This window comes from Mesorhizobium sp. P3_A8 (assembly GCF_056402995.1).
In genome coordinates this window covers 1-220,791 of record NZ_JBFUGI010000006.1, presented here as the reverse complement: position 1 = coordinate 220,791, position 220,791 = coordinate 1, and the positions used below count along the sequence as shown (strand labels likewise).

General features: G+C 62.6%; 225 protein-coding genes, 4 tRNA genes and 1 pseudogene (1 of these 230 only partly in view). 118 read left to right on the top strand and 112 right to left on the bottom strand.

The features are described from left to right. Positions 1-1,142: the 5' portion of a hypothetical protein gene (locus AC1DX4_RS16375; RefSeq protein WP_477221287.1), read on the bottom strand. Its footprint begins 31 nt before the window's first position; only the first 1,142 of its 1,173 coding nucleotides appear in the window; its start codon is at positions 1,140-1,142; its stop codon lies off the left edge, out of view. 281 nt (positions 1,143-1,423) lie between these two features. Here AC1DX4_RS16375 and AC1DX4_RS16370 point away from each other — a divergent pair, with 281 nt between their 5' ends. The 5 genes from AC1DX4_RS16370 to AC1DX4_RS16350 all read left to right on the top strand — a co-directional run bounded on the left by AC1DX4_RS16370 (position 1,424) and on the right by AC1DX4_RS16350 (position 4,424). After that, positions 1,424-1,975: an RNA 2'-phosphotransferase gene (locus AC1DX4_RS16370; RefSeq protein ID WP_477221286.1), complete on the top strand. Its 552-nt coding sequence runs from the start codon at positions 1,424-1,426 to the stop codon at positions 1,973-1,975. After that, positions 1,972-2,640 carry a phosphoribosylformylglycinamidine synthase subunit PurQ gene (purQ, locus tag AC1DX4_RS16365; protein ID WP_477221285.1) on the top strand — a complete coding sequence of 223 codons (669 nt, stop codon included), beginning with the start codon at positions 1,972-1,974 and terminating at the stop codon, positions 2,638-2,640. Before AC1DX4_RS16370 ends, purQ begins: the two co-directional genes overlap by 4 nt. Positions 2,641-2,710: 70 nt before the next feature. After that, positions 2,711-3,376, top strand: a complete 666-nt coding sequence (locus AC1DX4_RS16360) for a glutathione S-transferase family protein (protein ID WP_477221284.1) — start codon at positions 2,711-2,713, stop codon at positions 3,374-3,376. Next, positions 3,373-3,780: a hypothetical protein gene (locus AC1DX4_RS16355; protein ID WP_477221283.1), complete on the top strand. Its 408-nt coding sequence runs from the start codon at positions 3,373-3,375 to the stop codon at positions 3,778-3,780. The genes AC1DX4_RS16360 and AC1DX4_RS16355 overlap by 4 nt, the downstream gene beginning before the upstream one ends. A 2-nt stretch (positions 3,781-3,782) precedes the next feature. Further along, complete coding sequence (locus tag AC1DX4_RS16350; RefSeq protein ID WP_477221467.1) at positions 3,783-4,424, top strand: Pr6Pr family membrane protein; 642 nt, start codon at positions 3,783-3,785, stop codon at positions 4,422-4,424. A 111-nt stretch (positions 4,425-4,535) separates the two neighbouring features. On the opposite strand, the gene AC1DX4_RS16345 is transcribed toward AC1DX4_RS16350, so the two are convergent. Further along, positions 4,536-4,787, bottom strand: coding sequence for a DUF1127 domain-containing protein (locus AC1DX4_RS16345; RefSeq protein ID WP_477221282.1), 252 nt, complete (start codon positions 4,785-4,787; stop codon positions 4,536-4,538). 93 nt (positions 4,788-4,880) lie between these two features. On the opposite strand from AC1DX4_RS16345, the gene AC1DX4_RS16340 reads away from it, so the two are divergent. Beyond that, positions 4,881-6,293, top strand: coding sequence for an aminotransferase-like domain-containing protein (locus tag AC1DX4_RS16340; protein WP_477221281.1), 1,413 nt, complete (start codon positions 4,881-4,883; stop codon positions 6,291-6,293). Positions 6,294-6,309: 16 nt separating this feature from the next. Here the strand turns inward: AC1DX4_RS16340 and AC1DX4_RS16335 are convergent, their stop codons facing one another. After that, positions 6,310-6,474 (bottom strand): hypothetical protein, encoded by a 165-nt coding sequence (locus tag AC1DX4_RS16335; protein ID WP_477221280.1) that lies wholly within the window; start codon positions 6,472-6,474, stop codon positions 6,310-6,312. A gap of 205 nt (positions 6,475-6,679) precedes the next feature. On the opposite strand from AC1DX4_RS16335, the gene purL reads away from it, so the two are divergent. From purL to AC1DX4_RS16310, 5 genes are all read left to right on the top strand, one after another. Further along, a complete protein-coding gene (purL, locus tag AC1DX4_RS16330; protein ID WP_477221279.1) occupies positions 6,680-8,911 on the top strand; it encodes a phosphoribosylformylglycinamidine synthase subunit PurL in 2,232 nt (743 codons plus the stop codon). Between the two features lie 47 nt (positions 8,912-8,958). Beyond that, positions 8,959-9,492 (top strand): hypothetical protein, encoded by a 534-nt coding sequence (locus tag AC1DX4_RS16325; protein ID WP_477221278.1) that lies wholly within the window; start codon positions 8,959-8,961, stop codon positions 9,490-9,492. Between the two features lie 116 nt (positions 9,493-9,608). Further along, on the top strand, positions 9,609-9,842 hold the full coding sequence (locus AC1DX4_RS16320; protein ID WP_010909092.1) for a BolA/IbaG family iron-sulfur metabolism protein: 234 nt from the start codon (positions 9,609-9,611) through the stop codon (positions 9,840-9,842). 153 nt (positions 9,843-9,995) lie between these two features. Continuing rightward, positions 9,996-10,331, top strand: coding sequence for a Grx4 family monothiol glutaredoxin (grxD, locus tag AC1DX4_RS16315; RefSeq protein ID WP_027028661.1), 336 nt, complete (start codon positions 9,996-9,998; stop codon positions 10,329-10,331). A 143-nt stretch (positions 10,332-10,474) separates the two neighbouring features. After that, positions 10,475-11,743, top strand: a complete 1,269-nt coding sequence (locus AC1DX4_RS16310; protein ID WP_477221277.1) for a multidrug effflux MFS transporter — start codon at positions 10,475-10,477, stop codon at positions 11,741-11,743. Between the two features lie 6 nt (positions 11,744-11,749). Here the strand turns inward: AC1DX4_RS16310 and AC1DX4_RS16305 are convergent, their stop codons facing one another. The 4 genes from AC1DX4_RS16305 to rpsD form a co-directional block, all read right to left on the bottom strand. Further along, complete coding sequence (locus tag AC1DX4_RS16305; protein WP_477221276.1) at positions 11,750-12,157, bottom strand: hypothetical protein; 408 nt, start codon at positions 12,155-12,157, stop codon at positions 11,750-11,752. A gap of 79 nt (positions 12,158-12,236) precedes the next feature. Next, positions 12,237-13,064: an inositol monophosphatase family protein gene (locus tag AC1DX4_RS16300; protein WP_477221275.1), complete on the bottom strand. Its 828-nt coding sequence runs from the start codon at positions 13,062-13,064 to the stop codon at positions 12,237-12,239. Beyond that, the gene (gene ttcA / locus AC1DX4_RS16295; protein ID WP_477221274.1) at positions 13,054-13,941 is read right to left on the bottom strand and encodes a tRNA 2-thiocytidine(32) synthetase TtcA; all 888 of its coding nucleotides are present in this window, start codon (positions 13,939-13,941) and stop codon (positions 13,054-13,056) included. The genes AC1DX4_RS16300 and ttcA overlap by 11 nt, the downstream gene beginning before the upstream one ends. 136 nt (positions 13,942-14,077) lie before the next feature. Further along, positions 14,078-14,695 carry a 30S ribosomal protein S4 gene (gene rpsD / locus AC1DX4_RS16290; protein WP_027028657.1) on the bottom strand — a complete coding sequence of 206 codons (618 nt, stop codon included), beginning with the start codon at positions 14,693-14,695 and terminating at the stop codon, positions 14,078-14,080. Positions 14,696-15,067: 372 nt separating this feature from the next. On the opposite strand from rpsD, the gene AC1DX4_RS16285 reads away from it, so the two are divergent. Continuing rightward, positions 15,068-15,265, top strand: a complete 198-nt coding sequence (locus AC1DX4_RS16285; RefSeq protein WP_477221273.1) for a hypothetical protein — start codon at positions 15,068-15,070, stop codon at positions 15,263-15,265. Between the two features lie 399 nt (positions 15,266-15,664). On the opposite strand, the gene AC1DX4_RS16280 is transcribed toward AC1DX4_RS16285, so the two are convergent. Further along, complete coding sequence (locus AC1DX4_RS16280) at positions 15,665-15,847, bottom strand: DUF3008 family protein (protein ID WP_477221272.1); 183 nt, start codon at positions 15,845-15,847, stop codon at positions 15,665-15,667. Between the two features lie 163 nt (positions 15,848-16,010). Here AC1DX4_RS16280 and AC1DX4_RS16275 point away from each other — a divergent pair, with 163 nt between their 5' ends. Beyond that, positions 16,011-17,390 (top strand): RNB domain-containing ribonuclease, encoded by a 1,380-nt coding sequence (locus tag AC1DX4_RS16275; RefSeq protein WP_477221271.1) that lies wholly within the window; start codon positions 16,011-16,013, stop codon positions 17,388-17,390. Here the strand turns inward: AC1DX4_RS16275 and murI are convergent. From murI to AC1DX4_RS16260, 3 genes are all read right to left on the bottom strand, one after another. Then, positions 17,387-18,214, bottom strand: a complete 828-nt coding sequence (gene murI / locus AC1DX4_RS16270; RefSeq protein ID WP_477221270.1) for a glutamate racemase — start codon at positions 18,212-18,214, stop codon at positions 17,387-17,389. The two genes, AC1DX4_RS16275 and murI, sit on opposite strands and share 4 nt — an antisense overlap. A gap of 114 nt (positions 18,215-18,328) precedes the next feature. Further along, positions 18,329-18,931, bottom strand: coding sequence for a hypothetical protein (locus tag AC1DX4_RS16265; RefSeq protein WP_477221269.1), 603 nt, complete (start codon positions 18,929-18,931; stop codon positions 18,329-18,331). Positions 18,932-19,012: 81 nt separating this feature from the next. Next, positions 19,013-19,861, bottom strand: coding sequence for an RNA methyltransferase (locus AC1DX4_RS16260; protein ID WP_477221268.1), 849 nt, complete (start codon positions 19,859-19,861; stop codon positions 19,013-19,015). Between the two features lie 215 nt (positions 19,862-20,076). Here AC1DX4_RS16260 and AC1DX4_RS16255 point away from each other — a divergent pair, with 215 nt between their 5' ends. From AC1DX4_RS16255 to AC1DX4_RS16245, 3 genes are read left to right on the top strand one after another with little or no spacing between them, the layout of a single operon-like run. Next, positions 20,077-21,288, top strand: coding sequence for an NADP-dependent isocitrate dehydrogenase (locus AC1DX4_RS16255; protein WP_477221267.1), 1,212 nt, complete (start codon positions 20,077-20,079; stop codon positions 21,286-21,288). 1 nt (position 21,289) lies between these two features. Next, complete coding sequence (locus AC1DX4_RS16250) at positions 21,290-22,039, top strand: hypothetical protein (RefSeq protein WP_477221266.1); 750 nt, start codon at positions 21,290-21,292, stop codon at positions 22,037-22,039. Continuing rightward, complete coding sequence (locus tag AC1DX4_RS16245) at positions 22,036-22,662, top strand: glutathione S-transferase family protein (protein WP_477221265.1); 627 nt, start codon at positions 22,036-22,038, stop codon at positions 22,660-22,662. The genes AC1DX4_RS16250 and AC1DX4_RS16245 overlap by 4 nt, the downstream gene beginning before the upstream one ends. Before the next feature lie 36 nt (positions 22,663-22,698). Here the strand turns inward: AC1DX4_RS16245 and AC1DX4_RS16240 are convergent, their stop codons facing one another. The 4 genes from AC1DX4_RS16240 to recA all read right to left on the bottom strand — a co-directional run bounded on the left by AC1DX4_RS16240 (position 22,699) and on the right by recA (position 28,517). After that, complete coding sequence (locus AC1DX4_RS16240; RefSeq protein WP_477221264.1) at positions 22,699-23,178, bottom strand: DUF2269 family protein; 480 nt, start codon at positions 23,176-23,178, stop codon at positions 22,699-22,701. After that, on the bottom strand, positions 23,175-24,470 hold the full coding sequence (locus AC1DX4_RS16235) for an SDR family oxidoreductase (RefSeq protein ID WP_477221263.1): 1,296 nt from the start codon (positions 24,468-24,470) through the stop codon (positions 23,175-23,177). The genes AC1DX4_RS16240 and AC1DX4_RS16235 overlap by 4 nt, the downstream gene beginning before the upstream one ends. Positions 24,471-24,480: 10 nt before the next feature. Beyond that, a complete protein-coding gene (alaS, locus tag AC1DX4_RS16230) occupies positions 24,481-27,147 on the bottom strand; it encodes an alanine--tRNA ligase (RefSeq protein ID WP_477221262.1) in 2,667 nt (888 codons plus the stop codon). A gap of 269 nt (positions 27,148-27,416) precedes the next feature. Continuing rightward, positions 27,417-28,517, bottom strand: coding sequence for a recombinase RecA (gene recA / locus AC1DX4_RS16225; protein ID WP_027042422.1), 1,101 nt, complete (start codon positions 28,515-28,517; stop codon positions 27,417-27,419). A 279-nt stretch (positions 28,518-28,796) separates the two neighbouring features. Between recA and AC1DX4_RS16220 the strand changes: the two genes are divergently transcribed. Both AC1DX4_RS16220 and AC1DX4_RS16215 read left to right on the top strand, forming a co-directional pair. After that, complete coding sequence (locus AC1DX4_RS16220) at positions 28,797-29,741, top strand: carbohydrate kinase family protein (protein ID WP_477221261.1); 945 nt, start codon at positions 28,797-28,799, stop codon at positions 29,739-29,741. A gap of 74 nt (positions 29,742-29,815) precedes the next feature. Beyond that, on the top strand, positions 29,816-30,733 hold the full coding sequence (locus AC1DX4_RS16215) for a pseudouridine-5'-phosphate glycosidase (protein WP_477221260.1): 918 nt from the start codon (positions 29,816-29,818) through the stop codon (positions 30,731-30,733). A gap of 212 nt (positions 30,734-30,945) precedes the next feature. On the opposite strand, the gene AC1DX4_RS16210 is transcribed toward AC1DX4_RS16215, so the two are convergent. Then, a complete protein-coding gene (locus tag AC1DX4_RS16210; RefSeq protein WP_477221259.1) occupies positions 30,946-31,269 on the bottom strand; it encodes a TfoX/Sxy family protein in 324 nt (107 codons plus the stop codon). Between the two features lie 86 nt (positions 31,270-31,355). On the opposite strand from AC1DX4_RS16210, the gene AC1DX4_RS16205 reads away from it, so the two are divergent. Beyond that, positions 31,356-31,853 (top strand): GFA family protein, encoded by a 498-nt coding sequence (locus AC1DX4_RS16205; protein ID WP_477221258.1) that lies wholly within the window; start codon positions 31,356-31,358, stop codon positions 31,851-31,853. A gap of 35 nt (positions 31,854-31,888) precedes the next feature. On the opposite strand, the gene AC1DX4_RS16200 is transcribed toward AC1DX4_RS16205, so the two are convergent. The 8 genes from AC1DX4_RS16200 to AC1DX4_RS16165 form a co-directional block, all read right to left on the bottom strand. After that, entirely contained in the window at positions 31,889-32,296 is a 408-nt protein-coding gene (locus AC1DX4_RS16200; protein WP_477221466.1) for an N-acetyltransferase family protein, read from the bottom strand. A 129-nt stretch (positions 32,297-32,425) separates the two neighbouring features. After that, the gene (sufA, locus tag AC1DX4_RS16195) at positions 32,426-32,806 is read right to left on the bottom strand and encodes a Fe-S cluster assembly scaffold SufA (RefSeq protein WP_027036998.1); all 381 of its coding nucleotides are present in this window, start codon (positions 32,804-32,806) and stop codon (positions 32,426-32,428) included. A 184-nt stretch (positions 32,807-32,990) separates the two neighbouring features. Beyond that, positions 32,991-33,383, bottom strand: coding sequence for an SUF system Fe-S cluster assembly protein (locus AC1DX4_RS16190; RefSeq protein WP_477221257.1), 393 nt, complete (start codon positions 33,381-33,383; stop codon positions 32,991-32,993). Positions 33,384-33,388: 5 nt separating this feature from the next. Further along, complete coding sequence (locus tag AC1DX4_RS16185) at positions 33,389-34,633, bottom strand: cysteine desulfurase (RefSeq protein WP_477221256.1); 1,245 nt, start codon at positions 34,631-34,633, stop codon at positions 33,389-33,391. Between the two features lie 4 nt (positions 34,634-34,637). Then, positions 34,638-35,906: a Fe-S cluster assembly protein SufD gene (sufD, locus tag AC1DX4_RS16180; RefSeq protein ID WP_477221255.1), complete on the bottom strand. Its 1,269-nt coding sequence runs from the start codon at positions 35,904-35,906 to the stop codon at positions 34,638-34,640. Between the two features lie 19 nt (positions 35,907-35,925). Beyond that, on the bottom strand, positions 35,926-36,681 hold the full coding sequence (gene sufC, locus AC1DX4_RS16175) for a Fe-S cluster assembly ATPase SufC (RefSeq protein ID WP_477221254.1): 756 nt from the start codon (positions 36,679-36,681) through the stop codon (positions 35,926-35,928). A gap of 27 nt (positions 36,682-36,708) precedes the next feature. Then, positions 36,709-38,226, bottom strand: a complete 1,518-nt coding sequence (gene sufB, locus AC1DX4_RS16170) for a Fe-S cluster assembly protein SufB (RefSeq protein WP_477221253.1) — start codon at positions 38,224-38,226, stop codon at positions 36,709-36,711. A 183-nt stretch (positions 38,227-38,409) separates the two neighbouring features. Next, entirely contained in the window at positions 38,410-39,588 is a 1,179-nt protein-coding gene (locus tag AC1DX4_RS16165) for a cysteine desulfurase family protein (protein ID WP_477221465.1), read from the bottom strand. A 239-nt stretch (positions 39,589-39,827) separates the two neighbouring features. Here AC1DX4_RS16165 and AC1DX4_RS16160 point away from each other — a divergent pair, with 239 nt between their 5' ends. Both AC1DX4_RS16160 and AC1DX4_RS16155 read left to right on the top strand, forming a co-directional pair. After that, a complete protein-coding gene (locus tag AC1DX4_RS16160; RefSeq protein ID WP_027042409.1) occupies positions 39,828-40,502 on the top strand; it encodes an alpha/beta hydrolase in 675 nt (224 codons plus the stop codon). 22 nt (positions 40,503-40,524) lie between these two features. Continuing rightward, entirely contained in the window at positions 40,525-41,175 is a 651-nt protein-coding gene (locus tag AC1DX4_RS16155) for an FMN-binding negative transcriptional regulator (RefSeq protein WP_477221252.1), read from the top strand. Between the two features lie 72 nt (positions 41,176-41,247). Here the strand turns inward: AC1DX4_RS16155 and AC1DX4_RS16150 are convergent, their stop codons facing one another. From AC1DX4_RS16150 to AC1DX4_RS16135, 4 genes are all read right to left on the bottom strand, one after another. After that, on the bottom strand, positions 41,248-42,018 hold the full coding sequence (locus AC1DX4_RS16150) for a phosphatase PAP2 family protein (RefSeq protein ID WP_477221251.1): 771 nt from the start codon (positions 42,016-42,018) through the stop codon (positions 41,248-41,250). 90 nt (positions 42,019-42,108) lie between these two features. Further along, a complete protein-coding gene (locus tag AC1DX4_RS16145; RefSeq protein WP_477221250.1) occupies positions 42,109-43,758 on the bottom strand; it encodes an ArnT family glycosyltransferase in 1,650 nt (549 codons plus the stop codon). 39 nt (positions 43,759-43,797) lie between these two features. Beyond that, positions 43,798-44,133 carry a lipid-A-disaccharide synthase N-terminal domain-containing protein gene (locus tag AC1DX4_RS16140; protein ID WP_027028626.1) on the bottom strand — a complete coding sequence of 112 codons (336 nt, stop codon included), beginning with the start codon at positions 44,131-44,133 and terminating at the stop codon, positions 43,798-43,800. Beyond that, the gene (locus AC1DX4_RS16135; protein WP_477221249.1) at positions 44,126-44,860 is read right to left on the bottom strand and encodes a glycosyltransferase family 2 protein; all 735 of its coding nucleotides are present in this window, start codon (positions 44,858-44,860) and stop codon (positions 44,126-44,128) included. Before AC1DX4_RS16135 ends, AC1DX4_RS16140 begins: the two co-directional genes overlap by 8 nt. A 288-nt stretch (positions 44,861-45,148) precedes the next feature. Here AC1DX4_RS16135 and tyrS point away from each other — a divergent pair, with 288 nt between their 5' ends. Beyond that, positions 45,149-46,402, top strand: a complete 1,254-nt coding sequence (gene tyrS / locus AC1DX4_RS16130; protein ID WP_477221248.1) for a tyrosine--tRNA ligase — start codon at positions 45,149-45,151, stop codon at positions 46,400-46,402. 8 nt (positions 46,403-46,410) lie between these two features. Here the strand turns inward: tyrS and AC1DX4_RS16125 are convergent, their stop codons facing one another. Further along, positions 46,411-49,791 (bottom strand): hypothetical protein, encoded by a 3,381-nt coding sequence (locus AC1DX4_RS16125; protein WP_477221247.1) that lies wholly within the window; start codon positions 49,789-49,791, stop codon positions 46,411-46,413. A 96-nt stretch (positions 49,792-49,887) separates the two neighbouring features. Between AC1DX4_RS16125 and AC1DX4_RS16120 the strand changes: the two genes are divergently transcribed. After that, on the top strand, positions 49,888-50,355 hold the full coding sequence (locus AC1DX4_RS16120) for a peroxiredoxin (protein ID WP_477221246.1): 468 nt from the start codon (positions 49,888-49,890) through the stop codon (positions 50,353-50,355). 28 nt (positions 50,356-50,383) lie between these two features. On the opposite strand, the gene AC1DX4_RS16115 is transcribed toward AC1DX4_RS16120, so the two are convergent. Both AC1DX4_RS16115 and AC1DX4_RS16110 read right to left on the bottom strand, forming a co-directional pair. After that, complete coding sequence (locus AC1DX4_RS16115) at positions 50,384-51,532, bottom strand: GNAT family N-acetyltransferase (protein ID WP_477221245.1); 1,149 nt, start codon at positions 51,530-51,532, stop codon at positions 50,384-50,386. After that, a complete protein-coding gene (locus tag AC1DX4_RS16110; protein ID WP_477221464.1) occupies positions 51,529-52,524 on the bottom strand; it encodes a sterol desaturase family protein in 996 nt (331 codons plus the stop codon). The genes AC1DX4_RS16115 and AC1DX4_RS16110 overlap by 4 nt, the downstream gene beginning before the upstream one ends. A 315-nt stretch (positions 52,525-52,839) precedes the next feature. On the opposite strand from AC1DX4_RS16110, the gene AC1DX4_RS16105 reads away from it, so the two are divergent. The 7 genes from AC1DX4_RS16105 to AC1DX4_RS16075 all read left to right on the top strand — a co-directional run bounded on the left by AC1DX4_RS16105 (position 52,840) and on the right by AC1DX4_RS16075 (position 59,668). After that, positions 52,840-54,144 carry a M23 family metallopeptidase gene (locus AC1DX4_RS16105; RefSeq protein WP_477221244.1) on the top strand — a complete coding sequence of 435 codons (1,305 nt, stop codon included), beginning with the start codon at positions 52,840-52,842 and terminating at the stop codon, positions 54,142-54,144. Positions 54,145-54,414: 270 nt separating this feature from the next. Next, on the top strand, positions 54,415-55,854 hold the full coding sequence (locus AC1DX4_RS16100; RefSeq protein ID WP_477221243.1) for an FAD-binding oxidoreductase: 1,440 nt from the start codon (positions 54,415-54,417) through the stop codon (positions 55,852-55,854). Continuing rightward, positions 55,851-56,591 (top strand): FadR/GntR family transcriptional regulator, encoded by a 741-nt coding sequence (locus tag AC1DX4_RS16095; RefSeq protein WP_477221242.1) that lies wholly within the window; start codon positions 55,851-55,853, stop codon positions 56,589-56,591. The genes AC1DX4_RS16100 and AC1DX4_RS16095 overlap by 4 nt, the downstream gene beginning before the upstream one ends. 2 nt (positions 56,592-56,593) lie before the next feature. Then, the gene (locus AC1DX4_RS16090) at positions 56,594-57,031 is read left to right on the top strand and encodes a VOC family protein (protein ID WP_477221241.1); all 438 of its coding nucleotides are present in this window, start codon (positions 56,594-56,596) and stop codon (positions 57,029-57,031) included. 83 nt (positions 57,032-57,114) lie between these two features. Next, positions 57,115-58,143: an ABC transporter substrate-binding protein gene (locus tag AC1DX4_RS16085; protein WP_477221463.1), complete on the top strand. Its 1,029-nt coding sequence runs from the start codon at positions 57,115-57,117 to the stop codon at positions 58,141-58,143. Continuing rightward, positions 58,143-58,916: an ABC transporter ATP-binding protein gene (locus AC1DX4_RS16080; RefSeq protein WP_477221240.1), complete on the top strand. Its 774-nt coding sequence runs from the start codon at positions 58,143-58,145 to the stop codon at positions 58,914-58,916. The genes AC1DX4_RS16085 and AC1DX4_RS16080 overlap by 1 nt, the downstream gene beginning before the upstream one ends. Continuing rightward, complete coding sequence (locus AC1DX4_RS16075; RefSeq protein ID WP_477221239.1) at positions 58,913-59,668, top strand: ABC transporter permease; 756 nt, start codon at positions 58,913-58,915, stop codon at positions 59,666-59,668. The genes AC1DX4_RS16080 and AC1DX4_RS16075 overlap by 4 nt, the downstream gene beginning before the upstream one ends. A gap of 61 nt (positions 59,669-59,729) precedes the next feature. On the opposite strand, the gene AC1DX4_RS16070 is transcribed toward AC1DX4_RS16075, so the two are convergent. Further along, positions 59,730-60,965, bottom strand: a complete 1,236-nt coding sequence (locus AC1DX4_RS16070) for a M20 metallopeptidase family protein (RefSeq protein WP_477221238.1) — start codon at positions 60,963-60,965, stop codon at positions 59,730-59,732. Continuing rightward, a complete protein-coding gene (locus tag AC1DX4_RS16065; protein ID WP_477221237.1) occupies positions 60,952-62,130 on the bottom strand; it encodes a M24 family metallopeptidase in 1,179 nt (392 codons plus the stop codon). Before AC1DX4_RS16065 ends, AC1DX4_RS16070 begins: the two co-directional genes overlap by 14 nt. A gap of 217 nt (positions 62,131-62,347) precedes the next feature. On the opposite strand from AC1DX4_RS16065, the gene AC1DX4_RS16060 reads away from it, so the two are divergent. From AC1DX4_RS16060 to mctP, 10 genes are all read left to right on the top strand, one after another. After that, complete coding sequence (locus tag AC1DX4_RS16060) at positions 62,348-63,514, top strand: ROK family transcriptional regulator (protein WP_477221236.1); 1,167 nt, start codon at positions 62,348-62,350, stop codon at positions 63,512-63,514. After that, a complete protein-coding gene (locus tag AC1DX4_RS16055) occupies positions 63,511-64,275 on the top strand; it encodes an ATP-binding cassette domain-containing protein (protein WP_015318182.1) in 765 nt (254 codons plus the stop codon). Before AC1DX4_RS16060 ends, AC1DX4_RS16055 begins: the two co-directional genes overlap by 4 nt. 40 nt (positions 64,276-64,315) lie before the next feature. Beyond that, positions 64,316-65,356: a sugar ABC transporter substrate-binding protein gene (locus AC1DX4_RS16050; RefSeq protein ID WP_477221235.1), complete on the top strand. Its 1,041-nt coding sequence runs from the start codon at positions 64,316-64,318 to the stop codon at positions 65,354-65,356. Between the two features lie 118 nt (positions 65,357-65,474). Further along, complete coding sequence (locus AC1DX4_RS16045) at positions 65,475-66,470, top strand: ABC transporter permease (protein ID WP_477221234.1); 996 nt, start codon at positions 65,475-65,477, stop codon at positions 66,468-66,470. Between the two features lie 13 nt (positions 66,471-66,483). After that, the gene (locus AC1DX4_RS16040) at positions 66,484-67,254 is read left to right on the top strand and encodes an SDR family oxidoreductase (protein WP_477221233.1); all 771 of its coding nucleotides are present in this window, start codon (positions 66,484-66,486) and stop codon (positions 67,252-67,254) included. A gap of 162 nt (positions 67,255-67,416) precedes the next feature. Beyond that, entirely contained in the window at positions 67,417-67,644 is a 228-nt protein-coding gene (locus AC1DX4_RS16035) for a hypothetical protein (protein WP_477221232.1), read from the top strand. Positions 67,645-67,903: 259 nt separating this feature from the next. After that, positions 67,904-69,289, top strand: coding sequence for a two-component system sensor histidine kinase MctS (gene mctS, locus AC1DX4_RS16030; RefSeq protein ID WP_477221231.1), 1,386 nt, complete (start codon positions 67,904-67,906; stop codon positions 69,287-69,289). After that, on the top strand, positions 69,286-69,930 hold the full coding sequence (mctR, locus tag AC1DX4_RS16025) for a two-component system response regulator MctR (protein WP_477221230.1): 645 nt from the start codon (positions 69,286-69,288) through the stop codon (positions 69,928-69,930). Before mctS ends, mctR begins: the two co-directional genes overlap by 4 nt. Before the next feature lie 291 nt (positions 69,931-70,221). Next, complete coding sequence (locus AC1DX4_RS16020) at positions 70,222-70,419, top strand: DUF3311 domain-containing protein (protein ID WP_477221229.1); 198 nt, start codon at positions 70,222-70,224, stop codon at positions 70,417-70,419. Then, the gene (gene mctP / locus AC1DX4_RS16015; RefSeq protein ID WP_477221228.1) at positions 70,409-71,884 is read left to right on the top strand and encodes a monocarboxylate uptake permease MctP; all 1,476 of its coding nucleotides are present in this window, start codon (positions 70,409-70,411) and stop codon (positions 71,882-71,884) included. The genes AC1DX4_RS16020 and mctP overlap by 11 nt, the downstream gene beginning before the upstream one ends. A gap of 57 nt (positions 71,885-71,941) precedes the next feature. Here the strand turns inward: mctP and AC1DX4_RS16010 are convergent, their stop codons facing one another. Together AC1DX4_RS16010 and AC1DX4_RS16005 are read right to left on the bottom strand one after the other, a co-directional pair. Next, on the bottom strand, positions 71,942-72,739 hold the full coding sequence (locus AC1DX4_RS16010) for a M15 family metallopeptidase (protein WP_477221227.1): 798 nt from the start codon (positions 72,737-72,739) through the stop codon (positions 71,942-71,944). 69 nt (positions 72,740-72,808) lie between these two features. Beyond that, positions 72,809-72,884: transfer RNA gene (locus AC1DX4_RS16005), tRNA-Val, on the bottom strand. A 217-nt stretch (positions 72,885-73,101) separates the two neighbouring features. On the opposite strand from AC1DX4_RS16005, the gene AC1DX4_RS16000 reads away from it, so the two are divergent. Together AC1DX4_RS16000 and AC1DX4_RS15995 are read left to right on the top strand one after the other, a co-directional pair. Next, positions 73,102-73,178, top strand: a tRNA-Asp gene (locus AC1DX4_RS16000). Positions 73,179-73,532: 354 nt separating this feature from the next. Further along, positions 73,533-74,048 carry a hypothetical protein gene (locus AC1DX4_RS15995; RefSeq protein WP_477221462.1) on the top strand — a complete coding sequence of 172 codons (516 nt, stop codon included), beginning with the start codon at positions 73,533-73,535 and terminating at the stop codon, positions 74,046-74,048. Positions 74,049-74,221: 173 nt separating this feature from the next. On the opposite strand, the gene rbsK is transcribed toward AC1DX4_RS15995, so the two are convergent. Genes rbsK through AC1DX4_RS15980 form a run of 3 tightly spaced genes read right to left on the bottom strand, consistent with a single transcriptional unit; the run spans position 74,222 to position 76,694 of the window. After that, on the bottom strand, positions 74,222-75,151 hold the full coding sequence (gene rbsK / locus AC1DX4_RS15990) for a ribokinase (RefSeq protein WP_477221226.1): 930 nt from the start codon (positions 75,149-75,151) through the stop codon (positions 74,222-74,224). 4 nt (positions 75,152-75,155) lie between these two features. Continuing rightward, a complete protein-coding gene (locus tag AC1DX4_RS15985; RefSeq protein ID WP_477221225.1) occupies positions 75,156-75,608 on the bottom strand; it encodes an RbsD/FucU family protein in 453 nt (150 codons plus the stop codon). Between the two features lie 27 nt (positions 75,609-75,635). Beyond that, entirely contained in the window at positions 75,636-76,694 is a 1,059-nt protein-coding gene (locus tag AC1DX4_RS15980) for an ABC transporter ATP-binding protein (protein WP_477221224.1), read from the bottom strand. Between the two features lie 276 nt (positions 76,695-76,970). Here AC1DX4_RS15980 and AC1DX4_RS15975 point away from each other — a divergent pair, with 276 nt between their 5' ends. The 4 genes from AC1DX4_RS15975 (at position 76,971) to AC1DX4_RS15960 (ending at position 81,094) form a co-directional block, all read left to right on the top strand. Further along, positions 76,971-78,635, top strand: coding sequence for a type 2 periplasmic-binding domain-containing protein (locus AC1DX4_RS15975; RefSeq protein WP_477221223.1), 1,665 nt, complete (start codon positions 76,971-76,973; stop codon positions 78,633-78,635). 97 nt (positions 78,636-78,732) lie between these two features. Next, a complete protein-coding gene (locus tag AC1DX4_RS15970) occupies positions 78,733-79,854 on the top strand; it encodes a carbohydrate ABC transporter permease (protein ID WP_477221222.1) in 1,122 nt (373 codons plus the stop codon). A gap of 11 nt (positions 79,855-79,865) precedes the next feature. Further along, the gene (locus AC1DX4_RS15965) at positions 79,866-80,783 is read left to right on the top strand and encodes a carbohydrate ABC transporter permease (protein WP_477221221.1); all 918 of its coding nucleotides are present in this window, start codon (positions 79,866-79,868) and stop codon (positions 80,781-80,783) included. A gap of 2 nt (positions 80,784-80,785) precedes the next feature. Further along, positions 80,786-81,094 (top strand): hypothetical protein, encoded by a 309-nt coding sequence (locus AC1DX4_RS15960; protein WP_477221220.1) that lies wholly within the window; start codon positions 80,786-80,788, stop codon positions 81,092-81,094. 9 nt (positions 81,095-81,103) lie between these two features. Here the strand turns inward: AC1DX4_RS15960 and AC1DX4_RS15955 are convergent, their stop codons facing one another. The 3 genes from AC1DX4_RS15955 to AC1DX4_RS15945 all read right to left on the bottom strand — a co-directional run bounded on the left by AC1DX4_RS15955 (position 81,104) and on the right by AC1DX4_RS15945 (position 82,984). Then, complete coding sequence (locus AC1DX4_RS15955) at positions 81,104-81,604, bottom strand: hypothetical protein (RefSeq protein WP_477221219.1); 501 nt, start codon at positions 81,602-81,604, stop codon at positions 81,104-81,106. A 63-nt stretch (positions 81,605-81,667) separates the two neighbouring features. Then, positions 81,668-82,414, bottom strand: coding sequence for a creatininase family protein (locus tag AC1DX4_RS15950; RefSeq protein WP_477221218.1), 747 nt, complete (start codon positions 82,412-82,414; stop codon positions 81,668-81,670). Between the two features lie 3 nt (positions 82,415-82,417). Then, entirely contained in the window at positions 82,418-82,984 is a 567-nt protein-coding gene (locus AC1DX4_RS15945) for an SIS domain-containing protein (protein ID WP_477221217.1), read from the bottom strand. Between the two features lie 150 nt (positions 82,985-83,134). On the opposite strand from AC1DX4_RS15945, the gene AC1DX4_RS15940 reads away from it, so the two are divergent. Next, positions 83,135-84,157, top strand: coding sequence for an aldo/keto reductase (locus AC1DX4_RS15940; protein ID WP_477221216.1), 1,023 nt, complete (start codon positions 83,135-83,137; stop codon positions 84,155-84,157). Between the two features lie 78 nt (positions 84,158-84,235). On the opposite strand, the gene AC1DX4_RS15935 is transcribed toward AC1DX4_RS15940, so the two are convergent. The 4 genes from AC1DX4_RS15935 to AC1DX4_RS15920 all read right to left on the bottom strand — a co-directional run bounded on the left by AC1DX4_RS15935 (position 84,236) and on the right by AC1DX4_RS15920 (position 89,692). Further along, positions 84,236-84,508, bottom strand: a complete 273-nt coding sequence (locus AC1DX4_RS15935; protein ID WP_006201846.1) for an HU family DNA-binding protein — start codon at positions 84,506-84,508, stop codon at positions 84,236-84,238. Between the two features lie 299 nt (positions 84,509-84,807). Continuing rightward, positions 84,808-87,219 (bottom strand): endopeptidase La, encoded by a 2,412-nt coding sequence (gene lon, locus AC1DX4_RS15930; RefSeq protein WP_477221215.1) that lies wholly within the window; start codon positions 87,217-87,219, stop codon positions 84,808-84,810. Between the two features lie 273 nt (positions 87,220-87,492). Next, a complete protein-coding gene (gene clpX / locus AC1DX4_RS15925; RefSeq protein WP_436161829.1) occupies positions 87,493-88,767 on the bottom strand; it encodes an ATP-dependent Clp protease ATP-binding subunit ClpX in 1,275 nt (424 codons plus the stop codon). Positions 88,768-89,062: 295 nt separating this feature from the next. Beyond that, positions 89,063-89,692: an ATP-dependent Clp protease proteolytic subunit gene (locus tag AC1DX4_RS15920; RefSeq protein ID WP_027042376.1), complete on the bottom strand. Its 630-nt coding sequence runs from the start codon at positions 89,690-89,692 to the stop codon at positions 89,063-89,065. A 338-nt stretch (positions 89,693-90,030) separates the two neighbouring features. Here AC1DX4_RS15920 and AC1DX4_RS15915 point away from each other — a divergent pair, with 338 nt between their 5' ends. After that, a complete protein-coding gene (locus AC1DX4_RS15915) occupies positions 90,031-90,621 on the top strand; it encodes a hypothetical protein (RefSeq protein ID WP_477221214.1) in 591 nt (196 codons plus the stop codon). Between the two features lies 1 nt (position 90,622). Here the strand turns inward: AC1DX4_RS15915 and AC1DX4_RS15910 are convergent, their stop codons facing one another. Beyond that, positions 90,623-91,726, bottom strand: coding sequence for an NAD(P)/FAD-dependent oxidoreductase (locus AC1DX4_RS15910; protein ID WP_477221213.1), 1,104 nt, complete (start codon positions 91,724-91,726; stop codon positions 90,623-90,625). A gap of 104 nt (positions 91,727-91,830) precedes the next feature. Between AC1DX4_RS15910 and AC1DX4_RS15905 the strand changes: the two are divergent. The 3 genes and pseudogenes from AC1DX4_RS15905 to AC1DX4_RS15895 all read left to right on the top strand — a co-directional run bounded on the left by AC1DX4_RS15905 (position 91,831) and on the right by AC1DX4_RS15895 (position 94,759). After that, a pseudogene (locus AC1DX4_RS15905) lies at positions 91,831-92,915 on the top strand (cytochrome P450). 133 nt (positions 92,916-93,048) lie between these two features. After that, positions 93,049-94,008 (top strand): hypothetical protein, encoded by a 960-nt coding sequence (locus AC1DX4_RS15900; RefSeq protein WP_477221212.1) that lies wholly within the window; start codon positions 93,049-93,051, stop codon positions 94,006-94,008. Between the two features lie 43 nt (positions 94,009-94,051). Next, positions 94,052-94,759, top strand: coding sequence for a transporter substrate-binding domain-containing protein (locus AC1DX4_RS15895; protein WP_477221211.1), 708 nt, complete (start codon positions 94,052-94,054; stop codon positions 94,757-94,759). Positions 94,760-94,768: 9 nt separating this feature from the next. Here AC1DX4_RS15895 and AC1DX4_RS15890 read toward each other — a convergent pair whose 3' ends face one another. The 6 genes from AC1DX4_RS15890 to AC1DX4_RS15865 all read right to left on the bottom strand — a co-directional run bounded on the left by AC1DX4_RS15890 (position 94,769) and on the right by AC1DX4_RS15865 (position 99,106). Beyond that, the gene (locus AC1DX4_RS15890) at positions 94,769-95,113 is read right to left on the bottom strand and encodes a cupin domain-containing protein (RefSeq protein WP_477221210.1); all 345 of its coding nucleotides are present in this window, start codon (positions 95,111-95,113) and stop codon (positions 94,769-94,771) included. Between the two features lie 6 nt (positions 95,114-95,119). Then, on the bottom strand, positions 95,120-96,400 hold the full coding sequence (locus AC1DX4_RS15885) for an O-acetylhomoserine aminocarboxypropyltransferase (RefSeq protein WP_477221209.1): 1,281 nt from the start codon (positions 96,398-96,400) through the stop codon (positions 95,120-95,122). Between the two features lie 145 nt (positions 96,401-96,545). Then, the gene (locus AC1DX4_RS15880) at positions 96,546-97,067 is read right to left on the bottom strand and encodes a CoA-binding protein (protein ID WP_027042367.1); all 522 of its coding nucleotides are present in this window, start codon (positions 97,065-97,067) and stop codon (positions 96,546-96,548) included. After that, entirely contained in the window at positions 97,064-97,846 is a 783-nt protein-coding gene (locus tag AC1DX4_RS15875) for an AAA family ATPase (protein WP_477221208.1), read from the bottom strand. Before AC1DX4_RS15875 ends, AC1DX4_RS15880 begins: the two co-directional genes overlap by 4 nt. Before the next feature lie 13 nt (positions 97,847-97,859). Further along, on the bottom strand, positions 97,860-98,282 hold the full coding sequence (locus tag AC1DX4_RS15870) for a VOC family protein (protein ID WP_477221461.1): 423 nt from the start codon (positions 98,280-98,282) through the stop codon (positions 97,860-97,862). Between the two features lie 2 nt (positions 98,283-98,284). Then, on the bottom strand, positions 98,285-99,106 hold the full coding sequence (locus AC1DX4_RS15865) for an enoyl-CoA hydratase (RefSeq protein ID WP_477221207.1): 822 nt from the start codon (positions 99,104-99,106) through the stop codon (positions 98,285-98,287). A 154-nt stretch (positions 99,107-99,260) separates the two neighbouring features. Here AC1DX4_RS15865 and AC1DX4_RS15860 point away from each other — a divergent pair, with 154 nt between their 5' ends. The 4 genes from AC1DX4_RS15860 to AC1DX4_RS15845 all read left to right on the top strand — a co-directional run bounded on the left by AC1DX4_RS15860 (position 99,261) and on the right by AC1DX4_RS15845 (position 101,938). Continuing rightward, positions 99,261-99,725 (top strand): PaaI family thioesterase, encoded by a 465-nt coding sequence (locus tag AC1DX4_RS15860; protein WP_477221206.1) that lies wholly within the window; start codon positions 99,261-99,263, stop codon positions 99,723-99,725. A gap of 230 nt (positions 99,726-99,955) precedes the next feature. Beyond that, positions 99,956-100,420: a 50S ribosomal protein L13 gene (rplM, locus tag AC1DX4_RS15855; protein ID WP_010915638.1), complete on the top strand. Its 465-nt coding sequence runs from the start codon at positions 99,956-99,958 to the stop codon at positions 100,418-100,420. 1 nt (position 100,421) lies between these two features. After that, positions 100,422-100,904 carry a 30S ribosomal protein S9 gene (gene rpsI / locus AC1DX4_RS15850; protein WP_027042360.1) on the top strand — a complete coding sequence of 161 codons (483 nt, stop codon included), beginning with the start codon at positions 100,422-100,424 and terminating at the stop codon, positions 100,902-100,904. Between the two features lie 245 nt (positions 100,905-101,149). Further along, entirely contained in the window at positions 101,150-101,938 is a 789-nt protein-coding gene (locus AC1DX4_RS15845) for a class I SAM-dependent methyltransferase (RefSeq protein WP_027042359.1), read from the top strand. 78 nt (positions 101,939-102,016) lie between these two features. On the opposite strand, the gene AC1DX4_RS15840 is transcribed toward AC1DX4_RS15845, so the two are convergent. From AC1DX4_RS15840 to AC1DX4_RS15830, 3 genes are all read right to left on the bottom strand, one after another. Then, positions 102,017-103,387, bottom strand: coding sequence for an MFS transporter (locus tag AC1DX4_RS15840; RefSeq protein WP_477221205.1), 1,371 nt, complete (start codon positions 103,385-103,387; stop codon positions 102,017-102,019). Between the two features lie 100 nt (positions 103,388-103,487). Further along, positions 103,488-104,546: a glycerophosphodiester phosphodiesterase family protein gene (locus tag AC1DX4_RS15835; protein ID WP_477221204.1), complete on the bottom strand. Its 1,059-nt coding sequence runs from the start codon at positions 104,544-104,546 to the stop codon at positions 103,488-103,490. Positions 104,547-104,642: 96 nt separating this feature from the next. Continuing rightward, a complete protein-coding gene (locus AC1DX4_RS15830) occupies positions 104,643-105,851 on the bottom strand; it encodes an acyltransferase family protein (RefSeq protein WP_477221203.1) in 1,209 nt (402 codons plus the stop codon). Positions 105,852-105,974: 123 nt separating this feature from the next. Here AC1DX4_RS15830 and speB point away from each other — a divergent pair, with 123 nt between their 5' ends. The 4 genes from speB (at position 105,975) to AC1DX4_RS15810 (ending at position 109,182) form a co-directional block, all read left to right on the top strand. Then, a complete protein-coding gene (gene speB / locus AC1DX4_RS15825) occupies positions 105,975-106,982 on the top strand; it encodes an agmatinase (RefSeq protein ID WP_477221202.1) in 1,008 nt (335 codons plus the stop codon). 30 nt (positions 106,983-107,012) lie between these two features. Continuing rightward, positions 107,013-107,939, top strand: coding sequence for an N-acetyl-gamma-glutamyl-phosphate reductase (argC, locus tag AC1DX4_RS15820; RefSeq protein ID WP_477221201.1), 927 nt, complete (start codon positions 107,013-107,015; stop codon positions 107,937-107,939). Continuing rightward, on the top strand, positions 107,939-108,778 hold the full coding sequence (locus AC1DX4_RS15815; protein ID WP_477221200.1) for an aminoglycoside phosphotransferase family protein: 840 nt from the start codon (positions 107,939-107,941) through the stop codon (positions 108,776-108,778). Before argC ends, AC1DX4_RS15815 begins: the two co-directional genes overlap by 1 nt. A gap of 80 nt (positions 108,779-108,858) precedes the next feature. Continuing rightward, positions 108,859-109,182, top strand: a complete 324-nt coding sequence (locus tag AC1DX4_RS15810) for a hypothetical protein (protein WP_477221199.1) — start codon at positions 108,859-108,861, stop codon at positions 109,180-109,182. A gap of 37 nt (positions 109,183-109,219) precedes the next feature. Here AC1DX4_RS15810 and AC1DX4_RS15805 read toward each other — a convergent pair whose 3' ends face one another. Then, a complete protein-coding gene (locus AC1DX4_RS15805; RefSeq protein ID WP_477221198.1) occupies positions 109,220-110,293 on the bottom strand; it encodes a COX15/CtaA family protein in 1,074 nt (357 codons plus the stop codon). A gap of 153 nt (positions 110,294-110,446) precedes the next feature. Between AC1DX4_RS15805 and AC1DX4_RS15800 the strand changes: the two genes are divergently transcribed. After that, positions 110,447-110,662, top strand: a complete 216-nt coding sequence (locus tag AC1DX4_RS15800) for a DUF2842 domain-containing protein (protein ID WP_477221197.1) — start codon at positions 110,447-110,449, stop codon at positions 110,660-110,662. 106 nt (positions 110,663-110,768) lie between these two features. Further along, positions 110,769-111,173 (top strand): hypothetical protein, encoded by a 405-nt coding sequence (locus AC1DX4_RS15795; protein WP_477221196.1) that lies wholly within the window; start codon positions 110,769-110,771, stop codon positions 111,171-111,173. A gap of 52 nt (positions 111,174-111,225) precedes the next feature. On the opposite strand, the gene AC1DX4_RS15790 is transcribed toward AC1DX4_RS15795, so the two are convergent. Continuing rightward, a complete protein-coding gene (locus AC1DX4_RS15790) occupies positions 111,226-112,284 on the bottom strand; it encodes a polysaccharide deacetylase family protein (protein ID WP_477221195.1) in 1,059 nt (352 codons plus the stop codon). A 91-nt stretch (positions 112,285-112,375) separates the two neighbouring features. On the opposite strand from AC1DX4_RS15790, the gene AC1DX4_RS15785 reads away from it, so the two are divergent. Then, a complete protein-coding gene (locus tag AC1DX4_RS15785; protein WP_477221194.1) occupies positions 112,376-113,605 on the top strand; it encodes a GNAT family N-acetyltransferase in 1,230 nt (409 codons plus the stop codon). A 3-nt stretch (positions 113,606-113,608) separates the two neighbouring features. On the opposite strand, the gene AC1DX4_RS15780 is transcribed toward AC1DX4_RS15785, so the two are convergent. Continuing rightward, entirely contained in the window at positions 113,609-114,322 is a 714-nt protein-coding gene (locus tag AC1DX4_RS15780; protein WP_477221193.1) for a GntR family transcriptional regulator, read from the bottom strand. A 262-nt stretch (positions 114,323-114,584) separates the two neighbouring features. Between AC1DX4_RS15780 and AC1DX4_RS15775 the strand changes: the two genes are divergently transcribed. The 6 genes from AC1DX4_RS15775 to AC1DX4_RS15750 all read left to right on the top strand — a co-directional run bounded on the left by AC1DX4_RS15775 (position 114,585) and on the right by AC1DX4_RS15750 (position 120,529). Next, on the top strand, positions 114,585-115,673 hold the full coding sequence (locus tag AC1DX4_RS15775; protein WP_477221192.1) for an ABC transporter ATP-binding protein: 1,089 nt from the start codon (positions 114,585-114,587) through the stop codon (positions 115,671-115,673). A gap of 34 nt (positions 115,674-115,707) precedes the next feature. Beyond that, a complete protein-coding gene (locus tag AC1DX4_RS15770) occupies positions 115,708-116,997 on the top strand; it encodes an ABC transporter substrate-binding protein (RefSeq protein ID WP_475451175.1) in 1,290 nt (429 codons plus the stop codon). A 211-nt stretch (positions 116,998-117,208) separates the two neighbouring features. Then, the gene (locus AC1DX4_RS15765) at positions 117,209-118,117 is read left to right on the top strand and encodes an ABC transporter permease (protein WP_477221191.1); all 909 of its coding nucleotides are present in this window, start codon (positions 117,209-117,211) and stop codon (positions 118,115-118,117) included. Position 118,118: 1 nt separating this feature from the next. After that, positions 118,119-118,937: an ABC transporter permease gene (locus AC1DX4_RS15760; protein ID WP_477221190.1), complete on the top strand. Its 819-nt coding sequence runs from the start codon at positions 118,119-118,121 to the stop codon at positions 118,935-118,937. Positions 118,938-118,939: 2 nt separating this feature from the next. After that, positions 118,940-119,686: an aspartate/glutamate racemase family protein gene (locus tag AC1DX4_RS15755; protein WP_477221460.1), complete on the top strand. Its 747-nt coding sequence runs from the start codon at positions 118,940-118,942 to the stop codon at positions 119,684-119,686. Between the two features lie 6 nt (positions 119,687-119,692). Beyond that, positions 119,693-120,529 carry a GNAT family N-acetyltransferase gene (locus AC1DX4_RS15750; RefSeq protein ID WP_477221189.1) on the top strand — a complete coding sequence of 279 codons (837 nt, stop codon included), beginning with the start codon at positions 119,693-119,695 and terminating at the stop codon, positions 120,527-120,529. A gap of 27 nt (positions 120,530-120,556) precedes the next feature. Here AC1DX4_RS15750 and AC1DX4_RS15745 read toward each other — a convergent pair whose 3' ends face one another. After that, a complete protein-coding gene (locus AC1DX4_RS15745) occupies positions 120,557-122,878 on the bottom strand; it encodes an exopolysaccharide transport family protein (protein ID WP_477221188.1) in 2,322 nt (773 codons plus the stop codon). A 255-nt stretch (positions 122,879-123,133) separates the two neighbouring features. On the opposite strand from AC1DX4_RS15745, the gene AC1DX4_RS15740 reads away from it, so the two are divergent. The 5 genes from AC1DX4_RS15740 to AC1DX4_RS15720 all read left to right on the top strand — a co-directional run bounded on the left by AC1DX4_RS15740 (position 123,134) and on the right by AC1DX4_RS15720 (position 127,850). After that, positions 123,134-123,697: a polysaccharide biosynthesis/export family protein gene (locus AC1DX4_RS15740; RefSeq protein ID WP_027042340.1), complete on the top strand. Its 564-nt coding sequence runs from the start codon at positions 123,134-123,136 to the stop codon at positions 123,695-123,697. A gap of 10 nt (positions 123,698-123,707) precedes the next feature. Next, complete coding sequence (locus tag AC1DX4_RS15735; RefSeq protein ID WP_477221187.1) at positions 123,708-124,838, top strand: glycosyltransferase family 4 protein; 1,131 nt, start codon at positions 123,708-123,710, stop codon at positions 124,836-124,838. 89 nt (positions 124,839-124,927) lie between these two features. Further along, the gene (locus AC1DX4_RS15730; RefSeq protein ID WP_477221186.1) at positions 124,928-126,463 is read left to right on the top strand and encodes an undecaprenyl-phosphate glucose phosphotransferase; all 1,536 of its coding nucleotides are present in this window, start codon (positions 124,928-124,930) and stop codon (positions 126,461-126,463) included. Next, complete coding sequence (locus AC1DX4_RS15725; protein ID WP_477221185.1) at positions 126,460-127,719, top strand: O-antigen ligase family protein; 1,260 nt, start codon at positions 126,460-126,462, stop codon at positions 127,717-127,719. Before AC1DX4_RS15730 ends, AC1DX4_RS15725 begins: the two co-directional genes overlap by 4 nt. A gap of 54 nt (positions 127,720-127,773) precedes the next feature. Then, positions 127,774-127,850: transfer RNA gene (locus tag AC1DX4_RS15720), tRNA-Pro, on the top strand. Between the two features lie 760 nt (positions 127,851-128,610). Here the strand turns inward: AC1DX4_RS15720 and AC1DX4_RS15715 are convergent. Continuing rightward, positions 128,611-129,072 carry a YbaK/EbsC family protein gene (locus AC1DX4_RS15715; RefSeq protein WP_477221184.1) on the bottom strand — a complete coding sequence of 154 codons (462 nt, stop codon included), beginning with the start codon at positions 129,070-129,072 and terminating at the stop codon, positions 128,611-128,613. A 184-nt stretch (positions 129,073-129,256) separates the two neighbouring features. Further along, positions 129,257-129,541: a helix-turn-helix domain-containing protein gene (locus AC1DX4_RS15710; RefSeq protein WP_477221183.1), complete on the bottom strand. Its 285-nt coding sequence runs from the start codon at positions 129,539-129,541 to the stop codon at positions 129,257-129,259. Between the two features lie 284 nt (positions 129,542-129,825). Here AC1DX4_RS15710 and AC1DX4_RS15705 point away from each other — a divergent pair, with 284 nt between their 5' ends. The 5 genes from AC1DX4_RS15705 to AC1DX4_RS15685 all read left to right on the top strand — a co-directional run bounded on the left by AC1DX4_RS15705 (position 129,826) and on the right by AC1DX4_RS15685 (position 133,736). Then, a complete protein-coding gene (locus tag AC1DX4_RS15705; protein WP_477221182.1) occupies positions 129,826-130,440 on the top strand; it encodes a hypothetical protein in 615 nt (204 codons plus the stop codon). A 197-nt stretch (positions 130,441-130,637) separates the two neighbouring features. Beyond that, positions 130,638-130,835 (top strand): hypothetical protein, encoded by a 198-nt coding sequence (locus AC1DX4_RS15700; RefSeq protein WP_477221181.1) that lies wholly within the window; start codon positions 130,638-130,640, stop codon positions 130,833-130,835. A 266-nt stretch (positions 130,836-131,101) separates the two neighbouring features. Then, on the top strand, positions 131,102-132,079 hold the full coding sequence (locus AC1DX4_RS15695) for an ATP-grasp fold amidoligase family protein (RefSeq protein ID WP_477221180.1): 978 nt from the start codon (positions 131,102-131,104) through the stop codon (positions 132,077-132,079). 163 nt (positions 132,080-132,242) lie between these two features. Further along, on the top strand, positions 132,243-133,304 hold the full coding sequence (locus AC1DX4_RS15690; RefSeq protein WP_477221179.1) for an ATP-grasp fold amidoligase family protein: 1,062 nt from the start codon (positions 132,243-132,245) through the stop codon (positions 133,302-133,304). 153 nt (positions 133,305-133,457) lie between these two features. Continuing rightward, positions 133,458-133,736: a hypothetical protein gene (locus tag AC1DX4_RS15685; protein WP_477221178.1), complete on the top strand. Its 279-nt coding sequence runs from the start codon at positions 133,458-133,460 to the stop codon at positions 133,734-133,736. A 91-nt stretch (positions 133,737-133,827) separates the two neighbouring features. Here AC1DX4_RS15685 and AC1DX4_RS15680 read toward each other — a convergent pair whose 3' ends face one another. The 7 genes from AC1DX4_RS15680 to AC1DX4_RS15650 form a co-directional block, all read right to left on the bottom strand. Beyond that, positions 133,828-134,130 (bottom strand): hypothetical protein, encoded by a 303-nt coding sequence (locus AC1DX4_RS15680; RefSeq protein ID WP_477221177.1) that lies wholly within the window; start codon positions 134,128-134,130, stop codon positions 133,828-133,830. 106 nt (positions 134,131-134,236) lie between these two features. Continuing rightward, the gene (locus AC1DX4_RS15675) at positions 134,237-134,776 is read right to left on the bottom strand and encodes a MerR family transcriptional regulator (protein WP_027042329.1); all 540 of its coding nucleotides are present in this window, start codon (positions 134,774-134,776) and stop codon (positions 134,237-134,239) included. 213 nt (positions 134,777-134,989) lie between these two features. Then, positions 134,990-135,313, bottom strand: a complete 324-nt coding sequence (locus AC1DX4_RS15670; protein ID WP_010915609.1) for an integration host factor subunit alpha — start codon at positions 135,311-135,313, stop codon at positions 134,990-134,992. 101 nt (positions 135,314-135,414) lie between these two features. Beyond that, complete coding sequence (locus AC1DX4_RS15665; protein ID WP_477221176.1) at positions 135,415-136,386, bottom strand: beta-ketoacyl-ACP synthase III; 972 nt, start codon at positions 136,384-136,386, stop codon at positions 135,415-135,417. Positions 136,387-136,395: 9 nt separating this feature from the next. Continuing rightward, complete coding sequence (plsX, locus tag AC1DX4_RS15660) at positions 136,396-137,463, bottom strand: phosphate acyltransferase PlsX (protein WP_477221175.1); 1,068 nt, start codon at positions 137,461-137,463, stop codon at positions 136,396-136,398. Between the two features lie 114 nt (positions 137,464-137,577). Beyond that, positions 137,578-138,126, bottom strand: a complete 549-nt coding sequence (locus AC1DX4_RS15655; RefSeq protein WP_477221174.1) for a YceD family protein — start codon at positions 138,124-138,126, stop codon at positions 137,578-137,580. Beyond that, positions 138,126-138,671, bottom strand: coding sequence for a ubiquinol-cytochrome C chaperone family protein (locus AC1DX4_RS15650; protein WP_477221173.1), 546 nt, complete (start codon positions 138,669-138,671; stop codon positions 138,126-138,128). Before AC1DX4_RS15650 ends, AC1DX4_RS15655 begins: the two co-directional genes overlap by 1 nt. A gap of 114 nt (positions 138,672-138,785) precedes the next feature. Between AC1DX4_RS15650 and AC1DX4_RS15645 the strand changes: the two genes are divergently transcribed. The 3 genes from AC1DX4_RS15645 to AC1DX4_RS15635 all read left to right on the top strand — a co-directional run bounded on the left by AC1DX4_RS15645 (position 138,786) and on the right by AC1DX4_RS15635 (position 141,002). Continuing rightward, on the top strand, positions 138,786-139,301 hold the full coding sequence (locus AC1DX4_RS15645) for an outer membrane protein assembly factor BamE (RefSeq protein WP_475451193.1): 516 nt from the start codon (positions 138,786-138,788) through the stop codon (positions 139,299-139,301). Positions 139,302-139,459: 158 nt separating this feature from the next. Beyond that, positions 139,460-140,005 carry a dTDP-4-dehydrorhamnose 3,5-epimerase family protein gene (locus AC1DX4_RS15640; RefSeq protein WP_477221172.1) on the top strand — a complete coding sequence of 182 codons (546 nt, stop codon included), beginning with the start codon at positions 139,460-139,462 and terminating at the stop codon, positions 140,003-140,005. 1 nt (position 140,006) lies between these two features. Then, positions 140,007-141,002: a glycosyltransferase family 2 protein gene (locus AC1DX4_RS15635; protein WP_477221171.1), complete on the top strand. Its 996-nt coding sequence runs from the start codon at positions 140,007-140,009 to the stop codon at positions 141,000-141,002. A gap of 86 nt (positions 141,003-141,088) precedes the next feature. Here the strand turns inward: AC1DX4_RS15635 and AC1DX4_RS15630 are convergent, their stop codons facing one another. From AC1DX4_RS15630 to ribH, 8 genes are all read right to left on the bottom strand, one after another. Further along, on the bottom strand, positions 141,089-143,230 hold the full coding sequence (locus AC1DX4_RS15630) for a sodium-translocating pyrophosphatase (protein WP_477221170.1): 2,142 nt from the start codon (positions 143,228-143,230) through the stop codon (positions 141,089-141,091). Between the two features lie 263 nt (positions 143,231-143,493). After that, entirely contained in the window at positions 143,494-144,243 is a 750-nt protein-coding gene (locus AC1DX4_RS15625; RefSeq protein ID WP_477221169.1) for an ABC transporter permease, read from the bottom strand. Further along, positions 144,240-145,178, bottom strand: a complete 939-nt coding sequence (locus AC1DX4_RS15620) for an ABC transporter ATP-binding protein (RefSeq protein ID WP_477221168.1) — start codon at positions 145,176-145,178, stop codon at positions 144,240-144,242. The genes AC1DX4_RS15625 and AC1DX4_RS15620 overlap by 4 nt, the downstream gene beginning before the upstream one ends. Then, a complete protein-coding gene (locus tag AC1DX4_RS15615) occupies positions 145,175-146,338 on the bottom strand; it encodes an ABC transporter permease (RefSeq protein ID WP_477221167.1) in 1,164 nt (387 codons plus the stop codon). The genes AC1DX4_RS15620 and AC1DX4_RS15615 overlap by 4 nt, the downstream gene beginning before the upstream one ends. A gap of 55 nt (positions 146,339-146,393) precedes the next feature. After that, the gene (gene osmF / locus AC1DX4_RS15610; protein WP_477221166.1) at positions 146,394-147,305 is read right to left on the bottom strand and encodes a glycine betaine ABC transporter substrate-binding protein OsmF; all 912 of its coding nucleotides are present in this window, start codon (positions 147,303-147,305) and stop codon (positions 146,394-146,396) included. 180 nt (positions 147,306-147,485) lie between these two features. Beyond that, positions 147,486-148,703 (bottom strand): MFS transporter, encoded by a 1,218-nt coding sequence (locus AC1DX4_RS15605; RefSeq protein ID WP_477221165.1) that lies wholly within the window; start codon positions 148,701-148,703, stop codon positions 147,486-147,488. Next, positions 148,700-149,200 carry a transcription antitermination factor NusB gene (gene nusB / locus AC1DX4_RS15600; protein ID WP_477221164.1) on the bottom strand — a complete coding sequence of 167 codons (501 nt, stop codon included), beginning with the start codon at positions 149,198-149,200 and terminating at the stop codon, positions 148,700-148,702. Before nusB ends, AC1DX4_RS15605 begins: the two co-directional genes overlap by 4 nt. Further along, positions 149,197-149,691, bottom strand: a complete 495-nt coding sequence (gene ribH, locus AC1DX4_RS15595; protein ID WP_477221163.1) for a 6,7-dimethyl-8-ribityllumazine synthase — start codon at positions 149,689-149,691, stop codon at positions 149,197-149,199. The genes nusB and ribH overlap by 4 nt, the downstream gene beginning before the upstream one ends. Positions 149,692-149,918: 227 nt before the next feature. On the opposite strand from ribH, the gene AC1DX4_RS15590 reads away from it, so the two are divergent. Continuing rightward, positions 149,919-150,209, top strand: a complete 291-nt coding sequence (locus AC1DX4_RS15590; protein ID WP_477221162.1) for a hypothetical protein — start codon at positions 149,919-149,921, stop codon at positions 150,207-150,209. 3 nt (positions 150,210-150,212) lie between these two features. Here AC1DX4_RS15590 and AC1DX4_RS15585 read toward each other — a convergent pair whose 3' ends face one another. From AC1DX4_RS15585 to AC1DX4_RS15555, 7 genes are all read right to left on the bottom strand, one after another. Next, positions 150,213-150,830, bottom strand: coding sequence for a riboflavin synthase (locus tag AC1DX4_RS15585; protein ID WP_477221161.1), 618 nt, complete (start codon positions 150,828-150,830; stop codon positions 150,213-150,215). A gap of 62 nt (positions 150,831-150,892) precedes the next feature. After that, positions 150,893-152,023, bottom strand: a complete 1,131-nt coding sequence (gene ribD, locus AC1DX4_RS15580) for a bifunctional diaminohydroxyphosphoribosylaminopyrimidine deaminase/5-amino-6-(5-phosphoribosylamino)uracil reductase RibD (RefSeq protein WP_477221160.1) — start codon at positions 152,021-152,023, stop codon at positions 150,893-150,895. Positions 152,024-152,025: 2 nt separating this feature from the next. Further along, positions 152,026-152,508: a transcriptional regulator NrdR gene (nrdR, locus tag AC1DX4_RS15575; protein ID WP_477221159.1), complete on the bottom strand. Its 483-nt coding sequence runs from the start codon at positions 152,506-152,508 to the stop codon at positions 152,026-152,028. Between the two features lie 79 nt (positions 152,509-152,587). Next, positions 152,588-152,917, bottom strand: coding sequence for a GlpM family protein (locus AC1DX4_RS15570; protein WP_477221158.1), 330 nt, complete (start codon positions 152,915-152,917; stop codon positions 152,588-152,590). A gap of 32 nt (positions 152,918-152,949) precedes the next feature. Next, complete coding sequence (locus AC1DX4_RS15565) at positions 152,950-153,528, bottom strand: invasion associated locus B family protein (protein ID WP_477221459.1); 579 nt, start codon at positions 153,526-153,528, stop codon at positions 152,950-152,952. Positions 153,529-153,627: 99 nt separating this feature from the next. Continuing rightward, complete coding sequence (glyA, locus tag AC1DX4_RS15560) at positions 153,628-154,941, bottom strand: serine hydroxymethyltransferase (RefSeq protein WP_477221157.1); 1,314 nt, start codon at positions 154,939-154,941, stop codon at positions 153,628-153,630. 195 nt (positions 154,942-155,136) lie between these two features. After that, positions 155,137-156,780 (bottom strand): Na+/H+ antiporter, encoded by a 1,644-nt coding sequence (locus AC1DX4_RS15555; protein ID WP_477221156.1) that lies wholly within the window; start codon positions 156,778-156,780, stop codon positions 155,137-155,139. Between the two features lie 405 nt (positions 156,781-157,185). Here AC1DX4_RS15555 and AC1DX4_RS15550 point away from each other — a divergent pair, with 405 nt between their 5' ends. Then, entirely contained in the window at positions 157,186-157,911 is a 726-nt protein-coding gene (locus AC1DX4_RS15550) for a helix-turn-helix transcriptional regulator (RefSeq protein ID WP_477221155.1), read from the top strand. Positions 157,912-157,970: 59 nt separating this feature from the next. On the opposite strand, the gene AC1DX4_RS15545 is transcribed toward AC1DX4_RS15550, so the two are convergent. The 5 genes from AC1DX4_RS15545 to AC1DX4_RS15525 all read right to left on the bottom strand — a co-directional run bounded on the left by AC1DX4_RS15545 (position 157,971) and on the right by AC1DX4_RS15525 (position 162,402). After that, positions 157,971-159,227: a L,D-transpeptidase family protein gene (locus AC1DX4_RS15545; RefSeq protein ID WP_477221154.1), complete on the bottom strand. Its 1,257-nt coding sequence runs from the start codon at positions 159,225-159,227 to the stop codon at positions 157,971-157,973. Positions 159,228-159,564: 337 nt separating this feature from the next. Next, on the bottom strand, positions 159,565-160,047 hold the full coding sequence (locus tag AC1DX4_RS15540) for a hypothetical protein (RefSeq protein WP_477221153.1): 483 nt from the start codon (positions 160,045-160,047) through the stop codon (positions 159,565-159,567). Positions 160,048-160,185: 138 nt separating this feature from the next. Continuing rightward, the gene (gene ldtR / locus AC1DX4_RS15535; protein WP_013896002.1) at positions 160,186-160,701 is read right to left on the bottom strand and encodes a transcriptional regulator LdtR; all 516 of its coding nucleotides are present in this window, start codon (positions 160,699-160,701) and stop codon (positions 160,186-160,188) included. A gap of 238 nt (positions 160,702-160,939) precedes the next feature. Then, positions 160,940-161,362 (bottom strand): DUF6163 family protein, encoded by a 423-nt coding sequence (locus tag AC1DX4_RS15530; RefSeq protein ID WP_115139495.1) that lies wholly within the window; start codon positions 161,360-161,362, stop codon positions 160,940-160,942. After that, positions 161,359-162,402 carry an enoyl-CoA hydratase/isomerase family protein gene (locus AC1DX4_RS15525; protein WP_477221152.1) on the bottom strand — a complete coding sequence of 348 codons (1,044 nt, stop codon included), beginning with the start codon at positions 162,400-162,402 and terminating at the stop codon, positions 161,359-161,361. Before AC1DX4_RS15525 ends, AC1DX4_RS15530 begins: the two co-directional genes overlap by 4 nt. Before the next feature lie 240 nt (positions 162,403-162,642). Between AC1DX4_RS15525 and hemB the strand changes: the two genes are divergently transcribed. Continuing rightward, a complete protein-coding gene (gene hemB / locus AC1DX4_RS15520; protein ID WP_477221151.1) occupies positions 162,643-163,674 on the top strand; it encodes a porphobilinogen synthase in 1,032 nt (343 codons plus the stop codon). Between the two features lie 49 nt (positions 163,675-163,723). Here the strand turns inward: hemB and AC1DX4_RS15515 are convergent, their stop codons facing one another. Next, positions 163,724-164,368, bottom strand: a complete 645-nt coding sequence (locus tag AC1DX4_RS15515; RefSeq protein WP_477221458.1) for a glutathione S-transferase — start codon at positions 164,366-164,368, stop codon at positions 163,724-163,726. A 196-nt stretch (positions 164,369-164,564) separates the two neighbouring features. On the opposite strand from AC1DX4_RS15515, the gene AC1DX4_RS15510 reads away from it, so the two are divergent. The 3 genes from AC1DX4_RS15510 (at position 164,565) to AC1DX4_RS15500 (ending at position 167,360) form a co-directional block, all read left to right on the top strand. Then, positions 164,565-165,773, top strand: coding sequence for a polyhydroxyalkanoate depolymerase (locus AC1DX4_RS15510; RefSeq protein WP_477221150.1), 1,209 nt, complete (start codon positions 164,565-164,567; stop codon positions 165,771-165,773). Between the two features lie 214 nt (positions 165,774-165,987). Further along, the gene (locus tag AC1DX4_RS15505; RefSeq protein ID WP_477221149.1) at positions 165,988-166,530 is read left to right on the top strand and encodes a glyoxalase superfamily protein; all 543 of its coding nucleotides are present in this window, start codon (positions 165,988-165,990) and stop codon (positions 166,528-166,530) included. 182 nt (positions 166,531-166,712) lie between these two features. Then, the gene (locus AC1DX4_RS15500; RefSeq protein ID WP_477221148.1) at positions 166,713-167,360 is read left to right on the top strand and encodes a dihydrofolate reductase family protein; all 648 of its coding nucleotides are present in this window, start codon (positions 166,713-166,715) and stop codon (positions 167,358-167,360) included. 240 nt (positions 167,361-167,600) lie between these two features. Here AC1DX4_RS15500 and ppk2 read toward each other — a convergent pair whose 3' ends face one another. Then, positions 167,601-168,521 carry a polyphosphate kinase 2 gene (gene ppk2, locus AC1DX4_RS15495; protein WP_475451222.1) on the bottom strand — a complete coding sequence of 307 codons (921 nt, stop codon included), beginning with the start codon at positions 168,519-168,521 and terminating at the stop codon, positions 167,601-167,603. A gap of 281 nt (positions 168,522-168,802) precedes the next feature. On the opposite strand from ppk2, the gene AC1DX4_RS15490 reads away from it, so the two are divergent. Beyond that, positions 168,803-169,846: an aldo/keto reductase gene (locus AC1DX4_RS15490; RefSeq protein WP_477221147.1), complete on the top strand. Its 1,044-nt coding sequence runs from the start codon at positions 168,803-168,805 to the stop codon at positions 169,844-169,846. Between the two features lie 67 nt (positions 169,847-169,913). Here AC1DX4_RS15490 and AC1DX4_RS15485 read toward each other — a convergent pair whose 3' ends face one another. Beyond that, a complete protein-coding gene (locus tag AC1DX4_RS15485; protein ID WP_477221146.1) occupies positions 169,914-170,885 on the bottom strand; it encodes a glycosyl transferase family 90 in 972 nt (323 codons plus the stop codon). Between the two features lie 194 nt (positions 170,886-171,079). Between AC1DX4_RS15485 and AC1DX4_RS15480 the strand changes: the two genes are divergently transcribed. Then, a complete protein-coding gene (locus tag AC1DX4_RS15480; RefSeq protein ID WP_081850368.1) occupies positions 171,080-171,226 on the top strand; it encodes a hypothetical protein in 147 nt (48 codons plus the stop codon). Between the two features lie 54 nt (positions 171,227-171,280). Here AC1DX4_RS15480 and AC1DX4_RS15475 read toward each other — a convergent pair whose 3' ends face one another. Both AC1DX4_RS15475 and AC1DX4_RS15470 read right to left on the bottom strand, forming a co-directional pair. After that, positions 171,281-171,514, bottom strand: a complete 234-nt coding sequence (locus tag AC1DX4_RS15475; RefSeq protein ID WP_244506945.1) for a DUF982 domain-containing protein — start codon at positions 171,512-171,514, stop codon at positions 171,281-171,283. Between the two features lie 131 nt (positions 171,515-171,645). Next, the gene (locus AC1DX4_RS15470) at positions 171,646-172,311 is read right to left on the bottom strand and encodes a GntR family transcriptional regulator (RefSeq protein ID WP_477221145.1); all 666 of its coding nucleotides are present in this window, start codon (positions 172,309-172,311) and stop codon (positions 171,646-171,648) included. A 117-nt stretch (positions 172,312-172,428) separates the two neighbouring features. Here AC1DX4_RS15470 and AC1DX4_RS15465 point away from each other — a divergent pair, with 117 nt between their 5' ends. Together AC1DX4_RS15465 and AC1DX4_RS15460 are read left to right on the top strand one after the other, a co-directional pair. Further along, positions 172,429-173,682 carry a multidrug efflux MFS transporter gene (locus AC1DX4_RS15465; protein WP_477221144.1) on the top strand — a complete coding sequence of 418 codons (1,254 nt, stop codon included), beginning with the start codon at positions 172,429-172,431 and terminating at the stop codon, positions 173,680-173,682. A gap of 36 nt (positions 173,683-173,718) precedes the next feature. Next, a complete protein-coding gene (locus AC1DX4_RS15460) occupies positions 173,719-174,078 on the top strand; it encodes a DUF423 domain-containing protein (RefSeq protein WP_477221143.1) in 360 nt (119 codons plus the stop codon). 12 nt (positions 174,079-174,090) lie between these two features. Here the strand turns inward: AC1DX4_RS15460 and AC1DX4_RS15455 are convergent, their stop codons facing one another. Beyond that, entirely contained in the window at positions 174,091-174,507 is a 417-nt protein-coding gene (locus AC1DX4_RS15455) for a hypothetical protein (RefSeq protein ID WP_477221142.1), read from the bottom strand. 102 nt (positions 174,508-174,609) lie between these two features. On the opposite strand from AC1DX4_RS15455, the gene AC1DX4_RS15450 reads away from it, so the two are divergent. Then, positions 174,610-175,689: a LacI family DNA-binding transcriptional regulator gene (locus AC1DX4_RS15450; RefSeq protein WP_477221141.1), complete on the top strand. Its 1,080-nt coding sequence runs from the start codon at positions 174,610-174,612 to the stop codon at positions 175,687-175,689. 9 nt (positions 175,690-175,698) lie between these two features. Here AC1DX4_RS15450 and AC1DX4_RS15445 read toward each other — a convergent pair whose 3' ends face one another. Further along, the gene (locus AC1DX4_RS15445; protein WP_477221140.1) at positions 175,699-176,919 is read right to left on the bottom strand and encodes an OpgC family protein; all 1,221 of its coding nucleotides are present in this window, start codon (positions 176,917-176,919) and stop codon (positions 175,699-175,701) included. Between the two features lie 201 nt (positions 176,920-177,120). On the opposite strand from AC1DX4_RS15445, the gene AC1DX4_RS15440 reads away from it, so the two are divergent. Continuing rightward, entirely contained in the window at positions 177,121-177,789 is a 669-nt protein-coding gene (locus AC1DX4_RS15440) for an alpha/beta hydrolase (RefSeq protein ID WP_477221139.1), read from the top strand. A 43-nt stretch (positions 177,790-177,832) separates the two neighbouring features. Here the strand turns inward: AC1DX4_RS15440 and AC1DX4_RS15435 are convergent, their stop codons facing one another. Then, positions 177,833-178,861: an AraC family transcriptional regulator gene (locus AC1DX4_RS15435; RefSeq protein WP_477221138.1), complete on the bottom strand. Its 1,029-nt coding sequence runs from the start codon at positions 178,859-178,861 to the stop codon at positions 177,833-177,835. Between the two features lie 105 nt (positions 178,862-178,966). On the opposite strand from AC1DX4_RS15435, the gene AC1DX4_RS15430 reads away from it, so the two are divergent. After that, positions 178,967-179,239: a DUF4242 domain-containing protein gene (locus AC1DX4_RS15430; protein WP_477221137.1), complete on the top strand. Its 273-nt coding sequence runs from the start codon at positions 178,967-178,969 to the stop codon at positions 179,237-179,239. Positions 179,240-179,251: 12 nt separating this feature from the next. Here the strand turns inward: AC1DX4_RS15430 and sthA are convergent, their stop codons facing one another. Then, positions 179,252-180,640, bottom strand: coding sequence for a Si-specific NAD(P)(+) transhydrogenase (sthA, locus tag AC1DX4_RS15425; RefSeq protein ID WP_477221136.1), 1,389 nt, complete (start codon positions 180,638-180,640; stop codon positions 179,252-179,254). 217 nt (positions 180,641-180,857) lie between these two features. Here sthA and AC1DX4_RS15420 point away from each other — a divergent pair, with 217 nt between their 5' ends. From AC1DX4_RS15420 to AC1DX4_RS15410, 3 genes are all read left to right on the top strand, one after another. Continuing rightward, complete coding sequence (locus tag AC1DX4_RS15420; protein WP_477221135.1) at positions 180,858-181,328, top strand: RDD family protein; 471 nt, start codon at positions 180,858-180,860, stop codon at positions 181,326-181,328. A 138-nt stretch (positions 181,329-181,466) separates the two neighbouring features. Then, entirely contained in the window at positions 181,467-182,231 is a 765-nt protein-coding gene (locus AC1DX4_RS15415) for an arginyltransferase (RefSeq protein WP_172229725.1), read from the top strand. A 128-nt stretch (positions 182,232-182,359) separates the two neighbouring features. Then, on the top strand, positions 182,360-183,259 hold the full coding sequence (locus AC1DX4_RS15410) for a DMT family transporter (RefSeq protein ID WP_477221134.1): 900 nt from the start codon (positions 182,360-182,362) through the stop codon (positions 183,257-183,259). A gap of 89 nt (positions 183,260-183,348) precedes the next feature. Here AC1DX4_RS15410 and AC1DX4_RS15405 read toward each other — a convergent pair whose 3' ends face one another. Next, complete coding sequence (locus tag AC1DX4_RS15405) at positions 183,349-184,563, bottom strand: AI-2E family transporter (RefSeq protein WP_477221133.1); 1,215 nt, start codon at positions 184,561-184,563, stop codon at positions 183,349-183,351. 240 nt (positions 184,564-184,803) lie between these two features. Continuing rightward, on the bottom strand, positions 184,804-187,056 hold the full coding sequence (gene parC, locus AC1DX4_RS15400) for a DNA topoisomerase IV subunit A (protein ID WP_477221132.1): 2,253 nt from the start codon (positions 187,054-187,056) through the stop codon (positions 184,804-184,806). A gap of 338 nt (positions 187,057-187,394) precedes the next feature. Here parC and AC1DX4_RS15395 point away from each other — a divergent pair, with 338 nt between their 5' ends. Continuing rightward, positions 187,395-188,585, top strand: a complete 1,191-nt coding sequence (locus tag AC1DX4_RS15395; RefSeq protein ID WP_477221131.1) for a hypothetical protein — start codon at positions 187,395-187,397, stop codon at positions 188,583-188,585. A 117-nt stretch (positions 188,586-188,702) separates the two neighbouring features. On the opposite strand, the gene aspS is transcribed toward AC1DX4_RS15395, so the two are convergent. Together aspS and AC1DX4_RS15385 are read right to left on the bottom strand one after the other, a co-directional pair. Then, positions 188,703-190,493 (bottom strand): aspartate--tRNA ligase, encoded by a 1,791-nt coding sequence (gene aspS / locus AC1DX4_RS15390; protein ID WP_477221457.1) that lies wholly within the window; start codon positions 190,491-190,493, stop codon positions 188,703-188,705. 138 nt (positions 190,494-190,631) lie between these two features. Then, a complete protein-coding gene (locus tag AC1DX4_RS15385; protein WP_477221130.1) occupies positions 190,632-191,390 on the bottom strand; it encodes a DeoR/GlpR family DNA-binding transcription regulator in 759 nt (252 codons plus the stop codon). A 129-nt stretch (positions 191,391-191,519) separates the two neighbouring features. On the opposite strand from AC1DX4_RS15385, the gene AC1DX4_RS15380 reads away from it, so the two are divergent. From AC1DX4_RS15380 to rnd, 3 genes are all read left to right on the top strand, one after another. Next, positions 191,520-192,752: an MFS transporter gene (locus AC1DX4_RS15380; protein WP_477221129.1), complete on the top strand. Its 1,233-nt coding sequence runs from the start codon at positions 191,520-191,522 to the stop codon at positions 192,750-192,752. Positions 192,753-192,975: 223 nt separating this feature from the next. After that, the gene (locus AC1DX4_RS15375) at positions 192,976-194,220 is read left to right on the top strand and encodes an MFS transporter (RefSeq protein WP_477221128.1); all 1,245 of its coding nucleotides are present in this window, start codon (positions 192,976-192,978) and stop codon (positions 194,218-194,220) included. 75 nt (positions 194,221-194,295) lie between these two features. Further along, positions 194,296-195,447 (top strand): ribonuclease D, encoded by a 1,152-nt coding sequence (rnd, locus tag AC1DX4_RS15370; protein WP_477221127.1) that lies wholly within the window; start codon positions 194,296-194,298, stop codon positions 195,445-195,447. A 50-nt stretch (positions 195,448-195,497) separates the two neighbouring features. On the opposite strand, the gene AC1DX4_RS15365 is transcribed toward rnd, so the two are convergent. From AC1DX4_RS15365 to guaB, 3 genes are all read right to left on the bottom strand, one after another. Continuing rightward, positions 195,498-195,917 carry an MAPEG family protein gene (locus tag AC1DX4_RS15365; protein WP_477221126.1) on the bottom strand — a complete coding sequence of 140 codons (420 nt, stop codon included), beginning with the start codon at positions 195,915-195,917 and terminating at the stop codon, positions 195,498-195,500. A 133-nt stretch (positions 195,918-196,050) separates the two neighbouring features. Continuing rightward, a complete protein-coding gene (locus AC1DX4_RS15360) occupies positions 196,051-196,668 on the bottom strand; it encodes a hypothetical protein (protein ID WP_477221125.1) in 618 nt (205 codons plus the stop codon). Continuing rightward, on the bottom strand, positions 196,619-198,121 hold the full coding sequence (gene guaB / locus AC1DX4_RS15355) for an IMP dehydrogenase (protein ID WP_027028460.1): 1,503 nt from the start codon (positions 198,119-198,121) through the stop codon (positions 196,619-196,621). Before guaB ends, AC1DX4_RS15360 begins: the two co-directional genes overlap by 50 nt. Before the next feature lie 288 nt (positions 198,122-198,409). On the opposite strand from guaB, the gene AC1DX4_RS15350 reads away from it, so the two are divergent. Further along, positions 198,410-199,831, top strand: coding sequence for an MFS transporter (locus tag AC1DX4_RS15350; RefSeq protein ID WP_477221124.1), 1,422 nt, complete (start codon positions 198,410-198,412; stop codon positions 199,829-199,831). Between the two features lie 11 nt (positions 199,832-199,842). Here AC1DX4_RS15350 and AC1DX4_RS15345 read toward each other — a convergent pair whose 3' ends face one another. Together AC1DX4_RS15345 and AC1DX4_RS15340 are read right to left on the bottom strand one after the other, a co-directional pair. After that, a complete protein-coding gene (locus AC1DX4_RS15345) occupies positions 199,843-200,640 on the bottom strand; it encodes an RlmE family RNA methyltransferase (protein WP_477221123.1) in 798 nt (265 codons plus the stop codon). Between the two features lie 193 nt (positions 200,641-200,833). Further along, positions 200,834-202,192 (bottom strand): Ppx/GppA phosphatase family protein, encoded by a 1,359-nt coding sequence (locus AC1DX4_RS15340; protein WP_477221456.1) that lies wholly within the window; start codon positions 202,190-202,192, stop codon positions 200,834-200,836. Between the two features lie 414 nt (positions 202,193-202,606). Here AC1DX4_RS15340 and AC1DX4_RS15335 point away from each other — a divergent pair, with 414 nt between their 5' ends. From AC1DX4_RS15335 to AC1DX4_RS15310, 6 genes are all read left to right on the top strand, one after another. Continuing rightward, the gene (locus AC1DX4_RS15335; protein WP_477221122.1) at positions 202,607-203,539 is read left to right on the top strand and encodes a lysylphosphatidylglycerol synthase domain-containing protein; all 933 of its coding nucleotides are present in this window, start codon (positions 202,607-202,609) and stop codon (positions 203,537-203,539) included. Between the two features lie 179 nt (positions 203,540-203,718). After that, a tRNA-Gln gene (locus AC1DX4_RS15330) sits at positions 203,719-203,792 on the top strand. Positions 203,793-204,071: 279 nt separating this feature from the next. After that, positions 204,072-204,626 (top strand): hypothetical protein, encoded by a 555-nt coding sequence (locus AC1DX4_RS15325; RefSeq protein ID WP_477221121.1) that lies wholly within the window; start codon positions 204,072-204,074, stop codon positions 204,624-204,626. 274 nt (positions 204,627-204,900) lie between these two features. After that, the gene (locus AC1DX4_RS15320) at positions 204,901-205,422 is read left to right on the top strand and encodes a hypothetical protein (protein WP_477221120.1); all 522 of its coding nucleotides are present in this window, start codon (positions 204,901-204,903) and stop codon (positions 205,420-205,422) included. 73 nt (positions 205,423-205,495) lie between these two features. Then, complete coding sequence (locus AC1DX4_RS15315; RefSeq protein ID WP_477221119.1) at positions 205,496-205,621, top strand: hypothetical protein; 126 nt, start codon at positions 205,496-205,498, stop codon at positions 205,619-205,621. 56 nt (positions 205,622-205,677) lie between these two features. After that, on the top strand, positions 205,678-205,824 hold the full coding sequence (locus AC1DX4_RS15310; RefSeq protein ID WP_477221118.1) for a hypothetical protein: 147 nt from the start codon (positions 205,678-205,680) through the stop codon (positions 205,822-205,824). Positions 205,825-206,382: 558 nt separating this feature from the next. Here AC1DX4_RS15310 and AC1DX4_RS15305 read toward each other — a convergent pair. Beyond that, the gene (locus AC1DX4_RS15305; protein ID WP_477221117.1) at positions 206,383-206,784 is read right to left on the bottom strand and encodes a hypothetical protein; all 402 of its coding nucleotides are present in this window, start codon (positions 206,782-206,784) and stop codon (positions 206,383-206,385) included. A gap of 263 nt (positions 206,785-207,047) precedes the next feature. Here AC1DX4_RS15305 and AC1DX4_RS15300 point away from each other — a divergent pair, with 263 nt between their 5' ends. Beyond that, complete coding sequence (locus tag AC1DX4_RS15300) at positions 207,048-207,668, top strand: hypothetical protein (RefSeq protein WP_477221116.1); 621 nt, start codon at positions 207,048-207,050, stop codon at positions 207,666-207,668. 125 nt (positions 207,669-207,793) lie between these two features. Continuing rightward, positions 207,794-209,479, top strand: coding sequence for a hypothetical protein (locus AC1DX4_RS15295; RefSeq protein WP_477221115.1), 1,686 nt, complete (start codon positions 207,794-207,796; stop codon positions 209,477-209,479). 33 nt (positions 209,480-209,512) lie between these two features. Here the strand turns inward: AC1DX4_RS15295 and AC1DX4_RS15290 are convergent, their stop codons facing one another. Both AC1DX4_RS15290 and AC1DX4_RS15285 read right to left on the bottom strand, forming a co-directional pair. After that, positions 209,513-210,358 (bottom strand): hypothetical protein, encoded by an 846-nt coding sequence (locus tag AC1DX4_RS15290; RefSeq protein WP_477221114.1) that lies wholly within the window; start codon positions 210,356-210,358, stop codon positions 209,513-209,515. Positions 210,359-210,424: 66 nt separating this feature from the next. Further along, on the bottom strand, positions 210,425-211,204 hold the full coding sequence (locus tag AC1DX4_RS15285) for a hypothetical protein (RefSeq protein ID WP_477221113.1): 780 nt from the start codon (positions 211,202-211,204) through the stop codon (positions 210,425-210,427). Positions 211,205-211,350: 146 nt separating this feature from the next. Here AC1DX4_RS15285 and AC1DX4_RS15280 point away from each other — a divergent pair, with 146 nt between their 5' ends. The 7 genes from AC1DX4_RS15280 to AC1DX4_RS15250 are packed head-to-tail and all read left to right on the top strand — an operon-like array spanning position 211,351 to position 217,646. After that, a complete protein-coding gene (locus tag AC1DX4_RS15280) occupies positions 211,351-211,983 on the top strand; it encodes a DUF4129 domain-containing protein (protein ID WP_477221112.1) in 633 nt (210 codons plus the stop codon). Then, positions 211,980-213,173: a DUF4350 domain-containing protein gene (locus AC1DX4_RS15275; RefSeq protein WP_477221111.1), complete on the top strand. Its 1,194-nt coding sequence runs from the start codon at positions 211,980-211,982 to the stop codon at positions 213,171-213,173. Before AC1DX4_RS15280 ends, AC1DX4_RS15275 begins: the two co-directional genes overlap by 4 nt. Continuing rightward, positions 213,160-214,116, top strand: a complete 957-nt coding sequence (locus AC1DX4_RS15270) for an AAA family ATPase (RefSeq protein ID WP_477221110.1) — start codon at positions 213,160-213,162, stop codon at positions 214,114-214,116. Before AC1DX4_RS15275 ends, AC1DX4_RS15270 begins: the two co-directional genes overlap by 14 nt. Beyond that, positions 214,113-215,411, top strand: coding sequence for a DUF58 domain-containing protein (locus AC1DX4_RS15265; RefSeq protein WP_477221109.1), 1,299 nt, complete (start codon positions 214,113-214,115; stop codon positions 215,409-215,411). Before AC1DX4_RS15270 ends, AC1DX4_RS15265 begins: the two co-directional genes overlap by 4 nt. After that, positions 215,408-216,427, top strand: coding sequence for a stage II sporulation protein M (locus tag AC1DX4_RS15260; protein ID WP_477221108.1), 1,020 nt, complete (start codon positions 215,408-215,410; stop codon positions 216,425-216,427). The genes AC1DX4_RS15265 and AC1DX4_RS15260 overlap by 4 nt, the downstream gene beginning before the upstream one ends. After that, positions 216,414-217,277 carry an RDD family protein gene (locus tag AC1DX4_RS15255; protein ID WP_477221107.1) on the top strand — a complete coding sequence of 288 codons (864 nt, stop codon included), beginning with the start codon at positions 216,414-216,416 and terminating at the stop codon, positions 217,275-217,277. Before AC1DX4_RS15260 ends, AC1DX4_RS15255 begins: the two co-directional genes overlap by 14 nt. Positions 217,278-217,292: 15 nt before the next feature. Continuing rightward, on the top strand, positions 217,293-217,646 hold the full coding sequence (locus AC1DX4_RS15250; protein ID WP_477221106.1) for a hypothetical protein: 354 nt from the start codon (positions 217,293-217,295) through the stop codon (positions 217,644-217,646). 48 nt (positions 217,647-217,694) lie between these two features. Here AC1DX4_RS15250 and AC1DX4_RS15245 read toward each other — a convergent pair whose 3' ends face one another. Continuing rightward, positions 217,695-218,381 (bottom strand): D-lyxose/D-mannose family sugar isomerase, encoded by a 687-nt coding sequence (locus AC1DX4_RS15245; protein WP_477221105.1) that lies wholly within the window; start codon positions 218,379-218,381, stop codon positions 217,695-217,697. A 187-nt stretch (positions 218,382-218,568) separates the two neighbouring features. Between AC1DX4_RS15245 and AC1DX4_RS15240 the strand changes: the two genes are divergently transcribed. Then, entirely contained in the window at positions 218,569-219,627 is a 1,059-nt protein-coding gene (locus tag AC1DX4_RS15240; RefSeq protein WP_477221104.1) for a D-TA family PLP-dependent enzyme, read from the top strand. A 25-nt stretch (positions 219,628-219,652) separates the two neighbouring features. Here AC1DX4_RS15240 and AC1DX4_RS15235 read toward each other — a convergent pair whose 3' ends face one another. After that, positions 219,653-220,417 carry a heme ABC transporter permease gene (locus tag AC1DX4_RS15235; RefSeq protein ID WP_477221103.1) on the bottom strand — a complete coding sequence of 255 codons (765 nt, stop codon included), beginning with the start codon at positions 220,415-220,417 and terminating at the stop codon, positions 219,653-219,655. 135 nt (positions 220,418-220,552) lie between these two features. After that, a partial coding sequence (locus AC1DX4_RS15230; protein WP_477221102.1) for a transposase occupies positions 220,553-220,791 on the bottom strand: 239 nt, incomplete at its 5' end.

Below are 220,791 nucleotides of genomic sequence, written 5' to 3'. Positions count from 1 at the left end.
ACCCACAAAAAGTAGATCGCAACGGCGCCAATGACGATCATGAGCAGCTTGTAGGCCATTCGCTGGATGTCGCCATTATCGACTACCTTGTCGATCCCCTCCGGGCTGGCCGGATTGCGCAGCACCTCGATCTCGGCCCCAACTGACGTCGGGAAGTTCACATAAAAATCTCCGACCACGTCGAACGAGTATTGGCCACCGTCCGGAGCACGATAGGCAAGCTTTGCGGTCGGGACTTTCGTGATTCGCCAGACACCCGTGCCCGGCGTCGGCGTTGAAGGGATCATTTCGGCGTCGCGAGAGCAATCGGAACGGGACCGCTCCACCCATTCGCGCCTGACTTTGACTTCCAGCACGCATTGCATGCCGGTCTCGACCACATTCGCTTTTTGCCGTTCCCAGGTGAATGTGTGAATGAACCGGGCAATGGCGGGTTTCATGGACGACGCGCCGCCAAAGAACAGCGCCGCGGCCAGAATGGTCGCCGCGAGCTTGAACGCGATTCGTCCAACCGCCATGCGGCGCTGAGACCATTTCAGGGCTCGCAGCTGGATTTCCCTGACTCGCGGATCGTCGGAAAGCTCGTTCGGATCGCGCCCGTCGATGATTGCGCGCCGCAGGATCGTCAACACCATCATGCTGGCCCACCCCAGGATGACGACGATGAGAAGGTGCCAGTATAGTCTGTAGAAAGTGGTGTAGTGGCTGGCGACACAGGCGTTCGCGAGATCGATCCGTGACATGCCGTGACGGCCGCCCGCATACCACCCAACGTCTTTCGAAATAAGCGGCACCAGCAACAATACTGTAAGGACCGCCCCTGCCACGAAAAGCCTGCGGTAAACGCGAAAGCTTCTCTTGTAGCTGAAGACATCAATCAGATCCGAGACGACCAGCCCCGCGGATATGACGCCCAGGCCGGCCGAGATGATCGTGGTTGCCAGCAGCAGGCGCGTGAACGAGACAGCGCATGCTCCCAGGTCCGTATCGAGAGAAAGCCAGGTCGAAAAAAGCGTTCCGGTAGAGGCGCTAACATCCCACACCAGCATGAAAGTAAACGCGCAAAGCGATGCTATGATCGTTGCCGAAACCCACATGCTGCGTCGAACGTTTTCACGCTCTTTGATCTTGTCGCTGTCCACTCGAACCACTGCCCTTTTCTACAACTTCATCTTACGAGGCAGAGACGTTAATTTCGGGATTCGTATCGTATAAAATCGTCGATACATTTCTCTCGGATACCGCCGACATGGGCGTAGACTTAATCAACAGTAATTGCCCGAACACTTCGCGGCCGTTTCTTGGCAAGAAAATCCTGGCGCGAGCGGTTTGACCGGAAGCCTCGCGCTCGTTAGACCGGCAAGCGATAGATGGACGGACTGGAATAAAGCCGCCCAAGCACAGTGGCGCGACCGCTTCTTAAATGGCAAACGACACGCAAATCTCGAAATTCATGAGCCTGGTCCTGCGGCACGCGCCGCAGGAGGCGGGATTGTCGCTCGACGAAAACGGCTGGGCTGATTTCGGCGCGCTTTGCGCGGTCATCCAGAAAAAATTCGGCGCATCGACCGCCGACGTTTTGCGCGTCGTTGAGGAAAATCCGAAGAAGCGCTTTGCCGTCGAGGGCGATCGCATCCGTGCCGTGCAGGGTCACAGTGTCGATGTCGATCTCGGCCTGCCGCCATCGATTCCGCCCAATGTCCTCTACCACGGCACCAAGGAGGCGTTTCTTCCCGGCATTTTGCGCGAAGGCCTGACCAGCCAGTCACGCCGGCATGTTCACTTGTCAAAGGATGTCGAAACGGCTCTGATCGTCGCGCGGCGCCGCGCCGGGAAAAGTGTTATCCTGCAGGTCGACTCGGCGTCCATGACGAAGGACGGGGTGTCATTCTTTCTCTCCGATAATGGTGTCTGGTTGACCAACCACGTTCCACCCCGGTATCTGCTTGAGTTGCTCGAACGGGAATTGCCATGAAATCAGCTGTCGTCCTCCTGCCTGGCCTCAACCGCGACCGCGACATGATCGCGGCGCTGACCAAGATTTCGGGAAAACCACCGGTCACCGTCTGGCAGACCGACACCGAAATCCCCGATGTCGACCTGATCGCCATTCCAGGCGGCTTCTCCTTCGGCGACTATCTGCGCTGCGGCGCGATCGCCGCGCGCATGCCGGTGATGCGGGCGGTCGCCGAAAAGGCCGCCGAGGGCGTAACCGTCATCGGCGTCTGTAACGGTTTTCAGATCCTGGTCGAGGCCGGCCTGTTGCCTGGCGCCTTGATGCGCAACACCTCGCTGAAGTTTGTCTGCCGGCAGATCAAGCTCGAGATCACCAACGCCAACACCATGTTCACCCGCCGCTATCAGCCGGGCCAGATCATTCGCTCGCCGGTGGCGCACCATGACGGCAATTACTTCGCCGACACTGACACGCTTGCCCGCCTCGAAGGCGAAGGCCAGGTGGTGTTCCGCTATGCCGAGGGCACCAACCCCAATGGCTCGATCAACGACATTGCCGGCATCATCAATGAACAAGGCAATGTGCTCGGCCTGATGCCGCATCCTGAAAACCTGATCGAAGCCGCCCATGGCGGCAGCGACGGTCGTGCGCTCTTCGAAGGTGCGCTCGGCATCGCCGCTTGACGATTTCAACCGCAAATGCGGTAAAGTTTACAAGGACATCACGTCCATTGCTCTGGGGAGAGAGACGGTCATGAAACTCTATTCGCGGCCGTTGTCGCCCTACTCGTCGATCGTGCGGGCGCTGGCCTACATCAAGGACGTGCCGCTCAAGATCATCGCGCCGCCGCCGGGTTTTCCGATCCCCGAAGAGTTTCGCGCCATCTCGCCGATGAACCGGATTCCGGTGCTGATCACCGGCTCGGGTGAAACCATCGTCGAATCGGTGGTCATCGCCGAATATCTCGAGGAACGGTTTCCGGAACCAGCGCTGCTGCCGCCCGATTCCAAGGACCGCGCCCTGGTGCGCATGTTCGCCCGCATCACCGATCTCGACGTGCTGACGCCGACGATGAAGCTTTTCGAACTGCATTTCGTCCAGAAGCGAAACAATGCCGAGATCGACGCCCAATTCGCCCGCCTGCATCACGGGCTGGCGGCGATCGAGGCGCGCATGGCGCAAGGTCCCTTCGCGCTCGGCAACGACATAAGCTTCGCCGATGCGTGGCTGACGCCGACTCGCTTCATCTTCAACAATTTCCGCGCCATGACGGGCCGCCACGACCTGCTCAATGCCTACCCCAAGTTCGATGCCTATGAGCAGATCGCTTCGCAGCATCCGGCTTTGTCGCGTGTATGGGGCGAGATGACCGACGGCCTGAAAATCTTTCTGTCCGAACTCGAGATGGGTGCCGCTTGATCAAGAGCAAGACGATCGCCCTGGTTGCCGCGGCAGGCTTTGCCTTGGCGTCGTGCCAATCGACCCCGAAGAGCACGCCTGTCCCCTCGGGCAAGAGCGCCTCGTTGCTGGCCATGGAACAGGTGGCGATCGCCGCACACAAATGCTGGATCGCCAGCAAGGACCCGGCCTTCAAGCAATATCAGATGGCCAATGAGCTGAACTCGTTCAGCGGCACGCCGCGTTTCCTGCTGGTGCCGGCCAAGCATTATGGCGGCAAGCCGTTGCTGGTCGTGCAGGCGCAAGGCAATTCGAGCCGCGTCGACGCCTTCGGGCCTTTGATGAACGATCCGCTCGGCGCGCGCATCGGCTCGGACATTGCCCGCTGGCAAGCCGGCAATCCGGCTTGCGCCGCGACCGCCTGACCATGGGCCGCTTCCTGCAGGTGGTGGGTCTGGCCATCGGGTTGGCCGGCCTCGTCCTGCAGTTCTGCATCAGCATTCCAGCGTCGATGGAAGCCGGCCGCAGCCTGCTCGGGTCGATCATCTTCCTGCTCAGCTTCTTCACCATCCTGACCAACATCGGCGCGGTGCTCGTCTACACCTCGCTGCTGTCGTCCAGTGGCTATGCGTGGCTGCCGGCCTTCGCCGGCTCCCGGATGCGCGCGGGTGTCGCGGTTTCGATCACCCTGGTCTTCATCGTCTATGCCACGGTTCTCGCACAGCTCTGGCAGCCGCAAGGCCTGTTCCTGCTCTGCGACGTGCTGCTGCACTACGTAACGCCGGTGCTGTTCGTGCTGTGGTGGCTGATAGCGGGCGCCGACGGCAAAACAAGGTGGAGCGACATTTCCTGGTGGGTGCTCTACCCAATCGCCTATCTGGCCTATGCGCTGGTACGGGCACCATTCGCTGGCGAGGTGCCCTACCCCTTCCTCGACGTCGCCAAGAACGGTGCAGCCAGCGTCGCCATTGCGGCGCTAGCCATCACCGCACTGTTTCTGGTAATCTGCGTCGTTGCCGTTTTTATCGATCGCGGCATCGGCCATCGCGGAACCAAACGGGTCCGTTAATGCATGTCGCCCAAAAGTGGCCCCGGTTTTGGGAGAACGACATGCATAGAGACAACGATCTAAAGCGCGTCGCATGAATCCGTTCAGGCGCGACGCGCTTGAGATCGGCCTCTACTCCCAGAAAGGTCTGATACCCTCACTGTGGGCATCGCAGCGCGAGACACCGATGTCCTTGAGCTGATCGTCGGTCATTTCCAGCAATGCCAGCCGGCTGCGGCGACGCTCCAGCAAGTGTCCGATCCATTTCGCCAGCGAGCTGACCACCCATACCAGACGGCCGACAAAGCCACGACGACCTGACGGGGGTAGCGTTTCGCTTGGAAACGCGGCGCTTGAATGACGGATTGTCGCGATTGTATCCATTTTCTTTCTGCCAAAAGTATCAATTGCACCCCTTTTGGTGCGCGACTGATATGTATTGACTCACATTTCGGTGCAATATAGAAAATTGTCACCATGACAAATTGGCTTCCAGATCTGACCGCCGGCGCCGGGCCGCTCTATCAACGCCTTGCCGCCTCCGTTGAAGCAGGCATCGATCAGGGCGTGATCGGTGCCGGAACAAAACTGCCGCCGCAGCGCGACCTCGCCTACGACATCGGCACCACCGTCGGCACGGTCGGCCGGGCCTATCAATTGCTGCGCGAGCGCGGGCTGGTAAGCGGCGAAGTCGGGCGGGGAACCTATGTGCTCGGCCAGCGCGCCGACGGCGTGAAACCAGGGGCTCCCGACGTCAGTGCGGAAGGCACACGCTATGTCGATGCGCCGCAGGACAAGCTGCGTTTCGACAGCACGGCAGCGCCCGATGTCGGCCAGGGCATTGATGTCGCCGAGGTGCTATCGCGCACCGCGCAGGATCATCCCCACGAGATTTCAAGCTATACGCGCGATTTTCCTGGCCGATGGTACGAAGCCGGCGCCCGCTGGCTGTCGCGCAACGCCTTCCGCCCGGCCGCCGACAGCATTGTTCCGACGCTCGGCACCCATGCCGCGGTGATGGCGGCGATCGCGGCACTCACTACGCCCGGCGATTATGTCGCCTTCGAGCACCTCACCTACTCGCAGATCTCGCGCAGCGCCGGGCTGATCGGCCGGCGCACGGCGTTGGTGGCATCGGACGAGGAAGGCCTCGACCCGGCCGATTTCGAGCGCGTCTGCGCGCAAAAGCATCCCAGAATGATCTTCCTGATGCCGACGGCCAAGAATCCGACGCTGGTGACCTTGTCGCCGGCGCGCCGCGAGGCGATCGCGCGGGTCGCGCGTGAATACAATGTCATTCTGATCGAAGACGATCTCTACGGCCACCTGACCGATGATCCGACACCGTTGCTTGCCGAGTATGCTCCGGAGAGAACCATCGTTGCCGGCGGCCTATCGAAGTCGGTCGCGGCCGGCATGCGCGGCGGCTGGCTCTCCTGCCCGCCCGCCTATCGCCATCGGATCCGTGTCGCCCACAAGATGATGACCGGCGGCATGCCCTTCCTGCTGGCGGAGGTGAATGCCCGCCTGGTGCTTTCCGGTCAGGCCAGCGATATCCGCAAGCGCAGCATTGCCGAAATCAGCGCCCGCATCGCGATCGTGCGCGAGACTTTGGCCGGCTTCGCGTTCAAGTCGCACGACAAAGTGCCCTTTGTCTGGCTGACTTTGCCCGACCCGTGGCTTTCCGGCACCTTCAAGAATGCCTGCCTGGAACATGGTGTGCTGATCGACGACGAGGATGAATTCAAGGCCGGCCGCTCCGAGCAAGTCTTTCACGGCATCCGCTTCGGCGTTTCGCAGCCGAGGCAGCGCGGCGATGTCGCCGACGGTGTTGCAGTGCTTCGGCGCCTCCTCGATGAGGGCCGCGCCGGCTACGACAGCTTCTCCTGAGAGAGCTCGGCCTGGCTCAGCCTTCGGCCTTGAAGTTGGCTGCTTCCTTCCTGGCCTTGTCCTTGCCGAGCTTTTCAGCCAGTTCCTTGGCCTGTCCGGGCGAAACGTCGGTGGTCTCGGCAATATGCATGGCCTCCTTGTCCGAGAGGCGATTGTCTTTCTTGCCTTGCTTGGTCGCCATGGTCCGGTCTCCTGAGTGGTTGAGACCTAACGGCCGGCACATCGTAGCGTTCCATTCGGCTTTGCATTCCACACTGTGAAGGCCATCCCGGTCATCACCTTGTTGCTTTCTGTCTTTTTTCCACGCTCGACGGGTGTATCGGCCGCAAAGCTTGCGATATGAGGGGACTCAAAATCCCCGCTCCCATGGACATAAATCGCCGCCCATGACCATTTCCAATACCGTGCCGATCACCCCAGAGCTCATTGCCGCGCACGGGCTGAAGCCCGACGAATATCAGCGCATCCTCGACCTCGTCGGACGCGAGCCGAGCTTTACCGAGCTCGGCATCTTCTCGGCGATGTGGAACGAGCACTGTTCCTACAAATCCTCGAAGAAGTGGCTGCGCACGCTGCCCACCACCGGGCCACAGGTCATCCAGGGGCCGGGCGAGAATGCCGGCGTGGTCGACATTGGTGACGGCGACTGCGTCGTCTTCAAGATGGAGAGCCACAACCATCCCTCCTACATCGAGCCTTACCAGGGCGCGGCGACCGGCGTCGGCGGCATTTTGCGCGACGTCTTCACCATGGGCGCGCGGCCGATCGCGGCGATGAACGCGCTGCGCTTCGGCGCACCGGACCACCCCAAGACGCGGCATCTGGTCAGCGGCGTGGTTTCCGGCGTCGGCGGCTACGGCAACGCCTTCGGCGTGCCGACGGTCGGCGGCGAGGTCAATTTCGACGCCCGCTACAACGGCAACATCCTGGTCAACGCCTTTGCCGCGGGCCTCGCCAAGACCGATGCCATCTTCCTGTCGGAAGCCAAGGGCGTCGGCCTGCCGGTCGTCTATCTCGGCGCCAAGACCGGCCGCGACGGCGTCGGTGGCGCCACCATGGCGTCGGCCGAATTCGACGACAAGATCGACGAGAAGCGCCCGACCGTGCAGGTCGGTGATCCCTTCACCGAAAAATGCCTGCTCGAGGCCTGCCTCGAACTGATGGCGTCGGGCGCCGTCATCGCCATCCAGGACATGGGCGCGGCCGGCCTCACCTGTTCGGCGGTCGAAATGGGCGCCAAGGGCGACCTCGGCATTGAGCTTGACCTCGACAAGGTGCCGGTGCGCGAGGAGCGCATGAGCGCCTACGAGATGATGCTGTCGGAAAGCCAGGAGCGCATGCTGATGGTGCTGCGCCCCGAGAAGGAAAAGGAAGCCGAGGCGATCTTCCACAAATGGGGCCTCGACTTCGCCATTGTCGGCAAGACCACCGACGACCTGCGCTTCCGCGTGCTGCATCAGGGCGACCAGGTCGCTGATCTGCCGATCAAGGATCTCGGCGACAAGGCGCCGGAATATGACCGGCCCTGGATCGAGCCGAAGAAGCCGGCGCCGCTTGCCGCCAATGACGTTCCGCAGGCCGACGTTGCCGATGCGCTGCTCAAGCTGCTCGGCGGCCCGGACCTGTCGTCGCGCCGTTGGGTGTGGGAGCAATATGACACGTTGATCCAGGGCAATTCGCTGCAGCTTCCCGGCGGCGATGCCGGCGTGGTGCGGGTGGAAGGCCATGCGACCAAGGCGCTCGCCTTCTCCTCCGACGTGACGCCGCGCTATTGCGAGGCCGATTCTTACGAAGGCGGCAAGCAGGCTGTCGCCGAATGCTGGCGCAATCTCACCGCCACCGGGGCCTTGCCGCTGGCCGCCACCGACAACCTCAATTTCGGCAATCCTGAGCGGCCCGAGATCATGGGCCAGCTGGTCGGCGCGGTGAAAGGCATTGGCGATGCCTGCCGCGCGCTCGGCTTCCCGATCGTGTCGGGCAATGTCTCGCTCTACAACGAGACCAACGGCCAGGGCATCCTGCCGACACCGACGATTGGCGGCGTCGGCCTGATCGCCGATTGGTCGAAGATGGTGCGGACCGGCTTTGCGGCTGAGGGCCAGATGATCCTACTGGTCGGCGCCCCCGCCTCCTGGGGCACGCATCTTGGCCAGTCCGTCTATTTCAGGGACATCCATGGCCGCACCGACGGTCCGCCGCCACCGGTCGATCTCGCGCATGAAAAGCGCGTCGGCGATCATGTGCGCTCGCTGATCGCATCGGGCATCGTCACGGCTGCCCATGACGTTTCCGATGGCGGCATCGCCGTGGCTTTGGCTGAAATGGCGATGGCGTCGGGCATCGGCGCGACCGTTCCCGGGCTGGTCGGCACCGACCCGATCCCGGTCTGGTTCGGCGAGGATCAGGGCCGCTATCTGCTGACGCTGTCGATCGATCCGCATGGCGAGGAATGGGACTCCATCCGCAAGCAGCAGGGCGAACTCGGCATCTTCGCGCCGTGGATCGGCTCGACCGGTGGCAACACGCTGAAGCTCGGCGACGCCAGGGCAATCCCGGTCAGCGACTTGACCGCCGCTCATGAAGGCTGGTTCCCCCGCTTCATGGACCAGGCCAGTTGAGCAGAGCATGATCCCGAAAAGTGGAACCCGGTTTTCGGAAAAAGATCATGCTCGATCACAGGAAACTGGCCGTCCGGGCGCTGCTTGCAGTCGTCTTCTGGCCGTCGCTGTTCTTCTTCTGGCTCCTCGGGCCGTTCGTCTTTTTCCTGCTGTCGACGACCTCGAGCGAGCTTTGCCCGCTGCTGGAAAGGCGTGAGCAGTTCCTGGCTTCGGCCAATGGCACGCTGCCCATGCTGGTGCTGCAGAACCTGATCTATGCGGTTCCGATCGTCTGCCTCGTGCTTTGGAGCCGGCTTTTGCCGGAACCCGCAAGGACAGGCCGGGTCGTCACCTGCATCAAGCTTTTCGCCGTTGCAGCCATCCTCGGAGCCCTGTGGGAGTATGGCTCTTCGCTGGCCTGCGATGGTTACGGCCAGCCGTTCTTCTCGCCCGTCTGGCGGATGACCAGCTATCTGCCGATCGCCAACCTGGCGGTCAACATCCCGCTCTACGTGCTGGTCTTCAGCCTTGGCCGCGCCTTCTCGATGCGTGAAGACGACCCCACAGCCGATGCTGCCCGTCCGGACGACAGTGCGTCGTAGGCGACAATTGCGCCAGTGCTGTGCGGAACGGCTTCAATCGCGGCCGGAAAGGCTTTAGGTTTACCCCGACTCTCATCGCACGGGCGCCGCCGCCCGCCCGAAACAGGAATTGCACAATGGCAATGGATGCCCACGACATCGAAAAACTGATCAAGGACGGCATTCCGGACGCCAAGGTGACGATCCGCGACCTCGCCGGCGATGGCGACCATTATGCTGCCGAAGTCGTTGCCGAGAGCTTTCGCGGAAAAAGCCGCGTCCAGCAGCACCAGATGGTCTATGACGCGCTGAAGGGCAATATGGGCGGCGTGCTGCACGCGCTTGCCCTGCAGACCAGCGTTCCCGACTGAGGCCGTTCCAACCGACACCCGCTTGGCCCAATACGGCCCATCTCTTGCGCCATTTCGGCCATGGCACGGCTAATGTCTTGTTTCGGGCAACCTATGGGTTTATTTGAAGGACATGCTTCGAGCCTGACTCCCACAGGCGTGAAAGGATGTTCCATGAGCGGTATCAACGACTACATCGACAATGAAGTGAAGGGCAACGACGTCGTGCTTTTCATGAAGGGCACGCCCGGTTTCCCGCAATGCGGTTTTTCCGGCCAGGTCGTCCAGATCCTCGACTATATCGGCGCCGACTACAAAGGCGTGAATGTCCTGGACTCGGCAGAGCTGCGCCAGGGCATCAAGGAGTATTCCAACTGGCCGACGATCCCCCAGCTCTACGTCAAGGGCGAGTTCGTCGGCGGCTGCGACATTATCCGCGAGATGTTCCAGGCCGGCGAGTTGCAGACGTTCCTCGTCGACAAGGGCGTGAGCGTCAAAGCCACCGCCTGATTTCGGTTTCGGGCTGGTCTAGCGACTGCACTGAACACCGGGGCAGCCCCACCTCGGCAACTTTTATGTCCCTGATTTGGGGATCAAGACGAGCCAATGCGCCGGCCCGCCGGCGCATTTTTGCTTGAGAGATCGGACTTGCCGTGGACCAGCAATCATCAGCGCCGCAATTGGCAATCAAACTGCCTATTCCGCGCTGGGAGTTCATTGCTCTCTGCGCGGCGTTGATGGCGCTGAATTCGCTGGCCATCGACATCATGTTGCCGGCGCTGCAGCAGATCGGCGCTTCGCTCGGCGTCGAGAATGAAAACCACCGGCAATATGTGATCACCGCCTACATTCTGGGTTTTGGTGGCGGACAACTGTTCTTCGGGCCGATCTCGGACCGGTTCGGCCGCCGCTCGCCGCTTGTCGCCGGACTGATCATCTACGTGGCAGCGGCCGCCGCCGCCGCCATCGCGCCAAGCTTTGAAACGCTGCTGATATGCCGGGTCGTGCAAGGCATTGGCGCGGCCGCCACGCGCGTCATCGCGGTCTCGATCGTGCGCGATACGTTCGAAGGCCGACGCATGGCCGAGGTCATGTCTCTGATCTTCATGGTGTTCATGGCGATACCCGTCATTGCGCCCGGCATCGGCCAGTTCATCATGCTGTTCGCAACCTGGCACTACATCTTCGTCACCATGGCCGTCGGCGCGCTGATCGTCTCGGCGTGGTCGCTGCTGCGCCTGCCTGAAACGCTGCGGCCCGAATATCGCCGGCCACTCTCGGTCTCCTCCGTTGTCGGAGGATTCCGCATCGTGCTCACCAACCGCATCGCGCTCTGCTATGCCTTTGCCAGCACCTTCGTCTTTGCCGCCATGTTCGGCTTCATCGCGTCGGCGCAGCAGATCTATGTCGACATCTTCAATGTCGGCGAGATGTTCCCGGTCATCTTCGCCGGGGTTGCGGCCGTGCTCGCCTTCTCCAATTTTCTGAACTCGCGCCTTGTCGGCCGTATCGGCATGCGCCGCCTGTCGCAGAGCGCGCTGCTGCTGTTTCTGGTCATCAGCCTGGTCTGGCTGGTGGTTTCGCTGGAAATCAAGATGCCGCTCTGGCTGTTCGTCACCTTCTTTGCCAGCGCCATGCTTCCGTTCGGCGCGCTTGGCGCCAATTTCAATGCACTGGCCATGGAGCCGCTCGGGCAACTGGCCGGCACGGCTTCGTCCATCCTGGGCTTCATGCAGACATTTCTCGGCGGCATTCTCGGCACGCTGATCGGCCAGGCTTTCAACGGCACGGTGACGCCGCTTGCCGCCGGCTTCTGCAGCGTCTCGGTCGCGGCGCTGCTGATGATCCTCATCGCTGAGCGCGGCAAGATGTTCCAGCCGCACAACCCACCTGTTTCAGGGCATGTTACCGACCTGCATTAGGGCGCATCAGGATGCACTTTGAAGCGCCGCTGTGAAGCGAGGCGCAAGCATCTGCCCCGCGATTGCTCCGCCCATACTGTCTGAAAAGGGCAATGGCAGAGCCTCGTTGAGGGCCTTGAGGATGGATGCCACGAAGGCCCGGCTGAGTTGCGGATCGGTCCCGAGATCCGAATAGGTGGCGCGAGGCTTGCCGATCAGCGTGCCGTTGCGGCGAAGCGAGAACTGCAATGTCAGGGACATGCCCGCGGTTCCCGCTGGCGGTTTCCAACAGGCATAGATAGCGTCCGACATCTCCTTGAGGGTGTCGACGGGATCACGACTGTGGCAGGGGCGCTCTTGCGCGATTGCCGCGTTGGCGTTTGCAAACAAGATTGCGGCAAGAGCCGCCGCAAAAATTGCAAACCGAGGTTTCATCCGAGAGAGCCCCCACGAAAGCACCAACTCTTCGGCCGCGCAAATCCGACGGTTCAAGCGCTCGCCGCAAGAAACTATCCTACGCAGCCCACAGTTCGCGGCGCAACTCCTGCCAGCTTTCCCGGTCGGGAGCGACCAGCAAACCACCGCCAACATGCGACGGCAGATAGGCTGTGCCGTCGAAGCGCGCGGCATGGCCGCCAGCCTCGGCATGGATCAGCACACCGGCGAGATGATCCCACGGCATCAGCTTGTTGTAGACGACGAAATGGCCATGGCCACTCGCCAGCAAGCGGTATTCGTGGGCGGCACAGCGGTAGTTGAACTGCGACAGCGTCTTGGTCTGGTTGCAGGCCAGCCGCGTACGGTCGGGCTCGGCCATGTATTGCCAGGAGACCGCGCCGGTCATCTCTGAGATCGGCGCGCTCGCGGCAACCCGCACCGTCTCCAGCGTGCCATGCGCGTGGCGGATATGGCTGCCGGCACCCTTGGCGCCGATCAGCCAGTCCTTGCCGACGGGATCATGGATGATGCCGGCGACCGTCTCCCCCTTGACCACGACGCCAAGCATGACGCCGAACAGCGGCACGCCCGAGGCGAAATTGAAGGTGCCGTCGACCGGGTCGATGACGAAGGCCAGATCGGCGTCGCCCAGACCATCGAGCAGCGCCGGATTGTCGGAACAGGCTTCCTCGCCGACGACCATCGCCGTGGGATAGCGGTCGCGCAACCGCGCCGTGATCAGCCGCTCGGCGTTGACATCGGCTTCCGTCACCAGATCGGCGGCGGAGGTTTTCTGTCTGACGTCGCCATCGCCCAGCCGGCGAAAGCGGGGCATGATTTCGGTGTCGGCCGCCTCGGCCAGCAGGCTGGCCAGCCAGTCGATCGCGTTGTCGTCAAATGTCATCGGGAGCATCTTGCCTGCGTGTGAGGGTTTCGTTGAGAGCGGCGAAATCGAACAGTTTCCTGTCGAGCAGATGCGACGGCCTGGTGTTGGACAGCGCGTGGATCATCGTGTCCTTGCGGCCGGGCATGCGCTTTTCGATGTCGTCCAGCATCGCCTTCATGGCGTTGCGCTGAAGGCCTTCCTGGCTGCCGCAGAGGTCGCAAGGGATGATCGGGAACCGCATCGCGGCGGCGAATTTTTCGAGGTCGATCTCGGCGCAATAGCTCAGCGGCCGCAGCACCATGACGTCGCCTTCGTCATTGAGCAGCTTTGGCGGCATGGCGGCGAGACGGCCGCCATGGAACAGGTTCATGAAGAAGGTTTCGAGAATGTCCTCGCGGTGGTGGCCAAGCACCAATGCAGAACACCCCTCCTCGCGCGCGATACGGTAGAGATGGCCACGCCGCAGCCGCGAGCAGAGCGAGCAATAGGTGCTGCCCTGCGGCAGCTTGTCGGTGACGACAGAATAGGTGTCCTGGTACTCGATGCGGTGGGCAATGCCGTTGGCGTTGAGATAGTCGGGCAGGATGTGTTTTGGGAAGTTCGGCTGGCCCTGGTCGAGATTGCAGGCCAGCAATTCGACCGGCAGCAGCCCGCGCCATTTGAGGTCGAGCAGGATGGCGAGCAGGCCGTAGGAATCCTTGCCGCCCGACAGCGCGACCAGCCAGCGTTGGCCGGGCACGATCATCGAGAAATCCTCGGTCGCCTGACGGGTCAACCGCAGCAGCCGCTTGCGCAGCTTGTTGAATTCGACCGAGGACGGCACATCGGCGAACAGCGGATGAAAACCGCCCTCGGCGATCGGTTCTAGCGTCTCGATGTCTGGCTGCATATTCATGGCGCGGCGGCCCCGGGGATGTGACGTCCGCCCGGATTAGCGCATCGGCCGGAGAATCGAAACCGCAAAGCGGATGCGTGAAACAAAAAGGCCGCCTCGAAGGGCGGCCTTTTCGGTATCGCGGAAAAGCATTCGCTTAGCGCGAATAGAATTCGACGACCAGGTTCGGTTCCATCTGCACGGCGAACGGAACGTCCGCCAGGCCGGGAATGCGCGAGAAGGTTGCGACCATCTTGTTGTGATCGGCTTCGATGTAGTCCGGCACGTCGCGCTCGGCGAGGCCGACCGATTCCAGGACGATGACCAGCTGCTTCGACTTTTCGCGCACTTCGATGACGTCGCCCGGCTTGCAGCGGTACGAGCCGATGTTGACGCGCTTGCCGTTGACGTTGACGTGGCCGTGGTTGACGAACTGACGGGCAGCGAAAATGGTCGGCACGAACTTGGAGCGGTAGACGACCGCGTCGAGACGCGACTCGAGCAGGCCGATCAGGTTCTCCGAGGTGTCGCCCTTGCGGCGATCGGCCTCTTCATAGACCTTGCGGAACTGCTTTTCCGAAACGTCGCCATAGTGACCCTTCAGCTTCTGCTTGGCGCGCAGCTGCAGGCCGAAGTCGGAAAGCTTGCCCTTGCGGCGCTGGCCGTGCTGGCCGGGGCCGTATTCACGCTTGTTGACCGGGGACTTCGGGCGGCCCCAGATATTTTCGCCGAGACGGCGGTCGATCTTGTACTTCGCGGATTCGCGCTTGCTCATCGCATTCCCTTTTCAAAACAACACACCCGGCACCTCATGGTCCGGGTGAAGGAAACGCGCCCTCCTCTGGCCTCCGTTTTCGAGACCTGACAGGGTTTTCCCACGCAACGCGGCGGAAAACCCACGGGACACGTCAGTTCAAACAAAACCAGAAACCAAGGCAACCGGTCTTGCGCATACAAAACAAACACCGGACATCGCTGCCCGGCGTTGGCGGCTGGTTAAACCGAGATTTAACCGGTGTCAAGCTTTCGCCTGGCTCGGCACGGCGCAACCATATACCGTCCTCGACGTTGTGCGATGCCGGATGTGGCGGGAGGTTTTGCGCCAACGGCACCAGGAAGGGACTGGAGCTAGAGGAGTCCAATTAGCATGAAGAAGTTCTTCCTTACCTTGGCGGGCGCTGCGGTGCTTGCAGGTTCGATGGCGGTGGCGCCGGAACCGGCCATGGCGCGCCATTGGCACGGCCACAAACAGGTCTGCCGCGTCATCGTCAAGAAGAAAGTGGTGTGGCGGCACGGTCATCGCAAGGTGATCGTGACAAAGGTAAGGCGCTGCCACCGCTGGTGAAACCGGCTCAGGCACGAAACAAGCTTTGATGTCTTGGAGTGCCAAGATCCAGGAGGGCCAGCGATCCGTCGCTGGCCCTTTCGCATTGAACGGCTGTGAAATCCGGGAACGCCCGTGGCCAGCCTGCTAAGGTTCGCGACTTCGTGATTGGGGATGATTGCCGCGATTCGCTAGAAATCGAATGCCAGGCAATGGAGAGCCCTATGAAGACAGCAACCTTGGTTTTGGTCGCGCTGCTTGCAGGCCCGACCCTACTCGCTTCGCCAACCTCGCTGTGGCCGGCGGAAAAAACAACTGCCATTGGGTCAAGATCACCAGACGAGTCTGGAGCAATGGCGGTCCCCACTGGGTCACGAAGAAAGTGAAGCGCTGCGATTACCACCATCATTGATGGTCAACTCATGATTTCTTGTTCGGCAGGCCTTTGCGCTTGGTCTCAGCGAATTCCTCAAGCTGCTTTTCGGTCATCGATTCGTACATCTCGCGAGACGCGCCTTTGAGTTCACCTTTCTTGGTCTCGCCGCGCTTGGCGGAAAGCGCCGCGCCGGCGGCCTTTTGCTGAGCTTGTGATTTGGCAGGCATGATTTTTCTCCTTTGCTGTCAGGTGAACGCCGAGCTTAGGCGGCAGTTCCAGCGTCAGCGGCCCAGGTCTTCGACCAGCTGCTGCCCAACCCATCAGGCTGCCGGCATTGGCGAGTTCGTCGACAGCCTTCCCGTGTCCGAAGCGCCGGTGTAGGACAGCTGAATGAAGTCTCTGACCGACCCCTCACAAGCGCTCTCCACCGGCCTGGCGAAAATCCGCACCGAATTCCACGTGCCGGATGGATTTCCGGCTGAGGTCATGGCCGCGGCGCAGGCGGCGGCTAGACGTGTGCCGAACCAGCATGCCGATCGAACAGCGATGCCCTTCGTCACGCTCGATCCGGCTGCCTCCACCGATCTCGACCAAGCGTTCTCGATCGAGGCGAGCAGCAGTGATCTTCTGCTGCACTATGCCATTGCCGACGTCGCCTGGTTCGTCGAGGACGGCGACGCGATCGATCTCGAAGCCTGGACGCGGGGCGAGACGCTTTACCTGCCGGACGGCAAGGCCGGGCTCTACCCGCCGGTACTTGCCGAGGGTGCAGCGAGCCTGTTGCCGGATGGACCGCGTCCAGCTGTCATCTTCACGGTCCGCATCGCGGAAGACGGTGCGACAAAACTGGACGGCGCGGAGCGGGCAATCATTCAAAGCCGCGCGAAGCTCGCCTATGACAGCGTGAAGTTCTCCGACGTTCCCGCCGGCTTCGCCGAAATGGCGCGGCGCATGGCAATGAATGAGCAGCGTCGTGGCGCGTCCCGCGTCGACCCGCCCGAACAGGAGGTGGAAAGGCTCGACGACGGCACATTCAAGCTTTCGTTCAGACCGATGCTGCAATCCGAACAAGACAACGCCGCGCTTTCGCTGGCTGCAAACATGGCGATCGCCGACGCCATGTTTGCGCACCATACCGGGTTATTCCGGGTGATGTCGGAGCCGGACGCTTCCAAGGTGCAAAGGCTGCGCAATGCGGCGCAGGCTCTCGGGCTATCCTGGCCGGCCTCGACCAGCTTGCACGACTATCAGCGGACCCTTGATCCGACCAACAAGCAGCAGGCGGCGCTGATGCTGGAAATCCGCCATGCAAGCTCCGGCGCGTCCTACCAACCCTATCAGGAGGGTGTTGTCCCGTGGCACGAGGCGATGGCTGCGACCTATGCCCATGCCACGGCGCCACTCAGGCGACTGGCCGACCGCTATGTCGTGCGCTGTGTGCTGGCAATCGCCAACGGCCAGCCCGTGCCGCAAGCCGTCACCGACGCGTTCGCCAGATTGCCGAAAGTGATGGGACGTTCGGATGCCCGCGCTTCGCAGATCAACCATGCGGCCATCGATCTTGCCGAGGCGGTGATGCTCAGGGGACGCGAGGGGGAGACGTTCAAGGCCGTTGTCACCGACGTCAACCATGGCGTGCGCATCCAGCTTGCCGACATGCCTGTCGTTGCCAACCTGAAGGCCTCCGGGCTCAAGCAGGGTGATGGTGTCACGCTGAAGCTGGTCTCGGCAGACCCGGATCAGCGCAGCATCGTCTTTGAACCTGTTTAAGCGGCAGACGTTTCCGCCGCCGTGTGGCTTACGACCAGTCCAAAGCCTTGCATCAGCCGGCTGACGGCAAAGTCGGCCTTGCCGGAGGTGAAGACGGCGATATCCGGCTCGCCTTGCGGCAGCGGCCCATCGACGGGCGGCAGCAGCGAAAGCGCGCGCCGGGCGATCGCCTCGGCCGGATCGATCCAGTCGACCGGCCAGGGCGCAGTCTTGCGCATACGGTTGACCAGAAACGGATAGTGCGTGCAGGCCAGCACGACGATATCGGTCCGCATCCCATCACGCTCCATGAAACAGGGAGCGATCTCGGCGCGCACGGCTTCCTCGTCGACAAAGCCCTCCCGCATATAGGCTTCGGCAAGTCCCGCCAGCCTGTCGCTGCCGACCAGGCGGACATGGCATTTCTGTGCCCACTTGCTGATCAGGTCACGCGTGTATTGCCGCTTCACCGTGCCTGGCGTCGCCAACACCGAGACCAGGCCTGACCGCGTCCGCTCGGCCGCCGGCTTGACTGCCGGCACGGTGCCGACAAAGGGATGGCCCGGAAAGGCGTCGCGCAGCGCGTCGATCACCAGCGTTGAGGCGGTATTGCAGGCGATGACGGACATGACCGGTTCAAACCGGTCGAGCAGCCTGGCGAACAGCTCCAGTATATGGGTCCGCAGCGCCGGTTCTTCCCAGGCGCCGAAGGGGAAAGCCGCATCGTCCGCGACATAGATGAAGCGCCGGTCCGGCATCAGCACGCGCGCCTCGCGCAACACCGTCAGCCCGCCGACGCCGGAATCGAACATCAGGATCGGGCGGTGGCTTGATCGATCGTTCATGAATATCGGACCACGGAAAGAGGCTGGCCAGTGATTTGGCCAATGCCGTTTCTATCCGCAACGATCATGGTCTTGAAGTGGCGAATGCTCGCAAGTTTTGCGCAGTTCTGGGCCTCACCCCCCACGCTTGCCGAAGCCGGCGGGGCGCGGCCTGCCGAAAGGCTGCGGCGCTGGCGCAACGCGTGCAGCGGCGACACGCGGCGTAGCCGGGACAGTGCTTGCTGCGGTTCGGTCGGCGCGGGCGGACGTTGGCAGCGGGCCGTCAAAGTCGAACATGGAGGTCAGTTCTTCGATGTTGCTGCCGGCGACAGGCTTTGCCCACAGGATGCTGCACCAAAGGCCGAATATGGAAAGGCCAAGCAGGTTCAGCCCGCCGGGCACGCTTTCCGGATCGCCGAATTTGATGACCAGCAGCGTGCCTGCTTGCAGAACGGCGTAGAAGCCGGAAAGCACGATATAGGCCCACACGATCCACCGGCGCCCGTTTGYATCGCGGCCGCGGCGCAAGGCAATGTTGCCGCGCAGCACAACAAAGATGAGCGAGAAGACCAGTACCGCACCGGCCATGCCTTGCCGTGACGGGCCTGGCGCCGAATAGACCAGCCCTTCGAAGCCGATCGTGCCCATGATGCAGATGATGATCGCTACCACCTCGGCCACCGACAGGCCGAGAGAGTAAAGGAAGAAGCGCATCCGACCTATACTGGACGCAAACATATGCCACCCCCATAGTTTCGATAAGGATGGATCAGAACCGAATAATATTTTGTTACTCCAGACGTTCGAAGCTTATTGACCTTAATCTTCCTTGTCTGCTGCCCGGCTTCGTGCAGCGGCTGGAAGCCTTCTTGGATCGTCTCCCGGCGAGCCATCGCCACGCGGCATCGCCGGGGAAAACCTGTCGAGTGAGGAAATAATGCCGCGCAGTACTTTGAGCTCCGGTTCGGCGAAGCCGGCGCGCGTCAGCACGGCGCGCAGATTGTCGACCATTTTCGGCTTCTTCGGCGCCGGCCGGAAATAGCCGCGCGCCTCCAGCGCGCCCTCCAGATAGGCGAACAGGCCGTGCAGCTCTTCCTTGCTGGCCGGCTTCATCTCCGGACCCGAAAAATTGGTCTTCGTCTCGTCCTCGAGACCCGACTTCATCCACTCATAGGACATCAGCAAGGCGGCCTGGGCGATGTTGAGTGAGGAGAAATCCGGGTCGACGGGAAAGGTGACGATCTCGTCGGCAAGGCCGACCTCGTCATTGTAGAGACCGAAGCGCTCGCGGCCGAACAGGATGCCGGTACGCTGCCCCATGGTGTGACGGGCGCGGAGCACCCTGCCCGCCTCGACTGGGCCACGCACGGATTTGAAGCCGTCGCGCTGCCTGGCGGTGGTGGCGAAAACGAAGTTCAAATCGGCCAGCGCCGAGGCCAGATCGTCGAACACCTTCACGGCGTCGATGACATGGTCGGCACGGCTGGCGGCGGCGCGCGCCTTCTCGCTCGGCCAGCCATCGCGTGGGTTGACGAGGCGCAGTTCGGCCAAGCCGAAATTGGCCATGGCGCGGGCGACCATGCCGATGTTTTCGCCAAGCTGCGGCTCGACGAGGATGATGGCCGGACCGGCGACCGTGGTGCTATCGGGATCTTTGGTGACGGGCATAATTGTCAATGAACTGCTGTTTGCGGCATTTCAGCGTTCCCTGCCATATTCCGCCGCGAAAATGAAGCTTTGGCAAATGATCGCAGCGACAGCCTCACATTCGTGACCGATCGGCGTTTGCGCGGCCAAAAGCGCTTTGATATACGGGCGGCATCCCCTGGCCGAACCCGACGCGGGCAAGGCCGTCCCATATCCCAGCAACGAGGCATTCTTTCATGGCGAAGATCAAGGTGGCGAACCCGGTCGTCGAACTCGACGGCGACGAGATGACCCGCATCATCTGGCAGTTCATCAAGGACAAGCTGATCCACCCTTATCTCGACCTGAAGCTTGAATATTACGACCTTGGCGTCGAACACCGCGACGCCACCAACGACCAGGTGACCATCGATTCGGCCAACGCCATCAAGAAATGGGGCGTCGGCGTGAAATGCGCGACGATCACGCCCGACGAGCAGCGCGTCGAGGAATTCAAGCTGAAGAAGATGTGGAAGTCGCCGAACGGCACCATCCGCAACATCCTCGGCGGCACTATTTTCCGCGAGCCGATCATCATGAAGAACGTGCCGCGCCTGGTGCCGGGCTGGACCAAGCCGATTATCGTCGGCCGCCATGCCTTCGGCGACCAGTACCGCGCCACCGATTTCCGCTTCCCCGGCAAGGGCAAGCTGACGATCAAGTTCGTCGGCGAGGACGGCCAGGTCATCGAGCATGATGTGTACGATGCGCCCGGCGCCGGTGTGGCCATGGCCATGTACAATCTCGATGACTCGATCCGCGAGTTTGCCCGCGCCTCGCTGAACTACGGCCTGCTGCGCAACTATCCGGTCTATCTCTCGACCAAGAACACCATCCTCAAGGCCTATGACGGCCGCTTCAAGGACATTTTCCAGGAAGTCTACGAGGCTGAATTCGAGGCCGAGTTCAAGGCGAAGAAGCTGTGGTACGAGCATCGCCTGATCGACGACATGGTGGCCTCCGCCCTCAAATGGTCTGGCGGCTATGTCTGGGCCTGCAAGAATTATGACGGCGACGTGCAGTCCGACACAGTGGCGCAAGGTTTCGGCTCGCTCGGCCTGATGACCTCGGTGCTGATGACACCGGATGGCAAGACGGTGGAAGCGGAAGCCGCGCACGGCACCGTCACCCGCCACTACCGCCAGCACCAGAAGGGCGAGGAAACCTCGACCAATTCGATCGCCTCGATCTTCGCCTGGACGCGCGGACTCGCCCACCGCGCCAAGCTCGACGACAATGCCGAGCTGAAGCGGTTTGCCGACACGCTGGAAAAGGTCTGCATCCAGACAGTCGAATCCGGCTTCATGACCAAGGACCTGTCGCTCTTGATCGGTCCCGATCAGCCCTGGCTGTCGACCACCGGCTTCCTCGACAAAATCGACGAGAATCTGCAGAAGGCGATGGCCTGACATGACAATGCGGACCTTGGCAGACAAGGTCCGCATCTGTGCGGCAAACAACGCCGATCTCTACGAAGCGGTGTTTCGGGCTCACCGGTTGAGGGAACACCGAAACTTGTTCCTGTGGTGGAGCGATACGCCGGCTCCACCATACTATTCAAATATGACAACGCTGGATCCTGATGCGATCGAACTTCAGCTCGAAGCAGTCAAGCACCTGAGTTCGTTGCTTGACGGTCCCTTTGCGGTCAAGGACGGATTTTGTCGTCTCGACCTGGCCGACATCGGGTTCAAGGTTCTCTTCGACGCAAGCTGGATATGGGCCGATCCGGACAGCGCGATCGCAAGGACCGGCGGCGGCTGGGCTGCCGGATGGCGGCGCATCTGTGATCCCGAAGCGCTCCATGCCTGGGAAGATGCATGGGCGTCAGACAACCCAACCGACCGACGGGTGTTCCCACCGTCGATACTCGATAACCCAAACGTTGCATTTCTAGGGCGTGCCACCACCGCGGGCTTTGACGCCGGCTGCATCGTGAACCGCTCGTCGGAGGCCATGGGCCTATCGAATGTCTTTGCAAAAGGTGACGACGCAGAACCCGTCTATCAAGATGCAGCAAATGCCGCCCTTACCTACGCCAACGGTCTTCCGCTCGTGGGATATGAGCGCGGTGCTGCTTTGCGGGCGGCGCGTACAGCCGGCTTCGAATCGGTCGGGAACTTGCGTATTTGGCTTCAGCTCGGCGAGGAAACAACTTGAACAGGCCAACTCTCTACGGCGCGGACTACAGCGTTTACGTGCGCATCGCACGGATGGCGCTGGAGGAGAAAGGCATCGAGTACGAGCTCGTGCCGCTCGATATCTTCGCCGCCGAGGGCGTCCCGGCCTGGTATCTGGAGCACCATCCTTTCGGTCGCATCCCGGCCTTCGAACATGATGGGTTTCGGCTGTTCGAAACAAATGCAATCGCGCGCTATGTCGACGAGGCCTTCGACGGGCCGGCACTGCAGCCCGCCGATGCGCGCGGCCGCGCGAGGATGGGCCAGATGACAGGCATGCTCGACGCTTATGCCTACAGGGCGATGGTTTGGGATGTCGCAGTGGAACGGCTGGAAAAGGCTGAGCCGGACGAGAGCCTGATCGCCAACGGACTGCGCCAGGCCGAAAAAGTGCTGCGGGTGCTAACCTCGCTCAAGGCTCCCGGCCCGTGGCTGCTCGGCGATCAACTGACGCTGGCCGACCTGCATGCGGCACCGATCATCGGCTATTTCTTGAAAGTCGCTGAGGGCCAGAAGCGCCTGGCCCAATTTGCCGAGATCCACGCCTGGTGGGGCCGCATCGCGGCCCGATCGAGCTTCGCCAAGACCGAAAAGGCAGATTGAGCAACCCGCCAGACGAGCCCGGCAGAAAGCGATGGGCTAAAACCCTATCTCGGGCCTGGTGACCATCAGCCACAGGATGGCAAGCACGGCGGCAAAAGCCGGAAAGCCGCACACAAACCAGATGCGGAACAGACGCTTTTCCTCAGGCGGCAGCGGCGCGTTTTCGATGGCAGCCTGTCGCGCCAGGTTGCGGATGCGAATCTGAATCCAGACCACCGGCAGCCAGAACAGGCCGGTCACGATATAGAGCAGCAAAGACAGCACAATCCAGCCTTCGGAGAGCGGCCAGCCCACTGCCTGCGCCAGCAGCACGCCGGTGATCGGCTGGACGATGACGGCGGTCGCCGTAAAAATGGTGTCGGCGATGACGACCGTGCCCGCGACATGGGCGACGAGGTCGGCGCGGCCGGTGCGCTGCGCCATGAGCATGAAGAAGGCGATGCCGGCGCCGGTGCCAAAGAGAACCGTGGCGCCGATGATATGCAGCCAGCGCAGTATGTCGACCCAGAGGCTCATCGCTCGTCCAAAATCGCCAGCGCCACCAGGACAAGGCAAAGCGCGGGTACGGCCTTGACCATTGCCCCCAGAGGATCGAGCCACAGATCGGGTGCAAGTATGGTTGCCGCGCTGAGATAGGCCAAGGTGATGGCAATCATCCCCATCAGCGCCAGGCGCGCGTAGGACCGCACCAGAACAGCGGCTCCGACAATGACGTCGGCAACACTTCCGGCAAGCACCATTCCGAGCGCAAGCGCAGGCGACAGGCCATGCGACACCAGAATGTCGGCAGTCGCATCCTGCCTGATAAAGCCGACGATGCCGGACACCAGCCAGAACAGCGAGAGCACGCCGAACACGGCCGGTTTCAGCAGCCAGAGGCGGGCGAACCATCGCTCCTGGACATGGGCGGGCATGGCGGCCAGCGTCGCCTCCAGAGGTTGAAGCGGGTGGCCGCTCACATCGTTCCAGGGTCCGGCATTGCCGGTCACGCCACGCGCCAGCGCGACCAGGGCTGCGCTGCGCAAAGGCGATCGCCAGCCAAGCAGGCCGAGGCCGTCCGCAATGACGGCGGCAAGCCGGCCGACAATGGCCGGCATCGGCACGATTCGGGCCGGCGGCAGGCCAAGCCATGCCCGAAAGGCTGAGAGAACATCAGCCAGCGAACGGGCCTCGGTTTCAACGAGATCGATCGCAAGCCGCGGCGGCAGGGATCCGGCAACCGCGCGCGAGACCGCCTCGGCAACGTCCGTTACCGCCACGGTCTGGATCGGCTGCCGCGCCATGACGGCGGGAACAAAAACGGGAAAGGCCGCAAGGGCGCGCAAAAGTGCGGTGCCGCCATAAGCGGCCGGCGCGATCACCAGACCCGGTCGCAGGATCGTCCACTCCAGCGAAGAGTTTGTGACGGCCTTGTCGCCTTGCGCCTTGGTGTTGAAGAAGGCGTCCGATGACGCGGCATCGACGCCGATCGCCGAGATCTGCGCAAAACGGCGCACGCCGGCCTGTTCGCAGGCCGCGACCAGCGCTACCACCGAGCCGCGATGAATGGCGTCGAGGCGGTCGCGCGGGCCATCCTGCAAGGCGCCCGCCGCATTGACGACCGCGTCCATGCCCGCAACCACCGGCAGCCAATCTTCAGCGACGAGCAGTTTCGACATGTCTGCCGCGATCCAGCGAACCGCAGGCCGGCATCGTTGCGCATCCCTGATATCGCGACCGAGACCGGCCACATGATGACCGTCGCTGAGCAAACGGCCAACGACGGCGTCCCCGATCAAACCATAGCCGCCGAGGACGAGAACATTCATGTCGTGGCTTTCAGGCGCCTTCGAGTGCCGCCTTCACAGCCGCAATCGCCTCGTTGGCCTTCGACGCATCCGGACCGCCGGCCTGCGCCATGTCGGGACGGCCGCCACCGCCCTGCCCGCCCAGTGCGGCGGAGGCCACGCGGACCAGGTCGACGGCGCTGAAGCGGCTTAGCAGATCGTCGGTGACGGCGACGACGACGCTCGCCTTGTTATCCTCGCCGGCGCCGACGAAGACGACGACGCCGGAACCGAGCGAGGTCTTGCCGGCATCGGCGAGCGGCTTCAGATCCTTCGGCGAGACGCCGGAGACCGCCTTGCCGAGGAAGCCGACGCCCGCGACGGTCTCGTTCTCCGAAGGCGCACCAGCCGCGGCACCGCCGCCCAGCGCCAGCTTTTTGCGCGCTTCCGTCAGTTCCTTCTCGAGCTTCTTGCGCTCTTCGAGCAAAGCCTCGACACGCGCCGGCACGTCGGCGGGCGAAATCTTCAGCACGGCTGCCGCCGCCTTCAGACGCCTGTCCTGCTCGTCGAGATGTTTGCGCGCCGCCTCGCCGGTCAGCGCCTCGATGCGGCGCACGCCGGCGGCGACCGCGCTGTCGGAGACAACGCGGACCAGACCGATATCGCCGGTCGCCCTGACATGGGTGCCGCCGCAGAGTTCGACGGAATAGGGCCGGTTGGCCTTGGCACCATGCAGCCCCGTGCCCATCGACACGACGCGCACTTCGTCGCCGTACTTCTCGCCGAACAGCGCCATGGCGCCCTCGGCGATGGCGTCGTCGACCGACATCAGGCGCGTGGTCACCGGGCTGTTCTGCACGACGATCTCGTTGGCCATGCGCTCGACCTCTTCGAGCTCCTCGGCCGAGATCGGCTTGTTGTGCGAGATGTCGAAGCGCAGCCGCTCCGGTGCGACCAGCGAGCCCTTCTGCGCGACATGGGTGCCCAGCACCTCGCGCAGCGCCTCGTGGATCAGATGCGTGGCGGAATGGTTGGCGCGCAGCCTCGTGCGGCGCGCATGGTTGACCTTGAGCTCAACCGCAGCGCCCGTCTTGACGGTGCCGCTTGCCACCTTGCCGAGATGCACGAACAGCCCGTCGGCCTTCTTCTGCGTGTCAGAAATCTCGATCGAGAAGCCTTCGCCCGAGATGATGCCGGTGTCGCCCATCTGGCCGCCGGACTCGCCATAGAATGGCGTCTGGTTGACGACCACCGCGACGGCGTCGCCCTTGCCGGCGCTGTCGACAGTCTTGCCGTCCTTGACCAGCGCCTGGATGAGGCCTTCCGCAGCTTCAGTCTCGTAGCCGAGGAATTCGGTGGCGCCGGCCTTTTCACGCACGGAGAACCAGACCGTCTCGGTGGCGGCCTCGCCGGACCCCGCCCAGTGCTTGCGCGCCTCGGCCTTCTGCTGCTCCATCGCGTTGGTGAAGCCGGCAAGATCGACCGAGATGCTGCGCTGGCGCAGCGCGTCCTGCGTCAGGTCGAGCGGGAAGCCATAGGTGTCGTAGAGCTTGAAGGCCGTCTCGCCATCCAGCATGTCGCCGGCGTGCAGCGTTTCGGTCGCCTCGGAGAGCAGACCGAGGCCGCGCACCAGCGTCTTGCGGAAGCGCGTCTCCTCGAGCTTCAGCGTCTCTGTGATCAACTGCTCGCCGCGCAACAATTCGGGATAGGCCTGGCCCATCTCGCGCACCAGCGCCGGCACCAGCTTCCACATCAGCGGCTCGTTCGCACCGAGCAGCTGCGCGTGGCGCATCGCGCGGCGCATGATGCGGCGCAGCACATAGCCGCGCCCTTCGTTCGAAGGCAGCACGCCGTCGGCGACCAGGAAGGAGGACGAGCGCAGGTGATCGGCAATGACGCGGTAAGACGCCACCGTTTCAGCGTCGGGAGCGCGGCCGAGCGCGGAGGACGCCGCATCGATCAAATGCCGAAACAGGTCGGTCTCGAAGACGCTTTCCACGCCTTGCAGGATGGAGGCCATGCGCTCCAGGCCCATGCCGGTGTCGATCGACGGACGCGGCAGGTCAACGCGCTCCTCCTTCGTCACCTGTTCATACTGCATGAACACCAGGTTCCAGAATTCGAGGAAGCGATCGCCGTCCTCCTCGGGGCTGCCGGGAGGGCCGCCCCAAATGTGCTCGCCACGGTCGATGAAGATTTCCGAGCACGGGCCGCAAGGACCGGTGTCGCCCATCGCCCAGAAATTGTCCGAGGTCGGGATGCGGATGATGCGATCGTCCGAGAAGCCGGCGATCTTCTTCCAGAAGCCGGCCGCCTCGTCGTCCGTATGGTAGACGGTGACCAGCAACTTGTCCTTGTTCAGCCCGAACTCCTTGGTGATCAGGTTCCAGGCAAGCTCGATGGCACGCTCCTTGAAATAGTCGCCAAAGGAGAAATTGCCGAGCATTTCGAAGAAGGTCAGATGGCGCGCGGTGTAACCGACATTGTCGAGGTCGTTGTGCTTGCCGCCGGCGCGCACGCTCTTCTGGGCAGTCGTGGCGCGCGAATAGGCCCGCTTCTCCAAACCAGTGAAGACGTTCTTGAACTGCACCATGCCGGCATTGGTGAACATCAATGTCGGATCGTTGCGCGGCACGAGCGGGCTCGAGGCCACGACCTCGTGGCCCTCCTTGCGGAAATAGTCGAGAAAGGTCGACCGGATCTCGTTCACGCCACTCATGACTGCTGCCTTTTCGCGAAAACCGCCGGCAAACCGGCGGAAATGGGCTCTGCTTTTAAGAAAATAGACTTGGCCTTTTAGCGGGCACGCCCCACCCTGTCCAGAAACACGGAATGGGCCAATCCAGGGAGCTTGCCAGGCAGTCCGCGCTACCCAAAAACGAAAACCGCCGGCGCGAAGGCCGGCGGTTTTGAACGCGGTACTAAAGAACTCGATTACTTAAGCATCAGATGATAGGCCGAATTTGTGGCCGAACTCTGACCGTTGCGCTACATCGCGCCGGCTTCGTCCTCAAAACCGTCGTCGCCGCTGCCCTCAGAGCCACCATTCTCGAGGAATTTTTCGGCGATCAGCCCGGCATTCTGTCTCAGCGCCAGTTCGATCTCGCGTGCGGTATCGGGATTGTCGCGCAGGAACAGTTTTGCATTTTCGCGGCCCTGGCCGAGACGCTGCGAATTGTAGGAGAACCAGGCGCCCGACTTCTCGACCACACCGGCCTTGACGCCGAGGTCGACCAGTTCGCCGGTCTTGGACACGCCCTCGCCATACATGATGTCGAACTCGACCACCTTGAAGGGCGGCGCCAGCTTGTTCTTGACCACCTTGACTCGGGTCTGGTTGCCGACGACCTCGTCGCGGTCCTTGACCGAGCCGATGCGGCGAATATCGAGACGCACTGACGCATAGAATTTCAGCGCATTGCCGCCGGTGGTGGTCTCGGGCGAGCCGAACATGACGCCGATCTTCATGCGGATCTGGTTGATGAAGATGACCATGGTGTTGGAGCGCGAGATCGAGGCGGTCAGCTTGCGCAGCGCCTGGCTCATCAGGCGGGCCTGCAGGCCAGGCAGCGAATCGCCCATCTCGCCCTCGATTTCGGCACGTGGCGTCAGCGCCGCCACCGAATCGACCACCAGAACGTCGATGGCGCCGGAACGCACCAGCGTGTCGCAGATTTCCAGCGCCTGCTCGCCGGTGTCGGGCTGCGAGATCAGCAGGTTTTCAAGGTCGACGCCAAGCTTGCGGGCATAGACCGGATCGAGCGCATGTTCAGCGTCGACGAAGGCGCAGATGCCGCCCTTCTTCTGGGCTTCGGCCACGGTGTGCAGCGCCAGCGTCGTCTTGCCCGAGCTTTCCGGCCCGTAGATCTCGATGATGCGGCCGCGCGGCAGGCCACCGACGCCAAGAGCGATGTCGAGGCCAAGCGAGCCGGTCGGCACCGTTTCGATCTCGACGACCTGCTCGTTCGCGCCGAGCCGCATGATCGAGCCCTTGCCGAAAGCCCGCTCGATTTGCGACAGCGCCGCATCCAGAGCCTTTGATTTGTCCACTGCCTTATCCTCTACAAGCCGCAAAGAATTCTGAGCCATGATACATCACCCCTTGGTCGTCAATGAAGGCCGGACAATCCGTAATCCCTGCCATTTTGTACCTTTTTTGTTCTCATTTGGCAAGAGGCAACAAGCATTTGAAAAACAAGCAATATCCCGATTTGTTCTTTTTTCGTCCCAGAAACGTAAGCAGCAACGCATTCGCATTAGGCCAGCAGGCCCCGTTGTCTCGGCCTGCCGAATCGCTGCCTCGCATGCGAAACTCCAGTCGCAGCCTAGCGCTTGCGCGGCAAGAATAACAAAGGGCATATCGCCGGCATGGTGAAATCGACAAAGATACTGGCCGTGGGCGGCGCCCATATCGACCGGCGTGGCCAGGTGTCCGGCCCCTACGTGCCGGCCGCATCCAATCCAGGCACGATGCGCGAGGATGTCGGCGGCGGCGTCTTCAACGCGCTGCGCAGCACGGTGCGGCGCGGCGCTTCCGCTTCACTGCTTTCGATGCGGGGCGGCGATGCGGCGGGCGATACGGTTTCACGCGCCATAGCGGAAGCAGGCATCGCGGATCTCTCGGCCGTGTTCCTCGACCGCACGACGCCGAGCTACACGGCACTGATCGACCGCGAGGGCGAACTGATCGTCGGCTTTGCCGACATGGCGCTGTACGATTTGGCATTCCCCAAGCAGATGAGGCGCTCCAAGGTCCGCGAGGCGATCGCCGACGCAGACGCCATCCTGTGCGACGCCAATCTGCCCTCGGCGGCACTGGAGCGGCTGGTTTCGCTTGCCGTCGGCAAACCTGTATTCGCCATTGCCATTTCGCCGGCCAAGGTGATCCGGCTGATACCGGTGCTCGGCGCGTTGGCTCAGCTGTTCATGAACCGGCGGGAAGCCATCGCGCTGGCCGGCGTCCATGCAGATGCCGCCGAGCGAGATCTCATCGACGGGTTGCGATGCAGCGGCCTTACCAGCGGCATCGTGACGGCAGGCAGCGCACCGGTGCTGGGTTTCGACGAAGCAGGCGCCTTCTCGATCCAGCCGCCACCGCCGAGAAGAGTTGCCGATGTCACTGGTGCCGGCGACGCACTGGCGGGCGCAACGATCGCGGCTTTGCTGCGCGGCCTGCCCCTGCGCCAAGCCTTGCGCGACGGCGTCGCGGCGGCAACGCTGGCTATCGAAAGTGCCGACGCCGTTCCCGATTTCACCGCCGCAAGCTTCACTGAAGCGCTGGCCCTTGTGCCGGAGGCCAGGGAAGTGGCATGAGACCGGCAAATTCATAGTGCCTGAGTGAGGCTGCGTATCCAGACCGATGCGCCGCACTCCGGTTGGAGATGCAGATGACCCCAGAGACCGCCCGCCCCTTCATCGACATCCACGCGCCGGTGGCGCAGGCGCTGGCCGCCGGGCGGCCGGTGGTGGCGCTGGAAAGCACCATCATCACCCATGGCATGCCCTATCCCGACAATGGCGCCATGGCGGCGGATGTCGAGAAGATCATCAGCGATGGCGGCGCCGTACCGGCGACGATCGCGGTGGTCGGCGGCCGCATCAAGATCGGCCTGTCCGACGGCGAACGCGAATCGCTGGCCATGACCGGCGACGCCATGAAGCTGTCGCGCGCCGACCTCGGCTTCGCCGTCGCGCAAGGGCGCACTGGCGGCACGACAGTCGCCGCCACGATGATCGCGGCGCACATGGTCGGGATAAAAGTGTTCGCCACCGGCGGCATTGGCGGCGTCCACAAGGGGGCGGAAAAGAGTTTTGATATCTCGGCCGACCTCGACGAGCTGGCACGTACGCCGGTCATCGTCGTCTCGGCCGGCGCCAAGGCCATTCTTGATATCGAAAAGACGCTGGAGGTGCTGGAAACGCGCGGTGTGCCTGTTGTCGGCCATGGCTGCGAGACGATGCCGGCTTTCTGGTCGCGGCAGTCGCCGTTCCGCGCGCCGCTGACCCTGCACACGCCGGACGAGATCGCGCATTTCTTCCGGACTCGGGCTGCGCTGGGCCTGGGCGGCGGCATGCTGATCGCCAACCCGGTGCCGGAAGACCACGAAATACCGGCCGAAGAGATGGCAGGCTATATCGAAGCGGCGCAGAAAGCTGCGGAGGCTCTGCACGTGACCGGTAAGGCGGTGACGCCGTTCCTGCTGGGAAAAATCCTTGAGCTGACCGGCGGCAGGAGCCTGAAGACCAACATCGCGCTGGTCGAGAACAATGCACGGTTGGCGGCGAGGATTGCGAAGGCGCTGTAGGTTCACGCAGCAAAGGCCCCCCTCACCCGGATTGCCAAGGCCGAATTGCAAAGAGCAATTCGGGGCAATCCGACCTCTCCCCGAGGGGGAGAGGGGTTTACAGCGTCAACGCCGACCTCTTCTCCCCAGCGGGGAGAAGGTGGCCGCGAAGCGGCCGTATGAGGGGGCGGCCTCGACGTGACCCTTCCGCAGCAGCCAGCGCTAGGTCAAAATCACTTCCCAGCCCTTCGCCCCGCCTCATAGGCGCGGCGTGCCCAGACTGTCATCTCGTCCAGATCATCAAAAGCAACGTCCGGAATGCTCCAATAGGGCATGGCGACCAGCTTGCCGTGCCGCGTGCCGGTATAGGTCCATTGCTTGCAGCCCGCAGCCTCGAAGTCGGGCGCGCTTTGTTCGTCGGCCTTCAGCAGCAATTCGCCGCGCAGGACGATGGCGACGATGACGCCATCGAAATAGATGCCCTTGCCGCCGAACAGTTTGCGGATGCTGACCGGACCGAGCCCTTCGAACAGTTCGGCGATGCGTTCATTGTCCATGCCGCGATCATGCCACCGGGATTTGACATTGTCATCGCGCAACCAAGATCATGCTGACAGGTTGAGAACCGTCGGAGTTTTTTGTCATGCCGCTTCTGCTCAAGGGATCCTGCCGCTGCAACGCCGTGCGTTTCGAGGTGGAAAGCCACACGCCGGTGCCGTTCATGCTCTGCTACTGCTCGATCTGCCGCAAGCAGCAAGGCGGCGGCGGTTACGCCATCAATCTCGGCGCCGACTACGAAACGCTGAACGTCAGAGGCAAGCGCAGCCTCGGCGTCTTTCGCGCCGAGATCGAGGACGACGAGCATCCCCGTTGCGAGGTTTCGACCGGCGAGCGCAATTTCTGCCGTAAATGCGGGTCGGCGTTGTGGCTCTACGATCCGACATGGCCGGAGCTTGTGCATCCCTTCGCCTCGGCGATCGACAGCGACCTGCCGAAACCACCTGAAAAGGTGCATCTGATGCTGAAATACAAGGCGAACTGGGTCGAGCCCGATATAGGCAAGGGCGACAAGACGTTCGATGTCTATCCGGAGGAATCGATCGCCGACTGGCATAGGCGGACGGGCATGTGGGTGAAGTAGTGCTCTTCGCCCCGTTTACGGGGAGAAGGAATGGCTCATTCCTCATCGGTCGCCAAAGCCGCGAGTGCGTCGCCGCTCAGCCGAAAGAAAACCTTGTCCGGCTGCCTGGTGCCACCAAGACCGTCATAGAAGGTCAGCAGCCGCTCATTTTCACCGTCGGCTGTCCAATCGACGCGGCCATGGCCGCGCTGCAGGGCGGTCCGTGCCAGCGCCTGCATCAGCAGGCGTCCGGCACCACTGCCGCGATAGGCTCGCGAGACGAACAGCTCTTTCAGGAAGAAGCCGGTTCGCAGGCCGGGTCCGGGATAGATTGTCGAGCAGATGGCAAAACCGATGATCGTGTCCGTTTCGGCGACCAGAATCTCCACGCCCGGCGGCAGACCGGCAAGATCGGCAAGGATTGTCTCGAATGGCGGGCACGGCACCCGATAGTGCCGCTGCATCTCTTCGAAAAGATGCGCCAACGCGGCATTGTCGGCGCCGACATGCGGCCGGATTGATATCGCGACGGTCACGTTTTCGACGGCCATCCGGTCACGGGCTCGGTGTGGATTTGGAAGCTCGGCCGGGGCTCAGGCCGAAGCGCGTGCCTCTGCCAGCGCCTTGAGATCGGCCGGCTTCAGTTCGACGGATTCGCCACAGCCACAGGCCGAACTCTGGTTCGGGTTGTGGAAGGTGAAGCCGGTGCGCAATGTCGTCTGCTCGAAATCCATCTCGGTGCCGAACAGGAAAAGGGCAGCCTCCGGCGCGACATAAACATGGGCGCCATCGCGCTCGATATGGTCGTCCTTGGTGTTGGGCTCGGTCACCAGATCGACCGTGTATTCCATGCCGGCGCAGCCGCCCTTCTTGATGCCGAGGCGGATGCCGTGCGCGCTGTCACGGGTAGCCACGATCTCGCGCACCCGGTCGGCGGCCTTTTCGGTCATCGTGATGACGGCGAAGCGTCCCATTCTTTTTCCTTCTCCATTCCATGCAGGTTCAAGGCCTGCCGAATGATTCCTCACCTAAAATGGTGAAGTTTTACCCCTGGCGCAAGTGTACCAGGCTCTGCCTGCCTAAAGCGTGACACGCTTTAGGCTTTTGCTTTATGCATGTCGTTGTCCCAAAACCGAGGTCACTTTTGGGCGACATGCATTAGTACCAGCCCACCGCCACCTGCGCCTCTTCCGACATGCGGTCGGCCGACCAGGGCGGATCGAAGGTCATGTTGACCTCGACACCGGAGACGCCTTCGACGGCACCAACGGCATTCTCCACCCAGCCGGGCATTTCGCCCGCCACCGGACAACCCGGGGCGGTCAGCGTCATGTCGATCTTGACCGAGCGGTTATCCTCGATGTCGATCTTGTAGATGAGGCCGAGCTCGTAGATGTCGGCCGGGATTTCGGGGTCATAGACCGTCTTCAGCGCCGAGACGATGTCGTCGGTCAGCCGTGCCAGTTCGTCGGCGGGGATGGCCGAGGCGGAAACCAGCGGGTTGATGGCCGTTTCCGGCACGGTCTCGGTGTTGTGGCTAGCGTCATCCATGATCGTCACCCGAAGAATTTGCGCGCTTTTTCGAGCGCCTCGGCCAAAGCGTCGACTTCGGCCCTGGTATTATACATGCCAAACGATGCCCTGCATGTGGAGGTTACGCCAAAGCGTTTCAACAGCGGCTGGGCACAATGGGTGCCCGCGCGCACCGCAATGCCCTGCCTGTCTATCACCATCGATACGTCATGGGCATGAATGCCTTGCAGTTCGAAGGAAATGATGGCGCCTTTGCCCGGCGCATCGCCGAAGATGCGCAGTGAGTTGATAGCGCGCAGCCGCTCATGCGCGTAGGTCTTGAGGTCTTCCTCGTGTGCTGCGATGCGTTCGCGGCCGACCTTTTCCATATAATCCAGTGCCGCGCCCAGCCCGATCGCCTGGACGATCGGTGGCGTGCCGGCTTCAAAGCGATGCGGCGGCTCGTTGTAGGTAACGATATCCTCCGTCACCTCCTCGATCATCTCGCCACCGCCCATGAAGGGGCGCATGCCGGCGAGAATGTCCTTCTTGCCGTAGAGCACGCCGATCCCCGACGGGCCGTAAACCTTGTGGCCGGTGAAGACGAAGAAATCGCAGTCGAGATCCTGCACATCGATCGGCATGTGCACGGCGCTCTGGCTGCCGTCGACGAGCACAGGAATGTCGCGCGCATGCGCGATGCGCACGATTTCTTTGATCGGCGTCACCGTGCCCAGCGCATTCGACATCTGCGTGATGGCGACGAGCTTGGTGCGATCGGTCAGCCGCTTCTCGAACTCCTCGATGTGGAAGACGCCGAGATCATCGACCGGCACCCAGACCAGTTTCGCGCCCTGCCGTTCGCGGATGAAATGCCAGGGAACGATGTTGGAGTGGTGCTCCATGATCGACAGCACGATCTCGTCGCCCTCGCCGATGTTGGGCATGCCATAGCCATACGCGACGGTATTGATCGCCGACGTCGTGTTCGAGGTGAAGACGATGTTGTCGGTGCTCGGCGCGTTGAGGAAGCGGCGCACCGTTTCGCGTGCCTTTTCATAAGCGTCGGTCGCGGCGTTGGACAGGAAATGCAGCCCGCGATGAACGTTGGCATATTCCTGGCTGTAGGCGTGCTGGATGGTGTCGAGCACCACCTGCGGCTTCTGTGCCGAGGCGCCATTGTCGAGATAGACCAGTTTCTTGCCATAGACTTCGCGCGACAGGATCGGGAAGTCGCTGCGGATCGCCTCGACGTCGTAGAAATCTCCGATCTTGCCTGGAGCGTTCATCATTTCACCCGTGCGTCACAAACCAGTCGTCGAGCTTCGCTTCCAGCGCCTCGACGATGACATCGTCATCCAGTTCCTCGATCACCTCGGCGACGAACGCCTTGACCAGCAGGCCACGGGCGCTCTTCTCGTCGACGCCGCGCGCCATCAGGTAAAAGAGATGGTCGTGGTCGATCTCGGTGACCGTCGCGCCATGGCCGCAGATGACATCATCGGCGAAGATTTCAAGCTCTGGCTTGGTCGAGAACTCGCCATCGTCCGATAAAAGCAGCGTGTTGCAGGCCATCTTGGCGTTGGTCTTCTGGGCGTACTGATGGACGTTGATGCGGCCCTGGAAAACGCCGCGCGCCTTGCCTGTCACCACATTGCGGATGACCTCTGTCGAGGTCGTGTGCGGCACGGCGTGGTCGAGCACCATCGTCACGTCGGTGTGGGTGTCGCCGGCCAGAAGATTGATGCCACGCAGCTTGAAGTCGGCGCCCTCGCCCGTCGTCCTGACCATGATCTCCTGGCGCACAAGCTTGCCGCCGGCGTTCATGACGAACAGCGTCAGTTTGGCGTTCTTGCCGATATGGGCCTTGAACTGCGCCAGATGCGTCGCCGTTTCCGGCTGCTCCTGAACGATCAGCCAGGTCACCTCGGCACCCTCGCCGAGCACGAGCTGGCTCACCGAACTGACCAGCGCAGCGCCATCACCCGCCTGACGCTCGACGATGACTGCCTTGGCGCCAGCACCGACGCGCACTGGCAGGCGCACATGGGTCTGGCCGCCGGCCTGCAGGTTCTGCAGCTCGATCGGCTTCTCGAGTTCCGTGCCATCGGCGATATCGACAAAGTAGCCGTCGGCGACAAAGGCTGTGTTCAGCGCACCGATCGCATCATCGCTGCCATAGGGATCGAGGCCCGGCGCGATGCTGCCGTCGATCAGCTTTTCCGACAGGCGCTGGACGGTGACGCCCTCGATGGCTGGCACCTTCGCGTCGGACTTGCCGTTCAGGATCGCCAACACCGCGGAGCCTTCAACGATCGGTGCAATGGCTTTTGCCGCCGCAGCCGGGTCGAAATCCGGCACGGCGTTCAACAGCCGGCGCAAGTCGGTGTAGTGCCAGGATTCGATGCGCCGCGTCGGCAATCCGTGCTTGATCGCCTCGATGGCGTCGTCGCGCTTCAGCATCACCGCGCCGTCGCCCGGCAGCAGCGACAGCCGGTCGCCGAACGCGTCGATCAACGCGGTCTCGGCCGGTGTCCGCTGCGGTTGTGTGTGCATATTCATCAGCTTCGCCTCTGGCATCTCACGCGGCTTCGCCGATCACACCGGCATAGCCATTGGCTTCGAGGTCGAGCGCCAGCGACTTGTCGCCGGACTTGATGACCTGGCCCTTGTAGAGCACGTGCACTGTATCAGGCACGATGTGTTCGAGCAGGCGCTGGTAGTGGGTGATGACCAGGAACGCCCGGTCGGGCGCGCGCAAAGCGTTGACGCCGTCGGAGACGATCTTCAGCGCATCGATGTCGAGGCCGGAATCGGTCTCGTCGAGCACGCACAGCTTCGGCTCCAAAAGCTTCATCTGCAGGATCTCGGCGCGCTTCTTCTCGCCGCCGGAGAAGCCGACATTGAGCGGCCGCTTCAGCATCGCAATGTCCATGCTGAGCGAAGCGGCGGCTTCCTTCACCCGCCTCAGGAATTCCGGGATCTTCAGCGGTTCTTCGCCACGCGCCTTGCGCTGCTCGTTCATCGCCACTTTCAGGAATTCCATCGTCGCCACGCCCGGTATCTCCATCGGATACTGGAAAGCGAGGAAGATGCCTGATGTGGCGCGTTCGGCCGGATCCATTTCGAGGATCGACTGGCCGTTGTAGAGGATGTCGCCTTCGGTGACCTCATAGTCCTCGCGGCCGGCGAGGATGTAGGACAGCGTCGATTTGCCCGAGCCGTTCGGGCCCATGATCGCGGCAACCTCGCCGGCTTTCACCGTCAGGTTCAGGCCACGGATGATTTCGGTGCCGTCATCGACGATGCGGGCGTGCAGGTTCTTGATCTCAAGCATTCTTTTGTTTCCTGAATATCTGTCCGGTCAGCCGACCGAGCCCTCAAGCGAGATGCCAATCAGCTTCTGCGCCTCGACGGCAAACTCCATCGGCAGTTGCTGAATAACGTCCTTGACGAAGCCGTTGACGATCAGCGCGATGGCTTCCTCTTCGGGAATGCCACGCTGCATGACATAAAACTTCTGGTCCTCGGAAATCTTGGACGTCGTCGCCTCGTGCTCGAACTGCGCCGTCGAGTTCTTGGCTTCCATGTAAGGCACGGTGTGCGCGCCGCACTGGTCGCCGATCAAAAGCGAGTCACAGTTGGTGAAGTTTCGGGCGTTGGTCGCCTTGCGGTGCGCCGAGACCTGGCCGCGATAGGTGTTCTGCGAGAAGCCGGCGGCGATGCCCTTGGAAATGATGCGGCTCGACGTGTTTTTGCCGAGATGGATCATCTTGGTGCCGCTGTCGACCTGCTGATAACCGTTCGACACGGCGATCGAATAAAACTCGCCTTGGGAATCGTCACCGCGCAGGATGCAGCTCGGGTATTTCCAGGTGATCGCCGAGCCGGTCTCGACCTGCGTCCACGAGATCTTCGAACGGTCGCCACGGCAGTCGCCGCGCTTGGTGACGAAATTATAGATGCCGCCCTTGCCCTCGGCGTCGCCGGGGTACCAGTTCTGCACCGTCGAATATTTGATCTCGGCATCGTCGAGCGCCACCAGTTCGACGACGGCGGCATGCAACTGGTTCTCGTCGCGCTGCGGCGCGGTGCAGCCTTCGAGATAGGAGACGTAAGCCCCCTCCTCGGCGATGATCAGCGTACGCTCGAACTGACCGGTGTTCTTCTCGTTCATGCGGAAATAGGTCGACAGCTCCATCGGGCAGCGCACGCCCTTGGGCACGAAGACGAAGGAGCCGTCGGTGAACACGGCCGAATTCAGCGTCGCATAGTAATTGTCGGAGGTCGGCACCACGGAGCCGAGATACTTTTTCACCAGCTCCGGATGCTCGCGGATGGCTTCCGAGATGGAGCAGAAGATGACGCCGGCTTGCGCCAGCTCCTTCTTGAAAGTGGTAACGACGGAGACGGAATCGAACACCGCATCGACGGCGACGCGGCCGGACTTGTAGACATTGTCACTGGGCTCCTCGAGATCGGAGGCATCCGTCTTCTGCACGCCGGCGAGGATTTCCTGTTCCCGCAGCGGAATGCCGAGCTTCTCGTAGACCTTCAGGAGTTCGGGATCGACATCGCTGAGCGACGACGGGCCGGGCGTGCTCTTGGGCGCCGCGTAGAAGTAGATGTCCTGGAAATCGATCTTCGGATAATGGACACGCGCCCATGTCGGCTCTTCCAGCGTCAGCCAGCGCTGATAGGCTTCCAGGCGCCATTCCAGCATCCAGGACGGTTCGTCCTTCTTGGCCGAAATGAAACGGATGATGTCTTCGCTCAGGCCCTTGGGGGCCTTGTCGACAGCGATTTCGGTCTGGAACCCGTATTTGTATTGGTCGACGTCGATCTTTCGGACCCGATCGATCGTGTCCTGCACAGCAGGCATATGCGTTCTCCATCCACGCCGGGGTCAAGGCCCGACAGTTTTCAAACTATGGCACCGCCAAATGAACGCCCGAGGCATCCGCGGCAGCGTAAGTTCCATATAGTGCGCCTCGACCGGGAATTCACCCGGCCAGCATGAAACGCACGGCTCTACCAGGCCGAAAGGCCCAAAATCGTCCAACCGCTAAGCGGCTTCTTCTCTATCCGCCTTTTCCCTGGCGGCTTGCCGAGCCGCAATGCCCGCCAGCGCGGTGCGGAACAGCTCGATATCTTCAGCGCCGGTCGTCGTCCCGATCGACACGCGCAAGGCGCCGAGACTGTCGCCGTAGCCCATGGCTTTCAGCACGTGGCTCGGCCCGACCTTGCCCGACGAGCAGGCGGAGCCGGCCGACAGCGCCACACCGGCGAGATCAAAGGCGATCTGCGCGGTTTCAGCCTTGATGCCGGGAATAGCGAAGAATGTCGTGTTGGCAAGCCTTGGCGCGCCGGTTCCAAAGATTTCCGCCTCCGGCACCAGCATTTTCAAGATGGCCTCGATCTCGTCACGGCGCTCGCGCACCGCATTGATCGCCGGCAGGCCTGCCAGCGCTTCGCGCGCAGCAGCACCAAAACCGGCAATGGCGGCGAGGTTTTCGGTGCCGCCGCGATGGCCCTTTTCCTGGCCGCCGCCATTGATCAGCGGCTTCGGCATCATCAGATCGGCAGCGGCGACGATGGCGCCGACGCCCTTGGGGCCGCCGATCTTGTGCGAAGACAGAATCAAATAGTCGGCGTAACCCGCTGACATATCGATCGGAACGCGGCCCGCGGCCTGAACCGCATCGACGACAAGAATGCCGCCCGCGGCCTTGACGATCCCGGCGATCCGATCGATCGGCTGGATGACGCCGGTTTCGTTGTTGGCGGCATGGATCGCCACCAGCGGCAGGCCATCGGCCTTGTCGTGACCGGCAAGCGCCGCCGCCAGGGCAGCAAGATCGGCAATGCCATTGGCATCGACGCCGATGCGCGTCACCTGCGCTGCCGGGAAGCGTCCGCCATTCAACAGGCAGGGATGATCGGCCTCGGAGACGCAGAGCCGGCTCATGCGCACGCTGCCGCGTCCAATCTGCCAATCGGGTGAAAGCAGCGTCGAGGCGGCTTCGGTCGCGCCGGAGGTGAACACGACATGTTCGGGCCTGGCATTCACCAGCGCCGCAACCTCGCGCCTTGCCGTCTCGATCAGGCGGCGCGCGGCGCGGCCCTCGGCATGAACCGATGACGGGTTGGCGGTCACGCCAAGCGCCGCGACCATAGCCTCGCGCGCCGCTGGGAGCAGCGGCGCACTAGCATTATAGTCGAGATAGGCGCGTTTTGCGGCCATTTTCGTCCAGTTGATCCTGTCAGACGCCATTCGGTTGTCGTATGGCGTTATTTCCTTGAAATTCCAAGGCGAGCCGTCCTATTTACGCGGCTTGCGGCGCGGGTGGCCGGGCTCGACGTCAGGCCACTCAGTTTTGAATAGTTCTAAACTAGCTTCTAAGAAGACGCTCGCCCTGCGTCAAGGCCAGAGGAAGACACGTTCCGGGCGCCGCGCATTCGTATACCCAAGTGGAGTATTTCATGCCTGAGGTCATTTTCACCGGTCCGGCCGGTCGCCTGGAGGGACGCTACCAGCCTTCCAAGGAAAAGAGCGCGCCGATCGCCATCGTCTTGCATCCGCATCCGCAGTTCGGCGGCACGATGAACAACAAGATCGTCTACGACCTCTTCTACATGTTCCAGAAGCGCGATTTCACCACGCTGCGCTTCAATTTCCGCGGCATCGGCCGCAGCCAGGGCGAGTTCGACCACGGCACCGGCGAGTTGTCGGACGCGGCGGCAGCCCTCGACTGGGTGCAGTCGCTGCATCCGGATTCCAAAAGCTGCTGGGTCGCCGGCTATTCCTTCGGCTCGTGGATCGGCATGCAGCTTTTGATGCGCCGGCCCGAGATCGAAGGCTTCATCTCGATCGCGCCGCAGCCGAACACCTATGACTTCTCGTTCCTGGCGCCCTGCCCGTCATCGGGCCTGATCATCCATGGCGATGCCGACAAGGTGGCGCCACCGAAGGATGTGCAAGGCCTAGTCGACAAGCTGCATACGCAAAAGGGCATCACCATCACGCAGAAGACCTTGCCCGGCGCAAACCACTTTTTCGCCAACGACGCCGATCTTTTGATCGAGGAATGCGCCGACTATCTCGATCGCCGGCTGGCGGGCGAATTGTCCGATCCGCGGCCGAAGCGGTTGAGATAGACAGGGAAAGGCGCCAGCGCCGATGTACGAGCCTCCCCATTTCCAGGAAACGCGGCCGGATGTCCTGCACGGACTGATCCGGTCGCATCCGCTCGGCATGCTGATCTCGAACGGGCCCGATGGCCCGGTCGCCAACGCCATTCCGTTCCTGCTCGACGCGGAAGCGGCACCGAACGGCAGGTTGCGCGCCCACCTGGCCAAGGCCAATCCGCACTGGAAACTTATCGCCGAAAACCCGTCATCACCCGTGCTGATCGTCTTCCAGGGCACCGACGCCTATGTGACGCCCTCCTGGTATGAGACCAAGCGCGAGACCGGCAAGGTGGTGCCAACCTGGAACTATGCCATCGTCCAGGTGCGCGGCACGGCAAAAGTGATCGACGACCAGGACTGGCTGGCGCAGCAGATCGCCGACCTGACCCTTTCGCAGGAAGGCCCCCGCGACGCCCCCTGGGCGGTGACCGATGCGCCACCGCCCTTCATCCAGTCACAGATCAAGGGCATCATCGGGCTGGAGATCGAAATCAGCGAGATCCACGGCAAGTGGAAGGTCAGCCAGAACCGTCCCGTCGCCGACCGCGTCGGCGTCGCGCAAGGTCTTGAAAGCGAGACCGCCAATTCATCCGACATGGTCCGCCTGGTACGGTCTTACGGCGGCCTGGACGGCAACTAAAGCAATTCCAGGAAAAGTGTGAAGCGGTTTTCCGTCCGGAATTGCGTAAAACAAGACCAATCCGGCAGCGACCTATCTTTCCGGAGCAATCAGCCGGAACGCTGCCTTGCGGACCGGCAATCCTGACGGCGTCGGCCGGAAGATGAAGCCGAGCCGGGCAAAGACCAGTCCGCATGCCAGCGCAAACGCGCAGCCAAGGCCGAAGCCGGCAACGGTGTCGCTCGGATAGTGCGCGCCGACAAAAACCCTGGTCGAGGCGAAACAGGCGGTGATCACCAAGGCGATATACCAACGCCTCGGAAACAAAAGCAGGAGAACGCCGAAGACTGCCCCCATCGTCGTGGCGTGGCCTGAGGGAAAACCGGCGAAGCGCGCATCAAAGGCGAAGGGATGCAGGGCGAGCACACCAAAATCCTGAAAGTAGAGCGGACGCGCCCGGCCGATCGCATATTTCAGGACATTGACCAGCAGGCCGGACAGGCCGACGGCGCTCAGCACCAGAAAAGCCAGGCAAGTCCAGTTGTAGACAAGCATCAACGATCGCCGTGAAAGGCTTCGCCAATCGGTCAGATTGGCCGCGACGAGCAGAAGCGCTGATGGGATCAGGTACCAGCCGCCGAGAGCGAACTGGGTCAGGAACTCGGCCAGGCGGGCTCCCGACCATTGGCCATGAACCATTCCTGCCGGTGTGTCGAGGCGAACAAAGGCCGCCGCCGTCAGCAACACCCAAACCACGAGCCAAACCGGCCATGCGATGTTGGGGTAACGCGCGGGACGAACGGCAAAGCGCCTTCTGACGATCTGCAACGTGTCGCGAAAATTGTCGAGGGAACGGCGTCTCACCGCAAGAAGCGTGGCGAAAACGGAAGGGCGCGATTTCACGAGCATTGGGAATTCGACCCCATTATTGCCGTCATGGGCATCGGCGAGCCGTCATGGGGCCACACGATAGAGGCCGAGCGACAATTTGTCTCCCGACGAATAGTTGAGGCCGTCGATCTCAGCGACGCGCTTCACCGATTTGCCTTGCACCGACAGCATGCCGTTCAATTTCTGCTCGTCCTCGATCGGCGCCAGTCCCAACGCACAGGCCGGATCGGCAAGCAAATGTTCCGCGACACCACCAATATTGGTCAGCACCGTCTTGGTGCCGACCAGGAACACAAGGCTCGGCTCCTGATACCGCGACGAGGCCAGCACCGTCGTGTCGCAAGGTTTGTTGGCAAGCACTGCCTGCTTGATCGCCGGGCTCAGCCAGATCGGCTTCAACGACGGCGCGATGACGCCGAACAGCAAGGCATAGGTGATGCCCGCACAGGCGGCGATGGCGCCGATGCGGGGCAGCGGCACCTGCAACTGCCGCGAAAAAGCGAAGTAGCCCGTGCCGAGTGCGGCGGCGGCGGCCGGAATGCTCCACCATGAGAAGGTGTGTGTGATGTAGATCGGCGCTCCGATGCAGACAGCCGCCAAGCCAAGGCTGACCACGACGAGACCGAACGCCGTCGACCACCACAACCATTGCTGCCAGCGCTTCAGCGGCGCATTGGCATCCTCAGGCAGCAACGTCAGCAGCCAGCCGATCAGCAGCGCCATGCCGGGATAGGCCGGCAGGACATAATGCGGGAGCTTTGTCGGGATCAGCTCGAACACCAGCCAGAACGGGATGTACCAGGCGAGGCAAAAGCGCAGCCTGACATCGTCGCGCAGGCGGTTGAGAGCCTGGAGGCCAGCGCCGACCGCGATCAGGCCGAACGGCCACATGAACAGCGAATAGGTCAGCATGTAGAAGCCGGGCGGCAGGCCGTGCGATTCCTCGCCCGAGGCGACCTTGCCGAGCATGTCCTTGCCGACGGCCTGCTGCAGGAAAGCGCCGTGGCTCTTCCAGGTGATGGCCGCGAGCCAGGGCAGCGCGATCACCACGACAAGCAACAGGCCGCGTCCAACCCTGAGCTTCGACAGCCAGCGCCCATCGCGCTCGAAGGCGAACAGCGCCGCGATGGTCAGAGCCGACAAAAGCGGCGCGATCGGCCCCTTGATGAGGATGGCCGCGCCTTGCGCGATCCAGAAAATCCACCAGAGATGGCCGGCGACCGGTTGGTTGCGGCGCGATGCCAGGTAAATCTGCGCCAGCGCACCTTGCGCCGCCACGCAGCAGGCCAGCAGCATCGCATCGGTCTTGGCGTCGCGGCCCTCGAAGGCCGTGGCGAAGATGGCGGCCATCACCAGGCCGGCGGCGATACCGGCATTGGCGCCGAAAAGATTGGTCCCCGTCCAGGCGATCGCCAGCACCGCAATGGCAATGCCGAGTGCCGAGATCGTGCGATAGACCCAGATCGGTGCTTCGGCACCCTTACCGCTCAAGGTGACGGCGGCGGATTGCAGCCAGTAGATACCGACGGGCTTCTGGTAGCGCGAGGCGTCCTGAAAGCGGATGTCGACATAATCGCCGCTCTCCGCCATCTGCTTGGTCGCCTGGACGAAGCGCGACTCGTCGCGGTCGATCGGCGGCAGGGACGCCAGCCCCGAAACCGTCATCACCAGGCTGAACAGGAAGAGAAGAATGTAGTTCCTGTTCAACGCCATGCTTGAGCCTCTCTGGTCATTTCTTGATAAGCGGGCCGCTCAATCGACCTTGGTCATCGCCGCCGCCTTGCGCTCATTGGCGATCAGCCAGAGATTTCTGACATAGATGAACATGCCCATGGCCTGGCCGGCGATGAACACCGGATCCTGACGCACGATGGCATAGATCAGCAGCAGGCCGCCGCCGAACAGGGAAAAGAACCAGAAGGCGACGGGCACGACGCTGCGCTTGGCCTTTTCAGATGCCAGCCACTGCACAACGAAACGCATGGTGAAGAAGAATTGAGCGATGAACCCCAGCAGGATCCATGCGTCGAATTGCTTGACAAAAACCTGGTGAAGCCAGGTTCCCAATTCCTGAAGCACGTTAACCACGCTTGATTTCCTCTACTTTTGGCATTCTGCGGCGCCTGCGGCGCAGCCACCAGACACCGCCGAGATCGAGCGCGCCCTGCAGGCCGCGGTCGAAAATGCCGTAATTCGACTTGCCGTGGCGGCGCGAGCGGTCGACGACATCGCAATGCACGACGCGGTATCCCTCCTGGATGACCAGGGCCGGGACGAAGCGGTGCGTGCCGTCGAAAAACGGCAGTTTGCGCAGGACATCGGTGTGGACAGCCTTCAGGCCGCAGCCGGTGTCGCGCGTCTCGTCATGCAGAATGGCGTTTCTCAGCCAGTTGGCGAAGCGCGACGCCAGCTGCTTGACCTTGCTGTCGCGGCGCTTGAGACGCTGCCCCTGAGCGGCGCCAAAATCGGGGCCCGCCTGCCGCAAGGCATCGACCAGCACCGGAATGTATTGCGGGTCGTTCTGACCGTCGCCATCGATCGTAGCGACGATGCCGCCCCGCGCCGCCCAGGCGCCCGAACGCACCGAAAGGCTCTGGCCGGCGGATTTCCGGTGCCGCAATTCGCGTACCGGGAACGGGCGAAGTGCCGTCTGTTCGGCCAGCACCGCAGCGGTGTCGTCGGTCGAGCCGTCATTGACGATGATCAATTCGAAGTCGCGGCCGGCCATCGCCGCCTCGATCTCGTCGATCAGCAGCGGCAGGTTTGCCGCCTCGTTCCTGCAAGGAATGACGATGGATATCAATGCGTCCGGCATGTCGCGTCGGGGCTCTGTCGTCGGATATGGCACTTTGTGGATGCCGTGCGGTGCCGCTCGAGGTCGTGGGCTGCAAGAACCTTTGGCGCGGCGCCTCATTACGCCAGCCGAAACGATGAAGCAAGCATTCGTGCCGGACGGCTCGTCGCACCGTTTCAAGAAGGGGTGATCGTCATTGGCGATCTACCGCAAAACCGGATTCCACTTTTGCTCACCGCGCTTGGATGCTAAACGCGCCCGTTCACATATGCCCGCGCCGGACGGCCGGACGCTTTTCGGGAAGAAACCATGCCTGCCTTCAAATCCGATTTTCTGCGCACGATGAGCGAGCGCGGCTTCATCCACCAGATTTCGGATGAGACCGGCCTCGACCAGCTTTTCGCCAAGGAAACGGTCACCGCCTATGTCGGCTACGACGCCACCGCCACCAGCCTGCATATCGGCAATTTGATCTCGGCGACCATGCTTTACTGGCTGCAGGAGACCGGGCACCGGCCGATCGCCCTGATGGGCGGCGGCACGTCGATGATCGGCGATCCGTCCTTCCGCGACGACCAGCGCAGCCTTTTGACGCCTGAGGCGATCGCCACCAACATCGAAGGCATCAAGCGGATCTTTGGGCGCATCCTGCGTTTCGGCGACGGCCCGAACGATGCTGTCATGGTCAACAATGCCGACTGGCTGATGAAGCTCAACTATGTCGAGTTCCTACGCGATGTCGGCCGGCATTTTTCGGTCAACCGCATGCTGACCTTCGACAGCGTCAAGCTGCGGCTCGACCGCGAGCAATCGCTGTCGTTCCTCGAATTCAACTACATGATCCTGCAGGGCTACGATTTCGTCGAACTTGCCCGGCGCCAGAACTGCCGTTTGCAGATGGGCGGGTCGGATCAGTGGGGCAACATCATCAACGGCGTCGATCTCGGCCATCGCATGGGCACGCCGCAGCTTTATGCCCTGACCACGCCGCTGCTCACGACATCGTCGGGCGCGAAGATGGGCAAGTCGGCAAAGGGTGCGGTGTGGCTCAATGGCGACCTCTTCTCGCCCTATGATTTCTGGCAGTACTGGCGCAACACCGAGGACGCAGATGTCGAGCGCTTCCTGAAGATATTCACCCGCCTGCCCCTCGATGAGATCGCGCGGCTGACCGCACTCGGCGGCTCCGAGATCAACGAGGCCAAAAAGGTCCTGGCCACGGAGACGACGGCGATCGTCCATGGCCGCGACGCGGCAAACCAGGCCGAGGAAACCGCGCGCAAGACGTTTGAGGAAGGGGCCTTGGCCGAAACATTGCCGACCGTTGGGATCGACAAGGCAGCGCTGGAGGCCGGCGTCGGCATCCTGTCGCTGCTGGTGACGGCCGGGTTGGCGTCGTCGAATGGCGAGGCGCGGCGGCACATCCAGGGCGGCGCGGTGCGCATCAACGACCAGTCGGTCAGCGACGACCGCCGCATGGTGACGCTTCAGGATTTGAGTCCGGAAAACGTCGTAAAGCTCTCGCTGGGAAAGAAAAAACACGTTCTGGTGCGGCCGGCCTGAGGCCGGATTCACCTGTATTCGAAGATCGACCTGAATATGCCCGGCGCGATCACTGACAGCGGGTTGACGTCGAGCACCGGCTTGTTGGCATTGCCCCTGAGACGGTAGGTGACGCCGATCAGGCCGCGGTCGCGGCCATTGCCGAGCAACGCGCCGACGATGGGCAGTTCGCCGAAGATGCGGTTAAGGCCATAGACCGGCATGAAAGTGCCGGTCATGTCCATATTGTTGTTCTGGTCGTAGAGAATGCCCTGGAACGTCGTGCCGATGCGCGGGCCGCGCAGCACGCCATTGGTCAGCTTCAGGTAGCCGCTGCCTTTCTCGATCTCGGCGTAGCCGCGCTCGAACTTCACTCGCGAGGTGTCGAGATTGCCCTTGACCGCCTGGTTGAGGCTGCGGTTGTCGCCGGCCGGCGTGGTCGAGACGATGGAGGCGAGTTTCGGTTCGTTGACGATGAAGAAGTTGCTGGTGTCGACCTTGCCCTTCATCGGCCCATCGCTGGTTCCTGACAAGGCCAGCGTGATCGCGCCGCCTTCCATGTGCTCGTAGACGTTCAGGAACCTCAATATGGCGCCGGCGTCCGCCGACTGCACGTTGAGCGAACGCTGGCCACCGCCGGTGGTGTTGCTGATGGTGATGGCCGCGCCCGAACTTGCCGTGGCGCTGACCTTCAGTCCGTTCACCCTGGAACCGGCCGCGCTGTAATCGAGCTTCAGGTTGGACAGCTGCTCGTCGTGGAAGCCGGTAAGCTGCTCGACATCGGCACTGACGGAAATGTTGTCTGTTCCGGTCGTCTTGGTCGCGGTGTCCACGTCGGACGTGAACTGCTTGATGAGCGAGCGGGCGTCGAGCGCGTTGCCATTGATGTCGACCGCATAGCCCTTGCCCGACCGCTTCACCGAAATCGCGACATCGTCACCCCGGTTCAAGGTGACCTTGCTGAACTTCGCCGACGACAGGGCGCCGTTGACCAGCACGATGCTGCCGTCGATGGAGAATGTCTTTCCGTCGAGGTCGAAATCGGACAGCGTCGTGGTGTCGCCGGCCTTGGTCATGACGAAGGTGACGTTGGCTGGAACCCCTGCCCCCTTGCTCCAGCCGGCCCAGGGAATGTCCAGCCTGGCGTTGGTCAGGTCGGCCGAGACGTTCTGGTTGCCGCTGCCGCTCTTGTCGATCGCGACCTTCACCGTCCCGCCCAGCAGCGGTGTCAGGCCGGGCATGGCGGCGGCGCGGATCTTGTCGTCGAGCACCAGCGCCACTTTGCGGCTGCGCGGCGGCCCATCATCCGCCAGCGGCTCGACAAGATCGAGTTCGGCCGGAATGCCATTCAGCGATGCCTTGGCGGAAATCACTGCCTTTTCGGGATCGACCGTGATCGAGCCGTCGGCATCGGTTACGGTCTGTCCATCGAATGGCTTGGCCAGCGACAGGCCGGTGTAGTCGAGCGACACCAGCCAGTCGAGTTTCGAGGTGTCGACGCCGGACTGCAACGGAATGTCGGCCCTGACATGGCCGGTGACGTTGCCGGACAGATCCTCCGGCAGGAAGCCGACATGGCGCATGGCATTGATCGGTTCGTAGGAAGCGAGTTCTGCGATAGCAGGCGCCTCCCCCTCGACTTCGATGTCGAGTGCGCCGATGACCGGCGGGTGGTTCGCCGCCTTGACGGTCAGTGTGCCGTTGCTGGCCGCCACGGTGCGGCCGCTGGGCATGAAGACGGTGCCCGAGGAGAGCGAAACATCGACGTCATTGCCGTGGAAGGCGACGACGCCGACCGCGTCGCGTATCGGCGGAATGCGGCCGGCGGTGTCAAAACGCGACCCTTCGATCTGGAAGCGGCCGAACACCTCTTCGGCCGACAGCGGCACGCCGTTGCCGAGGCGATCCGGCACGACCTGGAATTGGAGATTGCCGTCGACGACGCGGCCGCCAAACAGGTTGTTCAGCACCCAGAGCCGCGCATTGCGCGCCGAAAACCACGGCCATAGCTGCTTGACGTGCGAGACCGGCATGTCATGGAGGCTAAGCGCCAGATTGATGCCGGGAGCCTTGCCGTCAACGAATGCCACGGCCGCGGTGCCGAGCACCTCGCCGGAAGCGGCGGACCGAACCGCGATCTGCTCGGCCACCAACTTGTGGCTCTTGGTCTGATAGACGCCGGCAATGCGGGCGAGGAAGGTCAGCGCGGGCTCGGGCGATTCCGACGGCGCCAGGGTCGAACCGTCGCTGGTCAGGTCGTAACGATAGGAGGGCTCCTCGCCCGCAGCCCCTGTCGCCGGCTTTGGCCCTATCGAGCCGCCGAAATTGAAAGAAGACCGGCCGGTTTTCAGCAGCAGCTTGTCCACCTGGATCTTGTTGCTGCCGTCGACCAGCGTGGCATCGACATCGACGTCGGCCGGTAACAAGCCGCGCGTGCCAAGATCGAGCACGGAACCCGTCGACGACAGGGCGGCCGTCAGCCGTGATGCCGTGGTACCGGCTCCTTCCGACCCTGTCAGTTTCAAAGCGACCGCACCCAGCTTCCCGGCGCTGGCAGCGGTTTCATCGGCAACCGCCAGATCGATGCTTGCATTCAGCGCCGTCACCCGGTGCGCCGCGATATCGCGGCTGGCGGAAGCGGCAACGGTGACCTTTCTGCCATCGACATCCGCCTCGGAGGAAAACTCCATGCCGCCTGGCCCCGACTGGACGACGGTGGCGTCGGCGATCTTGATCAGCTTGATCGCACCGGTATCGGGCAGCACGAATTCGACATTGCTGAGTTCGATCCGGCGCATCGAATCTTCGCGCACGGCGTCCAGCACGTGATGGATGTTGCCGAACACCGCGGCCGACAGTTTCTCAGGATCGACGAGGCCGTCCTCATTGCGCAATTGCGCTGTCCAGTCGCCGCCGGACGGCATCGCCGCCACAACGATATGGGCATCCGAGACCTTGGCGCTGGTCAGCCGCACCTCTCCCCAAAGCAGCGGTATCAGGCGCATGCCGAAGCGCACGCGGCCGGCATCCGCCATGGGCTTGTCATCCGATGTCTTCAGGCTGACGTCGCTCACCTGAAGCGCGACGAAGCTCGAACTGTCGAGCGTGATGCGCGCCGGCCCGACCGCGACATGGACATCGACGCCGGCGAGTTTCTCGATGGCGGTTTCCGCTTCCGCCCGAAGCCGCTCGGAGCCGATGCCGGACGCCCCGACCAGATAGACGACGACCGCGGCCAGCAGGACGAGCGCCACCATGCCGGCAAACACGCGCGAAAGCATGCGGAAGCCGCGGCCGATCGACGCCTGACCGAGGGGTGGAACGCGGCACGCGGACGGCAAGGTCCCCAGGTCGGTGATCTCGTCACGCCTGAACCTGATCTTCTCGTGCTGCGGTTGCTCCTGATCCACGCAATCTTCCGTTGTACAAAATTCGCTCGTGGACGAATCCCCGGTCGACACTATATCGGTGTGGCTTCGCGCGTAACCTCAAACAAGGGCATCGATATGGCTGACCTCGACGTGGGCGATCTCGCACCGCAGTTCGACCTGCCCCGGGATGGGGGTGGGTCTCTAAGTCTTTCGGCCTCGTCCGGCAAACCCGTCGTCCTCTATTTCTACCCGCAGGACGACACGACGAGCTGTACGCAAGAGGCAATCAGCTTTTCACAGCTGAAGCCCGAATTCGAGAAGGCCGGCGCCGTCGTGATCGGTCTGTCCCCCGACAACGTCAAGAAGCACGACAAGTTCAAATCGAAATACAGCCTCACCATCGACCTCGCCGCCGACGAGGAGCGCAAGGTGATCGAGGCCTACCATCTGTGGGTCGAGAAATCGATGTATGGCCGCAAATACATGGGCGTCGAGCGCGCGACGTTCCTGATCGGCCGTGACGGGCGGATCGCCCGGATTTGGCGCAAGGTCCGGGTCAAGGGCCATGCGGAAGAGGTGCTGGAGGCCGTTCGCGCGCTTTGAGCGTCACGAAGACCCATACGAGTCGTCCTTACTCGTCCGGTGTTTCTGCCTTCGGCTTAGGCTGCCGCTGCGCCCGCCAGGACTTCGCAACATGGCTCACACGATCGGCCAGCGCGGCGAGACGACCGCGCAGGCCACGCGCGCCGATCATCGACGACAGCGTGACCGATTGGGTGGCGAAGCGCCGCTTGAAATCCTCGCCGCCGCAGAGAAAATCGACTTTGGCAAGGCCACGGTCGAGCGACCACTGGATATAATCCATCATCAGCACCATACCCGGCGAGGCGCGCTCGTATTCGGGATCATAGGTGGTGACGAAAGCCATCATCGTGCCGTGCTGCTCGAAATTGATCGAGACGGCGACGATCGTGTCGTCAAGCTCCAGCACGAAGATGCGCAACAGGCCGAGTTCGGCCAGCACCGAAATTAGCGCGGTGAGAACCGGCGAGCCCTTGTCGAACAGGTCCGAAACGCGGCCATGCCGGACGAGCCAGAGGCGCTTCAGCGCCGCGACCCGTGCGAGCACCGGCTCGCGCGGTTCGTCCGCATCCAGCAGGCGGAAACGCAATGCACCGCCTTCCTCCATGAACTTGCGGCCACGACGGTAGTTCTGCCGGGCTTTCTTGGACAGCGTCTCGAACCACTCCGCCCCACTTTGCCAGGGACCCGCGACACGGTAGCTGATTTCAGTGCGGTGGTTGGGCCGAAGCGCCTTGTCATGGCGCGAGGCCGGGTCGAGCAGGGCATGAACACCGGCATCCGGCAGCAGACGGTTGAGATAGATCAGGTCGAAGCCGCCCTGATCAAAAATATGCTGCCAGAGGCGGGAGATCGCCTGCGGATCGCTGTCGGGGGCAACCAGCGCATCGCCATAGTCGCTGTGATCCTTGGCCGCCCATTCGAGTATGCGGATGCCGGAGCGCTTGAAGGTCGCTAGCGCGATCACGCCCTCGAGCCGGTCGCCGTTCCAGGCAAGTCCGATCCTGAGCGTGCGCCGCTCCTGATGCGGGGTGGTGCGCCACCAGGCGACGATCCAATGCGGATGTTGGAAGACAAGCCCGCCGGCTCGCTGCCAGAGCGCGCTCCAGGCCGGTGCGATCTCGGCGAGGCGCGCCGCCGATGTCACGACTTCGAAGGTGCGTGTGCGCGGGATGGCGAGCACGAAAGGTGCGTTCATGGCCGTGTCCCTTCCGATGACCGCGAGACCCGTGGCTTTCCGGGCCGGATGCGCCTGGCGATATGCCCCCACATCCGCTTCAGCGGCATGACATAAAGGCCGGCCAGCGACTGGTAGTCGCGCACGTCACGGTCGACCAACCCGAACTTGAAGTCCTCGTCGGGCCTCGGCACACACAATGTTCCGAAGAGCCGGTCCCAGAACGAGAACAGCAGCCCGAAATTCTTGTCGTAGTGGCGTGGATCGGTGCTGTGATGCAGCTGGTGCCAATGAGGACACAGGATCAAATTGTTGAGCGGGCCGAACGAGATCTTGAAATGCGTGTGCCTGACGAAATCCATCATCAGGATGTTGCGCATGACATAGACGTTGACGCCAAAGACGGTCAGTTCGACAAGGTTCAGCGAAATCAGCGACCAGATGCCGAAGCAGACGCCGACAATGACGCCGTCCCAGGCCCGGTTCATCAGCTCGTCGAGCGGGTGGACCCGGTCCTTGGTGATCCCGACCATCACCTCGGCCGAGTGATGCACCTTGTGCAATTCCCAAAGCACGGGATAGCGATGCTGGGCGACGTGATAGAGATAATAGGAAATGTCGTAGGCGAGCAGCATGGTGATGGTGAAGATAAGCACCGTGACCGGCCCTGCCGGTCCTTCGATCAGAGGCGGCTGGAACTGGAACAGTGTCGAAAACAGCCAGTTGGTGCCGTAGCCCACCGCTGTGACGAAGACAATTCCGGCGGGCAGCATGAGGAAGGGCATCAGCGCCTTCTTCGTCACCCAGAACATCAGGTCGGCCTTCGCCGAGGGATGGGTGATGACCTCGTGCGGGATGACGAACTCGAAAAATTCCTTCCAGCTCTTCTCCTCGACCGTGCGCCAATAAGCCACGAGCGCGCTGACAAGGGCAGTCAGCAGCAAGAGCCCGGTCGACAGCAGACTGGTGCCCGACAACTTGTCGAGGATCTTGCCAACCAGATCGCTCAGCATTCCTTGGACCGCCATCTTCGATAGAATCCCAAACCCCATCACGCTTTTACTCGAAAACCGTCAAGTAAATGCAATCGAAGACAGTTAAGGAACTCTGGACCTCGATCCGCGAGCGACAGGCCGCAGGGCGGTCAGAAAATTGTTGTTCTTCACCAATGACTTAGCGGCATGAAGGCCGCTCGCCTGGCGGTTTTCATGCAACCCTTTGCCCGCGCCGCGTGCATTCCACGCCGCGCAATCGACCCAGAAAGCCTTTGTTAACCCTAATAATGTGTAATCAGGCAGTCGTGGTGTCGTAACCGAAAGCTTGGTCCCGTGAACGCAACCGGTCAGTCCGCAGTCTTCGGCAGGCGCAAGGAACCCCACACGGTCATCATCGCCCGCGGCAACGAGATCAGGCACTTCACGATCCGGCCCTGGCTCGCGGCATTCATAGGTTCAGCCCTCGCCGCCATTGCCATCGGCTACCTCATGGCCACGTCCTATCTGGTGCTGCGCGATGACCTGATCGGCGCCACCACCGCGCGCCAGGCACGCATGCAACAGGCCTACGAAGACCGCATTTCAGCACTTCGCGCCCAGGTCGACCGCATCACCAGCCGACAGTTGCTCGACCAGCAATTGATGGAAACCAAGGTCAGCGAACTGATCGCGCGTCAGAGCCAGCTGAGCCAGCGCCATGGCCGTCTCGGTCCGTTGCTCGAACGCGCCGAGAATGAAGTCGGAACGGCGCCCGCTGAGGATCCGGCAGCGGCCGTCAAGCCTGACAAGCACGCCGAGGTGACCGGCAGCATCAGCCAGCCGGCGCAGAACTACGCGGTGGCCAGCCTGAGCGCCGATCTCGGCGCCGCCGATACCAGGCCGTTCTCCCTATGGTCGACGCGCACCGATCCGCTGCCCAGCGATTCAGCCGCCGATCGCGCCGACAGGCTGTTCGTCTCGATCAACCAGTCGCTGAAATCCATCGAGAACGAACAACTCACCCGCATCAGCACGCTGGCGGACAATGCCTACAAGAGCGCCGACGCGATCACCCAGGCGCTCCAGGCTGCGGGCCTGCCGGTCGACAGCGACTTCGGCAAGAACGAAATCGATGTCGGCGGACCGCTGATCCCGCTCGACAGCTCGATGATGTTCGACAGCAAGGTCAAGGAACTGGACGAGGCGCTGGATACACTCGACCACCTCAAGAAGGAAGCCCGCCGGCTGCCGCTGGCCAACCCGGCTCCCGGCCACTCCGTCACCAGCCCGTTCGGCGTGCGCACCGATCCCATCCTCGGCACCGCCGCGCTGCATTCGGGCATGGACTTCAGGGCGCCCATCGGCATGGACGCCAAGGTCACGGCGCCCGGCGTTGTCACCAAGGCCGGCTGGAATGGCGGCTATGGCCGTATGGTCGAAGTCGACCACGGCAATGGCTTTGCGACCCGTTATGGACATCTGAGCGAAATCGACGTGACCGTGGGCGAGAAGCTGGACGCGGGCGCCGTCATCGGCAAGACCGGCAGCAGCGGCCGCTCGACCGGCCCGCATCTGCATTATGAAGTGCGCCACAATGGCGAAGCGATCGATCCCTTGCGCTTCCTCACCGTCGGCAAGAAGGTCGCCCAGTATCTCTGAAGAGCGCCGGTCCTGACCTGATTGGCTACCTCTCAAACCAAATCTTCCCCGCTTTGCAAGCAATCCGGATCTGGGTGATCGCTGTCCGTGCTGGCCTCGACTGCCATCCGGCGGCTTCGGCCCTGCTTGGACAGCGACCTGACTGGCACCTCATCCCAACGATCTGGCTATCGACATATCCACGGCCGTTCGGCCTGCCGGTGTTGACACGATTTCAGTTGTAGGATGATATGTATAACCATACGCCACAACACCAGCGCCGATCCGATAATGACCATCCACGGCATTTCGCCAGACGTCCTTGCCGCCCTGGAGCATCTCCTTGGGCAGAGCGGTGTGGCTGCCGATGCGGCTAACATGGCGAAATACCTGGTGGACTGGTCCGGCGATCATCATGGCGGCGCGCTTGCCGTGCTGAAACCGGCATCGGTCGCCGAGGTCCAGGCCGCGGTGCGCCTGTGCGGCACGCTTGGGTTGGGGATAATCCCGCAGGGCGGCAACACCGGGCTTGTCGCGGGCGCGATCGACATCGGCACGGCCCAGGGCGCGGTGATCATCAGCTTGGAGCGGCTGAACAGGATTCGCTCTGTCGACGCCGACAATTTCATGCTGCAGGCCGATGCCGGCTGCATCCTGCAGCACATCAAGGATGCCGCCGAAGAGCAGGACTGCCTGTTTCCGCTGGCGCTCGGCGCTCAAGGCAGTTGCCAGATCGGCGGCAACGCTTCCAGCAATGCCGGCGGCGTCAATGTGCTGCGCTACGGCATGGCCCGCGATCTCATCGTCGGACTGGAAGTCGTGCTGCCTGACGGCGAACTGTGGAGCGGCTTTTCCGGCCTGCGCAAGGACAATCGCGGCTACGACCTGAAGCAGCTTTTCATCGGCGCCGAGGGCACGCTGGGCATCATCACCGGTGTGGAGGTCAAGCTCTTTCCGAAACCGGGCCGTGTCGAAACTGCCTATCTGGGGCTTCCTTCATTCGAAGCGGCGATATCGCTGTTCAGCCAAGCCCGACGCGGATGCTCCGACCTGATATCCGCCTTCGAGATCATCGGATCGGAATGCATGGAGCTCGCACGGCTCGTCGACCCCAACATCGGCGCGCCGGTTACGGCGCCCGTCCATGTGCTGATCGAATTGTCGTCGAGTGCCGCCATCGACCTGCGCGCCCTGCTGGTGGATTTCCTTGCCCGCACGATGGAAGAAGAACTCGTCACTGACGCCGTTCTGGCAGAGAGCGGCGCACAGGCCAGGGCGTTCTGGGCCGTTCGCGAAGGGCTGGTCGAGGGCCAGGCCAAGCGCGGCTACCACGTACGCACCGATCTTTCGGTGCGTATCTCCGATATCCCCACGCTGATCGCCCGAGCCCGGCAGTTTGTCGAACTGGAGCATCCGGGCTGGATTTCGCAGGCCTATGGCCACGCAGGCGACGGCAACATCCATTTCAACGTCCTGCCGCCGCTCGACCTTGCCGAGCCCGAGGCCCGCGCCAGGGGCACCGCCATCACCACTGGGTTGTACGACATCGTCAACGCACTTGGCGGCTCGATCAGCGCCGAGCACGGCATCGGGCGCACCCGCCAGCCTGCCTACTGGGCCGGAATGACCCCTGTCCATCGCAAGCTCGTCACCGCGCTGAAACATGCCATCGACCCGGGCGGTCTGATGAACCCCGGCTGCCTCTTTCCCGCGACGGAGACTTTTTCATGAAACAACGACTGGCTGCCATCGGCACTGTCGAGGCGCTGCCGCATCGGGTCGCCGCGTTCCTCAGCCGCGAGATCGAGTCCGGCGATCTCAACCCGGGCGCCCTGCTGCCGACGGAGCAGCAGCTTTCGGAGAAATTCGGCGTCAGCCGCAACGTCGTGCGCGAGGCAATCGCACAATTGCGCGCCGACGGCATGGTGGAGGCGCGGCAAGGCATCGGCTCCTTCGTGCTTGCACCGGAGCAGCGCGCGGCAATCCGCATCGACCGCGAGACGCTGAAGGAAGGGCAGAACATGGAGCGGCTGTTCGAGCTGCGCTGCATCCTCGAGGCCGAGTCGGCGGCACTCGCCGCCGAGCGCCGCGACCAGGAGCACCTCGACGCCATCAAGGCCGCACTCGACCGCATGAGCGGCGAGGAGCGATGGGAGGACGGCAGCATCGACGCCGACCTGCTGTTTCATCGCGAGATCGCCCGGGCGACCGGCAACAGTTACATCCACACCTTCATTTCCTTCGTCTGCGAGCAGATCCGCCGATCGATCTATTACGCACGGCAGACCAACCCCCTGCACGATCTGGTGGAAGTCAATGTCGGCGAGCATGTGCGCATCTACGAGGCGCTGGTCGCCGGCGACCCGGCGGCTGCCGAGGCTGCAATGCGCGCGCACATCATCGGCGCGGCCGACCGTGTCGGCGTCAAACTGCCATTGCGCACCCGGCGTACTGAGGGAGGCCAATAGTCATGCCGATGGGGACCGCATATCGAATTTCGGATGTCTGCCTTCTCGTCGAGGATATCGAGCGGACGGTCGAGTTCTATGTCGACAAGCTCGGCTTTCGCCTGCGCCGCCGCGCCGAGGGTTTCGCCGACTTCCATGGCGAGGGCGTGACACTGGCAGCATGGGAGATCGACCATATCGGCCAGCATGCCGGCGTCTCGAAACTGAAATCGCCGCGCCATGCGCACAAGGTCTGCGTCGCCGTCCAGCTCGACACCCCCGACGAGATCGACCGGCTGCATGCCGAGCTGACAGCCAAGGGCGTACCGTTTTATGGCCCGCCCGAAAACTATGTCTGGAATGCGCGCTGCGCCTATTTCACCGACCCGGACGACACGCTTTGGGAACTCTACGCCTGGCTCGACGGCGGCCCCGGCGACTACCACGACGAACAGCCGTAGACCACCCGCGCCAAGGGAACGGCGCGCAATGAAGAGACGAGACAGTCTTGCAACAGGAGCGGAAAATGAATGGGAATTACGACATGAACCGCCGCGGTTTCATGAAATCCGGCTTGGCGGCTGTTGCCGTGGCATCGGGCGGAATGCAGCTGGTGCTGACGCCGGGCGCGAAGGCCGCAGGCAAGGTCGTCATCCAGTATGACTGGCTGATGTCCAACGGCCAGATCGGCGACATCGCCGCCGTCGCCAACGGTTACTTCAAGGATGCCGGGCTCGACGTGGAATTCAGCCCGGGTGGGCCCAACGCCTCGACCGTGCCGCCGGTGATTTCGGGAGCGGCACAGCTTGGCCAGTTCTCGGAGACGCCACAGCTGTTTTCGGCACGCGCCAGCGGCGTGCCGGTGAAGATGGTCGCCTGCGGCTTCCGCACCGGCCCCTATGCGCTCACCTCCAAGGCCACCAATCCGATCAAGGGCGTGGCCGACCTCAAGGGCAAGAAGATCGGCATCCAGCCGACAGCGCGCTTCGTCATGGATGAGATCCTGGCCAAGAACGGCTTGAGCGCGTCCGACCTCACCGTCATCAATGTCGGTTTCGACAAGGGACCGCTGGTGCGCGGCGATGTCGACGCCATTGGCGGCTGGATCACCAACACGCAGGCGCTCAGCGTCGTCGGCGACGACCGCATCGACCTTCTGGTGCGCGACCTCGGCTTGAATTCCTATGCCGATGTCTATTTCGCCACCGATGCGGCGATCGAAAAGGACCCGGACACGCTGGCCAAGTTCATCGGCGCGGTCGCCAAGGGCTGGGGATGGGTGCACGCCAACCCGCAGGAGGCGGTGAAGAAAATGGTCGCCGCCTATCCCGAAATGGACCTCGGCTGGGAAGAGAAGACCGTCAACCTCGTGCTGAAGCTCTCCTTCGACGGTGCGACGGCCAAGGACGGCTGGGGCACGTTCGACCCCGCCTCGATCGAAGAGCAGTTGGCACTGCTCGACAAGGTCGGCCAGTACCCCAACGGCCGGCCCAAGGCGGCCGACGTCTACACCACCAAGATCCTCGAACTTTCGGCTGCCGACCGGCCGAAGCTCGACGCGCCCGCCGCCTGATGGCAAGCGCGATCGAAGCCAGCAGGCTGGATGTCGGCTATGGCGGCCGCCAGGCGGCCGTCAAGGTGCTTTCCGGCCTCGACCTCACCGTCGAGACCGGCTCCTTCCTGTCGATCCTTGGGCCGTCCGGCTGCGGCAAGTCGACCTTGCTGCGCGTGGTCGCCGACCTGCTCGACCCGCTCGGCGGCACGATCAGCGTGCTCGGCGACACGCCGCATGCGGTGCGCTCGCGCCGCGATGTCGGCTTCGTCTTCCAGGACTCGACCCTGCTGCCCTGGCGCACGGTGCGCGACAATGTGCGTCTGCCGCTTGGCGTCGGGCAAGGCAGCCTGACGCGGAAAATCGAGGACCGTAGCGACGAATTGCTGGAGCTGATGGGGCTTGCCGGCTTTGGCGAACGCCTGCCGCATCAACTCTCCGGCGGCCAGCGCCAGCGTGTGGCGATTGCCCGCGCCTTGCTGGGCCAGCCGAAGCTGCTTTTGATGGATGAACCGTTCGGGGCGCTCGACGAAATCACTCGTGACCGGCTCAACGACGAGCTTCTCAACCTGTGGCGGCGCACCGGCACGACGATCCTGTTCGTCACCCATTCGATTGCCGAAGCCGCCTATCTCGGCGAACGCGTAATCGTTCTCGCCGCCAATCCGGGACGGCTGGTCAAGGATCTGGACATGCGGTCGCTCAAACAGGACGGCAACCGCTGCACACGCGAAGATCCGGCGATCGTCGCCGCCATGGCAGATTTGCGTGTCGCGCTGGAGCAGGCGTCATGAGGCCGGCGCCGCTCTCGCCGCAAATGGCAATAGCCCTGCCCGTTCTCGGCGCGGCATCGCTGCTTTTCGCCTGGCAGTATCTGCTGCCGCTGCTCGGCGTGCCGGCCTATATCGTGCCGACGCCGACCGCCATATCCGGCGTCTTCCAGAAGAATTTCGCGCTGCTCATGGACAATCTCAGGCCGACGCTGATCGAGGCGCTGGCCGGTTTCGTCATCGGCAATCTGGCCGCCGTGCTGTTGGCGATCCTGTTCGTGCACAACCGCATCCTGCAGGCCACCTATTTTCCGATCGTGCTGTTCTTCAACACCATTCCGATCCTGGCGCTGTCGCCGATCATCATCCTGATCTTCGGACTTGGTATGACGCCGAAAATCGTCATCGCGGCGGTGATCTGCTTCTTCCCGACGCTGGTGAACATGATCCGCGGCCTGGATTCGGCCAGCGACAATGAGCACGAGCTGTTCCGGGTGCTGTCGGCGACACGTTCGGAGGTTTTCTGGAGCCTGCGCCTGCCGCGTGCGCTGCCGATGCTGTTCTCCTCGCTCCGCATCGCGTCGGCGACGGCAGTCATCGGCGCCATCGTCGGCGAATGGATCGGCTCGGACAAGGGCCTCGGCGCGCTGATCATCCAGGCGAGTTTCAATTACCAGTCGGACCGGCTTTACGCGGCGATCGTGCTGTCATCTTGCCTGTCGATCGTGCTGTTCTGTGCCGTGGTGCTGGTCGAACGCCGGGTCATCAAATACTGAACAGGCATTTCACTGGCTCGTGCAAGCCTTGCACGAGCCGACCCTGGACCGCTTGGGTCAGTCAGCTATTTTCCGGTTGCACCGATAGAAATCTGGTCGCCGCAGCAACCAGCGTGGCCGTGCCAATCTTCAAGGCCGCCTCATCGACGCGAAATTTGGGATGGTGAAGCGGAAAGACCGATCCGACCGCCTCGTTGCGGATTCCAAGCCGGAAATAGACCGAGGGGCGCTTCTCGCTGTAGTAGCCAAAGTCGTCGGCAATGGTCCATCCGGGCGTGTTGAGGACATTGTCGGCGCCGACGCAGGCCTTGCCGCTGGCGGTGACCAGCTCCGCCATCTCGCCATCGTTGACGACCCCCGGTTCCCCCTTGTGGATGACGAGTTGCACACTGGCGCCGTGGCTTGTCGCGATGCACTCGAGGATTTCGCGTACGCGGCGCCAGGCCCGCTCGCGGGTCGCGTCACTGCCGCTGCGGATGGTGCCTTTCAAGGCGACCTTGCCGGCGATGACATTGTAGGCGCTGCCGCCATTGATGCCGGTGACTGAAATGACCAGGGGATCGTAAGGATCGATTTCGCGCGAGACGATCTTCTGCAATTCCCCGACCATGGAGCAGGCCACGGCAATCGCATCGACGCCCTCATAGGGTTTTGCCGCGTGCGCCGCCTCACCGATGACGATTGCATCGAACGTGTCGCACGCCAGCGTATAGGGACCTGAACGGACCGCGATCTTGCCGGACGGCGTGTAGGGGTCGACGTGAAGGCATATCGCGGCGTCGATATCGTCGAGCAGCCCCTCCTCCACCACACGTTTGCCGCCCGAGGGCGAATCCTCTTCGGCCGGCTGGAAGATCAGGCGGACGGTTCCGCCAAAATCGGCCCTTGATCGATGGAGGTGCGCGGCAACCGCGAAACCCATCGAGGCGTGGGCGTCATGGCCGCAGGCATGCATCACGCCGGGATTTGTCGATGCGTAGTCGACACCGGACTCTTCTTCGATCGGCAAGGCATCGATGTCGGCGCGAATGGCGATCTTTCGGTTCGACGGCTTGCCGGTGCCGACAATGTCGACCGCAAGGCCAAAGCCCGCGACATCGCGAATATCAGTGATCCCCTCGCCGGCCAGCATCTGCCTGAGATAATTCTGCGTGTTCGCCTCGCGGTTCGACAGTTCCGGATTGCGGTGCAGATAGCGGCGGATCTCGATCATCTGGTCGAGGATGCCGGCATCGATATCGACCGCGCCGAGACTGGCAACACCGCCTGCCATGGCCGAACCCTCAGGATTTGACATGGATCTCTCGCGGGAACTTCGTCAGCGTCTCATAGCCGGTTTCGGTGACCAGAATGGTCTCGCTGATCTCGATGCCCCAGCCGTCCATCCACATGCCGAGGATGGAATGAACGACGTTGCCGGATTGAAGCACCGTCTTGTCGCCTGGCCGCAAGCTGATCGTGTGTTCGCCCCAATCCGGCGGATAGGCGACGCCGATCGAATAACCGATGCGCGACTCCTTCTTCAGCCCGTAGCGTTGAATGACCTTGCGCCATGCGCCCTCGACGGCTTCGGCAGTCGTTCCCGGCCTGACCGCGTCGAGCACCGCGTCCATGCCCTCGATCACCGCCTTTGCCGTGTCCGCGACACGCGTCGGCGTCTTGCCGAGCTGCATCGTTCTCGCCAGTCCGGCCGCGTAGCGGCGGCAGACGCCGGCAAGTTCCAGCGCAATCGTCTCGTTGGCTCCAAACCGCCGGTCGCTCCACATGATATGCGGAGCCGAGGCATTCTCGCCACCGAGGATGGTCGGCGGAAGAGCGGTGATGTCGCCGGCAAAATCCGGGCTGCCGGCGATCTGCGCCGCCTGGATCGAGGCAATGGCGTCGCATTCGCGCACGCCGGGCGCGATCACCTCGAAAGCCCGCGTAACGGCGGCCTCGGCCAAGGTCGAAGCCTTGCGCAGATAGGCGATCTCGGGCGCCGATTTGACCGCACGGATCCAGTTCACCAGCAGATCGGCATCATGCCATTTCGCGTTGGGAAGGCCAGCAACGAGGCGAGCATGCGCTTTCGGCGAGAAATAATAGGCTTCGAGTTCGATGCCGATATGTCTGCTACTCCAGCCCTTGGCGACGATCCAGCTGGCGATCCAGTCCATGGGGTGACGATCGGCACGCTGAACATGATCCTCCGGGAACCCAACGACGTTTTCGGGCTTCATCCAGGCCGTCAGCAGACCACCTGCAGCATCCATGGCGCGTCCGATCCAGACCGGCTCGACCTGCTCGATCGGAATAAGCACCACCTGCGGCGTGTAGAACGACCAGCCATCATAGCCGGTGATGTAGTGCTGATTGGCGACGTCGTTGACGACAAGGAGTTCGAGACCGCGCTTCGCCATCTCGGCGCGGATCTTGGCAAGCCGCTGCTGGTATTCGTCGCGGGCAAACGGCAATTCGATCATCTCTGCTCCATGCTTTGGTCAACGGTTGCGAGGCTTGCCCACCATTGAAGCGGTTTCGCTATGGCGGCAATCAGCCAAGCGCGGCACGTGAACAGGGCCTAGGCTAGGTGCGGCTTGCTGCTCTCCCAGGATTAGAACGCGATCCCGATTTATTTTTGAATTCCATTTGACTGAATAAATCTTTGATGCGAACCTAACGTCAACTGGGGCGCAAGGCATGGCATTGCGGGGGACCAATCAGGAGTTCGGGCGGCCGTACAACCGGCGCATCGTGCTTGAATCCATCCGCCTGCATGGGCCGATCGCCCGCGGCGAGATTGCCAGCCGCGTCGGCCTCACCGTCCAGACCGTGTCGACCATCGTTCGCGAGTTGGAGGAGCAAGGCTATATCCTCTCCGTGCGCGAGGAACCCAAGGGGCGCGGCCTGCCACCGGCGACGCTGCGCATCAATCCCGAGGGCGGCTATGCCGTCGGTATCCACATCACCCCGCTCGGCATTAACGCCGCCTTGATCAATCTGAGCGGCGACGTGATCGAGAGCGCCTACCGCGAGGCGCCGAACGCGACGCCCGACCACGCCTTCGAGCTGATCGGGGCCATGGTGTCTGAATTGACCGGATTGCGGGTCGGCGGACGGGTTCTTGGGGTTGGCCTCGCCCTGCCCGGACCGTTCGGGGTCGAATCCATGAGTTTTGTCGGCCCGACCACAATGACCGGCTGGAAGGATGTGGCGCTGCGCGAGCGGCTGGCCGCCTCGACCGGACTGCCGGCCTTCTTCGAAACCGACATGGCGGCAGCAGCCATGGGCGAGCGGCTCTACGGCCTCGGTGCCCAATTCTCGGAGTACTACTACCTCTATTTCGGCGTCGGCCTTGGCGGCGTCATGGTGCATGACGGCAGTGTGCAGCGTGGCGCCTGGGGCAATGCCGGCGAGGTCGGGCACATCCCTGTCGTTCCCGGCGGCGAGGCTTGTCCGTGCGGCAACACAGGCTGTCTCGAAAGGTACCTCTCGCTCGAGGCGCTCCGGCGCTGGAACGGCTCAGAGGCCGATTGGGTCGCGGAAGTCGCGCCGATCTTTCACAACGCCATCGCCGTCATCGAGAACCTGTTCGATCCTGAAACGGTCATCCTCGGCGGGCTGGCGTCGACCGATCTGCTCGAACGGCTGGCCGGTTCGGCTGACGGCCTGCACAACTCCGTCTCCGCACGCAAGGACCGCACGACGCCCCGGGTCATGGTCGCGCGCGGCGGGCAGCATTCCGTGCTGCGCGGAGCCGCCGCCCTTGCGGTTTCCGGAGTGCTGTCGCCGCGCTTCGGCCAGATGTTCGCCGCCGAGCGCGAACACGGCCGCGATCTTCTGACAGCCAAGGAGATTGCGGCATGAGCGAACCGCTGCTGGTGCTCGACAACGTCACCAAGAACTATGGCGCCATCGAAGCGCTGAAGGGGATCAGTTTCTCGATCGGCAAGGGCGAGGTCGTGGCGTTGCTCGGCGACAACGGCGCCGGCAAATCCACGCTGGTCAAGATCATCGCTGGCGGGCTCGAGCCGACCTCGGGCCGCATGCTGTTCGAAGGCAAGGAGTTTCTGGCCAGGTCGCCGGCCGAAGCCAAGGCGGCGGGCATCGAAACCGTCTACCAGGACCTGTCGCTGTGCACCAATGTCGACGTGGTGGCGAATTTCTTCATGGGCCGCGAGATCACTAGGAAGGTGCTTGGCATTCCCGTGCTCGACGAGCGCGCCATGGAAGCCGTCGTCGGCAAGGCGCTGGCCAGCGCCGGCACCCGCATTCCGTCGCTGCGCACCAATGTCGAGCATCTCTCGGGCGGCCAGCGGCAAGCCATCGAGCTCAACCGGTTCGTGCACTGGGGGGGCAAGCTGGTGCTGCTCGATGAACCGTTCGCCGCCCTTGGCGTCGAGCAGACGCGGCGCGGTCTTGAGATGATCCGCCAGGTGGCAAGCCAGGGTATCGGTGTCGTCATCATCACCCACATCATGCAGCAGGCCTTTCAGGTCGCCGACCGGATCGTGGTGATCCGGCAAGGCGTCGTGGCGGGCGATGTCGCACGCAACAAAACAAGTCCCGACGCGGTGATCAACATGATCACCGGAGAGACGCTTGCCGGTGCCGGACCGGCAGGCTGAGGGACAAAAGAGGGGTCCGGCTTAACAGGGAGCCAACGACATGAAGCGAATACTTCTTGCTGTCTTCGGCATCCTGGCACTGGCCTTTGCCACGCTCACGCCGGCATTCGCGCAGTCCAAGGGTGTCGTCTATTACATGGTGCCGACACTGCTCGACGAGTTCCAGACCGGCTCGGTGAGCGCTCTGGAGCTGTTCCTGAAGCAGACCGGCTACGAGATGAAGACGCTGAACGCCGACAACAAGACCGACGCCCAGCAATCGCAGATGAACGACGTCATCGCGCTCAAGCCGGCCGCGATCATCCTCGCGGCTGTCGACTTCAACGCGCTGAAACCGTCCATCGAGGCCGCGCGCGCCGTCGGCATTCCGGTGGTCGAGTTCGACCGTCAGATCACCTCGACGCCTTCCGACTTCACCTCGGTCGCCGGAACCGTCGAGATCGGCTATGTCGCCGCCGACCAGGCCGAAAAGCTGCTGAAGGCCAAGAACGGCTCGGTGAAGGGCAAGGTCCTGCAGGTGCTCGGCGATCCCGGCGACCCCTACACGCTCGACATCCAGAAAGGCTTTGAGGAGAAGTTGAAGGCGTTTCCGGACGTCAAGATCATCTCGCTTCCGGCCATGCAGTGGGAAGCCAGCAACGCCGGCACCATCGTTGCCGACCAGATGCTGGCCAACCCCGACATCGACCTGATCTTCAGCCATGCCGCTCACCTCTCGGTCGCCGCCGTCGCCTCGCTCGAGGCCGCCGGCAAGAAGCCGGGCGATGTCATGCTGATGAGCTCGAACGGCGCTCCGGTCGGCCTCGACCTGATCCGCAAGGGCTGGCTCAATGTCGAAGTCGAGCAGCCGCTCTATGCGCAGGCAGCGGCAGTCGCCATGTTCATGGACAAGGTGGTCAAGAAGCAGGAAATCAAGCCCGGCGAATATGACGTGCTTGGCCTGAAATCTACCGTGACCAAGGAAGCCTGGGGCCCGAACATCAAGATTCCAGGTGCGGCCATCACCAAGGAAAACGTCGACAACCCGGCCTTCTGGGGCAATCAGAAGCCGCCGACGGACACCGTCAAGTCCGTCGAATAGGCACGTCGCCTGAAACGCTCCGGGTCCTCTCGGCCCGGAGCCGATTCTCCGCAATTCCAATCCGCCTGAACTCGACGAAATCGAGACGATTTCGCGGGGGCGCCAACCGGATCAGCCCATGAACCCTCGCACCCGCCATGCCCTGGAGTTCGTTCTCGACAACCTCGTCTGGTTCATGCTGCTGTTCGTGCTCGTGGTCTTCTCCATCTTCGTCCCGAACTATTTCCAGCTCGGCATCTTCGCCAACATCATTGAGGCCTCGAGCGTGCTCGGCGTCATGTCGATCGGCCTGGCGCTGGTCATCATCGCCGGCCACATGGACCTGTCGGTCGAATCGGTGGCGGCGCTCAGCGCCATGGCGGTCGGCATCCTGTTCTGCTCGTCAGGCATCGGTCTTGGCGTCCAATTGCATCCGGAATGGCTGATGGTGCCGGTGTCGCTGCTGCTGGCGCTGGCCGTCGGCGGCCTGATCGGTGCCTTCAACGGCTATCTGGTGGTCAAGGTGAAGATGAGCGCCTTCATCATCACGCTGGCGTCCTACATCTGGGTGCGCGGCCTGGTGCTGGTGATTTCGGGCGGCCGCTCGGCGCAGGATCTGGCACCTGCGATCCGCTGGTTCGGCATCCAGCGGCTGATCGGCCTGCCGCTGACCGCCTGGATCGCCATCGCCTGTTTCGTCGTCTTCTCGCTGATCATGGCCAAGACGCCGTTCGGCCGTCATCTCGTGATGATCGGCGGCAACGAGACGGCGACCTTCCGCGCCGGTATCCGGGTCAACCGCAACCTCATCATCGCTTTCGTGCTTGCCGGCGCCATTGCCGGCCTGGCCGGCTGGCTGCTGGCGATCCGCACCTCGGGTGCCACCGCCAATCTCGGCGTCGGCCTGCTGTTCAACGCCTTTGCCGCGGTCGTCATCGGCGGCGTCAGCCTCAAAGGCGGCGTCGGCACCCTCCCCGGCGTTTATGCCGGTGTGCTGCTGCTCTCGGCCATTAATACGGCGATCAACCTGATGGGCCTGCCGGCCAACTTCACCCAGGTCATCCACGGCCTGCTGGTGTTGGCCGCCGTGCTGCTCGACGCCTTCAAGCAAACCATTCGCCAAAGACTCGCATGACAGGACGGCTCACATGACCGGACGGCTGAACGACAAGGTCGCGCTGATCATCGGCAGCGCAAGCGGCATCGGCAAGGGCACCGCACTGCGCTTCGCTGAAGAAGGTGCCAAGCTGGTGCTCGCCGACACCGAGGTCAAGGCCGGACAAGCGACCGCGGATGAGCTTGGCGCCGCTTTCATCCGCACCGACATCTCCTTGATGGCCGATGCAGAAGCCGCCGTGGCTCTGGCTATGAAACACCACGGCCGGCTCGACATCATCGTGCAGAATGCCGGCATCTACCCCTGGCAGCTGATCGAGAACACCAGCACCGACGACTGGGACCGTGTCATGGCCGTCAACCTGCGTGGCACCTTCAATGCCACCCGCGCGGCACTGGTGCCGATGAAGGCGCAGCGCTACGGGCGCATGCTCTACACCTCTTCCATCACCGGCCCGCATGTCACCAGTCCCGGCCACGGCCATTACGCGGCGACCAAGGCAGGCATCAACGGCTTTATCCGTTCGGCCGCTCTCGAATTCTCCGGCTACGGCATCACCGTCAACGGCGTCGAGCCCGGCAACATCCTGACCGAGGCGATCCAGCAGCATCGCGGCGCGGCCTACATCAAGAACATGGAGGATTCCATCCCGCTCGGCCGGCTCGGCAGCCCACGCGATGTCGCCAACGCCTTCCTGTTCCTCGCCTCCGACGATGCCAGCTACATCACCGGCACGACCATTGTCGTCGATGGCGGCCAATTGCTGCCCGAAGGCAAGGATTTCCGGATGGTGCCGCCATAATCCTTGCATCGACGGCATTGGATCGGCCGCCTCCTGACCAGAGGCGATAAGGACAAGCCGTCGCTCGGCGCATCAGCCGCAAGTATTCCCTCAAAAGTTGCATGGAACGGATCCGCCGCCCAAGGGTTGTCTATCAGTGCTAGTCAACCGAGGGGTTTGCGAATGGTCGACGACATCAGAACAAGCCATATCTACCAGCGGGCTCATGCTTTGGCGGAAGGTGGCGTCCACAACTCTCCAGCCGAGATTGTTGCCGAGTTGCTAGCTGAGGGTTACCCGGAAGCAGCCGAGCTGTTGAACACCGAGAACATCCGTGCCGATCTGCGCCGGGTTTGTGACGGAGCCGCCGATGGACAGCGAACCACTCCGTATTGGGACCTTCGCCACTGACACGCCAGCTTGGGTCTTTTTGCTCTGCCCACTGGCTAGATGGTTGAATCGATACCGAAGGCCAATTGCAGGGCCAAGTTTGCACAAACGCGCTCCTGATGAGGGTTGCTCCAATTGCTGACGCGATTCCGCCCTTGCCGCGGCTGGGATGTGCGGACTCGTCGTCCAGACTTGACCCATGACGGCGTTGCCGCCTTATTGGCCGAGCCTTCGTTGTTCACACCTAAGCGAACGACGCGGGACATGGGAGGATCTCCAATTGACGCTGCGGTACCAGATAATCGCGCTCGCGATCGTCCCACTGATGATCGCGATCCTGGCGATCACCACGTTCATCACCTGGCAGTCGGCAAACCTTGCCAAGGACAATATCGACACGTTCGAGCAGAACATGCTGAAAGCCAAGGAAGCGGAAATCCTCAATCTGACCAACCTCGCCCTGTCGGCCATCGATAAACCCTATCGCGATGCCGGCGCCGACGATGCGGCCGCCAAGGAAAAAGTCGCTGATATCCTTACCTCGCTCGACTATGGCGAGGACGGATATTTCTTCGTCTACGACTATGACGGCAACAACATCGTTCACCCGCGCCAAAGTTTCAGGCACGGGCGCAACTGGCTCGACCTGACGGATGCTGACGGCGACAAGGTCATCGCCGAGCTGATCGCCACGGCGAAATCCGGCGGTGGGCTGCATCACTATAAATGGCAGAAACCGTCGACAGGCCGGATCGCGGACAAATTGTCGTTCGTGGTCGGCCTCGACAAGTGGAAATGGGTGGTGGGAACCGGCGTCTATCTCGATGATGTCTATGCCCAAACCGCCGCCGCCAACGCCAGCATGCGCACGAATATAAGGAAGACTTTCGTGATCGTGGCGCTGGTCGCCGTTCCGGCAGTGCTCGTGGTTTTCACGACATGCATGCTTTTGACATTTCACGAACGCCGCATGGCCGATGGCAGGCTCAAGCAGTTGACCCAACGGGTGATCGATACCCAGGAAGAGGAGCGCTCGCGCCTGGCCCGCGAACTGCATGACGGCATTTCGCAGAATCTCGTCGGCGTGCGCTACGCCATGGATCTTGCCGGCAGGAAGGTCCGCAACCATGTCGACGACGCGGCCCTGACCATCGAACGCGGCGTGGAGGCCCTCAACGGCGCGATCAAGGAGATCAGGCGGATGTCGCACGATCTTCGCCCCCGTGTCCTCGACGATCTCGGCTTGACCGCCGCTCTCGAGGCGCTCTGCTACAATTTCGCGGAGCGGACGGGCATAGAGACCGAAATCGAGGCATCGGGCTTTACGGACGGCTTGCAGCCGGCGGCCAGCACAGCTCTCTACCGCGTCGCCCAGGAGGCGTTCAACAATGTCGAACGGCATTCCGGCGCCACCCACCTTGAGGTCAAGCTCTGGAGCGAGGGCGGCCGCGCACGGATGACAATCTCCGACAATGGCACCGGCTTTGACGGCGGCAACGACAGTGCCTCTGGCAAGACCGGCCTTGGACTGCGCAACATGCAGGAGCGCATGGCGCATTTCGGCGGGCTGCTGCTGCTTGACGGCCTGCCGACCGGCACGACGCTGACAGCAATGCTGCCGAAATCTGCCAATATGCCGGCCAGCGAGCGAGCCGTTGCCGCATGAGCGAACGCCGTGTGATCAAGGTTTTGCTGATCGACAACCATCCACTGGTTCTGGATGGCTTGAAAGCGGTGCTCGAGACGTTCGACCATATCGAGGTCGTCGGTACGGCCGGTCTCGCGCATGCCGGCCTGGACATAGGCCGCCTGACCCGGCCGCAGGTCGTGCTGATGGACATCAACATGCCGAAGCTGAGCGGCATAGATGCGATTGAACTGTTCAGACGGGAGCTTGCCGACGCCCGGATCGTGATGCTCTCGATGCATGAGAGCCGCGAGTACATCTCTTCCTCCGTCATGCATGGCGCATCGGGCTACATCCTCAAGGATGTGTCGACGGACGAGATTGTCGCCGCGATCGAGACGGTGGCTGGCGGCGGGACATATTTCTCGTCCGGCGTCTCCGACCTGCTGATGGAACGCGCGGCGCAGGACCAGGTGAATCCGCTCACGCCGCGCGAGCGTGACATTCTCGGCCTGATCGTCGCCGGCCAGAGCAACCGGGAGATCGCGGGAGCGCTCGGGATCACGGCCGCCACGGCCGAGACGCATCGCAAGAACCTCAAGAAGAAGCTCGGCATCGCCACGACGGCGGGGCTTATCCGCTACGCCCTCGATCATGGGATCGTATCAAAAACCGGCTGATTCCCGGTCTACCCACTTCTGGGTAGACCCTTGGATTTCGGCACCGCCTCCATCTTGTGAGGACAAAAACGCTGCCATAGGGGTTCACCACGGCTGGCCGTGAAAGGGCGAGCCGTCGGGAGGAATTCACTGTGTCGATGCCATGCCGGAACAACCGCCGATGGGTCGCGAACCTGTCGCCGCGGAGAGCCGCCGCGCGGATGTTTCCACGGCCGGTGACAGTGCCCTGCCTTCCGTGCCGGCAACTGCAACATGGCGGCCCATATCACGGCGCCTGGAAGGTATCTCGACATGGAAAAACCTCGCAGCAAGGCGGCCTTGTGGCTGCTCGTCATTCCGTATTTAGGCCTGCTCTGGCCGCCTTTCTACAATGTCCGCGAGCCGGCCCTGTTCGGCTTTCCCTTCTTCTACTGGTACCAGCTTGCCTGGGTGCCGATCACCGCGACGCTGACCTGGATCGCCTATCGGAGCACGCGCCATGACGACTGAAATCAATCCCGCGGCGCTCGCCGTCTTCATCTTCTTCTTCGTGCTCGTCACGGTCCTGGGCTTTGTCGCCGCCCGCTGGCGCAAGCCCGAGACGCTCGCCCATATCGATGAATGGGGTCTTGGCGGGCGCAATTTCGGCACTTGGATCACCTGGTTCCTGATCGGCGGCGATTTCTACACCGCCTATACCGTCATAGCGGTCCCAGCGCTGGTCTATACGGTCGGAGCCTATGGTTTCTTCGCCCTGCCTTACACAATCGTCGTCTATCCCTTTGTCTTCATGGTCATGCCGGTTCTTTGGAAACGGGCCAAGGAGTTCGGCTATGTCACGGCCGGCGACGTCGTCCATGGCCAGTATGGATCGCGCGGTCTCGAACTCGCGGTTGCTGCAACCGGCGTCATCGCGACGATGCCATACATCGCGCTTCAGCTCGTCGGCATGACGGCGGTGCTGAAGGCGCTCGGCCTGCACGGTGAACTGCCGCTTGCGATCGCCTTCATCGTGCTGGCGCTTTATACCTATTCGGCCGGATTGCGCGCGCCTGCCCTGATCGCCTTCGTCAAGGACATCATGATCTACATCGTGGTGATCGCCGCTGTCGCGCTTATCCCTTCCAAGCTCGGTGGCTATGCCAATGTCTTCGCCTCGGCCGATGCGGCCTTCCAGGCCAAGGGTTCCGGCAACCTGCTTCTCGGCGGCAACCAGTATGTCGCCTATGCGACGCTCGCCCTCGGGTCGGCGCTCGCAGCCTTCATGTATCCGCATACGCTGACCGGGATTTTCGCCTCGAACAGCGGCAACACGATCCGTAAGAATGCGATCCTGCTGCCGGCATACACGCTGCTGCTCGGCCTGTTGGCGCTGCTCGGCTATATGGGGCATGCCGCCAATCTCAAACTCGACAGTGCGACCGATGTCGTTCCAACCCTGTTCAAGGTGCTGTTTTCAGGGTGGTTCTCAGGCTTCGCCTTCGCTGCGATCGCGATCGGCGCCCTTGTCCCGGCGGCGGTGATGAGCATTGGCGCGGCCAATCTCTTCACTCGCAATTTCTGGAAAGCCTACGTCAATCCGCAAGTGAGCGACGCCGGTGAAGCCAAGGTCGCCAAGATGACCTCGCTGGTGGTGAAGGTCGGCGCCCTGCTGGTGATCATTTTCCTGCCGACGCAATTCGCGCTCGATCTGCAATTGCTCGGCGGCATCTGGATCCTGCAGACACTGCCGGCCCTGGTCTTCGGGCTCTATACCAACTGGTTCCGGGCCCCGGCCCTGCTGGCGGGCTGGTTCGTCGGCTTCTTTGGCGGCACCCTGCTCGTTTGGGATGCCGGCTGGAAACCGCTGCACGCGATCAGCCTCGGAGGCGAGCCCTTCACGGTCTATACCGGGCTGCTTGCATTGGCCGCAAACATCGCTGTGGCGGTGGCGGTCAATGCCGTCGTGCCGGCACGAGCCACTTCGCGGGCATAGCTCCAATTCTCGCGAAGGATCGCGAAAGCGGTCCTTCGCGAGAAACCCCACCGGCGATCAGCTGGACTTCTTGTACAGCAGCAGCTCGGGCCGGTACTCAAAATGCATGGTGTCGTAGTGATACCAGCGCCCGCCCCAGATGAAACCGTTTTTCTCAAACAGTTCCACGATTTGCAGGGGAATCCGGTTCTTGAACGGGATGTGGGCCTTCGGGTTGGTTTTGTTTCTGTTGTTGTACCAATAGTCTGAGAAGCCGACATTGATATCGAAGGCTGCTCCGAAGGAGTGGACGCTCAACCGGTTCGTGCCGGCGATGGGCCGCCAGACAAAGCCGCCTCCGGGCTTGAGCCCATAACGGCTAAGCTCCGCGGGCATGGCCTCGAGCGCGTCGGAGACCTTGCCCAGCCGGTCGTTGATGCCGAAAACCCTGGTGACCTGAACGGTCTTTTTGCCAAGTTTCGGCAGCCATTTGACGCTGGCGATGTGCTTGCCCACCTCCCCGGCACTGGCGCCGTAGAGTTTTTCGAAGAAGGCTTCGTTGCGGACACGGCCGGGATCGAAATCCTCCGCCGGGACCAGCGCGCCCTCAGCTGCCGTCGGGTAGACGTAACGAAACATGTCTTCGATGTCGGGGCTCTCCAGCAGCGCATCGGCGTCGCGCGCCTTGCCGTCGTCCCACACCATCGTGGTGCCGTCAGTCCAGGTCAGGACATTGCCCGAGATGGTGAATAGCCCGGGATAGGCCTTGAGCAAGGCGGCCTTGGCGGCCGGCTGATCGACGCCGTCGCCGGCATCCCCTGCATGGGCGAAGCGTCCGGTACCACTGATTGCCAACGCAATCACCAGCAGCAGCAAGCGCCCTGGATGCCTGGTCATTGTCCTGCCTCCGGGAAGGGCCAATCGCATTTCAAGACGATGCTGGAATGGTGGGCGATGACGGGCTCGAACCGCCGACATCTTCGGTGTAAACGAAGCGCTCTACCAACTGAGCTAATCGCCCGCTCCGGCGCGGACCTTTAAGCGGTCAGGATCGGCTTCGCAAGGCCAAATGAACACGCAGCGCCCTGTTCGCGGGCCGGATTTGTCAACAAAACGCCGGCTGTCAAAAAACCTTCTCCAGTTTGCTGTTATGATGGTTTGGTGCGCTTGACACCCGGTGGCGAACCCCTTATCCAGCGCCCCAACGACGAACACGGCTGACACGTGCTCGTCAATGCGCGGGTGTAGCTCAGTTGGTTAGAGTGCCGGCCTGTCACGCCGGAGGTCGCGGGTTCGAGCCCCGTCACTCGCGCCATTTCTCTCAAGGGTTTCAAACCCTTGGCACAGAGAAATGTCGACAAGAATTGTCAAAGTCCACTTCCAGAAATGAAGTACGAGGCGCGGTCGATGATCGTTACCAGCGCCAGTCGTATGCAGCCGACAGTCTTCACAGCCGGCTTCAAAAAAACAAACATGCATGCGTGAGGGTGTGGCAAACGGGACGCCACTCCAATAGGCTGAAAAGCAGCTCCTGAACGACTTGGGCCTGGGTTGAGCCGCGTTTGATCTTGCGAATTCCGCTTGCGGATTTGCCCACAAAGCGCTCGATTCATTTCGCAGGTAGCGGAGCTGCACCAGTTTGCTGCCGAAACGGTATGGAGGACTTATAGTGTCAATCGCACCAAACATTCCTATGCGCACGATATTCACGCTCGTTTACCTGGGTGCCGTAACGACGGTCGCCACCGCCCTTTTCCCGGCGACCGCGTCGGCCGACCGGCTGCAGCAGTGCGCGCGCGAGGGCGGCATCTGCCGTCTGCCGTATCCCGCCGAGGTGGTCTACGGCGCCCGGGGCCGCACAACCTCGCGCTATTTCGAGCGAAACGCGGTACCCTGCACAAATCGCGTTTTTGGCGACCCCGCACCGAACAGGCCAAAGTCGTGTTTCATCGTCATGCGCGACCGCGACCAGTCGGATGACAATTACGACGAGCCGCGCCGCGAAAGATGGGCGGCCTGTGCCGACGAAGGCGAATACTGCGACTTCGATGGCCGCAAGGTGGTCAGATACGGGGCGCGCGGCCGATTCACGCAGGACGTGTTCCGCAATGGCGTCCAATGCGACAATGATTCATTCGGTGATCCCGCGCCCAATCAAGAAAAACGCTGCTACATCAAGCAGTAAGTGATCGGGCTATCGCCTGCGGGACATCTAAAGCGCGTCGCGTTGAAGCGAATTCTTGCGACGCGCTTTAGGCCCTTGTTTTCATGCACGTCATTGTCTGAAAACCGAGGCCCCTTTTGGGGCGACATGCATTAGGGATGGAACGGCCTGATGGCTCCGCGAGCCTCAATGTCTCAACCCTTCGCCAGCAGTGCCTCGACCTCCTGCAACGTCGGCATCGACGGCGCCGTGCCCGGGCGCGTCACCGAAATGCCGGCGACGGCGCAGGCGAAGCGCACCGCCTGCAGCGGCTCCACGCCTCGCGACAGCGCTGCGGCAAAGCCGCCGTTGAAAGCATCCCCAGCACCGGTGGTTTCGACCACCGGCCCGGCACTGATGGCGGGGACATGGTCGGAGCGGTCCTTCGAGTGCAGCAGCGCGCCCTTGTCGCCGAGCGTGACAATGACCGTGCCGACGCCCTTTTCAAGCAGCTTGCCGGCGGCGGCGCGCGCCTCATCGACCGAAGAAACTTTCAGTCCGGTCAATTCCTCCGTCTCGGTCTCGTTCGGCGTGAGATAGTCGCAGAGCGTATAGATGCGGTCCGGAAGCTTTGCCGCGGGAGCGGGGTTGAGGATGGTCGTCACCCCTGCCCCGCGCGCGATCTCAAGCGCCCTGAGCGCCGCGTCGATCGGCTGCTCGAGCTGCGTGACGAAGACGCCGGCGCCACGAATCAAATCCCCGTTGGCCTCGATATCGGCCGACGAGATCAGCATGGCGGCGCCAGGGCTGACGATGATGGCGTTGTTGCCGCTGCCCTCCTCGACGAAGATGTAGGCAGCACCGGTATAGCTGTCCGGCGTGTCGATGACGGCGCTTTTCACGCCGGCATCCTTCCAGGTCCGCTTGGCCATGTCGGCGAAGGCATCGACACCAAGCCGGGTCAGGAAGGTGGTGTCGGCGCCGAGCTTGCCGGCGGCAACGGCCTGGTTCGACCCTTTGCCGCCAGGGCCCAGCTTGAACGAATTGCCGAGGATCGTCTCGCCCATACGCGGCTGGCGATCCGCGCGATAGGCGGTGTCGGCGACAAAGACACCCAAAATGACGACAGGCTTGCCGGTGGCCATGCTGCTACTCCGCATCCGGCGGCACGACGCCCTTGCGGAAGGCGAAGCAGCCATAGAAGCGGCGTTCGCCGGTCTGGATGACGCAATAGGCCTGCTTGGCGCGCTCATAGAAGGCATAGCGCTCGACGGAAATCATCGGCCAGGCCTTGCCTTCGGCCTTGTCGATCTCCTTTTGCACTTCCTGCTGCACCGGCGGGATCTCATCCGGCTTGCCGACGATTTCCATGCGCGCAGCGGAGTCATCGACGAATGTGTCCAGGGGATAAAGCGACAACACCGCCTTCACTACCTCGGCGGCCGATGCATCGATGCGCAGCAGCTTGCCGTGAACGGTCTGCTTTGCCACCGAATCCGACGGAAAATTGGTGTCGGCGATGATCAGGTCATCGCCATGGCCCATCGCCCGCAATGCCTGCAGCACGTCGGCATTGAGCAGCGGATTGATGCCTTTGAGCATGATAGTCCTCGTGAAGTGCGTTTGTGATCAGAGACGCTTGCCGGTCTCGGCGTCGAAAAGATGGACCTGGTCGAGCCTCGGCTTCAGGGTCAACGTGTCCCCGGGCTTGAAGTCGTGGCGTTCACGGAACAGCGCCACCATCTCGCCCTCGCCGAAGCGCAGGAACACCAGCGTTTCCGAGCCGGTCGGCTCGACCACCGAAATCTTCGCCGGCACGCCATCGGGATGGATCTCCAGATGTTCCGGGCGCACGCCATAGACGACAGCCTGCCCGTCCTGCGCCGCGCTATTGGGGGCAATCGGGAACAGCGTGCCAGCGATCTCAACGCCCGGTTTGTCGCCCTTGCGCATGATGCCCTTGAGCAGGTTCATCGACGGCGAGCCGATGAAGCCGGCGACAAACAAATTGGCCGGCCGGTCGAACAGTTCCAGCGGCGCGCCGACCTGCTCGATGCGGCCGTCACGCATGACGACGATCTTGTCGGCCATGGTCATCGCCTCGATCTGGTCGTGGGTGACGTAGATCGTGGTGGTCTTCAGCCGCTGGTGCAGTTCCTTGATCTCGGTGCGCATCTGCACGCGCAGCTTGGCGTCGAGATTGCTGAGCGGCTCATCGAACAGGAACACCTGCGGATTGCGCACGATGGCGCGGCCCATGGCGACGCGCTGGCGCTGGCCGCCCGAGAGCTGCCGGGGATAGCGCTTCAGATAGGGATTGAGATCGAGAATGTCGGCGGCGCGCTTGACCCGCTCGGCGACTTCGGCCGGATCGGTTTTGCGCAGCTTGAGGGCAAAGGCCATGTTCTGCTCCACCGTCTTGTGCGGATAGAGCGCATAGTTCTGGAACACCATGGCGATGTCGCGCTTGGCCGGCGGCAGATGATTGACGACGCGGTCGCCGATGGCGATCGTGCCGCCGGAAACGGTCTCCAGCCCGGCCACCATTCTGAGCAGCGTGGACTTGCCGCAACCCGAGGGGCCAACCAGCACCACGAACTGTCCGTCGGCGATGTCGACGCTGACCTCATGCAGAACCTGGACGGTTCCAAACGCCTTGGCCACCTTGCTGATTGCGACTTGAGCCATCGTCCTCCCTCTCGTTGCCGTGAAGCTAGCCAACGCCAACGGCAAGGGCAAGTCAGTCTCTTATAGATAAAAATCCATTCTCGTTGACACGGCATCCCGTTGTGCGAATAGTGATGGTTGCCAATCCGAATGCCGGACCTTTCACCCGGAAAGCGGAACTCCAGGCGACGCAGGGTGGGGTCCCACGTCCCCGTTTTATCGAGGAGAACCGCCGACGTCTCGGCGTCCGAAATATTGGCATATCAATTCACGGCTTTGTTCTGGGAGGAATGGTAGATGAGAGTCGATCTTTACGAGAAAATGGTCCGCGCGGGAGCCACCCGACGCGACTTATTGAAGGGTGCGGCCAGCATGGCCGCTATCGCCGCCGCATCCGGCGCCGGGCTTGGCGCGTTCACACGTCCCGCCTCCGCCGCCAGCGAGCTGCGCACGAAAATCCTGCAAATCCCTGGCGTCGGCAAGGGTCAGCCTACCGACGCCGACTTCCAGAAGGTCGGTGAGCTCTGCCTCGATGCGACCAAGACCAATGTCAAGGAAGGCGAATTCGCCGGCGTCGAGCTGACCTTCATGGGCCTCAACAACCAGAACCTGCACAATGTGCTGTTCCGCGGCTTCCTGAAGCCATGGGAGACCTATACCGGCGCCAAGATCAACTGGATCGATCTGGCACAGGCGGATTACAATGCCCGCCTGCAGCAGTCGATTGCCACCGGAACCGTCGACTTCGACATTGCCGAGATGGGCGCGCCGTTCGAAGGCGATGTCTGCGGCAAGGGGCTCACTTCGGAAATGCCCGACTGGGTCAAGAAACAGATCGATATCGACGATCTCGTCAATTATCTGAAGCCGCCGGTCGGCACCTGGGACGGCAAGCAATATCGCGTGACGATTGACGGCGACACGCACAATTTCAACTACCGCACCGACGTGTTTGCCGATGCCGACCTCGCCAAGCAGTGGAAGGACGGCGGCGGTGCCGGCGAATGGGGCGTGCCGAAGACCTGGCAGCAGGTGCAGGCCGTGACCAAGTTCCTCAAGGGCAAGAAATTCAAGGGCCAGGATGTCTATGGCTATCTCGATGCGCCCAAGCCCTGGGGCGGTTTCGGCTTCTACTTCCTTGGCAGCCGCGCCAGCGCCTACGCCAAGCATCCCGACGACAAGGCGTGGCTGTTCGACGCCGATACGATGAAGCCACGTGTCAACAACCCGGCCTGGGTGCGCGCCATCCAGGACGTCATTGACGCTTTGCCGTCTGAACCCGCCGACCAGATCAACGCCGACCCGAACACCACCGGCTTCCAGCAGTTCCTGGCCGGCACCGGCTCGATGATCCCCTGGTGGGGCGATATCGGCTCCAACGTCAAAACCAACGATTCGTCTGTGATTGGCGATCTTTGCGGCTTCGACATCCTGCCGGGGTCGGATGACGTCTACAATTCCAAGACCGGAAAATGGGACAAGCTGCCGGGCGGACCTAACTACGCGCCGAACCTCGCCTATCTCGGCTGGGGCGTTTATGTCATGGCCCGCGTCGACAGCGATCCGAAGAAGCAAAAGGCCGCGTGGAGCGCAGCGGCGCATCTCGGTGGCAAGGATCTGGCGATCTGGACGGCGATGTATCCGTCGGGCTTCCAGTGCTACCGCAACAGCCAGCACGACATCGACGAATGGGTGGCCGCCGGCTACGACAAGGCATTCATCACGAGCTACCTGGATTCCCAGTTCAACTCCTACAACCATCCGAACGGCGCGATCGAGCCGCGCATCCCCGGCATCTTCCAGTACTACAGTGCTGCCGAGGACATCCTGGCCAACACCTTCGCCGGCAAGATGAAGGCACAGGAAGGCGCCGATGCCATCGCCGCCGCCTGGGAAAAGCTCACTGACCAGATCGGCCGTGAAAAGCAGATCAAGCTCTACAAGGCCTCACTCGGCGTGTAGACAGACCCATGATAGGATCACGGCCCGGCGGCACATCGTCGTCGGGCCGCATTTTGACCGGTTCCTGCCGGTCATTTCTGCAGAAGAGGCGAGAGGCGTGGCTGACCAGACTTCGACCACGAATGCGTGGCCGGCAAATTCGGCACCAATCGATCTGATTCCGCCTGGCCGCAAACGCCTCGGCAGGGCACTGATGGCAGCGGCGACGTTCGGCCTACTGGCAACGATCCTTGTTCAAATCCTTTACAAGAGCGAGGTCGACACGATCGGCTTCGAGACATGGCGTCCCGTCGTCTACGCCTATGTGCTGTGGGGCGTGGCGATCGGCATCGGCCAGGTGCTGACGCGTGGCGAGGACGGCCAGCGCGCGCTGTTTCTGCTGCCGGCGCTGCTCTTCACCATCGCCATGGTGATCTTCCCGACGCTGTTCGGTTTCTACATCGCGCTTACCGACTGGAACCTCAGCTCATTTGCCGGCCGAAAATTCAACGGGCTCGACAATTTCTGGCAGATGCTGGGCGATCCCTATTACCGCAATGCGCTGTTCAACATGGTGCTCTACGTGCTCGCCATTCTGGTTGAATACGTGATTGCCTTCGGCCTTGCGCTGTTGCTCAACGCGCAGATCCGCGCGCGAAAGTTTTTCCGTGTCGTCTTCCTGATGCCGCTGATGCTGTCGCCGGTCGCGGTGTCGTGGATGGTCGGCAAATCGCTGATGGAATATCGGTTCGGGCCGGCAGCGACACTCGCGCGCTATCTCGGCTGGGAAAACCCGGCCTTCTTCAGTGATCCGATCACCGCCCGAATCTCGATCATGGTGCTCGATGCCTGGACCTTCATCCCGTTCATGATGATCATGCTGCTGGCCGGCCTGCAGGCCATGTCGCGCGAGGTGCTGGAGGCCGCACGGGTCGACGGCGCCAATGCCTGGCAGACCTTCTGGCAGGTCACCTTCCCGCTGATGCTGCCGGTGTCGGTGACGGCGGTCATCCTGCGTATCATCTTCAAGCTGAAGCTCGCCGACATCATCATCACGGTGACTTCGGGCGGGCCCGGCGGCGCCACCGATTCCGTCTCCAGCTTCATCTACCGCGAGTACCGCGACCGCTCGAATGTCGGTTACGGCACCATGCTGGCGATGGCCTATCTGGTCATCATCGTCGTGTTCGTGACCTGGCTGCTGAAATTCGCCAACCGCTTCGTGCGCAACGTCAACTGAGCGGTGGGATCATGAGCGTTCAAACCACCGAATACACCGTTTCCGAAATCCGCTCGCCGGCGAGCTTCATCACCAGCCGCTTCTTCATCTATGGCGCGCTGGTGTTCTGGGCCTTCATCTGCCTGTTCCCGATCTACTGGACGCTAACGACCTCGTTCAAATCGGCGGTCGATGTCACGCAAGGCCACCTGATCCCCTTCGTCGACTTCCAGCCGGACTGGAAGGGCTGGCGTTCGCTCGGCCTGTCGCCGGATTCGATCTTCCAGACGTCCACGGTGCGCGACGAGTTCTTCAAGCGCTTCATGAATTCGGTCATCACCTCGGTTGGCGCGTCGAGCCTTGCCATCGTCATCGGCAGCCTCGCCGCCTACGGGCTGACGCGCTACCGCTACAAGTTCGCCTGGTTCAAGAACGAAGACATCTCGTTCTTCTTCCTGTCGCAGCTGATCCTGCCGCCTGTGGTGCTGGCACTGCCCTTCCTGGTGCTTTACCGGGAAGTCGGCCTGCTCGACACGCGCATCGGGCTGATCCTGCTCTACACGCTGATGGTGCTGCCGATCGTCATCTGGATCATGCGCGACCAGTTCAACTCGATCCCCGTCGAGCTCGAGGAAGCGGCCCTCGTCGATGGCCTGTCGATCTGGGGCGCCTTCTTCCGCATCGTCATGCCGATCGCGCTGCCGGGCATGGTCGCCGCCTTCATCCTGGCGATGGTGCTGTGCTGGAACGAGTATTTCTTCGCCGCCCTTTTGACCTCTACCGATGCCAAGACCATTCCCGTCATGGTGGCGAGCCAGACCGGATCGCAAGGCATCAACTGGTGGTCGATGGCAGCGCTCGCCACCGCGGCCATAGCGCCGCTGGCGGTTATCGGCATAGCGCTGGAACGTTACCTGATCATGGGCATGACGGCGGGAGCCGTGAAGTAATCATGGCCGGCCCATATTGGTTCGCACGCAACATCCGCGTCGGCTATGTCGGCCGCGACCGCTACGGCAAAGGCGTCATGCCGATCGCCTGGCAGGGCAGCGCCGTCATCGCCGGCTTTGTGTTGGCGATGCTCTGCGGCGGCCTGCTCATGGCTCTGGTGGGTTTCTATGCCAACCACGTTGCGCTTGGCATAGCCCTCTACGTCATCCTGGCAATCGCCGGCGGCGGCACCTTCATCTGGGCCGTAGCGACCAAAAGCGATCCGGACAAGTCGATTGCCGAATACAGGGCCGCGCGAAACCGCACTTGAAGTGCGAGATCATGCCCCGGGGGCGGTTTGCGATCCCAGAAATACGGATTTTATCCGGTCGCGAAACATCTCCGCAGTTGCGGTGGTGCCGAAATCCCGCGTCTCGAATCGCTCGCCTGTCACCGTCGTCAGAACAACAGTGTAGGTCGGGCTACCGCTGTCCCACTCGATCGTGCGAAAGCTGAAATCAGCGATGTCATCTGGCCGCAGATGATGCCGGCGCAAAAAGATCGGGTTGCGCAGCACAATGTCGATACGACCACGCCTGACGATCCATCGCACTGCCGGACTGAAGAGCGCAGCGTGCATGACCGGGATGCCAATCGCATACGCGCCCAGGACAATGAACAGGAAGAAAGGGCTGAATACAGTCGGCGGCCACACGCCGCGAAAGAGTTCCCATGTCGGCATGACAATGCAGAAGAGGCCAGCAAGGCCCAGGAACAGGCGCTTGGCGACGTGCATGGGAATGTCGTGCCGCAATCGCCCGTCGCTGCCGATCTCGTCCATCCGTCGCCCCGCTGACGCGACCATGCCGACCGAAAATGAAAAAGGTGTAACCTCGCCGTGAGATTACTTTCCTGAAAGCGTTACGCGCAGGTGATCCATGATCATCGCGACGCCCTTTTGCCCCAGTTCGGCCGACGCGTCCGTGGCGGTCGCCGTGTACCAGCCGGTGTTGTCGGCGAAGCGGGCGGCATCGACAGCCTCCGGACATAGCGCCAGCATCAGCGATGTCTCGCCGATGCCGGCATGGTCGAACGGGTACTTGCCGTTCATCGCCGCCGGCATCAGCGGATGCACCTGCACCCAATTGAAAAAGTTTTCGCCCGCGGCATGTCCGGCATAATAGTCGGCCATCGTCTCGGAGCCCCACCAGCCCTCGCCGCGCTGCTTCTCGAGGAAACGGAAGATCGCCTGCCGGCCGGCGGTCTTGAAGGCGAGATCGGTCGGCATGCCGGCGGCGAAGTTTTCGGTCTGGTGATGGATGATGGCGTGGATGTTGCGGAAGCCGATGCGTAGCAGGCTGTAGAACAGCTCCTCGCCGAACGGCGCCAGTTGATTGCCGCCGACCTGCACCGAACCCGTGCCCTCCGGTCGCGCCACGGCGTAGCTCGCCGCGCCATAATAGAAGGGCGGCAGGATGACGACGTCCCTCTCCTTCTCGAACAGTTCCAGCGTCTTGATGACGGCCAGCGTGTCCATGCCGACGGCCATGTGCTCGCCATGGTATTCGAGCACGCCGAGCGGCAGGGCGACCGGCCAATTCTGCGCGATCGCCTTGCGGATCTGGTGTGGCAGCATCAGTTCATAGCGCATGGTCTATTCCATGTTGGTGTGGCGGGCGCGCATGGCTTGCGGCGACGCGCCGGTCAGGGATTTGAGCTTCAGCACCATCACCTCGAACAGCAGGAACAGCGCACCTTCGAACACCGAGCCCATCGGCAGCACCGATGTCTTTTGCGGCCCCTGGTCATTGGCCATGGTCTGGGCCGGGATGAGCAGCGTGAAGTCGGCCCGCTTTGCCGCGCTGCCTTCGGCCTGAGCGGTCAACAGCAGGTTGGTTGCACCGGCATCGCGCGCGACCTGCATCAAGGTCAGCACCGTCGAAGTTTCTCCCGGCCCGGAACTGGCCAGGAAGACGTCGCCTGGGCCCAGCGGCGGCGTGGTCATGTCGCCGACCACCGAGACCGGCAGGCCGAGGTGATAGAGCCGCATGGCGAAACCCTTGACCTGCAAGGCCTCGCGGCCGCAGCCATAGACGACGATCTGTTTGGCTTCGGCCAACATCTTGCAGGCGGCGTCGATCTGGCCTTCATCCACGCGCGCCAGCACGGCGCCGAGTTCGTCGAGCGCGGTTGCAAACAGGTTTTCGTTCTTGTCGTTCACCGCAAACCTGCCCTCAAATGTCCACGAACAGCTTGATTTCGTTCATGCTAGCAACCGCGAAAATGCGTGTCCAACGCTCTCCAGCGCTTTTGCCTGATCACAGGCATGATAGTGTCATGTCAGACAAATCAAGCCAGGACATACCAGGACATGAAGACACGGCATTTCGACCGCATCGGCAATGGCGGCATCACCTTTACCGAGCTCGGCTTCGGCACGGCGCCGCTCGGCAATCTCTACCGCGCCGTCTCCGACGAGGATGCCAATGCCACGCTCGATGCCGCCTGGGCGACCGGCTGCCGCTACTACGACACCGCGCCGCTCTACGGGCTCGGCCTGTCGGAAACACGCCTCAACCCGTTCCTGCGCAGCAAGAAGCGCGACGACTACGTGCTGTCGAGCAAGGTCGGCCGCCTGATGCGCGCCTGCCCGCCGGAAGAGCGCACGGGCATCGGCAAGTTCTTCGACACGCCGTCTCGCCGGGAAGTCTACGACTACAGCTATGACGGCGTCATGCGCTCGTTCGAAGCCTCGCTCGAGCGGCTTGGCGTCGACCGGATCGACATCCTGTTCGTGCACGATGTCGACATCTTCACCCATGGCAGCAAGGAGGCGTCCGACCAGCGCATCGATGAATTCATGCGCTCGGGCTATTACGGGCTGCTGTCGCTGCGCGACCAGGGCGTCATCAAGGCGTTCGGCGGCGGCATCAACGAATGGCAGGTTGCCCAGACGCTGGCCGAGCGCGGCGATTTCGACCTGTTCCTGCTTGCCGGGCGCTACACGCTGCTGGAACAGGAGGCGCTGACATCCTTTCTGCCGCTCTGCCAGAAGCGCGGCATCGGCATCGTGCTGGGAGGCCCCTACAATTCCGGCATCCTGGCGACAGGACCGAAGCCGGGTGCCTACTACAACTATTCAGAAGCGCCGAAGGACATTCTCGAGCGGGTCGCCGGCATCGAGTCAGTCTGCAAACGCCACGGCGTCAGGTTGATCGAGGCGGCGCTTCAGTTTCCGGCGCTGCATCCCTCGGTCGTCTCGGTGATCCCCGGTGGCCAGCGGCCAAGCGAGGTCGAAAGCAACCGGTCACTGCTTGACGCGAAGCTGCCAGCGGCGCTGTGGGCCGACCTCAAGAAGGAAGGCTTGATGCGCGCGGATGCGCCGACCGCATAACCCCACGCGTCGGCGTCGGGCCAAAAAATGAAAAGCCGGGCGAGCCCGGCTTTTCTGTCTCTGAAAAGAAAAACGCGTTTAGTTGACTGCGTCCTTGAGGCCTTTGCCGGCGGAAAACTTCGGCACGGTGCGTGCCGGGATCTTCACTTCGGCGCCGGTCTGCGGGTTGCGGCCGGTTGAGGCCGCACGCTTTGACACGGTGAAATTGCCAAAGCCGACAAGCCGGACATCGCCGCCCTTCTTCAGTTCGCCGGTGATCACGGAAAATACCGCATCGACCGCCGACTGCGCGTCACCCTTCGAAATGCTCGCGGCGTCGGCGACAGCGGACACCAGTTCGTTCTTGTTCATAAAAATTCCCTTCCATGAGAACACCGGAACTAACGACTCATCCGGCAGGAAACGGACTTTAGAAAGAAGCGTTCCCGCAACCAAGTCGAAAAGGCAGGAAAAAAGCGGAAAAAGCCCGGAAATGGTGGGTTCTTCACATGAAAAAGCCGGGCGCGAGGCCCGGCTTTCCGTTTGTGCACTGCAACTTTAGCAAATATTAATGCATGGCCCCGAAAACCGACGTCGGTTTTCGGAAAGGACCATGCATAAGTCCCAAGTGTTAGAGCGTCCTTTGCGCGTCCAATTGGACGCGCGGCGCTCTAATGCGCAAGCGGCTTTCCAGCGTCGTCGGCACTGTCGGTCGAGGCCGGCGGATTGACCGGTTCGACCCATTCGATCGGCTCCGGCATACGCACCAGAGCGTGGCGCAACACCTCACCGACGCGTGAGACCGGAATGATTTCCATGCCGTTCTTCACATTGTCTGGAATCTCCGCCAGATCCTTGGCGTTGTCTTCCGGGATCAGCACCTTCTTGATGCCACCGCGCAGTGCGGCAAGCAGCTTCTCCTTCAGGCCACCGATCGGCAAGATGCGGCCGCGAAGCGTTATCTCGCCAGTCATCGCCACATCGGCCCGGACCGGAATACCGGTCATTACCGATACAATGGCAGTCGCCATGGCAGCACCCGCGGACGGGCCATCCTTTGGCGTGGCGCCCTCCGGCAAGTGGACGTGGATGTCGCGCTTGTCGAACAGCGGCGGCTCGATGCCGAAATCGATGGCGCGCGAGCGGACATAGGAGGCCGCCGCCGAGATCGATTCCTTCATCACGTCGCGCAGATTGCCGGTCACCGTCATGCGGCCTTTGCCGGGCATCATGACGCCTTCGACCGTCAGCAGCTCGCCGCCGACTTCCGTCCAGGCAAGACCGGTAACGACACCGACCTGATCGTCAGCCTCGACCTGGCCGAAGCGGAAGCGCTGGACACCGAGGTAGTCAGCGAGGTTCGCCGCCGTGATGCTCACCGTCTTCTTCTTCGTCTTCAGGATCTCGGTCACCGCCTTGCGCCCAAGCTTCATCAGCTCGCGCTCCAGGCTCCGGACGCCCGCTTCACGGGTGTAGGTCTGGATGATGGCGCGGATCGCATCCTCGCCGACGGAGAATTCCTTCGGCTGCAGCGCGTGATCGCGGATCACCTTCGGCATCAGGTGCCGCTTGGCGATTTCGATCTTCTCGTCCTCGGTGTAGCCGGCGATACGGATGATCTCCATGCGGTCCATCAAGGGCGCAGGGATGTTCAGCGTGTTCGCCGTCGTCACGAACATCACGCTCGACAGGTCGTATTCGACCTCGAGGTAATGGTCCATGAACGTCGAGTTCTGCTCGGGATCGAGCACCTCGAGCAGCGCCGACGACGGATCGCCACGGAAGTCCTGGCCCATCTTGTCGATCTCGTCGAGCAGGAAGAGCGGATTGGACTTCTTCGCCTTCTTCATCGACTGGATGACCTTGCCGGGCATCGAGCCGATATAGGTGCGCCGATGGCCACGGATCTCGGCTTCGTCACGCACGCCGCCGAGCGCCATGCGGATGAATTCGCGACCGGTCGCCTTGGCGATCGATTTGCCGAGCGAGGTCTTGCCGACGCCGGGAGGGCCGACGAGGCACAGGATCGGCCCCTTCAGCTTCTTCTGACGGCTCTGCACGGCCAGATACTCGACGATGCGGTCCTTGACCTTGTCGAGACCGAAGTGATCGGTGTCGAGCACGTTCTGGGCATAGGCCAGGTCCTGCTTGACCTTGGAGTTCTTGCCCCACGGGATCGACAGCAGCCAATCGAGATAGTTGCGCACGACGGTCGATTCCGCCGACATCGGCGACATCGTCCGCAGCTTCTTCAACTCGGCTTCCGCCTTTTCGCGGGCCTCCTTGGAGAGCTTGGTCTTCTTGATGCGCGCCTCGATCTCAGCGGCCTCGTCGCGGCCGTCCTCGCCTTCGCCGAGCTCCTTCTGGATCGCCTTCATCTGCTCGTTGAGGTAGTATTCGCGCTGCGTCTTCTCCATCTGGCGCTTGACGCGCGAGCGGATGCGCTTCTCCACCTGCAGGACGGAGATTTCGGCTTCCATGAAGCCCATCGCCTTTTCCAGCCGCTCCTTGACCGAGAGCGTGGCCAGCATTTCCTGCTTTTCAGGGATCTTGATGGCGAGATGCGAGGCAACCGTATCGGCGAGCTTGGAATAGTCGTCGATCTGGCTGGCAGCACCCACCACTTCAGGCGAGATCTTCTTGTTCAGCTTGACGTAGTTTTCGAAGTCGGTGACGACCGAACGGGCGAGCGCCTCGACCTCGACCTCTTCTTCTTCCGGCTCGACCAGCGCCGTGGCGCGGGCTTCGTGGAAATCGGGACGGTCGGTGAACGATACGATCTTCGCACGCGAAGCGCCCTCGACCAGAACCTTGACGGTGCCGTCGGGCAGCTTCAGCAATTGCAGCACATTGGCGAGCGTGCCGATGTCGAAGATCGCATCGGGCTCGGGATCGTCATCGGCGGCATTCATCTGGGTGGCAAGCAGGATCTGCTTTTCCTGACCCATCACCTCTTCCAGCGCCTTGATCGACTTTTCACGCCCGACAAAGAGCGGAACGATCATGTGCGGAAACACCACGATGTCGCGCAGTGGGAGGACTGCGAAGACGCCGTCGCTGGGAGCCTTGGATATTTTGGCCATTGTCCAACCTTTCATGTCGCGGCCACCATCAGGCCAACCGCGAATCTCATATTAACGACCGAGGATCGTTCCGCCTACCACCGTTTGTGACGGGAGTTTTACAGCACAGAATTCGGCACCTCGGCCTTCCAGTGTTAGGTGGATGCACATAGGGCAAAGATCAAGAGTTAACATCGCCGGCAAATCCACTCCATCGCTGACGTCGTGTGCCCTTCACAGCAAAACGGCGCCGCAACGGCGCCGTTCCACAAAAATATGGGGTCAGTTGCCATATCAGGCGCTGACATTGCCCTTCTTTTCCTTCTGTTCGGAGTAGATGTAGAGCGGCCGGGCGCTGCCGGTCACCACTTCCTCCGAAATCACCACTTCGCGCACGCCTTCGAGCGCGGGCAGTTCGAACATGGTGTCGAGCAGGATCGCTTCCATGATCGAGCGCAGGCCGCGGGCGCCGGTCTTGCGCTCGATGGCGCGCTTGGCGATCGCCGACAGCGCATTCTCGTGGAAGGTCAGGTCGACATTTTCCATCTCGAACAGCCGCTGATACTGCTTGACCAGCGCGTTCTTCGGCTCGGTCAGGATCTGGATGAGCGCCGGCTCGTCAAGGTCTTCCAGCGTCGCCAGAACCGGCAGACGGCCGACGAACTCCGGAATGAGGCCGAACTTCAACAGATCCTCGGGCTCGACCAGGCGGAACACGTCACCAGTGCGACGATCCTCCGGCGAAGCGACGATGGCGCCGAAGCCGATCGAGGTCTTTCTGCCGCGATCCGAGATGATCTTGTCCAGGCCGGCAAAGGCGCCGCCGCAGATGAACAGGATGTTGGCGGTGTCGACCTGCAGGAATTCCTGCTGAGGATGCTTCCTGCCGCCCTGCGGCGGCACGGAGGCGACCGTGCCTTCCATGATCTTCAGCAGTGCCTGCTGTACGCCCTCGCCCGACACGTCGCGGGTGATCGAGGGATTGTCGGACTTGCGCGAAATCTTGTCGATCTCGTCGATGTAAACGATGCCGCGCTGGGCGCGTTCGACATTGTAGTCGGCCGACTGCAGCAGCTTCAGGATGATGTTCTCGACGTCCTCGCCGACATAACCGGCTTCGGTCAGCGTCGTGGCGTCAGCCATGGTGAAGGGCACGTCGATGATGCGGGCCAGCGTCTGCGCGAGCAGCGTCTTGCCGCAACCGGTCGGGCCGATCAGCAGGATGTTCGACTTCGCCAGCTCGACATCGTTGTTCTTGCCGGCATGCGCGAGGCGCTTGTAGTGGTTGTGGACGGCCACCGACAGCACGCGCTTGGCGTAGGGCTGGCCGATGACGTAGTCGTCGAGAACCTTGAGGATCTCCTGCGGTGTCGGCACGCCCTCGCGCGACTTCACCATCGAGGTTTTGTTCTCCTCGCGGATGATGTCCATGCAGAGCTCGACGCATTCGTCGCAGATGAAGACCGTCGGACCGGCGATCAGCTTGCGCACCTCATGCTGGCTTTTGCCGCAAAACGAGCAATAAAGCGTGTTCTTCGAGTCACCGCCGTTGTTGCCGACCTTGCTCATTTTCCTGTCCTTTCATGGCCGCCCGCCGATGGTCTGGCTGAAAGGGCGCATATTCTATCTATCGCGGGAATCCGCCGCCGCCAGTGTCCCGGCTCCCGCAACGTATTCCGTACGAAACACAAATCAGAAAACGTGGCAATGATTCGCAGCAACCCTACACAAAGCTAAGCCGTCGAAAATCAACATAGCCTTAACGTAGGCAATCCCGACCGTCGAGGGAACAGCCAATTGTGGCCGAAATGCCGCAAGAGACGCCAAAAGCGCGTGATGGTGCCATCCAACTGCCACCCAGCCCTTATGCCACGGCGGCTTCAGGCGGCTCGCGCGACGAAATGACCTTGTCGATGAGGCCGAAATCCTTGGCTTCGTCGGCGGTCATGAAATGGTCGCGGTCGAGCGTGCGTTCAATCTCCTCGTAGGTCTTGCCGGTGTGCTTGACGTAGACCTCGTTGAGACGGCGCTTCAGCTTGACGATGTCCATGGCGTGGCGCTCGATGTCGGAAGCCTGGCCCTGGAAGCCGCCCGATGGCTGGTGAACCATGATGCGGGCGTTCGGTGTGGCGAAGCGCATGTCCTTGTGGCCGGCGGTCAGGAGCAGCGAACCCATCGAGGCGGCCTGGCCGATGCAGAGCGTCGACACGGCCGGCTTGATGAACTGCATGGTGTCATAGATCGCCATGCCCGAAGTGACGACGCCGCCCGGCGAATTGATGTAGAGGTTGATTTCCTTCTTCGGGTTCTCGGCTTCGAGGAACAAAAGCTGCGCGCAGACCAGCGTCGCCATGCCGTCCTCGACCGGACCGGTGATGAAAATGATGCGCTCCTTGAGGAGGCGCGAGAAAATGTCGTAGGCCCGCTCGCCGCGATTGGTCTGTTCGACCACCATCGGAACGAGGTTCATGTAGGTTTCGACGGGGTTCTTCATCAGATGTCTCTTATCTCGCGGTGGGATTCCGGCGCCGGAATACCGGCAGATCGGGCAGAATCGGGACTGGATCGTTATTCCGTAGATAGGATGCCGGCTCATCCTTGTGCAAGGCCGACCCGTCCTAGCCATCTGGGTAAGTCGAATCAAGCTTTACGGCCAAGGATTCGCATCGCCGGACGCCTGCGCCGGCCTGGGGCAGACGGTACCGGCCCGCAGCGTAGCAGTTTCTTAACCGCGTCACTTAACGAAATGCGCCGAAACCGCTTTTCTCCGGGACCGCCTCCCCTACAATTCAACGTTGAACTTATGCCTGCAGTTCAAACAGGGGGAGTGTCATGTTCAGGAGAAGCGCATCCTTCGCATTTGCCGGGCTGGCCATGCTCGGCACAACTTCGCAGACGGCGGCCGGCGGCCGCGCCGTCGAATGCTACGAACCGGTCCGCACGCCGGCCGTTTACGACACGGTCTATGAAGACGTGATGGTCAGCCCACCCGGCCAGCAGGTCGACTACACCCCACCCATCTACGGTACGCGGGAACGCGTGGTGATGACCGTCCCGGCGCAGGTGAGCTACGAGGTCGTGCCCGCCATCACCCGCACCGTCTATCACACGGTGCAAGTCGACGACGGCGGCTATTCCTGGGAATGGCGCGTCATCCATGGCCGCAAGGTGCTGTGCAAGACCTGGCACAAGGCACGCTACGAACGCGTCGCCGAGACGGTGGTGATCCAGCCGGAGCGCACGCGGCGTGTCGTTACTCCGGCACAGTACGACAAGATTGCCGAGGAGGTGCTGATACAGCCGGAACAAAGGCGCATTATCGATGTGCCTGCCTCCTACCAGACCGTCGCGCGGCGCGTGGTGGTCAGGGAAGGGTCATCCGGTTGGCGGCGCGTGCATATTCCCAGGCATTGCCAGGATTAGGTCAGACCACCTCCGCCCGCAGCCAACGCTTCAGGCCAGCGACATCACCATCGCCGACCGCCGCTGCAACGCGCCTGCCTATCGCCGCGCCGAATTTGTAGCCGTGGCCGGAGCAGGCCGATACAACGAGGCATTTTCCGCGCTCATAGGCGAAGAATTTCTCGTCATCCGTGAAGGTGTAGGCGCAGGTGACGACCTCGGTCACCGCGTATTCCTCGATCCGGGCGATCGGTGGCGAAAACAGGTTGCGGATCGCCTTGCCCTCGCCCGCCACCGGGTCACGGTTCCAGTCGGCGTCGCTGGTCGGCACTTTGTGCAGGCCCGAGCCGAATTTCATGCCGGCGCCGCCGGAGATCGGGATCGCGTAGCCGTCAACCGCGCCGCCGATATCGAGGACGACCGGCGCGACCTCCCAGGCCGCCTTCAAGTCGGCTGGCGGTTCGACATAGGCAAGGGCTGTCCGATAGGTCTTCAACTCGCCGTCCAGCTCCGGAAACAGTTTCAGCACCCAGGCACCGGCGGCGACGACGATGCGGTCGGCCTGCATGGTCTCGCCGCTTTCCAGCACGATATGGCCCGCCTCGGCATCGATCTTCGTCACCTGGCTCCGTTCGTAGACATTGGCGCCGTTGGCGCGCAGCCAAGCGGCAAGCCCGGACGCGATCTTGCGGCAGTGGAGCGCGCCGCCTTCCGGCGAATAGTAGGCATAGCGGAACGAGCCCGGCTCAAGGAAAGGCCAGCGCTTGACCGCGGCGTCGGGCTCGAACAGTTCGAAAGGAAAATTCCCCGCTTCCAGGCCCTCGCGGTACTCTTCTGCCTCGTCGCCCGGCTCACGCGAAATGCAGACAAAACCGCGCGCATCGAGATGGCTTTCGCCGAGATCGGCCCACATCTCGTCCCAGGCCTGATAGGCCTCGGTGATCAGCCGGCCATAGCCGCTTCCGGCGCGGTAGGCGCGGCGGATGACGCGATGATGGTCGCCCGACGCCGCCAGTGGATTGGGAATAGGCCCCTGTTCGACGATCGAGACGCTGTGGCCGGCCTTGACCAGCGACCATGCCGTCGAGAGACCGGCAATACCCGCGCCGACAACGATCACATTCATCCGCTCAGACCTTCCGCAGCCGCACTGGCTGGCTCAACTCATGGGGTATTGCGCGCCAACATACGGTCTGGAAACGGGCTGGCAAGCCGCGCTATGGGTCTGGCATGACCAAATTGACGCTGCCCTATCTGGCCTTTGATCCAGCCACCCGCCGGCTGCGGCTCGCCCCGCACGAGCCGGCTTTCTTCCTGAACCCGTACGAGGCCTATGGCTTCCTGCATGGCGTAGCGAATGCCTTCTTCTGGGAGGAATTCGGCTTCTGGTGCTTTGGCGGCTTCGACGATGTTAACCGGCTGCTGCGCGACCGCCGCTTCGGTCGCCAAAATCCGGCCGGCATTCCCGACAGTCGCGGCAACGGCGAGGACCGCAGCCATCTCAAGGCGTTCGACGGCATAGAAGCGAACTCCATGCTGGAGCTGGAACCACCGGTGCACACGCGGCTGAGAACGCTGGTCAACCGGGCCTTCGTCTCGCGCCAGGTCGGTCCCATCAAATGGTCGCCATGTACATTCATGGCCGCACGCGCGAAACCGAAGAGACGGCCAATCGCGCCGCAAGCCAATTTGCCGATTTCCTGCGCGGTTACGTCACCGAGCGCCGCAAGAATCCCGGCGACGACCTGCTGTCGCTGCTGATTTCGGCGCAGGAGGACGGCCAAAAGCTGTCCGAGGATGAAATGGTGTCCTCGGCGATCCTGCTGCTCAATGCCGGCCACGAGGCGACCGTGCACCAGACCGGCAATGCGGTGCGTTCTATCCTGGCACAAGGCGGCGATCCGCGACGCTTCTTCACCTCGGCGGAAGCGGCTGCTGCCACCGTCGAGGAATGCCTGCGCTTCGACGCGCCGCTGCACATGTTCATGCGCTACGCCTATCAGGAGATCGAGATTGCGCCCGGCATCGTCGTGCAGCCGGGCCAGGCGATCGGGCTTTTGCTCGGCATGGCCAATCATGATCCGCGCGCCTTCGCCGAACCGCACGTCTTCCGGCCTGATAGAACCGACCAGAAGAACGTGTCCTTCGGCGCCGGCATCCATTTTTGCATCGGGGCCCCGCTGGCTCGGCTCGAACTGCAGGTGTCGCTGAAGACTTTGTTCGAACGGCATCCGCAACTGCATCTTGCCGAACAGCCCCGCTTCCGCGACACTTACCACTTCCATGGGTTGGAAACGCTCGCTGTCGGTTTCTGAACGATCGCGGGCCTGGGGCTGCGCGATGAGACTGTTTTGGAGACCGGCGACGGCGTTCGCATTGGCATTGCTATGCGTCTGCCTGGGGGCGGCGCGCGCCCAGCAGCCGGAAAACATCCCTTGGGAGAACAGCATGGCCATCGCCCAGAAAATGGCGATGAGCCTTCTGGAGCGGCAGACCGGATCGAAGGGCCTGCCGCTGGCGTCCTTCGCCATCGAGGTCGACCTCAATCTCGATGGCATCCCGGAAATCTTCGCCTACCGCTACGCGCCTGGCTGCGACGGCATCAAATGCGGCAACTTCCTGTTCGTCCTGGAAGGCGACAGCTATCACGAGTTTCTCGGCGACATTCCCGGCGCGAGGTTGGTGCCACAGGACAAGATCGGGCTCAGTCCTTTCAAGCGGAACGGCTTTCTCGACATCCAGTCCGACAAGATGACGATCGGCTGGGATGGAACGCGCTACGTCGACGCTTCCACCTTTCCAGCCTCGACGCTCGATGGCGCTGCCTTCGTGGCTGCCTGCCAGAAAAGCAAGTTGAGCGAGCAGCCGGCCGAGGGCGAAGCGGAACAGGTGGCCACGGGATGCCAATGCCAGTTCAACCGATTTCAGGTCGTCGGCTTCAAACAGGCCGACCTTGACGCCTATACGGCTTCGATTGCCGGGCAGGAAGTCGAGTATCCAATAGGCGACAAGGAGGATGCCTGGCTCGCCCTGTCGAAAAGCGCCCAGGACGTCTCCATCGGCTGCGATGTCGCGAGTGGCAAAAGCCAGTGGCCGCCCGCCTATTTCAACCATGGCGACCAACCGCAGCAGAAGCTGAACTTCGGCGCATTTCTCGATGCCTGTCCGGCGCAGGATTTCATCCTGACCAACCACAAGACCGGCTCGGCTGATCGTGCGCTCAGCCTTTGCGGCTGCCTTGCCCGCGAAATCCCGACCTATGGCGTCAGCCAGCAGGGGCTCGACCTCCTGGCGCAGTATTATCGCGACGAGATATCGGATGCCGATCTCGAAGCGCAGGACGCCGATTTGCTGACCGCGCACGACAAGGCGTCGGAAGCCTGCCTCAGCCAGTTTCCGGCGAAGTAGCTGGCCTGAACATGACACCCGACCACCGGAACCAATGACCGCAATGAAATTCGCTTTCCTGGAAGAGCCGCCATTTTGCTTTACCGACGCATCGGCCGAGGTTTCGGGCTGTGACGTCGAGCTTGCGCGAAGGGTCAGCGGCATGCTTGGCTTCAAGGATTTTACTGCGATCGGAACCGAATTCGCCGAATTGTTGCCAGGACTGGTGAACGGCCGCTGGACCATGACGACCGGGCTGTTCGTCTCCGATGAGCGCAGGCAGATTGTCGACTTCACCCGACCGATCTGGTCTTTGCAGGATGGGTTGCTGGTCATGCAAGGCAATCCGTGCGGCTTCGACGGCTATCAATCGATCGCGAAAGATCCCACCGCCTTGATCGGCGTCATCACCGATCAGGTTCAGCATCTCACGGCATTGCGGAATGGCGTCTCACCCAGCCAGATCAGGCTGTTCACGACGCAGGCGGATGCAGCGCGGGCTGTCGCCGACGGCGTGGTGCATGCCTATGCCAGCGTTGCCATGGCGCACCGAGGTTATCTGGCGCGGCAACCCGAAATGCCGCTTGGGCTTGTCGAGGTAGCCGCGGCTGAAAAACAGCCATCGGCCGGCGCCTTCGCGATCGCCGGGGATAATGCCGACCTGCTCCGGCGCATCGATGATTGCCTCGATGAACTGCTCGGCAGCGACTGGCATCGGCGGATGATGGCCCGATACGGATTTTCAGACGGCGATATCGATCGCGTCGTCTGAGCCGGATGCCTACAGCTTGATCACATACTCCTTGCGAGTCGTTTCAAGCACTTCCCAGCTGCCTTTGAAGCCGGGCCTCAGCACGAAACTGTCGCCGGACTTGACAGTGCGCGCTTGCCCACCGTCCTCCGCGATAACGGAAACGCCGGACAGGATGTGGCAGAACTCCCACTCGTCATAGACGATGCGCCACTTGCCGGGAGTCGATTCCCAGATGCCGGCGTAAAGGCCGCCGTCCCGGTCCTCGACATTCCAGGTGCGGAACTTCGGATCGCCCGAGATCAGCCGATCCGGCGCCGGTGCACCGGATTCGGGTTCGACGCTTTTGGTGTCGACAGAAAGGAACGCGGCCATCCCCGATCAGACCTTGGCGAGCGCCTGTTCGAGGTCGGCGACGATGTCGGTGACATCCTCGATGCCGATGGAAAGCCGCACCGTGTCCGGGCCGGCTCCGGCCTTGACCTTCTGCTCGTCGGAAAGCTGGCGGTGCGTGGTCGAGGCCGGGTGGATGACCAACGACTTGGTGTCGCCGACGTTAGCCAGGTGCGAAAACAGTTCCAGCGCCTCGACGAATTTGACGCCGGCTTCGTAGCCGCCCTTGAGGCCGAAGGTGAACACGGCGCCGGCGCCCAACGGCGAATATTTCTTCTGCAGCGCGTTGTTCTTGTCGCTGGGCAGGCCGGGATAGTTCACCCAGGCGACCTTCGGATGGTTCGACAGCCAGCCGGCGACCGTGACGGCATTGTCGCAATGGCGCTGCATGCGCAGCGGCAAGGTTTCGAGGCCAGTCAGGATGAGGAAGGCGTTGAACGGCGAGATCGCCGGGCCGAGATCGCGCAGGCCGAGCACGCGCGCGGCAATGGCGAAGGCGAAATTGCCGAAGGTTTCGTGCAGGACGAGGCCGCCATATTCGGGGCGCGGCTCCGACAGCATCGGGTATTTGCCCGATTTCGACCAGTCGAAGGTGCCGCCATCGACAATGACGCCGCCGATCGAATTGCCATGGCCGCCGATGAACTTGGTCAGCGAGTGCACGACGATGTCGGCGCCGTGCTCGATCGGCCGGATCAGGTAGGGCGAGGCCAGCGTGTTGTCGACGATCAGCGGCAGGCCGTGCTTGCGCGCGATCTCGCCGATCTTCTCGATATCGACAAAGGTGCCGCCGGGATTGGCCAGGCTCTCGATGAAGATCGCCTTGGTCCTGTCGTCGATCTGGCTTTCGAAGGTCGAGATGTCGTTGGTGTCGGCCCAGCGCACCTCCCAGCCATAATTCTTGAAGGCGTGGCCGAACTGGTTGATCGAGCCACCATAAAGTCTGGTCGCAGCGACGAAATTGTCGCCCGGCTGCATCAGATTGTGGAACACGATGACCTGCGCGGCGTGGCCGGAGGCGACCGCCAAGGCGGCCGTGCCGCCCTCAAGGGCCGCGACGCGCTCTTCCAGCACCGCCTGGGTCGGGTTCATGATGCGGGTGTAGATGTTGCCGAAGGCCTTGAGGCCGAACAGCGATGCGGCGTGGTCGGCATCGTCGAAGACGAAGGAGGTCGTCTGGTAGATCGGCGTGGCGCGCGCGCCGGTGGCCGGATCGGGCTTGGCGCCGGCATGGACAGCGAGCGTGTTGAAACCAGGCGAACGGGTCACTGAAACCTCCCTTTTTGAAACTCTAGAAATCGCCGGGCATTCTTGGCGAAGGCCGTAGGCGAATGCAAAGAAGAAAATACCTTTCGGCGAACGATCTGTGACGAACGCACCATAAAATCCATTTATTCCCGGAATATTTTTGCGCCTATTTCTGGCGCACGCCAAAACTCTGGAAGCCCTGGCGCATCAGCGGCTTCTTCGACGACAGCACGCCGGAATTGACGCCGGTCCAGCCGATCTCGCCGGACAGCTTGCCATATTCGATCTTGGGACAGCGGTTCATCACCACCTTGATGCCGGCGGCCTCAGCGCGCGCGGCTGCCTCGTCATGGCGCACGCCAAGCTGCATCCAGATGACTTTGGGCAAGGGATCGAGCCGCAACACCTCGTCGACGATACCTGGCACCGCGGTTGCGGCGCGAAAAATGTCGACCATGTCGATGGGCTCTGGAATGTCGGCGAGGCTGGCATAGGTCATCCGGCCAAGAATTTCCTTGCCGGCCTGGCCTGGATTGATCGGGATCACCGAAAAGCCCTTGGCCAGCAGATATTTCAGCACGAAAAAACTCGGCCGCACGTCATTGGCGGACGCGCCGACCATGGCGATGGTCTTCACCGAATTGAGGATGCCGCCGATATAGGCATTGTCGTAGCTATCGTGATTCATGCCTCGTCCTCATACAACGCCTCGGCGAGAAAACCATCCGGGTCATTGCTGAAATCGCGCAACATGCGGAAGTGGTCGGTATCACGAAAGTCGGCGGGCTCGAGCCCAAACCGGCTGATGCGGAACAGCTGCGCCCCGGGACAAGCCATTAGCAGCGGCGAGTGCGTCGCCATGATCACTTGCGCAGTGCCGGACTGGTCCATGCGCCGCAGCATCTTCAGCAGTTCGATCTGGCGCGACGGCGACAGCGCGCTTTCCGGCTCGTCGAGAATGTAGATACCTTGCCTACGGCACCGCTCCTCGAAGAAACGGATAAACCCCTCGCCATGCGACCAGGACAGGAAGTCCGGGGGCGGTGGCTTGAACGGGTCTTCCAGCGCCGCCTGATCGAGGTAGCGGGCGACCGAATAGAAGGATTCGGCGCGAAAGAACCAGCCGGCGGTGACTTTTGGCAGCCAGTGGCCACGGAATGTGTTCGCCAAAGCGGCGCCGCTCTGGTCGATGGCACTGGAATGGTCGACCGGGCGGTAGCCCTTGCCGCCGCCGGCCTCGTCATAGCCGGCCAAAGCGCCGATCGCCTCAAGAAGCGTGGATTTGCCGGTGCCGTTCTCGCCGACGATGATGGTGATGGGCGTGGTGAACTCGAGCTCGAACTCGCGGCCGCGAAACAGCGGCAGGTTCCAGGGATATTTTTCCCAGTCCGCCACCCGCTCGGGGTCAAGCAGGATGCGCTTGAGATAGGGCGCCTTGAGCCGCGTCAGCTGCTTGCGGTAGGCCATCACGTGATCATCATCATTTAGGCAGCGAAATCGTGCCGTCTTCCGCGATCGGAAAGGCCGGATTGTGCGCCACTTCCCAGACATGGCCGTCGGCATCGGCGAAATAGCCGTACCAGCCGCCCCAGAAGGCGCGGCCGGCCGGCTTGACGATCTTACCGCCGGCCTTCTCGGCCATGGCGAGCACCTCATCGACTTCGGCATCGGAGCGGGTGTTGTAGGCGAGATAGACGGCGGAAGGCGCCCTGGCGAAGGCGATGCCGGAATCCTGTTCGGCGCTCTTGCGTGGAAACAGGCCGAGAATGGCGCCGCCCATCTGGAAGAAGGCGACACCGTCGGTGATGCCGGCATGGCGTTTCAGGCCCATCGCCTCGTAGAAGCGCACCGCGCGGTCAAGATCGTCCGTCGCGATGGTGATGATGGAGATGCGCGGTTGCACGACTACTCGTCCGTCCATTCCGGCTTGCGCTTGCCGATGAAGGCGCCGATGCCTTCCTCCGCGTCACGCGCCAGCATGTTCTCCACCATGATGCGGCCGGTATAGGCATAGGCGTCCGCCAGCCCCATTTCGGCCTGCGCGTAAAAGGCTTCCTTGCCGGTCTTGACCACCAAAGATGATTTGGAAGCAATGGTTTGCGCGTATTTGGTGACGATCTGATTCAGGTATTCGCGCGGCACGACACGGTTGACCAGGCCGAAGTCCTTGGCCGTTGCCGCATCGATCGTCTCGCCGGTCAGGAGCATCTCCATCGCCTGCTTGCGCGAGACGTTGCGCGACAGCGCCACCATCGGCGTCGAGCAGAACAGGCCGATGTTGACGCCCGGCGTGCAGAACGTCGCCTCATGCGAGGCGATCGCCAGATCGCAACTCGCGACCAATTGAAGCCCGGCGGCGGTCGCCAGGCCGTCGACTTCGGCAATCACCGGCTTGGGATGGCGCACGATCGTCTGCATCAGCACGGCGCAAGCGGCAAAGGTCTCTTCAAAGAAGGCCTTGCCGCGATCGGCGTCGGCACGGCGCGCCGTCATTTCCTTGAGATCATGGCCGGCGCAGAACACTTTTCCCGCCGCCGACAGCACGATGACACGAACAGCCTTGTTGGCCTTGGCGCGCTCTAGTTCCGCCGTCAGCGCCGCCATCACCGCCAGCGACAAAGCGTTGGCGGGTGGATTGGCGATCGTCAGGCGCAGCACGCCCTTGCCCAGTTGTGCGACAACCGGACCTTCAACTGCAGCAGGTTTGATGGCAAGGATTTCGGCCATGGCTAAGGTCTCCACGATTCCGGTCGGGTTGGCAGACTATCTAATATCGGATCGGGTTTCATCCAACACCCATCGCTTGCGCCAGCAGGATGAAGATGTTGCCAGAAACACTCCGCTGCGCTCATACAGGCCAAGAGTAAACCGAGAGACCGACATGCCCGCCCAGACCAACCTCAAGCCGGTGCTGAACGCAGCGCAAGTCAATGCGCTGATGGCGACCGTGTTTCCGCAACTCAACGAGAGTTCCGCCGCCTATGAGGCGATCGACGTGTTTCCCGGGGGCTGCATCGTGCGGCTCAATGCCAATGAGCGGCATCTGCGTCCCGGCGGAACGGTGTCAGGCCCTGCCCTGTTCACGCTGGCCGACATTGGTGGCTATGTTTGTGTGCTCTCACATGCCGGGCCGGATGCGCTCTCGGTCACCACCAACCTCAACATCAACTTCGTGCGCAAGGCCGAGGCCGGGCCGATCGATGGCCATTGCCGCATCCTGAAGCTGGGAAAGAGCCTGATGGTGTTCGACATCGACATCGTCGCGGGCCTGGAAGGCCAGACGATCGCGCATGCCACGGGCACCTATTCGATCCCGCCGAAGCGGGACAGCGATGTGGTAAAATAATACCTTTTACTCAACCTATTGTTTTTGCTTAATCTTTATAGACAGTTGCCTTTTCCCACGCCTTGACGCGATCCCGACCCTCGCCTATAAGCCCTCACGAAGCAGCGGCCCGCAAAGGCCGCCGTTTTGTTATTGGCGGCGGGCAAGCGTCTCATCGCCAATCCAAGCAACAAGAAACGCCTTCCTTATCGTTAGTGGATTGGGGAAGGTCCAAACCGAGAGCAGAAAACATGACAACCTTTTCGCAGAAGCCTGCGGATGTGGTGAAGAAGTGGATCCTGATCGACGCCGAAGGTCTCGTCGTTGGTCGTCTCGCCACTGTCATCGCCAATCATCTTCGCGGCAAGCACAAGCCGACCTTCACCCCGCATGTCGACGACGGCGACAATGTCATCGTCATCAATGCCGACAAGGTGGTGTTCACCGGCAAGAAGTTCACCGACAAGGTCTATTACTGGCACACCGGTCACCCCGGCGGCATCAAGGAGCGCACCGCGCGCCAGCTGCTCGAGGGTCGTTTCCCCGAGCGTGTCGTCGAGAAGGCCGTTGAGCGCATGGTCCCGCGTGGCCCGCTCGGCCGTCGCCAGATGAAGAACCTGCGCGTCTATGCAGGTGCCGAGCATCCGCATGTCGCCCAGCAGCCAGAAGTCCTCGACGTGGCCAAGCTGAATTCCAAGAACAAGAAGGTCGCATAAGATGGCTGAGCTTTCCTCGCTCGCAGAACTGGGCGCCGCCACCGGCAACACGAATACCCAGCCGGCAGCCCCCGTCCACGTCCAGAAGCTCGACAAGTCGGGCCGCGCCTATGCCACCGGCAAGCGCAAGAACGCCATTGCGCGCGTCTGGGTGAAGCCGGGTTCCGGCAAGATCGTCGTCAACGACAAGGAATTCGCGACCTATTTCGCGCGTCCGGTCCTGCAGATGATCCTCAACCAGCCGATCATCGCCTCCAACCGTGCAGGCCAGTACGACATCGTCGCCACCGTCGTCGGCGGCGGCCTCTCCGGCCAGGCCGGTGCGGTTCGTCACGGCATCTCGAAGGCGCTGACCTACTACGAGCCGGCACTGCGCGCCGTGCTCAAGAAGGGTGGCTTCCTGACCCGCGACAGCCGCGTCGTCGAGCGCAAGAAGTACGGCAAGGCGAAGGCCCGCCGCAGCTTCCAGTTCTCGAAGCGCTAAGCGCTCCGCAGTTTTGGACAATCGAAAAGGCCGCCTTCGGGCGGCCTTTTTGCATTTGGCATGCTACCCGGCTGAATGGTCCGCATCGCGGATGAACAGGAACGCGCAGATTGCCGCGAACGCCACCGCGAGCGCGGAGGCGAGGAAAGCAAGTCGCGCGCGGCGCGGCACGATGCTACGAAACAGGGACCAGCCTTTCCGGTCCAAAGGATATCTGGATAGGTAATTCTAAGGGGATATCTCAGATGTCGTCACCCGAACCGATCAAATTCACCGACGGCGCGGCTTACGAGCGCTTCATGGCTCCCTGGAGCCGATCCGCCGGGGCTTTGTTCCTCGACTGGCTGGCGCCGGACTCCGGACGGGCCTGGGTTGATGTCGGTGCCGGCAACGGCGCGTTCACTGAGCTCATTCTAGCGAAGTCCGCCCCTTCGTCCGTGTGCGCGATCGATCCCTCCGACGCGCAGATTGCGACTGCTCGGCAAAAAATCTCGGCAAAGCAGGTCGAGCTGTCGATTGGCGATGCGATGGCCCTTCCCTACGACGCCAACCGCTTCGACGTCGCGGTGATGGCGCTGGTGCTGTTCTTCGTCCCCGATCCGCGCAAGGGCGCCTCGGAAATGCTCCGCGTCACCAAGCCCGGCGGCATTGTCGCGTCCTACACCTGGGACGTCATGCGCGGCGGCACCCCTACGCAGCATTTGTGGGAGGAGATGGACGCGATGGGCAAACCGGCCGCACGTCCGCCGAGCGCGGAGGTCTCGCGTTTCGCGGCGCTGAAGGCGCTTTGGGCGGAGCTCGGCATCCGCGATGTCGAGACGCGCGAGCTTGTCGTCGAACGCACCTTCGCTGACTTCGACGATTATTGGCTATCCATGGTCGTGAGCAGCCCGAGCGGAATCGTCGGAAAGCTGTCGGATGCGGAGAGCGCGGAGCTGAAACGCCGACTAAAGGACAGACTGCCGGCAAGCGCCACGGGAGCGATCACGGTTCACGCCTGGTCGACGGCGATCAAGGGGCGAAAGGCCGCTTAATGCGTGCGGCGCTTTACGTCGCCGCTTTCGGCAATCGAAAAGGCCGCCTCCGGGCGGCCTTCTTGCATTTGCGCGTCCTTATCCGGCGGAATGGTCGGCGTCGCCTATGAACAGGAACGCGCAGACTGCCGAGAACGCCACCGCGAGCGCAGAGGCGAGGAAAGCAATCTGCATGCCCTGGATCGTGCCCAGCGCCAAAGCGGAGCCAAACAGCGCGACGCCGATCGCTCCACCCGATTGGCGCACTGTATTGAGCACGCCCGAAGCTGTTCCCGACATCGCCGTCGGCACGGACGACAACAGCGCCGTGGTCATGGCGGGCACGGCGAGACCGATGCCGATCGGCAGGAACAGCAGCCGCCACAGCAGCGACAGGTAGGATGTATCGGCCTGGATCGGCGCCATCAGGCCGAAACCGACCGCACCGAGAAGCAGGCCGATCGCCATCGGCAAGCGTGAGCCATAGGTCGCCGCGATGCGTCCGGCGGCGACATTCGACACGGTGACCGCCGCCATGAAGGGCAGGAAGGCGAGCCCGGTCATCTCGGGCGAAAAATGCCTTTCCTTCTGGAAGTAGAGGCTGAGCATGAAGATCGTGCCGTAGAGCGTCAGGTTGACCGCCAGCCCGACGAGGCTCGTCACCGCCGGGATGCGGCTGGCAAACAGCTTTAACGGAAACATTGGCGCCTTGCTCCAGCTCTCGACCAGCAGGAACAGGCTTCCAGCCACCACCGCCAACATCAATCCGCCAATGACCGGCAAGGAAGTCCAGCCTGACGATCCGGTTTCGATGAAGGCGCCGGTCAGCGAAAACAGTGTCAGCACGACAAGCCCCTGCCCGGCCAAGTCGATCGGCGGTTTCTCGGCCTTCAGCGGTGTTTCCTCAAGGAATCGGTAGGCCATCCAGATGGCGAGAGCGCCGATGGGCAGGTTGACCAGAAAAATGCTGGCCCAGCCGAGCGACGCGACCATGAAGCCGCCGAGCACCGGCCCGGCCGAAAGCGCGATGCCGCCCGCCGCTGTCCACAGGCCGACGGCACGCGCCCGGCGCGGCTTGTCCGACGCATAGGCACGGTTGAGCAGCGCCAGCGAACACGGCATCAGCAAGGCCGCGCCCGCGCCTTGCACGGCGCGCGCCGCGATCAGCACCCAAGGGCTCTGCGCCAGGCCGCAGACCAGCGAAGCGATGCTGAACAATGCCATGCCGCCGACGAACACACGGCGGGCGCCGATCCTGTCGCCGAGCGCGCCGCCGGCGAGCAGCAGCGAGGCGAAGGCCAGCGTGTAGGCGTCAACCACCCATTGCAGGCCGCCTATGCCCATCGACAGCGCCGCGCCGATCCTGTTCAGCGCGACATTGACGATGGAGACATCGAGCTGCACCACCACGAAACCGAGACTGGTCGCGGCGACGGTGGCGGCATAGGCGGCGCGGGGCTTGAAAACCATGGTGTCAGGCATACCCATGGATAACGGGTTTTCACTGACACCGTTCCGTCAGGAGAGGCCAGCCTGCGACAACTAGGCCGGGACGCCGATCACGGGCAAATCAATTGATGCTGGCAGTCGCGGCGGGCTCAACGCGTTCGCCCGTCCCGGCATAAGGCACGCGATAGCCGTTCGCCGCCAGCCAGTCGATGGCCGCCTTCGGCTCGTCGGTCTGGATGATGGTGGCACCACGATCGGCCCAGAAACCCCAGGCTTCGCGCGGCAGGCTGGCCTGCACCGCCAGTTCGTCACCACGGCCGCCGGCGAGGAAGCCGCCCGGCTTGTTGACGATGGCGTAGGTGTCGGCCCAGATGTGCCAGTTGCCGCGCACCGCTGCCGCGCGCATGCGCGTGCTGAACAGCGGTCCGCCGGTTTCGGTCAGCGTTTCGGCGCCCGCCCGCCAGTTGATCAGTTCGATGGCGCGCGGCGCAAATGCGTAGTCGACCGTTTCGGCGAAACCGGCATCGTGCACGGCGTCGTCGGCGATGATCGGCATGAACTGGAAGCCGCCGCCGATGGCGGCCATGGCTGATTTGACCGTGGTGATCCGGTTCTGGTTCCAGAGGTTCTCCTTGACGATGACCTGGTCGGCCATGCCGAGATCGCGCGCCACGGCGATCATGCCCGGGAGGTCGCCGACTTCGAGTTTGTTGTCGAGATTGATGAGGATCCTGTCCCTGGTCGCCAGCAGCATCTCGCGCAGTGTCGAGACCCTCTCGTCGGTGACGGCGCGCGTGCCCTCGACCACCAACCGGCATGTCTTCAGTTCAGCCAGCGTGTATTTGACCACCTCGCCCATGCAGGTCGTGGTGCGGTCGAGCCAGCTGTCATGCATGACGACGAGCTCGCCATCCTTGGAACGCCTGATATCGACCTCGACAATCTCGGCGCCCATGGCGATCGAGCCTTCGACGGCAGCCAGCGAATTTTCCGCATAGAGCGTCTTGCCGGCCTGCATGCTGCCGGCCCGGTGCGCGGCCACCATGACATGGTCACGCCACTGGTTGGCATGCTCGAAGCGGTCAAGGATCTGCCTGGCGTGGCTTTCGCCGGCCGAGACCTGACCGGAGGCGACCGCGAATGCCGTGGAAAGCAGAAGGCTCAGCCAGATTGTCCGCATCGAGAATCGCTCCTTGCCGGATCGAAGCCGGAATAGGCGATCCCCGTGACAGGTGGGTGAACGAAGCCGGCTAGCGGCTTTCGCAAGAAGCCGGCGTCAGATGCGCTTCGAGAGCCGGCGGAACCACGCCATCGCAGGCATTTCGACCAGGCGCCAGGTGATCCATGACGCGGCGATGGTGGCAACGAGCATGACGACGATCGCCACGGTCCCGGCCCAGCCGGCGCCGAAGCCGATCGTGGGTTCGCCGCGCAGCACGATGTCGCCGAAGAAGCCGAGGCCGAGCTTGCGCTCGACGAGCCCGGCAACGTTGATCAGGCGCGTCTGGATGAAGAGGTGGACCATGTAGATGGAGTAGGACAGCGCGCCGAGCGTCAGCATGAACGGCGTTCGCAGCAAGGCAGAAATCCAGCCGCCTTCATGGGCAAAGAGAAACAGCGCCAGGACAAACACCAGGGGCGCGGCGATGCCGAAATCATTGCTGCCCGCCAGCGAGACAAAAAGCACGATGACCGCCACCATGACGATTTCGGCAAGGGTCCAGCTGAGCCGCGGGCCGCTCCTGGCGAGGAGGTGTCGCGCGCCTGCAATGGAATCATGCTGAAACCACGCCAGCAGGGCGCCGAGCGAGAAGCCGTAGAGGCAGCGGATGAAGCCGAAATCGTAGGACACATCCATATGATGCGTGGAGAAACCGAGCAGAAACAGCGGCGCGGTGACAGCGGCGGCAACGAACCATACCCAGGCACGCGCGCCGGCGATGAAGACCACGCCTGCAAACAGGAGATAGGCGAAGAACTCCGCCGAAATGCTCCAGCTCGGCGCATTCCAGGTCAGTTGATCTTCGAAGCCCATCCCTTGCAGCAGCAGCAGATTGGCCAGCAGACTCCTAGGGTCGAAACCGCCGGTAAAGGGGGCAGCGCCGGTGCCATGCAGTTGCGGCAGCACCAGCCGCAGCAGTTCGAAACCGGCGAAAGCGGCGAGCATAAGCAGATGCAGCGGGTAAATACGGCCGAACCGCACCAAAGCGAAGCGGGCGACCTGTGCCGGCTGGCTCAGCCGCTCGGCGTAGCTGCTGGCGATGACGAAGCCGGAAAGGACGAAGAAGAAGTCGACGAAAAGATAGGACGAACCGATGAAGCTGCTCTGCGAGATCGCGGAAGCGGTCGGAAAATGAAACAGCGCCACCAGCAGGGCGCAGATGCCGCGCCACGAATCGAGAACCTGGAAGCGTTCGCCGGCGACCGTGCCGGTGTGGGTCGACACCACGGCATCGGACGGATTAAGAAACGCGGTCTGCGTCATGATGGGACAAATCCTGTCTTGTCGTGGCACCCGGGCGGCGCCGTTTCGTCTCGCCAAGCTGTGACTGGCATCTTCCATGCCGGTTCTGTAGTTGTTGCACCCCGATGAAAACGAGGACCCGTAATGGCGACCAAGAACATCGACCACGCCTTCACCGCCCGCTCCAAAACGGGCGGCGCCCTTGAGCCGACCTATTCCGGCGCGCTGTCATTCATGCGGCGCAAATACACCAAGGACGTGAAGGGCGCCGATGCGGTGGTGTGGGGCATTCCCTTCGACGCCGCCGTCACCAACCGGCCCGGCGCCCGTTTCGGGCCGCAGGCTATACGCCGCGCCTCGGCGATCCTCGACAATGATCCGCAGTACCCGTTCTCGCGCGATTTGTTCGAGCATCTCGCCGTGGTCGACTATGGCGATTGCCTGCTCGACTCCGGCAACCATCAGAAGACGCCCGGCACGATCGAGCGCGAAGCGACTAAGATCCTGAAGTCGGGCGCCTTCCTTTTGACGCTCGGCGGCGACCATTTCGTCACCTGGCCGCTGCTCAAGGCGCATGCCGCCATCCACGGACCGCTCGCTCTGGTGCAATTCGACGCGCATCAGGACACGTGGGAGGATGACGGCAAGCGCATCGACCACGGATCCTTCGTCGGTCGCGCGGTCAAGGAAGGCATCATCGATCCAGACCGCTCGATCCAGATCGGCATCCGCACGCACGCGCCCGACACGTTCGGCATCAAGATCCTCTACGGCCACGAGATCGAGGAGATGCGCGCTTCCGACATCGCCTACGCCATCGTCGACCGCACCGGCGGCAAGAAAACGTATCTGACCTTCGACATCGACTGCCTCGACCCGGCCTATGCGCCCGGAACCGGCACGCCGGTGGCCGGAGGACCGTCCTCGGCGAAGATCCTGTCGACGCTGCGCCAGCTCAACCAGATCGATATTGTCGGCGCCGATGTCGTTGAGGTTGCGCCGGCCTATGATCACGCCGATATAACGGCGATTGCCGGCTCGATGGTGGCCATGCAGTATCTCGGCCTGCTGGCGGAGCGGAAGGCACGGCAGGTAGAGATGAACAACGGCAACCACAACGGTGCCGCGGTGAATCACGGCAACGGCATATAGTGTTGAAATATCAGGGAATTTGATCAGGTCATGAAACCGAAAATCTTCATCGACGGCGAACACGGCACAACCGGCCTGCAGATCCGCGCGCTGCTTGCCGAGCGTGGCGACCTGGAGATCATTTCCATTCCCACCGAGCGCCGCAAGGAAACGGCGGCGCGCGCCGAATTCCTCAATGCCGCCGATGTCGCGATCCTGTGCCTGCCCGACGATGCGGCGAAGGAAAGCGTTTCGCTGATCGCCAACGACACCACCAAAGTCATCGATGCATCGACCGCGCATCGCGTCGCCGAAGGCTGGGCCTACGGCTTCGCCGAAATGGACAAGGATCAGGCGAAGACCATCGCCACCGCCAAGCGCGTCGCCAATCCCGGCTGCTGGCCGCAAGGACCGATCGCAGCGCTGCGGCCGCTGGTCACCGCTGGCCTGCTGCCGGCCGATTTCCCGATCACCGTCAACGGTATTTCGGGCTATTCGGGTGGCGGACGCCCGATGATCGAGGATTATGTCGCCAAGGGCGAGGACGCCTCGGAGTTCGTACCCTATGGCCTCACCCTGCAGCACAAGCATGTGCCCGAGCTGCGGGCCTACGCAAAACTGTCGCATGACCCGATCATGCAGCCTGCGGTCGGCAATTTCGCGCAAGGGATGATCACCGTCGTGCCGCTGCAACTCGGCAGCCTCGACCATGTGCCGACAGGTGCGGAGCTTCATGCGGCCATTGCCGACCATTTCGCCGCCATCAAGGGCGGCGTGGTCGAGGTGGCGCCCTATGCGCATCTGGAGCGCATGCCGGACATCGATCCCGAGATCTACAACGGCACCAACCGCATGAAGGTCTATGTCTTTGCCAACGACAAGCGCGCGCAGGCGCTGCTGCTGGCGGTCTACGACAATCTCGGCAAGGGCGCCTCGGGTGCAGCCGTCCAGAACATGGACCTGATGCTCGGCCTCTGATGGACGCACCAGCCTTTCCGGCGCGCTGGAAGGTCAGCGCGCCCGAACTCATTGCCGAGACCTTTTCAAGCCGCATCTGGAAGGTTGTTCGCGAGGATGGCTCGCCGGCCGTCGTCAAGGCGCTCAAGCCTTTCGACGATGTCGCCGACGAATTGCGTGGCGAACATTTCCTGGCCTGGCGGCGTGGCGAAGGCGCTGTGCGCCTGCTTGGCCGCGACGGCCACTCGATGCTGCTCGAATATGGCGGCGACACCCTGCTTACGCGGGTTCTCGATGAACAGGGCGACAACGCCGCGACCACAATCGCGGCTGAGGTCATGGCAAAACTGTTTTTGCCTGGGAAAGCCCCCTTCCCGCCCCAGCTTCAGCCGCTCAGAGAGCGGTACGCCAGCCTGTTCAAGAAGGCGAAGACCGACCGCGACGCCAGCGACGACAGCCTCTATGTCGAGGCCGCCGCCATCGCCGAACGGTTGCTGGACGATCCGCATGACGTCAGGCCCCTGCATGGCGACCTCCACCACGACAACATCCTGCACGGGCCGCGCGGCTGGCTGGTGATCGATCCGAAGGGCGTGCTCGGCGATCCCTGCTTCGATGCCGCCAACATGTTCTACAATCCGCTCGATCGTGACGAACTCTGCCTCGATCCCCTGCGGATCGCGCACATGGCCGAAGTCTTTGCGAGCACGCTGGGGCAATCACCGGCAGCGATACTGGACCATGCCATCGCCTATGGCTGCCTGTCCGCGGCCTGGCACCACGAGGACGACAATGCGGTCGAGGAGAACCGCGAACTGTCGATCGCCCAGGCGATCCGGGCTGTGCGGGCAAGTTTCTGATCAAGCGAGGGTATTGGTAAACACTTATTTACCATGATCGGCTACTGACCATGTCCTGGCTCCCACCTCAAGGATTTGTCATGGTCAGCGCGATCTCGGGTTCGTCCTCCGCAATCCAGTATTCCTCGTCCAGTTCCTCGAGCAATGCAGCCCAGGAGGCCGCGCTCGAAAAGCAGATTCAGGATCTGGAAGACCAGGCCAAGGCGATCAAGGATCAGGTTCAGGCTGCCCAGGTGCAGCAGGATATCGCCACGGCCCAGGCCAAGCTCGATGCTCTCAGAGCCGCCGACGCCGACAAGGCAGCGAAAGCCGCTCAGAGCCAGTCAACGCCGTCCGCAGCCGCTGTGCGCCAGGCGGAATTCGACGGCGAGAAAACCACGCAATCCAACGAATTCTGGATGTGACGGCCGATAAGGCTCGGGATCAGCTCCTGACCGAGATCTATTGCGGCAAGGGGTAAGCCCCCTTGGTGCCGCGCCAGTGCGCGGCGGCAAAGCCCAGCACGATCAGCGCAAACCCCTGATGTGTCAGCGCCATATGCAGCGGCACATGCATCAGCAGCGTGCCGATGCCGATCGAGGCCTGCACCAGCACCAGCACAAACAACAGCGTCGCACGGCGGGCATGGGTTGAGCCGGGCAGCCGCCGACGCGTGGCGATCATATGCCAGAGCGCGACGGCGAAGACCGTATAGGCGCCGAGCCGGTGGATGAACTGCACCGTCTTCGGGCTCTCGAAGAAGTTGCGCCATGCCGGCTCGAGGATCAGCAGATCGCCGGGGATGATCTTGCCATCCATCAGCGGCCAGGTGTTGTAGCTCAAGCCGGCATCGAGCCCGGCGACCAGTCCGCCGAGATAGATCTGGATCAGCGCCAGAAGCACGATGAAGCCGGCCAGACGCTGTGTCGAACGATCGGCCGCAGGCTCGGAATGCGGCGCCAAGCCACGCGCAACGACCATGGTGGCAGTGAAGATCAGCGCCGCCAGCGTCAAATGCGTCGCCAGCCGGTACTGGCTCACCGACACACGATCGACCAGGCCGGAGGCGACCATCCACCAGCCGATGGCGCCCTGCAGGCCGCCGAGGAGCAGAATGCCGACGAGTTTCGGCCCAAGGCCGCGCTCGATGCGGCGGCTCACCCAGAAGACCAGCAGCGGCAAGGCAAAGACCAAGCCGCCGCTGCGCGCCAGCAAACGATGCGCCCATTCCCACCAGAAGATCGACTTGAACGCCTCGATGCTCATGCCCTTGTTGAGCTCGGTGTATTGCGGGATCTGCTGGTAGCGCTGGAATTCCTCTTGCCACTCGGTGTCGTTGAGCGGCGGGATGACGCCGTGGATCGGCTGCCATTCGGTGATCGAAAGACCGGACTCGGTAAGCCGGGTGGCGCCGCCGACCAGCACCAGCGCGAACAGCACCAGAAGCACGACGTAAAGCCAGCCGCGCACCATCGCCCGGTTGTACAGGTCGCGGTCGCGGGCAACGTATGGCGCGGCGGCTGATATGGCAGCCATGATCTTGTTCCCGGTAGGTTGAGGTGGCAGATTGGTGAACCATCGCATCCGTGCTGGCAAGACCGTGCAGCGCGGCACGCCGTCGCGCCTGATGTGGCGGGTTGCACGTGTCCTGCGTTCGGCCTAAGCGATAGCGATCAACGAGGCCAAGCCATGCCCATTCGCCTGAAAAAGCTGATCGGAATGTTCCTGCTGGTGGCACTGGTCATCATCTACGCGCTGGTCGCATCGGTCTTCGCCGTCGCCCGGCTGTCGGAATCGGGTCCGCTGGTGCAATTCCTGTTCTTCCTGTTCAGCGGCCTGCTCTGGGTGCTGCCGGCGATGGGCATCATCAAGTGGCTGATGCTGGAGCCGCGGGCGAAAAGCTGAACCAGCCTGCGCCGGTTCGCCGGGATCACGCATCAAAAACAGGATCGTGATTCATCAGCCAACGAGCAAAGGACTATCCTGACGGTGCTCACCTGGGGAGGCCGGCATGCTGAAAGGGATGGTCGCGGGACTGTTTTTTCTACTCGCCTCGCTCACCGCGTCGATCGCGGCAGCCGAAACCATCAACGTCTCGGACGACCATGGCGGCAGCGTCGCCGCCTACAGCCAGCGCTGGAAAGCGTTGGCGGCGCGTGGCGTCAATGTGCGCATTGTCGGCAAGTGCCAGTCCGCCTGCACGGTGCTGCTCGGCTATATCCCCCGCAGCCGCATATGCGTGATGCCGGCGGCGAGCTTCGGCTTCCACCTCGCCCACCGCACCGACATGACCGGCGTGTTGTGGAACGCTTACGCATCCGACATCCGCGGCTGGATCAACGCGCATGGCGGGTTGACGGCGAACCTCAAATGGATGAGCGCGCCAGACACCTACCGCTACTTCCATAAGTGCTGACAGTTTGCGGATGTGTCGGAGGTAGATCTTCGATATCAGGCCTGCCGGTCGGTCAGATGGTGACGAGCATCTTGCCGGCATTGGCGAGCGGCGTCGTCACACCCGACAGCATGGTGCGGATGTGGGCGAGGTTCTGATAGCGGCCATTGATCGAAATGCGCGGCAAGGCCTGCAGGAAGCCGGCATGTTCGGCGCGCAGCACGCCATGGCGTGTGGTTACGGCGGAGGTATAGCCGGCGTCACGGACAAAGCCGACTTCGCGGCAGCCGACAGCGCTGGCATAGCCATAGGGATAGGCGAAATGGCTGGGTTCCCTGCCGAGTTCGGCCCGCAACATGTCCTTTACAGCGCCGATTTCGTGGCGTGCATCGGCCTCGGAAAGCCGCTTCAGATTGCTGTGGTTGATCGTATGGGCGCCGATCGTCACCAGCGGATGCGCGGCGACGGTGCGAATCTCATCCCAGTTCATCAGTGTCCGCAGGCGCGGCGCATCGGCGTCGACACCATTTGCAGCGGCGAGATCACGCAGCACGGTCCGCAAATCCTCCTCGCGGATCTCGGTGGCGAGGTAGGCGTGCAGCCGGGCTATGGCCTGGGTTTTCCTGGCGGGGGTCGCGCAATCGATCACCGTTGGACCGTTCGAGGTCGCGAGCGTGAGGCGGTCGCACGCATTGACGATGTCCTCAGCCACGTCCCACCACAGATCGGCGGTGCCGTCGATCAGGCCGGGCGCGACATAGATGGTGATCGGCGCCCCGTGCTTTTCCAGCACCGGCAGGGCCTCGGTCATGTTGTCACGATAGGCATCGTCGGCGGTGATGGTGGCGAACCGGCCGCCCTTGCCGCCTGCCTTGATACGCTCCACGGCCTCGTCCATCGAGACGAAGGCATAGCCGTCCGCCTTCATGCCGGCGATCACCGCGTCGAGGAAACTGGGCGCGATGTTGAGGTGACGGTTGACGCTGTTTGGCTTCTCCGGTGTCGCCGTCACGCGGTGCAGCATCAGGATGGCGCCGATGCCGCCGACAAACGGTCTGGCCAGCGGTGCGAGGCCGGTATAGCGCGCGAAATTGAGCGCCAGCTTCCGGATTGCCTCCCCACCGTCGATCATTCATTCACCTTTTGCGCCTAGGCTGATCCAAGCACGGAACACGCCTGAGCGCTCCCCCAAATCGGGATCAATACGCCTTAAGGATTGAGGTATGGTTGACGCAATGGCGTCATTTGACGGCAATCGGCTTGCGGCGACCGAAGCTTCGCCACGCGCCCTGCCGAAGGATGCCGAGGTGCTATCGGTTTCCGTTGCCGCAGCCGAAGGGCTCGCGGCCTATGCGGGGTTTTGCAGCTCGGCGCTCTATGCGCCGGCTCAGGGCGCGACATGGATCCTGAACTGGGCCGCTGAGCTCAAGCCCGATCTCCTCGTCGCAACGCTCTCTCTTGAAGGCAAGCCGGTCTTCGCGCTGGCGCTGGAGGTCGTAAGCCAGGGGCCGTTCCGGGTTGCCCGTTTCATGGGCGGCCGCCATGCCAATGGTAATTTCGCAGCGGCCGACCGGCAATGGTTGGCCAGGGCTGACATCACGGCCATCCGCTCGATGTTTGCCGCCATCGCCAAGGCCCGCCCCAACATCGATCTCATCGCGCTGGAACGGTTGCTGCCCGATCTCGACGGCATCGCCAATCCGCTCGCATCGCTCGACCATTTCGCCAGCCCCAATCTTTCGCTGGCCGTCGATCTTGCCGGTGGCTTCGATGCCTTGCTGCTGCGCGCCAGCGGCAAGCGCAAACGCAAGAAACATCGTTCGCAGACGCGCAAGTTCGAGGTCGTCGGCAGCCACCGGCGCATCGAGGCACACACCTCAGACGAGGTGGACAGGTTGCTCGACGCCTTCTTCGAAATGAAGGAGCAGCGCTTCCGCAAGATGGGCATCGCCAACGTCTTCGGCGACGATCAGACCCGCGACTTCTTCCGAGGGCTGTTCACGCAAGCCCTGGCCGAGGACACGCCCTCTTTCGTGCTGCATGGCTTGGAGGTTGCCGGCAAGCTGCGCGCCGTCACCGGATCGAGCCGTTCCGGCAAGCGCCTGATCTGTGAGTTCGGCGCGATCGCCGAGGACGATCTCGCGCACAGCAGTCCCGGCGATTTCCTGTTCTTCGACAACATCCAGGAAGCCTGCGAGAAGGGTTTTGCCGTCTATGATTTCTCCGTCGGTGACGAGCCCTACAAGCGGCAATGGTGCGATATCGAAACCCGGCATTTCGAGGTGCTGGTGCCGCTGACGCTGAAGGGCCGCGCGCTGGCGCAGACGCTGCGCCAGGGCGCGCGGCTGAAGGCCTTCGTCAAGAACAGCCCGACAATCTGGAAGCTGACCAAGATGCTGCGCCGCAAGGCAGCGGGGCAGCCAGCGCCCGCTCACACGGACGACGAAAACTAGCGGTCAGAACTTGAGAGCCTCGCGGAGCGCTGGGCCGGCCCTGACGCGAAGGTCGAGATCGGCCTCGATGTGATCGATGTGGTGCAGCATCAAGCGGCTTGCCCGCTCGCAATCGCTGCTCTCCAGTGCACCGACAATTTCCGTGTGCTCGCTGTGCCCGCAGGCTGACACGCCGGACCGTCCGTAAAGCGCAATAACAAGCGAGGAGCGCGCGACCAGCTCCTCCATGAAGCGTTGCAGAATGGCGTTGCCGGCGACGGAGGCCAGCAGCAGATGGAAATCGCCTGACGCCTTGATCTCGGAACGCCGCGCGGTCGGGCCGCGCTCGGCGATGAAGCGGCCTTCCTCGTCGAGTTGCGCCTTGAAGGCGACGATGTCGGCTGATGTGACGCGTCCGCAGGCGGCAATGGCAATGCCCGGTTCGATCAACCGGCGCGAGGCGAAGACCTGGCGCGCCTCCTCGGGCGAAGGGTTGGCGACGAAGGCGCCGCGGTTGCGCTCGGTGCGCACCAGCCCTTCGAAGGACAGCATCTGCAAGGCAGCGCGCGCCACGGTGCGCGACACGTCGAACAGCGTGCCGACCTCGCCTTCCGAAAGCTTGGTGCCCGGCGCCAGCCGGCGGTCGACGATGGCGTCGCGCAGATTGTCGCGGATCGCCTGAGCGCGATCCTGATTGGCGCTGTCGGTGGCGGAATAGATCTGATCGGCAATATTCATGGCGATGGTGTTCCCGCCCTCTTCTAACGCGACTCGTCCTTCCCGCACGAGAGGCAAAGTGAACACGAAGGCAAAAAAAATTGCATACGATTCTTGTGCAGATCGCGCACAATCGCCCATAATTTGTGCAATGCACAAGACGGCCTCCCGGATAGGCAACAGCCGTAAATCCTGATTTTCCAGACAATTCAAAGACTTGTCCGTTCATCCCGAGATTGGCACGCATGATGCTTTGGTTAATGCGACCAAACGGGGAGCCTGAATGTCCAAAGCCGCCGAGATCGACATCGTGTCCGTTTCGAAAGTCTATGGAACCACGACCGCCGTCGAGGACATCAGCCTGAAGATACCGGCGGGCACTTATTGCTGCCTGCTTGGTCCCTCCGGCTGCGGCAAGACTTCGACGCTACGGATGATTGCCGGCCACGAAAGCATTTCGTCTGGTGATGTCCGGCTCGGCAACACCGTCGTCACCGACCTGCCGCCGGCCAAGCGCGGCACGGCGATGATGTTCCAGTCCTATGCGCTGTTCCCGCATCTCGACCTTATCGACAACGTCGCCTTCAGCCTGAAGATGAAGGGCGTCGACAAGGAAAAGCGCCGCGCCAAGGCGCTCGACATGCTGAAGCTGATGCAGATGGAGGCCTATGCGACGCGCCGGCCGGCGCAGCTTTCCGGCGGCCAGCAGCAGCGCGTGGCACTGGCCCGCGCCCTGATCACCGAGCCGGAAGCGCTGCTGCTCGACGAGCCGCTGTCGGCGCTCGACCCATTCCTGAAGATCCGCATGCGCGCCGAGCTGAAAAAATTGCAGACCTCGCTCGGCATCACCTTCGTCCATGTCACCCACAGCCAGGAGGAGGCGATGGCGCTCGCCGACCTGATCGTGGTGATGAATGACGGCCGCATCGAACAGGCGGCACCGCCGCGCGACGTCTTCGAGCGGCCGGCCACGGCCTTTGTCGCCCGCTTCATGGGCGATCACAATGTCATCTCCGGCCGGGTCACCGGCGCGCGCGACGGCATGGTCGTCTTCGACGTCAATGGCGGTGGCTCGCTCGCCGCCTGTGGGCAAGGCCAGGACGCGGGCGCGCCGATCGACATTGCCATCCGCACCGACCATGTGCGCATCGGCGACGCGCCCTCGCCTGGCCTCGGCTTCACCGGCATCGTCTCCAACATCGAATATCGCGGCGCCACGGTGAAGCTGTCGGTAACCGGCGCCGGCATCGACGATTTCACCGTCATCGTCGACGATTCCGACTTCTTCGCCAAACCCGTCGCCATCGGCGACGCCGTACCGCTCGCCTGGGATCCGCAAGACGCGATCGTCCTCGGCCGCCTCAATCCATGACTCCAACCAAGCAAAACAAGACAGGGGAATAGACATGACAGACACCATACAAACCAAGACTGGCATTTCGCGCCGCTCGCTGCTCAAGACGGGTGCGGCCGCCGTCGGCCTCGCCGCCGGCTCGGGCGTGATTACAGGCTTCCCGACCATCTGGGCGCAGTCCAACATTACGTTGCGCCAGTTCGGCACCGGTGTGTCCAACCTCAACGCCATCGCCGACAAGTGCAAGGCCGACCTCGGCATCACGCTGGAGATGACGGCGACCGATTCCGACGCCGCCGCCCAGCGCGCCGTGACCCAGCCCGACAGCTACGACATCGCCGATATCGAATACTGGATCTGCAAGAAGGTGTTCCCCACCGGCGTGCTGCAGCCGATGGATGTCAGCAAGCTGAAATATTACGACGAGCTGGTGCCGCTGTTCAAAACCGGCAAACTCACTCCCGACAGCGTGATTGCCCAGGGCACAGCGCCGCATACCGTCGGCTTCGTCGAGGCGCAGGACTCAAAGACCTTCGCCAAGGCGCCGACCAACTGGTTCACCATGGTGCCGACCATTTACAACGCCGATACTCTGGGCATCCGCCCCGACCTCGTCGGCCGCGACATCACCACCTGGGCCGACATCATGGACCCGGCCTTCAAGGGCAAGACCGCCATCCTCAACATCCCGTCCATCGGCATCATGGACGCCGCCATGATCATGGAAGCCACCGGCAACATCAAATATGCCGACAAGGGCAACATGACCAAGGACGAGATCGACAAGACGATCGACTTCCTGATCAAGGCCAAGCAGGCCGGCCAGTTCCGCGCCTTCTGGAAGTCCTTCGACGAGAGCGTCAATCTGATGGCGTCAGGCGAGGTCGTCATCCAGTCCATGTGGTCGCCGGCAGTGGCGGCCGTGCGTTCCAAGGGCATTGCCTGCCGCTTCCAGCCGCTCAAGGAAGGCTACCGCTCCTGGGGCGGCGGCCTTGGCCTCGCCGCCCACCTCAAGGGCGCCGAACTCGACGCGGCCTATGAATACATCAACTGGTACACGTCGGGCTGGGTCGGCGGCTACCTCAACCGCCAGGGCTACTACTCGGCCAACATGGTCTCGGCCAAGAAGTTCATGACCGAGGACGAGTGGGGCTACTGGATCGAGGGCAAGCCGGCCAAGGGCGAGATCAAGGCCCCGGACGGCACCGTCATGGAAAAGGCCGGCGCCGTGCGCGATGGCGGCTCGTTCGAAGAGCGCATGGGCAAGGTCGCCTGCTGGAACTCGGTGATGGACGAGGACCGCTACATGGTGAAGCGCTGGAACGAGTTCATCGCGGCGTAAGGGAACAAGCGCCGCCGCGCCTTCTCTTCCCCTTCTCCCCTTGTGGGAGAAGGTGGATTGGCGCGCAGCGCCAAGACGGATGAGGGGTGCGTGACGGAGTACCGTCATTGCCAAGCTGCAACACCCCTCATCCGACCTCACTTCGTGAGGCCACCTTCTCCCACAGGGGGAGAAGGAAAGGCCGCTCCGCAAACCTGCACCGAGAGCCTAGATGACAGTCGCGCTCGAACGCCCCGCAATCGCTGCGAAGCCCGCCCGACGACGACGCTTCTCCATCGGCGCCGTCACGCCCTATCTGCAGTCGGCTCCGCTGGCGCTGATCCTCGGCGCGTTCCTGCTTTTGCCCATCATCATGATCGTCGTCGTGTCCTTCTGGGATTACGACTTCGCCGCCATGTATCCGGATTTCCTGACCACCAACTATTCCGATGTTCTCGGCTCATGGGTCACCTGGAAGACCTATCTCAACACCATCAAATTCGCCGCCATCGTCTGGGCGCTGACCTTGTTCATCGGCTTCTGGGTCGCCTATTTCCTCGCCTTCCACATCCGCACCACGGCGATGCAGATGGTGCTGTTCCTGGTCTGCACCGTGCCGTTCCTGACCTCCAACATCATCCGCATGATCTCGTGGATCCCGGTGCTCGGTCGCAACGGGCTGATCAACTCGACACTGGTGCACATGGGTCTGGTGCCAAAACCCATCGAATGGCTGCTCTATTCCGAATTCGCCGTCGTGCTGGCCATGGTGCATCTCTACACGCTGTTCATGGTGACGCCGATCTTCAACACGCTGATGCGCATCGACCGCTCGCTGGTCGAGGCCGCGCGCGACGCCGGCGCCTCTGGCTGGCAGGTGCTGTGGAACGTCATCATCCCGCTGGCCAAGCCCGGCATGGCGATCGGCACCATCTTCGTCGTCACGCTGGTGATGGCCGATTTCTCCACCGTACAGGTGATGTCGGGCGGCCAGAGCGCGTCGGTGGCGCTGATGATGAAGAACCAGATGTCGCTGCTGCAATATCCGGCCGCCGCCGCCAACGCCGTGGTCCTTTTGGTGCTGGTGCTGCTGATGGTCGCCGGCATCCTGCGCATCGTCGATATCCGCCGGGAGCTTTGACGTGAGCCACGAAAAACGCACCCTCGAATTCTACGTGCTCGCCGCCTTCTTCGCGCTGTTCGTGCTGTTCCTCTATGGCCCGCTGTCGGCGATCCTGATCCTCTCCTTCCAGGGCGAGACCGGCGGCCTCACCTTCCCGCTAAACGGCGTGTCGCTGCACTGGTTCGCCAATCTGTTCGAGCGCCAGGCGGTCGGCGATTTCGGCGGCAGCTTCAAGCGTTCGCTGGTGCTGGGCCTGATGGTGATGGTCGTCACCGTCGTCGTGTCGCTGCTCGCCGGCCTCGCCTTCCGGCAAAAATTTCGCGGCGCCACCGCGCTGTTCTATCTGGCGGTCGCCAGTCTCGTCGTGCCCTCCATCATCATTTCGTTGGGCATCGGCGTCGTCTTCCAGCAGGTGGGCTTGCGCCCGGCCTGGTATACGTCGGCCTTCGGCGCGCATCTGACCTGGACCTTGCCGTTCGGTGTGCTCATCATGTTCGCCGTCTTCAACCGCTTCTCGCCGGCCTATGAAGAAGCCGCGCGCGACCTTGGCGCCACCTCCTGGCAGACCTTCGCTCATGTCGTGCTGCCGATGATCGCGCCGAGCCTGATCGGCGTCGGCCTGTTCGGCTTCACGCTGTCCTATGACGAGTTCGCCCGCACACTGATGACCTCAGGCACGTTCAACACGCTGCCGCTGGAAATTTACGGCATGACCACCAATGTCACGACGCCGGTGCTCTACGCGCTGGGCACGGTGACCACCGTATTCTCCTTCCTGGTGATCCTGATAACGCTGGGCGCCATCCTCTATGTCGGCCGCCGCCGGGCGAGAGTGTGATCGTGCAGATCCTGCTGGTGAACCCCAACACGACGGCGAGCATGACCGAGACGATTGCGGCGGCCGCGCGCGGCGTCGCCGGCGTCCAGACCGAAATCGTCGCCGTCACCTCGTCCACGGGACCAGCCTCGATCGAGGGCTATTATGACGAGGCGCTGGCCGTGCCTGGCCTTTTGATGGAGATCGCGGCCGGCGAACGCAGAGGTGCTCAAGCTGCCATCATCGCCTGTTTCGACGACACGGGCCTCGACGCCGCGCGGGCCATGGCAAACATCCCGGTCATCGGCATCTGCGAGGCAGCTCTCAGCATAGCCTCCTTCATCGCCCAGCGCTTCACCGTCGTCACCACCACCGAACGCTCACGCGTGCCGGTGGAGGGGTTGGTGCAACGCTACGGCATGTCGGGACGGGCGCGTGTGCGGGCCGCCGACATTCCGGTGCTGGCACTCGAGGATCCGGCATCAGGGGCGATCGGCAAACTGCGCGACGAGATCGCCCGGGCCGTGGAGGAGGATCGTGCCGAGGCCATCGTGCTTGGCTGCGCCGGCATGGCCGACCTTGCTCACCAGTTGCAGGCGGATTTCGGACTGCCTGTCATCGACGGTGTCGGCGCCGCGATCAAGCAGGCCGAAGCGCTGATTGCGCTCGGCCTGTCGACATCGAAGCGCGGTGCCTATGCCAGCCCGCTGGCCAAGCCGTATCTTGGTATGCTGAAATCATTCTCGCCCGGAGCTGTCGCGGCGGAGTGAAACACCATGCAACCGATCATCCGCACGCTGTCGCTGGCGGAATTGGCCGACCTCATCGACTGGGCGGCAGCCGAGGGCTGGAACCCAGGTCTTGACGATGCAGCGAGGTTCCAAGCGGCGGATCCGGAGGGTTTCATCGGCGCGTTTGTCGGCAACGACATGGTCGCCGCAATCTCGGCGGTGGCCTATGGGCGCGATTTTGGTTTCATCGGCCTCTACATCTGCCGTCCGGACATGCGCGGCAAGGGCTATGGCAAGGCGGTGTGGACCGCCGGCATGAACAGGCTGGGCGGTCGCACAATCGGCCTCGATGGCGTCGAAGAGCAGCAGGCCAACTACCGGAGCAAGGGGTTCAGGCCGGTCTACGAGACCGTCCGTTACAGCGGACGCCCTGCCGCTCTGCCCGTCAGTACCGAGCGGGCTCGCATGGTGACCGCTCAGCCAGGGCCCGACATCACCTGGTATGACGCGCTTTGCTTTCCCGCACCCCGGCACTCTTTCCTGCAGCAATGGCTGCAGGCGCCTCACCATTCCCTGTCAGCGATCACATCGCGGGGAATGGCGGGTTATGCGGTGGGGCGATCCTGCCGCAGCGGCTTCAAGGTCGGCCCGCTCTTCGCCGACGACACGCAGACAGCACTCGACTTGCTCGGGGAGCTGGCGGGCGCGTGCGACGGAGGCGACTTGAATATCGACGTTCCGGCGACCCAGGTGGATTTCATCGCAGCGCTCGAGGCGACGGGCTTCTCACCGACCTTCAGCACCACCCGCATGTACAAAGGTACGCCACCAAAGCTCGATGCCAACAGGGTATTCGGCGTCACGACGCTGGAGCTGGGTTAGGCCGAGCGCCGTTGAACAGCGACTCTTTCAGGCGGCGGAGCGCCGGCCCGGCGTGCCCGGTGGCTCGTGGCCAAGCGGCGTCACCAGCGTCAGATCGGGGTAGCCGCTCTCGATCAGCTTGACCGCTGCCTGGGTCACCTCGTCGTCCGGTTCGAGCATGGACAGGAACACCTCGGTGGCATTGCCGCCCAGGCGGCTGATACCTTGCGCGTCGGCCGGCCCGCATTCGACCACCACCAGGTCATAGGCGGTGGTCAGCGATTGCATGATGATCGGCAGCCGGTCGGCGGCGCGCATGGCGCGGACCGGATCGGCGGTGCCGACGGGAATGACGTGGCAGTCGGAATAGAGATCGGCATGGATCACGTCGCTGAACTGAGCCTGCGAGGCGAGCAGATCGGTGATGCCGGGGAAAAGCCCACTGTCCAGCATCGGCCGCGAGGCGGCGCCCGAGGCGGTCAGGTCGAGCAGCAGGACGCGCAGGCCGGCGTCGGACACCTCGCGCGCCACCAGGATCGCCGATGCGGCCGCCTCGTCGCCTTCGGGCGAAACGAATATGGCGCGCGCGGCCCCGCTGGCGATCAGCTTTTCTGCGGCCTTCTCGATGTCGATCTCGCCGAGCACCGAGCGTGGCCGCTGGACCTCCACGACAGGCTCCGGCTCGGCGACCGATTCTGCCGCTGGGACAGGCTCAGCCTTGGCCACGGGTTCGGCTGCGGCAACAGGCTGCGGCTGCGGCTGCGCCAGCATCTCCGCTTCCATGACCGGTTCAGTGACCGCTTCTGGCCAAGGCGTTTCGGCGGCACGATTGACGAATTCGCTGGCGACAGCCGGCTCCAGGCGTGCATATGGCTCCAGAGGAGCGGCCGGCTCCTGGTGGGCAGTTGGCTCCTGCCGGGCAGTTGCCGGCATCGCCACTTCATCGATGGGCGCAAAACGGGCGCCGGTGGCCGGGCGCATGGCGCGGCCCGAGAACAGTTCCTTGAGCAGCGTGTATATTGCGGCCAGCAGAAGCGAAGCCGCCGCAGCTGCGCCAACGATCGGCCCAACCTTGGGAAAATACGGTTCGGCGGGCACCGAAGCCGGCGAGGAGACCCGGGCGTCGACCGGCACATAGTTGCGGTCCTGACGCGAAGCTGCCTCGCGGTAGTTGGTCAGATAGAGTTCGAGTTGCTGGCGCTTGGCGGCGGCATCGCGCTGCAGCGCGTCGAGACCGACCTGCTCGTTGCCGGCCTGCGCCGATGCTGCCTTCAGTTGATTGACGTCGGAGATGAGCTGGCTTTCACGCGCCTTGGCGGCATCGGCCTGCATCAGCAAGCCCTTCATGATCTTCTGGGCCTCGTTGCGAATTTGTGCATCGAGATCGGCCAGTTGTGATTTCGCGGCGCGAACGCGCGGATGATTGTCGAGCATCGTCGTCGACAGATCTGCGATGTTGGCGCGCAGCTCGGCCTGCCGCTCCCGCAAACGCTGGATCAGGTCGGACGACAGCACTTCCGGCAGTGAGTCGAGCGAGCCGCCATTCTGCAGCGCCTTGCGCACGCTGTCGGCGGTGCCTTCGGCCGCGGCGCGGTTGGCCCGCACCCGTGACAATTCGGTCGAGAGCTCAGCCAGCTGCTGCGTGGCAAGAACCGCATTGTTGCCGCCCATCAGCAGGTCGGACTGGCCGCGGTAGGCCGCGACCTTGGCCTCCGCATCCCGGACCTGCTTCGACAGGTCGGCGATCTCTGGCGCCAGAAAGTCCGCGGCGGCGGTGTTCGATTCGCTTTTGGCGACGCCCTGCCCGGCAATATAGGCGGCGGCAATGGCATCGGGGATGGCGGCGGCGAACTTGGGATCCTCGGAGGAGAACTCGATGGCAATGATGCGGGTCTTTTCGACGCCAAAGACGTTGAGCTTCTCGCGCATCTTCTTCAGGACACGCTCGTCGACAGGAATATCCGTCGGGTCGTTCTTAAGCCCAAGCAGAACCAGCACGCGGCTCAGGTACGACATGTTGACCGCTTCGTCGAACTCAGGCAGTCGCGACAGGTTGAGTTTCTCCGCCACCTGCTTGAGGATTTCGTTGGACGAAATGATCTGGACCTGGGTGGCGACGCCTTGCTCGTCGAGGATTGGCTTGTCGCCGTCATTGTTGCTGCCGGCCGGACGGGTGTAGACGGATTCGCGCGGCGCGATTTCGATCTGCGTCTGGGCCTTATAATGTTTGGTCGCGAACGAGGCGAAGGCAAACGCCAGGCCTGTCACCACCAAGACGAAGAGCACTATGCGCAGCCAGTTCCTCGCCAGGCTGGCGAAGAGCTGCCTGAGGTCGACGTCGACATCTGCGGCCGCGGACTGAACGGACATGCATCCCTACTCCGAAACTGGGTCAGGATGCACCGTAAACAACTATGGTAACTCAGGCGTTAAGATCGCGGTAATACTCCGTTAGGGATTACTGGCGAGCAGCAAGAAAAACGATAAAAATGCCAAAACCCCTGCTGTGCGAGCCGTCTCGACCGGCTCCTTTACCGGCCATTAACCCTAACAGGATGATAACGGACCCGATCCCAGATGTTTGCTGCGACGCCGCAGCGGCCAGTCGAAGGTACGTATCCGATCATGAAAAGCACTGCCTCCCTCTTTCGCGCTCTGCTTGCCGTATCGATGCTCGCCGGCTGCTCCAGCTACCGGCCGACGCCGGCGGCCTTCCACGAGGTCCTCGACCAACCCTACCGTCTCGGTGCCGGCGACCGCATCCGCGTCACCGTGTTCGAGCAGGACGGCCTGACCAACACCTACAGTGTCGATCAGTCCGGCTACCTCTCCTTCCCGCTTGTCGGCGCCATACCGGCGCGTGGACACACCGCGCAGCAGATGGAAAAGGAGATCGCCGACAAATTGCGGCAAGGCTATCTGCGCGACCCCGACGTCTCGGTCGAGATCGATCGCTACCGGCCGATCTTCGTCATGGGCGAAGTGGGTGCCGCCGGCCAGTATTCCTATGTGCCCGGCCTAACCGTGCAGAAGGCCATCGCCATTGCCGGCGGCTTCTCGCCGCGCGCCAACCAGGAAAGCGTCGACATCACCCGCGACATCAATGGCAAGGTGATGACCGGCCGCGTGGTCACCTCGGACCCGCTGCTGCCCGGAGATACCGTCTACGTCCGCGAACGCCTGTTCTGACAGACACCACGTGGCGGACAAGCTCAGGATCGTCCACTGCTTTCGTTCACCCGTCGGAGGAATTTTCCGGCATGTGCGCGACCTGACGGAAGCGCAGGTCGCAGCCGGTCATGTCGTCGGCATCGTCTGCGATTCGACCACTGGCGGCGAATTCGAGGAGCGCCTGTTCGAGCAGATGAAGGACATGCTGGCGCTCGGCATCCATCGCACGCCAATGCAGCGCCATGTCGGCCCGGGCGATCTCGCCTCGGCCCGGCGCACCTACAGGATCATCAAGGAATTGCGGCCGGACGTGTTGCACGGGCACGGCGCCAAGGGTGGCGCCTATGCTCGTCTCTTCGGCTCATTGTTGCGGGTATCAAGGTCTCGCGTAGCCCGCCTTTATTCGCCGCATGGCGGCTCCCTCCACTATGACGAAACAACAGCCACCGGGAAGCTGTTCTTCGCGCTGGAGCGCACCATGGCGCGCTTTACCGATTGCCTGCTGTTCGTCTCGGACTACGAGCGGCGAACCTATCGCCGGAAGGTGGGCGAGCCGCCGATCCCAAACATTCTGGTCTACAACGGACTGCGCGCCGCCGAATTCGAACCGGTGATCATCGCATCCGATGCGGCTGATCTGCTCTACATCGGCATGATGCGGGACCTGAAGGGACCCGACATCTTCATCGATGCCCTGGCCGCCGCCGGTCCCCGGCTCGGCCGGGCGCTGAGCGCGGTGATGGTCGGCGATGGCGACGACCTGCCGCGCTACCATGCACAGGTCGAGCGCCTGGGGCTGCAAGGCCAAGTCCGCTTCCTGCCGCCAATGCCGGCCAGGCAGGCCTTCGCGCTGGCGGCGCTGGTGGTCGTTCCATCCCGCGCCGAAGCCATGCCCTACATCGTGCTGGAGGCACTGGCCTCGGCAAGGCCCATGATCGCCACCGCTGTCGGCGGCATACCCGAGATTTTCGGCTCCGGCTCCCCTGCCCTGATCCGCCCCGACCCGGCCGAACTCGCCGGCAAGATGAGCGAGGCGCTGGCCGATCTCTCAGCCTACAGCAAACTGATGCCCGATGGCGGCAGCCTCAGGGCGCGCTTCGGCGCCGACGTCATGGCCGCTGAAATCGAGAAGGCCTATTTCGCCGCGCTCGACGGGTAACGCCCAAGCCTTTCCAAAGCCACGCGTTGCTTCAAGGGTTTCTTAGCTCTCTTTTGCTATTGACCGAGGGGAAGCTTGCGGAAAGCCCCATGAACGAGATCGACCCAGCGCGCCGCTTTTCACCTGAAGCGGTGCGTAAATTCGACGGCCCAGCTGAGGGCGATGTGCCCGGCAGCATGAACGACGTTGCCCGACAGGTCGCGTCGCAATACCGGCGCGATACGATGTCGCCGATCATGGTCAGCGGCGTCCTGCGCATGGTCGAGTTCGGGATCCTGTTCGTTTCGGGGCTCTGCGTTTATTTCTACTTTGTAGGTTTCTTCAACTATCTCGCCTGGCAATATCCGGTGACGATTGCCGCCACGTCGTTCCTCGCCGTGGTGCTGCTCGATGTCACCGACTGCTATCAGGTCGTTTCGCTGATGCGGCCGATCGCCAATTTCGGCCGCATCCTGTTGGCCTGGGCCGGAGCCTTCGCGCTGATGGCGTTGACGGCGTTCGCCGTGAAGATATCGGAAGACTATTCGCGCCTGCTGCTCGGCACCTGGTTCGTCGTCGGTTTCCTTCTCCTCTTCGGCCTCAGGCTGGTGATGTCGAGACTGATCCGGCGCTGGGCACGCGATGGCCGCATGGAGCGGCGCGCCGTCATCGTCGGCGGTGGCAAGGCGGCGGAAGTCCTGATCCGCTCGGTCGAAAAGCAGCCCTATAACGACATCCGCATCTGCGGCATTTTCGATGACCGCTCAGACAAGCGCTCGCCGCCGATCGTCGCCGGCTATCCCAAGCTCGGCACCATTTCGGAACTGATCGAGTTCGCCCGCATCGCCCGCATCGACATGCTGATCGTGTCGCTGCCGCTGACCGCCGAAACCCGCGTGCTGCAGCTGTTGAAGAAGCTGTGGGTGCTGCCGGTCGATATCCGGCTTTCGGCGCATTCCAACGCGCTGCAGTTTCGCCCGCGCGCCTATTCCTTCATCGGCTCGGTGCCGATGCTCGACATCTTCGACAAGCCGATCAACGACTGGGATTCGGTTGCCAAGCGCGCCTTCGACATCATTTTCTCGCTGATCGGCATCATCGTCTTCTCGCCGGTGATGCTGGCGACCGCGATCGCCATCAAGCTCGACAGCAAGGGACCGGTGCTGTTCAAGCAGAAGCGGCATGGCTTCAACAACGAGATCATCGAGGTCTACAAGTTCCGCTCGATGTACACCGACCGCTCGGATCCGACCGCCAAGCAGACGGTGACCAAGAACGATCCGCGCGTTACCCGCGTTGGCCGCTTCATCCGCAAGACCTCGATCGACGAACTGCCGCAGTTCGTCAATTCGCTGCTGGGCTCGCTGTCGCTGATCGGCCCGCGCCCGCATGCGATCGCCGCGCAGTCGCACAACCTTCTCTACAACGAGGTGGTCGACGGCTATTTCGCCCGCCACAAGGTCAAGCCCGGCGTCACCGGCTGGGCGCAGATCAATGGCTGGCGCGGCGAGATGGATACCAACGAGAAGATCCGCATGCGGACGGAATACGACCTCTACTACATCGAGAACTGGTCGCTGCTGTTCGATCTGCGGATTCTGTTCCTCACACCGATCCGGCTGCTCAACACGGAAAACGCCTATTGAGCGCGATTTCCCATGAGCTGCCACCGGCCGCGGTCAACGCCAAGCTGATCGCGCTGATTTCTTCCGCTGCGGTGGTGGTCGGCATCCTTCTGTCCGGCTTCGTCATCAGCGAGCCGGCGCCTTACGAAATCTACATGGCCGGGCTGATCGCCATCTGGGCTCTGTTCGGCCTGCGGATTTCGCGTGCGGCCATGCCATTGCTGGTGCTGCTGGTGACGATGAACATCGGTGGCATGATCTCGATGACGCAGATGGCGGACCTCGCCTTCACGCCGCTCTATCTCTCCGTATCGCTGTTTCTCGCCTTCAGCGCGGTGTTCTTCGCCTCCGTGACAGCCACGCAGCCAGGCCTCTACCGGCTGATCTTCAATGCCTATGTCGTCTCGGCGGTGGCGACCTCGCTGCTCGGCATAGCGGGCTATTTCCACGCCTTCCCCGGCGCCGAAATGTTCACCAAATACGACCGCGCCGCGGGCGCCTTCCAGGACCCGAACGTCTTCGGACCGTTCCTGGTGCTGCCCGGCATCTATCTGCTCTATCTGATCCTGACCGGTTCGGTCTCGCGCATGCCGCTGCTGGCAGTGCCGCTGCTGATCATCACATTGGGCATCTTCTTCTCCTTCTCGCGCGGCGCCTGGGGCATGTTCGCCGTTTCGGCGGTACTGCTCACCGGCTGCCTGTTCCTGCAAAGCGCCAGCGGCAAGTTCCGGCTGCGCGTGGTGATCATGACCGTCGCCGCCCTGTCACTGCTGACGATCGCCATCATCGTCATCCTGCAATTGCCCGGGGTGTCGGAGATGTTCTCCAACCGCGCGCACCTCGAACAGAGCTACGACACCGCCCGCCTCGGCCGCTTCGCCCGCTATGCGATCGGCTTCCAGATGGCGATGGAGCGTCCGTTCGGCATCGGCCCGCTGGTCTTCGGCAAGATGTTCGGCGAAGACACACACGACATCTGGCTGAAGATGCTGATGGATTATGGCTGGCTCGGCTTCGTGTCGTTCCTGACTCTTGTCGTCTGGACCATCACAGCCGGTTTTCGAATCCTGCTGCGCGACCGGCCGTGGCAGCCCTATCTGCTGTGCGCCTATGTCGCCTTCATCGGCAATATCGGTCTCGGCACCTTCATCGACATCGACCACTGGCGCCACATGTATCTGCTGCTCGGCCTGATCTGGGGCGCCATCGCGCTGGAATACCGCCATCAGCGGCTGTTGCGGCCGGCATTTCCAGGCGTGTCGTCGATCGCGCGATAAACGCCGAATTTCGGTTGACCCGAACAGGGTTATCACGATACATCGCGACCGGTCCGGAGTGTAGCGCAGCCCGGTAGCGCACTTGACTGGGGGTCAAGGGGTCGTCGGTTCGAATCCGGCCACTCCGACCATTCATGAAAACAAGGACTTACCCCCAAAGTCCAGCCCTTCGTTTTCAGGACAATTCCAGGATAACGCCCAGGGCAACTTGTGTTGCTGGGCATTTTCTGTCGACGCGAACCAGAACACTAGGTTTTCCAAGGGCGATCAAAAGTCTTCGGGCCTCTTTGCCACAGTAAGGCAGCGCGCGCTTAGATGCGGGTAGTGCCACTCTCCCGGCTGCCAAAATGTCGTGCCACCGATGGTCTGTCGGCGCTTCGTCCTTGGCCTAACCCGCCACCCATCTCAATGATACCGACCAGTGCACGGACGAACTGCGCCATATCGTTTGCCGTAATGGCTGCCCTGTCGGGGCTTTGCCCAATGTGCTCGGCTGCTTCGCAACATGTCCGTCGGATGAGATCGTAGTGCAAATCTCTCTCATCTTCCGGCAACGCTGCTAGCTTCATGGCTCGGCGATGAATCAGCCGTAGCAATTGTTCGAGCGCTGCTCCGACACTCATGCGTTGCTCCGCATTGGTCGAGCGTTCCCGGCGCTCTGAGGCGCGCGGTGGAACGTCGATGAGAGGCGTTTCCGTCTCTTTGAAAGGAAGGCTGCACCACAGCTGTTAATATATTGTTTCTTGCTAATATAAGGACCTGCCCAGGCCCGGGCGGCTTAAAGTATGCCATTCTGGCCCCAACTGTTTGCATGTTTCGAGCACATAAACGCTAGCGCACGTGATGGCCCGCCGGCCCGTCCTTGCCTGAGTCGCTAGGTGAGTTCAGACCCTACCCCTGGCACACATCGACCCACTCAGCCCCAATCAGCTCAGCCATCCTCTGCGGTGCAATCCGTACCGCCGCGTTGGTGGCGCCCGCCGCCGGCACCACCTCGTCGAATTCGCGCAGCGACACGTCGCAATAGACCGGCAGTGGCGCTGGTAGGCCGAACGGGCAGACACCGCCGACCGGATGGCTTGTGGCCGCGACAACTTCGCCTGCGTCCAGCATGCGCGGCTTGCCGCCGAACTGGTCCTTGAACTTGCGGTTGTCCAGCCTGGCGATGCCGCTGGTGACGACCAGCATGGTGCGCTCGCCGACACGCAGGCAGATGGTCTTGGCGATCTGCGCCGGCAGAACGCCATGCGCTTCCGCCGCCAGCGTCACCGTCGCCGAACTCGCTTGCGTGACGATGACCTCTATATCGGGCGCATGAGCGGCGAAGAAGGCACGAACAGAGTCCAGGCTCATATCAAAAACCCACGATTCGAAGACGACGGACGGCAGACGCGATTGGCGCAAGATTGGGATGCCGCAGGTATAAACACGTGCGATCTGTAGGTCGGCAAGCCCGGCCAGTTTGATAACGCCATCGCATCAACAAGAAACCCGCCAAGCGGGCCTTGGCGGGTTCTCTTGCATGCCTGGTACTGGTCTATGCCAGGGGTCGGCCTTGTGCGGCCGGTATCGGTGCAGCGGACGCAATGAGAGCGTCCTGAGGCATGCGAAGCGCGGACGCAATACGACGCAGCTTCGACGGATCGGCCGCCCGGCCGTTCTCGATATCCTCAATCTCGCCGACCGACAGACCGCAGGTCAGGGAAAGCTCTTCCACGCTGTATCCGCGGGTTTCCCGCATTGCTCTAAGCGTGGTGTAATCGTGCCCGATCTCACTGGCTAACGGTTCGGAGAGGGCATGGCTTTTTGCATTGTTGGGCATTGGCAACTCCGGTGGCTGAAAGCGTTTTGATCAAAAATGGAGTGTTGCCTGAGACGAGCAGGAACATGCCCGCTCGCCGGCGATTTGCCAAGAGCCAAAGGCTGTCACGCTATCGTGAACCTATGGCCCGCGATGCGGTTGCACGCATATCGGCGCCATCAAGTTCTTTTGAACACCCAGGCACCTTTTTGCCCGGAGGTTTCAGCCCACCTGTTCGTTGTTCTGATGCGCTGGCGTGAAAACCATCCGGTTCCAGCCAGCCCGTCCCCAGAAGGATCCCTGTAATGAACTTCAAGACAATCATGGTCGTGCTCGGCACGATCTCCAGCCTTTCCGTTGCCGCCGTGGGCGGGGCCCAGGCGGCGGACGCGCTGCGCGTGCGCGGCACGGTGGTCAGTTTCGAGCCATCGTTGCTCACCGTGAAAACCCGCCAGGGCGACACCTCCGCGATCAAGCTCAATACCGGCTGGAAGGTCTCCGGCGTCGCCAGCGCCTCTGAAAAGGACATAAAACAGGGCGATTTCCTTGGCATCGCATCGGTCTCGAAGGCGGATGGCGGCAGTGGGGCGCTGGAGGTGGTGATTTTCCCAGCCGCCTTGAAAGGCACTGGCGAGGGCGACCGTCCGTGGGACTTGCAGCCGAACAGCCGCATGACCAACGGCACCGTGGCCGACGTCACCGACATAAACGGGCGCGCCGTGACGCTGACCTATGACAACGGGCAGACCAAGAAGATTTCGATCCCCGACAGCACGCCGGTCGTGACCTTCGCCCCGGCCACGCCGACCGATCTCAAGCCAGGCGCAACGGTCTTCGTCAATGCCCAGCGTGAGGCTGACGGGACGCTGAGTTCCAGCCGCGTCGTGGTGGGAAACAATGGCGTGATCCCGCCAATGTAGCCAAAACAGGCGACAAAGGCGCGGCTCTCGGCCTTGTGATGATGGTGGTGTAGGTCCCGGCTCCCTGGAAACACTCCAGAAACAAAATTCTACAATCGGGAAATACTGACGAAAAAATTCGGGAGCGTAATTTCATACGCGGCGGTCGGGCTATCGACCCGAGTCATATCTGCCGGCGAAACAAAAGGAAACGATCCATGAAGAAGTCCCTCCTCTCGGCCCTCGGGCTCGCAGTTGCGGTTGCTTTCACGGTGCCGGCTATCGGCGTGACGAGCGCGGATGCGGCGCCGATGGCGAAGCATCATCATCATCGCCACCACCATCATCATCGCCACCATCACTGGCACCACCACCATCATCATCACCACCACATGAAGACGATGAAGAAGGCCTAAGCATACCGACTGCCAACGAGAAGACCGGCCCTGGCTTCTTGTTCAGGGCTGGTCTTCTCCTGGTCATGCAATGCCAAGCCCGACCTGATCCGGGCCTGTTGAATTGTGCCGGATGATTGCTGGCCAGGATTTTCGGCGCCAATCCCGATACCGCGACGACAGGCGAAATCTTTCACGCGGGGCCAAATCGCGATACGCAAGGGGATGTTGCCGACCGGTACGCTGCACCGGACCAGGCTTTTGCGAACAGGGCCAGGTATCCCCCGATGACGGCCAAGGCCGATATCTCCCGGACAGACCGCATTGTCCTGTCGGTCGCGCGATTGTGGCTCACGCTCCGCCATCCTGCGCTTGTCGTGCGATTCTTCATGAAACTGGGCTATCTACCCAATCCGGCCGCGCCGGTGCGCTACCATGAGCTTTTGCTCTGGCGAAAGATCCTCGATCGCAACCCGCTGTTCGTGACGCTGACCGACAAGCTCGCGGCCAAGGCCTACATTCGTAACGCCTGTCCCGAGATCGACGTGCCTCAGACGCTCTGGTCCGGGCACGACGCTGCCGAGATCCCTGTGGATCTGCTGGCCGGTGCCGTCGTGGTCAAGGCAAACCATGGCTGCGCGATGAACATATTCGTCCGCGACGGCAAACCGGATCGCGCCACCATCGTGCGCAAGGCGAGTCGCTGGCTCAGGAAACGCTACGGCCGCCGCCATGGCGAATGGGCCTATTGGCCTGTCGTGCCGACCGTCTTCGTGGAGGAACGGCTGACACTCAGCGGCGGCACGACTGCCACCGACATCAAGGTTCATGTCTGCTCCGGCGTGATCTCCCATGTCTGGGTGGAGGATAAGCACGCCAAGGGTTCGCTGCTGTTCGACCGGCAAGCCAATCCGTTGCCCGGCCGCGATCCGGACTATCCCCGCGAGGATCAGGCCTTGCCCGTCAATGCGCGGCTCATCGACCATGTTCGCCAGGCAATTTCGATGGCCCCGCGCATCGCCGGCGACCTCGACTATATCCGCGTCGACTTCCTGGTCACCGAGGAAAGTCTCTATGCCGGTGAGATTACCGCCTACACGGCCGCCGGCTACGGGACATGGACGAACCCGGCAATCGCCGCGGAAATCGCGCGGCTCTGGCGGCTCGACCGATCCGCCTTTCTGCGCCAGCGGCACAGCGGAGCGATGGGACTCTATGCCAACGCGCTTCGTCGGAGATGTCAGAGTGGAGTCACAAACCGCTGACAAGAATGGCCGCTGACAAGAATGGCCGCTGACAAGAATGGCCGCTGACAAGAATGGCAATGGCGACCACGCCGGAAAAGGCGAACGGTATCGACAATTCACGCAAATCCCGCGCCGCCGCGCCTGCAAAACCTTTTACGAAAGTGCAAATCGCGATACGGGGATGAATACATCCGATCTGCCCGGATCGGACTCAGCCAACAACGGCCGGGTATTCCTGATGACTGCCAAGGCCAATTTTTCCTGGACAGGACGCATTATTCTGTCTGTCGCAGGGTTGTTGCTGACCCTTCGTCACCCCGTGCTGGCGGTGCGGTTCGTGATGAAACTCGGCTACCTGCCCAATCTGGCCGCGCCCGAAACATACCACGAGATGTTGCTCTGGCGAAAAATCGTCGACCGCAATCCGCTGTTCGTAACACTGACCGACAAGCTCGCCGCCAAGGCTCATATCCGGGACGCCTGTCCCGAGATCGCCGTGCCTCAGACGCTCTGGTCCGGGCGCGACCCTGCCGACATTCCTCTCGACCTGCTGGCCGGCAATGTCATCGTCAAGACAAACCACGGCTGCGCGATGAACATATTCGTTGCCAATGGCGCCCCCAATCACGGCCTCATCGTCGCCAAGACGAGGCACTGGCTGAGAAAACGCTATGGTCGCCGCAATGGCGAATGGGCCTATTGGCCTGTCATTCCCACCGTCTTCGTGGAAGAGCGGCTGGCGCTGTCCGGTGCAACGATCGCAACCGATATCAAAGTGCATGTTTGCGGCGGCGTAATAACGCATGCCTGGGTCGAGGATAAGGAAGCCGGGCGTTCGCTGCTTTTGGATCGGGACGCCAATCCATTGCCCGGGCGCGATCCGGACTATCCCCGCGAGGATCAGGCGGTGCCCGTCAATGCGCGGCTTCTCGGCTATGTCCGTCAGGCGATATCGATCGCCCCTGTCATCGCCGGCAAGCTCGACTATATCCGCATCGACTTCCTGGTCACCGACCATTGTCTCTATGCCGGCGAGATCGTCGTCTATCCCGGCGCCGGCTACGGCACCACGACCAATCCGGCGTTCGCCGGCGAGATCGAGCGGCTCTGGCGGCTCGACCAATCCGCCTTCCTGCGCCGGCCCCACAAAGGGGTTGTGCGCCTCTATGCCGACGCGCTCCGCGCCAGATACCGGAGCGGCATCGCAAATGACCAGGCTGGGGTCGCGCAGCACTCCGGATGAAGCCGCCGGGACCGGCAGCGCGGTTTTTCCGCAACCACGGCATGAACCTTTCCTTCGAGGGCAGCACTAAGCCTGCATGGACGCCAGAACGGCGCTCCCTAACCAGATGGACGCCGGCAAGGCGATCCTCAATCGAACAGAAGGAAATGCTCAATGACCAACATCTCGAACTTCAAGCGCCTCTCGCTCGCCGCCGCCATCGCCATTTCGGCGATCGGCTCGATGTCGATGACGAATTCGGCTTTCGCCAATGGCACGCACCCCACCGGCGACGGCGGCGCGGTGTGTAAGGGCGCAGGGCACTGTCTGGTGCTCTCGATCGAGTGCAAGGGCACCTATACCGATGCCACCGACAAGAATGGCACGGTCTATGGCAAATGCAGCCAGACCGCGCAGGTTTCGCCGCAAGCCAAGATCAAGCTCGCGAAATAACCACCTGATAGCAATGAGAATGGCGGCTCGCCCTTCAGGTCGGCCGCCATTTTCTCAACTGAATTCCTGTCTTATGACCGAGGGGGCCCCCTCAGCGCCGGCTGAACAGCAGGCTGGCGACCAGGCCGAGCACCACAAGGCCAACCGCGGCGGCCGCCGCCGGATGGTCACGGGCCGATTTCTCCATCACCCTGCCCTGTTTGCGGATTGCCGGCATGGCATCGCGCAGACGTCCGGCAAGGTCGGAATATGTGTCGAGAGCGGCATCGCGGCCGTCTTCATAGTAAGCGCCACCCCGCTTCGACACGGCCTTGCGCAGCGTCGCGAGTTCCCTCGAGAGAGCCGCTATCTGCTTTTCGAGGTCGATGTCCGAAAGGGTCGAAAATGATGCCATCATGCGTTTCCTTGTCTTGCCGCAGGAAAGTCTTGCAGAAGGAAACGTAACGCCTCACCCCTCGGCGGGTTCCGGTCTTAAGGCTCCAAAGCGCTTCGCGCTGCGGTCAGCGCACCTGGTCAAGCAGGCGCTTGCATTCCAGGAGGTCGAACAGCGCCTCCTGCAGCAGCGCGCGATTGTCGCGCGAGAGTTTCGACGCGTCCGGTTGGACCGGACCTTCCTCGTCGCTCTTGCCCAGGCCGAAAAAGCGGCGGCTGGGCTTGACCCTCGGCTGGCCGACCAACTCATCATCGCCGCCGCGCGGCTGTGCTGCCGGCGTCAGCGGCACCTGGTCGGCCTGCTTTCGCTGCGAGATCGCCTCGACGGCGGCCATGTCGCCATTGCCGATGGCGACAAGGAAATGATTGCCGTTCTCGCGCAGCAGCTTCTGCACGCCCTTGATGGTGTAGCCCTGGTCGTAGAGCATGTGGCGGATGCCCTTGATCAGTTCTACATCCTGCGGCCGGTAGTAGCGACGGCCGCCGCCGCGCTTCATCGGCTTGATCTGGTTGAAGCGCGTTTCCCAGAAGCGCAGCACATGCTGCGGCAGATCGAGATCTTCAGCGACCTCGCTGATGGTGCGGAAGGCGTCAGGGCTCTTGTCCATGGGCGAAATCCTCACGCTGGAGCGTGATCCGGAACGGTATTCAGCGAGATCAGGCTCAACGAGGAGAGAGGCTCATACCGTTTGCGCCGAATGGATCATACGTTGAACACCAATCCGGCCATGCTGCCGAATCGGGCCTTATTTCAGCGGTTTGTGAAGCAATATTCAAGCCCGGCGTTATGGCGGGGCCGGTTTTCAACCGTACAATAGAGGCTATTTGCCGCCCTTGGCCTTGCTGTTCTGATGCGAGCGCAAGATGCGGTTCTTCAACACGTTCGATGACTTGAAGGTCATCACCCGGCGCGGCAGGATCGGCACCTCTTCACCGGTCTTGGGATTGCGCCCGATGCGCTCGTTCTTGGAGCGGACATGGAATGTCGCGAAGGACGACAGCTTTACCGTCTCGCCACGGACGATGGCTTCGCAGATTTCATCCAGCACAGCTTCAACGAGTTCGGCGGATTCAGTGCGCGACAGACCGACCTTTCGGTAGACGGCCTCAGCTAGGTCGGCACGCGTAAGTGTCTTTCCCCCCATGCGACCGTCCCATCAGTTCAAACATAAAATCGGCACAACAACGGCTGAGCCTAAGTAATTGATCCGGCAAGGTCAAGGACCGAAACCGGACCGTTCGGCACTTACCAGCGAACCAGAACGGCGCCCCAGGTGAAGCCGCCGCCCATCGCTTCCAGGAGGACGAGGTCGCCCTTCTTGATGCGGCCGTCGGCGACGGCCACCGACAGCGCCAGCGGCACGGAAGCAGCCGAGGTGTTACCGTGCAAATCGACCGTAACCACCACCTTTTGTTCGGCAATCCCGAGCTTCTTGGCCGAAGCGTCAATAATTCGTTTATTGGCCTGGTGCGGCACGAACCAGTCGAGATCGTCGGCTGATATGCCGGCGGCCGAGAAGGTCGCCTCGATGACATCGGTGATCATGCCGACCGCGTGCTTGAAGACTTCGCGGCCTTCCATCCTGAGGTGGCCGACGGTTCCCGTCGTGGATGGTCCGCCGTCGACAAAAAGCTTGTCCTTGTGCGCACCGTCTGAGCGCAGGCTGGCGGCCAGAACGCCGTGGTCGGCAATCGTACCGTCCCCCTCGCCTGCTTCCAGGATCAGTGCGCCGGCACCGTCGCCGAAAAGCACGCAGGTCGAGCGGTCGCTCCAGTCGAGGATGCGCGAGAATGTTTCCGAACCGATCACCAGCACGCGTTTTGCCAGGCCGCCACGGATGTAGAGATCGGCTGTCGTCACCGCATAGACGAAGCCCGAGCACACTGCCTGCATGTCGAAGGCAAAGCCGTGATGCATGCCGAGGCGGTTCTGGATCTCGACGGCGGTGGCCGGGAAAGTGTTGTTGGGCGTCGACGTCGCCAGCACGATCAGGTCGATATCGTCAGGCGTCAGCCCGGCATTGGCAAGGGCGGCGCGGGCCGCGGCCTCGCCCAGCGAAGCCGTCGTCTCGTCGTCTGCCGCGATATGACGCTGGCGGATGCCGGTGCGCTGGGCGATCCACTCGTCCGAGGTTTCGACCATGCCTTCGAAATCGGCATTCTTCATAATGCGGCGGGGCAGCGCGGCACCCGTGCCGCGCACGACTGATCTGATCAAAGTTGCTTCCTATTCCTTCGCGTCGGTACCGTCGGATTTCCGAGATGACAGGGCATGCGGGTTGCGCGCATGAAACAGGTCCAGGTCGGCTTCGATACGGTCGAGCAGATTGTTGCGCACCATGTCGTAGCCGAGCTCGATCGCCGCGGCAAAACCGTCCGAATCAGCACCGCCGTGGCTTTTGACGACGATGCCGTTCAGCCCCAGGAACACGCCGCCATTGGAGCGGCCGACATCCATCTTTTCGCGCAGGCGATCGAAGGCGCCCTTGGCGAAGATATAACCAATCTTGGCCATCAAGGTGCGGCTCATCGCGGCGCGCAGATATCCTGCGATCTGGCGCGCGGTGCCTTCGGCCGTCTTCAGCGCGATGTTGCCGGCGAAGCCTTCCGTCACCACAACGTCGACCGTGCCCTTGCCGATATCGTCGCCTTCGACAAAGCCATGATAGTTCATCGAGGCCATATTGGCCTCGCGCAGCATGCGTCCCGCTTCCTTGACCTCTTCCTGACCCTTGATCTCTTCGACGCCGACATTGAGCAGGCCGACGGTGGGCCGGTCGATGCCGAAGACGGAGCGCGCCATGCCGGTGCCGAGAATGGCAAAATCAATGAGCTGATGCGCGTCGGCGCCAATGGTGGCTCCGACGTCCAGAACCACGCTTTCACCGCGCAATGTCGGCCACAATGCCGCGATCGCCGGACGATCGATGGTGGCCATGGTGCGCAGGCAGAATTTCGACATCGCCATCAGCGCGCCGGTGTTGCCGGCGGAGATGCAGGCGTCCGCGGCGCCCGACTTGACCGCTTCGACAGCCTTCCACATCGACGACTTCCAGCGGCCATGGCGCAGTGCCTGGCTCGGCTTGTCGTCCATCCTGACCGCGATCTCGCAGTGGAAGAATTCACTCACCTCGGCCAGTTTGGGAAACTTGGCCAGTTCGGGGCGCACCAGTTCCTCACGCCCATAGATGACGAAGCGGATGTCGGGACGGCGGGTGGCGACCGTCATGAGCGCCGGAATGACCACGGCTGGTCCGTGATCGCCGCCCATGGCATCGATGGAAATCCTGATCACGCGGTATTCATCTCACGGGTTAGGCGGCAGGTCGCTTTAGTGGTCGCGAAGGTTCGGCGAAAATAGCGGTTTTGACTTTTCACACAACCGACTTTTCCATTGCGGGCGAGGTTTTCAGGATTTTCCCAGCAAGGATCGCAGTTTTTGCTGAAATTCATTCTCCGCCGCTTCGGTTTCACCGCCGGCATTGAGCGACGCGCCCGACTTGCGCGGATAAGGGTCGATCGCCAGTCCGAAGAACTGTTCGGCAAGCGCCCCGACATCGATGATGTCACCGGAGAATGTTTCGGGACTGTAAGGGCCGTCCGCGTCGAGCAGGATCTCGCCGCCGCCGTCGAACCCCTGCCGTCCAAGCTTGGACTCCTCGGGCAGCAGGAGTGCTTCGACCGGCTCGTCGATATGCGCCTGGACGGGATCGAGCGTGACGATGCAGGCCTGCGTGATATCGGCTTCGACGCGGCCGCTGACCTTCACGCCATTGCGTTTCCAGGAGGCCACAAGAAGGTCGGCGCGATAGGATTCAACGGAGAGCAGCCCGTGCTCCTCGGCGAGTGCCACGCGCTGTGCTGCGTCGGCCTCGATCACCACCGGCAGGCCCTTATTCGGCAGACGCGCGACGTTCGCGAAAAAGGCAACCGGGCTCTGCGGATCAGCATGTTTCATCAAGCACCTCCCTTGGCGAGCGGAAACGCCGCCGTGCCGGAAACGATAGATTCGGACGGCTGCGCGGCCAGCTGCCGGCAGGCATCGGCGACATAGTCGGCCAATTGCGGCGCCTCCGGCCATATGCCGGCATCGGGCCGGACATTGCGCGCAAGTGCTGCGGTCAGTCCGTCACGATCGTTCCGTTCCAGCGCATCATCATAGGCGGCGGTGCGGCCATAAAACATCTTCGCCAGTTTCTTCATACGCTTGGGCACGCCGACGTCACCAATGCCCAGTTCCCGCAGCGAATGGTCGACGTCGAGGAAGAACTCGTCGATCAGCACCTGGGCGATCTCCTGCGCCACACCGTCCTCGCCACGCAAGCGATGCTGGAACAGGAACATATGCAGCGAAAGCATCTCGAAACGGCCGAGCGGCGTGTCCGGCACATTCCAGCGGGAATAAAATACACTCTGCCGCGCCGCCGCCACGATTTGTGCGTACAGCGCGTCCGTGATGGTGCGGTTGGCGTGGCGTTCGCGACCAAAAAGGCGCTGGAACATGGGGATGGTCTCCGGGGACCGTTTGTTGAATTGGCCTTGTTGCATCGGCAAGCAAGCTGGTTTACCGGTTTTGCGGCCCAGCGCAAGTTGCGGCGATATAATGGAGAATTGTTGTTGCGCGCGCTGAATTTCAAGTCGACCTTCTCGTCCAGGCCCGCCGGCGCGATCTCGCTGCTGCTCGTCATATCGGCGCTCTCGGCATGTCATACCAACAAGATGTTCGGCGACCTCAGTCCGAGCGAGACGCTGACGCAAGGCTATGTTTACGACCAGCAGGCCGTCGATTCGGTGCCCGTCGGCTCCAGCCGCGAGCAGGTGCTTCTGGCGCTTGGCACGCCGTCGACCACGGCGACTTTCGACAACGAGGCGTTTTATTACATTTCGCAAACGCGCAAGCGCTATGTCGCCTTCGCCAAGCCCAGGCTCGTCGACCAGAAGGTGCTGGCGGTCTATTTCGGCGCCGATGGTCGCGTCACCCAGATCGCCAATTACGGCTTGAAGGACGGCAAGATTTTCGACTTCATCTCGCGCACCACGCCGACTGGCGGCAAGGACCAGAACTTCCTCAGCCAGATCATCAACGGCGCCAGCAAGCTGGCGCCCGGCATCCCCGGCGGCGGCACTCCCTGATCATCAGACCCTGCTTCCCCACGGGGAAAACAGCAACATCTCAGGCGACCGAAAACCCGCGGGAGCAATCCTGCGGGTTTTTGTTTGGCCAAGGCAGGCCCGGCTTGCCAGCAATGGGGCAAGCCCTTATCAAATCCCAGGGCTTTGGGGTTTTGAAAATGAGCAGTGGCGAACGCGTAGCACCAGACGGCTGGATGGCCACGGGAACACCCGACCGGCAGACCGTGACACCTGATTGGCTTGCCATCGACCCTCCGGCGATCGACGGCGTCAAGATCAAGGAAATCAGGCCGGTCGCGACGTCGAACGGCTATCTCACCGAGGTTTTCCGGGACGAGTGGGATCTCGATCAATTGCCCGTCGGCCAGGTCTTCCAGCGCACGATGTATCCGGGTGCGGTGACCGGCTGGCATGCACACAAGGTGACGCAGGATCGGCTTTTCTGTTGTGTCGGCAGTGTGCGCATATCGCTCTATGACGGCCGAAAGGCTTCGCCCAGCTTCGGTACGGTCTGGCACAAGATCGTCGGCGCCTTGCGGCCGGCGATCGTCATCATCCCGCCCGGCGTGTGGCATGGCGTGACGGCGCTAGGGCCGGAGATCGCGCTGCTGCTCAATCTCGTCGACAAGGCCTATGCGTATGACGCACCGGACCATTGGCGCCTGCCGCCGGACACGGATCAGATCCCCTATAGACTGGTGTAGCGTGGAACTGTGCGGCCAGTCCGATGCAACCGGGCAGAACGCGCCGCTCGTGTCGGTGGTGATCGCAACCCACAACCGCCCCGCCGCCTTGCGGCAGGCGCTGCGCAGCGTGCTGGGCCAGACCCTGCAGGACTTTGAAATTCTGGTGATCGGCGATGCCTGTCGCCCCGACACGGCGGCGCTCATCGCCGAATTTGCCGATCCGCGCATCGTCTATATCGACCTGCCGGTCAATTTCGGCGAGCAATCCGGCCCCAACAATATCGGCTTTGCCCGGGCACGCGGCCGGTTCGTCGCCTTGCTCAACCATGACGACCTCTGGTTTCCGGACCATCTCGCGGCGACCACGGGATGGATCGACGCGACCAACGCCGACGTTGTGATCGCGCGCGGTGCCGTTGTCGAGCCGCCGTCGGCCGATGGCAAGCCCGTCAAGAACTCGATATTCGGGATCGGCAAGGACGGCTTCTATGACCCCGCGTCGACGACTGGATTCGGATCGGCCCAGATCGTACGGCGGACGTCATTGAACCGGTTGGGGTCCTGGCGCCCGGCCGGCCAGTGCTTCTGCGAATCATCGCAAGACTGGTTGTTCCGGGCCTGGCGAAAGGGGGCGGTCATCGCGACAATACCCCACCTGACCGTGCTCAAACTGCATTCCGGCGTTCGCAAGGGCAGCTATGTCGGCGATACAGCGACGGAGCAGGAGGAACTCTTCAACGCAATGCACATGCCGGACGCCCTGCGTGCGACGGTCCTTGCCACGGCCGAAGCGCCCCGCTCGAGCCGGTATACCTACCTCAGGCGCAGGTTCCTGGCCGCCTGCGGTATCCATCCGAGGGCCCGGTCCTTTCGCCACAAGCATGGACGCGGCGCCTTTATCGCCCGGCTGCGCGAGATACGCGGCCTCGCACCAATGCCGGAGCGCGAGCCGGGCGTGGAAGAGTTGCTCACGCTCTATCGCAGCCGGATAGACGCAAACGCCAAGGACGATTGAAAGCACCCTCCCCGACCCGAAACAGCAGTCTCAATGAAAAACCCGCGGGGATCGCTCCCCGCGGGTTTCATTTTTCGACCGCTCTCTCAGCCGTGCGCGAGCACGGCGAGCAGCAGGAGCGCCACGATGTTGGTGATCTTGATCGCCGGGTTGACCGCCGGGCCAGCGGTGTCCTTGTAGGGATCGCCCACCGTATCGCCGGTCACCGAAGCCTTGTGCGCCTCGGAGCCCTTCAGGTGCTTGACGCCGTCCTTGTCGACGAAGCCGTCCTCGAACGACTTTTTCGCATTGTCCCAGGCGCCGCCGCCCGAGGTCATCGAGATGGCGACGAACAGGCCGTTGACGATGACGCCGAGCAGCGAGGCGCCGAGAGCCGCGAAGGCCGAGGCCTTCGAACCCGAGATCAGCAGCACGCCGAAATAGACGACGAGCGGCGCCAGGACCGGCAGCAGCGACGGGATGATCATTTCCCGGATCGCCGCCTTGGTCAGAAGGTCGACCGCACGCGCATAGTTCGGCTTGGAGGTGCCGGCCATGATGCCCGGATCCTCGCGGAACTGCTTGCGCACTTCCTCGACGATGGCGCCCGCAGCGCGGCCGACGGCCGTCATGGCGATGCCGCCGAACAGATACGGAATCAGGCCGCCGAAGATCAGGCCCGCGACGACGTAGGGGTTGGAGAGATCGAAGGAGATATCGCCCATGCCCTGGAAGTAGGGATATTTGTCGCCATTGGCGGCAAAGAACTTCAGGTCGTTGGAGTAAGCGGCAAACAGCACCAGTGCGCCGAGACCGGCCGAGCCGATGGCATAGCCCTTGGTCACCGCCTTGGTGGTGTTGCCGACCGCGTCGAGCGCGTCGGTGGAGTGGCGCACTTCCTTGGGCAGGCCGGCCATTTCGGCAATGCCGCCGGCATTGTCGGTGACCGGGCCGAAGGCGTCGAGCGCAACGATCATGCCGGCGAGGCCGAGCATCGTCGTCACCGCGATCGCCGTGCCGAATAGACCTGCGAGCTGATAGGTCGAGATGATGCCGCCGACGATGACGATCGCCGGCAGTGCCGTCGATTCCAGCGAGACCGCAAGGCCCTGGATGACGTTGGTGCCGTGGCCGGTCACCGAGGCCTGGGCGATGGAGTTGACCGGGCGTTTGCCGGTGCCGGTGTAGTACTCGGTGATCACCACGATGAGGCCGGTCACCACGAGGCCGACGAGGCCGCAGATGAACAGGTTCTTGCCGGTGATGATCATGCCGGCAACGGTGCCAATCTCGCCCCAGCCGACCGTAGCGGAGGTGGCGACGGCGAGGCCGACGATCGACAGCAGGCCGGTGACGATCAGGCCCTTGTAGAGCGCGCCCATGATCGAGCCGTTCGAGCCGAGCTTGACGAAGAAGGTGCCGACGATCGAGGTCAGGATGCAGGCGCCGCAAATGGCGAGCGGATACAGCATCGCAGTCTGCAGAACGGCGGTACCGCCGAAGAAGATGGCGCCAAGCACCATGGTGGCGACGACCGTCACCGCATAGGTCTCGAACAGGTCGGCGGCCATGCCGGCGCAGTCGCCGACATTGTCGCCGACATTGTCGGCGATGGTGGCCGGGTTGCGCGGATCGTCTTCAGGGATACCGGCTTCGACCTTGCCGACGAGATCGCCGCCAACGTCGGCGCCTTTGGTGAAGATGCCGCCGCCGAGACGGGCGAAGATCGAGATCAGCGAAGCGCCGAAGCCGAGCGAGACCAGCGAGTCGATGACAATGCGGTCGTTGGGTTGCAGGCCCATGAAATGGGTCAGGATGAGATAGTAGATCGAGACGCCGAGCAGCGCCAAGCCAGCCACCAGCATGCCGGTGATGGCGCCCGACTTGAAGGCGATGTCCAGACCGGCGGCGAGGCTGTTGGAAGCCGCCTGGGCCGTGCGCACATTGGCCCGCACCGAAACATGCATGCCGATGAAGCCGGCGGCGCCCGACAGGACGGCGCCGATCAGGAAGCCGATCGCGGCGGTAATGGAAAGCAGCCACCAAGCGAGCACGAGCACGACCACGCCGACGATGGCGATGGTGGTGTACTGGCGCGCCAGATAGGCTTGCGCGCCTTCGCGGATGGCAGCGGAGATTTCCTGCATGCGTGCATTGCCCTGATCGGCCGCAAGGACCGAACGTGTCGCCCAGATGGCGTAAAGGACAGAAAGCAAGCCGCAGGCGATGACGGCGTAAAGTATGGTCATTGCCGAATTTTCCTCGATTGCTGGCCCAAAAGAACCCCTCCCTGGGCCGTTGAGACAAAGACCGGAATCCGCGCACGGAATCCACCTCTTCGCACCGGTGTATGCGAAACAGGGCTCGGAACGTCAAGATATTGTTCGGTTTTTGCCCGGCTTTCGCCGAAAAGACAAAAGCCGCGGCGACCCTGCCGGCATGGCCCTTGATTTAGATCGATTGAAATGACGCAAGGGGATCATGCCGACAAGACCACCACATGCCCCGGGGACTACTCCGCCTCGCGCCCCATCCGCCGCGCCGCATAGCGCTCGACCGCCGACAGCCCGTCATAGATCAGCACGGCAAGGGCCGCCACGATCAGGCCGCCCTGCAGGATGAAAGCGAGATTGTTGGACAGCAGGCCAGCGATAATCACCTCGCCCAACGTCTTGGCAGCCACCGTCGAGCCGATGGTGGCGGTGGCAAGGCCGATGACAACCGACAACCGGATGCCGCCCAGGATGATCGGTGCGCTGAGCGGCAACTCGACCTTGGTGAGCCTTTGCCAGCCGGTCATGCCGGCGCCACGCGCAGCCTCCATCACATTGGCCGGCAGCGTCGTCAGCCCGGTCAGCGCGTTCTCGAAGATCGGCAGCAGGCCATAGAGAAACAGCGCGATCAGCGTCGGCCATTCGCCAAAACCTACTGCCGGAACGGCAAGCGCCAGCACCGCCACCGGCGGAAAGGTCTGGCCAATGTTGACCAGGCTACGCGACAGCGGCAGGAATTCCGCCCCAACGGGCCTCGTGACCAGGATGGCAAGCGCGACGGCAACGATGGTTGCAGCCACAGTGGCGATCAGCACGGTGCCCAGATGCAACAGCGTCAAGGTCAGCAGGCTGCCCTGATTGTAGATCACCGGCGCATTGTTCTCTGTCAACGGTTTCAGCAACGGCTCGAACCAGCCGGGGTTGGTGAGGAAGGCGACGAGCAGCGCTGCAAGGGCAAGTCGCAGCAGCGCCGGCAGCCAGGCTTTCATGCCGGCCTCGCCGCGCGCTTGACCAGCCCGTCCACCGTGACCCGGCCGAGCGGCTTGCCATCGGCGCCTTTCACCGGCAGCGCCGGCCGGCCCGACCAGAGGAGTTCAGCCAGCGCATCGCGCTGGCTGGCATCGCCAGGGATTGCCTCCCCTTCCGCAGAGCCGATTTCCACCGCATCGCGAACCCGGCCGAGCGACAACAGCCTGAACGGCCTTTCGCTGGCGCCGACCAGGGTCTCGACGAAGCTGCTGGCCGGGTTCGCCAGGATCTCGGCGGGTTTGGCGTATTGCACCAGCTTGCCGGCATCCATCACCGCGATCTTGTCGCCCATGTGCACGGCCTCTTCCATGTCGTGGGTGACGAGGATGATGGTGGTGCCGAAGCGCTTCTGGATCGCCAGCAGGTCTTCCTGCGCCTTGGTGCGGATGATCGGGTCGAGCGCGCCGAACGGCTCGTCCATCAAAAGCACGTTGGGCTCGGCGGCGAGCGCGCGGGCGACGCCGACGCGCTGCTGCTGGCCACCGGACAGTTCGTGCGGATAGCGTGGCCCGTAAGCCTGCGGATCGAGCTGGTAGAGCGTCATCAACTCATCGACGCGGGCGTCGATGCGGGCTTTGTCCCAGCCGAGCAGCACCGGCACGGTGGCAATGTTCTGCGCCACGGTGCGATGCGGAAACAGGCCGTGGCCCTGGATGGCATAGCCGATGCTGCGGCGCAGTTCGTAACCGGGCACCGAACGATTGTCGGCGCCGTCGAGCTTGATGATGCCTGATGTCGGTTCGACCAGCCGGTTGATCATGCGCAGCAGCGTCGTCTTGCCCGAACCGGAGGTGCCGACAATGACGCAAACCGTGCGCGGCTCGATGACCATCGATACGTCGTCGACCACCGTTGTCGCGTCATAAACCTTGGTAATGCCTTCGATCTCGATCATGCCGTTTCAACCCTGCGCTTGGTGGCAGTCATTTCGATCACCGCGTCGAGGATGATGGCGGCGGCGAAGGCGAGCGCGACCGTCGGCACCGCACCGAGCAGCACCAGATCCATCGCCGTCTGGCCGACACCCTGGAAGACGAACACGCCGAAGCCGCCGCCGCCGATCAGGGCGGCGATGGTGGCAAGGCCGATATTCTGCACCAGCACGATGCGGATGCCGGTGAGGATCACCGGAAAGGCCAGCGGAAACTCGACGCCGAACAGGCGCTGGCGGTCGGTCATGCCCATGCCACGCGCCGCGTCGTTGGCGGCACGCGGCACGCCGGCGAGACCGACCACGGTGTTGGCCACCACCGGCAGCAGCGAATAGAGGAACAGGGCGACAAAGGCAGGTGCCGTGCCAATGCCGCGAATGCCGAGCGCGGCCGCCCCCGGCACGTGGATGGAGACCCAGCCGAGCGGCGCGATCAGCAGGCCAAACAGCGCGATCGAGGGAATGGTCTGGATGATGTTGAGCACGTTGAGCACGCCGGCCCGCAGCCTTTCGACGCGGTGGCACAGGATGCCGAGCGGCAGGCCGACGATGACCGCGGCGGCCAGCGAACCGAGCGCCAGCGTCACATGCTTGGTGCCTTCGGCCCAGAAACTGTCGGCGCGGTTGAAATATTCTTTCAGGATCGACAGATTGTCCCAGCTTCCCGACATCAACAGCAGGCCGATCGCCAAAGCCGCAACGACAAGCACGCCAACTCGCGCCAAGGGCGACAGGTTCAGCCTTGTCAGCACGTCAGCCAACACAATCGTGAAGGCAAAAATCAGTATCCAGAAACCGGAAGCGGGGGACACTCTGGCGAAGGTGTTGCCAGCCGGCGTGAGAAATGTGCCGGCGACGCCGATCAACAGCGCGAGTGCGACAAGTGCCACCACGCTGGCGGCGAGGCGCAGCACGAGCGGTGTCCTGAACAGAGCTATGAGCGCAGCGGCGACGATGACGGCGAACAGCAACCATCCTGTGGTTGCCGGCAACGCCTCAAGAATCGAGCGCGCCTGACCCGGCACGATGCGGTTGGCGCGGAACGTGGCGAAGGGGGCGAGGAACGCCGCATAGGCCGCGATCGCCGCGATGACCACGCCGAGCTTGTCGAAGCGGATATTCACGCCCTCCCCCGTCGGTCGTTCCGGCGCGCCACGCGAGCGGCGCGCCGGAATCGTCCTACTTCAGAAAGCCATTCTTCTTCAGGAAGTCCTCGGCGACGCCCTTGACCGGCTCGCCGCCGACCTGCACGCGGCCGTTCAGCTCCTGCAGCGTGACGAGGTCGAGCTTGGCGAAGACCGGCTTCAGCAGTGTCTCGATCTCCGGATGTTCCTTGAGCACGGATTCGCGGATGATCGGCGCCGGCTGGTAGACCGGCTGCACGCCCTTGTCGTCCTCAAGCACGACCAGGCCGGACGGCGCGATGCCACCGTCGGTGCCATAGACCATGGCGGCGTTGGCACCGCTGGTCTGGTTGGCCGCGGCGGCGATGGTCGCCGCCGTGTCGCCACCGGAGAGCGTGATCAACTGCTCGGGCTTCAGCTTGAAGCCATAGGTGGTCTGGAAGGCCGGCAGTGCCGCCGCCGAATTGACGAATTCGGCCGAGGCCGCCAGCACCACCTGGCCGCCGCCGGCGACATACTTGCCGAAGTCGGAAAGCGTGGCGAGCTTGTTGGCGTCAGTCACTTCCTTGCGCAGCGCGATCGCCCAGGTGTTGTTGGCCGGCGCCGGCGACAGCCAGACGATCTTGTTGGCGTCATAGTCGAGCTTCTTGGCCGTCTCATAGGCCTTGGCGGCATCCTTCCAGACCGGGTCATCGGCCTTCTCGAAGAAGAAGGCGGCATTGCCTGTGTATTCGGGATAGATGTCGATCTCGCCGGCGGTGATCGCCTTGCGCACCACCGGCGTGCCGCCGAGCTGGATGCGGTCGGTGGTCTTGATGTTATTGGCGTTGAGAACGAGTTGGATGATGTTGCCGAGCACGCCACCCTCGGTATCGATCTTCGAGGAGACGACCACCTGAGCACTGGCGGAAGCCGCTGTGATGGCCAGCGCCAATGCCGCGCCGGCGAAAACCTTGACTGAAAACATTGTGAAAACCCCTTGCTGTGAACCGGAATGCGGTGGCCGCATATGAGCATGGCTTCAACGGCCAGTCGGGGCACACGGTTTCATAACAATAGGTACAGACGCAATAATTTTGTTTCGGCGCGGCAAATTCAACTGAAGCAATCCTGACAGCATCATGTCAGATCGACAGCAGTTCCAGGATCAGGCGCTCGCCTTGCGCAGAGCCGTCATCTTGAGCGCGCCGAGTGCGACGAAGCACAGAACGGTGACCGGAAAGATCATCCAGTTCAGCATCTCCCAGCCGAAGGCGTTGTAGACCATGCCCGACAGCAGCGACGCGCAGGCGACAGAGCCGAACAGGACGAAGTCGTGAAAACCCTGCACCTTGCCCTTTTCCGACGGCCGGTAGCTGGCCGCCACCATAGCGGTGGCGCCGATGAAGCTGAAATTCCAGCCAAGGCCGAGCAGGATCAGCGACGTCCAGAATTGCCACAGCGCCAGCCCCGACAATGCGACAATGGCGCAGCCGATGAGCAGGATCAGGCCGACAGCGACAATGCGCTCGGCGCCGAAGCGATGGATCAGCGAGCCGGTGAAGAAGCTCGGCGCGAACATCGCCATGACGTGCCATGAGATGCCCAGCGTCGCATCATCTTCCGACAGGCCGCAGCCGACCATGGCCAGCGGTGCGCCAGTCATGACGAAGCTCATCAGCGCATAGCTGCCGACAGCGCAAAACAGCGCGGCGACGAAGCGCGGTTTGGTGACGATTTCGGACAACGGTCTGGCATCGCCTTCGGCGATGTCGACCTTACTCTCGGCCTTCGCCGGCAGGCGCAGAAACGATAGGATAAAGGCGCCAACCGCGGCCAGCGGCAGAATGGAAGCGAACGAGCCGGCAAACATCACCGGCGCGAACAGTTCACGGGTGAAGATGACGATCTGCGGCCCAAGGACGGCGGTGATGATCCCGCCGGCCAGCACGAAGGAGATGGCGCGCGCCTTGAACTCCGGCGGCGCATTGTCGGCGGCGGCGAAGCGGAACTGCTGGACGAAGGCGCCACCGATGCCGATCACCAGCAGCGCAAATGCGAAGAGCCAGAAGCTGCCGTGGAAAAGCGCCAGTGTGGCAATCAGGCCGCCAAGCGCGGTGACGACGGTTCCGGTCATGAAGCCGCCACGCTGGCCCAGCCAGCGGATAATGGCCGCGGCCGGCAAGGCGCCGAGCGCCACGCCAAGGTTGAAGCCGGTGATCGGCGCCGTCGCCAGCGATTTGTCGGCACCGAGCAGGTATTGCCCGGCCAACGCGCCCATCGAAATGGCGATGGGCGCCGCCGAGCCGATGATCGCCTGCGAGGCGGCCAGGATCAGCGCGGTGCGCCGCGCATCCCTAGGCCGCTCGACGGCGATGGCCGTCACGATGCGTCCTTGCCGCGCCCCTCGCCGCGCACCCGGCGTGACACGCGGTCGAGCACGGCATTGACCAGCTTCGGCTCGTCTTCCTCGTAGAAGGCCTTGGCGATGTCGACATATTCCGAAACGATGACCGCCACCGGCACGTCTTCACGCTTCATCAATTCATAGACGCCGGCACGCAGGATGGCGCGCAGCGTCGAATCGAGCCTCGACAGCGGCCAGTCCTCGGTCAGCGCCTGGCGAATGATTGGATCGATATTCTTCTGGTCCTCGACGACGCCGGCCAGGATGGCGCGGAACCATTGGGCATCCGCCTCGCGATAGAGCGCGCCGTCAACTTCCTTGCCGAGGCGAAACGCCTCATATTCGGCGGTGATCTCGAAGACGCCGCTGCCGGCGACATCCATCTGATAGAGCGCCTGCACGGCCGCCAGACGGGCGGCGCCGCGCTTGTTGGCGTGGCGCACCGCGGGCTGTCCGGGCGAAGCAGGCTCGCTCACGATCGCGCTCCGAATTGTTCCTTCAGCGCAATCATGGTCAGCGCCGCACGCGCGGCAAAGCCGCCCTTGTCGCCTTCCGAGCGCTTGGCCCGCGTCCATGCCTGTGCATCGTTCTCGGTGGTCAGGATGCCGTTGCCGATGCAGACCGAGTCCTGCACGGACAGGTCCATGAGCGCACGGCTGGATTCATTGGCGACGATGTCGAAATGATAGGTGTCGCCGCGAACGACGGTGCCGAGCGCAACGAAACCGTCGTAATTTGTGCCGCCCTCCGCCGCGCCGTCCAGCGCGAAGGTGATCACCGCGGGAATTTCGAGCGAACCTGGAACGGTGACGACGTCGTAGGTCGCGCCCGCTTCATCGAGCGCGGTTGTGGCGCCGTCGAGCAGCGCGTCGGCAAGGTCGTCGTGAAAGCGCGCTTCGACAATCAGCAGATGCGCCTTCGCCTTCGGACGAATGAAGGCTTTGCCGTGTTGGGATGTGCCTGCCATAAAAATCTCCGGGGGGTTGCCGGTGACTTAGGCCGAAGCCGCGGAGTTCGCAAGCTTTGTCGGAAGGCCAGGTCCAATTTCCGGACGGCTGCAGTGCCTAGCGACTTAGACGGTTCGTCGCCCCTGCCGAGCGACAAAGACCATGATGTCGTCAAACATCGCTTCGAAGAAACCGTGAGCGCCTTCGGCTTGGCGAAGTTCGCCAACAAGTTCCAAACAGAATCCATATGGATCGCACCGTGGACGCGCGCGATATGGCCCAATCCTGTGATGGAAATCCTTCGGACATCCGGATCGGGAGAACGGGCGTATTTGAAGCAAACAGCTTGCGCAAAACGCCAGTCGTCGTGCCACGAGATGCTGAGTATCGCCCGGATCCGCTCCTCGACATCATCGGAAAGCAGATCTTTGTAGGTCTTGGAGCTGTCGAGGTCTCTGACCGCTTCGTAGACAAGGTTTTCAGTATCTTCGATCAATTTGCTGCCTTCGGGACGGCTCGCGGAATATTGACCATGTGACCGCTACAAGCCCTCTTTCGCCGCCTCCGCCAGCCGCGCGGCGTAGCGGGCCATGGTGTCGATCTCGAGGTTGACGCGGTCGCCGGCCTTGCGCTCGCCCCAGGTGGTCACAGTCAGCGAGTGGTGGATCAACAGCACGTCGAAGCGGGTGCCTTCGACCTTGTTGACGGTGAGCGAGGTGCCGTCGAGCGCCACGGAGCCTTTCGGCGCAATGAATTTCGCCAGATGGCGCGGCGCCTCCAGCGTGAAGCGCACTGCATCGCCCTCATCCTTGCGCTCGACGATCTCGGCGGTGCCGTCGACATGGCCAGACACGATGTGGCCGCCGAGCTCGTCGCCGATCTTCAGCGCCCGCTCGAGATTGACCTTGCTGCCGGATTTCCAGATCGAAGCCGTGGTCAGCCGCAAGGCTTCTTCCCAGGCCTCGACCTCGAACCAGCGCGCATTCGAGCCATGGTCAGGCAAAGCCGTGACCGTCAGGCAGACGCCGCCGCAGGAGATCGAGGCGCCGATGGCGATGGTCGCGGGATCATAGGCGGTGTCGATGCGCAAGCCGACGCCTTCGCTGAGCGGCTTGACGACCGCGACGGTGCCGATATCGGTGACAATTCCGGTAAACATCGATGCTATCTTCCCGTTTTGACCTTGTCCGAAAACCGGGTCCCACTTTTCGGGATCATGGTCTAGAGGTCTCTTACCCACTCGGCGTAACTGTCTTCACCAAAGCGCATCTCGCGCAGCTTGCGAAAGCCTGCCGGGATATGGTCAGCGTCGATCGGCGATGCAATGCCGCCCTCGCCGATCGCTTCCGGCCCCTGGAACAGCACGATGCGGTCGACCAGCCCATCGGCCAGGAAAGCGCTGGCCACCTTGGCGCCGCCCTCGACCAGCACGCTTGCCATGCCGAGTGCCGCCAGATCCTCGAGCAGTTCCGGCAATGCCACGCCGCCTTCATGCGTTTCGGTGCCGATGAAGCGCACGCCGGCGCGTTCGAGCGCCGCCCGCCGATGCGGATCGGCCTCCAGGCAAGCAGCGACGTAGAGCGGCACGCGATCCACGCCCGAGGCCAGTTTCGAGGACTCCGGCAGCCTGATCTGCCGGTCGAGCACGATGCGTGCCGGCGAACGGTTCTCCAGCCCCGGCAAGCGCACCGTCAGCGCCGGATCATCCTCCAGCGCCGTGCCGATGCCGACCAGGATGCCGTCAGCCTCGGCCCGCATCAGGTAGACTTCGCGCCGCGCGATATCGCCTGTAATCGCAACCTGGCCGGCGCCTTCCCTGCCGATCTTGCCGTCACTGGAAAGCGCAAGCTTCAGAATCACTTCCGGGCGCTTGCTCAGCGACCGAATGAGATAACCGGCCATCTGCTCGGCGGCTTCGCCAGCCAACACCTTTTCGACCACCTCGATACCGGCGGCGCGCAGGATGGCATAGCCTTTGCCGGAGACGCGCGGATCGGGATCGCTGGCAGCCCCCACGACGCGCGCAATGCCGGCATTGACCAGCGCATTGGCGCAAGGCGGGGTGCGGCCGTGGTGGGCACAAGGTTCGAGCGTGACATAGGCGGTGGCACCACGCGCGAGTTCGCCCGCCTCGGCCAGCGCCTCTGTCTCGGCATGCGGTCGGCCGCCGACTGCGGTGACACCGGTGCCGACGATCATCGGTCCAGCGCCGTCGTCGCGCACGATCACTGTACCGACTGAAGGGTTGGTCGAGGTCCTGCCGGCATTGCGGCGCGACAGCCTCAGCGCCGCAGCCATGAAACGGCGATCAAGGGCTGCCTGTTCAGCCTCGCTACGCTGCGATCCTGCCATGCTCAGCCGGCTTCCTCTTCATTGCTCTTGTCTTCGTCGCCCTTCAATTCGCCCAGCAGCTCATGGAAGTCCTTGGCCTCGCGGAAATTGCGGTAGACCGAGGCGAAGCGCACATAGGCGACGTCGTCGAGCGATTTCAGCGCTTCCATGACCAGCTTGCCGACCTCACCGGAAGCCACTTCGGTCTCGCCGGAGCTTTCGAGCTGGCGCACGATACCGGTCACGGCGCGATCGATGCGCTCGGGATCGACATTGCGCTTGCGCACCGCGATCTCGACCGAGCGCAGCAACTTATCGCGGTCGAACGGCACTTTCCGGCCCGACTTCTTGACCACGACCAGATCGCGCAACTGGACGCGCTCGAAGGTGGTGAAACGGCCGCCGCAATCGGGGCAGACACGCCGCCTGCGGATCGCCGCGCCGTCCTCGGCGGGGCGCGAATCCTTCACCTGCGTATCTTCGGACTGGCAATAGGGACAGCGCATGAAAAGCCTTGGGTTCGCGAATCTGATGAGGCGAAAGGCTTAGAGCCTTTCCGGCCTGGATTGAAGCGGTTCCGTTTCTTCAGAGATAGCGAGGCGCGAGGAAGATTGCCAGCGCGGCCACCAGCCAGACGGCGATGCCGCCGACCACAGCCAGGCGATAGTCGACCTTGTCGATGAACAACCAGCAGGCGCCGAGGAAGGCGAGATAGGCCGGAATTGTCTTCATACCGGCAAGGCAGGCATCGCGAAAACCGCCCTGATCACCCCCGGCGCCCACGGCGAGCAAGGCAATGACGGCAAAGGTCGGCGCCAGCGGCAGAATCCCGGGCAGGACATTGCCCCGCTTGGACGCCCAGACGATCAGCGCCGTCACCAGCCCGCCGACCACGCCCTTCCAGACAATGTCCATCCGCGCCCCCTATTCCGACCCGGCCGTCCGCGTCACGGCGCGACGTCCTTGGTCGGGAAGCCGCAGGACGTTCCGAGGTTGCGGTAGGCCTTGGTGAAGCCATCCATCGGGATGCTGGCGACAACGTTCTTGCCGAAAGTCACATCGAGCGAGATGACCTGGCGCATGGCGCGCAACAGGGCGAGACTGGTCTTGGCCTGATTGTCGACCGTCCAGCTCGGACGGCCGATGACGGCGTCGTTGGAATAAACCGTTGCCGAAACCTTGACTCCGGGATCGCCGAACGTCGCCGCGATCTTCTTGCCGGTCGGCAGCTGCTTGTTGTCGACGGTCAGCATGATGGCCGGATAGGCATCCGGCGGCAGCGCATCGCCGGTCGAGATCGACAAGGTCAGCGTGCCCGAATTGCCGCTCGCATCGAAGAACGCCGTCGAAGCCGCACAAGTCTTGCTCGCATCCTGACCGGTGTCGAGCACATCGACGATGGTTGTCCATTTGCCGAAGGTGCTGGTGGCAGGCGCCTCCGGGGCGGGCTGCGTCTGCGCCAAGGCAGATCCGCAAACGGCCAGCCAGCCGGCGACGCCGAGTGAGGCGGGACAAAAATTGCGCATCATCAAGTCTCCAGTTCCATGCGTCACCCGATCAGGGGTGACGCAGTGCCGGCGAATAAAAGATGACGCATCGCGCCCGGTCAATCGAGATAAGGATGGTCAACCGAGATAAGGATAGAGCGGAAAACGATCGGTCAGCGCCACGACCTTGGCCTTGACCGCCGCTTCGACCGCGGCATTGCCCTCGTCCGAATTGGCGACCTTGAGACCATCCAGCACTTCCGCGATCAGCTTGCCGATCTCGCGGAATTCGGCCTGGCCGAAGCCGCGCGTGGTGCCGGCCGGCGTGCCGAGGCGCACGCCCGAGGTGACGAAAGGCTTTTCCGGATCGAAGGGGATGCCGTTCTTGTTGCAGGTGATGTTGGCGCGGCCAAGGGCTGCCTCGGCGCGCTTGCCGGTGGCATTCTTGGGGCGCAGGTCGACCAGCATCAGATGGTTGTCGGTGCCCCCGGAGACGATGTCGAGCCCCGTCTCCTTGAGGCTCGAAGCCAGCGCCTTGGCGTTGGCGGTCACACTCTCGGCATAGAGCTTGAAGCTCGGCTTGAGCGCCTCGCCGAAGGCCACCGCCTTGGCGGCGATGACATGCATCAGCGGGCCGCCCTGCAGGCCGGGGAACACGGCCGAGTTCATCTTCTTGGCAATGTCCTCGTCATTGCACAGGATCATGCCGCCGCGCGGACCGCGCAGCGATTTGTGGGTGGTGGTCGTCACCACATGCGCATGCGGCAGCGGCGACGGATGCACGCCACCGGCGACGAGGCCGGCGATGTGCGCCATGTCGACCATCAGATAGGCGCCGACCGCATCGGCGATCTCGCGAAAGCGCTTCCAGTCCCAGATGCGCGAATAGGCGGTGCCGCCGGCCAGGATCAGCTTCGGCTTGGTCTCATGCGCGGTCTTTTCGATCGCGTCCATGTCGAGCAGATGGTCTTCCTTGCGCACGCCATAGGAGACGACCTTGAACCACTTGCCGCTCATGTTGACCGGCGAGCCGTGGGTGAGATGGCCACCGGAATTGAGGTCGAGGCCCATGAAGGTGTCGCCGGGCTGCAGCAGCGCCAGGAACACCGCCTGGTTCATCTGGCTGCCCGAATTCGGCTGGACGTTGGCGAAATTGCAGCCGAACAGCTTCTTCGCCCGCTCGATGGCCAGTTCCTCGGCCACGTCGACGAACTGGCAGCCGCCATAGTAGCGCTTGCCCGGATAGCCCTCGGCATATTTGTTGGTCATGATCGACCCCTGCGCCTCGAGCACCGCACGGGAAACGATGTTTTCCGAGGCGATCAGCTCGATCTCATGGCGCTGGCGACCGAGTTCGTTGCGGATGGCGCCGAAAATCTCCGGATCGGCGTCTTCCAGCGTGGTTTCGAAGAAGGATTCGAATTTGTTCGACACTGCCGCTGCTGTTGCCATGGCCTGAAAATCCTCCGGTTCGGGGGCTATTTGCTTATGCATATCGTTGCCCCAAAACCGCTGCACAGCTTCGGGCGACATGCATTGCCGCGCCATTAACACAGTTGTTTTCGACCCGCCACGTTTGCAGCGCGAAATTTGCTGGCCGGTTTGCGGCAGAGCCTGCAAATCCACAGCCCCTGTGCATAGCCGGTTCTATTTCCGCGCCTGCCTGCCGTTCAAAAGGGCCTCCGTCAGGGTGATCTCTGTGAACAGCGCTCGCGCCGTGTGATCATTGATCTCGCCGCGCTGAAGCATGGCGCGCACGGCAGTGCGTTCTGCCTCGATGCCGGCAAGTCGCATTTCGAGCTCCACCCGCCCTGCCTCGCGCGCCTCGGCTCGGGCTTCATCGGCTTCGTCGGAGGTGGCGATGCGGCGCCGATAGCCGGCAACGATGTTTTCGGCGGCGACAAGTCTGGCGCTGGGCACCTCGCGGTCATCGTCGCTGCTGCCCGCCATGCTCTCGATGCGGGCGATTGCCACATTGGCAGCGCCGACACGCGCCCGGCGCTCCTCGGCGGCACCTGCATCCTCGCCCGGCTCGACCAGGCCGCGCGCGATCACCGGCAAGGCCAGGCTGGCGATGACCAGGGAGCAGATGATGACGCCGGCGGCGAGGAAGATAACCAAGTCCCGCGCAGGGAACGGCGACCCATCCTGCAGAGCCAGCGGCAGCGACAATATGCCGGCCAGCGTGATGGCGCCACGCACGCCCGCCACCGAGCCGGCGAGCCGCACGCGCAGACCGAATGGTTCGACCTCGCGCTTGCCGAGCCGCGCCGCGATCGCCGCCGCGATGTCGCCAACCCAGATCCAGACGAAGCGGAGCGCGATCAGGCAGAACGTCAGCGCCACCACGGTCAGCACCGGCTGGATGATTGGATAGTGGCCCGTGAGTTCCGGCGGCACCTTGCGGATGATTTCGGGTAGCTGCAGGCCGAGCACGATGAACAGTGCGCCGTTGAAGACGAAGGAAAACGTCGTCCAAAGCGAGATCGTCTGCATGCGCGCCGAGACGCCGAGAAAGCGGAAAATGCCGGTGCTGCCGGTCAGAAGACCAGCGGTCACCGCCGCCAGGATGCCCGACGCCCCGAAATGTTCGGCGCCGAGATAGGCGACGAAGGGCAGCAGGATGGTGATCAGCACCTGCGCCTCGGCCGGCACGCCGCCGATGCGGTTCAAGAGTTGCAGCGCCTTGGCGGCGACGAACAGCGCCGCAACGCCGGCCAGGATGCCAACCGCTACGGCGTAGAGAAAACTCAGCGAAGCGGCAGCAAAGGAAAAGCTGCCGGTCAATGCCGCCGCCACGGCAAAGCGGAACATGACCAGGCCCGACGCATCGTTGAGCAGCGACTCGCCTTCCAGAATGTGCATCAGCCGCGCCGGAACAACGTTCCTGTCGACGATCGAGGACACTGCTACCGCATCGGTCGGCGACAGCACTGCGGCGAGTGCGAAGGCAACGACCAGCGGAATGCTCGGCACCAGCCAGTGCAAGGCATAGCCGAAGCCGACGATTGTGAAGAAGACAAGCCCGATGGCAAGGTCGAGGATCGGCCCCCGCAAAGCGATCAGCTCGCGCTTGGGCGCGCCGAAAGCATCGCTGAACAGCAGTGGCGGAATGAACACCAGCAGGAACAGTTCCGGATCGATCTCGATATGGATGCCGCCCACCGGCCATGCGAGCGCGGCGCCTATGGCGATCTGCAGGACCGGCAGCGGCACCCGCACCAGCCGCACCAACGCGCCGGAAACGGCGACGAAGACGAGCACGACGAGAATGAAGATGGCGGTTTGCATGGCTCGATTCCGGCTGTTGGCCGGACCATGCGCAATCGTCGGCGTCGCGTCCAGACAGCGCTGGCGAAGCGATCGCAGAGAGGACAGCAGACCGAGTGGCCAGCAGGCTGCCGATGTCAGAAAAAGGCCGGCACCTGGCGTCAGCGCAAGGCTGCCTAGGGGCACCAGGTGGCCGGCCGCACGCCGGCCCCCCGGTCGACGTGCGTATGCAGAGCGCCGATGCTCGAACATTCGGACGTGAATTTCGAAAGCCGGCGCCGCCGCTTTTCTGGATACGCGAGCATAGTCAAGCATCAACCTCCCGATAGCGCGGGGTTGACAGACGGCTTTCGCCGGCTGGCCGCCTTGCGGGTCATACTCGGCTGTGTCACGCTGCGTTACGGCTCACGAGCGGGGGTTCGATCGATGCTGTCATGGATCATGGCCCATGCCGAACCGGCATTGGCGTCGGCAACGGCTGAGGGCGCAAGCACCGCTTACTTCGCGGCGATGGAAAGCTTCGGCGCATCCTATCTGCAGACCCGCCTCTATCGAAGGCCGTCAGCAACGCTGACCTCCGCCAGCCATTGGGCGGCCGGCGGCTTCATCACGCGGCTGGCGCCGGCGGACTGGCCGGGCAGCCCGGCGTTCGACTATGTCTGCTTCGAGTGCAACCCGCTGCTCGGCGCGATCCGCGAAAGCCGCACGCGTTACCGCTTCTCCGACTTTGCCCCGCGCGACGGCGCTGAGTTCGGCGTCTATTGGGAGGCGCTCGGCGAGGCCGGGATCAACGACGCGCTGTGTTCCACCTCCTACGGCGCCGATGGCGCCATTGCCTCGCTGCATCTCGGCTTCCACGCGCGCGACTTCACGGCCGACGAGAGTTTTGCCATCCAGATGGCCGGGCTGGTGCTGACGGAACGGCTGATGAACCTGACGACGCCGCCGCCCGCCGCTGCCGTCCGGCTAACGGTGCGCGAACGCGACAGTCTGGCGTTTGTCGCCGAAGGCAAGACGGATTGGGAAATATCGGTCATTCTCGGCATTGCCGAAACGACGGTGCGCTTCCATGTCGACAATGCCAGGCGCAAACTCGGCGCCGTCAACCGCGCGCAAGCGGTGGCGCGGCTGGTCAATCAGCGGCTGATCTAACGTTCATGCAAACAAAAAGGCCGCCCTTTGAGCGGCCTTTCTCTAGAATTATCAGATGTTTAGAGCGAAGACGTGATCTGCAGCTCGCTGGCGCCGTCCAACGCATAGACGTCGTCACGGAACTGTACGACGCCGGGTCCGGTCGACCAGGCCGAGAGATAGAGGAAGTGCACCGGCACCGGGTTGGTAACCTGGATCGGCGTGTTTTCGCCGGTCTTGATCGCCGCCTCGAAATGCTGGCGGTCCCAGCCGGGCGTGTCGCGCAGGATCCAGGTGACGAGGTCGCGCACATTCTGCACGCGCACGCAGCCCGAGGAATCGAAGCGCAACATCTTGCCGAACAGGCTCTGCTGCGGCGTGTCGTGCATGTAGACGCCATCGGGGCTCGGGAAATTGATCTTGACCGACGCCATGGCGTTTTCCGAACCGGGATCCTGGCGGAACCGGTACTTGGCGGCGTCGTCGGTCGACCAGTCCACGTTCATCGGATCGACTTCGCTTCCATCCGGCGCGAACAAGCGGATGTGGCTGTTTTTCAAATAGTTGGGATCTTTCCGCATCAGCGGAATGATGTCCTTGCGCACGATCGAGACCGGCGCATTCCAGTACGGATTGACGATGATCTCGTTGATCTTGGAATTGACGATCGGTGTCTGGCGATCGATCTTGCCGACGATCGCGGTATGGCGAAGCACGACACGGTCGTTCTCGACCGCTTCGACCTGCGCCGCGGGAATGTCGACCAGCACGTAACGATTGCCGAGCGTGCCCGCCTTCTCCTTCAGCCGCTGCAGATTGGTCTGCAACTGGCCGAGCCGGATTTGCGCGGAAACGTTCATCGCGGCGTAGGTGTATTTGCCCATCGAGCCGTCAGCGGGCAGACCATGGCGCAGTTGGAAGCGCTTGACCGCCGAGTCGACATAGGAATCGAAGGCCGTCGAAATGCCTGCGCTCTGGGAGAGGTCGCCTGCAATCATCAGGCGCTTGCGCAGCGGCACCACATCCGGGTCATCGACGCCGAGTTGCAGTTTCTTGGTCGCGGGAACGTCCGTCCAGCCGCCCTGGCTGGCAATGTTCTGATATTGCGCGACCGCCTGCTCCGTGAACGCAACGGTCTGCGGGCTGAAGATCGGCAATGTAGAAGCCACCTTGCCGCCTTCGCTGGCGCGGGCGTCGAACTGGTCGTCCCAATTGCCGCGGGCCGAGGATTTCAGGATATCCCCGATCACATCCTGCGCGTTCGCACGACCGGCCACCACGGCAGCGGCGGCGAGCGCGGAGGCTCCGGAAAGGAAAAAGCGGCGGCTGGTTCTCATGGACGTTCCAGACATAGGTAGCGGTTCGATCACTTGCTGCGTCGGTCATCGGGCGATCTCGCCCGCACTCTAAAATTGGCAATCTTAACAATTAGCCAACCATGGCCCGTATCACGTTGGCTAGAAACGCACGAGGCGCGATACGGTTGCGGGTGGACGCATGGTCTTCACGACAGCATCACTGCCACCCTCGGTTCCATTGGAATATGGCGGCAACGTGGCCTTGCGCCCAATTTGGCTCCGCCCGGCTCGGCGAAATGAACGAGGCGTGGTTTTTCGGTACCGAACCCGCGTCATCGGCGCGTTGTCAGAGCCGGGATGAAGCGCTCAAGGACAGCTAGGGTTCTGGGCTGGTCTTGGCCTCGAGCTCCGAACATCGTTGCAGCACCTGGTTTTCGGGATACCGCAATATTTTGTTGTCATCGAGCTTGAGCAATAGTCCGCGCCGCTTGTCGACACTCTGCTCGTCGTCCGAACAGGCCATATCCAGGATGATCGCGTCCAGGCCTCTGAGTTTCTGGACTCTGTTGACGGTGCACCAAACTTCCCACATTTCCACCGACCTGTCGGTGAACGTCACTCTGGAGTCATTGTTGTCGCAGGGGCTGCTGCCTTCCGTGGCGAAGGAACCTTTCCACCATTCCTCTGCAAAGGCCATTTGCGGCACCAGCAGGAGCACCATGGCGACCGAACAGATTTTGAAGCAGCCTTTTCGACCCATCATGCCCCCTTGTATGACGACATTAGGCATTGTGAAGGCGAAAGCAAAGCGGGCGGCAGAAGTCAGGCCTGGCGGCTTCCGGTGCAAGGCATCGGTCAAGTGGCGGGCCGCCGAACTCCTGGCTCACTATCCATGAACAGAAAAAGGACCGGTGCTTTCGGCACCGGCCCCTGACTGAAGGTCGATATTTCGGCCGCGTTTCTGTGGCGCGGGCCGGATCCGATGCTGCGGATGATCTTACATCCGGTAGGCGATGGTATCGTTCCAGAAGCGGTCGAGCCGCTGCAGGGCCCGGTTCATCTGCTTGAACTCGTCGGTGTTGATGCCGCCGACCTGTTCGATCGAGCCGACATGGCGCTCGTAGAGACCGGCGACGACATCAGCCACCTCGTTGCCCTTCGGCGTCAGTGAGACGCGGACCGAACGACGGTCGATGCGCGAGCGCTGGTGATTGATGAAGCCGAGATCGACCAGCTTCTTCAGATTGTAGGACACGTTCGAGCCGAGATAGTAGCCACGCGAGCGCAGCTCGCCGGCGGTCAGTTCGGAGTTGCCGATGTTGAAGAGCAGCAGCGCCTGGATGGCATTGATGTCGGAACGGCCGTTGCGGTCGAATTCGTCCTTGATCACGTCAAGCAGGCGGCGGTGCAACCGCTCGACCAGCTGCAGCGATTCCATGTACAGGGAACGGATAGCCTCGCGGCGATCGTCGGATACGTTGGCGGTCTTCGCCGCCGGACGCGAATTGATCATTGTCTTTGCCTCTCGTTTGTCGCCCTGGTGATTTTTTGTTTTTCACCTTGATCGCGACACTATCGAATACTCATAAAATTCGACTTAAACGCTAGGGCTAACAAGAGCTTACCGGTAAGAGGTTTCGAAAGAGGCTTAACGAACGGTCACCCGAGCAAGGATAATTAACCTAAAGGCTTAGGCACCTTTCACGGGGCTCAAATCCGGCGCTTGCCAAGTCGTCAATGCCCTCAACGGCTTAGTGCCTGACAGGGCGTTTCTGCAGCCAGATGACGACGCGAAAGACGATGTAGAGCAGCGCCACCGCCGCGTGCGAGACGACGATCAGCAGCCGATGGCCGAAAAGCTCGGGAAAGCCGGCATACATGACGGTCTCGGTGACCGCGCAGATGAACCAGATCACCGGCCCCCAGGAGGCCAGCATCCACAGCCCCGCAGCGGCGAAGGGGAAAAACACGGCGAGCATCACCGCCGCCACCTGCCAGTGCACCGGCATGAGGTCGAAGCGCCAGAGCGAGCCCGGATAGAAGCCGATCAGCTTGATCCAGTACAGGATGCCGAACAGCAGGCAGTAGCCCGCGATGACGCGCTGAAACCAGGCGAAGATCACCTCGACCGTCGAGGGCTGAAGCACGACGCGTCTCGACGTCACCTCGCTCATAGCGAGAGTTCCCGTTCACCGAGTGGGGCGAAATAGGCATCGATGTCGGCAGCGCTCACCGCATCCAGCGTCGCCGGCCGCCATTGCGGGGTCGAGCCTTTGTCGATGATGACGGCGCGGATGCCCTCGTAGAAATCATGGCCGGCGAGCATGCGGTTGAGAATGCGGAACTCCATCTTCATGCATTCATCCATCGACAGCGTCTGGCCGGCACCGATCTCGCGCCAGGCAATGTGAAGGCTGGTCGGCGAGCGGCTTTTGATCATCGCCAGCGTCTTCTCGGCAAAGGCATCACCGCCGGCTGCGTCCTCAAGACTGGCGATGATGCCGGCGAGCGTGCCTTGCGAAAAATGGCGCGCGATCGAATCAAGGTCCTGCCGGTCCGTCTCGCGTTTGGCCGGGATGAAGAAATCGCGCAACTCGGCGTTCGGGTCATTGCTGATTATCAGCTCGTCGAGCAGCCCTGCCTGGTCGTCGGCCTTGATCGTGTGCGTGGCAAGGCCGGACCACAGCGCATCGCCATAACGGATACGCGCTCCCGTCAAGCCGAGGTACATGCCAAAGCTGCCGCCAAGATCCGGAAGCAGGTGGCTGGCACCGACATCGGGGAAGAAGCCGATGCCGACTTCGGGCATGGCGAACTGCGCATTCTCGGTCATTATGCGGTGTGAGCCATGGAAGGAGATGCCGACGCCGCCGCCCATGACGATGCCGTCGATCAGCGCGACATAGGGTTTCTTGAAGCGCGCGATGCGGGCGTTGAGCCTGTATTCATCAGCGAAGAAATCGACCGGCGGCTTGCCGGCGCGGCCGCACTCGTAGACGTGCAGGATATCGCCGCCGGCAGAAAAAGCCCTGCCCTCCGCCTTGACGATGACGACGTTGACGCTCGCATCCTGCTCCCAGGCATCAAGCGCCTTGCCGAGCGCCTTGACCATGCTGTGTGTGATGGCATTGAGCGCCTTCGGCCGCGTCAGCGTGATGACGCCGGCCCGGCCCAGCCGCTCGAAGCGGATCTCGTCGCCGCCGCCAAAATCCATCGCCAGAGAATCCCTCCCCCCGCGCCTGCGGGACTGAAGTGCTAAAGGCGGCGCATGGGTGCGTCAATGGTAGCAGTCTTCGACGAAGCGTTCCGCGTGGCAATGGCCAGCCTTGAGAAGTCCGCGCTGCCCTCTCGGTAACGGGGCGAAGCAAAGCTGGCACAATCGTGTCGCATTGGTCAGCACCAAGGGCTCGTGGTAAAAGCCGCCGAACGAGAGTTTTGGCCGAGAGTTTTGGCAATGAACAAATTCACCCCGACCAAGCCAGCCGGCGCGCGCAGCGTCGACGACATCACCGGCAGCCGCCGCCTGCGCCGCATGCGCAAGGCCGACTGGTCGCGCCGCCTGGTGCAGGAGAACCGGCTTTCGGTCGACGATTTGATCTGGCCGATCTTCGTCGTCGAGGGCAAAAATGTGCGCGAACCGATCGCCGCCATGCCCGGCGTCTTCCGCCTGTCGGTCGACCTTGCCGTCAAGGAGGCCGAACGGGCGGCGAAGCTCGGCATTCCGGCGCTGGCCACCTTCCCCAATGTCGAACTGGCCTTACGCGACCAGACCGGCTCGCACATCCTCGACCCGGAAAACATTATCAACCGCGCCACCCGCGCCATCAAGGACGCGGTGCCCGAGATCGGCATCATCACCGACGCCGCGCTCGACCCGTTCACCAGCCACGGCCATGACGGCATCCTGCGCGACGGCATCATCGTCAACGACGAAACGGTGGAACAGGTCGCGGCAGCGGCCGTCATCCAGGCCGCGGCCGGCGCCGACATCATCGCGCCGTCCGACATGATGGACGGCCGCATCGGCGCCATCCGCGACGCGCTCGACGCCAACGGTTTTCAGGACGTGGCGATCATGTCCTACGCGACGAAGTTCGCCTCGGCCTTCTACGGCCCCTACCGCGAGGCGGTCGGCACCGCGGGCCTGCTCAAGGGCGACAAGAAGACCTATTACATCGACCACGCCAATTCCGACGAGGCGGTGCGCGAGGCCGAGCAGGACATCGCCGAAGGCGCCGACATGCTGATGGTCAAGCCCGGCCTGCCCTATCTCGACATCATCCGCCGGCTGAAGGACGAATTCCAGATGCCGACCTTCGCCTACCAGGTGTCGGGCGAATATTCGATGATCAAGGCGGCGGGCGCCAACGGCTGGATCGACGGCGAGAAGGCGATGCTGGAGAGCCTGCTTGCCTTCAAGCGTGCCGGCTGCGACGGCATCTTGACCTATTTCGCGCCCGAAGTGGCGCAGATGCTGAAGGGGTAGCAGCGCGCCATTATACAGCCAGGCCCCGCTCTGCAACGGCCCGGTTGGCCTAAAATTCCACGTCCAGTTCGATGATATCCTCGGGCTCGGCCAAGGCGTCTTGCGTCCATTCCTGCATCAGCGGCCAGGCGAAGATGGTGTCGCAATAGGCGGTGAGCGGCGCTTCGAGTTCGACGGCATAGGTGCGGAAACGGGTACAGACAGGCGCATACATCGCGTCGGCCACGGTCGGTGACGCGCCGAACAGCCAGGGACCGCCATAGGCCTCCAGGCATTCGGACCAGATCGTCTTGATCCGCTCCACATCCGGGCGCGCGCCGGAAAATATCTTGAAGCTCTTGTGTCTGGCCTTCAGGCTCATCGGCAGCGCCGAGCGCAAATTGTGAAATCCCGAATGCATCTCGCCAGACACGGCGCGGCAATGGGCGCGAGCGACGCGGTCAGCCGGCAGGAGCCCCGCTCCCGGCATGGTCTCGGCCAGGTATTCGGCGATTGCCAGCGTGTCCCACACTGTCACCCCGTCATGGGTCAGACGCGGCACCAGAACCGATGGCGACAGAAGCAGCAACTCCTGCCGCTGCCCGGCATCATCGATGTCGACGCGCTTTTCCTCGAACTCCAGCCCGGCCATGCGGCAGAGCAGCCAGCCGCGCAGCGACCAGGACGAATAGTTCTTCGACGAGATCGTCAACATGGCCTTGGCCGCAGGCCCTTTGGGCGCAGGCACCTTAGTCCCGGACGCCTTGGTTGCTGGCACTTTACTCATGTCATCTTCGTCATGCCGTCGACCCTCCGAGCCCTTTGCCGGCAACAATCCTCTCGCAATGCACAAAAATTTGCACTAGATTTTTTTGCACTGCCACATGGCCGCTGGGAATGGGACGTATTCGATGCTGTACCAGGCCTACCAGCTTCAGGACGACCTTATCGCCCCGACGCGCTTTTTCGCCGATCTGATGCGTTCGAAGATGGGCGGCGTGGTCTCGGGCGACGGCTTGAAACAGCGCCTGGCCGCGGGGCTGGAGATGATCGCCCGTCTCAAGCTCACCCATGCACGGCCGGATTTCGACATCAAATCCGTCAGGGTCGGCAATCGCGATGTGCCTGTCAGCGTCGAAACAGCGCTCGACCTGCCATTCGGCAAGCTTTTGCGCTTCGCCAAGGATATGGACACGCGCCAGCCGCGGGTGATGGTGATCGCCCCGTTGTCGGGCCATTTCTCGACGCTGCTGCGCGGCACGGTGGAAACGCTTCTGGCTGACCATGAGGTCTACATCACCGACTGGGCCAATGCCCGCGACGTGCCGCTTGTCGCCGGCCGCTTCGGGGTGGACGACTATGTCGACTACATCATTCGCTTCCTGCAGGCGATCGGCCCGGGCGCACACATACTGGCGGTTTGCCAGCCCTGCGTCCAGGCGCTTGCCGCCGTTGCTATCATGTCCGAGGACGGGCATCCAGCGACGCCACGCTCGATGACGCTGATGGCGGGTCCGATCGATCCGCGCGAAAGTCCTACCAAGGTCAACGAATTCGCCGTCAGCAAGTCGCTGTCCTGGTTCCAGAATTCCGTCATCTCGCATGTGCCCTGGCGCCACGCCGGCGGCGGACGCCGGGTCTATCCGGGCTTTCTCCAGCTTGCTGCGTTCATGGGCATGAACATGGACCGGCACACGAAAGCGCACCGCAAACTGCACGACCATCTGGCCGCCGGCGAGATCGCCGAGGCCGAGAAGATCAAGACTTTCTACAACGAGTATCTGGCGGTGCTCGACCTCACCGAGGAATTCTATCTCGAAACCATAGACCGTGTGTTCCAGAAGGCAGAGATCGCCACCGGGACCTACACTTTCCGTGGCAGCCTGGTCGACCCGGGCGCGATCCGCAACACCGCGCTGCTCACTGTCGAAGGCGGGCGCGACGATATCTGCGCACTCGGCCAGACCTCGGCCGCCCATGAATTGTGCCGGTCACTGCGTCCGCATCTAAAACGCCATCACCTGCAGGCCAATGTAGGCCACTATGGCGTCTTCAACGGCAAACGCTGGGAGCGTGAAATCTATCCGGTCGTGCGCAATCTCATCCTGTCGATGGAATAGCTTTTCATTCGACAACCGGCGATTTTTTGCGCTGACAGAACGCGCCGGCTCCGGCTATGATGCTCGCACGGCCGGAGGCGGCCGGCAGCCCGCACCTCGCCAAGAGGTATGGCGAACGCCTCCAGAGGATGCTTCCTGACCCGTTTCACCGTCGGGCGAAGGCGTCGGCAATGCGGGCACTGACGAAGACTTCGCCGTGACCGAGGAAACGGACATGCTTGCCTATCGTGATGCCAAGACCATGGCGAAAGCCATGCGGGAGGCGCTCGCCGCCCGCGACCTGACGATCAGCCACAGCGAGGCTCTTGAAATCGTCGCGCGCCAGTTCGGACTAGCGACCTGGAACATCCTGTCGGCGAAAATCGAGGCGCCGCCGGCCCGGCACGAAACCATCATCTTCGAACGGACGGCGCCGATCGTGCGCATCTTCGACGTCGCCAAGGCGCACGAATTCTACCTCGGCTATCTCGGTTTCGCCGTGGATTGGGAGCACCGCTACGGCGACAACTTCCCGCTTTACACGCAGGTGTCGCGCGGCAACCTTGTCCTGCATTTGTCCGAACATGCCGGCGACGCGACGCCAGGCGGCAACATGGTTATTTACATGAGAGGCATCCGCGCCTTTCACAAAGAGCTGGCGGCCAAGGATTACCGCTACATGAAGCCGGGTCTCGAGCACGAGGACGGGCGGCTGACGGTCGAGGTCATCGACCCGTTCAGCAACCATATCCGCTTCATGGAACTCACTGGCGAATAGCCTGATATGGCGGCTGTTTCGGCGGCCACCAGTGGCGATCCCAGCGCATCGCTACGCAACATTCCGGACGTCACTTGGCGACGATGTCAGGACGTGTCTCCATCGTGGGGAACACCGCTTGCGATCTGCAATCGGTTTGCTACAAGAAAACCGATTGCAGACATAATTGGTTAGGAGGCCCCATGTCCAAACTTCGCGTCAACGCATTCACCCTATCGCTCGACGGTTATGGCGCCGGTCCCGATCAGGACCTGCAAAATCCGCTCGGCGTCGGTGGGCAATCCTTGCACAAGTGGTTTGTCGACACCCGCACCTTCCGTGAGATGGTGCTCGGGCAAGATGGCGGCACCACCGATATCAACGAGGCTTTCGCGGCGCGCAGCTTCGAGAATGTCGGCGCCTGGATCCTCGGCCGCAACATGTTCGGGCCGATCCGCGGCGAATGGCCTGACGACAGCTGGAAAGGCTGGTGGGGCGACAATCCACCCTACCATGTGCCGGTTTTCGTGCTGACGCACTACAAGCGTGCGCCGATCACGATGGAAGGTGGCACGACCTTTTGTTTTGTGACCGACGGCATCCATTCGGCGCTCGAGCAGGCGAAGGCGGCGGCCGGCGGCAAGGATGTGCGGGTTGGTGGCGGCGTCGCCACGATCCGCCAGTACCTGCAGGAAAAGCTGATGGATGAGATGCATCTGGCAATCTCGCCGGTGCTGCTTGGCAAGGGCGAGAACCTTTTTGCCGGGATTGATATGCTGAAGCTGGGCTACGAGTGCACCGAGCAGGTGGCGACGGCGCTTGCCACCCATGTGGTGATCAAGCGGACGTAGCCACTTTCTCCCCGTTCTACGGGGAGAAATGCCCGGCAGGGCAATGAGGGGCGGCGCTGACCTTTTGGAGGCTAGCGGCAAGCTACCAATGGCATCGAATTGGGGCTCAATCGCCAACGCTGGCGCCGCCCCTCATCCGCCCTTCGGCGTTCGTCGTTCGAAAAGCCAAGCAGTTGGCTTTTCGTCTGCTGCGCAGACCACTCCTCACCTCCCCGTGAAACGGGGAGAAGGAAAAGGTGCTCAATACTTCTCCGGCACGTAAAGCTCGCGCGGCAGCGTCTGGCGCTCGTATTCGGGATTGAAGACGCGTTCCGGCAGCGTGATCTCCTCGTGCGGCACCTCTTCATACGGCATCTGCTTGAGCAGGTGATCGATGCAGTTCAGCCGCGCCCGCTTCTTGTCGTTGCCCTCGACGATGAACCATGGCGCTTCGGGAATGTTGGTGCGGGCGAAGGTCTCTTCCTTGGCCTTGGTGTATTGCTCCCAGCGCACGCGCGACTGCAGGTCCATGGGCGACAGCTTCCACTGCTTCATCGGATCGTGGATGCGCATCAGGAAGCGCATCTGCTGTTCCTCATCGGTGATCGAGAACCAGTATTTCACCACAGTGATGCCCGAGCGCACCAGCATGCGCTCGAACTCCGGCACGTCGCGGAAAAATTCCTCGACCTGACCGCCATCGGCAAAACCCATCACCCGTTCGACGCCGGAGCGGTTGTACCAGGAGCGGTCGAACAGCACGATCTCGCCGCCAGCCGGCAGATGCGGCACATAGCGCTGGAAATACCATTGCGATTTCTCGCGCTCGGTCGGCGCCGGCAGCGCCACGACGCGGCAGATGCGCGGATTGAGCCGCTGCGTGATGCGCTTGATGACGCCGCCCTTGCCGGCGGAATCGCGGCCCTCGAAAATCACCACCAGCTTCTTCTTGTGGTAGGCGACCCAGGACTGCAGCTTGATCAATTCGGACTGCAAGCTGATCAGGTCGCGAAAATATTGCATGCGATCGATCGAAGGCGGATGCGCGTTCTTGTAGATCTTGGCGATCTCCATCGACAGCGCCGGCTCCGACATCTCGAGCTCATAATCTTCGTCGAGCGTGTCGGCGAGTTCGGCTTCGAGCCAGTCCTTGGCGGGAGAATTCTGTCTCAGCTCGGTCATATCGGTCGCTCCGCTTGCAAGCCTGTCGGTTCATGTCCGGCACCCCAAACTGCTGGCCCGCGGCCTGGAATGGAAACACCTTAGCCGAATTCAATATAGGCCGGCAGTGACGGTTTTATTGCAGCCCGAGCGCGATTACCGTCACTGCCAATCCCGCGAGGCATGATCGATCCGCCGTCCTGGCATGGCGACAAGCCGACCAAATTGTCCTACAAATCCCCGGTCGCATTCCGGGCTGCCCTTTGGCGGCGCCCCAATTCAACACAATCGCGAGGACTGACATGGAATACCGTACTCTCGGCCGTTCCGGCCTGAAGGTTTCGACACTCACCCTTGGCACCATGACTTTCGGTGGCACCGGGCCATTCGCCGCGGTCGGCAACAGCGATCTTACCGAAGCCAAACGGATGATCGACACGTGCATCGACGCCGGCATCAACCTCATCGACACCGCCAATGTCTATTCGAACGGCCTGTCGGAAGAGATCATCGGCGAAGCGCTCGGCGGCAAGCGCAAGAACGATGTGCTGATCGCCTCCAAGGCGCGGATGCGGATCGGCAGCGGGCCGAACGACGAAGGCCTGTCGCGCCACCATCTGATCCGCGAATGCGAAAAGAGCCTGAAGCGGCTGAAGACCGACGTCATCGACATCTATTTCGTCCACCAGTGGGACGGCCTTACCCCGGTCGAGGAAACGGTCGCCGCGCTCGACACTTTGGTCAGCCAGGGCAAGGTGCGCTATATCGGCTGCTCCAACTGGTCCGGCTGGCAAGTGATGAAGGCGCTCGGGATCAGCGACAGCCGTCACCAGCAACGCTTCGTCACCCAGCAGATCCACTACACGCTGGAAGCCCGCGAGGCCGAATACGAGCTGCTGCCGATTTCGGTCGACCAGGGGCTGGGCGTGCTGGTGTGGAGCCCGCTCGCCGGCGGCCTGCTGTCGGGCAAATACCGCCGCGACAGCCCGACCGCGCGGCAGCTGGCCGGCTGGTCCGAGCCGCCGATCCGCGACGAGGACAGGCTGTGGCAGATCGTCGACGTGCTGGTCGAGATCGGCAAGGCCCGCGGTGTGTCCGCGGCGCAAGTGGCGCTTGCCTGGCTGCTCGGCCGCCCCGCCGTCTCCTCGCTGGTGATCGGCGCCCGCAACGATGTCCAGCTCAAGGACAATCTCGCGGCGGCAAGCCTGGAGCTCAGCCCGGAAGAACGCCAGCGCCTCGACGCGGTCAGCCGGCCGCCTTTGCTCTACCCCTATTGGCACCAGCAATTGACGGCGAAGGCTCGCTTTGGTGCTGCCGATCTCGTGATTGACCGAAGCGGCGTATAGGGACAGATTTGACGAGAGGCCGGCGGGTCCAAGCTCGCCGGTCTCCACCTTTTGACGCGCAAATTGCTCATCCCATGATGTAGCGCCAGACGTCCGCGTCAGGTTTGATCTGGCCGCTCAGCACGAAATATTTATAGAGCACCAGAAGCGAGATCGCCTGTTCGGTGTGTTCGTCGTTGAATATCCGGCAATAGCCATTCGCGGCCGCGATGATGCGCTCTGCCTTCGCCGGGTGCCGTTCGAAATAGGCCACATGTTCGGCGAGGTCGGAGAAATCAGCTTCGAGCGGCACATAATGGACATTGGCCTCGAGCTGACGCTCCGCGAACCAAGTCTCGTATGTCGGTGGTGGCATCAGGCAGAGCGACTTCGAGTTCAAGATCCATTTCAGGTTGGTCGCCACGTCATTGCCCTCGAGCGAGACGATGTAGCGATAGCGCTGGTGCTGGCTGATGCTGAGAAAGGGCTTGGCATATTCGGCCGGCGCGTTCGGCTTGTGCGAGCCGGCATCGCAGAATGGCAGGTCGCGCGCCACTTGCAGAAACCGTGTCCTGATCGGATTGTTGAGATCACCGCGCCAGACCACGGCCGGCAGCTTGTCCGCGAAAGAGATGGCGTCGGCCGGCATCTGGAAGTGACGGAACTTGTCGAGCTTCATGATGACCGCGTTCTTGTCGTCATCAAGGATCGGCCGGTCCTTTACGATCGTCGGCACCTTCGGCACATTCTTGACGTCGCCGAATTCGATGTCGATGAGCAATCCGGGATCGAAGTAGCGGGCGAATTCCTTAAGGTCATAATAGTACATGGTCGGCGTGAAGGGCAGCTTGCTGATGCGCATGGCATTGGCGCTTGGCGCGAAACCATCCTGCAGCTTGTTGTAGTAATTCAACCGTCGGCGCGCCGCATCATCGCAAAGCCTGGCCTTTTCGAGGCGAGCGGCCAGCCTGCGGCGGAACAGGGCTTGTGGAACGATATCGCGCGCGGCGTTTCGCGCATAATAGAAAACCTTTGCCGACGTTCGCGCGATTGAGGCCATGATTCACTTGATCAAAACAAACAGGCAGCTCTCAACACGCCGGCGCCCCGCGTTTCCTACATCATTGTGGCGCCGATCTGGCAAGCCCCCTCAGATTTCCGAGGCTGCGCCCGCACTGTCGCTTCAGCTGTTGTGTTTGACGGCTAATGCTCCTAGGCAGGGTCAGAGCCGCAAGGCGATGAAAAGGAGCCGATATGGCGCGAGCACCAAACTACGATCAGGAACGCAAGGAACGCGACCGGCAGAAAGCGGCGAAGAAGGCCGAAAAGCTGGCGGCCAAGGTTGCCGCGCGGGAGCGTTCGCAGCCCGAAAGCGAGACTAAGACCGAAACCGCGGAATGACGGCAAAAGGCCCGCACATGCGGGCCTTGCCTCAATCTGGATTGTCGCCCTGCGTCAGGCGGGCGCTTTGTCGCTGACAAAAACGTCCACTTCACGCGCCGCGGCGATAAAGGCGCGCCTGGCGTTCATGGCGGGCTTGTCGCCGGCCAGCGCGTCGTGGCAGGCCTGCAGCGCTGCGCGATGCTTGGGACTGCGCTTGCCGGGCCAGCTGTTGAGGAGGTAATCGGAAGCCTCGCGCGCCGTGCGCAAGAGCTGAGTGCTTCCCGCCGCGACGGACTTGACGGTCACGGGTGTATCAAATCGGTTGTTTTCCATCGCCGCTCTTACGCCATCAGCATGCGCGAAGCGAGGCCGAAAGTGCTGTTCGCATCAGACGCAGCCTCTTTTGCCCGGCGGGCCCCTGCCCTGCATAGAGCGCGCTAAGCGGCGACGACGGCAAAGCCCCGGGCACGAAGACCGCGCCGGTCGTTGGCGAGCGACGTCACCAGCCGGTCGCGGCTGCCGACGATATGGGCTGAAAGCCGGCGCGCCGCTTCATCGGCCTCACCAAGGCGCGTTGCCGCCAGAATGGCGCGGTGTTCGGCCCAGGCGCGGCCAAGGGCTGCTTCGTCACGCACCTCCAGCCAGCGGGCGCGCGACAGGCGCGTCATGGCATCGCGCACGGCCCTGAACAGGAATTCGTTGCCCGACAGGCGCGCCAGCTCGATGTGAAAATCCATACCGACGCGATGCCATTCCTCCCGCACAGTGTTTTCGTCGCAGGAATCGAGCATCGCCTCGATGACGTCGATGGCGCTGCTTTCGTGGTGCATGCATGTCAGCCGCAAAGCCGCCACCTCGACCGCTTCGCGATAGACCGCGATCTGCTCGAGTTCGGCGAGGTTGATGGGCGACACCGTCCAGCCGCGGCCATCCCTGCCGACCAGCCCCTCGGTCTCCAGGCGCAGCAATGCTGCCCTGACCGGCGTACGCGAGGCGCCGAAGCGGGCTTCGATCCAGCGCTCGGTCAATTTCTCGCCTGGACCGATCTCGAGCCCCAGGATCATCTCGCGCAACTGTCGTTCGACATTTTGCATCTGCGACATTGCGCTGCCCTTTTCCCAAGCCGCATTGACAGCGCCTGGGTTGGAGTTCATGACGGATACCGGTTTGGTATCCCAAAATGGTATCCGCAACAAGCGCTGATATCGGGCAGGCAGGACATGGCACAGGAAGACACGCAACAGAGCGGCTACAACATCCACTGGCGGCGCAATCTCGCCGTCTGTTTCGCGGGGTCGTTCAGCACGCTCATCGCCATGACCCTGCTGTTGCCCTTCCTGCCGCTCTATGTCGAACAGCTCGGCGCGCAGGGCCACGCGGCGATCGTGCAGTGGTCCGGCATCGCCTATGGCGCCACCTTCTTCGCCGCAGCCCTGGTCGCGCCGCTGTGGGGGCGGCTGGGCGACCGCTACGGCCGCAAGGTGATGCTGGTGCGCGCCAGTTTCGGCATGGCGATCTGCATGTCGCTGACAGGCATGGTCGAGTCGGTCTGGCAACTGGTGCTGCTGCGCCTGCTGATCGGCTTTGCCGGCGGCTATTCCTCGGGTTCGACCATATTGGTGGCCATGCAGACGCCGAAGGACCGCTCCGGCGGGGCGCTGGGCGTCCTGTCGGCAGGCATTACGGCGGGGTCGCTGGTCGGTCCCCTGCTCGGCGGCGCACTGCCGCCACTGATCGGCATCCGCACCACCTTCCTTTTGTCGGGTGGCATGATCTTCCTCGCCTTTCTGGCGACGACATTCCTGATCAAGGAGAATCCGCGCCCACAGGCGGCCAAGGCGGCATCAAGCGTGAAGCCGAAGAGCGGCTGGTCGCAGATTCCGGACAAGCGCCCTGTGGTGGCCATGCTGACAACCGGCATGCTGCTCGCCTTCGCCACCATGTCTATCGAGCCGATCATCACCGTCTATGTGCAGCAGCTCATCGAGGATCAGAGCCAGGTGACGATGGTCGCCGGCGTGGTGATGTCTGCGGCAGCCCTTGGCACGATCCTGTCGGCGTCATGGCTGGGCAAGCTCGCTGACCGTGTCGGCCATTGGAACGTCGTCGTTGGGGCGCTGGCCGTCTCGGCCCTGCTGCTCATTCCGCAGGCCTTCGTCACCAATGGCTGGCAACTGATCGGCCTGCGTTTCCTGATGGGCCTGGCGCTCGGCGGCCTGCTGCCTTGCATCACCAGCGTCATCCGCCACAACATCCCGGATGGCGTCGGCGGCAATGTGCTTGGCTTGGCGATCTCGGCGCAATATGTCGGGCAGGTTGCAGGACCATTGACCGGCGGCTTCGTCGGCGGCCATTTTGGCATGCCGGCGGTGTTCCTCGGTACATCTGCCCTGATGGCTGGCGGCGCCGTCTACAACTGGATTGTCCAATCGCGGCGCACACGGCATATGGCGCTGGAAGCGAGTGAACCTTAAGAGGCTCCACATCGCTGCAAGAGGGATCTAGCCGAGATGAATTCCGCCGAACCCAGCCGTATCCTTGTGTTTGCCGGTGGCCTTGTCGGCGCGGCGGGTGTGGCGCTGTCGGCAGCCGCAGCGCATCACGGCGGTGCCTTCACCGGCACGGCCGCGTCGTTCCTGTTGATGCACGCACCGGTCTTCCTCGCTGTCGGCCTCATTGGCGCGAATCGCTGCCTGCGGATTGCGAGCGTCGTCCTGCTTGTCGGGCTCCTGCTTTTCGCGGGCGATCTTCTCGCCCGCGATTTCCTGGGATCGAAACTGTTTCCGATGTCGGCGCCAATCGGCGGCACCCTGCTCATCGCCGGCTGGCTGGGGATAGCAATCTCCGCCCTGGTACGCCCGCGCTCCTGAGGCCAAAGTGGATCAATCCCGGGGACGTTCGGTGCGAACCCAAAGATCGCGATTGCGCACGGCCGGTTTCGTCAGGCGCCGCACCTTCGGCCGCTCGGCGGCCGGCGCGATGCCCCAGTAGTTGCGATAGATGTCCTCGAACAGATGCTTGATGGGATGCATGGATTTTCTCCCTTTGAATTGAGTTGAATCGATCCAATCGGCACGTAAAAAAATGGCGCCGATCAGCTCCGCTTGCGCTCCACAAGGAAGCGAAGGTCGCGAATCCAAGGACCGGTCCTGCTCCGGCGCCCGGACCTGTTGGTGGCCGACCCGATACTCCAGTCGTTGCGGTAGATGTCTTCGAACAGATAATTGACGGGATGCATCGCGCACCTCCCCTTCGTCATTCAGCAGAACAAATCTGCCCATTTGGATCGATTCAAACATAGATCCTCAACCATCTCCGGTCAAGTGAAATTTGAATCGATCCAACGAAAGTGCTAGGTGCAAATCCGGAACGTGCTAAATGCATGTCAGGAGGCCCGCACAATGGCGTCACTCACCGCAGGCAATCGAAGACCCGTCCGGCTGGCCGACATCGCCAAGGCTGCGGGTGTCTCGCACGGCACCGCATCCAATGTCTTCAGCCGCCCGGAAATCGTGCGCGAGGAAGTCCGTGAACGGGTCAAGGCAGCAGCCGAGGCGATGGGCTATGGCGGGCCGGATCCCAAGGGTCGCTTGCTGCGGGCCGGCAAGGTCAACGCCATTGGCGTCGCCACCGCCGAGCCCCTCTCCTATTTCTTCGACGATCCCTTCGCGCGGGTCATGATGGCGAGCATCTCGCAGGCCTGCGACGCAACGGGAGCCGGCATCTCCCTGGTCTCGGCTGCCAACAACGAACAACTGGCCTGGAACATCCAGAGCGCCCTGGTCGACGGCTTCATCGTCTTCTGCGTCGAAGGCGGTTCGCGCCTGGTGGAACTGGCGCGCGAGCGAAAACTGCCCTTCGTGGCGCTCGACCTCGCCTCCGAGGACGGAGCGGTTGCGGCGATCGGTGTCGACAACATCGCCGGCGCCAGCCTTGCGGCGCGCCATCTCACGGATCTTGGACATCGCCGTTTTGCGGTTCTGGCGCTGCCGTTCGCTGACGGCAGAACAGGTCTTGTCTCGCCCGAGCAGGTTCGGGCCGCGACCTATGCGGGAACGCGCGACCGCCTGACCGGCTATCTCGAGGAGCTTTCGCGGGTTGGCGTCGACACATCCAAAGTGCCCGTCTACGAGACTGCCAACGATGCGGCCACCACGATAGCGGGGCTCGAAACCATCTTCGACGCCGCCAAGGAGCCGCCCACGGCGGTCCTGGCGATGTCGGACAGAATGGCTCTGGTGGCGCTCGAATGGCTGAGCGCGCGCAAGCTCAACGTTCCCAAAGATGTTTCCGTCGTCGGGTTCGACGGTGTTCCGGAAGCAGCGGCGTCCGAACCATCATTGACCACCGTCGCCCAGCCGATTGCCGAGATGGGCCGTCTCGCCGTCAAGGCGATCCTTGAAAACGACGGCGGGGTCAGCCGTCATCAGTTGCCGGTCGAACTGATCGTGCGCGCCTCGTCGGCTCCGCCGCGCGGCTGAACCATACCCTCAGCGATTGGCTCTTGCGACGGCGGAGATGCCGAAAGACGCACGAACCGGCGTAACATCCTTTTGCGTCGTGCGGGCCTTGCCCGCGCCGCCGATGGTCGACAGCCATTCGAGATAGAAGGCGAGCGCGAACTGCATGGCGATGCCGGCTGATAGCAGCAGGCTGTCGTAGGCAAGCCCGCCCGGATTGATCAGTTTCATCACCTGCGCGACCATGGCGATCACCGTACCGGCGATGAAGACCGGCAGCGAGCGCTTGCCCAGTATCGCCAAAGGATGGTCTGGGCTGGTGCGGAACAGGTTCGACAGAGCCGGCAAGGCGACGATGAGGTAGCTGACCGCCAGGATGTGCAACAGCCGCGGCAGCGACAGGAAGGTCTTGTCGAAGCCACCGATGACCACGGGCAGCTTGAACCAGGTTATCTGCCCCCAGAGCGGGCTGTGCACCCAGACCAGCGCCGTCGCCACATAGGCCGCGGCCGCGCCGACCAGCCAGCGGTTGACCGGAATGACGCCGCCGCGCCTGACGTGCAGCATGCTGGCCAAGCCGATGTTGAACAGGAACTGCCAGGACAGAGGGTTCAGGAACCAGAAGCCGGGCTCGGGATAGTTGGGCGGGGCGATCTGCCAGATGCCGGCGGCGAGCCACAGCGCACCGGAAGCGACAAGCGCCGCGACGGGCCGGTAGCTGATCAGCAGGACGAAGGCCGGCGCCATCAGGAGCAGCGCGGCATAGACCGGCAGGATGTTGTTGTAGCCGAGCTGATGGCCGAGCGTGACGATGCCGACCAGCACTTCCGGCGTGTTCTTCATCAATGGCTCGATGTTGATCAGCTTCAGCAGCTCCGGCCGCCTGGCGAACACCGCCACGGTGCAAAACAAGGCGATCACCACCATGGTCGTGACGATATGGGCGACGTAGAGCATGCCTGCCCGCCGCCACATCTTCAATGTGGCCAGAAGCCGGCCACCCGGCCGGAACTTGGTGCCATAGGCGAGCGCGACCGAGATGCCGGAAATCAAAACGAAGGCCTCGGCCGCGTCGGAGAAACCGAAATTCTTGTAGGTGAAGGCCTCGAAAGCCGTGCCCGGCACGTGGTCGATGAAGATGATGATAAGTGCAAGCGCGCGCAACACGTCGATACGCGTGTCGCGTTCGGGGATACGCAAATTGCGATCCGGGATACGCAAATTGCGATCCGACAAAACAGGGGTAGTCATCGACAAAAGGCCTCAAAGCTGGTTGTTCATGTCCAGCAATGCGACCCCCGACGCACCGCTTCGATTCCTCCCACGCGGAGTATATCGGCGCAGAAACGGGCTGGAATGCGCCTGGTTCAATCAACTTTCGCGGAGCATGAAAATATTGCGTTTTGAAGCCGGCAAATTGAGCGGAACCTCATATAATCAAGAGGATGCGGGATGACTGGCGACAGCGTCGAAAACGCCCCGCTGCTCATGAATCTGGCCTTTCCCTATCGCATTCACGACGCCGGCGGGAACAGCCGTGAATGTCTGTTCCTGCTGCATGGATCGGGTGTCGACGAGACCACTCTGGTGCCGCTGGCAAGGCGGATCGCGCCCGCCGCCGTGCTGGTCGCGGCGCGTGGCCGTATCCCCCAGGAGGATGGTTTTCGCTGGTTCGAACGGATAAGCCCGACGCGTTTCGAACAGAAGAGCATCCTGGCCGAAACAGCTGGCTTCGCCGCATTCGCCAACGAGGCCGCCAAGCGCCATGGGCTCGATCTCACCCGTGCAACTTTTCTCGGCTATTCGAACGGCGCCAATCTGGTTTCCAGCCTGATGCTGCTCCATCCGGGCGTCGTCCGCAGGGCTGCGCTGCTCAGACCAATGCCTGTGCTCGACTATGTGCCGGCGATCGACCTCGCGGGAACACAGACGCTGATCATCGCCGGCGCCGCCGACGAGACCTACGGGCCCTTCGCGCCAGCGCTGGTAACGCTGCTCAACCGGCACGGCGCGGATGTAGATGCGCGTATCGTTGGCTCTGGCCACGAGATCGGTGATCCGGACGCCGCCATCGTCAGGCAATGGCTGACGGAATCGGCAGCTGTGGTGCGGGCAAGCTGACAGCGAGCCAACACTCGCTGTCGCGCCGGCCGATAGGCCGGACTCAATGCGATGCAGGTAGACCGTTGGCTGACTCGCGCCATCGCGCCGGAGAAACGCCGAGGCAGCGCTGAAAAGCCCGGCTGAAAGCCTCTTCCGACCCATAGCCGCAACGCTCGGCGACGGCGAGAAGTTTCATGGTCCGGTCACGCAGCAGATCGGTGGCCAATTGCATGCGCCATTCCGTCAAGTACCGCATCGGCGATTGGCCGAGCAGTTTCCTGAAACGCTCGTCGAGAACCGAGCGGGATGTGGCGGCGCACCGCGCCAGTTCCTCGTTGCTCCATTTTTTCGTGGGCTCGGCGTGGATGAGGCTCAATGCACGGCCGAGCACCGGATCGCTTACCGCCGCCAGCCATCCCATATCAGCCGATTTCTGTTCGGAGTAGAGCCGCAACGCCTCGACGAACAGAAGTTCCGGCAGGCGCGCCATGAGCAGCCTTTTGCCTTGTGCCGCATGCGCGCTTTCATTCAGGGCATAGGTGAAGCAGGCCTGCATCCATTCGGTCGGCGCGCCCGGACGCGGCCGTACGCTGAAAACCGGCGGCAATCGCTGCAGGAAGACATTGAAGAGAAGCTGTTCGCACGTCAGGTAACCGCAGACGATGCGCGTGGCTTCGCCGCCGCCGTCGATGCGAACGACCGGCAGGCTTTGCCACGGCGGTGGTGGAACGAGTTCGGCCATGGGTATGGCTCCGCTGAACGCGGGATTGCCCATCAGATGCTGGTCGCCGTGCGGGAGCACGATCAGGTCGCCAGCTTTGCCTTCGACCTTCATGCCTCGTGCGCTGATCTGGAAGCTTCCCTCCTGGACGATGTGGAAGAGGATCAGCCGCCGAGAGCCGCCAGCCAGCAGCCTCGCCATATCGGCGGCCTCGGGGGAATCCAGCGCCCAGGGCGCGCGATACTCTCCCAACAAGAAAATCGAACCGGACAGCCCAACCTGCGACAGCACGTCAAGCAACAGGTCTTGCCTGTCTTCGGATTGGCTCTCTGCCGGTTGTTCGATCAGTCTGTCAGGCGTTTCGATCATGGCATGACAGGGCGTTCCAGCGGAAACTTCCCCTCACATAGGCGGCGCCTGAAGCATCGCGCCAACGGATGATCAGGTCAATGGTGACCTGAGAAGGAGGATTCCATGCCCAAATTCGTGATCGAACGCGACATGCCCGCTGTCGGCAAACTTTCGGCCTCGGACTTGCGAAGCGCTTCACAGAAGTCGTGTGGCGTGCTCGACACGCTCGGCTCACAGATCCAATGGATCCAGAGCTACGTGACGGATGACCGGATCTACTGCGTCTATCTGGCGGCGGATGAGGGCTTGGTCCGCCGGCATGCCGAAATGTCTGGGTTTCCTGCCGACCGGATTTCGCAGGTGCTGAGCATTATCGAGCCGGCAACCGCTGAATAGCCGCCGGTTTGCCTACCCCCGCCCCATCCGGTTCCAGGCGTCCAGTCCGGCGATCTTGTAGGCTTCCGCCAGCGTCGGATAGTTGAAGGTGTTGTTGACGAAGAAGTCGACCGTGCCGCCGAGATTGATCACCGCCTGGCCGATGTGAATGAGCTCGGTGGCGCCCTCGCCGACGATATGCGCGCCGAGCAGACGGCGCGTCTCGATCGAGAACAGCAGCTTCAGGAAGCCAGTATTGACGCCCATGATGTGTCCACGCGAGGTCTCGCGAAAACGCGCCACGCCAACCTCATAGGCGGCTCCACTCTCACGCACCTGTTCCTCGGACTGGCCGACAGTGGAGATCTCCGGCACGGCGTAAATGCCATAGGGGAAAGTTTCGGGCGGCGGCGGGAGCGGCACGCCGAAGGCGTGGCAGGCGGCCACCCTGCCCTGCTCCATCGACGTCGAGGCGAGGCTCGGAAAGCCGATGACGTCGCCGGCGGCGTAGATGTTGGGCACGCTGGTCTGAAAAGTCTGCGGGTCGACCTTGATGCGGCCCCTGGAGTCGGCGTCGATGCCGACCACGTCGAGACCCAAGGTTCCGACATTGCCGGTGCGACCGGCAGCGTAGAGCACGACATCCGAACGGATGGTGCGGCCGTCGGCCAGTTCGACTTCGGCGGTTTCCGGCTTGGAGCGGATTTCCTTCACCGCGCTGCCCAGCCTTATCGTCATGCCGCGGTCGCGCATCTGGTGGATGAAATCGTCGACGATCTCGCGATCGACGAAATCGAGGATGGTGTTGCGCGGCTCGACCAGCGTCACCGGCACGTCGAGCGCGGAAAAGATCGTCGCATATTCGACGCCGATGACGCCGCCGCCAATCACCGTCAGCGTGCGCGGCAACTTGCCGAGTTCCAGCATCTCGTCGCTGTCGAAGACGCGGGTCTTGTCGAAGGGCACGTCGCGCGGCCGGTGCGGCCTGGTGCCGACCGCGATCAGCGCATTTGCGAATCCGACTTCGCTGTAGTCGCCATTGTCTGCTGTCAGGCTGACCTTGTTGGGGCCGAGAAATTTTACCGAGGCACGCGCGCTCTTGACCGTGTTGCGCATGAACTGATGCTGCAGCACCTCGACCTCGTGATCGAGCGTCTTGTGCAGGCGCTCGACCAGATCGCCGACCGAAATATCCTGCTTGACCCTGTAGCCGCGACCGTAGAAGCCGCGCTCGCGCCAGCCCGAGAGATTGAGCACCGTTTCGCGCAGCGTTTTCGAGGGAATGGTGCCGGTGTGCACGGAGACGCCGCCAAGGCGCCGGCCGCGGTCGACCACCAGCACCGATTTGCCGAGCTTGGCCGACTGCACCGCGGCGCGGCGCCCGGAAGGGCCGCTGCCGATGACCAGCATGTCATAGTCCATATTTTCCCCGTCCCCTCGCCCCTGTCCCGGAGCGCTTTGTTGCGCCGCAACAAGCTAATGCCATCCGCGCGGCAAATTCAACCGTTTCAGATTGCGCCGGTCGTTGTTCGAGCCTGGCGCCCCGGGAAAACCCCGACCTTGATTCCGACACAGGTCTTCACCATTTCATCATCAAGTGGCCCGCACCCTATGTCGGGCCTCATTACGAGGAAATGACATGAACGCGCGCGTTCTCGACGGCGAAATCATCAACACCCGACTTGACGATGTCAGGGCCTATGAAGGCGTGCGCACAAGGCGCATCCTGGCCTTCGCGCTCGACTGTACCGTCATCGCTCTGCTCGCCATTCCCTTCGCCATACTGGTGTTCTTCCTCGGGCTTTTGACGCTTGGCCTTGGCTGGATGCTGTCCGGCGTCCTGCTGCCGGGCGTCGCCATCCTCTACATCTGGAACACGCTGGGAAGCGCCGACCAGGCCACCACGGGCATGAAAATGATGGGCATCCGCCTCGACCGGCTCGACGGCCGGCCCATCGACGGGCTGACCGCGGTCGTTCATTCCGTGCTGTTCTGGGCCGGCAACGTCATCCTGTCGCCGCTGGTCCTGCTGGTGACTTTGTTCTCCGATCGCAAGCGCACGCTGCACGACCTTCTGCTCGGCACGGTGGTCAGCCGCAGCGGCCGTTAAAGGCGTTTTTCGGGAGCGCTCCCGCCTAGTGGGTGCAAATGTGAAGGCGTTCGCTTGCCCATACCTTCACAATCCTGTTGAATTTTTCGCTTTCCGCGCCAAAGGTAGAGCGACTCGAAGGAGTGTTTCCAAGGCTCGATGACGCAGCATCCGACCCAGTCGCCGCAGTTCTTCCTGACCGCGCCGTCGCCGTGCCCCTATCTCGACGGCCAGTTCGAGCGCAAGGTGTTCACGCATCTGGTCGGCGACAAGGCTTCGGAGATGAACGACCTGTTGACGCAAGGCGGCTTCCGGCGTTCGCAGAACATTGCCTACCGGCCGGCCTGCGAGACCTGCCGCGCCTGCGTTTCCGTGCGCATTCTCGCCCAGGAATTCACCGCCAGCCGCAACATGAAGCGCGTGCTGCAGCACAATTCCGATCTCGTCGGCGCCATGCACAATGCCGAGCCTTCGACCGAACAATATTCGCTGTTCCGCGGCTATCTCGATGCCCGCCACCGCCGCGGCGGCATGTCCGACATGACGGTACTCGACTACGCCATGATGGTCGAGGACACCCATGTCGATACCAAGGTGATCGAATACCGGCGGCGTGGACCCGACACTTTCATCACCGGCAAGGGCCAGGGCGAACTCATCGCGGTGGCTCTCACCGATAAGATGGCCGACGGCCTGTCGATGGTCTATTCCTACTTCAATCCCGAATTCGAGGAGCGTTCGCTCGGTACGTTCATGATCCTCGACCACATCGCCCGCGCCAGGGCGATGGGCCTGCCCCATGTCTACCTCGGCTACTGGGTCAACGGCTCGCGCAAGATGAATTATAAGATGCGCTTCATGCCGCAGGAGCATCTCGGCCCCAAGGGCTGGGAGCGCTACACCAACGAAGCGGTTTCACGCTGAGTTTTTCCACGATCCGCGCTTAAACTGTTTCAAGGCAGGGGATGCTGGTCTTTCAGCCGGTTGGCTGGAGAGAGTGCGCCATAGCATCGGCCAACCGTCGGCCTGCATTTCATTGCGAAAGTTCCTGCATGTCCTCTCACCATGATCACCAGAAGGGTCTCTTGATAACCGCCATCGGCGGACTGACGCTGACTGTCGACATACCGTTGATCCGCCTCGCCGACGGTGGCGCATGGACGATCATGCTGCTGCGCACCGGCACCACATTCGTCGCGGCGATGATCATTTGGTCGGTCTGGCGGGCGCTCAGCCGCAACGCCCCGCCGCTCATCCCCGGCTGGTCCGGCCTGATCGTCGCGATCTGCTATGGGCTGACAGGGATCACCTTCGTGACCGCCGTCTATCACACCTCGACCGCCGACCTGGTGTTCATCCTGGCCTTCAACACCGTGTTCGCGGGCTTGCTGTCCTGGCTATTCCTCAGGGAAAGGCCGCAGCTGGTGACGATTATCGCCATGTCGATCATGATCCTCGGCGTGCTGGTCATCGTCGGCGGGTCGGTCGGCACCGGCAAGCTGTTCGGCGACTTCATGGCGCTTTGCTCTGCCTTCTTCGTAGCCGTGGCCATCACCATCTCGCGCGCGAGCGGCAAGGACATGGGCTTCACTTCGCTGGTCGGCGTCATTCTGCCGCTCGCGGTTGCAGCCTTCATGGTGTCATCAGGCGAAGGCTTTCACGTGAACGCGCCCTGGTGGATCATCTTCAACGGCGCCGTCATCATGCCGATCTCGTTCTTCTGCCTCGCCGCCGGGCCGAAATACATTTCGGGGCCGGAAGTGGCGATGTTCTACCTGCTCGAAACCGTGCTGGCGCCGGTCTGGGTATGGATGATCTTTGCCGAGGCGCCGACCCGCAACAGCCTGATCGGCGGCGCGATCCTGATCGTCACGCTGGTCGCTCATTCGCTCTGGCAGCTGCATGACGGGCGCAAGCGCCGGCCCGATCTCGCGGTGCACCATCCGGTCTAGAACGGTTCACCGTTTCAAGGAAACGGCGAGCCGCTCTAGAAAACCGCTTCACACTCTTCCTGGAATTGCTTCAGAACAAGCTTTCGGAATCAGGCGCTGGCTTTCTTCGCCGCGCCAGTTTCCGGCAGGATCTCGATCTGCGGACCGGCTTCGATTTCGGCAGCCGAGCCGGTGGCCATCTCGTCGACCAGTTCCACCTCGCGCAGCCATTCGCGCCAGATAGCGACGAGCAGCGCCATCAGCACCGGGCCGATGAACAGACCGAGAAAACCCATGGTCTTGACGCCGCCGATCAGGCCGAAAAAGGTCGGCAGGAAAGGCAGCTTTATCGGCCCGCCGACCAGTTTCGGGCGCAGCGTCTTGTCGACGATGAACAGCTCGACCGCTCCCCAAAGGAACAGCGCCAGGCCGGTCATGGGCGAGCCGCTGGCGGCGAGGTAGATCGAGACAAGGGTGAAGGACAGGGGCGCGCCGCCGGGAATGAGCGCCATGACGCCGGTCAGGGCGCCGAGCGTCACCGGCGACGGCACGCCGGCCAGCCAGTAGGCAATGCCCAGTACCAGCCCCTCGCCGATGGCGATGACGGTCATGCCGGTCACCGTCGAGGAAATCGTCGCCGGCACGACGCGCGAAATCCGCTCCCATCTCGTCGGCAGGATGCGCTCGCCGAGGCGGTCGACCTGGCCGGCAAAATGCTCGCCATCGCGATAGGCGAAGAACAGCGCGATCATCATGAACAGCAGCGTCAGAAGCAGCCCGAAAGCACTGCCACCGGCGGCGAGCACGCCGCGATAGATGCTGCCGATGTTGGCGCCGCTGACCAACTGGATCAGTTCCCCGATGCCGCCGGGGTGGCCGATATTGGTCGTCCACTGATCGTTCAGCCACTCGCCCACGACAGGCAGCGTGGCGATCCAGTGCGGCGTGGTGGCACCATGCCGATTGGTCTCGATCGCCCAGCCGACCCATTCGCGCACCTCGTTGATGGCATAGGTGCCGGCGAGTGCGATCGGGATGACGAGGAAGGCCAGGATGAACAGGATGGCAAAGGTCGCGGCGATGGTGCGGTTGCCGCCGACGGCAACAAGCAGACGCCGGTAGAGCGGCCAGCTGGCAAAGGCGATGACGAGCGCGGCCAGCACCGGGAACAGGAAGCCATGGAAGAAATAGACGCCGGCGGCGACGATCAGCACCAGCAGCCAGCGCGCCGCCGACAGCGGCGGAATGACAGCTGAGCGCAGCGGCGTCGACAGGCCGAACAGGCGCTGGTGACGCTCCGGTTTCTGGATTTTGGATTCCTTCAAACGCCCGTGTCTCCCAAACGCCCCTCCCCGTTATGCACTGATATAGTGCAGCAATCGTGACGATACTCCAACTGGTTGGATATCTCCCCCCTCGAGGGGAAATGGCCGGCAGGCCAGAGGGGGTCGCCTCGCGTAAAGCGCTAGCCTTCTTCTGTTTGAAGTAGGAGGTCGCGTCCGGTCGAACCGACCCCCTCTGTCGCCTTTGGCGGCATCTCCCCCTCGAGGGGGGAGAGCAAGCCGCTACCCGAACTTCCCAGTCCTCGGGAAACCCTTCGGCACCATTCGCCCTGCCGAGGCCCGGGCGCCGATCCATTCGGCCAGTTCCTCGCGCGACCTCGTAAAGGTGCGGTCGGCCGAATCCTGCCAGGACAGGCCGGTTTCCAAGGTGAACGGCTTGAGATCGAGCAGGCCGCCATCCTTGTATTTCTGCAGCCGCACACCCTTGCCGCGGCCCATCTCGGGAATTTCGGAGAGCGCGAACACCAGCATTTTGCGGTTCTCGCCGACGATGGCCAGGTGATCGCCACTGACCGGGATGCAGCGTTTGGCTTCGTCCGGCGCCTTGACGTTCATCACCTGCTTGCCCTTGCGGGTGTTGGCGACAACCTCTTCCTCCGGCACGATGAAGCCGTTTGCGTCATAGGAGGCCAGGAGCAGCTTGCGCTTGGGATCGTGGACGAAGGCGGTGACGATGTCCTGGTCATTGTCCATGTCGACGATGATGCGGATCGGCTCGCCATGGCCACGCCCACCCGGCAGCCGGTCGGCGCCAATGGTGTAGAACTTGCCGCCGGTGGTGAAGACCAGCACCTTGTCGGTCGTCTGGGCATGGAAGGCGAGCTTGAGGCTGTCGCCTTCCTTGAAGGTCAGCGTCGACAGATCGGCCAGATGGCCCTTCATCGCCCGCAGCCAGCCCTTTTCCGAAACGACGACAGTCACCGGCTCGCGCTCGATCATGGCGTGGGCGATGTCTGTCAAATCGTGCTCGGGCGCGTCGGCGAACTGGGTGCGGCGCTTGCCGAGTTCGGTCTCGGGGCCGAACTTGTCGCGGATGCTGGTGACTTCCCACTTGATCGTCGCCCATTGCTTGGCATCGGATGCCAGCAGCGCCTCGATCTGCTTCTTCTCCGTGGTGAGGCCATCGAATTCCTTGCGGATCTCGAATTCTTCCAGCTTGCGCAAAGCGCGCAGCCGCATGTTGAGGATGGCTTCGGCCTGGGTATCGGTGAGCGACCAGCGCGCCATCATCACCTGCTTGGGCTCATCCTCCTCACGGATGATCCTGATCACCTCGTCGATGTTGAGATAGGCGATCAGGTAGCCGGCCAGGATCTCCAGCCGTCTTTCGATCTCGCCCAGGCGATGTTTCGAGCGGCGGATCAGGACGTCGCGGCGGTGGTCGAGCCATTCCTGCAGCACGCCCTTCAGCGACAGCACGTTGGGCACCTTGCCGCGCGACAGCACATTCATGTTGAGCGGGAAACGGCTTTCAAGCTCGGTCAGCTTGAACAGCGATTCCATCAAGATGCCGGGATCGACAGAGCGGCTCTTGGGCACCAGCACGACGCGGACGTCCTCGGCGCTTTCGTCCCTGATGTCCTCGAGCAGCGGTAGTTTGCGCGCCATCAACAGCTCGGCGATCTTCTCGATCAGCCGCGCCTTCTGCACGCCATAGGGAATTTCGGTGACGACGATGCTCCAGGTGCCCCTGCCCTGGTCCTCCTGCATCCACTTCGAGCGCACGCGAAAACCGCCGCGACCGGTCTCATAGGCTTCAAGAATGGAGGCGCGGCTGTCGACGATGATGCCGCCAGTCGGGAAATCCGGACCCTGGACGAAATCCATCAACTTGGCCACCGGTGCGTCCCGATGCTCGATCAGATGCAGTGCCGCGTCGCAAAGTTCGGCCGCGTTGTGCGGCGGGATCGAAGTCGCCATGCCGACCGCGATGCCGGACGAACCGTTTGCAAGCAGGTTCGGGAAGGCGCCGGGGAGCACCACCGGCTCCTCGTCCTCTTCATTGTAGGTCGGCCGGTAGTCGACGGCGTCCTCGGTGATGCCGGCAAGCAGTTCGGTCGCCACGTCGGTCATGCGCGCTTCGGTGTAGCGCATGGCGGCGGCGTTATCGCCGTCGATGTTGCCGAAATTGCCCTGCCCGTCGACCAGCGGATAGCGCATCGAGAAATCCTGCGCCAACCGCACCAGCGCGTCATAGATCGACTGGTCGCCATGCGGATGGAACTTGCCCATCACCTCGCCGACGATACGGGCGCATTTGGCGAAACCCTGGTCGGGATTGAGGCGCAGCAGGCGCATGGCGTGCATGATGCGGCGGTGGACCGGCTTCAGTCCGTCGCGAACATCGGGCAGCGCCCGGTGCATGATGGTCGACAACGCATAGGCAAGGTAGCGCTCTTCCAGCGCCTTCTTCAGATCGACCGGTTCGATGTGATCGCCACCGCCATCTTGAGGCGGCAAAACCCTTTTTGCCATGGGCTGGGACTAGCCGAGCGGGTGATTCGCGGCAAGAGGCGCATGTCGCGCGGAAGGACCTGCGCGCTGTTCTGCAACAGGAAACCGCAAGGTCGAGCTTGCCGGCCAACATCAACCTGTTACATGCCACATCTATTGCGAAGCACGATAACGCTCGACGGCCCGACCTTCATGCCAAATTCACTGCATTCTCCAATAGCATACGGTTCGGGTTTGCCTTTCACTGCGATTTTTGACCATTGTGCCGGGACATGCCTTTTTCCCGTCCAGTTCGTCACGGAATGGTGATGGCGCGAAGAATTGAAAAACAATTTCAGGACACTCTCAGGGACCTTGCGATGACAATCAAACGCTCAACTCTCCGGAAATTCGCTCTTTCGACCTTCTTGTTCACACTGCCGCTGAATGCGGCCCTTGCCCAGGACGCGGCGGTTGCCGACCGTCTGAAGGCGGCGCTGGCCGCCCAGGGCGTCGATATCTCCTGGACCGGCGTGACCGGCGACAACACCAGCATGGTGCTGCAAGGCGTTGCCATCAAGCCGGCGGCGGAAAAGGAAGCCCTCACCATCGGTGACGTCAAGCTTGAGGGTGTGACCGCCGCCAATGGCGGCTTCGACATCGGCACGGTGTCGACCTCGGCCTTCGAGCATAGCAAGGACGGCGTCACCCTCAATCTCAGCCCCTTCGTCATCCACGACATGACGGTTCCGGCCGACGGCGCTACTGGCCCGCTCGGTGCGCTGATGATCTACAAGTCCGCCGAACTCTCGAACATGACGGTCAAGGTTGCCGACAAGACCGCATTCTCGATGGACGGGCTTGCCATCAAGATCACACCGCCCGCCGACGGCAAGGCGATGGAATTCACCGGCACCACCGAAAAGTTCAATGCCGACCTGACGCTGGTCGACGATCCCAAGTCGAAGGAAGTCATCGACGCGCTCGGCTACCAGAACATCGCGGGCAATTTCGAGATAGCCGGCACCTGGCAGCCTTCGGATGGCAAGATGGAACTGTCGAAGTACGACATCTCCGTCGAGAATGCCGGCACGCTGGGCATGACCTTCGACCTCGGCGGCTACACGATGGACTTCGTCAAGTCGCTGCAGGAAATGCAGAAGAAGATGGCCGCGCAGCCGGAAGGCGCCGACAATTCGGCGCAAGGCATGGCCATGCTCGGCCTGTTGCAGCAGCTTTCGTTCAACAGCGCGTCGATCCGCTTCGACGACGATTCGCTGACCGGCAAGGTGCTGGACTATGTCGGCAAGCAGCAAGGCATGTCGGCCAAGGACATCGCCAACCAGGCCAAAGCGATCGTGCCCTTCGGCATGTCGCAGCTCAACAATCCGGAGCTGACGGCCGAAGTGACTGCCTCGGTCAGCAAGTACCTCGACGATCCGAAGAGCCTCGAAGTCTCGGCCGAGCCGCCGGCATCGGTGCCGTTCGCTCTGATCATGGCGGGCGCGATGTCCAACCCGCTCGACCTGCCGAAGACGCTCGGCGTCCATGTCAAGGCCAACGAAGACTGATCGAACGGCCTCAAGATACGAAAAAAGCCCGGCAGCGATGCCGGGCTTTTTTGTTGGATTATCGAATCGAGAGAATCGGTTCGGACGGTTCTTTAAAGTGTCGTCAGAAGCTTGCGATCAGACGTCCTTCTTGGTCGGCGCGACACGCAACGCCAGTTCGCGAAGCTGCTGCGGCGAGGCTTCCGAGGGCGCGTTCATCAACAAATCGTAGGCCTGCTGGTTCATCGGGAACATGGTGATCTCGCGCAGATTCTTGGCGCCAACCAGCAGCATGACGACGCGGTCGACGCCGGCCGCCATGCCGCCATGCGGCGGCGCGCCATACTGGAAGGCGCGGTAGAGGCCGCCAAAGCGCTCCTCCACCGTCGCACGGTCGAGCCCGACCGTCTCGAACGCCTTGACCATTGTTTCGGGCAGATGGTTGCGGATGCCGCCTGAGGCGATCTCGAAGCCGTTGCAGACCATGTCGTACTGGAACGCCTTGATGCCGAGCAGATCCTCGCCGTTCAGCGCATCGATGCCACCCTGCGGCATCGAGAACGGATTGTGAGCGAAGTCGATCTTCTTCTCCTCCTCGTTCCATTCGAAGAACGGGAAGTCGACGATCCAGCACAATTCGAAGCGCTCGCGGTCGACAAGGTTCAGTTCCTCGCCAGCGCGCGTGCGCGCCGCACCGGCAAAGGAAACGAACTTCTTCGGATCACCGGCGACAAAGAAGGCAGCGTCACCATCGGCAAGGCCGAGCTGCTGGCGGATCGCCTCGGTGCGCTCCTCGCCGATATTCTTGGCGAGCGGGCCGGCGCCTTCGAGCTTGTCGCCCTCCTTGCGCCAGAAGATGTAGCCCAGCCCTGGCTGACCCTCGCCCTGCGCCCAGGAATTCATGCGGTCGCAGAAGGCACGGCTGCCGCCGGTCTTGGCCGGAATGCCCCACACCTCGGCCTTCGGGTCGTTGGCCAGGATGTTGGCGAAGACCTTGAAGCCGGAATCGCGGAAATGATCGGAGACGGCCTGCATCTCGATCGGGTTGCGCAGGTCGGGCTTGTCGGAACCGTATTTGCGCATGGCGACATCATAGGGAATGCGCTGGAAGTGCTGCGTCACCGGCTTGCCGTTGGCGAACGCTTCGAACACGCCGCGCATCACCGGTTCCATGGTCGACAGCACGTCGTCCTGTTCGACGAAGCTCATTTCGAGGTCGAGCTGGTAGAATTCGCCAGGCAGACGGTCGGCGCGCGGATCCTCGTCGCGGAAGCAGGGCGCGATCTGGAAATAGCGGTCGAAGCCCGACACCATGATCAGCTGCTTGTATTGCTGCGGCGCCTGCGGCAGCGCGTAGAAGGTGCCGGGATGGATGCGCGACGGCACCAGGAAGTCGCGCGCGCCTTCCGGCGACGACGCGGTGAGGATCGGTGTCGAGAATTCGGTGAAACCGACCTCGCCCATGCGCCTGCGCATTTCGGCGATGATTTTTGTCCGAGCAATGATGTTCTTGTGCAGCGTCTCGCGGCGCAGGTCGAGGAAACGGTACTTCAGCCGGATATCCTCGGGATAGTCCGGCTCGCCGAACACCGGCAGCGGCAATTCCTTGGCCGCAGACAGCACCTCGATCTCACGGGCGAAAATCTCGATCTCACCGGTCGGCAAATTGGCATTCGTGGTCTCGGGCAAGCGCGCCTTGACCTCGCCGTCGACGCGGATGACCCACTCGCCGCGCACGGTCTCGGCAACCTTGAAGGCCGGCGAATCCGGATCGGCGACGATCTGGGTCAGACCATAATTGTCGCGCAAATCGATGAACAGCAGGCCGCCATGGTCGCGCACGCGATGCACCCAGCCCGACAGGCGAACGGAAGAGCCGACATCGCTCTTTCTCAACTGGGCACAGGTATGGCTGCGGTAACGGTGCATGGTCATTGCTGAAGTCCGGGGTGCTGGGTTGCGGCCGAAGCATCAAAGCCCGGCCCAAAATTTGCGCGAAAAGCGCATGGGAGGCCGGATTTGTCAAGGCAAGCGGGCGATCCCGATGCCCGGCATGCCACTGAGCGTTCAGGCGAAGTGGATTTCAGCACCCTGGCGTTCGAAATCGGCGAGGATTGCGGCCGGCGCCGTCTTTTCGACCACCAGATGGCGGATCGCTTCGGCCCCGGCGACGCGATAGGGTGCCGCGGTGGCCAGCTTGTCGTTGGTGACGGCGATGACGATGCCGGCGCTGTTCCTGGCCATGGCCCGCTTGACTTCGGCCTCGGCCGAATCGAATGCCGTCACACCGCGTGCGACATCCAGGCCGCACGAGCCAAGGAAAAACAGATCGGCGCCAAGCTGCGCAATGGCGGCCAGCGTGTCGGCTCCGACGCAGGTTCCGAGGTCGCGGACGAACCTGCCGCCGAGCACGATCAGTTCGACCAATGGATGGACGGACAGCGCCGAGGCAACACCGAGCGAATTGGTGGCGATGGTCAGTTCGAGGTCGTGCGGAATGGCCTTGGCGATGGCGGCGTTGGTGCTGCCGCCGTCGATGAACAGGGTCTGTTTGCTGGAGAGCAACGCCACGGCCGCGCTCGCCAGCCGCGCCTTCTCCTCGACCGCATGGCCGCCGCGCAGACCGATGGGAGCCGCGGCAAAGGGCGCCGCCGCAACCGCGCCACCATAGACCCGGCGGCATTGCCCGGCTTTCGCCAGCTCCCTGAGGTCGCGGCGCACCGTGTCCTCCGAAACACCGAAGCGGCTCGCCAGCTCGCCGGCCAGCACACTCCCCTCCGCCGCGAGGCGGTCGCGTATAAGCTGGTGCCGTTGATCGGTCAGCATTGCCCGATTCCTATTTCGCCTGATCTTATTTCTCTTTGCACGTTCTTGCATGTTCTGCACGTTTGTGCAAGGAGTGATCGACCAGGCTGCCTGACAAGCGAGCCTCACCCTTCCTTTGAAAGCACCGCGATGAGCTTTGGCCTCAACCTTGCCCCGCAACACCGCGTCTATGCCGGGTTCGCGATCTATTCCTTCGCCATGGGCAACATCTTTCCGCGGCTACCCGACATCAAGCACGCCATGGGCATCGGCGACGGCACGCTCGGTCTCAGCCTGATCGGAACGCCGGTCGGTACCTTGACGGCGCTGACGCTGGCGACGCCGCTGCTGGAGCGCGTCGGCTTCCGCCGCGCGCTGCTTGCCCTGGTCCCGCTGCTGGCGCTTGCCTATGCCATCGCTGTGCACGCGCCGGGGCCGCTGGCGCTGTTCCTGATGCTCTTTCCCGTCGGCCTGATGATCGGCAGCGTCGAGATCATGCTCAATGTCGAGGCCGACCGGACCGAATTCCTGGTCAAGCGCCGCATCATGAACCGCGCGCATTCGTTCTGGAGCATGGGTTTTTTCGGCGCCGGCCTGTTTGGCGCGGCGCTGGCGCATCTCGGCGTCTCGCCGCAGCTGCATCTGGCGCTGATCGTGCCGATCGTCGCGATCTCGATGGCGCTGTTCCTGGGCGGCTACCAGCCGTCGCCGAGCCGTTTTGCCGGCACCGGCGAGAAGGCGCCCGTGCTGGCAAGACCGACATTGCCCATCCTCGTCCTTGTCGCGGTGACGCTCTCGGCGATGCTGATGGAAGGCGCCAGCATCGATTGGTCGGCAATCTATATGCGCACCGTGTTCGAGTCAGGCCCCTTCGTCGCCGGCTTCACCGTGGCGCTGTTTGCCTTTTCCCAGGCAACCACACGCTTCTTCGCCGACAGTTTCGTCGACCGCCATTCGCCAAGCGGCGTGGCGCGGGTGCTACTGGTGATGATGGCGGCCGGCGTGCTGATTGTCTTTTTCTCGCCCATGCCATTCGTTTCCATGCTGGGCTTTGCACTTCTGGGGATCGGCACCAGCGCCCTCTTCCCGCTGGCGATCTCGGCCGCCGCCCAGCGTACGGATCGGCCGGCGGCGATCAATGTCGCGGCGCTGTCGCAGATTTCCTTCGTCGCCTTCCTGCTCGGCCCGCCGCTGCTCGGCTTCGTCTCCGACCATTGGGGCATCCGCTCGGCCTTTGGCATCGGCATCCCGTTCATCGTCCTCAGCCTCCTGACGGCAGGATCGCTTGGCCGGCGGCCGGCCGCTGGCAAGCCTGTCGCGCCGGCGGATGAGCTGCTCAAACCGGCGCGGGACAAGATCCTGGCGCGGGCGGCAAAAGGGTGAATGGCGTCTCCACCGCCGCGGACAGGACGGACGGGCAGTTAAGATCGCGTCACGAAACTGACGTTGGCAGGGGGCCACACGGACCCGACGCCCGCTCCAAACCAGGCAATGCGGCGGGGGCGCTGCAGAACCACGATTGATCCTGCGGAACGGCAATTGCCGCTGGCATTGACCAGAGCAATGGTTCAAATAGGGGATCACCGATACGTGATCGCCTTTTTTCATGTCCTCCATCCGTCCGCTGATCCCGCTTCTTCTCGCCGCAGGCATCCTGCTCGGCGGCAATGGGCTGCAAAGCACGCTGATTGCGCTGCGCGGCGCGCAGGAAGGGTTTCCGGCCTCGTCCATCGGCCTGATGGGCACTTTCTACTTCGCCGGCTTCCTGCTCGGCTGCCTCGCCATCACCCGCATCATGAAGGCGGTCGGCCATATCAGGGCGTTTTCAGCGCTTGCCGCGATCGCCTCGGTCGGCACCTTGCTGCTGGTGCTGGTCCTCGATCCGGTGATGTGGTGCGCGGTCCGCTTTGCCGGCGGCTTTTGCTTCGCCGGGCTGTTCACCATCGTCGAGAGCTGGCTGAATTCCGGCGTCACCAACAAGGACCGCGCTCGCGTGCTGGCGATCTACCGGATGGTCGACACCGGGTCGGTGACATCAGCCCAGTTCCTCATCCCGGTCTTCGGCGCCGGCGGCTTCACCATCTTCGCCATCATGTCGATCATGATCACCTTGTCGCTGGTGCCGGTCTCGCTCGGCGACCGTTCCAACCCGACGCCGCCGGAGGAGGTCAAGCTCGACCTGGCGCGCGTCTGGCGGATTTCGCCGCTCGGCTGTTTCGGCTGTATTGCCGTCGGCGTCACCAACAGCGCGTTTCGCACGCTATCGCCGGTCTATGCCGAGCAGATCGGCATGTCGGTCGCCGACGTCGTCACCTTCGTCAGCGTCGGTATCTTCGGCGGCGCCATCATCCAGTATCCGCTCGGCTACCTGTCCGACCGCTGGGACCGGCGCCGGGTGCTGTTGATAACGACCTGCTGCGCAATGCTTTCAGCCTTGGCGCTGGTGTTCATCGCCGGCAGCAATCCGCTGCTCAACTTCATCATCATCTTCATCTTCGGCTGCTTCGCCATGCCGCTCTATTCGCTGTCGGCGGCGCATTCCAACGACCGCGCCGACACAGGCGAGTTCGTGCTGATCAACGCGGCGCTGATGCTGTTCTATTCCTTCGGCGCCATTGGCGGCCCGTTCGCCGCCTCGACAGTGATGCAGTATTTCGGGCCGAGCGCGCTGTTCGTGTTCAGCGCCGTCGTCTATGCGATCTTCATCGCCGTCATCGTCTACCGCATGCGGGCCAGGTCGGGCGTGCCGGCGGGCAAACGCGGCCGCTTTATCGCGCTGTTGCGCACCTCGACCGTTTTCGCGCGGCTGGCCAGACGAAATGGCGATCCAGACGGCCCGCCAGGGCCTTAACGATGGCTCCACAGCTTGACGAAAGCGTTTCCGGCTGAAATCTAGGAAGACTTTACTCCTGCCAAAAGCGATTTGATGCACGTCATCACCACCCAGAAAGAACTCGAGACCGTTCTCGCCGCTTTCGAAAAGTCGGATTTCGTCACCGTCGACACCGAATTCATCCGCGAAACGACCTTCTGGCCAATCCTGTGCCTGATCCAGATGGCGTCGCCTGGCGTGACGGCGCTGATCGATCCGCTGTCGCCTGACATCGACCTGGCGCCCTTCTTCAAGCTGATGGCCAATGAGGCGGTGGTCAAAGTCTTCCATGCCGCAAGGCAAGACATCGAAATCATCGTCCATCTCGGCGATCTGGTTCCGCACCCGGTGTTCGATACGCAGGTCGCGGCGATGGTCTGCGGCTTTGGCGACAGCGTTTCTTACGACCAGCTCGTGCAACGCATAACCGGCGCGCGGCTCGACAAGTCGTCGCGCTTCACCGATTGGCGCCACCGGCCGCTGTCCGACAAGCAGCTCGATTACGCGCTGGCCGACGTCACCCATCTGATCGAGGTCTATCAGCACCTCAGCGCCGAGCTGGAGCGGGAAAACCGCGCCCATTGGCTGAACGAAGAGATGGATGTGCTGACCTCGCGCGAGACCTACGATCCGCATCCCGAAGACGCCTGGAAGCGGCTGAAGATGCGGCTGCGCAAGCCGCAGGAACTGGCGATCGTGCAGACCGTGGCGGCATGGCGCGAGCGCGAGGCGCGCGAGCGCGACGTACCGCGCGGCCGTGTGCTCAAGGACGACGCGATCTACGAAGTGGCGCAGCAGGCACCACGCGACGCGGCGGCCCTTGCCAAGCTGCGCACCACGCCAAAGGGCTGGGAGCGCTCCTCGACGGCAACGGCCCTGCTTGGGGCAGTCAATACAGCACTTGCCTTGCCCAAGGAGGAGATGCCGAAACTGCCGAAGAATTTTCAGCCGCCGGAAGGCTCAAGCGCGGCGGCCGAATTGTTGAAAGTCCTGCTGCGGATCGTCGCCGAAAAGCAGGGCGTGGCTTCGAAAGTTCTGGCTTCCAGCGACGACATCGACCGCATCGCGGCCGAGGGCGAGGATGCCGATGTGCCGGCGCTGCAAGGCTGGCGGCGCGCCGTGTTCGGCGAAGCAGCACTGAAGCTGGTGCGCGGCGAGATCGGCATTAAGTTCGACAAGCGCAAGATCGCGGTGTTCGATTTGTAGAACGAACGGACTTCCCTTCTCCCCTTGGGGAGAAGGAAGAAACGCTCGGCTCAGACCACCCCGAGCAGATGCAGCGTGAACCAGATCCAGGCCAGCGCCAGCACCACAGCACCTGCGAAGAACGAACGGCTGCGCAGCCGCAGATTGTTGCTGGTCAGGTGGACCCAGGCGTGGAAATAGCGCGTCAGGACGAAAATCCACACCAGCGCCAAGGTCAGATAATTGACGCCGTTGGTGACGTGGAGCGTCAGGCACAGCACGTAGAAAAGCACCGGCAGTTCGAACTGGTTGCAGAGATTGGCGGCAACGGTGACGCTGGATGCAGGCTCGGTCGAACGCGCCTTGAACTGGCCGACCTTGGCCTCGCCTGACTTCACCGCGACGAAGCGGCGCCGACCCATCACGACGTAAACGATGTAGACCAGCAGAACTTGCGCCAGAACGGGCCAGAAGATCGCGGTCTGGTTCATGACATGTCCCCTGCCCTGTCCGGCATCAAGCCTAGAGTGTTTCACCGTTTCACGGAAACGGCGAACCGCTCTAGCTCTTTGTTTTGACGCAATTCCGAACGGAAAACCGCTTCACACTTTTCCTGGAATTGCTCTATCGTCTCTGGCCCATCAGCCAGAAAGCGGCGATGACGAGCAGCGGGATGGCGAGAAGCGCGAATTTGGTGACGATCAGCGCCGAAGCCAAAGACAGCGAATCCGGGTTGGCCGACAGGAAATCGGACAGAAGCCGTGCCACGGCGATATTCTGGGCATAGTCGGCAAGCGTGTAGGGCAGCACCAGCACCAGCGCGAAGATCGACTGCACCTGCCCGGGAAGCACGCGAAAATTCTTCAGGCGCCGGCCGGCGGCCAGGATCAGGCTGACCAATGTCAGCGACAGCAGCGCCGGGAACAAGAGATCGAAGGTCAGATAGTGCCAGACCAGAATGATCTCGCCGCCGCGCCGGCCAAGCGCCGTCAGCCAGGCCATGCCTTCGTCGGGTGTGAAGCCGAAATAACGCATGTCGAGCGACGGCAGGCCGCCGCTCAACTGGCGGAAATAGAAGAATTCCATCACCGTCATGGCGATGAAGACCGCCGCCGACAGGAAACACAGCGCACCCGCATGGCGCGACAGCCGCAGGATCGTCGCGGTCAGGCTCCGCCCGAGCCCGTATTGTTCAGGCTCCGCCGGGATAGTTCGGGCTTTCGCGGGTAATCGTGACGTCATGGGCGTGGCTTTCACGAAGTCCGGCGTTGGATATGCGCACAAAGGTGGCGCGTTCACGGAAATCGGCAAGGTCGCGGCCACCGACATAACCCATAGCGGCTTTTAGCCCGCCTGCAAGCTGATGCAGCACGCCAGACACAGGTCCTTTGTAGGGAACCTGGCCTTCAATGCCTTCCGGCACCAGTTTCAGCGTGTCGCGCACTTCGGCCTGGAAGTAGCGATCGGCCGAGCCGCGCGCCATGGCGCCGACCGAACCCATGCCGCGATAGGCCTTGAACGAGCGGCCCTGGTGCAGATAGACCTCGCCCGGGCTCTCGTCGGTACCAGCCAGCAGCGAACCGATCATCGCGGCGCTGGCGCCGGCGGCGAGCGCCTTGGCGAGATCGCCGGAATATTTGATGCCGCCATCGGCAATCACCGACACACCGGATTTGTGCGCCGTCTCGACCGCCGACATGATGGCCGAAAGCTGTGGAACGCCAACACCGGCGACGATGCGGGTGGTGCAGATGGAGCCCGGGCCGATACCGACCTTGACGGCGTCGGCGCCGGCATCGATCAGCGCCTGCGTGCCCTCGGCGGTGGCGACATTGCCGGCCAGGATGCGAACCGAATTGGAGAGCTTCTTCGCCCGCGTGACGGCATCGAGCACGCGCTGCGAGTGGCCGTGCGCGGTGTCGATGACCAGAAGGTCGACGCCGGCATCGATCAAACGCTCGGCGCGCTCGAAGCCGTCATCGCCAACGCTGGTGGCGGCTGCTGCGCGCAGGCGGCCCTGCGCATCCTTGGTGGCGTGCGGATTGAGCTGCGACTTCTCGATGTCCTTGACGGTGATCAGGCCAACGCAATTGCCTTGCTTGTCGACAACGACAAGCTTCTCGATGCGGTGCTGGTGCAGAAGCCGCTTGGCCTCGTCCTGGTCGACATTCTCCTTGACCGTGATCAGGTTCTCACGGGTCATCAATTCGTAGACCTTCTGCGCCGGGTCGGAGGCGAAGCGCACGTCGCGGTTGGTCAGGATGCCGACCAGCCGGCCGATCTTCTGGCCGCCGGTACCGCCATTCTCGACCACCGGAATGCCCGAGATCGAATAAGTGCGCATCAGCGACAGCGCGTCGGCAAGGGTGGCGTCGGGGCCGATGGTGACGGGATTGATCACCATGCCGGACTCGAACTTCTTCACCTGCCGCACCTGCTCGGCCTGCTCTGCCGGCGAGAAATTGCGATGGATGACGCCGATGCCGCCGGCCTGGGCCATGGCGATGGCAAGACGCGCCTCGGTGACGGTGTCCATCGCGGCGGAGAGGATCGGCACGTTGAGGTCGATGTCGCCGGCAATGCGGGTGCGGACATCGGTTTCGCCCGGCATGACCTCGGAATGACCCGGCTGCAAAAGCACGTCGTCAAAGGTCAGCGCCAGTGCGCCGGTGGACGTTTCGATGATTTTTGCCATGGCCAGCCCTTTAGAATGCGGAAAAAGCGCTGGACCGGGATGGACAGCGCCGACTCGTTCTTCCCTTTCAGGATTGGCGCTGGCTGGTAACACGTCGCGGCGCGGATGAAAAGCCGATGATTTCACGCTCCCGGAAAGGTGACCTTTTCCGAAAAGATGCCACCCAGGGTTGCCAGTCGCACAAAAGTGACAGCAAATTAATGCGACATCCACCCGAAGGCATGGTAACCGCCCGCTTCAAGGCCGACATGCAATCGGCAACGCAACATTCAAGTCTGGACGCGTTCCTTGAATCGCACCATCCCGCTCATCCTGGCGGTCGCCCTTTTCATGGAAAACATGGATTCGACCGTCATCGCGACATCGCTGCCGGCGATCGCCATCGACATCCATACCAGCCCGATCGCGCTCAAGCTGGCGCTGACCGCCTATCTCGTCTCCCTGGCGATCTTCATTCCGATCAGCGGCTGGATGGCCGACCGTTTTGGCGCCAAGAACATCTTTCGGGCCGCGATCGCGGTCTTCATCGTTGGTTCCATCGCTTGCGCCCTGTCCGGTTCGCTGCCGGCCTTCGTCGTTTCGCGCTTCCTGCAAGGCATTGGCGGCGCCATGATGACGCCGGTCGGGCGCCTGGTGCTGGTGCGCGCCACGCCCAAGAGCGAACTGGTCGCGGCGATGTCATGGCTGACCGTTCCCGCACTGGTTGGACCGCTGGTCGGCCCGCCGATCGGCGGCTTCATCACCACCTATTTCACCTGGCACTGGATCTTCCTGATCAATGTGCCGATCGGCCTGATCGGCATCTGGCTGGCCACACGCTTCCTGCCGGAAACCGAATCGATGGCAACGCCGCCGCTCGATTTCGTCGGCTTCGTGCTGAGCGGGCTAGCGGCATCCGGCGTCGTGTTCGGCCTGTCGGTGGTCTCCCTGCCCTATCTGCCGCCGGCCACCGGCCTTATCACCGTGGCCGTCGGGCTGCTGTCAGGCGTGCTCTACCTGCTGCACGCGCGCCGCGCCAAAAACCCGCTGCTGGCGCTCGAACTGTTCCGCAACCAGGTGTTCCGCTCCTCGGTGCTTGGCGGCTCGCTGTTTCGCATCGGCATCGGCGCCGTGCCGTTCCTGCTGCCGCTGATGTTCCAGATCGGCTTCGGGCTGACGCCGTTCCAGTCCGGCATGATCACCTTCGTCTCGGCGATCGGCGCCATCGGCATGAAGTTCGTGACAGCACTGATCTTCCGGCTCGCCGGCTTCCGCCGCGTGCTGATCTGGGGCTCGCTGATCGCCGCCGCATCGATCGCCATATACGGCCTGTTTACGCCAGAGACGCCTTACGCGCTGATGCTGGCCATATTGCTGGTCGGCGGCTTCATCCGCTCGATGTTCTTCACCGGGGTGAATGCGCTCTCCTATGCCGAGGTGTCGGCAGAAGATACCAGCAAGGCAACGCCGATCACGGCGGTGTTCCAGCAGCTCTCGATTGCGCTCGGCGTGGCGCTCGCCGGCGGCATTCTGGAAGTCTCGACCTCGATCCATGGCGGACCACTGGCGCTGAGCGACTTCCATATCGCCTTCTTCATCGTGGCGGCCGTATCGGCCTTGGCGTCGATATCGTTCATGCGGATGGCGCCAGATGCAGGCAACGCCGTGTCCGGCCATGGCCGGCTGACAACGCCCAAGACGCTGGAGCCGGTCAGATCGCCGGGGGAGTGAGGCGGGTCGGCTTAGGCTTCTGGGTCGTCCGACCCTTCGCTATGGCTCAGGGCGTTCGAGTCCTTCGGAACGTCCACTGGACGTTCCGATCCGCCTGAGGGCGTACCCGCCTCTCGCCCCTTAAAGTCTTTGGCCAGCAGATAAAGCTCCACCGACTCATCGCGCGACGCCGGCGGCTTGACGTGGTGGACGGAGCGGAAATTCTTCTTCAGCATCGAGAGCAGTTCGTTCTCCGCGCCGCCCTGAAAAGTCTTGGCGAGGAAATGGCCGCCCGGCTTCAGGACCGACAGCGCGAAATCGGCCGCCACCTCGCACAGATGCATGGTGCGGATGTGGTCGGTCCGCTTGTGGCCGGTGGTTGGTGCGGCCATGTCGGACAACACGACATCCGGGTCACCACCCAGCGCTTCGGCGAGCTTCTGCGGCGCATCCGCATCCAGGAAATCCATCAACAGCACCGGCGCGCCGGGCACGGCATCCATTTCCAGATAGTCGATGCCGATGACGTGCGGATTTTCCGCCGTCGATTTCGTGCGGGCGGCCGCGACCTGGCACCAGCCGCCGGGGGCGGCTCCGAGATCAATCACCTTCATGCCGGGTTTGAGCAAATGGTGCTTGTCGTCGATCTCGATCAGCTTATAGGCCGCGCGCGAGCGATAGCCGTCCGCCTTCGACCGCTGGACATAGGGATCGTTGATGTGGCGCTGCAGCCAGCGGCGCGACGATTCCTTCAGCCCGCTCTTCTTCTTGATCCGCGTCTTCAGCACGCGAATGCTGGCCGAGCCTGGTTTTTCCGGTTTCTTGGTCATTGCCTGATTTCTTGTTTGGGCATGTGCGTTTCGCGGAGGGCTTCCCCCACTCCGTCGCCGCTTCGCGGCGCCACCTCTCCCCCCTCCGGAGGGAGAGGAAGGGAGCCAGCCTGTATAAGTTCGCGCCTTTCCTCTCCCCCGTCGACCGGGGGAGAGGTGGCGAGCGAAGCTCGACGGAGTGGGGGTCGACTGTTCATGCCCTGCCACGCCCATCATTGCGCCAGACGCCGTCATCGGCCATCAGCTCGCTCAATATGCCTTCACGCAGGCCACGGTCGGCGACACGCAGTCGCTCCGAGGGCCAGACCGCGCGGATCGCTTCAAGGATAGCACAGCCGGCCAGCACCAGATCAGCGCGGTCCGCACCGATGCAAGGGTTGGCGCAGCGCTGCTGGAAATCCCAGCCGACCAGCCTCTCGACCATGCGGTCGACGCTGTCGCGGTCCATCCACAGCCCGTCGACCCTACGCCGGTCGTAACGCTCGAGATCGAGGTGGACACCGGCCAGCGTCGTCACCGTGCCGGACGTGCCGAGAAGGTGAAAATTCGGACTGGCCTTGAGGTGGCTCAGCCGGTCGCGGCCATCGAAGGTGGCCAGCCTGCCGGCGACGTCGTCGACCATGGCGGTGAAGATTTCGCGCGTCACCGTGCGCCCGCCAAAGCGCTCGGCCAAGGAGACGACGCCGACCGGCAGCGACGTCCACGAGACGATATGATTGGCGAGCCGCGGCGAGCGGCGGCCGGTGAGGTCGATCAGCGCGATTTCGGAAGAGCCGCCGCCAATATCGAACAGGACGACGCCTTGCGTGTCGCGCTCGACCAGCGAGCCGCAGCCGGAAACCGCCAGCCGCGCTTCGGTCTGGCGATCGATGATCTCGAGCTTCAGCCCGGCCTCGCGCTCGACGCGTTCGAGGAATTCGACGCCGTTGTCGGCCGAGCGGCAGGCTTCGGTGGCGATGAGTCTGGCTTTCCTGATCTTGCGGCTGCGCAATTTGTCGCCGCAAATTTTCAGCGCCTCGACGGCGCGGTCCATCGCCGGCTGGCCGAGCCGGCCATTGGCGGTGAGCCCCTCGCCCAACCTGACGATGCGCGAGAAGGCATCGATGACGCGGAACTGGCCGTGCCGTGTGGGAACCGCGACAAGCAGCCGGCAATTGTTGGTGCCGAGGTCGAGGGCCGCGAAGACCGGAAGTTCGTGCACCGGCGGTCGGCGGGCGCCCTGTTCCGGGCGTGGCGTTTGGACGGCAGGCGAAATCGCCGGCGCAACAGGCTGCTTCGACTCCAAAGCCGGGGCAGCGGCTTTACCTGTCGATCGATTGTCCTGGGGATGAGCTTCGTCGCGCGCAAAAACCTTGCGCCCGCGCCTTCGCTTGCGCCGCTTCTTGGGCTTGCCCTTCTGGTGATGCGTCGCGTCGCCCGCCTGGCCGTCGGCGGAGCGTGGCTCCGTCGGGCGGCGTTGCTGCCAACCGGCTGCCCCCGAGCCAGATGGCCCTGGGGAAGCGCTGGACGCGCCCACCTCCGACGCGCCTGCGCCGGTGTCGCGGTCTTCCACTGTCGTTCCTTCCGGCGCCGCGCGAACCGATGAAGGACGCAGCAGGCGCTTTGGCATGTTTCAAGTTGCCGCCAGAGTAACAGCGCCGTGCCCGATCACCAAGAGCCGCACGCTGAATTTTGCCGGCTGGAGCGCGAGCCGCCTTTTCGCCCGCAGCCGTAATGTACCCGCAAGGCTGGATTGGTAGCGCGGACGCCAGCGAAGACTACGCTGGTCGAAGCCAATGCCTCATCGCTTGCCGTTTGCGCCGCTTTCGGTGCTGGCGGACCTTGCCGGCGGCCGGCGCGACAAGTGTTCGCGGTTGAATAGCCGGCTTCAATGAGGCATTTCTGAAATGAACGGAAGAAGCTGGGCGGTCGGCCTCCCACCATCAAGCGAAAAGGAAGCGGACAGGCAACGCATGGCAGTGAGGCAATGAACTGGAGACGCTATTTCTGGCCGGTCGTCGGCTTCGCCGCGGTGATCTTCTCGCTGCTGTTGCTCTGGCACGAGCTGCGCGGCATCTCGATCGACGATGTCTGGGACGGGCTTGCCGCCATTCCAACGCGCGGCTGGGTGCTGGCCGGGCTGAGTTCCGTCATCGCCTATGCCGCGCTCGCCGGCTACGACCACATCGCGCTGCTGCATATCGGCAAGCGTGTATCATGGCTGTTCGTGACGCTGTGCTCCTTCACCACCTACGCGCTGTCGCACAATATCGGCGGCTCGGTTTTCTCCGGCGCCGTCATCCGCTATCGCGCCTATGGCACCAGGGGCCTGACCGGCCAGGATGTCGGCGTGCTGGTGGCGATCTGCTGGATCACCTTCGTGCTCTCAAGTGTGCTGGTCGGCGGCCTGGTGCTGGTGTTCGAGCCGCAGATCATCGATCGTTTTTCCGGCGCACCGCACCACGGCTTGGCAATCGCCGCCGGGATTGTCCTTTTGATTCTGGTCGGCGCCTACATCTTCGGCAGTTGGCTGCACCTGAATCCCCTGAAGATCGCCAGCTTTCAATTGCACTATCCCGCACTGCCGATCGTCGCCAGGCAATTGCTGATCGGCCCAATCGAACTGCTTGCCGCCGCCGCAATCATCTTCTTCGCCCTGCCCGAATTGCACAATCCCGGCTATTTCGTCGTGCTCGGCGTCTTTCTCGTCTCCTTCTCGGTCGCGCAGATATCGCATGCGCCCGGCGGGCTTGGCGTGTTCGAGGTGGTGTTCCTCGCCGGGCTTTCCGACATGGACCCGGTCGGCGTGCTGGCGGCGCTGCTGGTGTTCCGGCTGTTTTATCTCATCATCCCGCTGATTCTGGGCTTGGGCGTGGTGCTGTTCTTCGAACGCTCGCAATTCGGCCGGACAGAGAGCTGAGGCGCGGACTGGGCTTTGTGCTCGTGCCTGCGCGCCATATGAAACCCGGCGTCTGAAACCGGCCGACAAAACGTGACGATTGAACCGCAGAGCAGGCTTGACTATTTTCCGCTGGCGGCTACAAGGCAGCGCTCAAGCGGCTCAGCCGTTCGGCCCGCGCGGTCCATGATCGCGCCTGCTGGGGAATAGGTTAACGGTAGACCCACGGACTCTGACTCCGTTAGTCCTGGTTCGAATCCAGGTTCCCCAGCCAATCGTTTTCTTAAACAAAACAGATAGTTAGGCTCGTCTCGCACAGCCCTTGTACGTTGCACCCGGTTTCCGGCTCTGTGGCGCGCAAACCCTTGCAATCCGGCCACGTCACGCTCAATCCCTTGCTGTCATTGCAACATGACTGCAACACGAAAAGGATGGTCTGTTCTCTGGATGTTCGGCTGGCTGCCGCAAGGGAGTCGCCCCCTTCACGGCGCCAATTGTCGTTCCAATACTTTCCTGCGATTGTTCAAAATCCTGGAATTAGGGGGCGAAAACCATGGGCGTGAACCCAGACTTGCTTAACCTTGCAGTGGCAACTGTCGCACTGATCGTCTCAATGGTGGCCTTGGGTTTTTCCATCTTCTTTTGGTACCGTCAGTTTCGGCCGATCGTGACAGCAATGGTTGAGACGCACCACGGCGGCAGCGAGGGGATCGCGTACGACCTGGTTGTCCTCAACTCCGGATCGATTCCGGCAAAGAATATCAAGCTGCTCATTAGCGATCAGATAGCGTTAGAGGAGGCGCTCGGCCGCGGGGCCAATGAAGAGAACAGGGGCCGGTGGTTGGCTTGTTTCGAGCCTTCCAGCGTAATCCGTCTCCTCCAAAACGGTGCTCGGACGTCATGTTCTTTTGGCCTGACCCACAGAGATCCGCATCAGAGCTTTTGGATCGCGCAGGCCGAGTTCCCGATCCAGATTGAATATGAAGGTTGGTTCGGAGAAAAATATCAAGGGGATCGGCCAAACATCTTGCAGATCGCTGATTCTGACAGTTTCACGGGCGGAATGTGGGGAGCAGCCAAAACACCCGCTGTAAGCTGGCGGAGCTAAAGTGGAAAAGCCCGCCACCGTGAGGCAGCGGGCCTTTGCGGGGAACCTCATCCAATCGCGGCGGCTAAGCGCCTGACATCTTTTACGAAGAGGTGGAGACATACCGCGTCCCAATCCTTGAGCGACCGCTCCCCCTCTACGGAGCTCAGGGATGCGCTTGTGGACCTAACAACCGGCGCGAGGCAGATGCGCCTTACTTGACAGCTCTGGGAGCCGGCTTGCGTTCGCCCTCAACCGGGGCCATGCTGCCCTAAGGGTACGGGAGGGGAATCCGTTGGGCGAGAACAGCAATAGGTTTTCCTTCCGAACAATTGCTGTCGTTGGTACCGGAATCGTGGCGTTCTCTACGGGCTTGGCGACGCTGCTCGGCAATATAGAAAAGATAACGCCTGCTAGCTCGGCCCTTCAGATATCGAATATCCACATATCCGCGCCACATAGATCCCCGTCGGACGTCACACGTTTCAGCGCCTTGATCACGGCTGACTACCGCAAGGTTGGCTTCCTGCCACTGCGGAAGTGTCGATCTGAGATCCAATTACCAGCCAGGAACAAAATGCTGCCCCGGTCTTTTTATCCTGTAGAAGGCCGTAAGGAGGAATTCGACGCGGGCTGGTTTAATAAACAAGGCGGATTTATGCAGTTTATCGAATTTGAACAGCTCGCAATACAGGGATATTCATTCGAGTTGAGAGACGGAAATACTTCCCGGCCAAAATTGCGCATTACATGTGGAGAATATGCTACAGATTGGGAGGGGGTCGACATCCCGCAAATTTACATGCCTGAGACCTAAACAGAGGCAACATGGCAATGTACAACGACGGCCAAGTAGCCGGTTAATTTCGCCGGTCACCCGGGGGGCTCGCATGGAAAATGAGCAGGTCGGCACTTTCAGGGACGGCGTCACCTACATCAATTGGGAAATCCTGCGAAAGAAGCGCTTCGCCAAGAATATGTGCCGCCGCGGCCGCCAGATTGGCCCGACAACGTAACGCCCGTCAGTATCACCGGATTGGGGCTTATCGGGCTCGACGAGAAGACGAACGAAATGTTCTGGGACGGGAAGCGGCTCATTACCGAGAAGCGATTCACGGATTTTGAGCGCCGCCTGGCAATTGTCGGTCTGTTCATTGCTGGCATCGGCGTCGCGGCCACGGTGGTTCAGGCGTGGGCTGCCGTCGCTTCTTTGCCCTAGCTAGTCTAATCCGGGTGAAGTTCGTCACGCTCCACATTGGCGTGCTTGTCGCCACCCTGGTCGCTGCCGGAGAACAAGCGCGGGCCGATCGGAGGCCTGATCTTCGGCAGGCGATGGAGGGCACCACCTACCGCACGCAAAAGCATTTAAGGAAGCTAATGTTCCCTCAAGTCCGCCGGATAATTCAATTCCAACCCTCAATTTCTCGGCAGGTTGTGGATCTCCAACCGAACCGGCCCGCCTCTGTCGCAGCTCGTGCAGAAAAGCGCCCTCTCGTCGCTGCTGAACAGCGCACCCTTGCCATATCGTCGGATTAGCCCGGCCGGTTTGACTTCGGCATGACGCATATAGCTTCGCTGGCGGGAAGCCCAGTCGATGACGATTTCGCCATCGACAGCCTTGCCAGTCTTGGAGGCGACCGTTGCACGATGAATACCAGGGCAAGGCCATCAAGTTAACGACGACCAAACTCCGCAGGCTGCCGCTACGTGAATATGCAGTCCACAACCGGCGCGTACATCAGCGCCATCACATTGTCGTGGTTGCGCGCCGGTCGCCTCATCCCTTCCACATCGTCGATCGAAGAACGGCCTGCATATGCTCCGGGAGGTCGAGTTCGCCGCGCGCCTCGATCTGCAAAAGATATCGGGCCTTGGCCAGGCGATCGGCTTCCTCGACCGCAGCATAGCCGCATATGGCGAGCAGCGCCCTCTCCTCCTCCCGGCTGGCTCTGTCGGAGACGCCGCTGCCACCGCCTGTGTCATGCAGCGCGTTGCTGAACGCCGCGTATGCCGTCCTGTGCGCTTCAATCAGCTCTCGCAATCTATGGGACGGTTCCTGGTCTCGGCCCGGCGACTCTGCGCCGCGTGCCGTTGCCGCAACCGTCGATGCGACGGCTGCGCTGCCGGAGTGGAAAAGCAAGGCGCGGCGGTTGATCCTGGACGTGGCGAACTCTCCCATTTGCTTCGATGGCTATCCGATCGATGACATATCACCATCAGACGGTAACATGAGGGTTTGCACATTCGTGTCAGGATGGAAGGCCTCAAGGCACGCGGCTGACTGATGCGCAGCACCTGAAACAAGCTTCCCCCGAGAACACGCACGGCTCGTCACTTTTGGCTGCTTGAGGCAGACGAGATTTCCAGAACCAAAAAGATTGGTGGCCGCTGGTGCGTTCCAATGGCTAAGCTGCGTGAAAGTTTTCTACACGAGGCCGCGTCGTGCCGACTGACAGTCAGTTCATTCTCGAAAGCATCAGCCAAGGCTGCGTCATGCTTGCCGATGGCGAATTCCTCATCGACAGGCTGGTGAAGTATGTCGGCAATGGAAGGATCCGCTGGCACGTCGAGTTTCGTGGGCATCGCGTCGAGTTCACAACCGGTCAGCTAAAAAGGCAGCCCACCTTCCGCAGGAAGATGCTCGAACAAGCCGGTGTGCTGCCGGCGCAGCGCTTTGGGGCCGATTACAGGCGATGGGCTCTCGATCTGAGAAAGAATGCCATTGAGCTTCCTTGGCGGGATAGACCGGTTGATGCCGGTTTCTCCATCGACGGCCTTGTCAGCCTTGGCGGCGACCGCTGGACGGTTGACTACCAAGGCAAGGTCATCAAATTCACGACGACCAAACTCCGCCGGCAAACCAGTTTCCGCAAGAGGATGCTGCTGAAGGCCAAGGTGCTGCCGCCCCAACTCGATCCGGCTGCCTATCGGAAGTGGATGGACTGGCTGATTCAAAACGCCACAGAGGCCGCACCACAGGTCAGCGATGCTTTGATGAGCGAGAAAAGTTGGCTTGACGATCTGCCGGAGCTAGCCGGCTGGCAAAATGAAGGGGCCAACTAAGGCGGCTGGTGCGCCGGCGGTGCCGCTTATGGCGTTTGCCATGCCTGGAGATTTCGGCACACATTGATGGCTAGGGAATCTGGCCACGCCTTGGCTCGAAGCTCATCAGACTTGAATGAGAAGACATGGATCGCTTCAACCTCGGTACCTATCGCCGCGCCATCTCCACCAGCTCCCTTGAAACCCAGCGTTGGTTCGATATCGGGCTCAACTGGTGCTACGGCTTCAACCATGAGGAAGGCATCAAGTGCTTTGAGAAGGCGCTGGAGACCGATCCCGGCTGCGCCATGGTTCATTGGGGCATCGCCTATGCCGCAGGGCCTTTCTACAACCTGACCTGGAAGGAACATGGCGAGGCCGAGGCCAACAGCGCGACGAAGCGCTGCTTCGAGCATGTCCGGCTGGCGCGCGCCAATGCGGCTGGCGCCAGCGATGTCGAAAGACAGTTGATCGAGGCGCTGGCCCGCCGTTTCCAGAAGCCGCACAGAGTGAGCCCGCAGGAGTTCGAACATTGGGATGATGCCTATGCCGCCGCGATGCGACGGGTCTACCAGGATTTTCCCGACGACCATGATGTGATGGCGCTGCTGGTCGAGGCGCTGATGATGCGTACGGTGCGGCGGCTGTGGAACCTCAAGACCGGTGCGCCGGCGCCGAATTCGGACGTGCTTGAGGCGCTGGAAGTGTGCGAGCGGTCGATCCGGCTCGCCGACAAAGCCGGCGCAGCACAGCATCCGGCGATCGTCCACCTGCACATCCACCTCCTGGAAATGTCCACTATGCCGGAACGCGGCATGCGCTCGGCCGATCTGCTCGGCGAAATGTGCCCCGATGCCGGGCACATGAACCATATGCCGGGGCATATCCATGTGCTGTGCGGCGACTACGAGAAGGCGAAGCTTGCCAGCGAGAAAGCGGTCCGCGCCAACGACCTTTACCTCGCCTATGCCGATGAGCCGACCTACTATTTGCTTGGCTGTTGCCACGACCTGCATCTGATGATGTTCACCTGCATGTTCCTTGGCCAGTACCAGCCGGCGCGGTGGGCCGCCGACAAGGTGCGCAGCCTGGTCGTGCGCGACGTGGTCGCCATCCAGGACCGGCCCAAGCTCACGCAAACGGTGGAAGGCTACCATGCGATGAAATCGCATGTGCAGGTGCGCTTCGGCCGCTGGCGGGAGATCATCGACGAACCGGCGGTCGAAGAGCCCGGTCTCTATGTGCTGACGGCGGCGATGCAGCACTACGCCAAGGGCGTCGCGCATGCGACGCTGAGGCAATTCACGGAGGCCGAGCGCGAGCGCGACCGGTTCCACCGGCATGTGGAGAATATTCCGGCCGAGCGGCGTTTTCTCAGCAACCCGACTCGCGCCTCGCTCGCTGTCGGTGCTGCCTTGCTCGACGGCGAGCTTGCCTACCATCAGGGCCGGCACGACGAAGCCTATGCCCATTTGCGGCAAGCGGTCGAGCTTGACGACAATCTCTCCTACACCGAACCGTGGGCGTGGATGCACCCGCCCCGCCATGCGCTGGCCGCGCTGCTTCTCGACCAAGGCCATGCGCAAGAGGCCGAGCAGGTCTATCGCGACGATCTCGGCCTCAGCGGCAAGGTGCAGCGCTGCGCCCAGCACCCTGACAATGTCTGGGCGCTGCACGGGCTGGTCGAATGTTTGAGACTGCGGGGCGAGCGCGAAGAACTGCCGGGGCTGCAGGCCAAGCTCGCTGTGGCGGTGGCCAAGGCGGATGTGACAATCAGCTCGTCATGCCTGTGCCGGACGAGCGTGCAAGCGGCTCCAAGCTGCTGCCATTGAGATCCTGGGGTGCCGGCGCAGCCGAACGCCCGGCTAGGAAAAGACTTCGGCCAGATCGTCGACGCCGGTGCCTTCCTTGATCCTTAGCAATTCGTCGTAACCAACCGCCATGACCACCGCCGTCACGACGTCGTTGGTTGTATCCAGCAAGGCATCAAGAAGATAACGCGTCGGCGCGCCGAACGGCCATGTCTTAGGTCTCAAGGCCAAACCCGTCAGGAAAAAAACCACGGACAATCCTAGGCAAAACCCGACCAAAGGCCATCGGCTCCCCTTGGTTAGGTCGCGACTGCGCGCCAGGCACCTCAATACACTTGACCTCTCCCTGACAAGGGTCGGGATCGCGACGAACCAGCGAACCCAAAATATCAATGCGGGAATGGACGTGACAACTACGCCTGCAGGAACCCAGACGACAGATGGCAAAGGAATTTTGATTAAGAACTGAATGTAGTGGTCGATTGCGTATTGGTCGATGTCTCCGCAGAACACGAAGAGCTGGTTGGCGAGCAGCCAGATGGCTGCAGCCGAAAGTAGCGTCGCTCCTGTAACCCCCAGGCAATGCCGCAACGTTGGCCGATTCCCACGCAAATCCTCCATCGCCAGCCACGCAAAGGCAACTTGAAGCATGCCATCGGAACATTTGTAGCCGATCAATTGAACGAGAGCATAGGTGACCCGAAGGGCCGGAAAGTCATGGATGCCATACCTGGATACGATCGGCCCAAGGAGGGTCCCGAATATGGCTCTTGGCAAGCCACCGAGAATCAAGCCCAGCCAAAAACAAACACCAATATTGCGGCCGATGACCGCGAAGCTTTCGCTGAGAACCCTCCCGATCCGGAATGTTTCCGGAGGCGCCAGCGCAGTCGCAGCCACGATCGTCCCTTCCGGCAAGCCGAATTACATTGACAACTGATCCCCTGGCCGGCGCGGACCATGCACCTAGGAGAATATCTCCGCCAGTTCATCGACGCTGGTGCCTTCCTTGACCCGCCGCAGTTCGATGTAGCTCACGGCCGTGGCGACCGAGACCACCATCGACACAATGGTCTGCACCAAGGCGGCCAAGACCGCGGCGATAATTCCATGGAAGAGATAAATGACCACCGCGCTCATCGACTGGATGACAAGTCCGATGATGATCAGGATCAGGAAGAGTCCGAACAGGGCCCAGCGGCTGCCCTTCGTCAGCGCGCGGCTGCGCGACATCGAACCGAACACGCCGAGCCGCTCCTGGATAAGCACCGGTATCGCCACCAACCAGCCGAGCCAGAGGATGATGCCGGGCACCAGCAAAGCAATCGAGGCAAAGCCAACGCCAAGTGCGACGAGCAGGCCGATCCCGAGCGTCGGCAGCAAATTGCGGATCGCAACGCGGATGCAATCGCCGAAGGTCGGCCGCTTGCCGTTCAAGTCTTCGATCGCTGCCCGGACGAGACTGGACTGCAACAGAAGCGAAAACCCGATATAAAGTATTGCAAAGACCGCGAAGCCAACGAAATAGCCGAATTTGTAGTTTGCGGTTACCAAGGCAAGATTCGCTGGATCTCCAACTGTTTTGGTAGCCGGGCGCGCAAGCTGGGAGACAAGATTCGGCAGGCCTGAAAACAGCGCGGCAAGGCCAACGCAAAGGCCGATGTTGCGACCGATAACAGCAAATGTGTTGTTGAACACCCTGCCGATATCGAATTTCTCTCGTCGTGCAAATGTGGTTGAAGTCATGCGTTGTCCCCTCCTCGCCGGGTCATGCCAAGCAGTGGTCCCGACTGCAAATCTGCCAGTATTGATAACTGACGTCCAATCACTTGCAATTGTCGTGCAGCATTGCCAAAGTTGGCACCGAACCGCGGGTTGCAGGGAGCGAGCGGGTGACAGTCGCACAGCCGGGCACGGCGGACGCCGAATGGCTGGCAAACCTGCACAAGCAGTTGCTGGCGGATAACTCCATCCAATTCGATCTGCCGAGCCTCGTACCCCCGGAACCGCCGGGGTGGCTGAAGCCCGTGCTGGAGATGCTGGCGAAGATCGGCCCCTACATGATCTACCTGTTCTGGGGCGCGGTGATCATCGGCGTCACGGTCATCGTGGTTCTCGTCGCCCTCGAAGCGAAGGGGGTGGCATGGCGCCTGCCATGGCGGCGCACTCGCAAGCAGACAGAGGCGGAAGAGACATGGCGCCCGGACGCCGCGGCGGCACAGATCCTGCTGTCCGAGGCCGACGCGCTCGCCGCGCGCGGCGACTATGACGAGGCGGTGCATCTTCTGCTTCGGCGCAGCGTAGCCGACATTGCCGGGCGGTTGCCCGACTTCCTGCGCCCATCGCTGACGTCGCGCGACATTGCCACGGCCCCATCGCTCCCGTCGCGGGCGCGCCACGCCTTCAGCGAGATCGCGCGCATCGTCGAGGCCGCCCTGTTTGCCCGCCGGCCGGTCGGCGCCGAAGGCTGGCGGCAGGCGCGCGGCGCCTATGAGCGCTTCGCCTTCAGGGATGCCTGGACATGAGCGCGCCCGCCGTCGAGGCGGTGCAGGAACCGTTCAGCCGAAAAACCCTGTTCTGGGGGATTTTTGCCAGCCTGCTCGCGGCGGCGGGATTTTTCCTGTTGTCGACCTACGCGCCCGATTTTCGCCAGCCGGAAGGCGGGGCGACGCCGCTCTCCAAGGGCGGTTCGGGCTATGCGGGCCTTGTGGAATGGCTGAAACTGACCGGTGGCCTGCCCTACATGGCGAAGACCGAGAAAGACCTATCAAGGAATATCCTGCTCATCGTCACCATCTCGCCGGAAAGTGATCCGGAGGCGCTCAAAAACATCATCCATCTTCGGCAAGACCTGCCGACGCTGTTCGTGCTGCCCAAATGGCAAACCTTGCCGCTGGAAACGCACGAAGGATGGGAGATGAAGATAGAGCGGCTGCCGGACCCGGTCGTCAACGACTGGCTAGGCCGCATCACCAAGGCAAAGCTCGGCGAAGGCAAAGGCACGGCCAACAAGATCGACATCGAGGGCCATTTGGTTGCCGCGCCCGATGACCTGCAGTGGATCGCGGACAGCACTCCATGGATTGCGGCTGGCGACGGCAAGGCCGTTCTCAGCAAACTCCCCTACAAGCAATTCTACATCCTGACGGATCCCGACCTCATCAACAACGCCGGGCTCAAGGATCCCGAAAAGGCGGCAGCGGTCTTTGATCTCCTGGCCTCGCTTGACGATGTTGGGGTCATGTTCGACCTGACGCTGCACGGCGCGGGGCGAAAATACGATCTGGCCAAGCTCCTGGTCGAGCCGCCCTTCCTGGCGCTGACGCTGTCGGTGCTGGCGGCGGCCGCGCTCGCCTTCCTGCATGGGCTCGGCCGGTTCGGACCGCCGCGCACCGAGGCCCGGGCGATTGCCTTCGGCAAACAGGCGCTGGTCGACACCACGGCGATGCTTTTGAAGCGCGCCGGGCGGATCGAGGAGCTCGGCGACCGCTATGCGGCGCTGATGCGTGCGCGTGCCGGTGCATTGCTCGGCGCGCCGCAAGGCTTGCCAGGCGAAGCACTCGACCGTTGGCTCGATTCCCGCGACCACGGCGAAATTCAGGGCTTCAGCCGTCGCTTCAAGGCCGCGAACGAAGCCAGGAAGCTGGCTCAAATGCATGAAGCAGCGCAAGAGCTGCATGACTGGACGACAAGGAGGCTCGGTGAACGTCGATGATGTGAAGGCCCTGGCGAATGCGATCAGGGAAGAAGTGGCGAAAGCGATCACCGGACAGCGCGACACGGTCGATCTGATGCTGACGGCCTTGTTCGCCGGCGGACACATATTGCTGGAAGGCCCGCCGGGCACAGCAAAGACCATGACCGCGCGCTGCTTCGCACAGGCGCTCGGCGTCGCCTATGGCCGCATCCAGTTCACGCCCGACCTGATGCCCGGCGATATTGTCGGCTCCAACATCTACAATTTCCAGAGCGGGCAGTTCACGCTGACGCGCGGCCCAATCTTCTGCGACCTCCTGCTTGCCGACGAAATCAACCGCACGCCGCCGAAGACGCAGGCCGCGCTCCTCGAAGCCATGCAGGAACACGCTGTGACCTTCGACGGCACCACGCATGCGCTCAGCCAGAACTTCATGGTGGTGGCGACGCAGAACCCGATCGAGCATCAGGGCGTCTATCCCCTGCCCGAAGCCCAGCTCGACCGCTTCCTGTTCAAGCACCGGGTAAGCTATCCCGATGCACAGGAGGAACGTGCCATCATCGTGCATCACGGCGGCGGCTCCGCCTCGCACGACATCGAGCAATACGGCATCAAGGCGCGGACCGACCGCAAGACGCTGGAGGCAGCACTTGCCACCGTCGGCGATGTCACGCTGGTCGACGATATCGTCGGCTACATCGCTGCCCTTGTGCGCGGCACCCGCGAAAGCCCGGATCTGGAGGTTGGCGCCAGTCCTCGCGCCGGCGCCATGCTGGCCCGGGCCGCCCGCGCCAGGGCAGCGCTGGACGGCCGCGCCTATGTCATCCCCGACGACGTCAAGGCACTTGCCGTGCCGGCGCTGCGCCATCGCGTCATCCTGTCGCCGGCGGCGCAGATCGACGGGCGGCTGGTGGAGCAGATCGTCTCGGACCTTGTCGACCAGACGGCAGCGCCGCGTTGATCTACCCAAGCGGCAGAGCGGTCTGGGCAGCGGCGGCGGGGGCCATCCCTGCCTTCCTGATCGCGCTAGCACTGCCCTCGTTCTGGTATCTCGGCCTGTTGTGGATCTGTATTCTGCTCGCCTTCCTGGCGGTCGATGCGGCGGCCGGGCGCGGACGCGCCTCACTCACCGCCAGTCTTTCGGCGCCGCCGCAAGTCGGCGTTGGCGGGCGTTTCACCCTCCATGTCGCGGCCAGCCTTGGCGGGCGCGGGCTGCAGGCGCGCGTCGGCCACGATCAACGGCTGGCGCCGGTCGGCGGCACCGGTGGCGCCCTGCCCGCCAATGGCGGCACGCTCGATCTCGAATTCGACGCGCTGAGGCGCGGCATCGCCAGTTTCGACCGGCTGTGGCTGCGCTGGAACGGCCCGTTCGGGCTGACCTGGAACCAGGTCGTCCTGCCGATGGACCGCAAGGTGGCGGTGCTGCCCGATGTCAGCCGCGCGCGCGATGAGGCGATCACGTTGCTGCAGCGCTCCGCGCTCGCCGACGGCCACGCGCAAAGGCGGGCTGGCCAGGGCCGCGAGTTCGAGTCGCTGAAGGACTATCAGCCAGGCATGGGCCGGCGGATGATCGACTGGAAGCGCAGCGCGCGCCACGGCAAGCTTTTGGCACGCGAATTTCGCATCGAGGAGAACAACAACATTGTGCTGGCAATCGACTGCGGACGGCTGATGTGCGAGCCGGTCGACGGCGTGCCGAAGGTTGATCGGGCGGTAACGGCGGCACTTCTGTCGGCCTTCATTGCGCTCAAGGGCGGCGACCTTGTCAGCCTGTTCTCCTTCGACGCCAAGCCGCGTGTCTCGAGCGGCGCGGTGCGCGGCTCGCCGAGTTTCATGATGATCCAGAAGCGCGCGGCCGAGATCGATTATTCCAGCGAGGAGACCAATTTCACCCTGGCATTGACGACATTGGCGGCCAAGCTTGACCGTCGCTCGCTGGTCATCATCTTCACCGATTTCGTCGACCCGATCAGCGCCGAGCTGATGCTGCGCACCGTCGGCCGGCTGACCGAGCGGCATCTGGTGCTGTTCATGCTGATGAAGGATGTCGAACTGGAGACGCTGGCCGACATGCAACCCACGAAACCCGAGGATGTGGCCCGCGCAGTCATCGCGGGCGGCCTGCTTCGGGAGCGGCAAGTGGTGATTGGGCGGCTGCGGCTGCTTGGTGCGCATGTGATCGAGGCCGACCACCAACGCCTCGGCCCGGCGCTGGTCGAGCGTTATATCCAACTCAAGGAGGAGAACCTCCTATGACGCTGCCCACCGGCACCGATGCCGTACGCCAGTCGCTGGCAAGCTTCCGCCAGGAGCGCGAGGCCGACTGGAAGGCGTTCGAGGCGCTGCTTTCACGGGTCGAAAAACGCGCGCCGCGTACGCTTTCGGAAGACGAGCTGCTGTCGCTGCCGCTGCTTTATCGCTCGGCGCTGTCCTCGCTCTCGGTGGCCCGCGCGACGTCCCTCGACAGCGCGCTGATCGCCTATCTGGAGGCGCTCAGCCTGCGCGGCTATTTCTATCTCTATGGCGCACGGCGCGGCCTGAGGCAGCGCGTCGGCGATTTCTTCCTGCGCGACTGGCCGGCGGCGATCCGCGATCTGTGGCGCGAGACCTGGGTGTCGGTCGGGCTGACGGTGATCGGCGCGATTGCCGCCTACTGGCTGGTGGCCTCCGACAGCCGCTGGTACGACGCCATCATTGCGCCCAGCCTTGCCGGCGGACGCAATCCGGACTCGTCGGCCGAGGCGCTACGCAGCGTGCTCTATGACAGTGGCGGCGGCCATTTCCTGTCCGGCTTTGCCGCCTATCTCTTTACCCACAACACGCAGGTGGCAATCCTGGCCTTTGCGCTGGGCTTCGCCTTCGCGGTGCCTAGTGTGCTCCTCATCCTGATGAACGGATGCATGCTGGGCGCGCTGTTCCAGGTCTACGCGGCCAAGGGATTGGGCTTCGAGCTTGGCGGCTGGCTGTCGATCCACGGCACGACGGAACTGTTCGCCATAGCGCTCGCTGGTGCGGCAGGCATGCGGATCGGAACGCGCATCGCCTTCCCCGGCGAACTGACCCGAATGGCCGCTGCCGCCCAGGCCGGGCGGGTGGCGGCGACCGCCATGGTCGGCGTCATGGTGATGCTTCTGTTTGCCGGCCTGCTCGAAGGCATCGGCCGGCAGACGATCACCAGCGATGCGGCGCGCTACGCCATTGGCGGCGGCATGCTGACGCTATGGATCGCCTATTTCTACCTGTTCCGGATGGTGCGGCATGGCAACGGCTAGAAACCCTGCCGCGCTGATAAGGCCGCTGATCACGCCGGAAGGTGTCGACCTCAAGGTCAAGCTGGCGGACGCCGGCACGCGGGCCGCGGCCTTCCTGCTCGATGTGGTGATCATTGTCGCTGCCGCCATTGTGGTCACCCTCGTCGTCATCTTCGGCCTCGGCGGCCTTGGCGTGAAGGAGGCGGAGCCGCTCTTCATCGTCTGGATGATCTTCATCTTCCTGCTGCGCAACGCCTATTTCATCGCCTTCGAGGCGGGGCGGCGAGCCGCGACGCCTGGCAAGCGGATCGTCGGCGTGCGGGTCGCCTCGCGCAGCGGCGCCGGTCTCACCATCGATCAGGTCATCGCGCGCAATTTGATGCGCGAGATCGAGGTTTTCCTGCCGTTGTCGATCATCGCCGGGCGCGGCGGCGCCGGCGTCGCCGACACGCTTTCTACGATTTTCGGCCTGGTGTGGGCACTGCTGTTTTCGCTGTTTCTGCTGTTCAACCGCGACCGGCTGCGCATTGGCGATCTGCTTGCCGGAACCTGGGTGGTGGAGACGCCGAAGTTCAAGCTGGTCGAGGACCTTTCGCAGCGGCAAGACCCGATTGCCAAGCGCTTCCATTTCAGCCCGGCGCAGCTCGACGCCTATGGCATCGCCGAGTTGCACAAGCTGGAGGAAGTGCTGCGCCGCGACGACTATTTCGCGATGAAAGCGGTGGCGGAAACGATCAGCCGTAAGATTGGTGCGAAGGTCGAGCCGATCGATTCAAAAGCGTTCCTCACCGCCTATTACGGTGAGCTCAGGGCACATCTGGAGCGCAAGCTGCTGCTCGGCAACCGCAAGGCGGATAAGTACGCGCGGTAGAGAGGAGCTCTCAGTATGTCTGCAAAAATCAGCCAAGCAGAGAGCGCCAGAATAGAACGCGCCATCCAGGCGGCAGTCTCCGGATCGTGGGAGGAATTTGCAGAACTCACCGACGAACCGTTTCCAAACGATGCATCGATGAAGGAGCAATTCGAAGATTCCGCTCCCCGACTTCAGCAGGCCGGAGGAAATTGGGAAATCACCTCAGGCATAGGTATCGTACCTGACGACGGGACGCGCGTGATTACAGTCATGATCAAAGCGCCGCCCACCGTGGATATCGTCCTGACATTGCACAGTACGAGCGATCGGAATGACAGCACTATCAGTGTCTGGACGTTCTTTCAGCAGCTGAACTGGGACGACTAGGGCATTCCCGACGGAAACCCGCATTCTTAATGGAGTTGCTCGGCCCGGCTACCCCAGCCATTTCTCATAGTCGGCCACCAGCAGGTGCACCGGTGCGACGTCCTCGTCGATGTTGGAGAAGCGGCCGATCGTCTCGCGAAACACATTGTCGGTGAGATCGTCATTGACGGTCGAGACCTCGCCGATCAGCACGTCCTTGCCCTCGGCCCAGAAGGCGTGCCAAACGCCGGGCAGCAGCGTGACGCTCTGGCCCGGGTCGAGCTTCAGCAGGCCACCCGCCGGCAGCCTGTGGATGGTTCCGTCGACCGGCACCGACACCTCGGCCTTGGGGTCGATGCCGCCGTCGCGGTCGTGCATGAACAGCTCCAGCACCAGCTTGCCGCCGCCGCGGTTGATGATGTCCTCGGCCTTGATGTTGTGGCGGTGCATCGGCGACAGCTGGTCCTTGCGCGAGATCATGATCTTCTCGGCATAGAGCATGCCCATGCCCTTCTTCATGTCCTCGTAGCGGCCGTTGCGCACGGTGAACAGGAACAGGCCGAGATCCTTGAACTTCTCCTGGCCGTAATCGGTGATGTCCCAGCCGAGCCGCGAGGTGAAGATCGCCGAAGAATCGACCTGACGCGCCTTCATCTCCTCGGGCGACCAATAGGCGAAGGGCGGCATGATGTAGCCGAACGAGCGGATGAAAGCGTCGGCTTCGCGGATGACGTCGTTGATGGCGGAGCGTTTCATGATCGTGACCCTTCATGTCGATTTTTCCGATAAATCGCATAGCCGAACGCCGCTGCGGTGTCGATCCATGTCGCTGTCTGCCGTACCCTTCGCTACGCTCGTATGGCCCACCGATCCGGTCCGCTGGCTGCGTGACATCGCCGGCTTTCAGGCTCATAAACCCTGCGAATTCTCACAGGGATAGCCGATGCCGACGATCCACGACCTCGATACGCCGTCGATCCTGATCGACGCTGCGCGCGCCGAAGCCAACATTGCCCGTGCACAGGCCCATGCCGACAAAAACGGGCTGAAGCTCAGGCCGCACATCAAGACGCACAAGCTGCCCTATTGGGCGAAGAAGCAGGTGGCGGCGGGTGCCGTCGGCATCACTTGCCAGAAGATCGGCGAGGCCGAGGTGATGGCCGATGCCGGTTTGTCCGACATCTTTCTGCCCTACAACATTCTCGGCCGTGCCAAGCTTGAACGGCTGAAGGCGCTGCACGGCCGCGTCACCCTGTCGGTGACGGCGGACAGCATGGATACGCTGGAAGGACTCGCCGCGGTTTTCACCGATACCGGCCATCCTCTGCCGGTGCTGGTCGAATGCGACACCGGCATGGGCCGCTGCGGTGTGCAGACTGCCGATGAAGCGCTGGCGCTGGCAAGGCTGATCGACAAGGCCAGTGGCCTGACCTTCGGTGGACTCATGACCTATCCGGTAGCTGGCCGCGCGGCCGAAGCTGAATCGTGGCTCGCCAAGGCCAAGCAGGCGCTGACCGCTTCGGGTGTCGCCTGCGAGCGCATCTCCAGCGGCGGCACGCCGGACATGTGGCGCTCTGCCGATGCCTCCGTCGTCACCGAATATCGCCCCGGCACCTACATCTATCTCGACCGCTATCAGGTCGCCAAAGGCGTCGGCACCTTGGACGATTGCGCGCTGACGGTGCTGTCGACGGTGGTCAGCCATCCGACGCAAACACGCGCCATTTTGGACAGCGGCAGCAAGGCGCTTTCCAGCGATACACTCGGACTAAAGGATTTTGGCGAGCTGCTCGGCGCTCCCGACGCAAGGGTCACCGGACTCAGCGAAGAACACGGCACTGTCACGCTTTCCGGTGACGCGAAGCTGCGCATAGGTGAGCGCGTACGGGTCGTGCCCGACCATTGCTGCGTCGTCACCAATTTGTTCAACGAGGTCAGCCTGATCGACGGCGACAAGGTGCTGGAAACGCTGCCGGTGGCCGCGCGGGGGTTGATGGCCTGACCTCGGTCGGGATGCAACAGATGAATTAGGCTGGTTGCCGCTCTGCCTGCCGTGCCGCCACCCGCCGCATGGCGATAACCCGGCGACGACGGATTTCGGTGCGCATCGCCATCAGATGCAGGGCGAAGAACAGCACGGTGAAGCCGACAGCCATGACCAGCAGCGGCCACAGCAGGCTCGGGTCGATGGTTGGTCCGCCGAGCCGAAACACCGATGCCGGCTGGTGCAACGTGTTCCACCAGTCGACCGAGAATTTGATGATCGGGATGTTGATGAAGCCGACCAGCGTGATGATGGCGGCGGCCCAGGCGGCGCGGCTGGCGTCGTCGAGCGCACGGGTCAGCGCAATGATCCCGAGATACATCAGGAACAGCACGAAGACAGAGGTCAGGCGCGCGTCCCACACCCACCAGGTGCCCCACATCGGCTTGCCCCAGATCGAGCCGGTGATCAGCGCCAGTGCGGTGAAGACGGCGCCGATGGGGGCTGCCGATTTTAGCGCGACATCGGCCAGCGGATGCCGCCAGACCAGCGTGCCAAGCGCCGAAACCGCCATCAGCGTGTAGCACATCATGGCGAGCCAGGCGAAAGGCACATGGATGTACATGATGCGGACGGTGATGCCTTGCTGGAAATCCTCAGGCGCGGCGAAGCTCATATAGAGGCCGACGGCAAGGACAAGTGCGGCGATCGCCGCCAGCCATGGCACGACCTTGTCGGCCAGCCCGACGAAGCGTGTCGGGTTGGCAAGGTCCATCCAGCCGCTCAGGCGTGAAGTCGTCTCGCTCATGCGACTTTACATAGACCGCCGGGGCGATTGGGGCAATCGAGCGGTGGTGTCGCAGGCTTGAAAGCGCCTCTCCTTCCCCCTTGTGGGGGAAGGTGGATGGGCGCGCAGCGCCGAGACGGATGAGCAACTGTGTTTTCAGGCTTTGTCTGGACACCAGGGTTGGTTGTGTCGAAGCATGGCGCTGAGGATGGTCATAATCTTTCGGGCCACGGCGACGATGGCGACCTTTGGTTGCTTGCCGTTGGCAATGAGACGCTGGTGGAAGGCTCTGAGTACGGGATTTGAGCGGCTGGCGGTGAGCGCTGCCATGTAGACCACCCTGCGCAGAGCATGCCGGCCGCCCCAGATGACGCGGCGACCTTTCGGCGACCTTT

What these genes read in the sequence shown, in the direction of transcription:
- ppk2 (WP_475451222.1), bottom strand. Translation starts at nt 168,521, where the DNA reads ATGACCGAGCTGAGACAGAATTCTCCCGCCAAGGACTGGCTCGAAGCC.
- grxD (WP_027028661.1), top strand. Translation starts at nt 9,996, where the DNA reads ATGAGCGGTATCAACGACTACATCGACAATGAAGTGAAGGGCAACGAC.
- AC1DX4_RS16085 (WP_477221463.1), top strand. Translation starts at nt 57,115, where the DNA reads ATGAACCGCCGCGGTTTCATGAAATCCGGCTTGGCGGCTGTTGCCGTG.
- AC1DX4_RS15505 (WP_477221149.1), top strand. Translation starts at nt 165,988, where the DNA reads ATGCTTGCCTATCGTGATGCCAAGACCATGGCGAAAGCCATGCGGGAG.
- AC1DX4_RS15875 (WP_477221208.1), bottom strand. Translation starts at nt 97,846, where the DNA reads ATGGCCTACCGCAAGCAGCTGACGCGGCTCAAGGCGCCCTATCTCAAG.
- sufC (WP_477221254.1), bottom strand. Translation starts at nt 36,681, where the DNA reads ATGCTTGAGATCAAGAACCTGCACGCCCGCATCGTCGATGACGGCACC.
- AC1DX4_RS15435 (WP_477221138.1), bottom strand. Translation starts at nt 178,861, where the DNA reads ATGATCGAAACGCCTGACAGACTGATCGAACAACCGGCAGAGAGCCAA.
- AC1DX4_RS15325 (WP_477221121.1), top strand. Translation starts at nt 204,072, where the DNA reads ATGGGCGTGAACCCAGACTTGCTTAACCTTGCAGTGGCAACTGTCGCA.
- AC1DX4_RS15965 (WP_477221221.1), top strand. Translation starts at nt 79,866, where the DNA reads ATGAGCGTTCAAACCACCGAATACACCGTTTCCGAAATCCGCTCGCCG.
- AC1DX4_RS16235 (WP_477221263.1), bottom strand. Translation starts at nt 24,470, where the DNA reads ATGAATGTTCTCGTCCTCGGCGGCTATGGTTTGATCGGGGACGCCGTC.
- AC1DX4_RS15710 (WP_477221183.1), bottom strand. Translation starts at nt 129,541, where the DNA reads ATGCCCAACAATGCAAAAAGCCATGCCCTCTCCGAACCGTTAGCCAGT.
- AC1DX4_RS16070 (WP_477221238.1), bottom strand. Translation starts at nt 60,965, where the DNA reads ATGTCAAATCCTGAGGGTTCGGCCATGGCAGGCGGTGTTGCCAGTCTC.
- AC1DX4_RS15810 (WP_477221199.1), top strand. Translation starts at nt 108,859, where the DNA reads ATGGTCAGCGCGATCTCGGGTTCGTCCTCCGCAATCCAGTATTCCTCG.
- AC1DX4_RS15460 (WP_477221143.1), top strand. Translation starts at nt 173,719, where the DNA reads ATGAATTCCGCCGAACCCAGCCGTATCCTTGTGTTTGCCGGTGGCCTT.
- AC1DX4_RS16325 (WP_477221278.1), top strand. Translation starts at nt 8,959, where the DNA reads ATGCTCGATCACAGGAAACTGGCCGTCCGGGCGCTGCTTGCAGTCGTC.
- AC1DX4_RS15985 (WP_477221225.1), bottom strand. Translation starts at nt 75,608, where the DNA reads ATGCTCAAAGGCATCAATCCGCTGCTCAATGCCGACGTGCTGCAGGCA.
- AC1DX4_RS15530 (WP_115139495.1), bottom strand. Translation starts at nt 161,362, where the DNA reads ATGAGCGAGGTGACGTCGAGACGCGTCGTGCTTCAGCCCTCGACGGTC.
- AC1DX4_RS15655 (WP_477221174.1), bottom strand. Translation starts at nt 138,126, where the DNA reads ATGAAACATGCTGATCCGCAGAGCCCGGTTGCCTTTTTCGCGAACGTC.
- AC1DX4_RS15955 (WP_477221219.1), bottom strand. Translation starts at nt 81,604, where the DNA reads ATGGACGAGATCGGCAGCGACGGGCGATTGCGGCACGACATTCCCATG.
- AC1DX4_RS15470 (WP_477221145.1), bottom strand. Translation starts at nt 172,311, where the DNA reads ATGTCGCAGATGCAAAATGTCGAACGACAGTTGCGCGAGATGATCCTG.
- AC1DX4_RS15545 (WP_477221154.1), bottom strand. Translation starts at nt 159,227, where the DNA reads ATGAGAACCAGCCGCCGCTTTTTCCTTTCCGGAGCCTCCGCGCTCGCC.
- AC1DX4_RS16160 (WP_027042409.1), top strand. Translation starts at nt 39,828, where the DNA reads ATGCCTGAGGTCATTTTCACCGGTCCGGCCGGTCGCCTGGAGGGACGC.
- AC1DX4_RS15745 (WP_477221188.1), bottom strand. Translation starts at nt 122,878, where the DNA reads ATGTCCGTTCAGTCCGCGGCCGCAGATGTCGACGTCGACCTCAGGCAG.
- rpsD (WP_027028657.1), bottom strand. Translation starts at nt 14,695, where the DNA reads ATGAGCAAGCGCGAATCCGCGAAGTACAAGATCGACCGCCGTCTCGGC.
- AC1DX4_RS16200 (WP_477221466.1), bottom strand. Translation starts at nt 32,296, where the DNA reads ATGCAGCGGCACTATCGGGTGCCGTGCCCGCCATTCGAGACAATCCTT.
- AC1DX4_RS16020 (WP_477221229.1), top strand. Translation starts at nt 70,222, where the DNA reads ATGGAAAAACCTCGCAGCAAGGCGGCCTTGTGGCTGCTCGTCATTCCG.
- AC1DX4_RS15420 (WP_477221135.1), top strand. Translation starts at nt 180,858, where the DNA reads ATGAACGCGCGCGTTCTCGACGGCGAAATCATCAACACCCGACTTGAC.
- AC1DX4_RS15285 (WP_477221113.1), bottom strand. Translation starts at nt 211,204, where the DNA reads ATGACTTCAACCACATTTGCACGACGAGAGAAATTCGATATCGGCAGG.
- AC1DX4_RS15640 (WP_477221172.1), top strand. Translation starts at nt 139,460, where the DNA reads ATGAGCAGTGGCGAACGCGTAGCACCAGACGGCTGGATGGCCACGGGA.
- AC1DX4_RS15305 (WP_477221117.1), bottom strand. Translation starts at nt 206,784, where the DNA reads ATGGGAGAGTTCGCCACGTCCAGGATCAACCGCCGCGCCTTGCTTTTC.
- AC1DX4_RS15690 (WP_477221179.1), top strand. Translation starts at nt 132,243, where the DNA reads ATGAATACATCCGATCTGCCCGGATCGGACTCAGCCAACAACGGCCGG.
- sufA (WP_027036998.1), bottom strand. Translation starts at nt 32,806, where the DNA reads ATGGGACGCTTCGCCGTCATCACGATGACCGAAAAGGCCGCCGACCGG.
- AC1DX4_RS16100 (WP_477221243.1), top strand. Translation starts at nt 54,415, where the DNA reads ATGACCATCCACGGCATTTCGCCAGACGTCCTTGCCGCCCTGGAGCAT.
- AC1DX4_RS15780 (WP_477221193.1), bottom strand. Translation starts at nt 114,322, where the DNA reads ATGAATATTGCCGATCAGATCTATTCCGCCACCGACAGCGCCAATCAG.
- AC1DX4_RS15695 (WP_477221180.1), top strand. Translation starts at nt 131,102, where the DNA reads ATGACGGCCAAGGCCGATATCTCCCGGACAGACCGCATTGTCCTGTCG.
- AC1DX4_RS15935 (WP_006201846.1), bottom strand. Translation starts at nt 84,508, where the DNA reads ATGAACAAGAACGAACTGGTGTCCGCTGTCGCCGACGCCGCGAGCATT.
- sufD (WP_477221255.1), bottom strand. Translation starts at nt 35,906, where the DNA reads ATGAATATGCACACACAACCGCAGCGGACACCGGCCGAGACCGCGTTG.
- AC1DX4_RS15260 (WP_477221108.1), top strand. Translation starts at nt 215,408, where the DNA reads ATGACGCTGCCCACCGGCACCGATGCCGTACGCCAGTCGCTGGCAAGC.
- AC1DX4_RS16370 (WP_477221286.1), top strand. Translation starts at nt 1,424, where the DNA reads ATGGCAAACGACACGCAAATCTCGAAATTCATGAGCCTGGTCCTGCGG.
- AC1DX4_RS15410 (WP_477221134.1), top strand. Translation starts at nt 182,360, where the DNA reads ATGTCCTCTCACCATGATCACCAGAAGGGTCTCTTGATAACCGCCATC.
- rnd (WP_477221127.1), top strand. Translation starts at nt 194,296, where the DNA reads ATGCACGTCATCACCACCCAGAAAGAACTCGAGACCGTTCTCGCCGCT.
- AC1DX4_RS15570 (WP_477221158.1), bottom strand. Translation starts at nt 152,917, where the DNA reads ATGGACATTGTCTGGAAGGGCGTGGTCGGCGGGCTGGTGACGGCGCTG.
- sthA (WP_477221136.1), bottom strand. Translation starts at nt 180,640, where the DNA reads ATGGACTATGACATGCTGGTCATCGGCAGCGGCCCTTCCGGGCGCCGC.
- purL (WP_477221279.1), top strand. Translation starts at nt 6,680, where the DNA reads ATGACCATTTCCAATACCGTGCCGATCACCCCAGAGCTCATTGCCGCG.
- AC1DX4_RS15345 (WP_477221123.1), bottom strand. Translation starts at nt 200,640, where the DNA reads ATGACCAAGAAACCGGAAAAACCAGGCTCGGCCAGCATTCGCGTGCTG.
- AC1DX4_RS16165 (WP_477221465.1), bottom strand. Translation starts at nt 39,588, where the DNA reads ATGGCCGCAAAACGCGCCTATCTCGACTATAATGCTAGTGCGCCGCTG.
- AC1DX4_RS15770 (WP_475451175.1), top strand. Translation starts at nt 115,708, where the DNA reads ATGACAGACACCATACAAACCAAGACTGGCATTTCGCGCCGCTCGCTG.
- AC1DX4_RS15830 (WP_477221203.1), bottom strand. Translation starts at nt 105,851, where the DNA reads ATGACGCAGACCGCGTTTCTTAATCCGTCCGATGCCGTGGTGTCGACC.
- AC1DX4_RS15845 (WP_027042359.1), top strand. Translation starts at nt 101,150, where the DNA reads ATGTCGTCACCCGAACCGATCAAATTCACCGACGGCGCGGCTTACGAG.
- AC1DX4_RS15380 (WP_477221129.1), top strand. Translation starts at nt 191,520, where the DNA reads ATGAGCTTTGGCCTCAACCTTGCCCCGCAACACCGCGTCTATGCCGGG.
- AC1DX4_RS15335 (WP_477221122.1), top strand. Translation starts at nt 202,607, where the DNA reads ATGAACTGGAGACGCTATTTCTGGCCGGTCGTCGGCTTCGCCGCGGTG.
- AC1DX4_RS15795 (WP_477221196.1), top strand. Translation starts at nt 110,769, where the DNA reads ATGCTGAAAGGGATGGTCGCGGGACTGTTTTTTCTACTCGCCTCGCTC.
- AC1DX4_RS15555 (WP_477221156.1), bottom strand. Translation starts at nt 156,780, where the DNA reads ATGCAAACCGCCATCTTCATTCTCGTCGTGCTCGTCTTCGTCGCCGTT.
- AC1DX4_RS15700 (WP_477221181.1), top strand. Translation starts at nt 130,638, where the DNA reads ATGAAGAAGTCCCTCCTCTCGGCCCTCGGGCTCGCAGTTGCGGTTGCT.
- AC1DX4_RS16055 (WP_015318182.1), top strand. Translation starts at nt 63,511, where the DNA reads ATGAGCGAACCGCTGCTGGTGCTCGACAACGTCACCAAGAACTATGGC.
- AC1DX4_RS15805 (WP_477221198.1), bottom strand. Translation starts at nt 110,293, where the DNA reads ATGGCTGCCATATCAGCCGCCGCGCCATACGTTGCCCGCGACCGCGAC.
- AC1DX4_RS15765 (WP_477221191.1), top strand. Translation starts at nt 117,209, where the DNA reads ATGACAGTCGCGCTCGAACGCCCCGCAATCGCTGCGAAGCCCGCCCGA.
- hemB (WP_477221151.1), top strand. Translation starts at nt 162,643, where the DNA reads ATGAACAAATTCACCCCGACCAAGCCAGCCGGCGCGCGCAGCGTCGAC.
- AC1DX4_RS15465 (WP_477221144.1), top strand. Translation starts at nt 172,429, where the DNA reads ATGGCACAGGAAGACACGCAACAGAGCGGCTACAACATCCACTGGCGG.
- AC1DX4_RS15255 (WP_477221107.1), top strand. Translation starts at nt 216,414, where the DNA reads ATGGCAACGGCTAGAAACCCTGCCGCGCTGATAAGGCCGCTGATCACG.
- AC1DX4_RS16120 (WP_477221246.1), top strand. Translation starts at nt 49,888, where the DNA reads ATGGCTGACCTCGACGTGGGCGATCTCGCACCGCAGTTCGACCTGCCC.
- AC1DX4_RS15630 (WP_477221170.1), bottom strand. Translation starts at nt 143,230, where the DNA reads ATGACCATACTTTACGCCGTCATCGCCTGCGGCTTGCTTTCTGTCCTT.
- AC1DX4_RS15250 (WP_477221106.1), top strand. Translation starts at nt 217,293, where the DNA reads ATGTCTGCAAAAATCAGCCAAGCAGAGAGCGCCAGAATAGAACGCGCC.
- AC1DX4_RS16250 (WP_477221266.1), top strand. Translation starts at nt 21,290, where the DNA reads ATGACAATGCGGACCTTGGCAGACAAGGTCCGCATCTGTGCGGCAAAC.
- AC1DX4_RS16040 (WP_477221233.1), top strand. Translation starts at nt 66,484, where the DNA reads ATGACCGGACGGCTGAACGACAAGGTCGCGCTGATCATCGGCAGCGCA.
- rbsK (WP_477221226.1), bottom strand. Translation starts at nt 75,151, where the DNA reads ATGGCCACCGGCAAGCCTGTCGTCATTTTGGGTGTCTTTGTCGCCGAC.
- AC1DX4_RS16205 (WP_477221258.1), top strand. Translation starts at nt 31,356, where the DNA reads ATGCCGCTTCTGCTCAAGGGATCCTGCCGCTGCAACGCCGTGCGTTTC.
- AC1DX4_RS15775 (WP_477221192.1), top strand. Translation starts at nt 114,585, where the DNA reads ATGTCCAAAGCCGCCGAGATCGACATCGTGTCCGTTTCGAAAGTCTAT.
- AC1DX4_RS16135 (WP_477221249.1), bottom strand. Translation starts at nt 44,860, where the DNA reads ATGCCGGACGCATTGATATCCATCGTCATTCCTTGCAGGAACGAGGCG.
- ttcA (WP_477221274.1), bottom strand. Translation starts at nt 13,941, where the DNA reads ATGAATATGCAGCCAGACATCGAGACGCTAGAACCGATCGCCGAGGGC.
- AC1DX4_RS15440 (WP_477221139.1), top strand. Translation starts at nt 177,121, where the DNA reads ATGACTGGCGACAGCGTCGAAAACGCCCCGCTGCTCATGAATCTGGCC.
- murI (WP_477221270.1), bottom strand. Translation starts at nt 18,214, where the DNA reads ATGAACGATCGATCAAGCCACCGCCCGATCCTGATGTTCGATTCCGGC.
- AC1DX4_RS15590 (WP_477221162.1), top strand. Translation starts at nt 149,919, where the DNA reads ATGGATCGCACCGTGGACGCGCGCGATATGGCCCAATCCTGTGATGGA.
- AC1DX4_RS15915 (WP_477221214.1), top strand. Translation starts at nt 90,031, where the DNA reads ATGTTCAGGAGAAGCGCATCCTTCGCATTTGCCGGGCTGGCCATGCTC.
- glyA (WP_477221157.1), bottom strand. Translation starts at nt 154,941, where the DNA reads ATGGCAACAGCAGCGGCAGTGTCGAACAAATTCGAATCCTTCTTCGAA.
- AC1DX4_RS15730 (WP_477221186.1), top strand. Translation starts at nt 124,928, where the DNA reads ATGAACGAGATCGACCCAGCGCGCCGCTTTTCACCTGAAGCGGTGCGT.
- AC1DX4_RS15940 (WP_477221216.1), top strand. Translation starts at nt 83,135, where the DNA reads ATGAAGACACGGCATTTCGACCGCATCGGCAATGGCGGCATCACCTTT.
- AC1DX4_RS16065 (WP_477221237.1), bottom strand. Translation starts at nt 62,130, where the DNA reads ATGATCGAATTGCCGTTTGCCCGCGACGAATACCAGCAGCGGCTTGCC.
- AC1DX4_RS15415 (WP_172229725.1), top strand. Translation starts at nt 181,467, where the DNA reads ATGACGCAGCATCCGACCCAGTCGCCGCAGTTCTTCCTGACCGCGCCG.
- AC1DX4_RS16260 (WP_477221268.1), bottom strand. Translation starts at nt 19,861, where the DNA reads ATGCCCGTCACCAAAGATCCCGATAGCACCACGGTCGCCGGTCCGGCC.
- AC1DX4_RS15565 (WP_477221459.1), bottom strand. Translation starts at nt 153,528, where the DNA reads ATGCGCAATTTTTGTCCCGCCTCACTCGGCGTCGCCGGCTGGCTGGCC.
- AC1DX4_RS16240 (WP_477221264.1), bottom strand. Translation starts at nt 23,178, where the DNA reads ATGAGCCTCTGGGTCGACATACTGCGCTGGCTGCATATCATCGGCGCC.
- AC1DX4_RS16345 (WP_477221282.1), bottom strand. Translation starts at nt 4,787, where the DNA reads ATGGATACAATCGCGACAATCCGTCATTCAAGCGCCGCGTTTCCAAGC.
- AC1DX4_RS16190 (WP_477221257.1), bottom strand. Translation starts at nt 33,383, where the DNA reads ATGGATGACGCTAGCCACAACACCGAGACCGTGCCGGAAACGGCCATC.
- rpsI (WP_027042360.1), top strand. Translation starts at nt 100,422, where the DNA reads ATGGCTGAGCTTTCCTCGCTCGCAGAACTGGGCGCCGCCACCGGCAAC.
- AC1DX4_RS15385 (WP_477221130.1), bottom strand. Translation starts at nt 191,390, where the DNA reads ATGCTGACCGATCAACGGCACCAGCTTATACGCGACCGCCTCGCGGCG.
- AC1DX4_RS15485 (WP_477221146.1), bottom strand. Translation starts at nt 170,885, where the DNA reads ATGGCCTCAATCGCGCGAACGTCGGCAAAGGTTTTCTATTATGCGCGA.
- AC1DX4_RS16045 (WP_477221234.1), top strand. Translation starts at nt 65,475, where the DNA reads ATGAACCCTCGCACCCGCCATGCCCTGGAGTTCGTTCTCGACAACCTC.
- tyrS (WP_477221248.1), top strand. Translation starts at nt 45,149, where the DNA reads ATGCCTGCCTTCAAATCCGATTTTCTGCGCACGATGAGCGAGCGCGGC.
- guaB (WP_027028460.1), bottom strand. Translation starts at nt 198,121, where the DNA reads ATGGCAAAAATCATCGAAACGTCCACCGGCGCACTGGCGCTGACCTTT.
- AC1DX4_RS16360 (WP_477221284.1), top strand. Translation starts at nt 2,711, where the DNA reads ATGAAACTCTATTCGCGGCCGTTGTCGCCCTACTCGTCGATCGTGCGG.
- AC1DX4_RS15860 (WP_477221206.1), top strand. Translation starts at nt 99,261, where the DNA reads ATGCCCGCCCAGACCAACCTCAAGCCGGTGCTGAACGCAGCGCAAGTC.
- lon (WP_477221215.1), bottom strand. Translation starts at nt 87,219, where the DNA reads ATGGCCAAAATATCCAAGGCTCCCAGCGACGGCGTCTTCGCAGTCCTC.
- AC1DX4_RS15705 (WP_477221182.1), top strand. Translation starts at nt 129,826, where the DNA reads ATGAACTTCAAGACAATCATGGTCGTGCTCGGCACGATCTCCAGCCTT.
- AC1DX4_RS15240 (WP_477221104.1), top strand. Translation starts at nt 218,569, where the DNA reads ATGCCGACGATCCACGACCTCGATACGCCGTCGATCCTGATCGACGCT.
- AC1DX4_RS16350 (WP_477221467.1), top strand. Translation starts at nt 3,783, where the DNA reads ATGGGCCGCTTCCTGCAGGTGGTGGGTCTGGCCATCGGGTTGGCCGGC.
- aspS (WP_477221457.1), bottom strand. Translation starts at nt 190,493, where the DNA reads ATGCACCGTTACCGCAGCCATACCTGTGCCCAGTTGAGAAAGAGCGAT.
- ribH (WP_477221163.1), bottom strand. Translation starts at nt 149,691, where the DNA reads ATGGCAGGCACATCCCAACACGGCAAAGCCTTCATTCGTCCGAAGGCG.
- AC1DX4_RS15295 (WP_477221115.1), top strand. Translation starts at nt 207,794, where the DNA reads ATGGATCGCTTCAACCTCGGTACCTATCGCCGCGCCATCTCCACCAGC.
- AC1DX4_RS16075 (WP_477221239.1), top strand. Translation starts at nt 58,913, where the DNA reads ATGAGGCCGGCGCCGCTCTCGCCGCAAATGGCAATAGCCCTGCCCGTT.
- AC1DX4_RS15510 (WP_477221150.1), top strand. Translation starts at nt 164,565, where the DNA reads ATGCTGTACCAGGCCTACCAGCTTCAGGACGACCTTATCGCCCCGACG.
- speB (WP_477221202.1), top strand. Translation starts at nt 105,975, where the DNA reads ATGGCGACCAAGAACATCGACCACGCCTTCACCGCCCGCTCCAAAACG.
- AC1DX4_RS15650 (WP_477221173.1), bottom strand. Translation starts at nt 138,671, where the DNA reads ATGTTCCAGCGCCTTTTTGGTCGCGAACGCCACGCCAACCGCACCATC.
- AC1DX4_RS15525 (WP_477221152.1), bottom strand. Translation starts at nt 162,402, where the DNA reads ATGGATTTTGGCGGCGGCGACGAGATCCGCTTCGAGCGGCTGGGCCGG.
- AC1DX4_RS15550 (WP_477221155.1), top strand. Translation starts at nt 157,186, where the DNA reads ATGCTGTCATGGATCATGGCCCATGCCGAACCGGCATTGGCGTCGGCA.
- AC1DX4_RS15455 (WP_477221142.1), bottom strand. Translation starts at nt 174,507, where the DNA reads ATGTTTGAATCGATCCAAATGGGCAGATTTGTTCTGCTGAATGACGAA.
- AC1DX4_RS15670 (WP_010915609.1), bottom strand. Translation starts at nt 135,313, where the DNA reads ATGGGGGGAAAGACACTTACGCGTGCCGACCTAGCTGAGGCCGTCTAC.
- AC1DX4_RS16145 (WP_477221250.1), bottom strand. Translation starts at nt 43,758, where the DNA reads ATGGCGTTGAACAGGAACTACATTCTTCTCTTCCTGTTCAGCCTGGTG.
- AC1DX4_RS15430 (WP_477221137.1), top strand. Translation starts at nt 178,967, where the DNA reads ATGCCCAAATTCGTGATCGAACGCGACATGCCCGCTGTCGGCAAACTT.
- AC1DX4_RS15715 (WP_477221184.1), bottom strand. Translation starts at nt 129,072, where the DNA reads ATGAGCCTGGACTCTGTTCGTGCCTTCTTCGCCGCTCATGCGCCCGAT.
- AC1DX4_RS15365 (WP_477221126.1), bottom strand. Translation starts at nt 195,917, where the DNA reads ATGAACCAGACCGCGATCTTCTGGCCCGTTCTGGCGCAAGTTCTGCTG.
- AC1DX4_RS16305 (WP_477221276.1), bottom strand. Translation starts at nt 12,157, where the DNA reads ATGAAACCTCGGTTTGCAATTTTTGCGGCGGCTCTTGCCGCAATCTTG.
- AC1DX4_RS15620 (WP_477221168.1), bottom strand. Translation starts at nt 145,178, where the DNA reads ATGATCGAGATCGAAGGCATTACCAAGGTTTATGACGCGACAACGGTG.
- ldtR (WP_013896002.1), bottom strand. Translation starts at nt 160,701, where the DNA reads ATGATCAATTCGCGTCCGGCGGCGAAGACCGCCAACGTATCCGACGAT.
- AC1DX4_RS16220 (WP_477221261.1), top strand. Translation starts at nt 28,797, where the DNA reads ATGGTGAAATCGACAAAGATACTGGCCGTGGGCGGCGCCCATATCGAC.
- AC1DX4_RS15865 (WP_477221207.1), bottom strand. Translation starts at nt 99,106, where the DNA reads ATGGCCGAAATCCTTGCCATCAAACCTGCTGCAGTTGAAGGTCCGGTT.
- AC1DX4_RS15275 (WP_477221111.1), top strand. Translation starts at nt 211,980, where the DNA reads ATGAGCGCGCCCGCCGTCGAGGCGGTGCAGGAACCGTTCAGCCGAAAA.
- AC1DX4_RS15950 (WP_477221218.1), bottom strand. Translation starts at nt 82,414, where the DNA reads ATGCGCTATGAACTGATGCTGCCACACCAGATCCGCAAGGCGATCGCG.
- AC1DX4_RS15910 (WP_477221213.1), bottom strand. Translation starts at nt 91,726, where the DNA reads ATGAATGTGATCGTTGTCGGCGCGGGTATTGCCGGTCTCTCGACGGCA.
- AC1DX4_RS15490 (WP_477221147.1), top strand. Translation starts at nt 168,803, where the DNA reads ATGGAATACCGTACTCTCGGCCGTTCCGGCCTGAAGGTTTCGACACTC.
- parC (WP_477221132.1), bottom strand. Translation starts at nt 187,056, where the DNA reads ATGGCAAAAAGGGTTTTGCCGCCTCAAGATGGCGGTGGCGATCACATC.
- purQ (WP_477221285.1), top strand. Translation starts at nt 1,972, where the DNA reads ATGAAATCAGCTGTCGTCCTCCTGCCTGGCCTCAACCGCGACCGCGAC.
- mctR (WP_477221230.1), top strand. Translation starts at nt 69,286, where the DNA reads ATGAGCGAACGCCGTGTGATCAAGGTTTTGCTGATCGACAACCATCCA.
- AC1DX4_RS15625 (WP_477221169.1), bottom strand. Translation starts at nt 144,243, where the DNA reads ATGAAAGCCTGGCTGCCGGCGCTGCTGCGACTTGCCCTTGCAGCGCTG.
- AC1DX4_RS16255 (WP_477221267.1), top strand. Translation starts at nt 20,077, where the DNA reads ATGGCGAAGATCAAGGTGGCGAACCCGGTCGTCGAACTCGACGGCGAC.
- AC1DX4_RS15750 (WP_477221189.1), top strand. Translation starts at nt 119,693, where the DNA reads ATGCAACCGATCATCCGCACGCTGTCGCTGGCGGAATTGGCCGACCTC.
- argC (WP_477221201.1), top strand. Translation starts at nt 107,013, where the DNA reads ATGAAACCGAAAATCTTCATCGACGGCGAACACGGCACAACCGGCCTG.
- AC1DX4_RS15480 (WP_081850368.1), top strand. Translation starts at nt 171,080, where the DNA reads ATGGCGCGAGCACCAAACTACGATCAGGAACGCAAGGAACGCGACCGG.
- AC1DX4_RS16155 (WP_477221252.1), top strand. Translation starts at nt 40,525, where the DNA reads ATGTACGAGCCTCCCCATTTCCAGGAAACGCGGCCGGATGTCCTGCAC.
- mctP (WP_477221228.1), top strand. Translation starts at nt 70,409, where the DNA reads ATGACGACTGAAATCAATCCCGCGGCGCTCGCCGTCTTCATCTTCTTC.
- nrdR (WP_477221159.1), bottom strand. Translation starts at nt 152,508, where the DNA reads ATGCGCTGTCCCTATTGCCAGTCCGAAGATACGCAGGTGAAGGATTCG.
- AC1DX4_RS15975 (WP_477221223.1), top strand. Translation starts at nt 76,971, where the DNA reads ATGAGAGTCGATCTTTACGAGAAAATGGTCCGCGCGGGAGCCACCCGA.
- AC1DX4_RS15500 (WP_477221148.1), top strand. Translation starts at nt 166,713, where the DNA reads ATGTCCAAACTTCGCGTCAACGCATTCACCCTATCGCTCGACGGTTAT.
- AC1DX4_RS16110 (WP_477221464.1), bottom strand. Translation starts at nt 52,524, where the DNA reads ATGCTGAGCGATCTGGTTGGCAAGATCCTCGACAAGTTGTCGGGCACC.
- AC1DX4_RS16340 (WP_477221281.1), top strand. Translation starts at nt 4,881, where the DNA reads ATGACAAATTGGCTTCCAGATCTGACCGCCGGCGCCGGGCCGCTCTAT.
- AC1DX4_RS15835 (WP_477221204.1), bottom strand. Translation starts at nt 104,546, where the DNA reads ATGCGGACAATCTGGCTGAGCCTTCTGCTTTCCACGGCATTCGCGGTC.
- AC1DX4_RS15815 (WP_477221200.1), top strand. Translation starts at nt 107,939, where the DNA reads ATGGACGCACCAGCCTTTCCGGCGCGCTGGAAGGTCAGCGCGCCCGAA.
- AC1DX4_RS15675 (WP_027042329.1), bottom strand. Translation starts at nt 134,776, where the DNA reads ATGGACAAGAGCCCTGACGCCTTCCGCACCATCAGCGAGGTCGCTGAA.
- AC1DX4_RS15375 (WP_477221128.1), top strand. Translation starts at nt 192,976, where the DNA reads ATGTCCTCCATCCGTCCGCTGATCCCGCTTCTTCTCGCCGCAGGCATC.
- AC1DX4_RS15235 (WP_477221103.1), bottom strand. Translation starts at nt 220,417, where the DNA reads ATGAGCGAGACGACTTCACGCCTGAGCGGCTGGATGGACCTTGCCAAC.
- ribD (WP_477221160.1), bottom strand. Translation starts at nt 152,023, where the DNA reads ATGGCAGGATCGCAGCGTAGCGAGGCTGAACAGGCAGCCCTTGATCGC.
- AC1DX4_RS15310 (WP_477221118.1), top strand. Translation starts at nt 205,678, where the DNA reads ATGTTCTGGGACGGGAAGCGGCTCATTACCGAGAAGCGATTCACGGAT.
- AC1DX4_RS15685 (WP_477221178.1), top strand. Translation starts at nt 133,458, where the DNA reads ATGACCAACATCTCGAACTTCAAGCGCCTCTCGCTCGCCGCCGCCATC.
- AC1DX4_RS15395 (WP_477221131.1), top strand. Translation starts at nt 187,395, where the DNA reads ATGACAATCAAACGCTCAACTCTCCGGAAATTCGCTCTTTCGACCTTC.
- recA (WP_027042422.1), bottom strand. Translation starts at nt 28,517, where the DNA reads ATGGCTCAGAATTCTTTGCGGCTTGTAGAGGATAAGGCAGTGGACAAA.
- AC1DX4_RS15445 (WP_477221140.1), bottom strand. Translation starts at nt 176,919, where the DNA reads ATGACTACCCCTGTTTTGTCGGATCGCAATTTGCGTATCCCGGATCGC.
- AC1DX4_RS16090 (WP_477221241.1), top strand. Translation starts at nt 56,594, where the DNA reads ATGCCGATGGGGACCGCATATCGAATTTCGGATGTCTGCCTTCTCGTC.
- AC1DX4_RS15920 (WP_027042376.1), bottom strand. Translation starts at nt 89,692, where the DNA reads ATGAAGAACCCCGTCGAAACCTACATGAACCTCGTTCCGATGGTGGTC.
- AC1DX4_RS16280 (WP_477221272.1), bottom strand. Translation starts at nt 15,847, where the DNA reads ATGCCTGCCAAATCACAAGCTCAGCAAAAGGCCGCCGGCGCGGCGCTT.
- AC1DX4_RS15245 (WP_477221105.1), bottom strand. Translation starts at nt 218,381, where the DNA reads ATGAAACGCTCCGCCATCAACGACGTCATCCGCGAAGCCGACGCTTTC.
- AC1DX4_RS16095 (WP_477221242.1), top strand. Translation starts at nt 55,851, where the DNA reads ATGAAACAACGACTGGCTGCCATCGGCACTGTCGAGGCGCTGCCGCAT.
- AC1DX4_RS15840 (WP_477221205.1), bottom strand. Translation starts at nt 103,387, where the DNA reads ATGGTTTTCAAGCCCCGCGCCGCCTATGCCGCCACCGTCGCCGCGACC.
- clpX (WP_436161829.1), bottom strand. Translation starts at nt 88,767, where the DNA reads ATGAGCAAGGTCGGCAACAACGGCGGTGACTCGAAGAACACGCTTTAT.
- AC1DX4_RS16335 (WP_477221280.1), bottom strand. Translation starts at nt 6,474, where the DNA reads ATGGCGACCAAGCAAGGCAAGAAAGACAATCGCCTCTCGGACAAGGAG.
- AC1DX4_RS15785 (WP_477221194.1), top strand. Translation starts at nt 112,376, where the DNA reads ATGGTTGACGCAATGGCGTCATTTGACGGCAATCGGCTTGCGGCGACC.
- AC1DX4_RS16215 (WP_477221260.1), top strand. Translation starts at nt 29,816, where the DNA reads ATGACCCCAGAGACCGCCCGCCCCTTCATCGACATCCACGCGCCGGTG.
- sufB (WP_477221253.1), bottom strand. Translation starts at nt 38,226, where the DNA reads ATGCCTGCTGTGCAGGACACGATCGATCGGGTCCGAAAGATCGACGTC.
- AC1DX4_RS16285 (WP_477221273.1), top strand. Translation starts at nt 15,068, where the DNA reads ATGAAGAAGTTCTTCCTTACCTTGGCGGGCGCTGCGGTGCTTGCAGGT.
- AC1DX4_RS15360 (WP_477221125.1), bottom strand. Translation starts at nt 196,668, where the DNA reads ATGACGTCACGATTACCCGCGAAAGCCCGAACTATCCCGGCGGAGCCT.
- AC1DX4_RS15585 (WP_477221161.1), bottom strand. Translation starts at nt 150,830, where the DNA reads ATGTTTACCGGAATTGTCACCGATATCGGCACCGTCGCGGTCGTCAAG.
- AC1DX4_RS16060 (WP_477221236.1), top strand. Translation starts at nt 62,348, where the DNA reads ATGGCATTGCGGGGGACCAATCAGGAGTTCGGGCGGCCGTACAACCGG.
- AC1DX4_RS15740 (WP_027042340.1), top strand. Translation starts at nt 123,134, where the DNA reads ATGAAAAGCACTGCCTCCCTCTTTCGCGCTCTGCTTGCCGTATCGATG.
- AC1DX4_RS15790 (WP_477221195.1), bottom strand. Translation starts at nt 112,284, where the DNA reads ATGATCGACGGTGGGGAGGCAATCCGGAAGCTGGCGCTCAATTTCGCG.
- AC1DX4_RS15895 (WP_477221211.1), top strand. Translation starts at nt 94,052, where the DNA reads ATGAAATTCGCTTTCCTGGAAGAGCCGCCATTTTGCTTTACCGACGCA.
- AC1DX4_RS15680 (WP_477221177.1), bottom strand. Translation starts at nt 134,130, where the DNA reads ATGGCATCATTTTCGACCCTTTCGGACATCGACCTCGAAAAGCAGATA.
- rplM (WP_010915638.1), top strand. Translation starts at nt 99,956, where the DNA reads ATGACAACCTTTTCGCAGAAGCCTGCGGATGTGGTGAAGAAGTGGATC.
- AC1DX4_RS15960 (WP_477221220.1), top strand. Translation starts at nt 80,786, where the DNA reads ATGGCCGGCCCATATTGGTTCGCACGCAACATCCGCGTCGGCTATGTC.
- AC1DX4_RS16320 (WP_010909092.1), top strand. Translation starts at nt 9,609, where the DNA reads ATGGCAATGGATGCCCACGACATCGAAAAACTGATCAAGGACGGCATT.
- AC1DX4_RS15315 (WP_477221119.1), top strand. Translation starts at nt 205,496, where the DNA reads ATGGAAAATGAGCAGGTCGGCACTTTCAGGGACGGCGTCACCTACATC.
- AC1DX4_RS16185 (WP_477221256.1), bottom strand. Translation starts at nt 34,633, where the DNA reads ATGAACGCTCCAGGCAAGATCGGAGATTTCTACGACGTCGAGGCGATC.
- alaS (WP_477221262.1), bottom strand. Translation starts at nt 27,147, where the DNA reads ATGAGTGGCGTGAACGAGATCCGGTCGACCTTTCTCGACTATTTCCGC.
- AC1DX4_RS16275 (WP_477221271.1), top strand. Translation starts at nt 16,011, where the DNA reads ATGAAGTCTCTGACCGACCCCTCACAAGCGCTCTCCACCGGCCTGGCG.
- AC1DX4_RS16080 (WP_477221240.1), top strand. Translation starts at nt 58,143, where the DNA reads ATGGCAAGCGCGATCGAAGCCAGCAGGCTGGATGTCGGCTATGGCGGC.
- osmF (WP_477221166.1), bottom strand. Translation starts at nt 147,305, where the DNA reads ATGTTTTCAGTCAAGGTTTTCGCCGGCGCGGCATTGGCGCTGGCCATC.
- AC1DX4_RS15890 (WP_477221210.1), bottom strand. Translation starts at nt 95,113, where the DNA reads ATGGCCGCGTTCCTTTCTGTCGACACCAAAAGCGTCGAACCCGAATCC.
- AC1DX4_RS16300 (WP_477221275.1), bottom strand. Translation starts at nt 13,064, where the DNA reads ATGACATTTGACGACAACGCGATCGACTGGCTGGCCAGCCTGCTGGCC.
- AC1DX4_RS16050 (WP_477221235.1), top strand. Translation starts at nt 64,316, where the DNA reads ATGAAGCGAATACTTCTTGCTGTCTTCGGCATCCTGGCACTGGCCTTT.
- AC1DX4_RS15880 (WP_027042367.1), bottom strand. Translation starts at nt 97,067, where the DNA reads ATGAATCACGATAGCTACGACAATGCCTATATCGGCGGCATCCTCAAT.
- AC1DX4_RS15800 (WP_477221197.1), top strand. Translation starts at nt 110,447, where the DNA reads ATGCCCATTCGCCTGAAAAAGCTGATCGGAATGTTCCTGCTGGTGGCA.
- AC1DX4_RS15980 (WP_477221224.1), bottom strand. Translation starts at nt 76,694, where the DNA reads ATGGCTCAAGTCGCAATCAGCAAGGTGGCCAAGGCGTTTGGAACCGTC.
- AC1DX4_RS16035 (WP_477221232.1), top strand. Translation starts at nt 67,417, where the DNA reads ATGGTCGACGACATCAGAACAAGCCATATCTACCAGCGGGCTCATGCT.
- AC1DX4_RS15900 (WP_477221212.1), top strand. Translation starts at nt 93,049, where the DNA reads ATGGCCATCGCCCAGAAAATGGCGATGAGCCTTCTGGAGCGGCAGACC.
- AC1DX4_RS16115 (WP_477221245.1), bottom strand. Translation starts at nt 51,532, where the DNA reads ATGAACGCACCTTTCGTGCTCGCCATCCCGCGCACACGCACCTTCGAA.
- AC1DX4_RS16210 (WP_477221259.1), bottom strand. Translation starts at nt 31,269, where the DNA reads ATGGACAATGAACGCATCGCCGAACTGTTCGAAGGGCTCGGTCCGGTC.
- AC1DX4_RS15515 (WP_477221458.1), bottom strand. Translation starts at nt 164,368, where the DNA reads ATGTTGACGATCTCGTCGAAGAACTATTCGTCCTGGTCGCTGCGCGGC.
- AC1DX4_RS15450 (WP_477221141.1), top strand. Translation starts at nt 174,610, where the DNA reads ATGGCGTCACTCACCGCAGGCAATCGAAGACCCGTCCGGCTGGCCGAC.